At 53.3% G+C, this 230,686-nt stretch carries 225 protein-coding genes, 1 tRNA gene, 1 other RNA gene and 1 pseudogene (2 of these 228 cut by a window edge); 37 read left to right on the top strand and 191 right to left on the bottom strand.

The features are described 5' to 3' along the window. The 6 genes from dprA to KE531_16305 all read right to left on the bottom strand — a co-directional run. Window positions 1–537, bottom strand: partial view of a DNA-processing protein DprA gene (gene dprA, locus KE531_16330; protein MBR9955160.1) — the 5' end (the start) only. The gene continues 561 nt to the left of window position 1, outside the view; the window shows 537 of its 1,098 coding nt (coding positions 1–537); the start codon lies at window positions 535–537; its stop codon lies off the left edge, out of view. Window position 538: 1 nt separating this feature from the next. Then, window positions 539–2,071: a YifB family Mg chelatase-like AAA ATPase gene (locus tag KE531_16325; GenBank protein ID MBR9955159.1), complete on the bottom strand. Its 1,533-nt coding sequence runs from the start codon at window positions 2,069–2,071 to the stop codon at window positions 539–541. A gap of 355 nt (window positions 2,072–2,426) precedes the next feature. Continuing rightward, complete coding sequence (locus KE531_16320; protein MBR9955158.1) at window positions 2,427–3,380, bottom strand: alpha/beta fold hydrolase; 954 nt, start codon at window positions 3,378–3,380, stop codon at window positions 2,427–2,429. A gap of 16 nt (window positions 3,381–3,396) precedes the next feature. Beyond that, window positions 3,397–4,161 carry a TIGR03915 family putative DNA repair protein gene (locus KE531_16315; GenBank protein MBR9955157.1) on the bottom strand — a complete coding sequence of 255 codons (765 nt, stop codon included), beginning with the start codon at window positions 4,159–4,161 and terminating at the stop codon, window positions 3,397–3,399. 10 nt (window positions 4,162–4,171) lie between these two features. Beyond that, on the bottom strand, window positions 4,172–5,518 hold the full coding sequence (locus tag KE531_16310; GenBank protein MBR9955156.1) for a putative DNA modification/repair radical SAM protein: 1,347 nt from the start codon (window positions 5,516–5,518) through the stop codon (window positions 4,172–4,174). 118 nt (window positions 5,519–5,636) lie between these two features. After that, complete coding sequence (locus tag KE531_16305) at window positions 5,637–6,560, bottom strand: helix-turn-helix domain-containing protein (GenBank protein MBR9955155.1); 924 nt, start codon at window positions 6,558–6,560, stop codon at window positions 5,637–5,639. Window positions 6,561–6,707: 147 nt separating this feature from the next. On the opposite strand from KE531_16305, the gene KE531_16300 reads away from it, so the two are divergent. After that, the gene (locus KE531_16300; protein MBR9955154.1) at window positions 6,708–8,054 is read left to right on the top strand and encodes an MATE family efflux transporter; all 1,347 of its coding nucleotides are present in this window, start codon (window positions 6,708–6,710) and stop codon (window positions 8,052–8,054) included. Window positions 8,055–8,191: 137 nt separating this feature from the next. Then, on the top strand, window positions 8,192–9,625 hold the full coding sequence (gene uxaC, locus KE531_16295; protein MBR9955153.1) for a glucuronate isomerase: 1,434 nt from the start codon (window positions 8,192–8,194) through the stop codon (window positions 9,623–9,625). 174 nt (window positions 9,626–9,799) lie between these two features. Here uxaC and KE531_16290 read toward each other — a convergent pair whose 3' ends face one another. From KE531_16290 to ugpC (KE531_16260), 7 genes are all read right to left on the bottom strand, one after another. Beyond that, window positions 9,800–11,272, bottom strand: coding sequence for an altronate dehydratase (locus KE531_16290; GenBank protein ID MBR9955152.1), 1,473 nt, complete (start codon window positions 11,270–11,272; stop codon window positions 9,800–9,802). Between the two features lie 24 nt (window positions 11,273–11,296). Further along, window positions 11,297–12,790, bottom strand: coding sequence for a tagaturonate reductase (locus KE531_16285; GenBank protein ID MBR9955151.1), 1,494 nt, complete (start codon window positions 12,788–12,790; stop codon window positions 11,297–11,299). A 141-nt stretch (window positions 12,791–12,931) separates the two neighbouring features. Beyond that, window positions 12,932–14,317, bottom strand: a complete 1,386-nt coding sequence (locus tag KE531_16280) for an alpha-glucosidase/alpha-galactosidase (protein MBR9955150.1) — start codon at window positions 14,315–14,317, stop codon at window positions 12,932–12,934. Window positions 14,318–14,424: 107 nt separating this feature from the next. Beyond that, window positions 14,425–15,204 (bottom strand): alpha/beta hydrolase, encoded by a 780-nt coding sequence (locus tag KE531_16275; protein MBR9955149.1) that lies wholly within the window; start codon window positions 15,202–15,204, stop codon window positions 14,425–14,427. Then, window positions 15,204–16,001, bottom strand: a complete 798-nt coding sequence (locus KE531_16270) for a gluconate 5-dehydrogenase (GenBank protein ID MBR9955148.1) — start codon at window positions 15,999–16,001, stop codon at window positions 15,204–15,206. The genes KE531_16275 and KE531_16270 overlap by 1 nt, the downstream gene beginning before the upstream one ends. A gap of 13 nt (window positions 16,002–16,014) precedes the next feature. Continuing rightward, window positions 16,015–16,857, bottom strand: a complete 843-nt coding sequence (gene kduI / locus KE531_16265) for a 5-dehydro-4-deoxy-D-glucuronate isomerase (GenBank protein ID MBR9955147.1) — start codon at window positions 16,855–16,857, stop codon at window positions 16,015–16,017. A gap of 41 nt (window positions 16,858–16,898) precedes the next feature. Continuing rightward, window positions 16,899–17,978, bottom strand: a complete 1,080-nt coding sequence (ugpC, locus tag KE531_16260) for a sn-glycerol-3-phosphate ABC transporter ATP-binding protein UgpC (protein ID MBR9955146.1) — start codon at window positions 17,976–17,978, stop codon at window positions 16,899–16,901. Window positions 17,979–18,157: 179 nt separating this feature from the next. On the opposite strand from ugpC (KE531_16260), the gene KE531_16255 reads away from it, so the two are divergent. Continuing rightward, on the top strand, window positions 18,158–18,946 hold the full coding sequence (locus tag KE531_16255) for an AraC family transcriptional regulator (protein MBR9955145.1): 789 nt from the start codon (window positions 18,158–18,160) through the stop codon (window positions 18,944–18,946). A gap of 12 nt (window positions 18,947–18,958) precedes the next feature. Here the strand turns inward: KE531_16255 and KE531_16250 are convergent, their stop codons facing one another. The 11 genes from KE531_16250 to KE531_16200 form a co-directional block, all read right to left on the bottom strand. Next, window positions 18,959–20,083: a glycoside hydrolase family 88 protein gene (locus tag KE531_16250; GenBank protein ID MBR9955144.1), complete on the bottom strand. Its 1,125-nt coding sequence runs from the start codon at window positions 20,081–20,083 to the stop codon at window positions 18,959–18,961. A 2-nt stretch (window positions 20,084–20,085) separates the two neighbouring features. Further along, complete coding sequence (locus KE531_16245; GenBank protein ID MBR9955143.1) at window positions 20,086–21,651, bottom strand: glycoside hydrolase family 28 protein; 1,566 nt, start codon at window positions 21,649–21,651, stop codon at window positions 20,086–20,088. A 4-nt stretch (window positions 21,652–21,655) separates the two neighbouring features. After that, window positions 21,656–22,294 carry a hypothetical protein gene (locus tag KE531_16240; protein ID MBR9955142.1) on the bottom strand — a complete coding sequence of 213 codons (639 nt, stop codon included), beginning with the start codon at window positions 22,292–22,294 and terminating at the stop codon, window positions 21,656–21,658. Window positions 22,295–22,315: 21 nt separating this feature from the next. Continuing rightward, entirely contained in the window at window positions 22,316–22,888 is a 573-nt protein-coding gene (locus KE531_16235) for a hypothetical protein (protein MBR9955141.1), read from the bottom strand. A 2-nt stretch (window positions 22,889–22,890) separates the two neighbouring features. Further along, the gene (gene ugpC, locus KE531_16230) at window positions 22,891–23,973 is read right to left on the bottom strand and encodes a sn-glycerol-3-phosphate ABC transporter ATP-binding protein UgpC (protein MBR9955140.1); all 1,083 of its coding nucleotides are present in this window, start codon (window positions 23,971–23,973) and stop codon (window positions 22,891–22,893) included. 12 nt (window positions 23,974–23,985) lie between these two features. Continuing rightward, a complete protein-coding gene (locus KE531_16225) occupies window positions 23,986–24,477 on the bottom strand; it encodes a hypothetical protein (protein ID MBR9955139.1) in 492 nt (163 codons plus the stop codon). Continuing rightward, window positions 24,474–25,064, bottom strand: coding sequence for a hypothetical protein (locus KE531_16220; GenBank protein ID MBR9955138.1), 591 nt, complete (start codon window positions 25,062–25,064; stop codon window positions 24,474–24,476). The genes KE531_16225 and KE531_16220 overlap by 4 nt, the downstream gene beginning before the upstream one ends. Window positions 25,065–25,171: 107 nt before the next feature. Next, entirely contained in the window at window positions 25,172–27,358 is a 2,187-nt protein-coding gene (locus KE531_16215; protein ID MBR9955137.1) for a hypothetical protein, read from the bottom strand. 30 nt (window positions 27,359–27,388) lie between these two features. Continuing rightward, a complete protein-coding gene (locus KE531_16210; GenBank protein MBR9955136.1) occupies window positions 27,389–28,279 on the bottom strand; it encodes a carbohydrate ABC transporter permease in 891 nt (296 codons plus the stop codon). An 8-nt stretch (window positions 28,280–28,287) separates the two neighbouring features. Next, on the bottom strand, window positions 28,288–29,343 hold the full coding sequence (locus KE531_16205) for a sugar ABC transporter permease (GenBank protein MBR9955135.1): 1,056 nt from the start codon (window positions 29,341–29,343) through the stop codon (window positions 28,288–28,290). 97 nt (window positions 29,344–29,440) lie between these two features. Next, window positions 29,441–30,028, bottom strand: a complete 588-nt coding sequence (locus tag KE531_16200) for a hypothetical protein (GenBank protein MBR9955134.1) — start codon at window positions 30,026–30,028, stop codon at window positions 29,441–29,443. A 146-nt stretch (window positions 30,029–30,174) separates the two neighbouring features. Between KE531_16200 and KE531_16195 the strand changes: the two genes are divergently transcribed. Beyond that, complete coding sequence (locus KE531_16195; protein MBR9955133.1) at window positions 30,175–31,131, top strand: pectin esterase; 957 nt, start codon at window positions 30,175–30,177, stop codon at window positions 31,129–31,131. A 72-nt stretch (window positions 31,132–31,203) separates the two neighbouring features. Here the strand turns inward: KE531_16195 and KE531_16190 are convergent, their stop codons facing one another. The 16 genes from KE531_16190 to KE531_16115 all read right to left on the bottom strand — a co-directional run bounded on the left by KE531_16190 (window position 31,204) and on the right by KE531_16115 (window position 49,049). Then, on the bottom strand, window positions 31,204–32,058 hold the full coding sequence (locus tag KE531_16190) for a sugar phosphate isomerase/epimerase (protein ID MBR9955132.1): 855 nt from the start codon (window positions 32,056–32,058) through the stop codon (window positions 31,204–31,206). Window positions 32,059–32,196: 138 nt separating this feature from the next. Then, window positions 32,197–32,550: a sigma-70 family RNA polymerase sigma factor gene (locus KE531_16185; GenBank protein MBR9955131.1), complete on the bottom strand. Its 354-nt coding sequence runs from the start codon at window positions 32,548–32,550 to the stop codon at window positions 32,197–32,199. 43 nt (window positions 32,551–32,593) lie between these two features. After that, a complete protein-coding gene (gene argF, locus KE531_16180; GenBank protein MBR9955130.1) occupies window positions 32,594–33,499 on the bottom strand; it encodes an ornithine carbamoyltransferase in 906 nt (301 codons plus the stop codon). After that, the gene (locus KE531_16175) at window positions 33,496–34,680 is read right to left on the bottom strand and encodes an aspartate aminotransferase family protein (GenBank protein MBR9955129.1); all 1,185 of its coding nucleotides are present in this window, start codon (window positions 34,678–34,680) and stop codon (window positions 33,496–33,498) included. The genes argF and KE531_16175 overlap by 4 nt, the downstream gene beginning before the upstream one ends. 15 nt (window positions 34,681–34,695) lie before the next feature. Beyond that, complete coding sequence (gene argB / locus KE531_16170) at window positions 34,696–35,565, bottom strand: acetylglutamate kinase (GenBank protein ID MBR9955128.1); 870 nt, start codon at window positions 35,563–35,565, stop codon at window positions 34,696–34,698. Beyond that, complete coding sequence (gene argJ / locus KE531_16165; protein ID MBR9955127.1) at window positions 35,562–36,770, bottom strand: bifunctional glutamate N-acetyltransferase/amino-acid acetyltransferase ArgJ; 1,209 nt, start codon at window positions 36,768–36,770, stop codon at window positions 35,562–35,564. The genes argB and argJ overlap by 4 nt, the downstream gene beginning before the upstream one ends. Further along, complete coding sequence (gene argC / locus KE531_16160) at window positions 36,767–37,723, bottom strand: N-acetyl-gamma-glutamyl-phosphate reductase (GenBank protein MBR9955126.1); 957 nt, start codon at window positions 37,721–37,723, stop codon at window positions 36,767–36,769. The genes argJ and argC overlap by 4 nt, the downstream gene beginning before the upstream one ends. A gap of 69 nt (window positions 37,724–37,792) precedes the next feature. Next, on the bottom strand, window positions 37,793–39,304 hold the full coding sequence (locus tag KE531_16155; GenBank protein MBR9955125.1) for a recombinase family protein: 1,512 nt from the start codon (window positions 39,302–39,304) through the stop codon (window positions 37,793–37,795). A gap of 135 nt (window positions 39,305–39,439) precedes the next feature. Further along, entirely contained in the window at window positions 39,440–39,886 is a 447-nt protein-coding gene (locus KE531_16150) for a sigma-70 family RNA polymerase sigma factor (protein MBR9955124.1), read from the bottom strand. Window positions 39,887–40,061: 175 nt separating this feature from the next. Next, window positions 40,062–41,492 (bottom strand): beta-Ala-His dipeptidase, encoded by a 1,431-nt coding sequence (gene pepD / locus KE531_16145; GenBank protein MBR9955123.1) that lies wholly within the window; start codon window positions 41,490–41,492, stop codon window positions 40,062–40,064. 42 nt (window positions 41,493–41,534) lie between these two features. Next, window positions 41,535–42,692, bottom strand: a complete 1,158-nt coding sequence (locus KE531_16140) for an iron-containing alcohol dehydrogenase (protein MBR9955122.1) — start codon at window positions 42,690–42,692, stop codon at window positions 41,535–41,537. Then, window positions 42,693–43,889, bottom strand: a complete 1,197-nt coding sequence (locus KE531_16135; GenBank protein MBR9955121.1) for an MFS transporter — start codon at window positions 43,887–43,889, stop codon at window positions 42,693–42,695. It abuts the gene before it with no gap. Window positions 43,890–44,022: 133 nt separating this feature from the next. Beyond that, window positions 44,023–45,339, bottom strand: coding sequence for an ABC transporter permease (locus KE531_16130; GenBank protein ID MBR9955120.1), 1,317 nt, complete (start codon window positions 45,337–45,339; stop codon window positions 44,023–44,025). Next, a complete protein-coding gene (locus KE531_16125; protein ID MBR9955119.1) occupies window positions 45,326–47,203 on the bottom strand; it encodes a hypothetical protein in 1,878 nt (625 codons plus the stop codon). Before KE531_16125 ends, KE531_16130 begins: the two co-directional genes overlap by 14 nt. Beyond that, a complete protein-coding gene (locus tag KE531_16120) occupies window positions 47,200–48,120 on the bottom strand; it encodes an ABC transporter ATP-binding protein (GenBank protein ID MBR9955118.1) in 921 nt (306 codons plus the stop codon). The genes KE531_16125 and KE531_16120 overlap by 4 nt, the downstream gene beginning before the upstream one ends. Before the next feature lie 122 nt (window positions 48,121–48,242). After that, complete coding sequence (locus tag KE531_16115; GenBank protein ID MBR9955117.1) at window positions 48,243–49,049, bottom strand: hypothetical protein; 807 nt, start codon at window positions 49,047–49,049, stop codon at window positions 48,243–48,245. A 229-nt stretch (window positions 49,050–49,278) separates the two neighbouring features. Between KE531_16115 and pyrB the strand changes: the two genes are divergently transcribed. The 3 genes from pyrB to KE531_16100 are packed head-to-tail and all read left to right on the top strand — an operon-like array spanning window position 49,279 to window position 51,361. Continuing rightward, entirely contained in the window at window positions 49,279–50,202 is a 924-nt protein-coding gene (gene pyrB / locus KE531_16110) for an aspartate carbamoyltransferase (protein MBR9955116.1), read from the top strand. Further along, window positions 50,196–50,621: an aspartate carbamoyltransferase regulatory subunit gene (locus KE531_16105; GenBank protein ID MBR9955115.1), complete on the top strand. Its 426-nt coding sequence runs from the start codon at window positions 50,196–50,198 to the stop codon at window positions 50,619–50,621. The genes pyrB and KE531_16105 overlap by 7 nt, the downstream gene beginning before the upstream one ends. Continuing rightward, window positions 50,618–51,361 carry a sulfite exporter TauE/SafE family protein gene (locus tag KE531_16100; GenBank protein MBR9955114.1) on the top strand — a complete coding sequence of 248 codons (744 nt, stop codon included), beginning with the start codon at window positions 50,618–50,620 and terminating at the stop codon, window positions 51,359–51,361. The genes KE531_16105 and KE531_16100 overlap by 4 nt, the downstream gene beginning before the upstream one ends. 68 nt (window positions 51,362–51,429) lie before the next feature. Here KE531_16100 and bcp read toward each other — a convergent pair whose 3' ends face one another. From bcp to KE531_16080, 4 genes are all read right to left on the bottom strand, one after another. Then, window positions 51,430–51,897 (bottom strand): thioredoxin-dependent thiol peroxidase, encoded by a 468-nt coding sequence (gene bcp / locus KE531_16095; GenBank protein MBR9955113.1) that lies wholly within the window; start codon window positions 51,895–51,897, stop codon window positions 51,430–51,432. 18 nt (window positions 51,898–51,915) lie between these two features. Further along, a complete protein-coding gene (locus KE531_16090; GenBank protein MBR9955112.1) occupies window positions 51,916–52,890 on the bottom strand; it encodes a hypothetical protein in 975 nt (324 codons plus the stop codon). A 283-nt stretch (window positions 52,891–53,173) separates the two neighbouring features. Continuing rightward, a complete protein-coding gene (locus KE531_16085; protein MBR9955111.1) occupies window positions 53,174–56,938 on the bottom strand; it encodes a phosphoribosylformylglycinamidine synthase in 3,765 nt (1,254 codons plus the stop codon). Window positions 56,939–57,106: 168 nt separating this feature from the next. Beyond that, window positions 57,107–57,712, bottom strand: coding sequence for an RNA polymerase subunit sigma-70 (locus KE531_16080; protein ID MBR9955110.1), 606 nt, complete (start codon window positions 57,710–57,712; stop codon window positions 57,107–57,109). 117 nt (window positions 57,713–57,829) lie between these two features. Here KE531_16080 and KE531_16075 point away from each other — a divergent pair, with 117 nt between their 5' ends. Then, window positions 57,830–58,705, top strand: a complete 876-nt coding sequence (locus KE531_16075) for a LysR family transcriptional regulator (GenBank protein ID MBR9955109.1) — start codon at window positions 57,830–57,832, stop codon at window positions 58,703–58,705. Between the two features lie 9 nt (window positions 58,706–58,714). Here the strand turns inward: KE531_16075 and KE531_16070 are convergent, their stop codons facing one another. The 15 genes from KE531_16070 to KE531_16000 all read right to left on the bottom strand — a co-directional run bounded on the left by KE531_16070 (window position 58,715) and on the right by KE531_16000 (window position 73,542). After that, entirely contained in the window at window positions 58,715–61,075 is a 2,361-nt protein-coding gene (locus KE531_16070; GenBank protein MBR9955108.1) for an ATP-dependent DNA helicase, read from the bottom strand. 183 nt (window positions 61,076–61,258) lie between these two features. Then, complete coding sequence (locus KE531_16065) at window positions 61,259–61,501, bottom strand: HPr family phosphocarrier protein (GenBank protein MBR9955107.1); 243 nt, start codon at window positions 61,499–61,501, stop codon at window positions 61,259–61,261. 99 nt (window positions 61,502–61,600) lie between these two features. Beyond that, window positions 61,601–61,945, bottom strand: a complete 345-nt coding sequence (locus KE531_16060) for a hypothetical protein (GenBank protein ID MBR9955106.1) — start codon at window positions 61,943–61,945, stop codon at window positions 61,601–61,603. A 310-nt stretch (window positions 61,946–62,255) separates the two neighbouring features. Then, window positions 62,256–62,326, bottom strand: a tRNA-Trp gene (locus tag KE531_16055). A gap of 145 nt (window positions 62,327–62,471) precedes the next feature. Next, complete coding sequence (locus KE531_16050) at window positions 62,472–62,903, bottom strand: hypothetical protein (GenBank protein ID MBR9955105.1); 432 nt, start codon at window positions 62,901–62,903, stop codon at window positions 62,472–62,474. Window positions 62,904–62,945: 42 nt separating this feature from the next. Next, window positions 62,946–64,313, bottom strand: a complete 1,368-nt coding sequence (gene radA / locus KE531_16045; GenBank protein ID MBR9955104.1) for a DNA repair protein RadA — start codon at window positions 64,311–64,313, stop codon at window positions 62,946–62,948. An 18-nt stretch (window positions 64,314–64,331) separates the two neighbouring features. Then, complete coding sequence (locus KE531_16040) at window positions 64,332–64,745, bottom strand: endosialidase (GenBank protein MBR9955103.1); 414 nt, start codon at window positions 64,743–64,745, stop codon at window positions 64,332–64,334. A 288-nt stretch (window positions 64,746–65,033) separates the two neighbouring features. After that, a complete protein-coding gene (locus KE531_16035; protein MBR9955102.1) occupies window positions 65,034–67,514 on the bottom strand; it encodes an ATP-dependent Clp protease ATP-binding subunit in 2,481 nt (826 codons plus the stop codon). A 19-nt stretch (window positions 67,515–67,533) separates the two neighbouring features. Beyond that, window positions 67,534–68,574, bottom strand: a complete 1,041-nt coding sequence (locus tag KE531_16030; GenBank protein ID MBR9955101.1) for an ATP--guanido phosphotransferase — start codon at window positions 68,572–68,574, stop codon at window positions 67,534–67,536. Further along, complete coding sequence (locus KE531_16025; GenBank protein MBR9955100.1) at window positions 68,558–69,148, bottom strand: UvrB/UvrC motif-containing protein; 591 nt, start codon at window positions 69,146–69,148, stop codon at window positions 68,558–68,560. The genes KE531_16030 and KE531_16025 overlap by 17 nt, the downstream gene beginning before the upstream one ends. Before the next feature lie 11 nt (window positions 69,149–69,159). Beyond that, window positions 69,160–69,540 carry a GntR family transcriptional regulator gene (locus tag KE531_16020; protein ID MBR9955099.1) on the bottom strand — a complete coding sequence of 127 codons (381 nt, stop codon included), beginning with the start codon at window positions 69,538–69,540 and terminating at the stop codon, window positions 69,160–69,162. Between the two features lie 137 nt (window positions 69,541–69,677). Then, on the bottom strand, window positions 69,678–70,364 hold the full coding sequence (locus KE531_16015) for an aminopeptidase P family protein (protein MBR9955098.1): 687 nt from the start codon (window positions 70,362–70,364) through the stop codon (window positions 69,678–69,680). Window positions 70,365–70,417: 53 nt separating this feature from the next. Further along, window positions 70,418–71,776, bottom strand: coding sequence for a serpin family protein (locus KE531_16010; GenBank protein MBR9955097.1), 1,359 nt, complete (start codon window positions 71,774–71,776; stop codon window positions 70,418–70,420). A gap of 24 nt (window positions 71,777–71,800) precedes the next feature. Beyond that, window positions 71,801–72,538 carry a class I SAM-dependent methyltransferase gene (locus KE531_16005; protein ID MBR9955096.1) on the bottom strand — a complete coding sequence of 246 codons (738 nt, stop codon included), beginning with the start codon at window positions 72,536–72,538 and terminating at the stop codon, window positions 71,801–71,803. Between the two features lie 20 nt (window positions 72,539–72,558). Then, a complete protein-coding gene (locus KE531_16000) occupies window positions 72,559–73,542 on the bottom strand; it encodes a hypothetical protein (protein ID MBR9955095.1) in 984 nt (327 codons plus the stop codon). A 132-nt stretch (window positions 73,543–73,674) separates the two neighbouring features. On the opposite strand from KE531_16000, the gene KE531_15995 reads away from it, so the two are divergent. Beyond that, a complete protein-coding gene (locus KE531_15995; GenBank protein ID MBR9955094.1) occupies window positions 73,675–73,878 on the top strand; it encodes a phosphate ABC transporter substrate-binding protein in 204 nt (67 codons plus the stop codon). On the opposite strand, the gene KE531_15990 is transcribed toward KE531_15995, so the two are convergent. Next, the gene (locus tag KE531_15990) at window positions 73,879–77,223 is read right to left on the bottom strand and encodes a UvrD-helicase domain-containing protein (protein ID MBR9955093.1); all 3,345 of its coding nucleotides are present in this window, start codon (window positions 77,221–77,223) and stop codon (window positions 73,879–73,881) included. A 124-nt stretch (window positions 77,224–77,347) separates the two neighbouring features. Then, entirely contained in the window at window positions 77,348–77,515 is a 168-nt protein-coding gene (locus KE531_15985) for a hypothetical protein (GenBank protein MBR9955092.1), read from the bottom strand. 311 nt (window positions 77,516–77,826) lie between these two features. Here KE531_15985 and KE531_15980 point away from each other — a divergent pair, with 311 nt between their 5' ends. Continuing rightward, on the top strand, window positions 77,827–78,339 hold the full coding sequence (locus KE531_15980) for a nitroreductase family protein (protein ID MBR9955091.1): 513 nt from the start codon (window positions 77,827–77,829) through the stop codon (window positions 78,337–78,339). A 20-nt stretch (window positions 78,340–78,359) separates the two neighbouring features. Next, entirely contained in the window at window positions 78,360–78,833 is a 474-nt protein-coding gene (locus tag KE531_15975; GenBank protein MBR9955090.1) for an NAD(P)H-dependent oxidoreductase, read from the top strand. A 116-nt stretch (window positions 78,834–78,949) separates the two neighbouring features. On the opposite strand, the gene KE531_15970 is transcribed toward KE531_15975, so the two are convergent. The 12 genes from KE531_15970 to KE531_15915 form a co-directional block, all read right to left on the bottom strand. Next, window positions 78,950–80,230 carry an adenylosuccinate synthase gene (locus tag KE531_15970; GenBank protein ID MBR9955089.1) on the bottom strand — a complete coding sequence of 427 codons (1,281 nt, stop codon included), beginning with the start codon at window positions 80,228–80,230 and terminating at the stop codon, window positions 78,950–78,952. 117 nt (window positions 80,231–80,347) lie between these two features. Further along, window positions 80,348–81,268 carry a LysR family transcriptional regulator gene (locus tag KE531_15965; GenBank protein MBR9955088.1) on the bottom strand — a complete coding sequence of 307 codons (921 nt, stop codon included), beginning with the start codon at window positions 81,266–81,268 and terminating at the stop codon, window positions 80,348–80,350. Window positions 81,269–81,361: 93 nt separating this feature from the next. Next, complete coding sequence (locus tag KE531_15960; GenBank protein ID MBR9955087.1) at window positions 81,362–82,792, bottom strand: adenylosuccinate lyase; 1,431 nt, start codon at window positions 82,790–82,792, stop codon at window positions 81,362–81,364. A 47-nt stretch (window positions 82,793–82,839) separates the two neighbouring features. After that, complete coding sequence (gene purF, locus KE531_15955) at window positions 82,840–84,288, bottom strand: amidophosphoribosyltransferase (GenBank protein ID MBR9955086.1); 1,449 nt, start codon at window positions 84,286–84,288, stop codon at window positions 82,840–82,842. 1 nt (window position 84,289) lies between these two features. Beyond that, the gene (locus KE531_15950; GenBank protein MBR9955085.1) at window positions 84,290–85,006 is read right to left on the bottom strand and encodes a phosphoribosylaminoimidazolesuccinocarboxamide synthase; all 717 of its coding nucleotides are present in this window, start codon (window positions 85,004–85,006) and stop codon (window positions 84,290–84,292) included. 272 nt (window positions 85,007–85,278) lie between these two features. Then, complete coding sequence (locus KE531_15945) at window positions 85,279–85,479, bottom strand: hypothetical protein (protein MBR9955084.1); 201 nt, start codon at window positions 85,477–85,479, stop codon at window positions 85,279–85,281. Between the two features lie 70 nt (window positions 85,480–85,549). Next, complete coding sequence (larA, locus tag KE531_15940; GenBank protein ID MBR9955083.1) at window positions 85,550–86,848, bottom strand: nickel-dependent lactate racemase; 1,299 nt, start codon at window positions 86,846–86,848, stop codon at window positions 85,550–85,552. A gap of 188 nt (window positions 86,849–87,036) precedes the next feature. Next, entirely contained in the window at window positions 87,037–87,510 is a 474-nt protein-coding gene (locus KE531_15935) for a VanZ family protein (protein ID MBR9955082.1), read from the bottom strand. Between the two features lie 647 nt (window positions 87,511–88,157). After that, entirely contained in the window at window positions 88,158–89,453 is a 1,296-nt protein-coding gene (locus KE531_15930; GenBank protein MBR9955081.1) for an IS30 family transposase, read from the bottom strand. 355 nt (window positions 89,454–89,808) lie between these two features. Continuing rightward, complete coding sequence (locus tag KE531_15925; protein ID MBR9955080.1) at window positions 89,809–90,168, bottom strand: hypothetical protein; 360 nt, start codon at window positions 90,166–90,168, stop codon at window positions 89,809–89,811. Between the two features lie 83 nt (window positions 90,169–90,251). Beyond that, window positions 90,252–91,004 carry an alpha/beta fold hydrolase gene (locus KE531_15920; protein ID MBR9955079.1) on the bottom strand — a complete coding sequence of 251 codons (753 nt, stop codon included), beginning with the start codon at window positions 91,002–91,004 and terminating at the stop codon, window positions 90,252–90,254. Between the two features lie 64 nt (window positions 91,005–91,068). Then, window positions 91,069–91,893, bottom strand: coding sequence for an amidohydrolase family protein (locus tag KE531_15915; GenBank protein MBR9955078.1), 825 nt, complete (start codon window positions 91,891–91,893; stop codon window positions 91,069–91,071). A gap of 121 nt (window positions 91,894–92,014) precedes the next feature. Between KE531_15915 and KE531_15910 the strand changes: the two genes are divergently transcribed. Further along, a complete protein-coding gene (locus KE531_15910) occupies window positions 92,015–92,365 on the top strand; it encodes a hypothetical protein (GenBank protein MBR9955077.1) in 351 nt (116 codons plus the stop codon). A gap of 57 nt (window positions 92,366–92,422) precedes the next feature. Here the strand turns inward: KE531_15910 and KE531_15905 are convergent, their stop codons facing one another. The 9 genes from KE531_15905 to ruvA form a co-directional block, all read right to left on the bottom strand. Next, window positions 92,423–92,875: an NUDIX hydrolase gene (locus KE531_15905; GenBank protein ID MBR9955076.1), complete on the bottom strand. Its 453-nt coding sequence runs from the start codon at window positions 92,873–92,875 to the stop codon at window positions 92,423–92,425. Window positions 92,876–93,192: 317 nt separating this feature from the next. Beyond that, window positions 93,193–94,797 carry an IS1182 family transposase gene (locus KE531_15900; GenBank protein ID MBR9955075.1) on the bottom strand — a complete coding sequence of 535 codons (1,605 nt, stop codon included), beginning with the start codon at window positions 94,795–94,797 and terminating at the stop codon, window positions 93,193–93,195. Window positions 94,798–95,507: 710 nt separating this feature from the next. Continuing rightward, complete coding sequence (galE, locus tag KE531_15895; GenBank protein ID MBR9955074.1) at window positions 95,508–96,530, bottom strand: UDP-glucose 4-epimerase GalE; 1,023 nt, start codon at window positions 96,528–96,530, stop codon at window positions 95,508–95,510. 142 nt (window positions 96,531–96,672) lie between these two features. Then, window positions 96,673–98,100, bottom strand: a complete 1,428-nt coding sequence (locus KE531_15890; protein MBR9955073.1) for a penicillin-binding protein 2 — start codon at window positions 98,098–98,100, stop codon at window positions 96,673–96,675. After that, a complete protein-coding gene (locus KE531_15885) occupies window positions 98,087–99,409 on the bottom strand; it encodes an FtsW/RodA/SpoVE family cell cycle protein (GenBank protein ID MBR9955072.1) in 1,323 nt (440 codons plus the stop codon). The genes KE531_15890 and KE531_15885 overlap by 14 nt, the downstream gene beginning before the upstream one ends. 8 nt (window positions 99,410–99,417) lie before the next feature. Continuing rightward, on the bottom strand, window positions 99,418–101,658 hold the full coding sequence (locus KE531_15880) for a U32 family peptidase (GenBank protein MBR9955071.1): 2,241 nt from the start codon (window positions 101,656–101,658) through the stop codon (window positions 99,418–99,420). Window positions 101,659–101,713: 55 nt separating this feature from the next. Next, window positions 101,714–102,061, bottom strand: coding sequence for a cell division protein ZapA (locus KE531_15875; GenBank protein ID MBR9955070.1), 348 nt, complete (start codon window positions 102,059–102,061; stop codon window positions 101,714–101,716). Window positions 102,062–102,357: 296 nt separating this feature from the next. Further along, window positions 102,358–103,359, bottom strand: a complete 1,002-nt coding sequence (gene ruvB, locus KE531_15870; protein ID MBR9955069.1) for a Holliday junction branch migration DNA helicase RuvB — start codon at window positions 103,357–103,359, stop codon at window positions 102,358–102,360. 36 nt (window positions 103,360–103,395) lie between these two features. After that, the gene (gene ruvA / locus KE531_15865) at window positions 103,396–104,007 is read right to left on the bottom strand and encodes a Holliday junction branch migration protein RuvA (protein MBR9955068.1); all 612 of its coding nucleotides are present in this window, start codon (window positions 104,005–104,007) and stop codon (window positions 103,396–103,398) included. A gap of 178 nt (window positions 104,008–104,185) precedes the next feature. Here ruvA and KE531_15860 point away from each other — a divergent pair, with 178 nt between their 5' ends. Beyond that, the gene (locus KE531_15860) at window positions 104,186–105,271 is read left to right on the top strand and encodes a ribonuclease H-like domain-containing protein (GenBank protein ID MBR9955067.1); all 1,086 of its coding nucleotides are present in this window, start codon (window positions 104,186–104,188) and stop codon (window positions 105,269–105,271) included. Between the two features lie 6 nt (window positions 105,272–105,277). Here the strand turns inward: KE531_15860 and KE531_15855 are convergent, their stop codons facing one another. Continuing rightward, window positions 105,278–105,829 carry a catalase gene (locus tag KE531_15855; GenBank protein MBR9955066.1) on the bottom strand — a complete coding sequence of 184 codons (552 nt, stop codon included), beginning with the start codon at window positions 105,827–105,829 and terminating at the stop codon, window positions 105,278–105,280. A gap of 186 nt (window positions 105,830–106,015) precedes the next feature. Here KE531_15855 and KE531_15850 point away from each other — a divergent pair, with 186 nt between their 5' ends. Beyond that, window positions 106,016–106,213 carry a cold shock domain-containing protein gene (locus tag KE531_15850; GenBank protein MBR9955065.1) on the top strand — a complete coding sequence of 66 codons (198 nt, stop codon included), beginning with the start codon at window positions 106,016–106,018 and terminating at the stop codon, window positions 106,211–106,213. 163 nt (window positions 106,214–106,376) lie between these two features. On the opposite strand, the gene hslO is transcribed toward KE531_15850, so the two are convergent. The 6 genes from hslO to KE531_15820 form a co-directional block, all read right to left on the bottom strand. After that, window positions 106,377–107,261, bottom strand: coding sequence for an Hsp33 family molecular chaperone HslO (gene hslO / locus KE531_15845; protein ID MBR9955064.1), 885 nt, complete (start codon window positions 107,259–107,261; stop codon window positions 106,377–106,379). Next, complete coding sequence (locus tag KE531_15840; GenBank protein ID MBR9955063.1) at window positions 107,254–108,027, bottom strand: methyltransferase domain-containing protein; 774 nt, start codon at window positions 108,025–108,027, stop codon at window positions 107,254–107,256. Before KE531_15840 ends, hslO begins: the two co-directional genes overlap by 8 nt. Window positions 108,028–108,111: 84 nt before the next feature. Beyond that, complete coding sequence (locus KE531_15835; GenBank protein MBR9955062.1) at window positions 108,112–108,627, bottom strand: SEC-C domain-containing protein; 516 nt, start codon at window positions 108,625–108,627, stop codon at window positions 108,112–108,114. A 123-nt stretch (window positions 108,628–108,750) separates the two neighbouring features. After that, window positions 108,751–109,707: a DNA/RNA non-specific endonuclease gene (locus tag KE531_15830; GenBank protein ID MBR9955061.1), complete on the bottom strand. Its 957-nt coding sequence runs from the start codon at window positions 109,705–109,707 to the stop codon at window positions 108,751–108,753. Then, complete coding sequence (locus tag KE531_15825) at window positions 109,704–110,123, bottom strand: ribonuclease Z (protein ID MBR9955060.1); 420 nt, start codon at window positions 110,121–110,123, stop codon at window positions 109,704–109,706. Before KE531_15825 ends, KE531_15830 begins: the two co-directional genes overlap by 4 nt. Window positions 110,124–110,148: 25 nt before the next feature. Next, complete coding sequence (locus tag KE531_15820) at window positions 110,149–110,661, bottom strand: GNAT family N-acetyltransferase (protein ID MBR9955059.1); 513 nt, start codon at window positions 110,659–110,661, stop codon at window positions 110,149–110,151. A gap of 234 nt (window positions 110,662–110,895) precedes the next feature. Between KE531_15820 and KE531_15815 the strand changes: the two genes are divergently transcribed. From KE531_15815 to KE531_15805, 3 genes are all read left to right on the top strand, one after another. Further along, window positions 110,896–111,378 (top strand): GNAT family N-acetyltransferase, encoded by a 483-nt coding sequence (locus KE531_15815; GenBank protein MBR9955058.1) that lies wholly within the window; start codon window positions 110,896–110,898, stop codon window positions 111,376–111,378. A gap of 60 nt (window positions 111,379–111,438) precedes the next feature. Further along, complete coding sequence (locus KE531_15810) at window positions 111,439–111,651, top strand: tyrosine-type recombinase/integrase (protein MBR9955057.1); 213 nt, start codon at window positions 111,439–111,441, stop codon at window positions 111,649–111,651. Between the two features lie 308 nt (window positions 111,652–111,959). After that, window positions 111,960–113,171, top strand: coding sequence for a 6-phosphofructokinase (locus KE531_15805; protein MBR9955056.1), 1,212 nt, complete (start codon window positions 111,960–111,962; stop codon window positions 113,169–113,171). Window positions 113,172–113,228: 57 nt separating this feature from the next. Here the strand turns inward: KE531_15805 and KE531_15800 are convergent, their stop codons facing one another. The 7 genes from KE531_15800 to KE531_15770 all read right to left on the bottom strand — a co-directional run bounded on the left by KE531_15800 (window position 113,229) and on the right by KE531_15770 (window position 120,995). Then, on the bottom strand, window positions 113,229–115,526 hold the full coding sequence (locus tag KE531_15800) for a SpoIID/LytB domain-containing protein (GenBank protein MBR9955055.1): 2,298 nt from the start codon (window positions 115,524–115,526) through the stop codon (window positions 113,229–113,231). 14 nt (window positions 115,527–115,540) lie between these two features. Further along, window positions 115,541–116,809, bottom strand: a complete 1,269-nt coding sequence (locus KE531_15795; GenBank protein MBR9955054.1) for an AI-2E family transporter — start codon at window positions 116,807–116,809, stop codon at window positions 115,541–115,543. 273 nt (window positions 116,810–117,082) lie between these two features. After that, window positions 117,083–117,261, bottom strand: a non-coding RNA gene (gene ssrS, locus KE531_15790) — 6S RNA. A 49-nt stretch (window positions 117,262–117,310) separates the two neighbouring features. Next, the gene (locus KE531_15785; GenBank protein MBR9955053.1) at window positions 117,311–118,663 is read right to left on the bottom strand and encodes a pyrimidine-nucleoside phosphorylase; all 1,353 of its coding nucleotides are present in this window, start codon (window positions 118,661–118,663) and stop codon (window positions 117,311–117,313) included. After that, the gene (locus KE531_15780) at window positions 118,650–119,093 is read right to left on the bottom strand and encodes a cytidine deaminase (GenBank protein ID MBR9955052.1); all 444 of its coding nucleotides are present in this window, start codon (window positions 119,091–119,093) and stop codon (window positions 118,650–118,652) included. The genes KE531_15785 and KE531_15780 overlap by 14 nt, the downstream gene beginning before the upstream one ends. Beyond that, window positions 119,090–119,758, bottom strand: coding sequence for a deoxyribose-phosphate aldolase (gene deoC, locus KE531_15775; protein ID MBR9955051.1), 669 nt, complete (start codon window positions 119,756–119,758; stop codon window positions 119,090–119,092). The genes KE531_15780 and deoC overlap by 4 nt, the downstream gene beginning before the upstream one ends. Before the next feature lie 73 nt (window positions 119,759–119,831). After that, entirely contained in the window at window positions 119,832–120,995 is a 1,164-nt protein-coding gene (locus KE531_15770) for a phosphopentomutase (protein ID MBR9955050.1), read from the bottom strand. A 251-nt stretch (window positions 120,996–121,246) separates the two neighbouring features. Here KE531_15770 and KE531_15765 point away from each other — a divergent pair, with 251 nt between their 5' ends. From KE531_15765 to KE531_15755, 3 genes are read left to right on the top strand one after another with little or no spacing between them, the layout of a single operon-like run. Then, complete coding sequence (locus KE531_15765; protein MBR9955049.1) at window positions 121,247–121,756, top strand: RNA polymerase sigma factor; 510 nt, start codon at window positions 121,247–121,249, stop codon at window positions 121,754–121,756. Then, window positions 121,753–122,181, top strand: a complete 429-nt coding sequence (locus KE531_15760; GenBank protein ID MBR9955048.1) for a hypothetical protein — start codon at window positions 121,753–121,755, stop codon at window positions 122,179–122,181. Before KE531_15765 ends, KE531_15760 begins: the two co-directional genes overlap by 4 nt. 6 nt (window positions 122,182–122,187) lie before the next feature. Then, window positions 122,188–122,724, top strand: a complete 537-nt coding sequence (locus tag KE531_15755) for a hypothetical protein (protein ID MBR9955047.1) — start codon at window positions 122,188–122,190, stop codon at window positions 122,722–122,724. Here the strand turns inward: KE531_15755 and KE531_15750 are convergent. The 11 genes from KE531_15750 to leuC form a co-directional block, all read right to left on the bottom strand. Continuing rightward, window positions 122,721–123,347 carry a helix-turn-helix transcriptional regulator gene (locus tag KE531_15750; GenBank protein MBR9955046.1) on the bottom strand — a complete coding sequence of 209 codons (627 nt, stop codon included), beginning with the start codon at window positions 123,345–123,347 and terminating at the stop codon, window positions 122,721–122,723. The genes KE531_15755 and KE531_15750 overlap by 4 nt on opposite strands. Window positions 123,348–123,436: 89 nt before the next feature. Beyond that, window positions 123,437–124,090: an HAD family hydrolase gene (locus KE531_15745; GenBank protein MBR9955045.1), complete on the bottom strand. Its 654-nt coding sequence runs from the start codon at window positions 124,088–124,090 to the stop codon at window positions 123,437–123,439. Window positions 124,091–124,161: 71 nt separating this feature from the next. Continuing rightward, window positions 124,162–125,859 (bottom strand): phosphoenolpyruvate carboxykinase (ATP), encoded by a 1,698-nt coding sequence (locus KE531_15740; protein MBR9955044.1) that lies wholly within the window; start codon window positions 125,857–125,859, stop codon window positions 124,162–124,164. Window positions 125,860–126,057: 198 nt separating this feature from the next. After that, window positions 126,058–127,065: a cell wall hydrolase gene (locus KE531_15735; GenBank protein ID MBR9955043.1), complete on the bottom strand. Its 1,008-nt coding sequence runs from the start codon at window positions 127,063–127,065 to the stop codon at window positions 126,058–126,060. A gap of 384 nt (window positions 127,066–127,449) precedes the next feature. Continuing rightward, window positions 127,450–127,923, bottom strand: coding sequence for a Cys-tRNA(Pro) deacylase (ybaK, locus tag KE531_15730; protein ID MBR9955042.1), 474 nt, complete (start codon window positions 127,921–127,923; stop codon window positions 127,450–127,452). Window positions 127,924–127,963: 40 nt separating this feature from the next. Further along, complete coding sequence (recQ, locus tag KE531_15725) at window positions 127,964–129,814, bottom strand: DNA helicase RecQ (GenBank protein MBR9955041.1); 1,851 nt, start codon at window positions 129,812–129,814, stop codon at window positions 127,964–127,966. 221 nt (window positions 129,815–130,035) lie between these two features. After that, window positions 130,036–130,830 (bottom strand): ABC transporter ATP-binding protein, encoded by a 795-nt coding sequence (locus KE531_15720; protein MBR9955040.1) that lies wholly within the window; start codon window positions 130,828–130,830, stop codon window positions 130,036–130,038. Continuing rightward, window positions 130,823–131,743, bottom strand: a complete 921-nt coding sequence (locus tag KE531_15715; protein MBR9955039.1) for an ABC transporter permease — start codon at window positions 131,741–131,743, stop codon at window positions 130,823–130,825. Before KE531_15715 ends, KE531_15720 begins: the two co-directional genes overlap by 8 nt. Window positions 131,744–131,776: 33 nt before the next feature. Next, complete coding sequence (locus tag KE531_15710; GenBank protein MBR9955038.1) at window positions 131,777–132,835, bottom strand: ABC transporter substrate-binding protein; 1,059 nt, start codon at window positions 132,833–132,835, stop codon at window positions 131,777–131,779. A gap of 282 nt (window positions 132,836–133,117) precedes the next feature. Further along, complete coding sequence (gene leuD, locus KE531_15705) at window positions 133,118–133,609, bottom strand: 3-isopropylmalate dehydratase small subunit (GenBank protein MBR9955037.1); 492 nt, start codon at window positions 133,607–133,609, stop codon at window positions 133,118–133,120. 14 nt (window positions 133,610–133,623) lie between these two features. Next, window positions 133,624–134,889 (bottom strand): 3-isopropylmalate dehydratase large subunit, encoded by a 1,266-nt coding sequence (gene leuC, locus KE531_15700; protein MBR9955036.1) that lies wholly within the window; start codon window positions 134,887–134,889, stop codon window positions 133,624–133,626. A 107-nt stretch (window positions 134,890–134,996) separates the two neighbouring features. On the opposite strand from leuC, the gene KE531_15695 reads away from it, so the two are divergent. Further along, the gene (locus tag KE531_15695; GenBank protein MBR9955035.1) at window positions 134,997–135,902 is read left to right on the top strand and encodes a LysR family transcriptional regulator; all 906 of its coding nucleotides are present in this window, start codon (window positions 134,997–134,999) and stop codon (window positions 135,900–135,902) included. Here the strand turns inward: KE531_15695 and KE531_15690 are convergent. The 3 genes from KE531_15690 to nudC are packed head-to-tail and all read right to left on the bottom strand — an operon-like array spanning window position 135,899 to window position 137,919. Beyond that, the gene (locus KE531_15690) at window positions 135,899–136,495 is read right to left on the bottom strand and encodes a DUF3841 domain-containing protein (protein ID MBR9955034.1); all 597 of its coding nucleotides are present in this window, start codon (window positions 136,493–136,495) and stop codon (window positions 135,899–135,901) included. The genes KE531_15695 and KE531_15690 overlap by 4 nt on opposite strands. Beyond that, window positions 136,471–137,028, bottom strand: a complete 558-nt coding sequence (locus KE531_15685; GenBank protein MBR9955033.1) for a DUF3841 domain-containing protein — start codon at window positions 137,026–137,028, stop codon at window positions 136,471–136,473. Before KE531_15685 ends, KE531_15690 begins: the two co-directional genes overlap by 25 nt. A 9-nt stretch (window positions 137,029–137,037) precedes the next feature. After that, window positions 137,038–137,919, bottom strand: coding sequence for an NAD(+) diphosphatase (nudC, locus tag KE531_15680; protein MBR9955032.1), 882 nt, complete (start codon window positions 137,917–137,919; stop codon window positions 137,038–137,040). 181 nt (window positions 137,920–138,100) lie between these two features. Between nudC and KE531_15675 the strand changes: the two genes are divergently transcribed. Continuing rightward, window positions 138,101–139,471 (top strand): MATE family efflux transporter, encoded by a 1,371-nt coding sequence (locus KE531_15675; GenBank protein MBR9955031.1) that lies wholly within the window; start codon window positions 138,101–138,103, stop codon window positions 139,469–139,471. A gap of 55 nt (window positions 139,472–139,526) precedes the next feature. Here KE531_15675 and KE531_15670 read toward each other — a convergent pair whose 3' ends face one another. The 4 genes from KE531_15670 to KE531_15655 all read right to left on the bottom strand — a co-directional run bounded on the left by KE531_15670 (window position 139,527) and on the right by KE531_15655 (window position 142,079). Next, the gene (locus tag KE531_15670) at window positions 139,527–139,706 is read right to left on the bottom strand and encodes a hypothetical protein (GenBank protein ID MBR9955030.1); all 180 of its coding nucleotides are present in this window, start codon (window positions 139,704–139,706) and stop codon (window positions 139,527–139,529) included. Window positions 139,707–139,763: 57 nt separating this feature from the next. Further along, entirely contained in the window at window positions 139,764–140,462 is a 699-nt protein-coding gene (locus KE531_15665) for an NUDIX hydrolase (protein MBR9955029.1), read from the bottom strand. Window positions 140,463–140,475: 13 nt separating this feature from the next. Next, window positions 140,476–141,384: an RsmB/NOP family class I SAM-dependent RNA methyltransferase gene (locus KE531_15660; GenBank protein MBR9955028.1), complete on the bottom strand. Its 909-nt coding sequence runs from the start codon at window positions 141,382–141,384 to the stop codon at window positions 140,476–140,478. 149 nt (window positions 141,385–141,533) lie between these two features. Further along, the gene (locus KE531_15655) at window positions 141,534–142,079 is read right to left on the bottom strand and encodes a nitroreductase family protein (protein MBR9955027.1); all 546 of its coding nucleotides are present in this window, start codon (window positions 142,077–142,079) and stop codon (window positions 141,534–141,536) included. Between the two features lie 186 nt (window positions 142,080–142,265). Between KE531_15655 and KE531_15650 the strand changes: the two genes are divergently transcribed. After that, window positions 142,266–143,270 (top strand): DUF362 domain-containing protein, encoded by a 1,005-nt coding sequence (locus tag KE531_15650; GenBank protein ID MBR9955026.1) that lies wholly within the window; start codon window positions 142,266–142,268, stop codon window positions 143,268–143,270. A 95-nt stretch (window positions 143,271–143,365) separates the two neighbouring features. On the opposite strand, the gene KE531_15645 is transcribed toward KE531_15650, so the two are convergent. The 9 genes from KE531_15645 to KE531_15605 all read right to left on the bottom strand — a co-directional run bounded on the left by KE531_15645 (window position 143,366) and on the right by KE531_15605 (window position 150,283). Then, window positions 143,366–143,830, bottom strand: a complete 465-nt coding sequence (locus KE531_15645; GenBank protein ID MBR9955025.1) for an Hsp20/alpha crystallin family protein — start codon at window positions 143,828–143,830, stop codon at window positions 143,366–143,368. 78 nt (window positions 143,831–143,908) lie between these two features. Next, complete coding sequence (locus KE531_15640; GenBank protein ID MBR9955024.1) at window positions 143,909–144,334, bottom strand: Hsp20/alpha crystallin family protein; 426 nt, start codon at window positions 144,332–144,334, stop codon at window positions 143,909–143,911. 230 nt (window positions 144,335–144,564) lie between these two features. Further along, the gene (locus KE531_15635; protein ID MBR9955023.1) at window positions 144,565–144,984 is read right to left on the bottom strand and encodes a hypothetical protein; all 420 of its coding nucleotides are present in this window, start codon (window positions 144,982–144,984) and stop codon (window positions 144,565–144,567) included. 82 nt (window positions 144,985–145,066) lie between these two features. After that, the gene (gene lacA, locus KE531_15630; protein MBR9955022.1) at window positions 145,067–145,657 is read right to left on the bottom strand and encodes a galactoside O-acetyltransferase; all 591 of its coding nucleotides are present in this window, start codon (window positions 145,655–145,657) and stop codon (window positions 145,067–145,069) included. Window positions 145,658–145,728: 71 nt separating this feature from the next. Then, window positions 145,729–146,493, bottom strand: coding sequence for an MBL fold metallo-hydrolase (locus KE531_15625; protein MBR9955021.1), 765 nt, complete (start codon window positions 146,491–146,493; stop codon window positions 145,729–145,731). A gap of 34 nt (window positions 146,494–146,527) precedes the next feature. Further along, entirely contained in the window at window positions 146,528–146,887 is a 360-nt protein-coding gene (locus KE531_15620) for a VOC family protein (protein ID MBR9955020.1), read from the bottom strand. A 30-nt stretch (window positions 146,888–146,917) separates the two neighbouring features. Beyond that, complete coding sequence (locus tag KE531_15615; GenBank protein MBR9955019.1) at window positions 146,918–147,916, bottom strand: YfcE family phosphodiesterase; 999 nt, start codon at window positions 147,914–147,916, stop codon at window positions 146,918–146,920. A gap of 34 nt (window positions 147,917–147,950) precedes the next feature. After that, the gene (locus KE531_15610) at window positions 147,951–149,420 is read right to left on the bottom strand and encodes a hypothetical protein (protein MBR9955018.1); all 1,470 of its coding nucleotides are present in this window, start codon (window positions 149,418–149,420) and stop codon (window positions 147,951–147,953) included. A gap of 44 nt (window positions 149,421–149,464) precedes the next feature. Next, the gene (locus KE531_15605) at window positions 149,465–150,283 is read right to left on the bottom strand and encodes a GNAT family N-acetyltransferase (protein MBR9955017.1); all 819 of its coding nucleotides are present in this window, start codon (window positions 150,281–150,283) and stop codon (window positions 149,465–149,467) included. Between the two features lie 222 nt (window positions 150,284–150,505). On the opposite strand from KE531_15605, the gene KE531_15600 reads away from it, so the two are divergent. Both KE531_15600 and KE531_15595 read left to right on the top strand, forming a co-directional pair. Continuing rightward, window positions 150,506–151,135: a TetR/AcrR family transcriptional regulator gene (locus KE531_15600; GenBank protein MBR9955016.1), complete on the top strand. Its 630-nt coding sequence runs from the start codon at window positions 150,506–150,508 to the stop codon at window positions 151,133–151,135. Between the two features lie 19 nt (window positions 151,136–151,154). Beyond that, window positions 151,155–151,640 (top strand): hypothetical protein, encoded by a 486-nt coding sequence (locus KE531_15595; GenBank protein MBR9955015.1) that lies wholly within the window; start codon window positions 151,155–151,157, stop codon window positions 151,638–151,640. Window positions 151,641–151,700: 60 nt separating this feature from the next. Here KE531_15595 and purD read toward each other — a convergent pair whose 3' ends face one another. The 18 genes from purD to KE531_15505 form a co-directional block, all read right to left on the bottom strand. Then, complete coding sequence (gene purD / locus KE531_15590; GenBank protein MBR9955014.1) at window positions 151,701–152,978, bottom strand: phosphoribosylamine--glycine ligase; 1,278 nt, start codon at window positions 152,976–152,978, stop codon at window positions 151,701–151,703. 121 nt (window positions 152,979–153,099) lie between these two features. Then, window positions 153,100–153,693, bottom strand: a complete 594-nt coding sequence (locus KE531_15585) for a phosphoribosylglycinamide formyltransferase (protein ID MBR9955013.1) — start codon at window positions 153,691–153,693, stop codon at window positions 153,100–153,102. Further along, entirely contained in the window at window positions 153,687–154,718 is a 1,032-nt protein-coding gene (locus KE531_15580) for a phosphoribosylformylglycinamidine cyclo-ligase (GenBank protein MBR9955012.1), read from the bottom strand. Before KE531_15580 ends, KE531_15585 begins: the two co-directional genes overlap by 7 nt. Before the next feature lie 75 nt (window positions 154,719–154,793). Beyond that, the gene (purE, locus tag KE531_15575; GenBank protein MBR9955011.1) at window positions 154,794–155,312 is read right to left on the bottom strand and encodes a 5-(carboxyamino)imidazole ribonucleotide mutase; all 519 of its coding nucleotides are present in this window, start codon (window positions 155,310–155,312) and stop codon (window positions 154,794–154,796) included. A 97-nt stretch (window positions 155,313–155,409) separates the two neighbouring features. After that, window positions 155,410–156,756 (bottom strand): MATE family efflux transporter, encoded by a 1,347-nt coding sequence (locus KE531_15570; GenBank protein ID MBR9955010.1) that lies wholly within the window; start codon window positions 156,754–156,756, stop codon window positions 155,410–155,412. A gap of 83 nt (window positions 156,757–156,839) precedes the next feature. Next, window positions 156,840–157,400, bottom strand: a complete 561-nt coding sequence (locus tag KE531_15565; protein ID MBR9955009.1) for a TetR/AcrR family transcriptional regulator — start codon at window positions 157,398–157,400, stop codon at window positions 156,840–156,842. 146 nt (window positions 157,401–157,546) lie between these two features. After that, complete coding sequence (locus KE531_15560; GenBank protein MBR9955008.1) at window positions 157,547–159,643, bottom strand: aminopeptidase; 2,097 nt, start codon at window positions 159,641–159,643, stop codon at window positions 157,547–157,549. 19 nt (window positions 159,644–159,662) lie between these two features. Then, a complete protein-coding gene (locus KE531_15555) occupies window positions 159,663–159,977 on the bottom strand; it encodes a calcium:proton exchanger (GenBank protein MBR9955007.1) in 315 nt (104 codons plus the stop codon). After that, the gene (locus KE531_15550; protein ID MBR9955006.1) at window positions 159,958–160,428 is read right to left on the bottom strand and encodes a VanZ family protein; all 471 of its coding nucleotides are present in this window, start codon (window positions 160,426–160,428) and stop codon (window positions 159,958–159,960) included. Before KE531_15550 ends, KE531_15555 begins: the two co-directional genes overlap by 20 nt. Window positions 160,429–160,513: 85 nt before the next feature. Further along, window positions 160,514–160,663, bottom strand: a complete 150-nt coding sequence (locus KE531_15545) for a hypothetical protein (protein MBR9955005.1) — start codon at window positions 160,661–160,663, stop codon at window positions 160,514–160,516. Window positions 160,664–160,675: 12 nt separating this feature from the next. Then, window positions 160,676–161,350: an orotate phosphoribosyltransferase gene (pyrE, locus tag KE531_15540; protein MBR9955004.1), complete on the bottom strand. Its 675-nt coding sequence runs from the start codon at window positions 161,348–161,350 to the stop codon at window positions 160,676–160,678. A 35-nt stretch (window positions 161,351–161,385) separates the two neighbouring features. After that, window positions 161,386–162,288, bottom strand: coding sequence for a dihydroorotate dehydrogenase (locus tag KE531_15535; GenBank protein MBR9955003.1), 903 nt, complete (start codon window positions 162,286–162,288; stop codon window positions 161,386–161,388). Beyond that, the gene (locus KE531_15530) at window positions 162,285–163,127 is read right to left on the bottom strand and encodes a dihydroorotate dehydrogenase electron transfer subunit (GenBank protein ID MBR9955002.1); all 843 of its coding nucleotides are present in this window, start codon (window positions 163,125–163,127) and stop codon (window positions 162,285–162,287) included. Before KE531_15530 ends, KE531_15535 begins: the two co-directional genes overlap by 4 nt. An 8-nt stretch (window positions 163,128–163,135) precedes the next feature. Next, a complete protein-coding gene (gene pyrF / locus KE531_15525; GenBank protein MBR9955001.1) occupies window positions 163,136–164,053 on the bottom strand; it encodes an orotidine-5'-phosphate decarboxylase in 918 nt (305 codons plus the stop codon). A 139-nt stretch (window positions 164,054–164,192) separates the two neighbouring features. Further along, window positions 164,193–164,960, bottom strand: a complete 768-nt coding sequence (locus KE531_15520; GenBank protein MBR9955000.1) for a nitroreductase family protein — start codon at window positions 164,958–164,960, stop codon at window positions 164,193–164,195. A gap of 49 nt (window positions 164,961–165,009) precedes the next feature. Continuing rightward, window positions 165,010–166,809, bottom strand: a complete 1,800-nt coding sequence (pepF, locus tag KE531_15515; GenBank protein ID MBR9954999.1) for an oligoendopeptidase F — start codon at window positions 166,807–166,809, stop codon at window positions 165,010–165,012. Window positions 166,810–166,821: 12 nt separating this feature from the next. Then, a complete protein-coding gene (locus KE531_15510; protein ID MBR9954998.1) occupies window positions 166,822–167,496 on the bottom strand; it encodes an LrgB family protein in 675 nt (224 codons plus the stop codon). Next, entirely contained in the window at window positions 167,497–167,856 is a 360-nt protein-coding gene (locus KE531_15505; GenBank protein MBR9954997.1) for a CidA/LrgA family protein, read from the bottom strand. Between the two features lie 186 nt (window positions 167,857–168,042). On the opposite strand from KE531_15505, the gene KE531_15500 reads away from it, so the two are divergent. After that, the gene (locus tag KE531_15500) at window positions 168,043–168,774 is read left to right on the top strand and encodes a GNAT family N-acetyltransferase (protein MBR9954996.1); all 732 of its coding nucleotides are present in this window, start codon (window positions 168,043–168,045) and stop codon (window positions 168,772–168,774) included. Between the two features lie 9 nt (window positions 168,775–168,783). Here KE531_15500 and KE531_15495 read toward each other — a convergent pair whose 3' ends face one another. Continuing rightward, a complete protein-coding gene (locus tag KE531_15495) occupies window positions 168,784–169,509 on the bottom strand; it encodes a GTP pyrophosphokinase family protein (protein ID MBR9954995.1) in 726 nt (241 codons plus the stop codon). 232 nt (window positions 169,510–169,741) lie between these two features. Here KE531_15495 and KE531_15490 point away from each other — a divergent pair, with 232 nt between their 5' ends. Beyond that, a complete protein-coding gene (locus KE531_15490) occupies window positions 169,742–170,584 on the top strand; it encodes a D-amino acid aminotransferase (GenBank protein MBR9954994.1) in 843 nt (280 codons plus the stop codon). Window positions 170,585–170,681: 97 nt separating this feature from the next. Here KE531_15490 and KE531_15485 read toward each other — a convergent pair whose 3' ends face one another. The 5 genes from KE531_15485 to KE531_15465 all read right to left on the bottom strand — a co-directional run bounded on the left by KE531_15485 (window position 170,682) and on the right by KE531_15465 (window position 174,535). Next, window positions 170,682–171,092: a hypothetical protein gene (locus KE531_15485; GenBank protein MBR9954993.1), complete on the bottom strand. Its 411-nt coding sequence runs from the start codon at window positions 171,090–171,092 to the stop codon at window positions 170,682–170,684. 125 nt (window positions 171,093–171,217) lie between these two features. After that, window positions 171,218–172,276: a tartrate dehydrogenase gene (locus KE531_15480; protein ID MBR9954992.1), complete on the bottom strand. Its 1,059-nt coding sequence runs from the start codon at window positions 172,274–172,276 to the stop codon at window positions 171,218–171,220. Between the two features lie 28 nt (window positions 172,277–172,304). Next, window positions 172,305–173,348 (bottom strand): 16S rRNA (cytosine(1402)-N(4))-methyltransferase RsmH, encoded by a 1,044-nt coding sequence (gene rsmH, locus KE531_15475; GenBank protein ID MBR9954991.1) that lies wholly within the window; start codon window positions 173,346–173,348, stop codon window positions 172,305–172,307. A 15-nt stretch (window positions 173,349–173,363) separates the two neighbouring features. Then, complete coding sequence (locus tag KE531_15470; GenBank protein ID MBR9954990.1) at window positions 173,364–173,870, bottom strand: GNAT family N-acetyltransferase; 507 nt, start codon at window positions 173,868–173,870, stop codon at window positions 173,364–173,366. Further along, complete coding sequence (locus tag KE531_15465) at window positions 173,867–174,535, bottom strand: alpha/beta fold hydrolase (GenBank protein MBR9954989.1); 669 nt, start codon at window positions 174,533–174,535, stop codon at window positions 173,867–173,869. The genes KE531_15470 and KE531_15465 overlap by 4 nt, the downstream gene beginning before the upstream one ends. Window positions 174,536–174,776: 241 nt before the next feature. Between KE531_15465 and KE531_15460 the strand changes: the two are divergent. Continuing rightward, a pseudogene (locus tag KE531_15460) lies at window positions 174,777–174,950 on the top strand (type II toxin-antitoxin system prevent-host-death family antitoxin). Window positions 174,951–175,034: 84 nt separating this feature from the next. Here KE531_15460 and smpB read toward each other — a convergent pair. The 6 genes from smpB to pheS all read right to left on the bottom strand — a co-directional run bounded on the left by smpB (window position 175,035) and on the right by pheS (window position 183,005). Next, a complete protein-coding gene (smpB, locus tag KE531_15455; protein MBR9954988.1) occupies window positions 175,035–175,502 on the bottom strand; it encodes an SsrA-binding protein SmpB in 468 nt (155 codons plus the stop codon). 42 nt (window positions 175,503–175,544) lie between these two features. After that, a complete protein-coding gene (gene rnr, locus KE531_15450; GenBank protein ID MBR9954987.1) occupies window positions 175,545–177,713 on the bottom strand; it encodes a ribonuclease R in 2,169 nt (722 codons plus the stop codon). Window positions 177,714–177,801: 88 nt separating this feature from the next. Continuing rightward, window positions 177,802–178,035, bottom strand: a complete 234-nt coding sequence (secG, locus tag KE531_15445) for a preprotein translocase subunit SecG (GenBank protein ID MBR9954986.1) — start codon at window positions 178,033–178,035, stop codon at window positions 177,802–177,804. 113 nt (window positions 178,036–178,148) lie between these two features. Further along, window positions 178,149–179,438, bottom strand: a complete 1,290-nt coding sequence (eno, locus tag KE531_15440) for a phosphopyruvate hydratase (protein MBR9954985.1) — start codon at window positions 179,436–179,438, stop codon at window positions 178,149–178,151. 60 nt (window positions 179,439–179,498) lie between these two features. After that, window positions 179,499–181,919 (bottom strand): phenylalanine--tRNA ligase subunit beta, encoded by a 2,421-nt coding sequence (locus KE531_15435; GenBank protein ID MBR9954984.1) that lies wholly within the window; start codon window positions 181,917–181,919, stop codon window positions 179,499–179,501. Window positions 181,920–181,985: 66 nt separating this feature from the next. After that, window positions 181,986–183,005, bottom strand: a complete 1,020-nt coding sequence (gene pheS, locus KE531_15430) for a phenylalanine--tRNA ligase subunit alpha (protein ID MBR9954983.1) — start codon at window positions 183,003–183,005, stop codon at window positions 181,986–181,988. 456 nt (window positions 183,006–183,461) lie between these two features. Here pheS and KE531_15425 point away from each other — a divergent pair, with 456 nt between their 5' ends. Then, the gene (locus KE531_15425) at window positions 183,462–183,926 is read left to right on the top strand and encodes a methylglyoxal synthase (protein MBR9954982.1); all 465 of its coding nucleotides are present in this window, start codon (window positions 183,462–183,464) and stop codon (window positions 183,924–183,926) included. Between the two features lie 6 nt (window positions 183,927–183,932). On the opposite strand, the gene KE531_15420 is transcribed toward KE531_15425, so the two are convergent. The 7 genes from KE531_15420 to KE531_15390 form a co-directional block, all read right to left on the bottom strand. Continuing rightward, a complete protein-coding gene (locus tag KE531_15420) occupies window positions 183,933–184,850 on the bottom strand; it encodes a patatin-like phospholipase family protein (GenBank protein MBR9954981.1) in 918 nt (305 codons plus the stop codon). Window positions 184,851–184,941: 91 nt separating this feature from the next. Continuing rightward, the gene (locus KE531_15415; protein MBR9954980.1) at window positions 184,942–185,418 is read right to left on the bottom strand and encodes a DUF523 domain-containing protein; all 477 of its coding nucleotides are present in this window, start codon (window positions 185,416–185,418) and stop codon (window positions 184,942–184,944) included. A gap of 37 nt (window positions 185,419–185,455) precedes the next feature. Beyond that, window positions 185,456–186,871 (bottom strand): radical SAM protein, encoded by a 1,416-nt coding sequence (locus KE531_15410; GenBank protein MBR9954979.1) that lies wholly within the window; start codon window positions 186,869–186,871, stop codon window positions 185,456–185,458. Window positions 186,872–186,995: 124 nt separating this feature from the next. Beyond that, complete coding sequence (locus tag KE531_15405; protein ID MBR9954978.1) at window positions 186,996–187,364, bottom strand: hypothetical protein; 369 nt, start codon at window positions 187,362–187,364, stop codon at window positions 186,996–186,998. Window positions 187,365–187,685: 321 nt separating this feature from the next. Continuing rightward, window positions 187,686–189,524: a translational GTPase TypA gene (gene typA / locus KE531_15400; protein ID MBR9954977.1), complete on the bottom strand. Its 1,839-nt coding sequence runs from the start codon at window positions 189,522–189,524 to the stop codon at window positions 187,686–187,688. A 207-nt stretch (window positions 189,525–189,731) separates the two neighbouring features. Further along, window positions 189,732–190,388 carry a hypothetical protein gene (locus tag KE531_15395; protein MBR9954976.1) on the bottom strand — a complete coding sequence of 219 codons (657 nt, stop codon included), beginning with the start codon at window positions 190,386–190,388 and terminating at the stop codon, window positions 189,732–189,734. Between the two features lie 890 nt (window positions 190,389–191,278). Continuing rightward, complete coding sequence (locus tag KE531_15390; protein ID MBR9954975.1) at window positions 191,279–191,935, bottom strand: YigZ family protein; 657 nt, start codon at window positions 191,933–191,935, stop codon at window positions 191,279–191,281. A 213-nt stretch (window positions 191,936–192,148) separates the two neighbouring features. Between KE531_15390 and KE531_15385 the strand changes: the two genes are divergently transcribed. After that, complete coding sequence (locus KE531_15385) at window positions 192,149–194,809, top strand: transglycosylase domain-containing protein (GenBank protein MBR9954974.1); 2,661 nt, start codon at window positions 192,149–192,151, stop codon at window positions 194,807–194,809. A 129-nt stretch (window positions 194,810–194,938) separates the two neighbouring features. Here KE531_15385 and KE531_15380 read toward each other — a convergent pair whose 3' ends face one another. The 5 genes from KE531_15380 to uxuA are packed head-to-tail and all read right to left on the bottom strand — an operon-like array spanning window position 194,939 to window position 199,744. Further along, entirely contained in the window at window positions 194,939–196,240 is a 1,302-nt protein-coding gene (locus tag KE531_15380) for a TRAP transporter large permease (protein MBR9954973.1), read from the bottom strand. Window positions 196,241–196,243: 3 nt separating this feature from the next. Then, window positions 196,244–196,735: a TRAP transporter small permease gene (locus tag KE531_15375; protein MBR9954972.1), complete on the bottom strand. Its 492-nt coding sequence runs from the start codon at window positions 196,733–196,735 to the stop codon at window positions 196,244–196,246. 19 nt (window positions 196,736–196,754) lie between these two features. Continuing rightward, window positions 196,755–197,789 (bottom strand): TRAP transporter substrate-binding protein, encoded by a 1,035-nt coding sequence (locus KE531_15370; protein ID MBR9954971.1) that lies wholly within the window; start codon window positions 197,787–197,789, stop codon window positions 196,755–196,757. 35 nt (window positions 197,790–197,824) lie between these two features. After that, window positions 197,825–198,673 (bottom strand): SDR family oxidoreductase, encoded by an 849-nt coding sequence (locus KE531_15365; GenBank protein MBR9954970.1) that lies wholly within the window; start codon window positions 198,671–198,673, stop codon window positions 197,825–197,827. A 21-nt stretch (window positions 198,674–198,694) separates the two neighbouring features. Then, entirely contained in the window at window positions 198,695–199,744 is a 1,050-nt protein-coding gene (gene uxuA / locus KE531_15360; GenBank protein ID MBR9954969.1) for a mannonate dehydratase, read from the bottom strand. A 171-nt stretch (window positions 199,745–199,915) separates the two neighbouring features. On the opposite strand from uxuA, the gene KE531_15355 reads away from it, so the two are divergent. Next, complete coding sequence (locus KE531_15355; GenBank protein MBR9954968.1) at window positions 199,916–200,764, top strand: helix-turn-helix domain-containing protein; 849 nt, start codon at window positions 199,916–199,918, stop codon at window positions 200,762–200,764. A gap of 92 nt (window positions 200,765–200,856) precedes the next feature. Here the strand turns inward: KE531_15355 and spoVAE are convergent, their stop codons facing one another. From spoVAE to KE531_15335, 4 genes are all read right to left on the bottom strand, one after another. Further along, entirely contained in the window at window positions 200,857–201,213 is a 357-nt protein-coding gene (gene spoVAE, locus KE531_15350) for a stage V sporulation protein AE (protein ID MBR9954967.1), read from the bottom strand. 22 nt (window positions 201,214–201,235) lie between these two features. Then, the gene (locus tag KE531_15345) at window positions 201,236–202,270 is read right to left on the bottom strand and encodes a stage V sporulation protein AD (GenBank protein ID MBR9954966.1); all 1,035 of its coding nucleotides are present in this window, start codon (window positions 202,268–202,270) and stop codon (window positions 201,236–201,238) included. A gap of 152 nt (window positions 202,271–202,422) precedes the next feature. Then, on the bottom strand, window positions 202,423–203,103 hold the full coding sequence (locus KE531_15340) for a hypothetical protein (GenBank protein MBR9954965.1): 681 nt from the start codon (window positions 203,101–203,103) through the stop codon (window positions 202,423–202,425). Between the two features lie 88 nt (window positions 203,104–203,191). After that, complete coding sequence (locus tag KE531_15335; GenBank protein ID MBR9954964.1) at window positions 203,192–204,094, bottom strand: AraC family transcriptional regulator; 903 nt, start codon at window positions 204,092–204,094, stop codon at window positions 203,192–203,194. A 112-nt stretch (window positions 204,095–204,206) separates the two neighbouring features. Between KE531_15335 and KE531_15330 the strand changes: the two genes are divergently transcribed. Then, the gene (locus KE531_15330) at window positions 204,207–205,097 is read left to right on the top strand and encodes an EamA family transporter (GenBank protein MBR9954963.1); all 891 of its coding nucleotides are present in this window, start codon (window positions 204,207–204,209) and stop codon (window positions 205,095–205,097) included. Window positions 205,098–205,363: 266 nt separating this feature from the next. On the opposite strand, the gene KE531_15325 is transcribed toward KE531_15330, so the two are convergent. Together KE531_15325 and KE531_15320 are read right to left on the bottom strand one after the other, a co-directional pair. Further along, window positions 205,364–206,584, bottom strand: coding sequence for a DUF4179 domain-containing protein (locus tag KE531_15325; GenBank protein MBR9954962.1), 1,221 nt, complete (start codon window positions 206,582–206,584; stop codon window positions 205,364–205,366). Further along, entirely contained in the window at window positions 206,581–207,075 is a 495-nt protein-coding gene (locus KE531_15320; GenBank protein ID MBR9954961.1) for an RNA polymerase sigma factor, read from the bottom strand. The genes KE531_15325 and KE531_15320 overlap by 4 nt, the downstream gene beginning before the upstream one ends. A 100-nt stretch (window positions 207,076–207,175) precedes the next feature. Here KE531_15320 and KE531_15315 point away from each other — a divergent pair, with 100 nt between their 5' ends. Beyond that, a complete protein-coding gene (locus tag KE531_15315; protein MBR9954960.1) occupies window positions 207,176–208,366 on the top strand; it encodes an IS256 family transposase in 1,191 nt (396 codons plus the stop codon). Window positions 208,367–208,715: 349 nt separating this feature from the next. Here KE531_15315 and rlmD read toward each other — a convergent pair whose 3' ends face one another. The 3 genes from rlmD to pcrA form a co-directional block, all read right to left on the bottom strand. Beyond that, on the bottom strand, window positions 208,716–210,101 hold the full coding sequence (rlmD, locus tag KE531_15310; protein ID MBR9954959.1) for a 23S rRNA (uracil(1939)-C(5))-methyltransferase RlmD: 1,386 nt from the start codon (window positions 210,099–210,101) through the stop codon (window positions 208,716–208,718). Window positions 210,102–210,227: 126 nt separating this feature from the next. Further along, entirely contained in the window at window positions 210,228–210,545 is a 318-nt protein-coding gene (locus KE531_15305) for a DUF4366 domain-containing protein (GenBank protein ID MBR9954958.1), read from the bottom strand. A gap of 93 nt (window positions 210,546–210,638) precedes the next feature. Continuing rightward, window positions 210,639–212,978: a DNA helicase PcrA gene (gene pcrA, locus KE531_15300; protein ID MBR9954957.1), complete on the bottom strand. Its 2,340-nt coding sequence runs from the start codon at window positions 212,976–212,978 to the stop codon at window positions 210,639–210,641. Between the two features lie 266 nt (window positions 212,979–213,244). On the opposite strand from pcrA, the gene KE531_15295 reads away from it, so the two are divergent. Beyond that, a complete protein-coding gene (locus KE531_15295) occupies window positions 213,245–213,850 on the top strand; it encodes a DUF1836 domain-containing protein (GenBank protein MBR9954956.1) in 606 nt (201 codons plus the stop codon). Window positions 213,851–213,879: 29 nt separating this feature from the next. Further along, complete coding sequence (locus KE531_15290; protein ID MBR9954955.1) at window positions 213,880–214,527, top strand: flavin reductase; 648 nt, start codon at window positions 213,880–213,882, stop codon at window positions 214,525–214,527. A 61-nt stretch (window positions 214,528–214,588) separates the two neighbouring features. Here KE531_15290 and KE531_15285 read toward each other — a convergent pair whose 3' ends face one another. From KE531_15285 to KE531_15275, 3 genes are all read right to left on the bottom strand, one after another. Further along, entirely contained in the window at window positions 214,589–214,891 is a 303-nt protein-coding gene (locus tag KE531_15285) for a TrpR YerC/YecD (protein ID MBR9954954.1), read from the bottom strand. Window positions 214,892–215,202: 311 nt separating this feature from the next. Next, window positions 215,203–216,024, bottom strand: coding sequence for an HAD family phosphatase (locus tag KE531_15280; GenBank protein ID MBR9954953.1), 822 nt, complete (start codon window positions 216,022–216,024; stop codon window positions 215,203–215,205). A 137-nt stretch (window positions 216,025–216,161) separates the two neighbouring features. After that, window positions 216,162–216,977: a PepSY domain-containing protein gene (locus KE531_15275; protein ID MBR9954952.1), complete on the bottom strand. Its 816-nt coding sequence runs from the start codon at window positions 216,975–216,977 to the stop codon at window positions 216,162–216,164. 186 nt (window positions 216,978–217,163) lie between these two features. Here KE531_15275 and KE531_15270 point away from each other — a divergent pair, with 186 nt between their 5' ends. Further along, complete coding sequence (locus KE531_15270) at window positions 217,164–218,000, top strand: MerR family transcriptional regulator (GenBank protein ID MBR9954951.1); 837 nt, start codon at window positions 217,164–217,166, stop codon at window positions 217,998–218,000. Here the strand turns inward: KE531_15270 and KE531_15265 are convergent. Beyond that, window positions 217,997–218,374, bottom strand: coding sequence for a helix-turn-helix transcriptional regulator (locus KE531_15265; GenBank protein ID MBR9954950.1), 378 nt, complete (start codon window positions 218,372–218,374; stop codon window positions 217,997–217,999). The two genes, KE531_15270 and KE531_15265, sit on opposite strands and share 4 nt — an antisense overlap. Before the next feature lie 159 nt (window positions 218,375–218,533). Between KE531_15265 and KE531_15260 the strand changes: the two genes are divergently transcribed. Continuing rightward, on the top strand, window positions 218,534–218,929 hold the full coding sequence (locus tag KE531_15260) for a pyridoxamine 5'-phosphate oxidase family protein (protein ID MBR9954949.1): 396 nt from the start codon (window positions 218,534–218,536) through the stop codon (window positions 218,927–218,929). A gap of 78 nt (window positions 218,930–219,007) precedes the next feature. On the opposite strand, the gene KE531_15255 is transcribed toward KE531_15260, so the two are convergent. From KE531_15255 to KE531_15195, 13 genes are all read right to left on the bottom strand, one after another. Continuing rightward, window positions 219,008–219,850, bottom strand: coding sequence for an Mrp/NBP35 family ATP-binding protein (locus KE531_15255; protein ID MBR9954948.1), 843 nt, complete (start codon window positions 219,848–219,850; stop codon window positions 219,008–219,010). Window positions 219,851–219,889: 39 nt separating this feature from the next. Beyond that, window positions 219,890–220,153, bottom strand: a complete 264-nt coding sequence (locus KE531_15250; protein ID MBR9954947.1) for an HPr family phosphocarrier protein — start codon at window positions 220,151–220,153, stop codon at window positions 219,890–219,892. Window positions 220,154–220,201: 48 nt separating this feature from the next. Next, window positions 220,202–220,840: an epoxyqueuosine reductase QueH gene (locus tag KE531_15245; protein MBR9954946.1), complete on the bottom strand. Its 639-nt coding sequence runs from the start codon at window positions 220,838–220,840 to the stop codon at window positions 220,202–220,204. Window positions 220,841–220,898: 58 nt separating this feature from the next. Further along, complete coding sequence (gene rpoD, locus KE531_15240) at window positions 220,899–222,023, bottom strand: RNA polymerase sigma factor RpoD (GenBank protein ID MBR9954945.1); 1,125 nt, start codon at window positions 222,021–222,023, stop codon at window positions 220,899–220,901. Between the two features lie 68 nt (window positions 222,024–222,091). Continuing rightward, window positions 222,092–223,033: a YegS/Rv2252/BmrU family lipid kinase gene (locus tag KE531_15235; protein MBR9954944.1), complete on the bottom strand. Its 942-nt coding sequence runs from the start codon at window positions 223,031–223,033 to the stop codon at window positions 222,092–222,094. Between the two features lie 4 nt (window positions 223,034–223,037). After that, window positions 223,038–224,177, bottom strand: a complete 1,140-nt coding sequence (mutY, locus tag KE531_15230) for an A/G-specific adenine glycosylase (protein MBR9954943.1) — start codon at window positions 224,175–224,177, stop codon at window positions 223,038–223,040. Further along, on the bottom strand, window positions 224,164–225,147 hold the full coding sequence (locus KE531_15225; protein ID MBR9954942.1) for a biotin--[acetyl-CoA-carboxylase] ligase: 984 nt from the start codon (window positions 225,145–225,147) through the stop codon (window positions 224,164–224,166). Before KE531_15225 ends, mutY begins: the two co-directional genes overlap by 14 nt. A gap of 3 nt (window positions 225,148–225,150) precedes the next feature. Then, window positions 225,151–225,459 (bottom strand): hypothetical protein, encoded by a 309-nt coding sequence (locus KE531_15220; GenBank protein ID MBR9954941.1) that lies wholly within the window; start codon window positions 225,457–225,459, stop codon window positions 225,151–225,153. Between the two features lie 22 nt (window positions 225,460–225,481). Further along, window positions 225,482–226,423 carry an SPFH/Band 7/PHB domain protein gene (locus KE531_15215; GenBank protein MBR9954940.1) on the bottom strand — a complete coding sequence of 314 codons (942 nt, stop codon included), beginning with the start codon at window positions 226,421–226,423 and terminating at the stop codon, window positions 225,482–225,484. 14 nt (window positions 226,424–226,437) lie between these two features. Beyond that, the gene (locus KE531_15210; protein MBR9954939.1) at window positions 226,438–226,875 is read right to left on the bottom strand and encodes an NfeD family protein; all 438 of its coding nucleotides are present in this window, start codon (window positions 226,873–226,875) and stop codon (window positions 226,438–226,440) included. Continuing rightward, window positions 226,872–227,684 (bottom strand): RNA methyltransferase, encoded by an 813-nt coding sequence (locus KE531_15205; GenBank protein MBR9954938.1) that lies wholly within the window; start codon window positions 227,682–227,684, stop codon window positions 226,872–226,874. The genes KE531_15210 and KE531_15205 overlap by 4 nt, the downstream gene beginning before the upstream one ends. A 1-nt stretch (window position 227,685) precedes the next feature. Then, window positions 227,686–229,611 carry an NAD(+) synthase gene (locus tag KE531_15200; GenBank protein ID MBR9954937.1) on the bottom strand — a complete coding sequence of 642 codons (1,926 nt, stop codon included), beginning with the start codon at window positions 229,609–229,611 and terminating at the stop codon, window positions 227,686–227,688. Between the two features lie 15 nt (window positions 229,612–229,626). After that, window positions 229,627–230,686: the 3' portion of an MATE family efflux transporter gene (locus KE531_15195; GenBank protein MBR9954936.1), read on the bottom strand. It continues 260 nt past the right edge of the window; 1,060 of the gene's 1,320 nt are visible here — the last part of the coding sequence; the start codon falls outside the window, past its right edge; it ends in the stop codon at window positions 229,627–229,629.

Here is a 230,686-nt window from a genome sequence, read left to right as displayed (position 1 = left end):
GACGCCGCATCCAAGGACGCCGAACGTCCTGCCGCCATGAAGCAGGGCACCTCTGTGGGCAGCAGCGTCGATTCCCTCTGCCAGCCCGCTGATTATCTGGACACCGCGTTCCGCCAGCTCGCCGGCAAAAGCTTCCGCAGTCTGTCTCCCATACTCGGTACACCCCCGCGCCCCGACAATGGCGGCAGACGGCCTGCCGTCCTCCGGGAGGCTTCCTTTCACAAAAAGTCCCGGCGGCCTGTCGGGAAGCGAACACAGGCGCTTCGGGTATTCCTCCTCCCAAAATGTCACGAACCGGATTCCTTTTCCGGAAAGCGCCTCGTACTCCCGCCTCGTCTCCTCCAGGCGTTTTCTGTCGGAAAGCAGGCGGAGCCGCTTTTTCTCCCCCAGCCAATCAAGGGCTTCCAGTGTTTTCTCATCTGCCCTCCATATTTCCCGAAAGCTCCCGAAATATTCATATAACTTCCGGATGGAGACGGCTCCCAGTGGCGTTATATGACAGAGCCAGTACAAATATTCCTTCTCACCTGCATCCATATTACTTCCCCCAATACCGTTCTTTAAACCTCACGTAAGACACAGCCTCACAAAGATGGCGGTGACAGATCTCATCGGATTCTTCCAGATCAGCCGCCGTCCGCGCCACCTTTAAAATTTTGTCATACGTCCGCGCGCTTAAGCCCATTTCCCCGTAAATCCGTTCCATAAACTGCCGTTCCTTTTCTTCCAGACGGCAGAATTCCTTCACCTGGCTCCCGCTCATCTCCCCGTTGCAGCGAACGGAAGTCCCTAGAAACCGTTCGGCCTGAATCTCCCTTGCACGTTTTACCCTGGCACGGATCGCTTCGGACGGCTCGTTCTTTCCGGCCCGGCTGATATCCTCAAAGGAAGCGGCAGGCGCCTCCACGCAGATATCCATCCGATCCAGGATCGGCCTTGAAATCTTTCCCAGATAGCGCCGGATCTGCGACGGCGTACAGGTGCACTTTTCCATATCCGGATAATGGCCGCAGAGGCAGGGGTTCATTGCCGCCACAAGCTGGAAATCTGCCGGATAACAGACGGATCCGTGAACCCTTGAAATCGTCACGCACCGCTCCTCCAGGGGCTGGCGCAGCGCCTCCAAGGTCTGGCGGCTGAACTCCGGCAGCTCATCAAGGAACAAAATTCCTCCCGTCGCCAGGGAAATCTCCCCTGGCTTCGGCCGACTCCCTCCGCCTGTCATGGCCTGCATGGAGATAGAATGATGGGGTGCCCGGAAAGGCCTTCTCCTGATTAAAGGCTCCGTCTCCGATAACAGGCGGCTGATGCTGTAAAGCTTTGAGATCTCAATGGCTTCCTCCATCGTAAGCTCCGGCATAATTGTCGGCATCCTTCTGGCCACCATGGTTTTTCCCGAACCGGCCGGGCCAATGGCCAGGAGATTATGCTTTCCGGCCGCCGCCACCTCGGCGGCACGGCGCAGGAGCGGCTGGCCGTTCACCTCGGAAAAATCCACATCATAGGAATTGAGATCTTTGCCGTCAAAGCCTGCGCCTTTCCCCCCATCCCGGAAAGGCTCCTGCCCCGTCAGCATCTCAAACAGCTCACGAAGGCTCCTCACCGGGATTGGCCGGATCCCCTCAATCATTGAGGCCTCCGATACATTGGCTGCCGGAACGAACATGCGGGAAAATCCGCTGCGCCTCGCAAGATCCGCCATCGCAAGGATGCCCGGGATCCCCTTGACACTCCCGTCCAATCCAAGTTCTCCGGCATAAATACAGTCACAGCCGGCCTCATTGGGGACAGCGCCGTATGCAGCCAGGATCGCCGCCGCAATAGCCAGATCAAAGCCTGTCCCTTCCTTTCGGATATCTGCCGGCGATAAGTTGATGGTAATTTTCTTGGGCGGCAGACGAAGGCCCAGATTTTTTATGGCCGTTCTCACCCGCTCCTGGGCCTCCCGCACCTCTGAGGCCAGATAACCCACGAAAAGATAGCCTGGCAGCCCGTCACTTACATCTGCCTCCACAGAGACGACGGCACCGCCGATTCCCTGAAGGCAAAGTCCGCTTCGTTTGCAGAACAAAAGAATCCCTCCCTGCTTCCATATATATTTTCCCGGCAGGCGAAACGATGCGCCTGGCGCACATCCGCGCCGGAACACAGATCCGCTGAAAGCCTATATCCTTCCTAAAACCTGTTTCTTTCGGGTTTTCGCAAAAAAATCTGCGAAACGATACGCCGTACAGAACACGCATTTTGCGCGCTGAAATAAAAGAATTGAATTCAGATATCTAAACTATACAGGATTCTGCCTGCAAAAGCAATATAAAAATCAGAAATCTGCCGGACTTTCCCCGGCTGTTCCGATTTCTCCCCCGCGGCAGGCATGCCGCCAAATATGCCGCCTGCCGCTTTCCGTTTCACATATGCCGGAACTTTTACTTTCCGTCTTCCCTTTCCACGTCCGAAAGCTGCTTTTCCAGCCATTCGAGGATATCCCCGTACACCTCGTCCCGGTTGATCTCATTTAAGAGCTCATGTCTTGCCTCACGATAAAATCCCAGGGTAAGGTTCTCATTGCCGGCCTTCGCGTACCGCTGGAAAACACGTCTTACCCCTTTTTCCCATCCGCCCACCGGATCCTCGGAACCGGAAAGGAACAGGATCGGAAGGGTTTTCGGGAGCTTTCCCGCCTTTTCCGCCCTGGAAACCTCCAGGATCAGCCGGAAAAAGTCCCGGTATGCCCCGGCCGTAAATATAAACTGGCAGAACGCATCTTCCTCGTATTCGCGGACCTTTTGCGGATCCCGGGACAGCCAGGCGTGATTCGTTTCCTCCTCCGGGAAATGCCGGCTGTAATTTCCCAGAGAAAGCTCATAGATCAGCCGGCTGCGGTACCTGCTTCCCCGAATCGCGGACACAGCCAGGGAAAGGACGTATCCAAGCCCCACGGAAGGCCCTCTCTGCCCTCCGGTTCCCATAAGAATCGCACCGTCCAGCCCGTCTCCGTAAACAGTCATATACCGCCTGACGAAAAAGGAGCCCATGCTGTGTCCAAGAAGGAAAAACGGCACATTGGGAAACCGTTTCTTTCCATAAGCTGTCATCCGTCTCAGATCGCGGATCGGGATCACATGTCCGGCCTTCTCTGCAAAAAAGCCGAAATCCGCGTCCCCGTTCGCTGTCTTTCCATGGCCCAGATGGTCATGGCCGAAGACGGCGATCCCGTGCGCCGTCAAGAATACGGCAAACTCCTCGTATCTCTTTATATGCTCCACCATTCCATGAGAAATCTGGAGCACTGCCCGGATCTCTGCGTCCGGAACCCATTCAATCCCATGGAGCCTGTGCTTCCCGTCAGACGACGGCACGTAAAATTCTCTGGTTTTCATGACAATACCGCCTTTCTCAGACTTTCTTTCCGGAGAATTCCGTCATATATTTCCGGTACCTGAGAGGAAGCAGGTTCCTCTGACAGCGCGGATTGTACCGCTCTTCCACTGCAATTCTCCGAAAAAATGCATTCCACATTTCCGAATATCCGTCCTCTTTAACCCGACCGAACGTCCGGAGGATCTGCTCTTCTCCGATTCCGTCCAAAACAGCCCACCTGCCGTCTGCCCTGTGGACGGCCGCCTTCCGCCTTTTTTCATCGAACAGGATCCACGCCTCACCCGAAAGCCGGTCGGCAAAGTGGCCGGCCACCAGCTCCAGCACGTCGTTTTCCGGTCCGATGACGCCGTAAAGCATCCCGCTTAAAAGCCGTTCAAAACGGGTAAAGCCTGTCAGCAGATGCGCCTCGTTTCCCACATACCGGTCCATCTTAAAAATCTCATAGACCGCAGGGTCAGACAGACGGTTCATCACACCCCTTCCCGCCTGCATTCCAAGGCAGAAAAACCGGAAAACGGCATCGGCGCGCCCCGGGCTTTTATGAAGCGAAGCCCGGTACATGGCCTCATAAGCGGCCTCCGACATCCGCTTCCGAATCAGTTCCGCGGTTTTCCCGGCCTTTTCGCCGTCGCGCCTGCTGTTTCTGTATTCGGCAAACAGCCTCGGCTCGTACTCCTGCTCCAACTCTACCAAGCATTCTTCCTTAAGGCCGCTTCCATAAGCATCATACACGCCGCAGAGAATCCCGTCAAACCCTTCTTCGCATAAAAACACAACCATTTTCTTTCCCTCACAGATTCCCGCTCACAGCCTTCCTTAAGTCCTCATGGCACGGCTCCGCCAGGAACCGCTCATCGTCAAAAAATGAAAGCTGGCGGTAGGACTCGCCGTGCGAGATATCAAAAGCCCGGCGCTTCTCTTCACCGATTAACTGCCCCGCAATGAAATTTTCCTCAAACCGTAGGGGATACATGGTCTTCCCGCCGCATGTGAGAAAATACATGGCCCGCTTTAAAACGACGCCGAACTTTTTCAGATCCGGAAAATCCAGACGGCCGCTCCGCCTGGCCTTTACAATCCGCCTGGCTGACCGTACTCCGACCCCAGGTACGCGCAAAAGCCGCTCATAGCCGGCTGTCATCACCTCCACAGGGAACTCCCCGAGGTGACGGACGGCCCAGTCGCATTTCGGATCTAAAAGCACGTTGAAATTAGGCCTGTCTTCCGTCAGAAGCTCTGAGGCCTCAAAGCCGTAAAACCGCAGCAGCCAGTCGGCCTGATACAGCCTGTGTTCCCTTAAAAGCGGCGGGCCGCCAGGAAGCGCCGGCAGGCTCTCATCACATCCCTGGGATACAAAGGCCGAGTAAAACACACGCTTCAGGCTGAATTTCTGATACAGCGCCTCCGCCACAGAAATAAGCTGAAAATCGCTTTCCGGCGTCGCTCCCACAATCATCTGGGTACTCTGTCCTGCCGGTACAAAGGCCGGCGCATCGCGCCGAACCGCCAGCTCGTACTGGTTTCCGGCAATCCCGCTCTGGATCTGGCGCATGGGCAAAAGAATCTTTTCCCTGGTTTTTCCAGGGCAGAGCCGCCTTAACCCCTCCGCTGTCGGGAGCTCCAGATTGATGCTCATCCGGTCAGCCAGAAAGCCGACCTTTTCAATAAGCCGACCGTCAGCGCCGGGAATCGCCTTCACATGAATATAGCCGCGGAAGCCGTAAGCCCTGCGAAGCTTCCAGAGCGTCTCATAGAGTAGCCCCATGGTATAGTCGGCACTCTTAAAAACTCCGGAGCTTAAGAAAAGCCCCTCGATATAATTCCGCTTATAAAACTCCATCGTAAGCGTACAGACCTCGTCCGGCGTAAAGGACGTCCGCACCACGTCATTAGATACCCGGTTTACACAGTATTTGCAGTCATAGATACATTGATTCGTAAACAATATTTTTAAAAGCGAGATGCACCTGCCGTCCGCCGCAAAGCTATGGCAGATTCCGCAGGCAGACGCACTCCCCGTCGTTCCCCGCTTTCCTCTTCTCTCCACTCCGCTGGACGTGCAGGCTACATCGTACTTTGCCGCATCCGCCAAAATCTCCAGCTTTTCCTTTATGCCCATTTCTTCCTGAATCACCATGTCTGTCACCGCCGTTCTTAGAACGTATGTTCTTTTATGCAGACATTGTATCACATGATAAAGAAAAAAGCAAGCGCTTTATCGAACATTTGTTCTTAACTTTCACGCAGCCTGACACCTATATCTGCCGCCCTGCCCGGACGCCGTTTTTCCGGTACTGGCCGGGTGACATGCCGTAGGTTTCCCGGAAACACTTTCCAAAATAACTCATGCTTTTAAAACCGCAGGAAAAGCAGATGTCGGAAAGCGGCCGCTCTGTGTAAGAAAGGAAATAAGCCGCCTGGGAAAGCCGGTACTGATTTAAGTATTCCGACGGCGTCTTCCCTATGACAGCCCGAAAGCAGCGGAAACACTCGCTGCGGCTGATGTTGGCTGCCGCTGCCACAGAATTCACCGAAATCTCCTCTCCGAAATGGGCATGGAGAAAGGACAGCATCCGGCGAAGCCTCTGTTCCTTCAGTTCCCCTGCCCGGGAAGCAGACGGCTCCTCCATGTCTGAAATCCGGATGAAAAGCCGGCGCCAGAGCCGGCAGACCAGCTCCATGCAGTGCAGCTCATACCCCATTTCCTCCTGCGGCATGCCGTAAATATCCTCCATACAGTCCAATAACGGCTTATCCCTCTCTTCTTCCCGGTGCAGAAACAGGCCTGCTGCCGACGACCGCGTGACGGGAAGAATGCATTTCTGATGGGCCTCTCCCATCGGAAGGAGCCCGAAAAATCCGGCCGGCAGGACAAAATTATAAAGAACCGTTCCCGGCTCCTCCTGCACTATGCGGTGCAGAGATTTGGAGTTTACAAACAGGCCGTCTCCGGCCGTTAAAATCCCGCATTCCGGCTCTGCTGCACCATGGCCGATAAAACATCTGACCTGCCCCCGCAAGAGCATGCCGAACTCAAATTCCTCATGCCAATGGTACCCCATCTCCCCATTCAGATAATCGTCGAGATGATCCTCATAAAACGAAATCGGAAACGAGTGATTGGGGTATTCGATTTCCTCCTGAAGGTTCTGGCCCACAATAACGACTTTTCTGCTCATCCTTCCTCCTCTGCCTGGTACGATTTTTATAAAAACTGGCACTTTTTTCTATATACGTCCCTGGAAAATTATCCTATTATTTTATAATTGAAAAATACAGAAGTCAACAGAAAGGATGGAACATCCATCATGAGCCGTGTAAAAAGCATGACTGCCGGCAGTCCGGCAAAGCTGATGCTGTCTTTTGCCGCGCCGTTAATCGCCGCAAATCTCGGGCAGCAGCTCTATATGATTGTGGACGCAATGATCGTGGGGAAAGGGATCGGCGTCGAAGCGCTGGCCTCCGTCGGCGCCGCCGACTGGTCGTACTGGCTGGCGCTGTGGGTCGTACAGGCGCTGACCCAGGGGTTCGCCATCCCCATTTCCCAGTATTTCGGCGAAGGAAATACCACAAAAATCCGCCAGGCCGTCGCCATGTCCGTCTGGCTGTGCCTGGCCGTCGGGGCTTTTCTGACCGTCGTCTGCCTGCTTATGGCAAGGCCGCTCCTTCTGCTCCTTAAGACGCCTGCCAATATTTTTGACGGCGCCCTGGAATACCTTCTCACCATGTTCGGCGGCATCCTGGTTGTCACGGCCTACAACATGGCCTCCTCGATCCTGCGGTCCTTCGGTGACGGCAGGACGCCCCTCATTGCCATTGCTGTGGCCGCCGTCACAAATGTCGCGCTGGATCTTCTGTTCGTGCTTGTATTCCGCTGGGGTATCATCGGCGCCGCAGCCGCAACGGTTGCTGCACAGCTTCTCGCTTTCTGCTACTGTTTTCTTGTGCTGCGGAAGATGGAGCTCATGAAAATGGAAAAAAAGGACTGGCGCATGAAAAAGGCCATTGTCTCTATCCAGTGCCGCCTGGGGATCCCGCTGGCGCTCCAGCATGTGTTAATTGCTGTCGGCGGCATGATTCTCCAGTCGGCCATCAACAAGCACGGCTTCCTCTTTATCGCCGGCTTCACCGCCACCAATAAAATTTACGGGCTTTTGGAGAGCTCTGCCGTCTCCCTGGGCTATGCCGTTACCACCTATATGGCCCAGAACTACGGCGCCGGCCTCAGCGGACGGATTCGCAAAGGCTTAAAAAGCGCCGCCATCCTCGGTGCCGCACTGTCCGTCTTTGTCTCTGTTTTCATGCTTTTATCCGGAAAGCAGATTCTCGGGCTCTTCATCGACAATACAAGCCCGGACGCCCCGGAGGTTTTGGAGATCGCCTACCGCTACCTCTCCATCATGAGCGTTCTCCTCTGCCCCTTGTACCAGCTCTACGTCTTCCGAAACACCTTGCAGAGCCTTGGGAATGCGGTCGCGCCGTTTCTCTCCGGCATCATCGAATTTATCGCCCGGGTATCTGCCGGCTGCTTTTTTACACAGATTTTCGGCGCGTCTGCCATCTTCTTTGCTGAGCCCTCAGCATGGATCGGAGCAGCCGCACTTCTGATTGCCGTGTGCTTAAAGACTGTTAAAAACCTGCCGCCGTCCCCTTCGGAAAACGGGCGCGGGTAAGCCATATTCTTTCTTTTTACATGTTTATATCCGTTTTAGTTATATCGTTTTTCATCTGAAATGTGTTATACTGTTTTTCAAAGGCGCAGGATGCGCCCCGAACAAATCGTACCAACAAAGATTGGGGGAAATTAAGAATGAAAGATTTTATGGACAGAGATTTCTTACTTGAGACAGAAACCGCAAAGCACCTGTTCCACGATTATGCGGAAACCATGCCGTTAATCGACTACCACTGCCACATCTCCCCGAGAGAAATTTACGAGAACCGGCGCTTTGACAACCTGGTTGAGGTCTGGCTCGGAGGAAAGAATCCCGACGGAACCTACTTCGGCGACCACTACAAATGGCGCGTCATGCGCTCCAACGGCGTAAGCGAGGATTACATCACCGGGGACAAGCCTGCCTACGAGCGTTTCTTAAAATTCGTTGAGAGCCTTGAAATGGCCATCGGAAACCCCATGTACCACTGGTGCAACTTAGAGCTTCGCCAGTTCTTCGGCTACAACAAGCCTCTCACCATGGAAAACGCCGAGGAATGCTGGAATTATGTAAATGAGAAACTCAGGAATGATCCGGAGCTGACCGTCCGCGGCATCATGAAAAAGGCAAACGTCGCCATGGTCGGCACCACCGACGATCCCATTGATTCCCTGGAGTGGCATGAGAAAATCGCCGCAGATCCCAGCATCGACGTAAAGGTTTGCCCGTCCTTCCGTCCCGACAAGGCCATCAACATCACAAAAGAGGGCTTTAAAGAGTACATCGGAAAGCTGGCTGAGAGCGTTGGAAAGACGTCCCTGGATTCTGCCGACGAAGTGATTGACGCTCTGATTTCCCGCCTGGAATTCTTTGCAAAGCTTGGCTGCCGCGCAAGCGATCACGGCCTTGACTATATCCCCTTCCGTCCGGCCTCCAAAGAAAACGTGAACGCCGCCTACAAAAAGGCCATGAACGGCGAAGCCGTCACGACGGAGGAAGCGGAAATGTACCAGACAGCCGTCCTCATGGCTTTAGGACGCGCATACCACCGCTTAAACATCGCCATGCAGCTCCACTACTCCTGCAAGCGCAACGCCAACGAGAGGATGTTCCGCCTTCTCGGCCCGGACACCGGCTTTGACATGATCTCCCAGAACACCTGCGGAGCCAGCATTGCAGATTTCTTATCTGCCCTGGATCTGACCGGCGAGTGCCCGAAGACGATCCTCTACTCCTTAAATCCGGCCGACAACGAGCAGCTTGGAACCTTGATCGGCTGCTTCCAGTCCGACGAGATCCCCGGAAAGATCCAGCACGGCGCTCCCTGGTGGTTCAACGACACCAAGAGCGGCATGGAGGATCAGATGAAATCCTTAGCCAACCTCGGCCTTTTAGGAAACTTCATCGGCATGCTGACAGACTCCCGTTCCTTCCTGTCCTATGCACGCCACGACTACTTCCGCCGGATCATGTGCAACGTCATCGGCACCTGGGTAGAAAACGGCGAATACCCCAACAGCGACGCTTCCTTAAAGAAGATCGTCGAGGGCATCTCCTACAACAACGCCAAGAGATACTTTGGCTTATAATCATCGCAAAAGCAGCGCGGCTTCCGGAAAATCTCCGGCGGCCGCGCTTTTTTGTCACGAATGCCGCAGGCGGAAAATCCCGCAGGCGGCATTCTTTCCTGCCTCCGCATACTAAAAAACGGCACGGGAGCCTGTCATATCCGACTTCCCATGCCGTTCTTCTTATCTTATATCCTATAACACAACTCCGTCCTTAAAGATCGAAATCTCCCGGAAGCCCTTTTCCTCAGCCTTCGTCTTCTCGCCGGAAGCCACACGGCATACGTGATCGAGAAGGTCAGAGGCCGCCTCGTCCAGGGTCTTCTCCCCGTCAGCCACAAGGCCGGCGTTGAAGTCGATCCAGGAGGCCTTCTTCTTCGCCAGAGGCGTGTTGGTGGAAATCTTCATCGTCGGCGCCGGTGCCCCAAAAGGAGTTCCGCGCCCCGTCGTAAAGAGGATTAAATGCGCTCCGGCAGCCGTTAAAGCCGTCGCCGAAACGAGATCGTTTCCCGGGCCGTAAAGCATGTTGAGGCCGCGCTTCGTCACCGCATCGCCGTAGCCGATGACGTCCATGATCGGCGCGCTTCCGCCCTTCTGGACGCAGCCGCAGGACTTGTCCTCAAGGGTCGTGATGCCGCCCTGTTTGTTTCCCGGACTCGGATTGTCGTAGACTACCTCGTTGTGGCTGATGAAGTAATCCTTAAAGCCGTTTAACATGCCGGCCGCCTTTTGAAATACTTCTTCGTCCACACAGCGGTCCATCAGAAAGCCCTCGGCGCCAAACATTTCCGGCACCTCCGTGAGCACCGTGCTGCCGCCCATAGCGCAGAGCATGTCCGAGAACCGCCCTACGGTCGGGTTGGCCGTAATGCCGGAAAGGCCGTCGGAACCGCCGCACTTCATGCCGACAATCAGTTTGCTCACTGGCATCTCTTTCCGCTCAAACCGGCCGGCATAGGCCGCGCACTCCTTCAAAAGCTCGCGTCCTGCCTCCATCTCATCGTCCACGTGCTGACAGATCAAAAACTTCACGCGATCCTTGTCATACTCGCCAAGCTCCTCTAAGAACTGTTCATGGGTCAGGTTCTCGCAGCCAAGTCCCAGAACCAGCACGGCGCCGGCGTTCGGATGGCGCGTCAAAGCCGCCAAAAGCTTTCTCGTCTGGGCATGGTCGTGCCCCGTCTGGGAGCAGCCGAAGGGATGCGGGAATGTGTAGAGCCCGTCGATGGTACCGGTCACAAGATCCTGGTTTTCGGCCACGAGGGCCTTTGCCACGTCGTTGACACAGCCCACCGTCGGGATGATCCAGATCTCATTGCGGATGGCCGCCCTGCCGTCTGCCCGCTCATAGCCCATAAAGGTCTTGGGCTCAAGCGGCTCGGGGAACTGCACCTTCGGGTTATAGGTGTACTCCACCTCGCCGGAAAGGTTCGTCGCCATGTTGTGAGTGTGCACCCACTGTCCGGCCGCGATGTCCTCTGTGGCGTGCCCGATGGGGAAGCCGTACTTGACGACCATCGCATCCTTTTCGATGGCCTTAAGAGCCATTTTATGACCCTGGGGAATGTCCTCAGCCGCCGTAACGCCTTCAAATTCCGTGCCCTCTTTTATGGGGCAGAGCGCCACGGCCACGTTGTCTTTCTCATGAATATGAATAAAATCAGGCATATTCTTCTCCCTCATCTCTGCCGTTTACAGGCAGGCTGCAAACGCCTTTAAAGCGCCTTCTTTCCGGATCAGCTCCAGGGCTTCTGCCGCAGCTTCCTCAAAGCCCGGAACCTTCGTAAGATCCTGTCCCCACATGCGCTCGTCGGTCATGACGGCATGGGTCAGCGTCTTTGCGTCGTCGTCTTTATGCTCATAGTAGAATTCCAGCACGAACCTGTCGTCGGAGCAGACGTAGTCGTTGCCCTTCGGACGGCGGCAAACAAGCCCGTTCTCATTTAATTCCTGGATATCCGCAGAGAAGAACGCCATATAAGCCGCAAAGCTCGTCACGAGGCATTTCGGAAGCTTCCCTTCCTTCTCCACATACTCCAGAAGGCTCGGAAGGTTTCTGGCTCTCCACTTGGAGGTGGAGTTTAAAGAAATGCTCATGAGCTCGTGGTTGATAAACGGGTTATTGAAACGGTCTTCCACAGCCGATGCAAAGGACTCCAGATCTTCTTTATCCAGCGGCAGCGTCGGGATGATCTCCTCATGGAGCATCTTGTTCATGAAGCCGCAGACGGTCTGATCCTGCATGCAGTCGCGGACAATGTCGAAGCCGGCCAGGTACGCGCCCGGAACAAAGCCGGTGTGGGCGCCGTTTAAAATGCGGACTTTTCTCTTCTTATAGGGAGTCACATCCGGGACAACCGGGCAGTTTAAGCCGGCCGCCTTAAACGGAAGCTTTTCCTCTAACCATGCCGGCCCTTCGATGTTCCATACGCCGAACACCTCGCCGACGTCCAGAAGCGGGTCAGAATAGCCGTTCTCCTCTTCCAGACGGGCCACCTCAGCCGCGTCGCGGATACGGCCGGGAACGATCCGGTCCACCAGCGTGGAGCAGAACGTGCAGTCGTTGTTCACATAGGACTTGAATTCCTCGGAAAGCCCCCACTGCTCGATGTACTGGTTTACGCACTTTAACAGCTCTTTTCCGTTGTTGTCGATGAGCTCGCAGGATAAGATCACAAGGCCGCCCTTTCCTGCCTCAAAACGTGCCAGAAGCACCTGGGTCAGCTTTGCCGGGAACGAAGATGCCGGCCTGTCCTCTTTTTTGCAGGCGGGGTCATAGACGATGCCGGCCTCTGTCGTGTTGGAAACCACATACTCCAGATCATCGGAGCAGGCCAGTTCGATCATGGCGTCATAGCCGCCCTCGGCATAGGGGTTGATGGCACGGGATACGGAAGAGATTACGCGCTTCCGGTCTACCTTTTCCCCGTTCTCCCTGCCGCGCAGGTACAGCGTGTAAAGGCCCTCCTGCTCGTTAATCATATCTGCAAGGCCGGGAGCGATGGGCTGAACCAGCACGCATTTCCCGTTCCAGCCTGCCTTCTCATTGGACACGTCGAACCAGTAGTTGACAAATGCACGAAGGAAGTTGCCTTCGCCGAACTGAAGCACCTTTTCCGGCGCCTTTTCAAGGATATATCCCTGATAACCGGACTTGCGAAGTACCTCGTAATTTAATCTCTCCATAATCCAATACCCTCCGTATTTATAGTATGCTTTCTCTATGGCCGTAGTATAGCCTGAAACCGCCCGCCTTTCAATGGCGAAACACGGCAAATCCATTGCAAAAACAGCACTGATGGCCTGCCGCTTTCGCCGCCTGTCCGGCTAGATCCCAGGATAATACTCCGCTAAATAATCTCTCGTATTTTCACACATGGTATGGAACAGCTCTCTGGCCTGCTCCACCGTAAGCTTCGCGCAGAGCGGCTGGTGAAGGAAGGCCGCGAAAATCTTGTCCATGTCCCGCTCGGCAATGCCCTCGGAAAGCAGGTCGATGTTGTCACAGTTTTCCCGCACAAGGGAAAGGGCCGCCTTCGGAAGGGGCTTTGACACAATCGGATCCACGAAGCCGTTTGTAAAGACGCAGTTGGTCTCCACAATGGAGCCAAGGGGCATCCCAGGCATCTGGCCGCGGTTCGGCATGTTGACGTTGGAAACCACCGTCTCAAGCCCTAAAATGCCTCTTAAAAGGCGCACCAGCTCTTCTCCCGAAGCGTCAATGTCCGGCACGTCCCGCTTGCCCTCCGCCATCTCCATGGACTCGCGGATGAGCCGCTCCTGCTTCTCCTCCCGGTAATCCACGGTCGTCAGGCCGAAATGCCAGAAATCGACGGTCTCTTTATCCTTTAAGTACCAGTCGCTGTTTACAAACTCCACCAGATGCCTGTCCCCGGCCGCCGCCAGGGCGCCGTACCGCTTCATCAGATCCATCTTAACCCGGTTCCCGTATGCAAAAGTATTGGTCTTCCATGCATCTGCCGGGCCGTTCTCATAATATCCGGACTCAAAATACCGCTCCATGAACTCCGGCATCAGCCCGAGCAGGTCGATGTCTTTGTATCTCGCCTCGGTGATCCAGGTAAAGTGGTTGACGCCGCTGGCATCCGTATAAATATCCCGCCTCGTAGCTTCAATGCCCTTTAACTCCTTTAAGGCACAGCAGAGGAGATCCTGGGTGTGGAACACCTCATGGCAGCAGCCGAAGGCCTTGATCTCCGGGAACACCCGGTATAAGGTTTTTACGCAGATGCTCATGGGGTTTGTCAGGTTCAGAACCCACGCGTCGGGGCAGTATTCCCTGATGGCCTTTGCAAAGCCCTCATAGATCGGCACGGTGCGCATGGCACGCAGCACGCCGCCCGGCCCTACGGTATCGCCCACCGACTGGTAAATCCCGTACTGCTCCGGCGCATGGACGTCGGAGCGCATCTCCTTAAAGGTGCCCGGAAGAATGGAAATCAGCACGAAATCCGCGCCGGTCAGCGCCTCGGAAAGCTCCTGGCAGACCGTATAAGTAAAATCGCTCACAGCTTCCGGCTTCGCCTGGATCTTGTTTCCGATGATCCTGTTCCGCTCCGCCGCCGGAACGTCGATGTCGTAAAGCCGCACCTCGCCGGACATGTCCTTTGCCTGAGCCAGATCCTTCATAAAATTCCATGCCCACATTTTGGAGCCGCCTCCGATATAGGCAATCTTCACTTCTCTGTTCATGTTCAATCATTCCTCTCTTCTCTCATGCTGTCAATTTACATGCTGTCGTTTTTCATGCCGTCAAAAACAATGAGAGCAGGCAACTCTTCTTACCTGCTCTCAAGCGTTTACGGCATATAATGAAATCTGCGGTTGAGCCAGGTCTTGCAGAGGGGGATCCAGGCGCGGCACACGTCGTCCGGCGTCTCCACCTCCTGTGTGCAGGTGGAAATGCCGTGGGAACCCGTCCCGAAAAGATGGAACTCAAAGGGCACTTTATTTCGTCTCAGAGCCGCCGCAAGCATCATGCTGTTTTCCGGCGGGACACTCGTGTCCTCTCCGCCGTGCCACAAAAACACAGGCGGGAAGGCAGGCGTCACCTGCTCCTGAAGGTTCATCTTCTCCCGCATCCTCTCGTCGCCCCCGGAAACCCACTCGGCCGATTCCTCATGGGCGAATTCCCTGGTGCTGATGACAGGATAACAGAGCACAAGTGCATCCGGCTTTACATCGGCAGAAAACCCAAGCTCCGGATCGTTCCAAAAGGCTCCCAGACTGGCAGCCAGATGGCCGCCGGCCGAAAAGCCGAGAACCACGATTTTTTCCGGATCAATCTGCCAGGCTTCATGATTTGCCCGCAGGTGAGCCACAGCTCCGGCAAGCTGCCTTAAAGGCTTAAAGCCGGCCGCCTCCGTCCCGCAGGAATACTCCAGGACGAAAACCTGGTATCCCATGGAAAGGAACTCCAATGCCGGTGAATCCTTTTCCCTGGGCGACCGCCAGCGGTAGGCGCCGCCGGGACAGATCACCATGGCCGGCCGCGTCTTGTGGGCCGCCAGTGTCTCATAATCATCCCAGAGATAGCCTTTTACCTCGGCTCCCAGGGACTCAAACTGAACCTGCTTCATTACGGCTGCTTTCCGATGTAGGCAAGAATGCCTCCATCCACGTAAAGGATCTGGCCGTTGACAAAGTTCGATGCATCCGATGCAAGGAAGACTGCCGGGCCCATCAGATCCTCCACCTCGCCCCAGCGGCCTGCCGGGGTTTTGGCAACGATGAACTGATCAAAGGGATGGCGGCTGCCGTCTGCCTGACGCTCTCTTAAAGGAGCCGTCTGCGGTGTCGCAATGTATCCCGGCCCAATGCCGTTGCACTGGATATTCTTCTCGCCGAATTCGGCGCAGATGTTTCTCGTCAGCATCTTCAGTCCGCCCTTTGCGGCAGCGTAAGCCGAAACCGTCTCGCGGCCCAGCTCGCTCATCATGGAGCAGATGTTGATGATCTTTCCGTGGCCCTTTTCAATCATGCCCGGAAGGACTGCCTTGGAGACAATGAACGGCGCGTTTAAGTCCACGTCGATCACGCGGCGGAAATCGGCCGCGTCCATCTCAAGCATCGGGATTCTCTTGATGATCCCGGCATTGTTTACCAAAATGTCGATGATGCCAAGCTCCTCGCGGATGGCCGCCACCATCTCCTTAATTTTCTCTTCGTCGGTCACGTCGCAGACATAGCCCTTTGCGTCGATGCCGATCTCTTTATAGGCCGCCTCGGCCTTTTCGATGTGCTCAGCGTTGGTGCTGTTGAAAACCACCTTCGCGCCGGCGCTTCCGAGTGCGGAGCCGATGGCAAAGCCGATTCCGTTTGCGCCGCCGGTCACAAGCGCAAGCTTTCCGTCAAGTCTGAAAGCGTTCATATCCATAATCAGAAACCTCCTATTTCAGTTCCGTCGGTTTTAAGTTGTCCATGTCGTCAAAGGCCTGGTTCTCGCCGCCCATGGCCCAGATAAACGTGTAGTTGGAAGTGCCGCAGCCGCAGTGGATGGACCAGGACGGGGAAATCACGGCGTCAAAATTCTTCATGACAAGGTTTCTCGTCTGATCCGGCTTGCCCATGAAATGCATGACCACGTTGTCCTCCGGAATCTCAAAGTAGGTATAAACCTCCATCCTGCGCTCATGGGTATGGCACGGCATGGAATTCCATACGCTGCCTGCCGCAAGCTGCGTCATGCCCATGGAGAGCTGGCAGGTCTCCAGCACGTCCGGATGGATGAACTGGTTCAAGGTTCTCTTGTTGCAGTTCTCGTCGCTTCCCAGGAAGCGGTGGTTTGCCTGCTCGTAGGTTAAAAGCGTCGTCTTGCAGGCCTTGTGGGCCGGTGTGGAAGCCAGATAGAATTTTGCCGGGTTCTCCGGATCCGCGCTTTCGAAATACACCTCTTTTACGCCCTTGGAAATGTACAGGCAGTCCTCGTAGCCCAGCTCATACTTCTCCCCGTCGGCCTCGATATAGCCCTTGCCGCCCAGGTTAAAAATGCCGGCCTCTCTTCTCTCGAGGAAATACTCCGTACCGAAGTTTGCCCAGACGTCAATGCCCTTGCTGATGGATACCTTCTCGGAAACCGGCATGATTCCCATGACGACCATGCGGTCCACGTGGGAGTAGGTCGCCTGAACAGTGTCCGCCACATAGAGGTCTGTAATCAGGAACTCTTTGCGGAGCTCTTCGGTTGTATATCGCTCGACATCCTTCGGGTTTGCAGAATAACGAATGTCCATATGAATCTCCTTTATTTATGTGAATTTTGATAGGTACCTAATTATTTAATCACAAGCTCCGTCTCCCCGTCGAAAAGGTACATATTCTCATAGGGGATCGAGAACCGGATCGTGCTGTCCACCTCCGGCGTGTCGTGAGGATCGACCTTTAAGATGGCCTTCTCGTTCTCCACGTCGATGTAGACGTTGGCGTTGTCGCCGAGCATCTCCGTCAGTTCCACGAGGGCCGTCACCTGGTAGGCGTTCTCCTGTTCGCCGAGGACGATGGACTCCGGCCGGAAGCCGAAGACAATCTTCTTTCCTTCCCACTCGGCCGTCTTTGCACCGAGCTTATGGGAGAGATCCAGCTCAATGTTTCCGAACATGAGCTTTCCGCCCTTTACCGTGCCGTTTACGAAGTTCATGGGCGGCTCGCCGATGAACCCGGCCACGAACACGTTGGCAGGATTGAAATACAGCTCATACGGCGTTCCCGTCTGCTGGACATAGCCGTCCTTCATGACGACGATGCGGTCAGCCAGGGTCATGGCCTCCGTCTGATCGTGGGTCACGTAGATGGTAGTCGCCCCGGTCTCCCTGTGGATCTGGGCGATTTCGGAACGCATGGTGACACGCTGCTTGGCGTCCAGGTTGGAAAGCGGCTCGTCCATGAGGAAGATGCCCACCTTCCGGATCAGGGCGCGGCCAATGGCAACCCTCTGGCGCTGGCCGCCGGAAAGAGCTCTCGGCAGACGGTCAAGATAGTCGGTCAGGCCTAAAATCTGCGCCGTCTTTTTGACCTTCGCGTCAATCACGTCCTCGTCGACGCCCTGAAGCGTTAAGCCGAACGCGATGTTGTCATATACGGTCATCTGAGGATAAAGAGCATAGCTCTGGAAAACCATGGCTACCTCGCGTTCCCGGGGCCCCATCTCATTGGCCCGCTTGTCATTGATCAGGAAGTCGCCGTTGGAGATATCCTCAAGCCCCGCGATCATCCGCAGCGTCGTCGATTTTCCGCATCCCGAAGGGCCTACAAAGACGATAAACTCCCCTTTTTCGATTTCCAGGTTGAAATCATGGACGGCGTGAAAACCATTGGGATAAATTTTGTTGATTTTTTTCAGAGCCAGGTATGACATCTTTATGCCTCCTTACACATTCCTGTTTTCCTCCTTCTGTGCCGGGAATTTCCCAGATTTCCGTGCACAGAATGGAAGCATCTGCAAATTTGTCCATTCAACATATGGACAAAATCGAAATTTTTTGTTACATTTAAGTTATACCCTATTCGAAACAATACAGAGGGAAGAGAGAAAGTATGAATAATATTGTTTACGCCGGAAAGCATGCACTGACGCTTGCTGTTTCAAGACACGCCCATTCCCACTGGGAGGTTATTTACTGTACCAGCGGTACCGGGCAGCTGATCTTCGATCACTGTACCATGACGTACCATGCCGATGACATCGCCATTATCCCGCCGATGATGGCCCACACAAACGCCAGCGAAGAGGGCTTTACAAACATTCACCTGAATCTGTCCGACTGTTCCCTGACGAACCGGGAACCCCTCCTTATCACAAAGGACGAGAATAAAAGCATGGAACCCATCTTCAATTCCGCCTTTTATTTTTATTCCGTCGACCCGGATTCCAGGACCTCCCTTCTTCAGGCCTTTGGAAACCTGATCGTGACCTACGCCGAGCTTTCACAGCCCTCACAGGTCAAGAACGAGATTGTCCAGCAGATCGAAGCCCAGATTATCCATAACTACCCGAATTACAACTACGATCTTGCCGAATATCTCCATACGCTTCCTTTCAGCTACGACTATTTAATCAAGCTGTTCAAAAAGGAGCTGGGCGTCACGCCCCATAAATACTTAACGGAACTGCGGCTCCGCTCCGCCGCCGACTGGCTCAGGAACTCCCAGGGCAACAATGTCTCTGAAATCGCACATATCTGCGGTTTTAAGGAGCCGCTTTATTTTTCGCGCCTTTTTAAGAAAAAGTACGGGGTCTCCCCAAGCTTTTATGCCTCTGCCTCTCCTGTCTATGCCAGCGATTCCGACAGCATGAAAATCATGATGCAGGAGACGGAAGGCTGATCCGGGCTCTTCCTAAAGCCTCATGATCTCCGTATAAGCCAGAATAAACGGGGCGACTCCCTTGGCGTCGTTCTCCACAACAGGCTCTGAAATATAATACTCGTAGGAACCGTCCCTGCGGGTATTGTTTTCAGGGCCTAAACCTGCTACCAGGCAGATGCCGCCAAGATTTAAGTTTCCGTCCGTAAAGGACAGGTACTTGTCTGCGATGCCGTGGAAGGTCTTTGCGCCAAGAGCCGCATACTCTTTTTCCAGGACACCGAGACGGCTGCCCTTTAGCATGGCATAGGCGATCATGCTGCTGCCGCTTGTCTCCAGGTAATTGCCCTCCCGTTTCGGCTGGTCAACCACCTGCCAGTAGAGGCCGGTTTCTTCGTCGGAAAAGTTTTTGAGGCTCTCCATCAGTTCCTTAAAGATTCCCGTCAGTTCTTCTCTTTCGTCTCCCTCCGGGACAATTTCCAGCAGGTCGGCAAGGGCCACGGAAAACCATCCGATAGAGCGGAGCCAGAAGTTTTTGGAACGCCCTGTCTCCTTATCTGCCCAGAAAATCGTTTTCGAGGCATCATAGCCATGATAGTAAAGGCCGGTAGCCGCATCGCGCATCTTTTCCCGCACGTTTCTAATCTGGCTCACCGTATCCTTACAGTCGCCGCTTCCGAAATTCATCTCGTACATGGAAAGGAACGGCTGTGCCATATAAATCCCGTCGAGCCATACCTGGTTGGGATAAATGGCCTTGTGCCAGAAATTCCCCTCCGGTGTCCGCGGCTGTTTTTCCAGCTGGCCGCGCAGGAAATCAGCGGCCTTTCTGTATTTTTCTTTTCCCGTCTTCTTATAAAGTTCAAAGAGGACGCGCCCTTCGTTAATATCGTCCAGATTGTATTTTTCCGGCTTGAAGGTCAGGATGCTTCCGTCTTCCTTTACAAAATGGTCGATGAACATCTCTGCGAAATCGAAATACCGCTTATCGCCGGTGATCTCTGCGATCTCAAGAAGGGCCGTAATCATGCATCCGTCGATGTAGTTCCAGTCGGCCGGCTTCCCGTCCCGGATTTTCTCCAGGTTCCACGCGGTGCGCTCCGGCGTCGACTCTTCGATCAGGCGCAGTACATAGGAATCAATCTTCTTATAATCCATTCTTACTCCCCATCGAAACCTTCCGTTTCCAGGCTGTCGCAGTGATCGACAATGAGCTTCTCTCCCACGACGCCGTCTAAAGTTACGTTTTTGATGCGGATCTGCTTTACGTTATCGAGGTACAGACCCATTTTGCAGCAGTCCTCTGCGAAATTTTTCATGGACGGCTTTCCAGGCTTTGCGTCCTCTGCAAAGGAAATATGGATATTCTCAAGCGTCACAGCCTCCACGGGGCTTTCCGGAAGTCCGTCGATGTAGCAGGCAGCCACCTCCGCGTTGGTGCATTCCATGTTCTTAAAGGCCAGGGAACCCATGGACGGCGTCCTGTCATCCACCGGAAGCTTTTCCCTCGACCAAACGTATTCGGTGTAGCGGTCGGGATCCACGCAGTTGTACCACATGTTTACCACGAGAGGCGTCAGCACCCCATCCATGCGGATGTTGTCAAACAGCACGTTGGTAATCACGCTGTCCTTTCCTCTTCCGCGGCGGCTCTTGATACGAAGTCCGCGGTCGGTGCCTTCAAAGTAGCACTGGGTCACGCTCAGGTTCCGGATCCCGGCAGCCAGCTCGCTTCCCAACGTCACGGCGCCGTGGCCGAACTGCATCAGGCAGTTGCGGATCACATGGTGATCGGCCGGAGTTTTATATTTCTTTGCCATGTCGATTTTTCCGGACTTGACGGCGATGCAGTCGTCTCCCACCGTCAGCAGGCAGCCGATGATGTTGACGCCGTCACAGCTTTCCGGGTCAATGGCATCCGTGTTGGGGCTGTCCTTCGGCGCGCGCACCGTGCAGCCATACACGGAAAAGTTCTCGGAAAAATACGGATGCAGGTTCCAGGACGGGCTGTTCTCGATGGTGATCCCATGAAGCGTCACGTCCTTGCAGCGGTTCACGAAAACCATGCGGCCCCTGGCTGCCGGGAAACTCTTAAAGTCCACCCACCAGCCGCCTTCCTTTCCGCCGCCGTTGATGGTTCCTTTTCCCACAACGGCAATGTCCTCCGCGTAGGAGGCGTGAAGGAATGACTGGTAGCAGGGAATCTCAAGCCCCTCAAAGCCGGCAAATGGAACTTCTTTTTCCGTCACCGGATCCACCGTAAAGGCCGGGATAATCGGGTACCGATCCCTGTCGGGAATGGCCTGAAGCACGGCGTTTTCCGAAAGATCAAGAGTCGTATGGCTCTTTAAAGTCAGCGGAAGCGTCCGGTACGTCCCCTCCGGGAAATACAGCCGTCCGCCTTCCGGGAGCATGTTGATGGCCGTCTGGATCGCCGCGGTGTCCTCATGGACGCCGTCGCCTGCGGCTCCGAAATCTTTTACGTTTACACAGCAGGTTTCCGTCTTCGTGCGGAAGGAAACCGTCTCTTCACTGCCGGAAGCCATGGATACCTTTACCTGGTATTCCGTATCCGGCTTTAAATCAAAAACAGAAAACACATTGGTATTGGCAGAATAAAGCTTTGCTCCATCCAGGCTCACACCGTATTCTTCGGCTGAATAATAGGGATTATGATTTTCCAGCTCCAGGCAGACCGAAGTCGATCCGAGATACAGTAAATTCATTTCATTAACCTCTTTTCGTCGTTTTAACCGCATCTGAAACAATGCGCTTCAACAGATGCTTTGCCTCTATCAGCAGGGTATCAAAGCCAAGATAAAACAGGCCGAACAGGATCGGCTCCACGCCCAGCGGAACCTGATCCGTCACCTGCGTGACGGCTACGATAGCCCCATTGATCACGTTGTACAAGGTAAATACGAGAAATAATACCACCCAGGAATACAGGATATTGAGAGGGAAAGAAAGATACCCCTTCTTTGGAAACATCATAAAGCGGCTGTTTTCCCCCTCTTTTGACTCAAAAAACCGCAAAACATTATTCGTCAGCAGATCTGTCACCATGCCGAGGGCAATGCCCGTGGCAGCCAGAAGATCCAGCATATTGGAAACATACGCGCTGAGCCCCCAAATGAAGAAGAAGCACACGGCCGCCGGGAACCAGAACTTGACAAACACCACTTTGAACCATGGCGCAAATTTGAACTTCCTGGTTCCGGAACGGTACTTGCGTAACTCCGCTTCAGAAACCTTCGGGGAGTTGGACTCGTCCGCGCTCACAAGATCCTCCACGGCTTTTTTATGGAGCTTGTAGTACTCCGCGGTGCTCTTTTTCTCCTCGACTGGCTTCTGTCGTTTTTTACTCATACTTCCTCCTGTTTCTTCCGATTAGTTCTCCCCGGAAATATCAATGGCTCCGAGGTTGCCGTTGTCCTCCACCTCAACCGAGGTCTTGATCTTTCGGATCCACTTGGAGTAAACCGGAAGCAAAAGCGTCAATACGGCGCCTGCCGCAAGAATCATAATATGGGTGCGAAGGTAATACTCCGCGTAAGCGATGTAGATCGTGGACATCGTCACCGCAATCGGGTTGTCCGGTCTCGAAATCGCGTAGTAAATCGCATTTAAGTAGGTGACGTCAGCAAAGATCACGATGCCTACCATCACAAACATCAGAACCCACATGGGCCGGTTGACCGGCTTTCTGTGCGGGTATGCGTTGTTGAAGCACACCAGGGACAGCATGGAAAACAGCATGGTTGCGAATCCGCAGAGGCCCATGCCTGCGCCCTGGATCTTGGCCGTCGTATTGGAAATCACCGTCAGGTGCAGGGAATACTCCAGGAAAGCGATCACCATGACAGCCATGGGGATCATGTGCGGCCTGCGCTTTAAAGAAACCAGGAATTTACGGCAGATTTCTTTCACGACTGCCCCGAAACCACTTTTCTTCTTATCCATGATCAATTCCCCTTCCTTATGGCGTTGGTCGTCTCTTTATCAAAGAAGTGCTTCCTGTTGAACACAAGCTGCACGGTGTCGCCGGCCTTGTGATCTGCCCATCCTTTTAACTTGGCGGAAACCTTCATGCTCGGCTTCCTTACGCCGCCGATATGGCCGTGAACCAGCGTATTCATGCCCAGATTCTCGTTGGAGAATACCGTAACCGGGATGCCGGCTCCCTCGGCGATGTCCTCGGGACGGACACCAAGAACAATTTCCTTACCTGCATAGCTCTTTAAAAGATCTTTTTCCTCGGCCGTTATGGAAACCTTAAAGTTCTCGCCGAGAAGCTCTCCGTCTCCCACCTTCACGTCGAAGAAATTCATCGGCGGAAGGCCGATAAAGCTTGCGACGAAGATGTTGGCCGGGCTGTCGTAAAGCTCAAGAGGCGTTCCCACCTGCTGAACATGGCCCATGGACATGCAGACGATGCGGTCCGCCAAGGTCAGGGCCTCGGTCTGGTCGTGGGTAACGTAGAGCATCGTCGCCTGAAGCCGCTTGTGGAGCAGCAAGATCTCACGCCTTGTCGCCCCGCGGAGCTTGGCATCCAGGTTGGATAACGGCTCATCAAACAGGAAAACCTTGGGATTCCTTACGATGGAACGTCCCATGGCAACCCTCTGGCGCTGTCCGCCGGAAAGCTGCGCCGGCTTTTTGTTTAACTGGCTTGTAAGGCCCAGAATCTCTGCGGCTGCCAGCACTTTTTTATGGATGACATTGGGATCTTCTCTTCTGAGTGTCAGAGAAAATGCCATGTTCTCGTAGATGGTCATATGGCCGTAGAGCGCATAGCTCTGGAATACCATGGCCATATCGCGGTCCTTTGCAGGCGTCTGCGTAATGTCCTTTCCGTCCAGGATCAGCTTGCCGGCTGAGATGTCCTCAAGACCGGCCACCATACGCAGTGTCGTCGATTTTCCGCATCCGGAAGGCCCCACCAAGACGATGAGCTCGCCGTCCTTGACATCCAGGTTGAAGTCGAATACAGCCTGGACGTTGTTGTCGTATATCTTGTCGATATGCTGTAAGCTCAGCTGTGCCATTTCGCTGCCTCCTTATGCGGCCGTTCCCTCGAGGGTCTTCATATGCTCCTCCAGGGCCCGGCATTTGTTATAGTTGATGACTCCGGCCGCCACAAGACATACGGCCGAGAGAACCAGATAAATTACAAGCTTATAGAACTGCCCGTCTCCCATGACGATGGTCTCCACGCCGCCGATGGTGGCCGTGGCCCCATGGGCCCTCATCGGAATGATAAAAATCCTTGCGATCTGAAGGATTCCGATAACAATCAGGAGCCAGGAATAATTGATCTTGTAGTTCTTTACGCCTTCCGATGCCAGAAACGCTGCCAGCATGAAAAGCAGGTTGTACACGATGTCGGCGCCGATGATAATTGTATAATAGTAGGAGCCCACATCGGATCTATAAATATTAACAAAGTAGAACACATTAAAGACAATAGCAAGAATAGCCAGGTTCGCAGAAAGCTTGTTCTTTACGAATCTCATTCTGTCCCGCTGTATCATGCGATCTTCGTTAGTCATGCCGTTGCCTCCTTTCCCTGACGGATCAGGTCCTGTTCCTCTTTCATCAGTTTTCGTTTCCAGAATACGTTTGCAATTAACGCTGCCGCCACAAGAAGCAGCAGGCCGAAAATCAGATAATGCACGTCAAACCAGAAGGTAGATTCGGTATATGCCGTATTCCACATTTCCGCATGCTCCTTCAGTGCCTCAAAATCCACCTGTAAAAACTGTGCCTTATAGGCTTCGATCTGCCCATGCGCCCACACGGTAATCGCCACGCTTGCGGCCGCAAACAGGCCGACGGAAACGTAATTGCCGATGTAGTATTTCCGGCGCACATTGGTGTTTGTAATGATAAGAAGCAATGACAGCAGAAGCAGACCGATGCTCGCATTCAAAAATGCACCGTTAAAACCCTGCATATTGTAGTAGACGATAGAGCCCGGCACATCCGTCTGCGTCGGGTCATTGGTATTTCTCATGGTGCTGTACAGGGTATCATACAGGTCGGTCATGATGCCGAGTGAATATATGAACACCACCGCACTGACGATGATCGCCGCAAGGCAAATGATTTTTTGTGCAGTCAACTGCTTTTTATACATGATGACCTCCCCGTTCCATTGAAACCGCCTGCCCCGCCCGGAAAGCTCCGGGCAGGGAAACGGTCTGATAACTTTTTTTATAATTCATGAAATCTGATGTCAGCAGGTTACTGTAAAGACTGATAGTAGGTTACAAGACGATTCCAAGCATCGTTCTTTAAGGTGATGTACTGCTTGCCGTTCATGGTATCAGCAACTGCCGCTGCTGCTTCCTCAGCATTGGACATACCTTCTTCGGTGTAGCCGTTTACGATGATGTTTACCAGCATGTTGTCGCCGTCCTTGTTCTGGGAGAACTTGTTGGTAAGGTCTGTGTAGCCGCTGATCATGTCGTTCTCACTCTTCGTGTTCGGAAGAACGGTCGGAGTGGAGGTGTACCAGCTGTTGTCGGCAACAGCCAGCTCTACGTGTTTGATGGTGCCGAGAGCGATGGCGTTGGAAATGTGGCCTGCGCCCTCTTTTCCTACCTCACTTGTACACTGATACTCGAAGGCCTGGCTCTTTGCGAAGGAAAGAGTGGAGCCAAGGTAGTAGCGTGCGTAGTTGGTGTAGTTGCCCTGTGCCTTATCCCAGAGCTCCTCGTAGGTAGCGTCTGCGATTACCGGCATTTCTTCGCCGTTGAAGTTGAAGGTTACATAGCTTCCGTCGTCGTTTGTCTTGATGAAAGCATCCGGGCCATAGCTCATAAGGATCATACCCTTATCGGTGTAAGCAAAGTCGATGAGGCTTAATGCTGCGTTGAGCTTATCCTGATCGTCGCCGACACCTGCCTTGGAGATGGCCCATCCGTCTGTCTTAACAGATCTCCAGGACTCGGTAAACCGCATGTAAACGCCGTCATCGCTTGTTCCGTCATACCAGCGGGCAACCGGAACCATGACTGCCATGTACTTCTCGCCTTCCTGAAGCTTCGTGTTGTTTAAGATGGTCTGTGTCTGGTTGTAGTCATAGTGCATGAAGCCCATGTCGTTCTCCAGGTATGTAGAGGAGCTCTCTGCGGAAGCGTTTACATATGCCTCGGAGATCAGACCTTCCTGTACCATTGCGTGCATGCGGTCAAGTGCCTCATAGGTGGCAACCTGCTGACGTGCATCCTTTAAGCTGCCGTCCGCATCCACATACAGGTAATCCTGACGGGACTCAAGACCTCTTACGCCGAACAGTGTGCCGGTGAAGCGGAACATATCCACACGGCGCTGGTTGTTGTCGTCCTCACGGGAGAACAGGCCCTGTACGGAATCGGTGCCGTTTAAGGTCTGCGGGTTGGAAACAACGCAGCGAAGCAGGGCGACTAACTCGTCAGCATCCCATGCAGCGTTCTGTCCGATGTACAGGTTGGAACGGTTCGTGCCGTAGTATCCGTTGTATGCCTCGTCGATGTACTGACGCAGCATGTTGACAGCCGTTACGCCGTCGATGGTGCCGGCAGCATTCATCTTCTCAACGATGTTGCCTGCGGTGTCGTAATCCTTTGTGATGGTCTCAACTGCCGTGCCGTCCTCGGTCACAACGTCAATCTCCACCTTGCCGGATGTCGGCATGTAGGGCTCATAAACAGCGGCTGCCAGTTCTTTGCTGGCATCTGCGGTGAACTCGCCTTCGCCGTCCAGAAGCTTCTGTACCCAGTCGGTACGCATAAGCGGCATACGCTCGATGTCGTTTACACCGCCAAAGTAGGGGCTGAAGTAGATGGCGCCTGTGTCGGTGTTTCCGGTGATGGACAGGCGGACAATCGGGTTCTTTTCAAGGTAAGCCTTGAAGTTCGGCATCTGATCCAGATACTCACCGATGTTCACAAGGCTTCCGGCCTCGCCGTACTCGGTAAGGGTTAAAGCCGTACCGCTTACCATGTCTACCTGGTCAAGCTGCTCTTTCCAGTATTCAAATTCCTTTGTTGCGCTGTTGCCCTGGTACTTGTCCTCAAATACCATGCCAAGCTCTTTCTCCACCTCAACCCAGGTTGGCTTTAAGTCGCCTGCGTTGTAGGTATTGCCGTCTGCAAGGGTAATGCCCTCGCCGGCCGTCTCTGCGTCGAAGAACAGGCCTGTCTTGGAACTGTTGTAACCAGTTGCCATGCGAAGCACGGTTCCCTGTGCAAAGGACAGGTCTCCTGTGGTTTCTTCCGCAGCAGCGGACGTCTCTGTGGATGTCCCGTCAGAAGATGCAGTTGTTTCAGAAGCAGCAGCCGATGTGCTTCCGCCTCCGTCAGAAACAACAACCTTGGGGCCGCAGCCTGCCAGCGTTCCTGTCATGGAAGCTGCCAGAAGAAGGGCCGTTAAAGCTCTTTTTTTCATATGTCTCCTCCTTTTTTGAAAGACGTTTTATTATTCCTTTACACCGCCGACGTTGGTACCTTTTGCAAAGTACTTCTGGATGAAAGGATAAATGATCAGGATCGGAATGATGGAACATACGATCAGCGCGTAGATCACGGAGTCTGAAGAATAGATCTCATTCCAGCCTGCCATTTGCTCGGGGTCTGTGTACTGTTCCAGTTTCAGCCGGATGAATACCTGAAGCGGATGCTCGTTTGTGTTGGAGATCATCTGCCGCGCCCAGAAGTAGCCGTTCCAGCGGGAAATTGCGAAGAACAGCGCCACGGTCGCAATGGTCGACTTGCTCATTGGAATGTACACTTTGCTTAATACCTGGAACTCGGTGGCGCCGTCAACGATGGCCGCCTCCTCGATCTCTGAGGGCACGCCCTCAAAGGCGTTCCTTAAAAGGATGATGTTCATGGCCGCCATACCCATGGCAATGACAACAAGCCACTTGTCGTCCATGATACCTACGGAATTAAACACGGCCTTGGTCGCCAGGTAGTTCAGGTACTGGGGAACGATACCTGCCGAGAACCACATGGTGAAGACCAGGAAAAAGTTGAAGGTCTTCCGGAACAAAAGCCTCTTTTTGGAAAGCGCGTATGCGCCGAGGATTGCCACGCCCATGGCCCAGATGGTTCCGTAAAGGGTTAAAAACAAGGTGTTGGAATAGGAATTCCAGAAAATGTTGTCATTGAACATTCTCTTGAAGGCGTCAAACTGGATATCCTTCGGAAAAAGGACAACCTCGCCGTAGTCCACTGCCGCCCTTCCGCTTATGGAGGCGGATACCGCATATACGAACGGGTACAGGCAGCAGAGGGCAAACACCGTCAGCAGTGTGTAGCTGATAATTTTAAAAATCAATTCGGAAATTTCTAGCTTTCTTTTCATAACGCCTCCTAATACAGCGATGTGTTAGACGCTTTCCGCGCTATGGTATTGGCTCCGATGACAAGCAGCATACCGATGACGTTATTCATCATCTCGGCCGCCGCCGCTATGCCGGTACCGGCGCCGGTTCCAAGACCGTTCCGGCTTGCAAAGGTGGAAACCACATCAGCCGTTACATACGTATTGGCGTTGTACAGAAGCAATACCTTCTCGTATCCGATGTTCAAAAGGGAACCGATACGGGTAATCAGCATGATTACGATTGTGGACAGGATACTGGGGAGCACCACATACCGCATCTGCGCCCATTTGTCAGCGCCGTCGATCTGTGCGGCCTCATAGCTGGTGGGCGAGATGGCGATGATCGCAGCGAAGAATACGATGCTGTCATAGCCTGCGCTCTCCCAGATGCCGCTGATCTGGTAGATGGAACGGAAGAATACCGGGTTGTTCAAAAGGCCTGCGTTTGCCACATCCTGAGAGATCAGCCCGAGGCTTGCAAGCGCCTGGCTCACGATACCCATGTTGGATGTCAGGGAGCCCTGCTTTACAAGCATCGTCACAAGGGAGGTCATAACGACCGTCGACATGAACTTCGGCAGGTAGGTAAGCACCTGGTAAACGCTTCTTGCGCCGTTGGAACGGATCTCGTTGAAGAACAGCGCCAGGACAATCGGCATCGGGAAGCCGAACAGGAGCCCGTAGAAGCTCAGAAGGAAGGTGTTCCGCATTGCTCTCCAGAACTCGACGGACAGGCTGTCGCCGCCGATCAGAAGACGCTTAAAATAGGAAAAGCCGGAAAAGAGCTGTTCCGATACGGGAAGTACGCTGTCCGATACCTTAAAGCATCCGAGCAGCTCGTACATCGGGAAGTAGCGCCAGAACAAGAATACCAGCAGCATCGGTACCAGCATCAGGTACAGTCGCCAGTCTTTTGCAATGGTGCGGCCGACGTGAAGCCAATAGTGTTTCTCTACGTCATCACGGACGGCCTGTTCCGGATTTTCCCGATAGGTTCCCGTTTCCTTGTCATAGATAAGAAAATCCGCCGCCTTTACTTTCATAACATTGCCTCCTTTTTATGTATCTGCAAAGACCTCCCCCGATCTCTGCCAGGTATTGGGGCGAAGGCATCTGCCAGCTCCCCATTTACTTTCATATTTAATAGGACTGCCCTCTCTTCTCCTTTTCTTCCTTATGGACACGGAGAAGATAGTGCTTCTGGTTTTCATAAATCCCGTCCAGACGTTTCGTGATCCAGACGATCAGCACGGTGAACAGGTCTGACAGGGCATCCGTCGTGAAAAATCCCAGGATCCCGGTGGGCGCTGCCCCGAGAAGAAGCGCCACAACAGCTCGTCCCGCCTGCATCAGGAGAATCACGAGAAGCGGAAACGCCAGGTACCACTGGGCGTTCCGGACACGCTCATAGCCAAGCTTTTCCAAAAGAAGGACGGCCGGCAGGGAAAACAGGTTCCCCGCGATATAAATCATGAACTGGTTGACCGTGGCTCCGGAAAAGAAGCAGTAAATAAAACCTGCCAGGGCCGCCTCAAAGCCGCCCCACGCGCCCCACCGCATATAGACAATCGCCGTCAGGGCTCCTGCCAGGGATACGGTAAAGGGCTGGTCGTAAAAGAAACTGCTGTTTGATACCTTTATGATAATAAACTCAAATACCGCCAGCATAAGCCCAAAAAGAGCCAGGTCCATGGTACGGTATTCCTGGAAAGTTCGCTGTTTTTTCATAGGGTTCCTTTGGATAAAATGATGAATAAGACTGTGTTTGTCAAACTGGTTTTATTATAAATGACGATGTTTTCACCGTACATGGGTAAAGGTGTTCGCTTTATGCACAAAACGGATTTATTTGGCATGCAGCCTTTCCTTTTAATATGCATGCTGTTATAATCACACCGTCCGGAGTTTTCCGGCTTTTTTGCGGCCATGAGCCGCTTATCATACAATTCACATCAGGAGGTACCAATTTCATGCTGGTTTTTCCAAACGAAAATCTTCAGGACGTGTTCGATTCTGTCCAGCCGGGGAGCGTGATCGAGCTGGCAGAGGGCGATTACCGCATAAAAACCATGATCCGGACGCCGAATCTTACGATCCGCGGAGCCGGCGCCTCAAAGACCAGGATCCTCTGGGACGACTACGCAAACAAGCTGGATGAAAAGGGCGTCGAGTACAACACGTTCCGCACCTGGACCATGGCGGTCTGCGCCGACCATATTACCATGACGGATTTGTCCATCATCAACGATTCCCTGACGCCGGAAACCAAGGGGCAGGAAGTGGCTTTGACCGTTTACGGGGACAATTTCCGGATGGAACGCTGCACCCTCTCTTCCACCCAGGATACGCTGTTTTTGGGGCCGCTTCCCAAAGATCTCATCGAGCGCTACGACGGCTTCCTTTCGGATCCTTTAAGGAAAGACATCATGTGCCGGCAGACGTTTCTTGACTGCCTGATCGAGGGCACCGTCGATTTTATCTTCGGCTGCGGCGAGGCCGTCTTTGAAAATTGTGAGCTGCGTTCTTTAAAGGACGCGAGGAACTGCGGCTATGTGGCTGCCCCGGCCCATGCTTTAAGCCAGGAAAAGGGCTTTCTTTTTAAGAACTGCCGCTTCACCATGGAAGACGGCGTCGAGCCGGGAAGTATCTTCCTTGCGCGCCCCTGGCGGGACTTTGGGCTCTGCGTGTTCGACGGCTGCACCTATGAAGCCCACATCTCGCCCCTTGGCTTTGACAAGTGGAACGATACGGAGCGGGACAAGACAGCCAGGTTTTATGAACGCCCTGCCATAGACGGGCGGGTGAAATGGGCCAGAACCCTTTCGGAATAATGACAGGCGGCCGGAGACATGATCGGAAACATGCCCCGGCCGTTTTTTGCCGTATGTACAAGTATGGCGGACTTACAGTTCGGCGTAAAGCTTCTCCAAAAATTCCCTGGAGCTCTCCGCGTTGCTGTTTACGGTGTTTTCCAGTGTGGCATAGATGTAGGGCTTTCTCGCCTTCATGAACCGCAGGATCTCCTTATAATCCATGTCTCCGGTTCCGGCGGCAATGCTCTTCATTTTCCCGTCCTCCACCACATAATCCTTTAAGTGGACAACGGCGATGTAGTCAGCCAGCTTTTCCATGGCGTCGCCGAAGACGGCCTCTTTCTCGTCCACATTTCCCGGATACAGAAGGTTCACCGGATCCAGGATGATCCGCAGGTTATGGCTCCCGATGGATTTTAACACCTGGAGCGCCCGGTCCGCGTTGTAGACAATGTGGTTCCAGACCGGCTCGATGGCCATGGTGACGCCGTAGTGTTCCGCACACTCCACCACCGGCTCCAGGCCGCGGATGAACGTCTCAAGCGCCTCTTCGGTGTGGGTGTTGGCATCCAGCTTGTACTCCGGGTTCGGCGCTCCTGTCTCTGTCCCCATGACGCAGGCGTCCATCAGGGAAGCCAGCCGCAGATGGGCATAGTATTTCCCCTGGATCTCCTTAAGCTTTTCCGGGTCGGGATGGGCCAGGTTTAAGTAACATCCTAAAACGGCCAGATCCAGGCCGTTTTTATCAAGCACCCGCTTTGTGTATCTGGCCAGGCCTTCGTTTAAGGCGCAGGCGTCGAAGGTGATCCCTTTCATCACCTTGGAAAACGCCAGATGTACACAGGAAAAGCCCTCCTCTCCTGCTTTCTCTGCCCGGCTCTCAAGGGTCTGAAACTCCGGAGCCAAGTCTGTATTGACATCGTGTAATCTGATTCCTAACTGCATAGTATCCTCCTGTTTTGGGATTGGTTTCTTCTATATTAGATATTACTATATTTTGTGGGGGATTGCAAACAAAAACAGGGATCCGCAGCCCCTCCGGCCTCTTACCCCGGCCGGCATCCCTGCTTATCCCTGTTTTCTTCATCCATGTTTTTCAAACTCTGCCCGTATCTTCTCCACGGCCCGTTTTTCGATGCGGCTCACATAGGAGCGGGAGATCCCGAGCTTTGCGGCAATCTCCCTCTGGGTGTATTCCTTCGAGCCCAGAAGACCGTACCGCATCCGGAGAACCGTCTTTTCCGTGTCCTTTAAATCCCTTTCATACACCTCATACAGCATCTGGATATCCTGCTTTAAAATAATGCTGTCCAGGGCCTCCTTTTCGTCCACCTCCAGAACGTCCACGAGGCTTACGGTCTCCCCGTCCTTATCCGTCCCGATGGGCTCATAGATCGACACATCCTTGGAATATTTTTTCCCCGCCCGAAACAGCATCAGGATTTCATTTGCTATCCATACAAAACGGCTTTTTCCGTCTTTATCCCTTCATGAGCCGCACCATGACGGCTTTCTGGACATGGAGCCGGTTCTCCGCCTCCTCAAAAATTTCCGCAGCATGCTCTTCAAACGTCTCGTCGGTGATCTCCTGCCCGCGGTACGCCGGAAGGCAGTGAAGCACAATGGCGCCCGGTGCCGCAAGCGCCATCAGATCGTGATTGACCTGATATCCCTGGAACGCCTTGGCACGCACAGCTTTTTCTTCCTCCTGTCCCATGGAGGCCCAGGTGTCGGTGACGACCACGTCAGCGCCCTTTACGGCTTCCTTCGGATCCTCATAAAGTTCAAAGCCCTCCATGCCCGCTGCAAACTCGAGAACTGCCGGATCCGGCTGGTACCCCTTGGGAGACGCGCATGCCACCTGCATCCCGGCCTTTAAGCCGCCGACAATCAGGGAGTTTGCCATGTTGTTCCCGTCGCCGATGTAGCAGAGCTTTAATCCCTTAAAGGAGCCAAACTTCTCCCGGACCGTCATCAGGTCTGCCAGTACCTGACAGGGATGGCAGAAATCCGTGAGCCCGTTAATGACGGGGATCGAACCGTATTTTGCCAGATCTTCCACTTCCTCCTGACGGAAGGTGCGGATCATGATCCCGTCCACATAGCGGGACAGAACGCGGGCCGTATCCTGTACCGGCTCGCCGCGGCCGATCTGCATCTCCTTTGCCGAAAGGAACAGCGCATGGCCGCCAAGCTGGTACATGCCCGTTTCAAAGGAAACGCGGGTGCGTGTCGATGCCTTCTCAAAAATCATGGCCAGGGTCTTTCCCGCCAAATGCCTGTGGGGGATCCCATGCTTCTGCTCATATTTTAACTGGTCTGCCAGGTCAAGAAGCGAGATCAGCTCCTCCGATGACAGATCCAAAAGCTTTAAAAGATGCTTCATTTTGCAAGTACCTCCTTCATCACTCCCAATGCCTCGTCAATCTCTTCCTTTGTAATCACAAGCGGCGGAAGAAGCCGTATGGTATCTGCGCCGGCTGTCAAAACCAGCACGCCTTTCTCAATCATTTCTCCCACAAGACGCCCTCTCTCGGACTCCGGCACGGCGATTCCAATCATAAGCCCCATGCCGCGGACGTCTTTCACAAGCGGGGAATTCATGGCCTTAACGGCCGCTTTGATGTACTCGCCTTTTTCCTTCACGGCTGCCAGGAATTCCGGCCGGTTCACCTCCGTAAGCACGGCTTTCGCGGCCGCACAGCAGAGTGGGTTCGCGCCGAAGGTGGAACCGTGGCTCCCCGGCCCTAAAACATCCGCGCAGGACGCATCTGCCAGGACAGCCCCGATGGGCAGGCCGCCGCCAAGTCCCTTCGCCGCCGTCACCACATTCGGATGGATCCCGTACTGCTCAAAGCAGAACATGGTTCCGGTGCGGCCGATGCCGGTCTGCACTTCGTCGACGATAAGAAGAAGATCCTCTTCCTTACAGAAGGCCTCCACGCCCTTTACAAACTCCGGATCTAACGGCAGGACGCCGCCCTCGCCCTGAATCATCTCCAAAAGCACGGCGCAGCAGCCGTCCTTCGCCTTCGCTTTCACGTCCTCAAGGTTTCCCGCCTCCGCATAGACAAAGCCCTCCGTAAACGGGAAGAAATGCTGATGGAATTTCTCCTGCCCCGTGGCCTTTAAGGTGGTGATTGTCCGCCCATGGAAGGACTGCTTTAACGTCACAATACCGCTTCTTTTATCCCCGTATTTGTCATGGGCATACTTTCTCGCAAGCTTGATGGCTCCCTCGTTGGCCTCGGCGCCGGAATTTGCAAAGAAGACCCGCTCCATCCCGGCCGCCTTTATAAGAAGCTCCGCCGCCTCCGTCATCGGCTCCGTATAGTAAAGATTCGATACGTGAATCAGCTTTTTCGCCTGCTCCCCGATGGCAGAAAGCAGCGCCTCGTTATTATGCCCCAGGCAGCTTACGCCGATGCCGGAGTTCATATCAATATATTTTTTCCCGTTCACATCCCACAGTGCCGCACCTTCCCCGTGATCGAGGACAACCTCGAAGCGGCCGTAGGTATGCATCAGAAATTGACTGTCCTTTTCCATGATCTCTTTGGCTGTCATGTTTCTCTTTCCCTCCTAACAAAACATCGTCCCGACGCCGTCCTGGCTCAGAAGCTCGATTAAAATCGAGTGGGGCACGCGGCCGTCCTGGATGTTGGCGCGCTCTACGCCCTGCCTTACGGCTTCCACGCAGCAGTCCACCTTCGGGATCATGCCGCCGGTGATGACGCCCTCCCGGATTAACGCAGGCACCTCGGATACCTTTAATTTCGGGATCAGCGTGCTGTCGTCCTTCGGGTCCCGCATAAGCCCGCGGACATCCGTAAGGAGAATCAACTTCTTCGCCCTCAGCGCCACGGCCAGCTTCTCTGCTGCCGTGTCGGCGTTGATGTTGTAATTGGTGTCGTCGTCGAGACCTGCGGCCACCGATGACACCACCGGGATATAGCCCTTTTCTAAAAGATCCAGGACGATTTTTTCGTTGACCTTTACGATGTCTCCCACATATCCGTAATCCGTGCCGTCAGGATCCGTAAGCCGCACTGCCTGGAACAGGCCGCCGTCCATGCCGGATAAGCCGACGCCTTTACCGCCTGCCTTATCCAAAAGCCCCACGAGGTTTTTATTGACCTTGCCGCAGAGCACCATCTGAACGGCGTCCATGACTTCCTCGTCCGTGTAGCGCAGGCCCTTGACGAACTTCGATTCCTTTCCCGTCTTCTTTAAAAGCTCCGAAATCTCCGGGCCGCCGCCGTGGACAAGCACCACGCGGACACCGACGAGATTTAAAAGGACGATGTCGCGGATCACCGCCTGCTTTAATTCTTCATTGATCATGGCGTTGCCGCCGTATTTTACCACAATGATTTTCCCGGCATATTCCTGGATGTAAGGAAGCGCCTCCACCAGGATACCGGCTCTGATTTCCGGATTCAAATTTGTCATGTCCGATACTCCCCATTGATTTTTACATATTCATAAGTCAGGTCACAGCCCCAGCAGGAGGCCGTCCCAGCTCCTTCTTTTAGCGTCACAAGAATCTCCACCGAGTCCTCTTTTAAGATTTTAGCCGCCAGCTCCTCGGAAAAATCCACGCCTTTTCCGTCGCGGCAGACGAGAACCGTTCCCTTGGAAGAGGAAAACTCCACTTCCACCTCTTCCGTATCAAATTCCGCGCCTGAATACCCCATGGCGCAGAGCACGCGTCCCCAGTTGGCGTCGCCGCCGAACATGGCCGCCTTCACGAGGCTGGAGCCGCAGACCGCCCGTGCGAGTGCCTCTGCCGTGTCCTCGTCCCTGGCTCCGGAAACGGTGCAGGTCATGAGCCGTTCCGCCCCTTCGCCGTCGGCCGCAATTTTCTTTGCCAGCGTTTCCATGACGAAGTGAAGCGCCTGAAGGAAGCTCTCATAGTCTTCATTCTCTTCGGCAATCTCCGTGTTTCCTGCCATGCCGTTTGCAAGAACCAGGCACATGTCGTTGGTGGACGTGTCCCCGTCCACTGTCACCCGGTTGAACGTCCGCTTTACGGTCTTTTTGAGGGCCTTGCTCAAAAGCGGCTGGGCGATGGCGCAGTCCGTCGTAATGAAGGCCAGCATGGTTCCCATGTTGGGATGGATCATGCCGGAGCCCTTGCAGATCCCGCCAAGACGGCAGGTCTTCCCTCCGGCCGTAAACTGGACGGCCGCCGTCTTCTCCTTCGTGTCCGTCGTCATGATGGCTCTGGCTGCTGCCCCGCTTCCGTCGTAAGATAAAGTGATGCCTGGGAGCGCCGTCTCAATGCATTCCACCGGAAGCCTCTGGCCGATGACGCCCGTCGAGGCCACAAGCACCTGCTCTGCCGGAATTCCCAGGACGGCCGCCGCCGCCTTCGCTTCCCGCACGGCGTTTTCCATGCCGTCCGGCGCACAGGCGTTGGCGTTTCCCGAATTTGCGATGATGGCTCTGGCCGTACCGCCCTTTAAAGCCATCCGTGTAAACAAGACCGGCGCCGCCTTCACGCGGTTCGTCGTGTAGACACCGGCCGCCGCACAGAGGCAGTCCGAAACGATCACGGCCACATCCTCTTTCTCTCTTCCTTTTTTGATACCGCTAAGGACGGCCCCGGCCTGAAAGCCGGCCGCCGCGCAGACACCGCCTTCACATTCTCTCATGGATTTACTCCCTCCCCGATGGTTAAGCCGGCTGTTTCGTCAAAGCCGAGCATCAAATTCATGTTCTGGACGGCTGCTCCTGACGCCCCTTTCCCCAGGTTGTCAAACAGTGCCGTAATAATGGTCTGGTTTTCATGGCCGTTTACAATCAGTTTTAAATTGTCCTTTCCCTCCATGGTGCCCGCCGCAATCATCGGCTCTTCGTATCCGAAGGGATGGACATTTATCAGTTTCTTTCCCTCATAATGGGCCGCCAGGCACTCCCAGATGTCCTTGGCCGACGGCGTCCCTTTCAGCTGGCTGTTGGAAAGCATGACCGTGACGGCCATTCCCGCGTAATAGTCATCCACCACCGGGCAGAAAACCGGCGGATTTTCCAGACCGCAGACCGCCTTCATCTCGGCCAGGTGTTTATGCTTTAAATTAAGGCCGTAAAGCCTCGGCGTCCCGTATAAAGGCGGAACGTCCGCCGCTTCATATTCCGCAATCATCTTCTTTCCGCCGCCGGAATACCCGGTCAGGGAAAATGCTGTCACCGGGAGCTCTTTTGGGAGCAGCCCCGAGGCCGTCAGGGGATAGACGGACGCGATAAAGCCTGTGGCATGGCAGCCGGGGTTTGCAACGCGGGCAGAGTTTTTGATGGCCGCTTCATGAGCCCCCGAAAGCTCCGGAAGGCCATAGCTCCAGCCGGGCATCACACGGTGTGCCGTGGACGCGTCGATGACGCGCGTGTGCGGATTCTCCAAAAGCGCCACTGCCTCCTTTGCCGCCGCATCGGGAAGGCATAAGAACACAAGATCAGCCGCATTCAAAAACTTCTTTCTCTCCTCCGGATCCTTTCTTTTTTCTTCTTCGATCAAAAGAAGCTCAATATCGTCTCTGGCCTGGAGCCTTTCATAGATCTGAAGGCCTGTCGTCCCTTCCCGGCCGTCTATATATACGTTCGGTTTCATCCCGCTCTCCTTTCCTGTGGTTGATTTTGCATAATTATAATATATAAAGTATAAATATGCAAGCGCTTTTTATAAATATTCACGTTCCGCTCCCTTTAAAATTATCCGCGCCGTTTCCCCGTCCCAGATTACCTGCTCCGTAAGGCTCCGAAAAGCCTCCCGCTTCTCCTCCGGCGTCATCTGCCGGAACACGAACGGGAACGAGGAAAGCTCCCCGGCCGTAAGCCGGGGCTCTCCCGAAACGGACTCCGCCGCGGTTTCCGGCTGCCGTCCTGCCTTTTCTTCGCGCGTTCCGTCCTTTTTCGCCTTCCTTTTCCTCTGTTCTTTTAATAGGGCCTTCCGTTCTGTCTCCAGGTAAGTACAAAATGCGGCCACATCCTCGGGAAGCTGGGAAAGACTTTCGGACGCCGCCTGATCGAGCCGGTTCCCGTCCGGATTCTTCATCTGGCAGAGGGCGCCTCGGCTCTTTTCTCTATTTATGCATAAATATGAATACATCGCTGTCCCATCTTCCCGTTTCCTCCCGGAGCCCTTGGGCCGCATCCGGCTCTTGCAGCCGCCGCAGTACAACAATCCCGAAAGCAGGGCCTCATGGCTTTTCGGCCTGCGGTAGCTTTTTTTGCCGTTCCTTAAAAGCATCTCCTGGACACGCACCCAGGTCTCCCCTTCTATCAGCCCTTCATGGCCTCCCACTGCTACAATCCATTCCTTCTCCGGCCGTTCCCTATGGGCTTTTCCAGGCCTCTGGAGGGAGCGGTTATAAGCCATGACGCCATGCCTCCCGTCAAATTCCCCATGCTCCGAAAAAACCTCGGCCCCCTGGCTCTTAAAATACTGCCATACGGCCTCATCAGCCTTTGCATAGACGGGGTTGGAAAGAATGGCCTTCACCGCGAACCGGGAAAAGGCGCGGCCGTTTTTCGTCCGGATTCCCTGCGTTAGAAGCGCCGCTTCCGCCCCGGACAGGGAACCTGTCCTTAGAAACTCCTGATAGACCGTCTTTACAATCTCCAGTTCCTCCGGGAGCCCCTCCAGGCGGCATGCCTTTTTCGTCCTGCCATCCGCATTCACCGTTTCATAGGCTTTCGAGCAAAAGCCGGTCGGCGTCGTACCGCCCAACCACCGTCCCGTCTTTGCCAGCTCCTGCATGTTGTCGCGGATTCGCTCCGCAATGGTTTCCCGCTCAAGCTGGGAAAACACGGAGGAAATGAACATCATGGCGCGGCCCATGGGCGAAGACGTGTCAAACTGCTCTTTTATGGATACAAAATCCACATGAAGCTCTCCGAGGCGCTCGATAAGGCCTGCAAAATCCCCGATGTTGCGGCTGATCCGATCCAGCCGGTAGACCACTACCGCCTGGAACGCGCCCTCTTTCAGCTGCTCCATCATCTTTTTAAACTGGGGCCGCTCCAGGTTCCCGCCGGAAAAGCCCTCGTCCTCGTAGACAACTGCCTGATCGGCCGCCTCTACGCCGTAATGGAGCCGGATATACTGGCGGCACATTTCAATCTGATTTTCGATGCTCTCTCCCTTTCCCGTAAATTTCGACTTTCTGGAATAGATTACAATCTGCTTCAAGAAACCGCCTCTTTTTGTCCCTTCCTTCCCATTTTATACGGCCGCATCCAGAAAAATAACAGAAGGTGCCGGCATATGGGACAGGGAGCCTCACATACATAAAGGTGAGACTCCCCGAGGTATTTTGTATGCAGATTATCCTTGTCTTTCCCGAAAGCGAAGAAAAAAGACGGGAACTTTCCCGCCTCGCCGCCGAAATCCATGCCCGCGCCGTGATCCGCCGCCTGAACCTGCTCTCCTGCCCTGTTTCTGAAAAGCTTTCCCTCCTTGAAAAAACCGAAGACGCCGCGCGGCGGGCCACTCCGTCTGCATAGCATTTTCTACACATTTGGCCGCATAGGTGGCAAGACGGGAACCCTTATCCATCCGGAACGTGTTGACTGCCTTGATTAAGCCGATGGTGCCCACGGACAAAAGGTCTTCCATATCATAGTCGGTTCCCTGGTACTTTTTGATGACATGCGCCACAAGCCGCATGTTCCGCTGTATCAGTATGGCCCTCGCTTCTTGGTCACCCTCTTTGTATCGTTCCAGGTACTCTCTCTCTTCCCGTGCGGTTAATGGTTGTGGAAAAGTCTTCAAAGAAAGCCACCTTAAGCATTCGTTAATCTATCTTATGCGGCGGCGCTATTTCAAGTGCTTTTACAACATTTTTATTTGCGGCAGGGCATGGCCGCACCTGCAAAGAACGTGGAAACGGCCTGGCGAAGAATCTCCCCGCCAGGCCGCTTCCATGCCTCTTTCCGTAACCTGCTGGTTACAGTTCCTTTAAAAATGCCTTCAAAAGATCATACGTCTTGTCAAATGATTCCAGGTTCATCTGCTCCTTCGGCGTATGAGCCCCGTCGGTCTCCGGCCCCAATGTCACCACATCGAGCCCCGGAATCATGTCGCAGAACACGCCGCATTCCAGGCCGCCATGGGTGGCTAAAAGCTCCATCTCTGTCCCCCTGTGCTCCTTGTAGACGCGCGTCAAGGTCTCCCGCATGGCCGAAGACGGATTAAACTCCCAGGCCGGATACCGGCTGGATACCTCGGCCTCCATGCCGAAAAGCCCGGCGAGGGCCAGAAGCTCTGCCTCCATCTCATCCCGCAGGGACATCTTTTCGGCCCGCAGGGAATATTTAAACACAAGGCTTCCGTTTTCCAGCCGCACTGCCGCCAGATTTTCCGAGGCTGTCGGAAGCGCCTCAATCTCAACGCTCATATGGCGGACGCCGGTTGGGAACAGAAGGAACATCTTAAGGATCTCATCGCTCTGTGCCTCGGAAAGGAGCGTCCCGGCGTTACACGCCTCAAGCTCGATGGAAAGCCCCGGCTCCTGAGCACGCAGCTCCTTCTTAATCTTTGCAGACATCTCCTCTGCGGCCTTCCGGATCTCTGCCTCGCTCCCGGCGCAGGCGAAAATGGCCTCGCATTCCCGCGGGATGGCGTTGCTCTTTTCACCGCCGCAGAGTGCGCCGATCCGCACCGGAGCCACTTCTTTCACTGCATTCAGGATCCGCCCTGCGACTTTCAGGGCGTTCCCAAGCTCCATGGCGATACAGCCGCCGGAGTGGCCGCCGCGAAGCCCCGTGACGAAAAGCCGGTACGCCGGCACATTGGCCGTCTCCAATTCCACATTCTTTTTTAAGTCAATCATCTCGCCGCCGGCGCTGGTGATGCAGGTGCCGATCCCATGGCCGCCGAAGTCCAGATTCACATACCGTTTTCCCTTAAAATACTCGCTCTTTAAAGCAAAAGCGCCGATTAAGCCGACTTCCTCCTGAACCGTGAACACACATTCCAGCGGCGGATGCGGCTCGTCGGAGGCGAGAAGCGCCAGCATGTAGGCGCAGCCGGTGCCGTCGTCGGCTCCGAGGGTCGTCCCCTCCGCACGGAGAATCCCGTCCTCGATGTAAAGCTTAAGCGGATCCTTTTCAAAATCATGAGCGCAGCCGTTATTCTTTTCACAGACCATGTCCGTGTGGGCCTGAAGAATCACAGCCCCGTGTCCCTCATAGCCCTTGGACGCCGGCTTATAGATAATCACGTTATTCATATTGTCGCGCACATAGGAAAGCCCGTGCTCCTTGGCAAAGGCCTCCAGGTAATCGGCGTACTGTTCCTCATGGTAAGAACCGTGGGGAATCCGTGTCATCTCCTCGAAATATTTCTGGTGAAGCTTTTCGTGATCCAGTACATTCATGGCAATACCCTCCTTTTATGACAAGCTGCGGCGCCTGTCTTTTTACAGCGCCTCTTCAAAAATCTGCACGATCTCTTCCGCGGACATCTCCTTATACGCCCCTTTCAGGCGCTTCGCCGCCTTCCCGGCCATCAGGGCAAACTTCTCCCTGCCGATGCCCATCTCCGAAAGCCTGGACGGAAGACCCAGTCTCTTAAAATAGTCTGCCGTTTTTTCGATAGCCAGATTCGCTGCCTCATGGGCCTCCAGCTCCGGCGAAATGCCCCATACGTTCACGCCGTAGGTACGGAATTTGGACACGGTGCGGTCATCGAGCACATGGCGCATCCAGTGGGGCGTCAGAATCGCAAGGCCGGCTCCATGGGTGATATCGTAGTAAGCGGAAAGCTCATGCTCCATCGGATGCACCGACCAGGGCACTTCCTTTCCCAGCTTCAAAAAGTCATTGATGGCCCAGCTGCTGGCCCACATGAGGTTGGCCCTGGCCTCGTAATTATCCGGCTCCTCCACAGCCTTTACGCCGAATTCAATGCAGGTCTTTAAAAGCCCTTCGGCCATTCGATCCTGCATATAGCCCTCCGTGTTGGAAAAATACGCCTCAAAAATATGGGACATGATATCGGCCGTCCCGGCTGCCGTGTGCCAGGCGTTTACGGTCACCGTAAAGGACGGATCCAGAACCGATGCCTTTGGGCGCATCCACTCGCTCTTTGTCCCAAGCTTGTCCCCCTTTTCCATGTCGGAAATCACGGCAGACGTGTCCATCTCGGAACCCGTTGCCGCCAGCGTCAGCACCGAGACAATCGGGAGCGCCTTTTCAATCTTCTTTCCGTCCAGCACCAGATCCCAGGGATCACCGTCATAGCAGGCCCCGGCCGCCACCACCTTGGCGCAGTCGATGGACGAGCCGCCGCCGATGGGAAGAACTACTTCAATCCCTTTTTCCCGACAGATCTTAACGCCCTCCCGCACGGAACCAATCCTCGGATTCGGCTCCACGCCGGAAAGCTCCTCGCAGCTCATGCCGGCCTTCGTGAGAAGCCCAACGGCCTGCTCCAGAATCCCATTCTTTTTGATGCTCCCGCCGCCGTAAACGATCAGCACCTTTTTCCCGAATTCACCAACAATCTCCGGAAGCCGTTCCAGCTGTCCTTTTCCAAAATAGATTTTTGTCGGGATCGTGTAGATAAAGGAATTCATTTAACCTCTCTCCTTTCGGTACCTCATATTATAATAGATCACCCCGGCCGCAGCCGCCGCAAAGGAAATGCCGGCGAATACAAATGAAACCTTCGGCCCGAGACCGTAGACGAAGCCGGCCGTCAGAGCGCCGATGATGCCGCCGAGATGCTTTGTCGCGTTGCAGAAGCCCATGACTACATTGCTCTTTTCCCCCTCCGCATCCTGGGCAATCAGGTTCTGGATCACCGGGACACTGATGGCATTAAAGGCATAGAACACCAGGTTTAACACCATGAAAAGAGCCACATCCGGTGCCATGATGACGGAAAAGATCGCCGCCGCGGCCGCCGCCAGCACGAGGACGAGCGACTTCTTGCTGTCGGTCTTTTTGACAATCCACACGCAGATGGTGCCGTTGGCCGCCAGGGTAATGAAGCCCACAGCCGCCTTGATGGCTCCGTTGTAGGCGGATGTCAGGCCGAACTGATCCTTTATGTAATAGTTAAAGCACTGCTCGTAAGCCGTAAAGCCGATGTTTGCCAGTGCATTGACGATAAACATCGTCGCAAGAAGCACCGTCATAAATTCGCGGCTTGCAAAAAAGACACTGAACGGGTTCGCTTCCTTCATAAGCTTTCCCGGCGTCGTCTCGCGCATGGATTTTAACGTATCGTCCTTGCAGACGAGATAAAACATGAGGCCGCTCCCGGCCAGAGTCGCTGCCTGGATCCCGAAGGTCAGGCCGATGGAAATCTCGCCGAGAAGGCCGCCGATTAAGTAGCCGAAGGCGCTGAACACACTCTGGATCGTGGCCGAGGTAATCAGGTAAACGCCGCGCTTCTCCTCATCTGACGTGTTGACAATGTAAGTCAGCATGCTGACGAATACGGCACTTGCAAAGGCGCCGGAGATCATTCGCGCCGGCACAATCTGAAGCTCGGTCTGGGCCAGGCCAAAACAGATCTGTCCGACAGCGTAGCCGACACCGCCGATCAGCATGGTTTTTCTGCTGGATAAGTAGACATTGATTTTTCCCCAGAATGGTGAGAACAGGAAATTCGTGGAAGCCATCCCCGCATAGGCAACGCCAAACATGTAGTCGTGAAGCCCCAGATTCTGGATGACCGTAGGTGTGATCGGATGTGCAAAGTTGGCACCAAGACAAAACAGGATGGATGCCAGGAAAAACAGACGGATTCGCGTCTTCTCGCTCAAGATAAACTCCCCCAAACGTATTAGATTTTCACGTTTTCCGGCCTTTTTTTATGTTCAGGCTCAAAAAAACGGCACGAAGCATGTCGCTCCGTACCGTTCCATCATATCAAAATTCGCACCTGGATGCAACCATTTATTCGTTCCGGATCGCGGCTAAAGGCGAAAGCCTCATGGCGCGAAGCGCCGGAAACAGGCCGGCCAGCATACCGATGACAATGGCGAAAAATACAGCGGCCCCAGACAGCCACGGCGGAATTCGTGAGATTCCTCCGTCTGACATGACGCCCATCATGGCTCCGCCCAGAAACCGGTTCACAATCATGGAAATCCCATAGCTTAAAGCAAGGCCGATGGTTCCTCCCATGAAGCCGATGAAACCGGCTTCCATCAAAAACATGCTCCGGATGTCGCCCAGGGCACAGCCAAGCACCTTCAGGACGCCGATTTCCTTCGTCCGCTCGTAGATGGACATCATCATCGTGTTTGCGATTCCGATGGCCGCTACAAACAGGGACACGGCGCCGATGCCGCCGAGGACTGCCTGGATCATGTCGGTCTGTTTCTGGGCCTGCTCCAGCCACTCCATGTTGCTGTACGCGTTGTAGCCCATGTCCTGAATGGCCTTCTGGACGCTCATGACGTTTTCCATATCATCCACGTACACGTAAGCATTGTCATAGACAAAGTAGCTGTATGGCTTTCCCTTTTTATTGGTGGGCTGTCCCGGGATCGCCTGTTTTCCGTAAACACGCTTAAGCTGCGTCTTTAAAAGCTCCACATCCGTATAAATGCCCCAGGAATATTCGTTGTACTCTTCCGGCCCCCCTTTTACCATTCCGCAGGCCGGAAAAATGTATTTCTTCTGTTTCTTGTCCTCGCTGCCCGTCGACTGGAACGTGGTAAAAAAGGACTCCTGGTAGAGATCCACGTCCGGCATTTCCCCGGTATCCCAATAGCCTCTGCCCGTTTTGGAATTATAAAAATCCCTCTGCACCATGTTTCCGATCACAAGCTCCATCGTCTGTGCATTGCTGTCCGGAAGACGTCCTTTTCCCAGTGTGATCTCCTCAAGCCCCTCGCGGCTTAATCCCGTAAGGCTTGAAGAACTGGAATAGATCCCCTGGCGCATATTTACATAGACGGAGAGAACCGGCGACACCGCCCGCACATGGTCAAGCCTGGAAAACAGCTTGATCGTATCGTCCACAATGTAGCTGTCCTCTGCATTTTCCGTATTGCTCATGCTGTAATTCCGGCTTACCGTAATTTTCGTAAGGCTGCCGGATGAAGCGTACTGCTCCATCGTCATCTCCTTTAAACCGATGCCGAGGGAAACCATAACGACGATGGAAGCCGTACCGATAATGACGCCAAGGACCGTCAGTGCGGTCCTCAGCTTTCTGCGGCGCAGATTATTTATGCTCATGGTGAGCAGATCAAAGAATCTCATCGTCCATTCCCGCTTTCTTCTTCCTCCGCCGGATCATGGCTGCCACCGCGGCAATCACAACCACGGCCAGGATCCCCGCCGGGACAAGATACGGCTGATACTTTCCGAGGAAAGACTGATCATCTTCCATCTCATCCACATTTCCCATGTCGATATCCGGTTCATCGAATACCATGGGCTCTGTAACCATGAGCTGAATTTCCTTTTCCACCGGCGTCACGACACCGTTCTCATCCTCATATGTAATCGTAAGCTTGATTTTCCCGTCATCCATGGTCGGAGCAATTCCAGAAATCATGGCGTCCACGTTTCCGCTCTCGCCCGGTTTGATATTGCCCACATAGGCCTCCGCCCTCTGGATCGAATCGCCCTCGAACACGGCCATGACGTTATAGAGCTGTACCTTTCCCGTATTGTTGATCGGGAACATGATGTTCGATTCGCCGCCCACGTTGATGGACTGCGGCATGATCTCGATGGTTCCCGTATTCATTCTGGCTTCCTGCTTTAAGGACACCGCGATTTTCACGCTCTCCTTCGCGTTCTTAAACTCCGGGCTGTCGTACTGTTCATTGATGGTGATCGTGTAGGAACGCTGCTCGGCACTTGGGCTGGACGAGAAATTCATTGTCAGCACCTCCGAAGCTCCCGGCGCCAGATTGTTCACCACCACCGAGTTGGAGCCGTTTGGCGTCGTAAAGACAGGGCTGCTGTCCACAGTCTCCGGTTCCAGGGTGAACAGGATGTTGCTTGCCGTAATATTGCTGGAGGCATTCTTCATCTTGACCTTTAAAGTAAATTCCTGGCCGGCCAGGATCTGGGCCGGCTCCGTCTCGAAGCTGTCCACGATGATACGCGCCTTTGTACGCTCATTCTCACCTGCGTCTGCCGAGATCTCGTCCTCGTCGTCCTCGCCGACAATCCTCACATAAAAAACGTCCTCCACCGGAGCCGCAAAGCTTCCGTCTTCCTCTTCCCGGTACCGGATCTTGAATTTGATCGGGAAATAGCCGGATTTTACGTCTTCGCGGACAGCCATGCTGTACGGCACTTCTACGGTCTGGCCGGCATTGATGTTGTCAAGCCACCTGTCGTAGTTTCCGTCGTTGATCTCAAAGGGGAACTTCGTGATGTCCTCAGAAAGTTCCATTTCCACCCGCACGTCGAAAGCCGTCTTGTAACCGGTATTCCTCAGATTGACATTGAAGTTGACAACCTCTTTATAGACGCCGGTCGGCGTAGACTGGTTCTCACCAAGTGCAAATGCTACCGGCTCCGTGCTCTCTTCATTGTCCTCAGTCGTGCCTGTGGACGTCTTGGTTTCCGCCCATACGATCACCGTCTTCTGGTATTCGGAAGACAGGGCGTCCTCGCCCTTGGCGCGTCTGGCGATGTTCACCTTGATGGGGTAATACCCTTCCTGAAGGTTCTTTTTGATATTTCCGCGGAGCGTCACGGTCTTTTTCCCGCCTGCCTTAATCGGGCCGATGGAGCGGTGCTTGTTGAGCTCGTCCGTGATCTCAAACGGATAGGTTGCGTTCATGGTTTTGATCGTTTCGCCGTCTTCATCCTCGACTTCGTCGTAGTAGTCTTTAAATTCGCTTTCCTGGGCAATCCAGACCTCGGTCTCCACCCAGTCGGATTCCGACGTATTCTTGATGGAAAACGTGATGGAGGCAGATTTTCCGATGGTTACCTCCGGCGTTTTCCCGATTACAATACGGACTTCATCGTTGTCGTCGTCCTTATGGAAAACCGGCGGAATCTCTTCATCTTCTTCCTCCGCAAACGATTCCAGGGGCATCGCGCCCAAAAACGTACTTAATACCAGCAACAGGATCCATAACCTTTTTAACTTTATCATTTCTTTTCTTCCCCGCCTTCTGTCTTTTCTTCCGTTTCCTCCCCGGCCGGAGCATGTCCTGCGTCTTTCTCCGGCGCACTGCCGTCTTTTGCCGCCTGGCCTTCCTCCCCGGCCATATCGCCGTCCCTGTTTTCGGACGGCCCGCTTCCATTGTAATCCCCGAAGCGCTCCCTTTCTAACTCCTCCAGATCCACTTCCCGGTGGTTTTCTTCGATATGGACAATCTGGCCGTCTATGATCTTAAAAATCCGGTCGGCATACGTCGCCAGGTTGTTGTCATGGGTTACCATCACAAGCGTCTGCTTCTGTTCCCGGACGATCTTCTGCATCAGCTTTAAGACCTCCATCGTCGTCTTGGAGTCAAGGTTTCCCGTCGGCTCATCGGCAAAAATAATCTGAGGCCCCACCACAAGGGCCCTGGCTATGCCGACGCGCTGCTGCTGGCCGCCGGACATCTGGTTCGGCATGTTTTTCGTGAGCCGTTCCAGTCCCACAAGCTTTAAATACTGCTTCGCCCGCTTCACACGGGCCGCCTTCGGGATTCCGCGGAACGAAAGCGGCAGGGCCACATTTTCCACGGCATTCATGGTTCCGATCAGGTTGTAGGACTGGAAAATGAACCCGACCCGCTCCCGCCGGAAGGTTACAAGCTGTTTTTCATTGAGCTTTTCGATGTGCTTCCCGGCGATGACGATTTCCCCTTTGCTGGGGTGTTCCAGCCCGGCAAGCATGTTTAAAAGCGTGGACTTCCCGGAGCCGGAGGGGCCTGTAATGGCACAGAATTCCCCTTTGTAAATTGTAAAGTCCACGCCGTTTAACGCATAGACCTTCGTGTCGCCCATCCGGTAGACCTTATAGAGATTTTTCACCTGGATCACAGGCTCCCTCATTTCCTGTCCATCGTTTCCGCCGGCCATGTCCTTCCTCCTGTCGTTTTATCCTGCAAGAGACAGCCGGGGCTTCGTCTCCCGTCTGCCTGTTCTGATACCATTATACAGAATCGCCGCCTGTATGAATATAGACATTTGCTTAATAATCCTTACGAATTCTTTTCAGGCTTTTTGAGGCGCGCTTCAAATTCCTTAAGATATTCTTCTAAGGACACATACTGGCCGTTGTTGACACGGTATGCAGGGTTCCACATGTTTATGACACGGACGGCTGCCCGCTTTTCGTCGGTCGTATGGCGGTAACGGCTGTCGGCATAAAAGATATCGCCCTCCACCACATTTTTCCAGCGCATGTACTCCTCCTGGTTCCGTTTCCGCCTTTTGTTTTTAAAGACTTCCATGACGACAAGCCGGAAAATCTCCTCACCGCAGCAGACAATGACTGAAGGGTTTAGGAGCTGGATCTGGCGCTTGATGAATTCGATGTAATACTGGCCGTACTGCATGCTGATTTCGTCGGCAGCGCCTTTTCCGCCGCGCTTATTGAGATACAGGACTGCGATCCGGCGCAGAAGTTCCCGGACGCCTTTTTCTTCGCCGCCCTCCAGGATTTTCTGCATACCGGCCAGATATTCCATGTATTCTGCCTCTCCAAAGGCGCTCTTCCCGCTCCGGAAATCCTTTCGGACATCGTAAATCACAGGAAAGCTCTGTCCCTTTTTGATGTGGCTTTTCATATTTGTCTCTTTTAAGATATAAAGGGTTCCGGTAAAGTCCTGCTCCGAAACGATCCCGTCGATGTGAAAATTCCGTTTGTCTATATCGGCATAGCCAGTTGTCCCTTCCGGATTTTCCTCCATCTGCTGCATGAGCTGCCATAAAAGGAACAGCTCCTCTTCCGTCTCGCAGCCGGCCGCCTGGCCTTCCAGAAGAATCTGTTCAAATGTTTTCTGCATGGTTTCCTCCTGTGTGGGTGGGTATGCAGGTTATTATATCATGTCCGCTGCGCGGCCATGAGCCTCCGGCGGATTTTAGCGCCCGGCTTTTTGCGGCGTGCGCAAAAACCGGTTTGCGCAGATATAATAACCGCTTTGCGGTTATTATATCATATTTTTCAATTTTTTGTAGAATTTCCGGCGAGTATCCGGTATAATGGGAACAATATGACGAAAGGGGATTTTTTCCATGAGGCACTTAATCAGCCCGCTTGATTTTTCTGTTGAAGAGACAGAACAGCTTCTTTCTCTTGCTTCTGACATCGAAAAGAACCGCCCAAAATATGCACATGTCTGTGACGGAAGAATTTTGGCGACCATGTTCTTTGAGCCCAGCACCAGGACAAGGCTTAGCTTTGAATCCGCCATGCAGAGGCTGGGCGGCTCTGTCCTCGGCGTTTCCTCAGCGGCTTCCAGCTCCGCCGCCAAAGGAGAGAGCGTTTCCGATACCATCCGCATGATCTCCTGCTACGCAGACATCTGTGCGATCCGCCATCCAAAGGAAGGCGCCGCTTACGTGGCTGCCTCCAAATCATCCATCCCGGTTATCAATGCCGGCGACGGCGGACATCAGCATCCCACCCAGACACTGACAGACCTTCTGACGATCCGTTCTTTAAAGGGGCGGCTTGGCGGCATGACCGTCGGGCTCTGCGGCGACCTGAAATTCGGGCGCACGGTTCACTCTCTGATCCATGCCCTTGTCCGGTACCCGGGAATTCGTTTTGTCCTGATTTCCCCGCCGGAGCTTCGCGTGCCTGACTATATCCGTGAAAGCGTCCTGGATGCCAACCATATTGAATACAGGGAGACGACAAACCTCGATGATGCCATGTCGGAACTGGACATTCTCTACATGACCCGCGTCCAGAAGGAGCGTTTCTTCAACGAGGAAGACTATATCCGCATGAAGGACAGCTACATTCTCGATGCCGAGAAAATGAAGCTTGCCAAACCGGACATGTACGTGCTGCATCCGCTCCCCAGGGTCAATGAAATTGCCGTGGAGGTGGATGACGACCCGCGGGCCGCATACTTTAAGCAGGCACAGTACGGCGTTTACGTCCGTATGGCTCTTATCATGACTTTACTGGAGGTGGACAAACCATGTTAAATATCAGCGGAATCCGGGAAGGTGTCGTTCTCGATCATATCCAGGCAGGAAAAAGTATGGAAATTTACCGCTATCTCGGGCTTGGAAAAATGGACTGTACCGTGGCAATCATTAAAAATGCCAGAAGCAGCAAGATGGGCAGAAAGGATATCATAAAAATCGAAGGCCCCCTTGATTCCCTGGATCTGGATGTCCTGGGATACATCGACCACAACATCACCGTCAACATCATCCGGGATGACCGGATCGTGGAAAAGAGATGTCTGAATCTCCCCAACCGGCTTGTGAACGTCATTCACTGCAAAAATCCCCGGTGCATCACATCCGTGGAACAGGAGCTTCCGCATATCTTCTATCTTGCTGACAAGGAAAAAGAAATTTACCGCTGTCAGTACTGTGACGAGAAATACTCCCGATGAACCTGTTTACTCCGGCCATCATATGCTCTGTGATGGCCGCTTACATTGTAAAGGGGATGTGCGGGTTCGCCAACACGCTTGTCTTTGGGACGCTCGCCGGCTTTTCTGCCGACAACATCAATATCTCTCCCATCGACCTGCTTTTAGGCTACCCGTCCAACATATACATCGCATATTCTGAGCGGAAGGGGATTGAGCCGCGGATCTGCCTGCCGCTTTGCGTCCTCGTGATTCTGGGCTCCATCCCGGGTGTATTTCTTTTAAAGCTCGGCGATGCCAGAATCATCAAGCTGTTTTTCGGCTTTGTCGTGGTGTTTATCGGTATCGAAATGCTGTTTCGTGAGCGCAGCACGAAAAAACGGAAAGGTTCCCCGGTCCTTATGATCGCCGTCGGCCTCCTTTCCGGCATCCTCTGCGGCCTTTTTGGCGTCAGCGCTCTGTTAGTCGCCTATGTGAGTCGGACTGCTGAAAACCACAGCCAGTTCCGCGCCAACAACTGCGTTGTCTTCATGGTGGAAAATACCTTCCGCCTGGCGCTTTATACAGCCACCGGGATCATGACTATGGATGTCGTAAAAAACGCCGTCTGCCTTCTGCCGTTCATGGCTGCCGGGCTTGGCATCGGTATCTTTTTTGAAAAGCACATCCCGGAGCGGCAGGCAAAGCGCTGTGTGATTCTGCTGTTGATCCTTTCGGGGCTTTCTTTAATTGGTACGAACCTGGCCATAACCGGCGCTTAAAGAGAAACGGGAGCCGCACGCCCGCCAAGGACAAAGCCTTTGGCCGGCTGCGGCTCCCGCAACTTTTTCTATACCCGCTCTTTTTCCAGATACTCCAGGATCTCAGCCGCGTTGGTATCCGGCTTTACCTTTTCCATGGCTTTCTCAATGATCCCGTTTTCGTCAATCACATAAGTAGTCCGCACAATGCCCATGGATACTTTTCCATACAGCTTCTTTTCTTTCCATACGTCGTAAGCCTCAATGGCCGTGCGCTCCGGATCCGACAAAAGAAGGAACGGAAGCTCATGCTTCGCGGCAAAATTCTGATGGGACTTCATGCTGTCCCGGCTGATGCCGATGACGGGGACGCCGAGCTCCTCAAACCGGTGGTAAGCGGCGGCAAACCCGCATGCCTGCCGCGTACAGCCGGGCGTGTTGTCCTTCGGATAGAAATACACAACGACTCTCTTTCCTGCAAAATCCGATAATGATACGGTTTTTCCGTCCTTGTCCGGCAGTGAAAACGCCGGCGCCTTTGTTCCCTCCATCAGCATGGCAATGTCTCCTTTTCTTTAACCGACCCCTGACAGGATCTTTTTATGTTCCAGCACCGTAATCACGGTTTCCTGTGCATCCTGAAGCTGTTTAATTTCGTAGCGGATATCCCTGTTTGCAGACATGAAGTCAACCGTCAGATTTTCCACTTTTTTGTTAATGGCTTCAATCCGCACTTTGACGCCTTCCACATTTACCTGCACACTGGCAATGTTCGACGCCATAGCTTCCATCTGCGTCTTTAGTTCGCCCACATCAAGCCGCACGCCGCAGACCTGCGTCTCCAGAACCTCCGTCCGGCTTTCCGAAGCCGCCATGCGGCTCTCCAGCACATCCATCCGCCCTTCCAGAATATCCATACGGTTCTCGAGCGCGTCCATGCGGTTTTCCAGGGCATCCATGTGGGCTTCCAGGACATCCATGCGGGCTTCCAACGCATCCATTCGGGCTTCCAACGCGTCCATGCGGGCTTCCAACGCGTCCATGCGGGCTTCCAACGCATCCATGCGCTTTTCCAGCGCGTCCACCTTCTTTTCTAACGCATCCATACGGACTTCCAGCGCGTCCATTCGGGCCTCCAACGCGTCCATCCGCGTTTCCAGCGCATCCATTCGGGCCTCCAGCGCATCCATTCGCTTTTCCAGCGCATCCATACGGCTTTCCAAGGCATCCATTCGCTTTTCCAGCGCATCCATTCGCTCCTCCAGCACGTCCATTCGCGCCTCCAACGCGTCCATTCGCTTCTCTAACGCATCCATCCGCGTTTCCAGGGCGTCCATCCGGCTCTCCAGCGCGTCCATTCGCTTCTCCAGCGCGTCCATCCGCACTTCTAATGCGTCCATTCGGCTTTCCAGCGCGTCAAGCCGCGCATTCACCTCGTCGAATCTTTTGTCGATGGCTTCTGTCAGTTCTGCAAGCTTTTCATTCAGCTTCTCCTCAAGCTTCTCCTCCAACATCTGCCCTATGGCTTCCAGCAATTCACGATCCACCATAAAAATAAGACCTCCTTTCCGAAATCTGCCAACAGTTACCAGCCTTATCATTAAGGAAATCTTCTCTTTCGTATCTTTCTTCCGCCCGCACCGGCCATTTCATCTTCTCCGGCCGTGCCTGCGCAAGCTTTTTCTTTTCTTGTGTTCTCCTATTATACCGGATTCTTCCAGAAAATGGAAGGGCTTTTTGACGAATTTTGACGAAAAAAGGGCTTTCGCCCACAGACAGCCCTTCAAGCTGCCCGCGGACAAAAGCCCTCTCCGTTCACAAGGCGGCAATTTCCTACCGGAAATATTTCACACCGCTCTCAAAAATCTTCATATCCTGCTCGCCGAAAATGTTCTTAGCCACAAGGTCGCCGCGCCGCTCCGAATGGGCCATCTTTCCGTAGACCCTGCCGTCGGGACTTGTGATACCCTCGATAGCCATGTAGGAGCCGTTGGGGTTCCAGTACTCGTCCATGGTGGGGTTCCCGTCGGCATCCACATACTGCGTCGCCACCTGGCCGTTTTCAAAGAGCTTTCTAAGCCACTCTGCACTCGCCACAAACCGTCCCTCTCCGTGGGAAACCGGGTTCGTGTAGATGCCGCCGAGCTCTGTGCCCATAAGCCACGGGGACTTGTTGGACACGACCTTTAAGTTCACCATCTTGGACACATGGCGGCCGATGGTGTTGTAGGTCAGCGTCGGAGCGTCCGCGTTCTGCTCCGTGATGACGCCGCCCGGCACAAGACCAAGCTTGATAAGCGCCTGGAAGCCGTTGCATACGCCAAGGATCAGGCCGTCTCTCTCATTTAAAAGCTTTGTCAGCTCTTCCTTTAAGACCTCATTGCGGAACGCCGTCGCAAAGAACTTTGCAGAGCCCTCCGGCTCGTCTCCGGCGGAGAATCCGCCCGGGAACATGACGATCTGCGCTTTTGCAATTTCTTTTCTGTACTCTTCCACGGAATCCCGGATGTCGGAGGCACTTAAGTTCTTAAACACCTTCGCCGTCACGTTTGCGCCTGCGCGCTCAAACACCTTCGTGCTGTCGTACTCGCAGTTGGTTCCCGGGAATACCGGAATAAACACGTTCGGAGTGCCGATCTTATGGCTGCACACATAAACTTTGTCCGCCTTAAAGAGCCGGTTCTCCAAAACCTCGTCCTTCACGCCGGAAACCGTCGGGAACACCTTCTCCAGAGGCGCATTCCATGCATTTAATGCCTCGTCAAGAGAGATGGAGACACTGCCGTACTCAAAGGCTGCCCTGTCTGTCACTTCGCCGATGACCGTATAAGTGCAGGCCAGCTCTCCCACCTTGCCGTCAGGAACCTCGCAGACGAGATTTCCCCAGCCCGGAGCAAAGAAGTCTCTCGGATCCAGGTTATGCTCAACCTTCACGCCGAGATGGTTTCCGAAGGCCATCTTGCTGACAGCCTCGGCAATTCCGCCTGCCTCAACAGCATACGCGGAAATCACCCGTCCGGCCCGGATATCCTCCTGGAGCTTTTCATACGTCTCCATCACCTGTCCGTAAACCGGTATATCGAAGCCGTCCTTTTCCGTGCGTACCACAATGATCTTGTTTCCGGCCTTCTTAAACTCCGGAGAAATCACGTTCTTTCCGTCAGCCACATTGACTGCAAAGGACACCAGGGTCGGCGGTACATTGATCTCCTCACCGCCTTCCTCGTTGAAGGTGCCGGACATGCTGTCCTTTCCGCCGATAGACGGAAGGCCAAAGCCCATCTGCGCGCTGTATGCACCGAGCAGAGCCGCAAACGGCTGGCTCCACCGCTTCGGATCCTCGCTCATTCTGCGAAAATATTCCTGGAATGTAAAGCGGATCTTCTTAAAATCACCGCCGGCAGCCACGATCTTCGCCATCGAGGTCAGAACCGCATAGATGGCTCCATGGTACGGGCTCCAGCTGGAAAGATACGGATCGAAGCCGTAGCTCATCATGGTGACGGCGTCCGTCTTTCCCTTTAAGACCGGAAGCTTTGCAACCATAGTCTGAATTTCTGTCTGCTGGTATTTTCCGCCGTAAGGCATCACCACCGTGCCGGCACCGATGGAAGCGTCAAACATCTCCACAAGCCCCTTCTGGGAGCATACGTTTAAGGAGCCCAAAAGCTTCAGCCATTTATCCTTCACGTCTGCCACATCATGCCGCTCAAAGGGATTTCCCTCACGGTTCGGCGTCTCAAGGGTCACGTCTGCCTCCTGGTGGGCGCCGTTGGTATCGAGGAAGGCGCGGCTTAAATCGACGATAGTCTTTCCTCTCCAGTTCATCACAAGGCGCGGTTCCTTCGTCACCTCAGCCACTGTGACAGCCTCCAGATTCTCCTCTGCGGCATAGCCAAGGAACGTCTCCACGTCCTTCGGCGCTACGACCACAGCCATGCGCTCCTGGGACTCAGAGATTGCAAGCTCGGTTCCGTCCAGGCCGGCATACTTTTTCGGCACCTTGCCCAGGTCGATGAGAAGGCCAGCCGCCAGCTCACCGATGGCAACGGACACGCCGCCTGCTCCGAAATCGTTGCATTTCTTAATCAGGGAAGAAACCTCCGGGCGGCGGAACATCCTCTGGATCTTCCTCTCTGTCGGCGGATTTCCCTTCTGAACCTCGGCTCCGCATACTTCGATGGATGCCTCCGTGTGAACCTTGGAGGAGCCGGTGGCGCCGCCGATGCCGTCGCGCCCGGTCCGGCCGCCGAGAAGGATGATGATATCGCCGGGATCCGACGTCTCACGGATCACATTTTTCCTCGGCGCTGCGCCCATGACTGCACCGATCTCCATCCTCTTTGCCACATAGCCCGGATGGTAAAGCTCCTTTACATAGCCCGTAGCAAGGCCGATCTGGTTTCCGTAGGAGCTGTAACCATGGGCCGCCTCGGTCACAATCTTCTTCTGCGGAAGCTTGCCCTTTAACGTCTCATTTAACGGCCTGGTGGGATCTGCCGCACCGGTGATCCGCATGGCCTGATATACATACGTTCTTCCTGACAGCGGATCGCGGATCGCACCGCCGAGGCAGGTGGCCGCGCCGCCGAAGGGCTCGATCTCCGTCGGGTGGTTGTGGGTCTCGTTCTTAAAGTTGACGAGCCATTCCTCGGTCTTTCCGTCGATTTCCACAGGCACCACAATGCTGCATGCATTGATCTCCTCGGAAACCTCCAGATCCTCAAGCTTTCCTTCCGCGCGAAGCTTCTTCATGCCCATGACAGCCAGATCCATCAGGCAGACAAACTTATCGTCGCGGCCTTTATAAAGAACTTCCCGGTCTGCCAGGTACTTCTCGTATGTGGCCTGGATGGGCTCCCTGTACTCGCCGTCTGTGAAGGTCACGTTTTTAAGCTCCGTGGAGAACGTGGTATGACGGCAGTGATCCGACCAATAAGTGTCCAGGACGCGGATCTCTGTCACCGTGGGGTTCCGCTTTTCCTCGTTCACATAGTAATTCTGGATATGCTTAAAATCCTTAAAGGTCATTGCCAGGTTCAGGGAACCGTAAAGCTCCTTTAAGGCCTCTTCGCCCATCTCACAGAAGCCGTCGAAGGAAGCCACGTCTGCCGGACGCTCGAACACCGTCACCAACGTCTCCGGGATCTCCTCCGATGCCTGCCTGGAGTCCACCGGGTTGATGCAGAAGGACTTCACCGCCTCAGCCTGCTCCTCAGTCAGCCCGCCGGAAATCACATAGGTAACGGCAGACTTGATGACCGGCTCCTCCGTCTCCTTTAAAAGCTTCACGCACTGCTCTGCGGAATCGGCCCGCTGGTCAAACTGACCCGGCAGGTACTCCACGGAAAAAATCACATCGTCTGCGCCGTGGGGGAAGCTTCCCTCATAGACATCGTCCACCGGCGGCTCGGAAAAAATCGTTCCAAGCGCCTCTTTATATATGTCCTCAGAAATATTTTCAATATCATAACGAACCAGCACACGGACACCGGTCAGGCCGGAGATTCCAAGATACTTTTCGATCTCCTCCCGCAGTTCCCTGGCTTTTACGGCAAATTCCGGCTTCTTCTCTACGAATACCCGCCTTACGCTCATATTCCTTTCCTCCTTGAAAGTACGCACATGCGATGCCCAAAAAGGCATCTTCCTACTGTTTTCCTTCTTCCATCATAACACAAATCGGATAAATAAGTAAAATCAATATAACTAATTTTAATTATTAAATGTACTTATAAACTCTTCTGTCCACGCCGCGGAGCCTGCCTACTGCCCGCCGTCTCCCATGTCCTGCCCGCTGATGCTCAACGCGTCCATGGTGATTTTCATGATTTCCCGGACCTCGTCCTCCGTCATCTTCATCCGCTCAGCAAGCTCCGAGAGGTTCGCCTCCCTGCCAAGCTCCTCCGCCATGCGCTTCGACACCTCCTGGAGCACATTGACCCTGGCGGCCATCTCCTCTGCAATATCAGCCTCCAGCTTATCTTCCTTCAAAACCTCGTCCAGGCGCACACGGATCCGGCTTTCCAGGAGCTTCTCAAAGCTCCCCTCGATCCCCTCTCCGGCAAGAAGCATCAGCTCCATACTGGCCTCCTGGATTAAATCTGCCATCGGGACGCCCCGGTTGATATAATCCTGCACGAAAAACAGCGCACGCTTTAAATTTCCCTCGATGAGCCTCGTCTTCGCGCCCTCGTCGCCGCGGCAGATCCGTTTTAAAAGCGCCTCGTTCTCTTCCTCGCTGCACGGCGCCACTGCCGCCAGCTCCTCCATGTACACCTGGTAGATGTCCTCGGCCCCGGACTCCTCTTCCCCCTCCCAGAGTGCCTCTGCCGCATCATTTGCAGGCTCTCCTTTTCCGCCTGGTCTCATTTTTTTGATCTCAGCCATGATCTTCTCCTTCCTTTTTGCCGGATTCAAAGTTTCTCTTTTCAAATCCCCCTCCGTATGTTAAAATAACTATGTCGTTACTTATAAGGAGGACTAATAATGGATGTCAATTACGAATTATATAAAGTTTTTTATTATGTTGCAAGGACTCTGAGCTTTTCCGAAGCCTCCAAACAGCTTTTCATCTCCCAGTCGGCCGTCAGCCAGTCCATCAAGGTTCTGGAAAAAAAGCTGGGCCAGCCGCTGTTTATCCGAAGCACCAAGCGCGTGCAGCTCACCCCGGAAGGTGAAATCCTGTTTAAGCATATCGAGCCGGCCTTAAACCTGATCCGGAAAGGGGAAAACCAGCTTTTGGAGGCCAATTCCCTGAACGGCGGCCAGCTCCGGATTGCCGCCAGCGACACCATCTGCCGATATTTCCTGGTGCCGTACCTCAACCGGTTCCACAGCGCTTACCCAAATGTCCATATCAAGGTGACGAATTCCACCTCCATCGAATGCGCGCACATCCTGGAAAACGGCCAGGTGGATTTTATCATCACCAACTACCCGAATTCCGGCCTTTCCAACACCCAGAACATCCGCGTGATCCAGGAATTCCATGACGTCTTTGTGGCAAATCCCGGCCACTTCCCGATGAAGGGGAAAAAAGTCAGCCTCCAGGAGCTTCAGGCCTGCCCCATCATGATGCTGGACCGCAAGAGCACCACCAGCGAATTTCTCCACAACCTGTTCCAGAAGTCCCATCTCGACCTGGTTCCGGAGATCGAGCTGAGCAGCAACGATCTTCTGATTGACCTGGCCCGCATCGGACTGGGAATCGCCTTTGTCCCGGATTTCTGCATTCCTGCCGGCGAGGACGAGCTTTTTATCCTGGATTTAGAAGAAAAGCTCCCGGCCCGCCAGCTTGTGGTGGCCCACAACGAAACCCTGCCGGTTTCCCAGGCCGCAAGGCAGTTTATGAGCATGCTGTAACCGTATCTGTCACCCGTTCCAGAAATCCGTCAGGCACTGCCCCACGTTTCTCTGGTTCACCAGCTTAAAATGCTCCCATTCCCGCGGGAACAGCTCCTGATATTCCCGTCTTAAAAACCTGTCATCCAGAAGAAGGATCACACCGCGGTCCTTCGGCGTCCGGATCACGCGTCCGGCCGCCTGGAGAACCTTGTTCATGCCGGGGTACTGGTACGCAAAATCAAAGCCCCGCTTCTCCTCTTCATCAAAATATCCCTTTAAAATCTCCTGTTCCACACAGACCATGGGAAGCCCGGTTCCCACGACGATCACGCCGATGAGCCGCTCTTCCTTTAAGTCGATGCCCTCGGAAAAAACGCCGCCCATAACACAGAACGCCACCAGGGAGCCATCCCGCTGCCTTTCAAATTCCTCTAAAAATTCGGCCCGCTCCTCCTCACGCATGCCCTGCCCCTGAACGAGGAGATGGCAGAACGCCTCTTCCTCCTCCAGAATCCCAAGCACCTGCTCCATATACTGATAGGACGGGAAAAAAACCATGTAATTCCCTTCCCGCGCCTTTGCCGTCTCGCGGATATAGGCGGCTACCTTCCGGTATTCGCCCTCGTTGCGCCTGGTGTAGCGGCTGCTCACATCGGTGCCTACCATTAAAAGGCGGTTGTCCTCGGAAAACGGCGAGTTTGCATAAACGGCATAGTCCTCGTCGCAGCCGCTAAGGAGCGTCTTATAGTAGCGGATCGGAAGAAGCGTCGCGGAAAACAGGATCGTGCTGTTCCCCTGGGCCATGCATTCCGACAGGCAGCCGGAAGGGTTCACGCAGAACAGCCGCACCTGGAACGAGGGCGTCCCATGATTTTCCGCATAGATCCGGTAATGGTCATCCAGCCGCTCATAAATCCCAAGAAAGTCCCGCAGGCAGAAATAAAAATCCAGCACAGCATCGCGCCCCTCAAACTCCTGGTTATCCTCCAGAAACATCTCAAACTCCGAAAACACGCTCATGACTGCGGCCGCAAGCCCTGTCACATCTTCTAAAACCTGCCAGTCCTCACATTCCCTCTTCATCTCCAAAAGCACCTTGTTGCATTTATCGAGCTGCCTCTCAAGCTTTGCAGAGCGCCCTTTTATGAGCCGCTTTGTCTCCAGGACATCCTCTTTCCGGATGGCTGCGCTGTACATCTCCCGCGCCCTGGAAACCAGGTTGTGAGCCTCGTCGATTAAAAACAGGTACTCCCCCTTTGCGCCCTCCGCGAAATACCGCTTAAGCCTTACATTGGGATCAAACACATAGTTGTAATCGCAGATGATGCCGTCGGTCCAGCTGCTGATATCGAGGCAGTATTCAAACGGGCAGACCTGATACCTCTCGGCATAGGAAAGGATTTTTTCCCTTGTGATGTCCTGTTCCAGATGGAGAATGTCGAAGACGGCCTCGTTGACCCGGTCGAAATGGCCTTTTGCATAGGGGCAGTGATCCGGATTGCACTCCGTCTCCTCCAAAGGGCAGAGCTTTTCCTTGGCCGTAATGGTGACAGACGAAAAAATCAGGCCGCTTCCCCTTAAAATCCGAAACGCCTCCTCGGCCACCGTCCGCGTGATGGTCTTAGCCGTCAGGTAAAAAAGCTTTTCGCCTTTCCCTTCCCCGATGGCCTTCACCGCCGGGAACACCGTGGACAGCGTCTTTCCGATGCCGGTGGGGGCCTGGATGAACAGCCGCTTTTTCCGGCTGATGGTCTTATAGACCGAAACCACCAGATCCCTCTGCCCCTCCCTGTATGGGTAGGGAAACTCCAGGCCGCGGATCGAAGCGTCGCGGGTCAGCTCATGATGGTATAAAAACCTGGCCCATTTCATATATTCATGGACGATTCCGGCGAACCACACACCAAGCTCCTCCGCAGACTTTGCCTGTACAAAGCGGCGGATCTCCTCGGTTTCCAGATTGCAGTAGGTAAGCTGGAGCCGGACTCCGTCCAGCCCTTTATCGCAGCAGTAAAAATAGCCGTAGCACATGGCCTGGGCCAGATGCACCGGCACCGGCTCCTCCAGACGCTCCAGATCCATGTAGACGCCTTTGATCTCATCAATGGTGACGGCGCCGTTTTCCTCCTCGATGCCGTCCGCCCGACCCTCCACAAGAAGCGTCACCTCCTCATCCTCCACGAGATGCTTTAAGGGCACCTCGGCGCGGTAATTGGAGCCCATGCGCTTCTGGATCTTCCTGTGGATCCTGCTTCCCTCCAGCATGGCGTCCTTTTGGGCCTGCCCGCTCCTTCGGCTGTCAATGTCCCCGGAGCGCAGCACAAACTCCACCAGGTTCCGGACAGAGATCCGCACCAGCTTTTTCCTTTCCTCTGCCTGCCGTTCCATGAAAAAGCTCCTTTCTCCCTTCGTTCCATAAGAAAATTATACTGTATCCCCGCCGCCTTGTAAAGGAACGAAAAGCCGCCATACCATTTCTGATACGGCGGCCCTCCTGCCCATTTTATTTTAAATCATTCTCCGTGGAAGCAGACGCTCCCCGGAATCCTGTCCCGGCAGCCTGTGACGCCGTTATGCGACTGCTGCCTTGCAGGCATCTTTTTCTTCCAGAAAATCTTCAAATTCCTTATTTTCGCCGTCGAATTCTACCGTGAGAACCTTGGTAAGATCCAGGCTCAAAACGCCAAGAATCGACTTTGCGTCAATGATAATGCGGTTGTAAAAAACATTGATATCGAAATCACACTCAGATGCCCTGAACACAAAGTCCTTTGCTTCCGCAACAGAAGGAATCATGATTTTTTTCTGCTTCATCATAGCATTCAAACTCCTTTTCAAAGACAAAAAAGACTGGTTTCTTTTTTCGGTTTACTAATATATATCATTTTTGGAAAAATTAGTCAATCGAAACATTCACCAATTTTCGTCATGGGCAGGTATCATTTTTGTACTTTTTGATATATATGCGAGAATCTTTAAGAGCTCCGTGTTGCGCGGCCGCCTTCCGGCCGTCATGATCTCGAAAGCAGCGAGACCGTTGTTTTTCCGGTTCTCCCACAGCCCCTTTGACACCGTCCGGATGTCCCGCTCCACGCAGGCGGCTGTCGTTCCATACTGCTTTGCCGTCTCCATATAAAGTACCTTCATCTGGAGTTTGGAATCCTCCTCCAGACGCATCAGCGCATACGCCATATATTCAAACCCAAGATAGGATATGTTGGCACCAAGCTTCAGCAAAAAAGCTCTTTTTCTGTCCATCCTGGAAACTCCTTCCCAAAAAAGGCCGGGAATCTCCTGTATGCCAAAAAAGGGAACAGTTTCCCCTTTCAGGCTGTCTGCCAGAATAAAGAGCCCCCGGCCTTTTCTAATGCCATTCTAAACTGCAAAATGCCGCATTTGCTCTCATATATGGTAGATTGGAAGAGAAAGATTCTTTATTTTTGCGTAAAAGATTGGCCTGCCATTTGCCGTCATGGCTTCCGGCCTCACCAGTGAACTATGGAAAATCTTTCCAAACGAAAAAGCAGCCAAAATCCCGTTTTCACGGGGTTTCAGCCGCTTGCATACACAGGGGAAGAGGGGCTCGAACCCCCATCTACGGTTTTGGAGACCGCTGCTCTACCATTGAACTATTCCCCTTCGCATTTCTCATGCTTGACTATATTATCACAGGACGCAGAAAATGTCAATGTAAATCTTTCAAAAATTTTGCCTGTTTTTCCGCCAACTGATAAAATTCACCTGCCCCATAAAGCTTTCGCAGCGGCCATGTCGGCCGCCGCGCCTATTCAGCTTCCATCTGTTTTAACTGTTCCGTCAGAGACTGGATCCTGTGGATGGCAGAATCCACCTGGCCCTTGGCATCAGAAATTTTCGACTGGACAGCCCAGTCCACAAAGAGATTATCGAGGAAAATATCGGCAAACTGGAGGAATCCGCCCACGTTTAAGTGGAATTCCGGCGCCGAGGAGACGTCTTCTAACTCACGCCGGAAAATAGAAAGCTTCCCTCTCGCTTCCTCCAGGGAATTCTCTGCATCCTTAAGCTTCGAGTGCTTCACCATGGAACTGATGAAACCGCCGCCGATCATGTCCCAGATTCCCCAGTTCCCGGCGCTGTTTAAGGCCTCCCTTGCATCCTTTAATGCCCGGACGGCCGCTTCACCGGCAGAGATAGCCTCGCGGATTTCCTTTTTTCTCTGTTCCCTGCTCTCCATACGGTCCTCTGCATTTCTGTTTTCTTCCATGTTTTCGCCTCCTTATAAAAGTGCGATGGCCTCCCGCACGTTATCAACACCAATTAAACGGATCCTGTTATCGCCCTTCATTTTCTCAAGGTTTGCCTTCGGGAGCACGCAGGACGAAAAGCCCATTTTTATGGCCTCCGAGACTCTCTGGGAGGCCTGGGACACGGCCCGCACCTCTCCGGAAAGGCCTACCTCTCCGAAAAACAGCATGCCTGGATCCACCTCGCGGTTTTTGAAGCTGGACACCAACGCCATGACAAGCGCCAGATCCAGTGCCGGCTCGTTCATCTTCATGCCGCCGGCGATGTTCACATAGGCATCGTACCGGCTCATCTCATAGCCGCACCGTTTTTCGAGAATTGCAAGCAGGATGTTGACCCGGTTATAATCGACACCGTTTGCCGTCCGCCTCGCCATTCCGAAATTCGTCGCCGTCACAAGCGCCTGTACCTCGAGAAGAATCGGCCGTGTCCCCTCTAAAGAACAGGCCACTACGGCGCCGGACGCCTCCTTTGGCCGCCCGGAAAGCAGGAAAGCCGACGGGTTCTTCACCTCATTGAGGCCATTTTCCAGCATCTCAAACACGCCGATCTCGTTGGTGGGGCCAAACCGGTTCTTCACGGCCCGGAGAATCCGGTAAGAATCGTTCCGGTCGCCTTCAAAATAGAGAACCGTATCCACCATATGCTCCAGTACCCTGGGGCCGGCCACGACGCCTTCCTTTGTCACATGGCCGACGATAAATACGGTGATGCCGAAGCCCTTTGCAATCTGCATCAGAAGGTTGGTTGACTCCCTGACCTGGCTCACACTGCCCGGCGCCGAGGAAATGTCCTCCCGGAACATGGTCTGGATGGAGTCGATGATGACGATGTCCGGCTTCACGGTCTCCATGGAACCGGCGATGACATCCAGATTCGTCTCGCTGAAGAAAAGAAGTTCGCCCTCAATGTGCCCGATCCGGCCGGCACGCATTTTGATCTGCTTTAAGGACTCCTCGCCGGAAATATAAAGGACGCGCTTTCCCGCCAGCGCCAGGTTGCGGCAGACCTGGAGAAGGAGCGTGGACTTTCCGATACCGGGATCGCCGCCCACAAGCACCAGGCTTCCCTTCACGATGCCGTCGCCCAGAACCCGGTCCAGCTCCCCAAAGCCCGTCTTCGTCCGATCCTGTTCCTCCAGGGAGATATCGGCGAGACGGACAGGGGCAGCGCCCCGGCCGGGCGCCCGCATGGCGGCCGCCGGCGATTTCTTCTCGGAAACCACCGGCTCCTCCACAAACGAGTTCCACTCCCTGCATGCCGGGCACTGCCCCATCCACTTGCTGGATTCATAGCCGCATTCCTTACAAAAAAACATTGTTTTTCCTGCTTTGGCCACGATAAAATCCTTTCTGTCTTACTTTCTCACAATCTTAACGTCTACGGCCTTTCCCTCGGAAAGCTCCACGCTTAAGACAAGCTTGCCGCTCATATTCGTCTTCATGCCGCCGACGCCGACACCGTCCTCATAAACCTCGTATTCCATATCGTCTTCCATCTGGACGGTGATCTGGGCATCCCTTACGCCTTCCACCTGGAAAGTCACCACATCGTCAGCCACATAAAATCTGCTGACGGCAGTTCCCGGTACGGATTCATAGACAAACATACCGTTCCGCTCCAGTTTTGTAATGTCACAGTAGGTTTTTACTTTATAAAGATCGCCTTCATGCTCAAAATCCTCTGCCTTGGCTTTTGCATCGAGAGAATAATCTCCAAAACTGATGGTTCCGTCTGCTTCCGTGCGGATTAGTTCTTTAATTACTGACATAATACTTAGTCTCCTTTTGTGTGTTTGCCTGAATGCATATGCGGGTATCATACCGCTTTGCGGTATTATGCCATGTCCGCTTCGCGGCCATGACAGCCTCCGGCGGATTTTAGCGCCCGGCTTTCTGCGGCGAGCGCAGAAACCGGTTTGCGCAGGTATAATACCGCTTTGCGGTATTATGCCATGCCCGCTTCGCGGCCATAGCAGCCTCCGGCGGATTTTCAGCGCCCGGCTTTCTGCGGCAGGCGCAGAAACCGGTTTGCGCAGGTATAATACCGCTTTGCGGTATTATACCATACTTCCCACTTCTTTTCTAGCGGTTTGTGGGTGGCGGGCGGAAAATTTGAGGGCGCCGTCGCGGACGGTGATTTTCACCGAATCGCCTTCCCGGACACGGCCCTCTAAAATCTCCTCGGCCAGCCGGTCTTCGATAAGGTTTTGGATCGTCCGCTTTAACGGGCGGGCACCGTATTTCTCATCATAGCCCTTATCAATCAGGTATTCCTTCACGTCATCACCGGCATTTAAGCGGATGGACATCTGCTGCTTCGTCCGCTTCTCCACCGTGCCGAGCATGATGGTGACGATGGCCTTCATGTGCTCCTTCGTCAGCGGATGGAACACGATAATGTCGTCGATCCTGTTTAAGAATTCCGGCTTGAACATGCGCTTTACCTCGTCCATGACGCCGTTTTTCATCCTGTCGTACTTTTCCTTCTCGTCATCCTTGGAGAGGAAGCCGAGCTGCTTCGGCGCAATGATATTCTCCGCGCCGGCGTTTGACGTCATGATGAGCACCGTATTTTTAAAGTCAATCTTATGGCCCTGGGAATCGGTGATATGGCCGTCGTCCAGCACCTGAAGAAGAATATTGAACACGTCCGGGTGGGCCTTTTCCACCTCGTCAAACAGAATCACCGAGTACGGATGGCGGCGAACCTTTTCGCTTAACTGCCCGCCGCCTTCATAGCCCACATAGCCTGGCGGCGAACCGATCATCTTGGATATGCTGTGCTTTTCCATATACTCCGACATGTCGACGCGGATCAGGGCATTCTCCGTCCCGAACATCACCTCCGCAAGCGCCTTGCAGAGCTCCGTCTTTCCGACGCCGGTGGGGCCTAAAAACAGGAATGAGCCGATGGGGCGCTTCGGATCCTTTAAGCCCACTCGGCCGCGGCGGATGGCCTTGGAGATGGCCGTCACGGCCTCGTCCTGGCCGACTACGCGCTCATGGAGAATCTGCTCCAGCTTTAAGAGCCGTTCGCTCTCCTCCTCAGCTAACTTACTCACCGGGATCTTTGTCCAGTCGGAAACCACCTCGGCGATTTCATTCTCGCCGACAACAAGCTCCTTGGAGGTTTTCTCCGTCTCCCACTTTTCCCTGAGCTTCGCAATCTTTTCCCGCTTCTTCTCCTGTTTCTTCTTGATTTCCCCGGCTTCCTCGTAGGCCTCTCTGCGGATTGCCGCCTCCTTATCTGCCTCCAGGGCGCGGATTTCCTCCTCCGCCTCCTTGATCCCCTTCGGCTCCACATAAACCGTGAGCCTCAGCTTCGAGGACGCCTCGTCAATCAGGTCCACCGCCTTGTCCGGCAGGAACCTGTCGTTGATATAGCGGGAGGACAGCCTGACGGCCGCACGGATGGCCTCGTCGGTGATTGTGACACGGTGGTGTTCCTCGTATCTCGGCCGCAGCCCCTTTAAGATATCCACGGCCTCTTCTTCCGTCGGCTCCTCCACGGTCACAGGCTGGAACCTGCGCTCTAAGGCCGGATCCTTTTCAATATATTTCCGGTATTCCTCGATGGTCGTGGCGCCGATGAGCTGGAGCTCGCCTCTTGCCAGGGACGGCTTTAAAATATTGGAGGCATCCAGGGCGCCTTCTGCGCCGCCTGCGCCGATGATCGTGTGAATCTCGTCGATGAATAAGAGGACGTTTCCGGCCTCCCGCACCTCGGAAATCACGTTTTTAATCCGCTCCTCAAACTCGCCGCGGTACTTGGAGCCGGCCACCATGCCGGACAAATCCAGCACGACGACACGTTTCCCGCGGATGGTTTCCGGCACATCGCCGGCCGCAATCATCTGGGACAGCCCCTCGGTCACGGCCGTCTTTCCGACGCCCGGCTCCCCGATCAGGCAGGGGTTGTTTTTCGTCCTGCGGCTTAAAATCTGGACGACTCTGCGAATCTCCTTTTCCCGTCCGATGACAGGGTCAAGCTTTCCATCTGCCGCAAGGGCCGTCAGGTCGCGGCTGTATGAATCCAGCGTCGGCGTCTGGGATCTGGCCGTCTTCTGGCTGCGCCCCGGAACGGCCTCGTCCTTTCCGGCCGCGTCTTCGCCCATGGCCGCCAAAAGGTCAATGTAAATTTTCTGAATGTTGATATTCAACGTATTTAAAAGCCGGATCGCCACGCAGTCGTTTTCTTTTAAAAGCGCCATCAGGATATGCTCCGTCCCGATGAGCGGCGCCCGGAAGCGGACGGCCTCCCGGTAGCTGTTTTCCAGCACATGCTTTGCCCTCGGCGTATAGCCCTCCCGGTCGCGGATGCCAGTTTTCCGGTAGGACGCCACAAGCTGCTGTTCCAGAGCCAGAAGCCGGTCAAGCTTCACATCATTGGCCTCCAGCACCTTTGCGGCCGTACCGCTGCCTTCCTCCATGAGCCCCACCAGGATATGCTCTGTCCCGATGGTTTTGGAACCCATGTCCTCCGCAGCCTCCCCGGCCAGAACAAGGGCCTCTGAGGCTTTTTCCGTATATCTGTCCATGTATGTCAAATTCCTCCTGTTATGATTCTATGATTTCCGGAAGCTCCGCCCGCACAAACTGCGCCCTGGCCGCCTCCAGCTCCTCTTTTTCCATGGGCTTTTCCGCCAGCTTTAAGAGGTTCGCCGGCTGGATCCCAAGCATGATCCGGTAAATGGAACACGGCTCCTTTGTCTTTAAGATCCCGTCCCGCACGCCGACCATGATCTGGGACAAAAATTCCATGGCATCTTTTCTCGTGAGCCTCCTGGCGTACCGCAGCACGCCGTAGGATTTATAGACCTCATCCTGGCAGCCAAGGGGCTTCTGCTTTAAGGCCTCCTGACGCAACCGCCGCTCCTGGGCATCCAATTCCGCGGCCGCCTTCGTCACAAGCTCGATGATTTCCTTCTCACTCTGCCCCAGGGTCTTCTGATTGGAAACCTGGTAGAGGGAGCCGTAGTTTTCACCCCCCTCGCCGTAAACGCCGCGGACGGCAGTGCCGAAACGGCCCATGTCGGCCACCAGGCTGTTGAAGCTCCGTTTCCTGGAAAGAAGCGGCAGATGGAGCACGACGCTGGCACGGAGCCCCGTCCCCACGTTGGTGGGATAGGACGTCAGGTACCCATATTTTTCATCAAAGGAATACTCGAACCGCTCGCTGATGTAATCGTCCAGCCGGTCGGCCCGCTTATAGCAGCCCTCCAGATTCAGGCCTGCCTCCAGCACCTGGATGCGGATATGGTCATCGCCGTTTAAGACGATGGACGCCCGCTCATCCTCTGAGACAATCAGGCTTGCAGGCCCCTTCTTTTTCGACATGGAACGGCCGAGGACACGCCTCTCCGTAAGCGCCGCCCGGTCGAGATCTGCCAGGCGCTCTAGCTCCGCCTTCGCGTACCGGCACCCGTCCAGACTCCCGATGTCCTTAAGGCCCTCATTTAACCGGGCCGTCATTTCGGCTCCCTGTTCCCTCGTCATCTTTCCCGGGAACGGATACTCCTTCCAGTTCCTCACAAGGCGAACCCGGCTGTAAATGACGTTTGACATTTCCTTTTCTGCTTCCTCAAACCACTTTGCCATCCTGCCCTGTCTCCTCTTTTAAATGATGGATCTGATCTCTTAAGGCCGCCGCCGTCTCATATTCCTCCCGGCGCACAGCCTCACGCAGCCGGGACTGCAAAAGCTTTATCTGCTCCCCGGCCGAAATCTTATTCTCCTTTTCTCCCTTTCCGCCGTTTTCGCCGTCCGCAGGCGATGCCCCGTCATCCACGTATGGGCTCTTTCCCGGGTGCTTCCCCACATGGCGCTCGCTGCCCTGGAGATGCTTGATGTTCTCACGGATCAGCGGGTCGAAAACGCTGTAACAGTCCGGGCACCCGAACTGGCTGTCTTTTACGAAGTCCTCATACGTCGTGCCGCAGGAAGGACAGACGACGCCGGCATACTTTCCTTCCGTCTCCGACGTGTCCTCCACGCCCAGAAGTCCGGAAAGCAGCTTTCCAAGGGGGAATTCCCCTTCAAAAATTGCCGAATACTGGCCGATGTCCAGGCGGCTGGCACACTGGGCGCAGAGATTATGCTCCGACTTCACCCCATTGATTACCTCAACGTATTTTACCGTGGCTTCACGCATTTTGCAATGTTCACAAAGCATGCTGCTCCTCCTTATTCTCCCTGGCCGGAGAAATCCTCAAAAATCTCGTCCACAAGCGCATGAACCTCCTCGCGGCTCACATTCCGGCAGAAGCCCCTGGCAAGGACGATCCCAAGCTCCTCTCTCATTTCCGCAAGGGCCTGGAGTTTATCCATATTTAGAGCCACAACGGCGCCGCGGCGCCTGTCGAGCCTCAAAAATCCCTCCTGCCTTAAAACAGAATATGCTTTATTTACCGTATGCATGTTGATTCCAATATCTTCCGCAAGCTGTCTCACGGAAGGCAGGTTATCGCCTTCATGCAGCATGTCCGTGGCAATCCCGACGATGATCTGATTGCACAGCTGCATGTACAGCGCCTCTTCGCTGTCAAAATTGATTTTCAGAATCATGGCTTCCACCGTCTTTCGTTCTTTATAGTTATATTTGTTATATCCTAATAGTAACAGATAAGGTACAATCCGTCAAGTGCCAAACCGTTCCAGCGGCTTTCCTGCCGGCAAACGGAACATTTCCGTTCTTTGCAGGCTTACAGCTCCATCAGTTTCCCCTCAGAAAAATAATAAATATTCTCCCTTTTATAGCCGTATTTGGAACCGGCAATGCTGATATGCGGTTCAAATGTGAAATAAGACACATCGCCCAGGCGGGTTCGGTTCCCCTTTTTAATGTAGATCCGATCCCCCTTCTGTTTTTCGATAGAATGTCCCAGATTCCCCATAAAATCAAGGTTGATGTATCCATTCTCTTTGATAACCTGGTTCATATACTCATACAGTTCCTCAAATGTCGTGTCCGGAGTGACAAAGCTCCGCATTTTTCTGTGAAGTTCTTTTTCCATGGCAATTCCCTGTTTCCACTCCTCATTGGAACAGGCCTCGCCGTCAACAACTATGCCGTTCTCGACAATGAAAGTACGCGCATAATCGCCCCAAATATCGCCACATTGCGGGCTCAAATCAATCGTTATGATGTCATTTTCCTGGATGATTCTGCCGCTTGTCTGATACCTAGGCCCGCTCACTGACACGGCAGTTTCATCACCTGCAAAGACAAAGGCGCCTATATCCCAATACCAAAAGGAATCCGCCCCTAATTCCAATAACTTTTTTTCGCAAAGTTCCCTCACTTCCATGAGAGTCATTCCTGCGCGTACAGCCTTTCTGGCATATTCCATGGTGTCTTTTGCAAGTCCCTGGACTTCTTTATAATCCATACATATTACCTCTGCAAATTAGGATTTTCCCCTGCGTATCTGCGGCCTCTCTCCTAAACCGTCGGATCCTCGCAGATTCCGATAAACAGGATTTCCCCCCTGTTTTTTATCACATAGAGGAACGGCCGGTCAAGGATCATTTCGGCTCTGCCCTGCGGAAGCGCTGCCCCGGCATACATGATCTCCGTGTAGGCGGCTGCCTCCACGCCGTTTTCGTCAATGCCCACGTGGCACTGCTGGCGGATGGACGAGATGAACAGGGGATCGGAAGCCATGTTGGTAAAATCCGCGTCATCAAACGCCTTTTTCATGCCGAGCCTTAAAAGCGGTTCCTTTAAGGAAAGCTCGCTCCCGTAAGAAAATTTCGGCACCTTCCAGACCACCTCGCCGACCGTGCTCTCTCCCGTTCCGAACAGGACATCGTTTAGCACCTCGGGGCTCTCTAAAAATGTATGGACATCGACGCCGGGATCCGGCAGGATAAATTCCACGGAGCCATTTTTTAACGCCAACTGCGAGGATGTATAGTTCTCGCCGCGCCGGAAGCCGTGGGAACCCATGGTGCGGTTCATGAAATCACAGGTAACCTGGCTGCCGTCGCTCTTTGTAAACGTGTCCGGCTTTGTCTCCAATTCCCGGAACACATCCGTCCACTCATCATAGAAATATACCGTACCCAAAATAGCTGCCTCGATATCGTCGGATGGCTGGATCTCCGGCCGGATGATGCCGCGGGTTCTGAGCTCCACCCAGTCTTCCATGGCTTCATACGTCGCGTCATCAGCAAAATCCACGCGGAATATGTCAGAATAGTAGTCGGAAACGGCCGTCTCTTTAAAGCTGTCCTTTAACGTCAAACCGTCATCGGCCCATACGGACTGGAACAGCTCCAGCCGGTAGACATCCCTGGAATGGGGCTCGCCGCCTGCTTCCTTTTTTAAAACCTTTCCGGGCTCTCCGCGGTAGAAAAATTCGTAGGCCTCTTTGCAGTCCTTAGTGAGCGCCTCCATGTCCTCATACCGGAGAAGGGACAAAATTTCCTCCCTCGTCTCCCCGGCGGCTCCCTCTGCCGCTAACGCCAGGCAGTAATAAAGGCTTAACGGCGAATAAATCGCGTTTTTCTCCTCTGCCTTTAAAAATTCCGAGCCTGTCAGGCAGCAGAACTCCCGGTATGCTGCCGAAAAATCTTCCGGAATCTGCTTGTTTCTCATAAACTCCCGCTTCTCTTCCTCGTTTTCGTAGGTACCTTCTGTCGGAAGAAAAGCCGTATTCACCTCTGTCACGGCCGGATTCTCTTCCATTCCTTTTAGTGCGTCATCGGTGTTTTCCGTCTGGTTTCTTACGGAACAGCCTGCCGCGGATAGCACCACAGCGCCTGCCGCCAGAATGGCTGCCAACATTCTTTTCTTCATAAGGCTTCCTCCCTTCAAAAATCCTTATCTTCCCTTCACGGCCGACACAAGAAGCATCATCGGCCGCCTGAGTTCCTCCTCCATTCCTTCGATTTCTTTTAACATTTCTTCTGTCGGCTGCGGCTCCACCACATGCTGGAGCGCAAATCCATGGGAAAGCAGCCCCTCCAGATACGTGGTGAGCGTCCTGTGGTATTTTACTACCTGCTCCCCGAGGAAACACGCATCCCTCTTTCCTTCCAGGAAATACCGGTCCACCGGAAAATGCAGGATCTCCCCGCATGGCCCGTAATACCAGTCCTGGGAGCCGTAAGCCGTAAAGACCGGGTGTTCCACATTGAAAATCAGGTTTCCGCCTGTTTTAAGCCAAGCCGATACTTTTTTTAGGAATTCCCCATAGTCCTCCAGATAGTGAAGCATCAGCGAACAAATAATAATGTCAAAGCTCTCCGCCGGGAAATCGCAGTCCTCAAAGGCCGTGACCTCATACCGGATCTGCCCGCCCGGATTCCTCTTTTTCGCCTCTCCGATCATTTTCTCCGAAATATCTGTCCCGACCACCGAAACAGCGCCGTGTTCCGCCGCATAAGCGCAGTGCCAGCCGTAGCCGCAGCCGAGATCCAGCACGCGTTTCCCTGAAAAATCAGGAAGAAGCTCTTTTAATGCCGCCCATTCGCCAGCGCCGGAAAGCCCCTTTTTGCTCCGATCCATCTGGCTGTATTTTTCAAAAAACTCCGGATTGTCATACGGATTTTCCTTCATGCCGTCGTTCCCTTTCCTATTTAAAATGTAACTCCTGCCGGTTTCCCGTCCAAACCTCTGCCCTCCTCCATGACTTCCATGAGCCAGGCCAGGTAGGGAAGCTCCCCGGCAATTTTCTCCTTTCCGCCTTCCTCAAGGTAAACGGAAAACAAAGCGCCGAACACGGTTCCATATTCCTTTTCATATTTCTTTGGAAGCCCCGTGACGCGCCGCACGCCCTCGGGATTCCAGGCAGCCTCCGACTGGAACCGCCCTGCATTCAGCCGTTCCCACTCCGCCCGGTACATGTATTCCCCGAAAGCCATGTGTACGGCGCCTTCATCCGAAAACCGGATCACCTGGTTTCCCGTGTCGATTTTATAGCGGAAATAATACGGCTCGCCGTTCTCGGACATTGCCATGGAAAACCAGTCCGTGTCCGGGCAGTACATCCACGTCCACCCGTCGTCGGAAAATTTCTTAATCCAGCCTTTGGGAATCCGGCTTAATTCCTTCCCTATTTCTGCCTTCTTTTCCTCTGTCACAGACGCGGCATCTCCCTCAATCCGGACGTCATACTCCGGGTCGGGGCGCCCCTGCCAGTCAAAATACTGAAAGCCCATGTACTCGCTGGCGTAAAGGCTTCCGTCTTCATGAAAATAATATTCCTCCCGGTCAATCACCTTCGGGGACTGCGTGTTCATGGCTCCGTCAGGCGCCAGCCAGTACCATTTCCCATCGTCCAGAAGCCAGCCGGTGTGTACCGAATGGTTGATGTCATAGTAATACCAGGCGCCGGTTTCCGGGCAGAACTGCCAGCCCAGCGCCATGATGCCGTTATCATAAAAATAGTAGTACAGATTTCCGATTTTCTGCCAGCCGGTCATCATGTTCCCGGCGGCGTCATAATAGTAATAGTCTCCTTCCGCCGTCTTCCATGTCCCAGACGCCCCGAAGGACGCAAACGAAAGCCCTGCGGCCATGCAGGCGCCGAGAAAAAATCCGAAAAATTGCTTTCCTTTCATCGCGCTTCCTCCCTTCTGTCTCCAGTATAACAGGTGCAAAAGATAAAACACAAGGCATACTTCCGGTCTTTTAAAATTGAAAGAAATACGTTATAATATCGTAACAAATGATGATAACAGGAGGAAACTGCCATGAAAGACAAAAAACGAATCCTCGCCTGGGCCGGCCTTCTTCTTTTCGCCGCCCTTCTCATAAGCCTTGTGGTGCTCACCTTCACCGGCGGGTCAGAAAACACGATTCTGGCGATCCTTTTCTGTCTCGTCGTCCTGCCGGTCATGCTCTATGGATACCAGATGATCCTGCGGTTTTTAAAAAAGAGGAACCAGGACAAGTAATTACCCCTTCATGAAATCAAACAGGCTTAACTGCCGTCCCGCGTCCCTGTTCTTCCCGGCCGTCTCCCGGCAGGAAACTGCTTGCGGGATGTCTGCAAGGAACGGGGATTCCTCCCCGGAGGCCGTCACAATCAGCTCTTCTTTCGCCCGGGTCATGCCCACATAGAACAGGCGGCGCTCCTCCGGCACGTTGGCCGGTTCTTTTCCCGATTCGAGCGGCAAAACGCCATGTCTTACGCCTGCCAGAAAGACTACCGGGAACTCCAGGCCCTTGGAGCCGTGAAGGGTCATGAGCGTCACGGCCTCGGCCGTATAGCGTTTCTGACCGCACCGCTTTAAGTCGCCTTCCTCGCCAAATTCCAGGGCATCGAAAAATTCCCCTGCCGTCTTATAAAACAGCGCCATGGATCTGAGCTTTTCCATGCCGTCATCCCCGGAAAATCCCATTTCTTTGATCCATTTTTCCAGAAGCTTTGCCGGCTTTTCATGCCGGTACAGCTCTTCATACTGATCCGCCATGGACGAAACCACCGTACCGCCGATGCAGTCATCGGAAAGCCCCCAGAGAAGCTTCCCAGCCGTTTTGCCCGCCTGTTCCTCTTTTCTATCCGCCGCATAGCGGAAAAAGCAGACGGTGCCGCGCACCCTGGGCTCCGAGAGGAAATCGCCGCGCCCCACGGCCACATAAGGGATGCCCTCTGTTTTCAGGCATTCTTCCAGCATCGCCATCTGCCTGTGGGTGCGGGTGAGAACGGCAATGTCGGAAAAGCCGCGGAGTTTCCGTTCTTTTTTGGAAAGCAGCCCTTCCTGCGCCTCCAGCATGTCCATACCGCCTGTCATGCGGCCGATTTCCTTTGCGATAAAAATATCCTCTGACCGCTCACCAGGCGCCGTCACAATGCGGATTTTTTCGCCCTCCCCGTTTTTAGGTGAAAGCTCTCTCCGCCCGCCGCCGTTTCTTTCGATGACAGCCGATGCCCCGGAGAGCACGTGTCCGGCGGAACGATAATTCTCCGTAAGGCGGATGGATTCTAACTGCGACCAGGCCTCTTTAAGCCGGTCAAAGCACCCGGCATCGGCGCCGCGGAAGGAGTAAATCGCCTGGTCCGGGTCGCCGATGGCAAAAAGTTCCCTTCCGTCCCGGTTCCATGACAAAATCAGGCGGAACTGGAGCGGGCTGATATCCTGGAATTCATCCACAAGAAGATGGGAAAAGCTGTTTTTAAAAAGTTGGTGCCCTGTCTCCGTTTCGGACAGCTCCAGCGCCTTCACAAGAAGATCATCAAAATCCAAAAGCTCCCGCTCCTTTAAAAGCCGTTCGTAGGCATCAAAGCAGGCCTCCGGGATTTCTTCTCCGCTCTCTCTGCCGTCTCCCGTCTTTCTTAAGGAAACCCGGCGCAAAAAATCCTTCGTCCGTTTGGAAAGCCCCGCCTCTGAGAGCGCCAGTCCCGCCAGTTCTTCTGCCTCTCCGTCGTCAATCAGTTCAAAGGAATGCCCTGCTTCTTTCAAAAGATCATAGCAGATGGCATGGAACGTGCCGATCCGCAGGCGGGATACGGCCCGCTTTCCGCCAAGCTCCTGCTCCAGACGTTCTCTCATTTCGCCGGCGGCCTTTTTCGTGAAGGTAACGGCCGTAATCTCCTCCGGCTTCACGCCCCGCTCCTTTAAAAGATAAAGGATCCTGGAAACCAGCGTCTTCGTCTTTCCTGTGCCCGGCCCTGCCGAGACGGCAATGGCCCTGGCTTTCGAGGTGACTGCCGCCCGCTGGCGGCCGTTCAGCTCGTCCAGGAAAGAGGCTGGCGCGAAATTTTCTGTCCGGCCGGGCCCTGCGGCGGACACCGCTGCCGCAGCGGCTTTCCCTCTCGCCACACTCGCTGCGCCCGGCACCGCCTTTTTCTCCTCCGGCACGCCCGCTGCGCCTGACACCACCGCTGTCGTTTTTTCGGCCGGAAGCTCTCTCCCTGCGGCATCCGCGTCCATGGCTGTCCGCTCCGTTCCAACTGCCGCGTCTTCCCCTGCCGCCGCCGTCACTTCCCACGCCGCGGCGGCTTCTTCCATGGCTTTCATCTCTTCGTTTGTGAAAAAGCTCATCTGTCCTTCCGGCGTCTCAAGCTCCCCCGGCTCAAACAGCCGGATCGTCCCGTATTCGCCGTCGTACCCTGGAATCCGTTCCACCTCGCCTTCCCGCAGGCGGCGAATCCCTTCCGCAATCCGCTCCCCTGCTGCACCGCGGATATCTTCAATAGGAACCTCGCGCAGAATCTCAAATTCCGCACCGAGCCGCCCAATCATGGCCTCATATTCCATTTCCACCTTCCGGCTTCCCGACGATCTGCCGGTGGACGCTGCAATGACCTCGGGGAGCGGCACAAAGCTTTCAAATTTTTTGGCATCCGGCTTCACATAGCCCTCCGGACGGTCGGCAAGCTGTTCCACCCTATGAGACACGCCGACTGTCAGCTTCCGCTTGCAGACCGGGCAGATTCCGCCGTACTGCTCCGCCTCCACGGGGCTTAAGCAGACATGGCATTTCCTGTGGCCGTCAAAATGGTACTTCCCCTCCTCCGGGAAAAACTCGATGGTTCCAAACAATCCGTCACCTCTCTGCACCGCGCCGTAAAGCCCGTCATACTCCATTGGAATATCCAGCAGGTTGGCCTCGCGCCCCAGTTTCGCCGGCGAGTGGGCGTCTGAATTGGAAATGAGCTGGAGGCCGTCCAAAGCCGAAAGCCGCCAGTTCATGGGCGGATCCGAGGAAAGCCCCGTCTCCACGGCATGAACATAAGGGCTCATGTCCCCGAAACACTCCTCAATGCTGTCAAAGCCGGAAAAGGCGCCGAACATGGAAAAATGCGGCGTCCAAATATGGGCCGGCACAAACATGGCCCGCGGGCAGACTTCCATGGTAATCTCCAGAAGGTCGCGGCTGGAAAGGCCTAAAATCGGGCGGCCGTCCGAGTGGATGTTCCCGATGGCCTCCAGCTTTTTCGACAGCAGGTCTGCCTCCGAAAGCCCTGGAAGCAGAATCACGTTGTGCACCTTGCGGACGCGGCCGTCCTGTTTATAAATGGAGCTGATTTCCCCCGTCACCACGAAGCGCGGCCGCCTGTGATCCGGCGCCGACGGCGAAGAAATCCGGTATTCCTCTTTTAACGTATAAAAGCCGTCTTCTGCCGGCTCCAGCTTTTCCGCTAACTCCTTCCGCCATTCCGGGTGCGTGAAATCGCCTGTACCGACGATGTCGATGCCCTTTCTCCTGGCCCAAAGCTCCAGATTTTCCGGGTTTCCGTCCTTGCTTGTGGCTCTCGAAAACCGGGAATGGATGTGAAGATCTGCAATATACATGAACCGTTTCCTCCTTTGTACGTTCCCATTGCCCGCAGACAATGGAAAGAGGCCCCGCGGCGAGACCCCCTTTTCCTGGAACTGAATATCCTTATCACAGCATTCCGTTCGGAATCCTGACTTGTTACTTTTTGCCTCTCAGCCGGTCTATGATCCAGCCCAACAGATGCGCCAGCCCGTAAAAGCCTCCCACGGCCGCGGCTGCGGCCGCCAGGTATATAAAAATCTGGAAAAGCACAGCGTCTTCGTTTCCGATATTCATCCTTGCGTTTGCCAGCAACAAATCCAACATATGCCCTCTCCTCTCACAGCCGTCAGAACCGGTACTTTCTTCCAATTCTATTTTATCATGACACTCCCCGTTTTCCAATTACGTTTTCATTAAAATCCGTTTACTATTTTAAATTTTAGATTATTTATGTCGATAATCCGATATTTACTATTTATTTTATCTGATGTCCGATGGTTTCCTGCGCGCCAGGCATGCCTGGATTGCATAGCTTTCCCATAAAGCCAGGTATTTTACTTTTTCCGCTGCCGGTGTTATAATAAGGCTGTACCAGAAAATGGTACGACTATTTTTCAGATTGGGGGAATCAGATTATGGAATTTATGGACATCGTGAAAAACCGCTATTCCTGCAAGAAATTTGACGGAAGGAAAGTGGAAGCCGAAAAGCTCGCCGTTATCTTAGAGGCCGGCCGCCTGGCGCCCACAGCCAAAAACCTTCAGGAACAGCACATTTATGTGGTACAGTCCGAGGAGCTTTTTGAAAAGCTGGATAAGGAGACTCCGTGCCGCTACAACGCCGGTACGGTGCTGGTTGTCGCCTTTGATAAAAACAATGTGTTTACATACCCCGGCGAAAAACGGGATTCCGGCGCCGAGGACGCAGCCATCGTCGCCACCCATATGATCCTCGCCGCAGCCTCTCAGGGCGTGGATAGCTGCTGGATCAACTTCTTTGATCCGGAGAAGCTCGCGGCTGCCCTTGGGCTTCCGGAAAACGAAGAAGTCCTGATGCTTATGGATCTCGGCTACGGCGCAGAGGGCGCCGGCCCGCTGCCCAACCACAGTGCAAGAAAGCCCCTGGAAGAAACCGTCACTTACCTGTAAAAGAAATGGAGGAAACCGATATGAGCAAAACCTTAGTCGCCTATTTTTCCGCCAGCGGCGTGACAAAAAAGCTGGCTGAGCGCCTGGCCGGAGCCATCGGCGCCGACACATTTGAAATCTGCCCCGAGACGCCTTACACCGACGCGGATCTGGACTGGAGAAACCCCAAGAGCCGCAGCAGCGTGGAGATGAATGACAAGGCTTTCCGCCCTGCCGTCGCCGGAAAGGCTGAGAACATGGCTGAATATGACAAGATCTTTGTCGGCTTCCCGATCTGGTGGTACGTGGCTCCCACCATCATCAACACCTTCTTAGAGCAGTATGACCTCACGGGAAAGAAAATCATCCCCTTCGCCACCTCCGGAAGCAGCGGCATGGGAAACACCAACAAGGAGCTTCAGACTTCCTGCAAAGGCGCCGAGCTCATGGAAGGAAAGCGTTTTTCCGCCAATGCCGACGCAGCCGAGTTAAAGGCCTGGGCAGAAACCTTCTAAGACATCAAGACGCGCGTCCAGGCGCCGTCACATGGGAATCCACTTTCTTATCCATAAAAAGCCGGAAACAGCAGAACCAACATGGCCTGCCGTTTCCGGCTTTTTTATGGATTCCTTTACTTTCTCATAATAATCTCATCGCGTCCCGGGCCGTTGGAAACCATGGTGATCGGCACGCCGATTTCCTCTTCGATGGCCTCGATGTACTTCCGGCAGTTCTCCGGCAGTTCCTCGTAGCTGCGGATCCCGCGGATGTCGCATTTCCATCCCGGAAGCTTCTTATAGACAGGCTTTGCCTTCTCCAGATAGCTGGTGGTCGGGAAATCCTTTGTAACCTTGCCGTCGATCTCATAGCCGACGCAGATCGGAAGCTCGTCAAGGTATCCAAGGACGTCGAGAACCGTCAGGGCCACTTCCGTCGCGCCCTGAATCCGGCAGCCGTATCTCGTCGCCACGGCGTCGAACCAGCCCATTCTTCTCGGACGGCCCGTCGTCGCGCCGAACTCGCCGCCGTCGCCGCCGCGCTTCCTTAACTCATCGGCTTCCTCGCCGAAAATCTCGCTGACGAAGGCGCCTGCGCCGACTGCGCTGGAGTAAGCCTTCACCACCGTCGTGATGGTTTTGATCTCATAGGGCGGAATCCCTGCGCCGATGGCGCCGAAAGCCGCCAGGGTGGAAGAAGACGTAACCATCGGATAAATTCCGTGATCCGGATCCTTTAAGGAACCGAGCTGTCCCTCTAAGAGGATGTTCTTCCCCTCTTTGATCGCATCGTAAAGATAAGCGGAAACGTCGCAGACGTAAGGAGCAACCATTTCCTTATACTCCATCAATGTGTTAAAAATCTCCTCCGGGTCGAGAAGCGGCTTGTGGTAGAGATGCTCAAGGAGCACGTTCTTCGTCTCACAGACGCGCTCTACCTTGTCGCGCAGGGCGGCCTCGTCGCCGAAAAGCTCGCTGACCTGGAAGCCGATCTTCGCGTATTTATCGGAATAGAACGGAGCAATCCCGGACTTCGTGGAACCAAAGGATTTTCCTGCCAGTCTTGCCTCCTCATAGGTGTCGAACAGAATATGATACGGCATCATGATCTGCGCCCTGTCGGACACCAGAATCTTCGGCATCGGAACTCCCTGTTCCGTGATCTCCTTGATTTCCTTTGCAAGGAACGGAATGTTCAGCGCCACGCCATTCCCGATGATGCTTGTCGTGTGATTGTAAAAAACTCCGGACGGCAGAAGGTGAAGCGCAAATTTGCCGTAATTGTTGATGATGGTATGGCCGGCATTGCTTCCTCCCTGGAAACGGATGATGATGTCAGACTCCTTTGCAAGCATGTCTGTAATCTTGCCTTTTCCCTCGTCTCCCCAGTTGGCGCCTACGATTGCTCTAACCATTTGATATCCTCCTCTTTGGATAAAAACTTACATCGCCTTTGAAAGGCACGCTATAAGTGTACAACAAAGCCCCGCATAAGTAAAGACAATATTTATTATATTCTCCATAAGTTCCCATTATGCCGTGAATCCTTTCTCTGAGCCCCGCGTGCCAAAGGTCCGCAGCACGGCCAGAAACCGCTCCCCGGCCGGGGAAACCGTGTTCTTTTTATCCGTCACGATGCAGATTTCCCGCTCCGGCATCATCTCCCGGAACGCCAGCTCAAAAATCTCGCCGCTCTCCAGCTTTTCCCTTGCAAACTCTGCCATGACGCAGCCCACACCCATGTTGCGGATAGCGAACTGAACAATCATGTCGCTGGTGGCAAGCTCAAACTCCGGCTCCAGAACGATCCCCTTTTTCTCAAGGAACTGGTCGGTGAACCGGCGGGTGCTGGTGTCCTTTTCCAGGAAAATGCAGGGCAGCCGCTTTAACGCTTCATAGTCCAGCCGCTTTCCCTTAAGGCTCCAGAACTTGTTCCCGGCCACAAAGGTATTCCGGATTTTCTTCACAGGCAAGGCCTCCACCTCCGGCCTGGCGTCAAAGGGCGTGCTGACGATGCCGAAGTCGATTTTCCCCTGGTACAGGGATTCAATGGTCTCCGGCGTCGGCGCATTGGAAACCACCACCTTGATGTTGGGATATTCCCCGTGGAACCGTTCCAGATACGGGAGCAGGTAAAACTGGAGCGTCATGTCGCTGGCGCCGATCCGCACCTCGCCCATGTCCAGATCCACCAGGCGCTTTAGCATCGTCTCCCCGTCCATAAGGCTCTCGATCCCCCGCTCCACATACGGGTAAAGGAGACGCCCCTCGGCCGTCAGCTTCACGCCCTTCGGCGTCCGAAGAAACAGACGGCTGTTTAAGGAAGTCTCAAGCTGTTTGATGGCCTGGCTCACGGCCGGCTGGGAGATACAGAGCTCCTCAGCCGCCGCCGTGATGCTTCCGAGCTTTCCCACATAGTAAAACACCTTATAATATTCCATGCTGCTGTTCATGGCGCCACCTCCAAAAAAGCACCGCCGCACGCGGCCGGAAAAGGACCGTATGCGGCGGCTTCGTCACCTTGTGCACAGGGACATGCACTGTTTTTATACGTTGATCTCAGCCTTTACGCCGAGAAGCGCTTCGTTTTCCTTTAAGATCGGGCGGATGACTTCCTCTAAGAATTCCTCCACCTGCTTCGGCGCGCGGCCCACATAGCGGGCCGGATCCATGGTCTTTTTAAGCTCCTCTAAGGACAGGTTGAAGGACGGGTCGGCGGCAATCAGCTCCAGAAGGTTGTTGTCCTTTCCTTCTGCCTTCACGTTCCTTGCGGCCTCCATGGAAAGCTCGCGGATCTTCTCGTGAAGCTCCTGGCGGTCTCCGCCTGCCTTCACGGCATCCATCATGATGTTTTCGGTTGCCATGAACGGAAGCTCCGCCATCATGTGCTTTTCGATGACCTTCGGGTAAACCACAAGGCCGTCCACCACGTTGAGATAGAGATCCAGGATACCGTCTACGGCCAGGAATCCCTCGGGGATGGAAAGGCGCTTGTTGGCGGAATCATCAAGGGTACGCTCGAACCACTGGGTCGATGCCACAAGCATCGGGTTCATCATGTCGGACATCACATAGTTTGCCAGGGAAGCAATGCGCTCGCTCCGCATGGGGTTTCTCTTATAAGCCATGGCCGAGGAACCGATCTGGTTCTTCTCAAATGGCTCCTCCACCTCTTTTAAGTGCTGGAGAAGGCGGATGTCGTTGGAGAACTTGTGGGCACTCTGGGCAATGCCTGCCAGGACGGAAAGCACGCGGCTGTCAATCTTTCTCGAATACGTCTGGCCGGAAACCGGGTAACAGCCCGGAAAGCCCATCTTGTCAGCGATCATCTGGTCGGCTTTCCGGCATTTCTCATGGTCGCCGTCGAACAGCTCCAAAAAGCTGGCCTGGGTTCCCGTCGTGCCCTTGGAGCCGAGAAGCCGCATGGAGTCGATGACATAGTCCAGATCGTCGAGATCCAGCTTAAGCTCCATGAGCCAGAGCGTCGCCCGTTTGCCCACCGTCGTCGGCTGTGCCGGCTGGAAGTGGGTGAAGGCCAGGGTCGGCTGGTCTTTGTATTTATCGGCAAAGGCCGCCAGCTCGTTCATGACGTTGACGACTTTCTTGCGAACCAGCTTTAACGCCTCGGTCATCAGGATTAAATCGGTGTTGTCGCCCACATAGCAGGACGTGGCGCCCAGGTGGATGATTCCCTTGGCCTTGGGGCACTGGAGCCCATAGGCATAGACATGGGACATGACATCGTGGCGCACAAGCTTTTCTCTCGCCTTTGCCTCCTCGAAGTTGATGTCGTCCTTATTTGCCTTTAATTCCTCGATCTGCTCGTCGGTGATCGGAAGGCCCAGCTCCTTTTCTGTCTCAGCCAGGGCGATCCAGAGCTTTCTCCATGTCTTAAACTTCTTTTCCGGGGAAAAGATGTACTGCATCTCTTTGCTTGCATACCGTTCCGATAGCGGGCTCTGATATCTGTCGTACATGATACTCCTCTTTTCTTTTATACTCATGGTCTGTCCGAAATAGTTCCCTAACGCTCGTAGATTCCGCGGATGTCCTCCGTGGGCGGCTCCACCGGATAATCGCCGGTAAAGCATGCCGTACAGACGGGAAGTCCGCCGGCCATCTCACGGAGCCGCTCCGGGCGCAGGTACGAAAGGCTGTCGGCCCCGATAATCTGGCGGATTTCCTCGATGGTGCGCCCGTGGGCAATGAGCTGGTCGTCCGAAGGGATGTCCGTCCCGAAATAGCAGGGATGGAGAAACGGCGGCGCCGAAACCATCATGTGAACTTCCTTAGCGCCGGCCTCCCGCAGCATGCTGACAATCAGGCTGCTGGTGGTGCCGCGGACGATGGAATCGTCGATTAAGATGACGCGCTTTCCGTTCACGGCCTCTTTTAAGACGTTTAGCTTCACCCGCACGGCCGACTCTCTGCTGCTCTGCTTTGGCTTAATAAAGGTTCTTCCCACATAGGAATTCTTCACGAAGGCCATGCAGTAAGGGATCCCTGATTCCATGGAATAGCCAAGGGCCGCGGCGTTTCCCGACTCCGGGACGCCGGCGACTATGTCTGCCTCCACCGGGGAATCCTTTGCCAGGCACCGGCCGGCATAGATCCGCGAATGATAGACGCCGACACCGTCAAACACGCTGTCGGGTCTTGCAAAATAAATATATTCAAATACGCATCTGGCTTCCTTTTCCGGCTCACACATGGACGTATCCGAAAGGATCCCGTCCTTTGTGATGGCAACCACCTCGCCGGGCCGCACGTCGCGGACAAATTCCGCGCCGATGGTGTCCAAGGCGCTGGTCTCCGAAGCCAGAATGTAGGCATGGTCGCGCTTTCCGATGCAGAGCGGCTTAAAGCCCTGGGGATCCCTGGCGCCGATGAGCTTCTGCGGGCTCATGATGACGAGGGAATAAGCGCCCCTTAGCTTCTTCATGGCGCGGAGCACGGCCGCCTCCACGCTGCCTGCCTTCACCCGCTCCCTTGCGATGTGATAGGCGATGACCTCGCTGTCGATGGTGGTCTGGAAAATGGCGCCGTCATGGGCCAGCTCCCTCTTAAGCTCCGGGGTATTCACGATGTTCCCGTTGTGAGCCAGTGCCAGCGTCCCTTTTAAATAATGAAGGACGAGGGGCTGCGCGTTCTCCCGGCTGCTGCCGCCGGCCGTCGAATACCGCACATGGCCGACGCCGAGGCTCCCGTGAAGGCCGTCTAACATTTCCGGCGTAAACACCTCGCTGCAAAGGCCCATGCCCTTCTGGACACGGGCGCCGCCTGCCGGATTTTCCGGGTCGCAGACAGCGATGCCGCAGCTTTCCTGTCCGCGGTGCTGGAGTGCCGCTAAGCCGTAATAGATGGTCTGCGCCACGTCGTTTCTGTCAAAATCATAGATGCCGAAGACGCCGCACTCCTCATGGGGCCTGTCGCCTTCCCATTCCTGCATGCCGTACTCGTATTCTTCTTCCATTCTATTTTCTGTCCTCGATTCCAAGTCTTCTGAATACTTCGTTGTAAGCGTCTTCTACGTTGCCCATGTCTCTTCTGAAGCGGTCTTTGTCCAGCTTCTCATGGGTTTCCTTGTCCCAGAGACGGCAGGTATCCGGAGAAACCTCGTCAGCCAGGATGATCTGTCCTTTATAACGGCCGAACTCGATCTTAAAGTCCACCAGGTCGATGCCGAGGCTGTCAAAGTATTTCTTCATGACCTCGTTTACCTTGAAGGCATATTTTTCGATTAACGCAATCTCCTCCTCGGTGGCAAGCTCCAGGGAAAGAGCATAGTAGCTGTTGATGAACGGATCGTGAAGATCATCGTTTTTATAGCTGAATTCCAGCGTCGGGCGCTTGAAGACGATGCCCTCTTCCATGCCCATTTTCTTTGCAAAGCTTCCTGCGGAGATGTTGCGGATGATGACCTCAAGCGGCACGATCTCCACTCTCTTAACGGCCGTCTCCCTGTCGCTTAATTCCTCGATGTAGTGGGTCGGAACGCCTTCCTTCTCAAGAAGCTTGAAGATATGGTTCGTCATGCGGTTGTTGATGGCTCCCTTGCCTACAATCGTCCCTTTCTTCTGTCCGTCAAATGCCGTCGCATCATCTTTATAATCCACGATCAGAACGTCGGGATCCTCTGTGGTAAAAACCTTCTTTGCTTTTCCTTCGTACAGTAAATCAACTTTTTTCATCGCTTTTCCCATCCTTTTCTTTTGATATTGAACTGCAAGCGACCCGCTGTCAAGAAGCCTTTCATGGAATTCATACCCTTTTCGGGTACCCCGTAATACAGCCCCTACGGGTGGGCGCGCTGCGCGCGATAATTATAAGTTTTCCATATAAAACATGGCTGATTTCGCAGGATTCACAAAAATTATAATCCATGTATCCCTGAAAATCAAGAATCGCTTCCCCTGTGATTCATTAGAAATACTAATATTTTTTACAAGCTGACGGAATAGGTTCACGGTTTTTCTTCCGAACTGTCTCCGTGGAACCAGAAAATTGTCCCCGAATCCCGGCCAATTCCGATGCCGAAAACCTCACCTTCTGTCTCCCGGGAATCGGACGCCGGGACTCGTCTTTCCCAGGCTGTGCTCCGGATGGCCCTTTCTCCCAGGAAAAAAGCCTCGGCCGCCAGAATCAGGCGCAGCAGGAACATCATCCGTCTTTTCCGTCTTTCTCTTCGGTACCCGTTCCGCCATGGATGGCGCGGCCTGTATGCGTACCGGATATCAGATTCCTCCTGTCTCTTCCTTTACAATAACGGAAACGCCGTCGGGAATCACTGTGATCCCGGCCTCCGGGTTCCCAAGGATCTCTTCTGCCTTCTTTATGGCCGCCTCTATGGAATCCGCATACTCCATCTGCATGGCCGTCACCATCTCCTTCGGCGCTGATGTGACCATGATGACACGATGCTTTAAAAGGACACGGCACATGATCTGGGCCTGCCACTGATCCGGCTCTGTCGCCTCCATAGGCGTTTCGAGGAACCGCTTCATGATGGCCTCTTTTTCCTCGCCGGATGCAAAGGTATCATAAAGGGACTGGCTCCCATGGCCCTCGATGCACTCCGACACCATGATAATGACGCCGCCCGGCTTGCAGGCGGCCTCGGCCGCCGTCATTCCTTTGACCGACTGGTAGATGTTCTGATCTAACGGCCAGCCGCCGTTGGTGGAGATCACGATGTCCGCCGGCACTGCCTTTACGCCGGCAAGGCCGCCGACAAATTCGCAGCCGGCCTGGTGCGCCATGTCAAAATCTCCGGCAAAAGCGCGGATCACCTTCTTTTCCGAGTCTAAAGCTACATTTAAAATAAAGGCCAGTCCCAGCTTTTTCGCCGCATACACCATGTCCTCGTGGATCGGGTTCCCTGGTAAGTTCCCGGTTCTCGCAAAGGGGCTGGCGATAAACTTTGAGCAGTGATTTGCCATAACGGTTTCTGCGCTGCAAACGCCTGGAAGGACGCTCTTTCTTCCGCCGGAAAAACCGGCGAAAAAGTGGGGTTCAATGAAGCCCTCGGCAATCAGGAGGTCGGCTTCGGCCGCGATGCGGTTCACCTTTAAAAGCCCGCCGGACGGAAGAATGCCGGCCTCAACCATGTTCCCGGCCTCGTATCCCTTATGTACCACAAACCGGATATCGTCCCTGTCCATATACTCCTCGCCGAACTTTGCGGCCAGCTCTTCTCTCGTGGTCGGGCGGTGAAAGCCCGTGGCAATCAAGACCGTCACGACGGCATCCGGATTCCCCTCCCGGATCTCCGAAAGAAGGGCCGGAAAGAGCAGACGGCTCGGCACTGGACGCGTGTGGTCGCTGGCTATTAACACAATGTTTTTCTTGCCCCTTGAAAGCTCCCGCAGCCTCGGGCTTCCGATGGGATGTTCCATCGCCTCTCTTATGAGGTCTCCCTCCGGCTTGTCAACATGGTACCCATGGGCGCCGCAGGTCAGGACTCCCTTAAGCCTCTCATCGGGGATGACGGCCTCTGCGGTTCCTTTTCCGTAAGGAAGTTTGATTTTTGCCATAGATTCCTCCTTTCTCGTTTCCTTAAATACCTCTGTGTGTGGTTCCTTTCCTTCATTCTAGCGGTTTCAAGAATCCCTGTCAACAGCCGGGGGATGCAAAAAACCGAGGGGGAGAACAGCCCTCCCCCTCTTTTCTTTACATAAGAACACACGTCCAAATGCAAGAGATTTCCATTGTCTTCTTTTTATCATTTGGTTCGGCAGGCATCCTTTTCATGAAACAATTTTGAAACAGCAATGTACATCAAAATCCCCGCCATAATACCAGCAAATCTCAGCAATATATCGGAAAGATCAAAAGCCCCAAACCAGGTGAAATACTGGAATAATTCTATTCCCACCCCTATACTAAAAGAATATGCCCAGCTACTCAGGAGTTTTTTATCCGAAAATGCGCCGCAGGCGCAGAAGGAAAGACCCGCAAACAGTCCTGCGTTTCCAAAAATATTGCGAAATGCAAATGGTTCTGTTATGTAAGAAACGTAATATTTCAAGCTTGCAAGTGAAAGCGAATATCTGCTCCCGCCCATCTGCACATTGTTCATGAAATCTGCTCTTTGTTCCAGCAAATGCGATAGATTACCATCAAACTTTAGCCCTATGAGAAGGAAAACTATAATCGTCATGAAAATTAGTGCTTTTTTCCAAACATTCTTTTTCATTTCTTCTCTCCATCCAAAATACGGTTATTGCTCTGATTGAGCAATAACCGTATTTTATATTCACCTTACTTTTTTACTCTTCAGATATAGTTCCATTGAAAGAATAACGGTTGCTGTTTGTCGGAACTTCAAACAATACATAATATCTTGAATTTTTGTTAAGTCCACCAAGAGTCATTCCTCCGTATTTTATTATATACTTTTTTATTTTATTTGTCTATATTTTTTGTATTTATATTGTTTTTTCTCTTTTTATAAATGGTTATATCTTGGTCTTAGAAATATATTGCATGTAGTACATTATTTACGTCATATTTCATGGAAATAAGTGTATTTTAATATTTATTCAAATCAAGTAGGTAAATAGCAATCTGAGAGTCCCGTTTGTAATCCAAGAGTCTCTTTTTGTAATTTAAAATCCTGTTTTGTAAGTGAGATTCCCATTTTGTAAATGAAACTCCCGTTTTGTAAGCGAGATTCCCGGATTTTCATTCGCACATAGATATGGTATAATACATTCAGCAGTAAATTTGCGCACAACAACCAGAGATCAATCCCCTCTCGAAATTTTTGTATTCGGAGAATCCATCCCTGCTTTAGCTGGATATGATTGTTCTTTTCTGGCGGCTCTTTCGCAAATTTATTTGTTACTTTTTGAGAAGTTTGGGCTTCAGGATGATATTCTCGGCGGCAACCGGTGAACATCCAAGTTTCTTGAGCACATCTTCTCCGTAATAAAAGCTGAACGTTTCGTATGGGCTGCGGTTGTTCAGCTTTTTTCTTTTGTACGAATTGATATGATCCATCATCCGGTAAATATCGGACTGTGTCAGATCATCGAAACTGCTTCCCTTGGGCAGAATACGCCGTATCAGTTCGTGGTTTACTTCACAGGCCCCTTTTTGATATGGCGCACTGGGATCACAATAAAATACGTTCGTTCGGTTACAGGGAACAGTGTCACGCCGCTCCATTTCTTTTGGATTTGAGAACTCACTCCCGTTGTCTGTCAGGATAACCGGAAACAAACGGCTGAACAGCTCTGGGCCGAGAACTTTATCCAACAGCTTTATAATCCGTATCACAGAGGCAGACGTATTCGCATCCCGCAGAAACGCCAGCATCAAGCTGGTTTCAACAAAGTGTATGGTAAGCAGACATTTGCCTCCGGCACGGCCGATCACCGTGTCCATCTGCACAATGGCAGTTTCCGGATTATTCTCCAGAAACTTCTGGAAATCCGTATAACTACGCCCGATGCGGCAGCCCCTGTCCACTTTGAATTCGGGCTGCTTATAACGGGGACGATATTTAACTTTACGTGGCAGATCAATGTTCCTGATGTCAAAAAGCTGGGCATCCACATAGTTATACAAGGTCTTCTCGCTGCACATCAGTTCATCAACGTGATCCAGATAGATCTGATGGAGTGACTGCCCGTTTTTGACCAGAGGACTGATGATCCGATTGATCCTGGCGATATCCCCTTCATTGGATAGAATTCCTGTCCGGGCTTCCGAGATTGCATGATGAGCCCTTTCATGTGCATCTGCCGGATCATAAATACGCTTCAGCAGCGTGCATTTCGGAAGCTGACCGCATCCATTACAAACATAAGGCGGTTTATTTTTGACAGAACAAACGTCCTCTATAAAATCCGGACAGTGAAGCGTGCACTCCGGGCATAAACTGCATTTGTATGCGGATGGATGCGTACAGCTCGTTCCGCACAGTTTTTTTGCTTTGCATGAAATGCGGAATTTACAAGGATTATAAGGATATCCGGGCCGTCCGCTTTTCTTGTCATGGGAATACTTTTTAATCTCCTTGGCAATCGTTGTACGGTCCTTACCCAGTTCTTTTCCGATTGCACCAAAGGAGGCATTCTCCTGAAGGCGCTGTGCAAGGATGATCCGATCTTCATAGGATAAAAACTTTGACATGGTGGCTCCTTTCCCGCCGCCAGAAATCAAAGCATAACAGAAAAGAGACCAACGATCCAGTCCGTCTCCTTCTGTTTGTAAAAGAAAATCCATACCTTTCTTTTACATCAATAATAATTCACTTTTTACACCCATCCGAGATAGAGGGTATGGAATCTCGGATTACAATTAAGGATTCAAATCAAGTAATACATACTTACCAAATAGAATTTTTGTATGATATTTTCTTCTTTCTCTTAATTAAAAACCCCAATGTTCAAGATAAACCAACTCCTATCCAAAAAGAAAGCAGTCCCGGCATCCTGCATCATGCCCCGACTGCTTTCTCATTGCTTTCTGCGGCCGCACCGCGCTTTTATTCTCCTGATGCTATCCCGCTTCCTGTACCCGAGGATACGGAGGTACTGCTTCTCGTTCCGTCCATGTCCTCCACATCGTTTTTCATATCCTCGGCTGCGTTTCCGATGCCGTCGGCCACGTCCTCGGCGCCGTCTTTTACATCGTCAACCATGTCTTTCAGAACGCCGCCGCTCTCTCCGTCGTTGTTGGTTCCGGCAGAGGACGACGTGTTCCCTGCGGCATTTTCTGTCGTTTCCCTGGCAGAAGACGGTGCCGTCGTGGCAGAGCCGGAGCCGTCCCGCCTTCCGCAGGCTGCCGTCAGGCAGATGGCTGCGGCCAATAAAAGTCCCCAAGAGAACCGTTTCATTTTTTCCATAATGCATTCTCCTTTCTACGGCTAGTATGCACGTTTTTCAGGAGATTATATTGGAATTTTTTTCATGATTTTCCCGTTCTCTTTTACTCCGCAAAGAACTCCGTCACTGCCCCGGCTATCTCCTCCGCCCGCGAAAGAATCAGCGGGTGCCCGCCTGTCTCATAAATCTTATACCGGATATTCGGATTCCGTTCTTTCAAATACCGGCACTCCGCTTCCATGTCATTTGCCAGCATCTCGTCGGCCCTGCTCGCCGTAATGAGAAGCGGAATCCGAATCGCCTCAATGGGCGCCGAAAAAAGACGGACATGGTTCTTTTCATAACCGACAAGGGCTTCTGTATCCAGATCCACCACAGACTCCCAGTCTTCTCCCTGGCACCACTCGTAAAATCCCCGCGCCTGCTCGTCCTGCCTGGCAGCCGCCCGCTCTTTGAGGAGTCCAGCGGCAAATCCCGGCGGGAGCGTCCGCCCGTCAAAACTGTCTGCTGCTGCCTTATGGAAAAGCTCCGGATATTCCAGCGCCGCGTTGATCGCAGCATAGGCCCCGCCGCTCGTCCCGACCAGATTCACTTTCCCGCAGTCCAGCCGCCGGCAGAGAGCGGCCGCCTGGCGTCCCCAGTCGATCCACAGCTCTTCAGGGAATCTGGTGAGCCGCTCCGACCGTCCATTTCCCAGAAAGTCCATCAGGATCACCCGCATATGCTCTCGGTAAAGCGGCAAAAGAAACTCAAACATCCGCGAGGATGCCGTATTTCCGTGAAGGAAAATACACGGTTTTCCTGTCCCTTCCTCATAATAAAACACCTTTTTTCCGCCGTAATCAAAATATGGCATCGCGCTCCCCCTTTCCTTCGTAAATCCGCTTTCTTATCAGATGCAGGAAGAAAACCCGGAATTTCTAACTGTGTTTCTCCTGCTGAATCTTGTAAATCCTGGCAGCATTCCCGTAAAATACCGCCTCATGGTACTCCTCCGGCACCAGCCACTTCACGAAATCCACGGATTCCTCATAATTTGCAAGCGGCCAGTCCGTCCCGAACATGAATTTCCCGTAATTGTCGCAGTAGGAAACCCAGGTGCGAAACGTCTCGAAATATCCCCGCTGCCGTTCCAAAAGCCTGCCAAACTCCATTTTCCCGACCAAAATTCCCGAAAGATCGGCCGCCACATTGTCATTTTTCTCCACCACAGCCGCTGCGTCCATCAGCCACGGGTTCCCGAAATGGCACATGACAAACTGCACATCCGGATGGCGGACGGCTGCCTCATCCATGGTGAGCGGGTGGCTGTACTTTAAATATGCCCTGGGGCCTGCCGTCTGGCCCATGTGGACAGCAACCGGCTTTTGATAAGCCGCCGCCAGCTCGTAAACCGGCTCATAGCTCTCATCGGTGATATACGTTTTATTGTATCCTGGATACAGCTTGATTCCCACGCAGCTTTCCAGCTTTAAATGCTGCTCGATGAGAGCATAGGAGTCCACAAGACGGTTCTCCCTTAAAATCTTGCCGTCCAGCCCGATACAGTACCTGAGAAAATCCGGATACTGGTGTTCTTCTAACGAAAGTCCCCTGTTCCCCATGACGATTCCCATAACAATCCCGAGGCGTTCATATTCCTTTTTTAAATGTTCCGCCGTATTCTCATGTCCGGCCGCCCTGGCTAGTTCGTCGAAATGCGGATATTCCGGACAGAAATGAAGATGGGCGTCGATAATTTTCATGATGATTCCCCTTTTCTTCATCAGATTTCTGATTTTTCTTTTTCTCCCCAGTATCATATGATAAAATAAAAGAAACTTCCACAATGCCGTGTCCGCAAAAGATCTGAAAGGAGGCGTTCCCATGAAAGATACGGACAACCTGCAAAAGAAGCTTTCACTTCCGGTGAAGGCTTTGTTTGCAATATTTTTCACCTATTTTTTCCTGTTCCGTTCCCATGCTTCGGACGAAGCTATGAGAACCGTCGTCTATCCCTACTGCATTCTCTGCCTTGTCACCCACGATTTCTGCGCTGCCTCCGGGGGCAATGACCGGATGGACGCTCTCTACTGGACAGTTTTTAAGCTTTTGATCCCTGCCGGGCTTCTCCTGCACTTTCGGGATCGGATAAGCGCCCTCTCACTCTCCCTTGTCGTTCTCTGCGCTGTCGTTTTCACCGCCATTGACCTTTACACCCTGCACAAATCAAAATAGCATTGCCTTAAGAAAAGGCGGCAGGCCAGCCCACAAAAGCTGTTCTGCCGCCTTTCATCAAAAATATTTCTTATTTCCCCAGAGGTTGCTCCGTTTGAGATCCAGATACTCGTTGTAGGCCTTCTCCAGAATCTGCTTTTCGTTGGAAAATTTCAGAAGATGGTATGCCTCATAAAATTTATAGTATCCGGAATCCACGAAGTATTCCTCCCGCTGTGGTTTGCTGTAATAGCTGTCCGCCATCATCAGGTACCAGTGGACATCCTTCTCCACCATGTCCTGAGGCGTACTGAAAGAATACTGGCTCTTGCCAATATACTTGATAATCGAGGCGGAAACGCCGGTTTCCTCCTTCACTTCTCTGAGCGCCGTCTCTTTGAACTCTTCTCCTGCTTCAACAGTTCCCTTCGGCAGAACCCATCCCTCGTACCGGTTCTTATAATTCTTATAAAGGACGAGGATTTTGCCTCGAAAAATAACCACACCGCCACAGCTCGTTGCTTCTATCATTGCAATCCCTCCTGATGGAGCGCAGGCAAACCGCCTGCTCTCCTGGTGTGTACTCATAGACTGGCTCTATTATACTTCTTTTTCAGGATCTTCGCAACAACAGTTTTCAGGTACATTTTTCCGCATTCGATCCAAACCAGCACGAATGTTTATTTTCTGTCTCCCAATTTCAAGGGAGTGTCGCAAAATCATCAAAATAGATGATTGAGCGGCACTTCTGCTTGTTACAGCAAAAAATCCGGCGCTCCCTATGGTTTCAGAGCAGATCGCCGGATTTTTGCCGTACTTTAATAAAACCTTTCGGTTTTATGATTTTTCTATGCAGTTTTTACTTCAAACAGATGGCTTCCTGTCCGGCCATTTTGGATCTTAGCATGCAATTTATTCAGATTATACCCCAGGCACAGCAGTAGGATCTCCAGTTTTACCTTCGTTTTCCCTCTCAGCAGAAATCTCTGGAATTCATAATCGTTTTTCAACACCCCAAAGGCTCCTTCTACTTGAATCGAACGGTTTGTCCGATACTGGATCCCTTTTTCGCTTATGATGTTCTCATAAGATTCCCGACGCTTTTTCAAAAAGTTTTTGGAAAGATACAGCCTCTTATTTCCCTTTGCCCTCGTACATTTTTTCTTATACGGACATCCGCCGCAATCCTCACATTCATATACTGTTACCTCGGACTGATAGCCGCTTTTGCTTTTCTGCTTCTTTTTAAACACTTCTCTCAGTGTTTTTCCTGCATGACAGGTGTAGGTGTCTGTCTCTTCCTTATACGCCATATTTTCCCGTTTGCTGATGTCTTTCTTAAAACTTCTCTTTTTCCATTTTTCGTAGGTCTGCGGTTTGATGTAAGGGATCTGACCCTGGCTTTTCAGATATTCATAAGCCTCTTCGCTTTCATACCCCGAATCCGCAGTCACACTGGGATATCGAAATCCCAGGTTCACTTCCATGTTTTTCAGAAACGGCACCAGTGTCCATACATCATTCCGATCCTGAAAAATCCCAGCTGCCACAATGTATTCGCTGTCCACTGCGATCTGGACGTTATATCCAGGTTTCAGCTGGGCATTCCTCATATGATCATCCTTCATGTGCATAAAAGTGGCATCCGGATCCGTCTTGCAGTAGTTATTCCGGCCCTGGAAACTAGCTGTATGCCAGTCATAGATTGTCTGGCGTTCCAGAAACCGGCGGAACAGTTCCAGATATTTTTGATTCCGGCTTTTGCGTTTTCCTCTTCCATGTACCAAAATCGTCCCATCCAGACGGCATCGTTCTTCCAGAAACCGGCAGATTTCCTGAAGGTCCTGGGTACGGCTTTCCTCTCCCACATGGAACCCGCAGATATAATCCTGGTTCAGAAGACAGACTGCCTCCTGAATCCGTTCGTACATCTTTGCTTCCCATTTCCCCACCGATTTCTTCCAGACGAAGGTATATTTATTGGCACAGGCTTCCAGTTTTGTCCCATCAATAAATACGGTTTCTTTTGATAATTCTCCGCTTGCTTCCAGGCGGCAGACCATCTGGTAGAACAGATTTTCACAGGCATCTGCCAGAAAACCGGTTCGGAAACGGGCAATGGTGCTGTGATCCGGTGCTTTTTGTCCGGCAAGCAGCCACATAAAGTTGATGTCGCGTCTGCATGCGGTTTCAATTTTTCTGGATGAATAGATGTTCTGGGAATAGGCATAAGTCAGGATCTTGAACATGGTCTTTGGGTCCACTGCCGGATTTCTGCCTTTGGCAGAGTAAGCCTGATACAGCAAGCTGTAATCTAAATCCTCCAATTCGTGGCTCAGCAGTCGAACAGAATCATCATCAGGAACCAAACCTTCCAAATTTAATGGCAAAACCAGTTGATAAGGCTCACCGAATTCGGTATAATTTTTATGGTATTTTAATTTACTGGTCATATCTTATTATACCATGGATTACGGGCTCTTCAGGGTCCGTTTTCTGTTTTCAGGGCATAAAAAAGGAGCCGCTGCTCCATAGATGATTACTCATCTATTTTTCAACGGCTCCTCATATGTTTACTTTCTCTGCACACTTTCAAAATCATTCCAGCTAATAGCTTCCATAACACCTGGCACAGATTAGAGTACTAAAAAGAGCGGGAAAGATTTTTCGCCCTTCTCGCTCTTTGCTTTGTTTTCCTGTTCAAATCCAATCCAAATCAATCATCTTCCAAATCCAAATTTCCTCTTTGTTTTCCTGTTTTCTTAAATTCTCCGATCCCTAAATTTTCTTATTTTTTTCCCTTTCCCGTTTTCCGTCCTGGGAGTTTCACTCGTCCACCTTCCGCTCTTTTTCCCTTTTTAAAACTCATTCTCTTTTCTTCTTCCCTTTTCCAAATTTCCCGTTTTTCCCTTTAAATACAAGGGATTTAAGGATTTTTTCATTTTTACTTTTCATGATTTTATCCTTATCAAAAGCCGGATGAAACCTTATGAAAAGCGGAAAATAGGAGTGAAAATTGGTAAAGAAAAAGAGCAAGAAAGATTTTCGTCCTTCTCGCTCTCTGTTTTATTTTCCTTATTTTAACCAAACCCAAACCTTATGTGTGACCGTGTGTTTTTGATCGGAGGATTGGGTGGGTTTTAATTGGGTGGGAACAATTTCCTTACTTCTCCCCCCGATACCCATTGGGATTCATGGACTGCCATCTCCAGGCATCGGCGCACATCTCATCAAGTCCTCTCTTTGCCTTCCAGCCAAGCTCTCTCTCGGCCTTTGCCGCATCGGCATAGCAGGTGGCAATGTCGCCGGCCCGCCGCGGCTTAATCACATAGGGAATTTCTCTTCCGACGGCTCTGGAAAACGCATGGATCACATCCAGTACGCTGTATCCATGGCCGGTTCCGAGATTGTAAATATACACGGACGGCTCGTCCTCAAACTTCTTTAAAGCCTTCACATGGCCGTCAGCCAAATCCATCACATGGATATAATCGCGGACACCTGTCCCATCCGGCGTATCATAGTCGTTTCCAAACACGCCGACCTCTTTCAGCTTCCCGACAGCCACCTGGGTGATGTACGGCGTCAGGTTGTTGGGGATGCCCTCCGGATCCTCGCCGATGCGTCCGCTCTCATGGGCGCCCACCGGATTAAAGTACCGAAGAAGGATCACGTTCCACTCCGGGTCTGCCTTCTGGATATCTGTTAAAATCTGCTCCAGCATGCTCTTCGTCTGGCCGTAGGGGTTGGTGCACTGTCCCTTCGGGCACTCCTCGGTAATCGGCACGAAAGCCGGATCGCCGTAGACAGTCGCAGAAGAGCTGAAAATGATTTTCTTCACACCGTGCTTTCTCATGACATCGCAGAGAATCAACGTCCCTGTAATATTGTTATAGTAATACTCCCAGGGCTTTGCCACCGATTCGCCCACGGCCTTGAGGCCTGCAAAGTGGATGACTGCGTCGATCTCTTCTTTGGAAAAAATATCCTCCAGGGCGTTTCGGTCAAGCATGTCTGCCTGATAGAAGGTCAGCTCCTTTCCCGTGATCTCCCGCACACGCTTTAACGATTCCTCTGACGCGTTGCAGAGATTATCGAAGGCAACGACCTCATGGCCCTGATTTAAAAGCTCCAGACATGTGTGGCTGCCGATGTACCCGGCGCCTCCCGTAACCAATATTCTCATAGCTTTCCTCTCCTGCTCTTTATTTTTTGACCGCCGCAGTCCATGCCGGCAGCTTTAAAAGGTATCATCACCATTTTATAGTTATGATACCACGTTTCCGTCCGCAAAGGAATGGATTTTTTTGCGGTGCTGGTTCAGATTCTTACTGTCCGAGGTAACAGTCAAAAAGCTGTCTGGCGATGGGCGCCGCCACGCGGCCGCCGGAGCTCCCCTGTTCCACGATAACGCAGACTGCAATCTTCGGGTCGTCTGCCGGCGCAAAGCCGATGAACCAGGCATGGGCCTCTTTTCCCGCCTCGAACTGGGCCGATCCCGTCTTCCCGGCCGCCTGATAGGCATCGCTTTTTACGCGGGATCCGGTTCCCTCGTTCACGACGCGCACCATCAGATCCTTTAACGCCCCGGCCTCCGCCTCTGTTATCAGCGAGCCGTACTCCGACGGCGAGAACCGTTTCACCACCTGCCCGCCGGCATTTTCCACATGGTCGAGAACATACGGCTTCATCAAAACGCCCCCGTTTGCAATGGCTGCCGCCAGCATGGCATTGTGGATCGGCGTCATAAGCGTCGAACCCTGGCCGATGGAGGTCTGAAGGATCTCCCAGTCGGAAGCCCCGTCCGTCATGGTGAAGCTGCTCTTGTTATACGGCAGGGACAGCGGAAGCTCCTTATTATATAAAAGTTCCTCCGACAGGCTGTACAGCCTGTTAAGATCCAGGCTCAGCCCCAGATTGGCAAAGGCGCCGTTGCAGGAATCGGCAAAGGCCAGTCCGAAATCCACGTTCCCGTGGGCCGTCTGGCTGGCACACTGGATCTTAAATTCCTCATACTCAAAAATCCCGTCACAGGAAAACGTATAGTCATTGTAATCGCCCGGATGCTCTCTCATGTATTCCAACGCTGTTAAAAGCTTAAAGGTAGAGCCGGGCGGATACAGTCCCTGGGTAGCGCGGTTTAAAAGTCTGGCCTCGCTGGAATCCCCGTTTACCAGCGAATCCCATTCGGCCGCCACCGTATTGGGGTCAAAGGCCGGTTTTGAAACCATGGCCAGGATTTTTCCCGTGGACGGCTCGATGGCAACCACGGCTCCCCGGTTGTCTCCCAGGGCGTCGGACGCGGTCTTCTGGAGTGCCAGATCAAGCGTCGTCACCACATTGTCGCCGATGTTTTTCTGATCTGCCAGCTCGTTGACCGTCTTCTCGATCAGGTTCACATGGGAACTTAGGAGGTAGAAATTTGCCAGCGACTCAATCCCCGTCTTCCCGGCCGTCGAGTACCCGACCACATGGGCAAACAGCTCGCCGTACGGATAGATTCTCGTCTCGCTCCCGTCCTCGGCCACCGAGGTTTCCGCCAGAACCGTGCCGTCGCTGCTTAGAATCTTCCCGCGGATGATCCGGTCAGATAAGCTGTCCAGCCTGGAATTATAGGGGTTGTTGATGACCTCCTCACTTTCCGCCTGGATGAAATACCCCATATAGGCGCCCATCAAGAGGAACAGCGCCACGACGCCGTAGGCAAACCAGAGGATGCTTTTGTTGGCCTTCGGATTCGGTTTACTCTTTTTCATCCTCTTCCTCCTCGTTTTCCTTCAGAATATAAAGCCCCTGGATGATGCCGAACAGCAGGAATGTGGCCGCCGTGGAGCTGCCGCCGTAGCTGACAAACGGCAGGGTGACACCTGTGGACGGGATGAATTTCGTCACGCCCCCGATGGTGAGGAACACCTGCGTGATGTACACGGTGCCGAGCCCCAGGGCGATCAGTTTATAAAACATGGCCTGCATCCTGGAAGCGATCAGCATAAACTGGAGAAAGCACCCCAGGCAGATGAGAAGAAGGCAGATCCCGTAAATTCCGCCCATTTCCTCGCAGATGGCTGAAAAAATAAAATCCTTTTCCACCACAGGGATGGACTTCGGCATTCCCTGATAAAGCCCCATGCCGAACCAGCCGCCGGTCCCGATGGCAAACAGGGACTGGGCAACCTGATAGCCAGTATCATCCACATCGGCCCACGGGTTCCGCCACGCCTCCACCCGGCGTCTCACATGGGAAAACATCTGGTACGCTGCCGCTGCTGCCGCAGAACCGCTGGCAATCCCGGCACCAAGGTAGAAGACATTCGATGTGGCCGCAAACAGCATGACTAGGTAGGCCACAAAAAAAATCAGAGCGCCTCCCAGATCCCTGGAAAGCACCAGAATCAGCACATGGGCCGCCGCCACGGCTGTCGTGACGGCCACGCTCTTAAATTCCGCGGAGCGGTAAAACATGGTAGCAGCGAAAAAGACGAAGCTGATTTTTACAAACTCCGACGGCTGGACAGAGAATCCCTTATAGGAAAGGGAGAGCTGCGCCCCGCCGGAGGTGTTCCCCACAAGGCAGACAAGCCCTAAAAGCGCCAGCCCCAAAAGCCCGTAAATCCACGGGAATTTTGCAAGCTGCCATACCCGGTCGATGATAAACGGGATGATCCAGGACACCACAGCCGAGACTGCGACAATCAAAAACTGCCGGAAGGCCATCTGGGAATTTAACCGCGTGAGCATGATGAAGCCGGTGCATAAAAGCATGCAGGTGTTGTTTAAAAGGAGCCTCGACACGTTTCGGTAAAACAGCCGGTAAAGGTAAATATAGCACACGAAAAACACAAGCTGCGCCCCGTAGAACACCGCCAGAAGCTCCGATCCCGTCCGAAGGAAGATCACCAGGTTTGCGAGGAAATGCAGCATAAACATACAGATGAGCTGCCGCCCGCAGGCGCGGTTCTTCCCTGCGTCGTCCTTTATGGCAAAGAAACGGAAATTATAATATGTGTAGATTGCAATCAGAAGAATCATCAGGTACCTGGATACCTCAGTCACCAGATTCGTCACATTCTCACCTACTCAATGCCGCGTTTAAAATGGCCTCTGGTAAAGTCCCCGGCGGCCGCGCCGGCATCCTCTCCTAATATGAATTCGCGGTAGAAGGCAGAAAGCACCGCCTCGGTCTCCCGCCTGTCTTCCAGTGTAAAGTTAAGCCTCAGCGCCTCCGCTCCAAGTCCCATGACCTCATCGGAAAGGCCGTGAAGCGACAGGGGCGCCGCGTTCCAGATCGTGTTATAACAGAACCGACACTGGTTCTCCACCGGAAACTCCTTTCCCTTCCTGTCTTTCATCCACAGGACTCCCGGCTTCTTGTCACAGCCGGACAGCGTCCGATGGATGCACTGGGCCGAAACCATCATCGGAAGGCGGCCGTAGACGATCATCTCTCCGCCGGCACCGGCGTCCGCAATCTCCCTGCGGTTTAACTCCACCGGAACCGTCACGCGGCATGCGCCAAGCTCCTCCATGGCTTCCTTTGCCAGATGGTTAAAAACGTACATCCCATGGTCGAAGAAAAGTTTCCTGCCAGGAAACTGCTGTTTTACAAATTCCGGCTCCTCCATGGAGGCCACGCCAAGGACATCGAAGCCGGCTTCCAATAGCCGCTCCCGGTTCCTTAAAAAATAACTTTCTGCCTCTCCGCGGAAAATCCTCGGAAGCATCAGATAACAGGAAATCCCTTTTTCATGGCAGGCCTCCGAAGCCTGCTTCCATGTCCCGGCGTCAAAGGACTCCGATGCCAGATAAATCCCGAACTCTCCGCCCTTTTCCTTTTTCCACGCCCCGAACCTTTCCAGACAGGCCGAAAACTGTTCTTTCGTGCTTACAAGGGCATTGAATTCCGGACGCAAAGGAGCCGCAGCATGGACAGTTTCACGGAGAGCCGTGCCAGATTTCTCCTCCGGCGCTTTCCTGCGGTACAAATCATAAATTCCATGTTCCAGCGCCTCCAGTGCCTCACGCCGCATCCTGTTTAGTTCCTGTACCGGGAGGAAAACATCGCCTTCCATATGGATTTCCAGCGATTCAAATACAAACGGCGAGCCGCCGGTCTTCATAAGCTGCTTTCTGATCCGTTCCTCGGTCATCGGGGCGCTTTTTGCCTCCTCGGCCGGCGCGCCTTCCACATATGCGGAAACAGATGCCACCCGCTTCTTTTCCGTCTGCCTCTGGCCTGCCAGGGAAACCGTAAGCCGCGTTTTCTTTCCTGGCGCAATCCATGCCTCCCCCGTCACCGGTTCCTTTTTCTCTGCGTTGACGTAAAGACGGTCCAGCGTGTCATATAACTCCTGGCTCCCCTCACGAAATGCCGGTTTTTCCTTTAAAACCACCATATCACGGCCGTTATGCCGTTTATAATATCCGTCGGTCTGGCCGCCCCGGTCGAAAAGCTCCAAAAGCATCCGCCGGTCGGATTCGTCCACATGGTAGCCGCTCTTTCCTTCGTTTAAGTACATGTCCACATATTTCCGATAGACACTCACCACTCCGGCCGTGTACCGCGGACTCTTCATCCGTCCCTCGATCTTTAAGGAACAGACGCCGGTTTCCAGAATATCCGGCAAAATATCGAGGGTACAGAGATCCTTAAGGCTTAAAACATATTTCTCGTTCTTCCTATTTAACGATTTTCCGTCCTGTCTGACTTCAAAAGGCAGGCGGCAGGTCTGGGCGCACCGCCCTCTGTTCCCGCTGCGGCCGCCGATAAGGCTGGAAAACAGACACTGGCCGGAATAACAGTAGCAGAGCGCGCCATGGACAAAAACCTCGATTTCCATCCCTGTCTCCGCGTACATGGCCCGAAGCTCATCAAGGCTGAGCTCCCTTGCCGGCACGATCCGCGACGCCCCCATCTCTTTCAGGCTTTTCGCGCCGTATTTTCCCGTCACCGTCATCTGTGTGCTCACATGAAGCGGCAGTCCCGGAAAATGATCCCGGATATACCGGAACACGCCGAGATCCTGGATGATGACGCCGTCAAGGCCGGCCTCGTAATAGGGCCTTAAAAAGCCGGAAAGCTCGGAAAGCTCCCGCTCCTTCACCAGCGTATTGACCGTCATATAAAGCTTTTTCCCATGAAGATGGACAAATTCGATGGCCTTCACCAGGTTCTCCTCGTCCGGATTGTCGGCATAGGCTCTGGCGCCGAAGCGGCTTCCGCCGATATAGACGGCATCGGCCCCGGCATTTATGGCTGCCTTCATGCTTTCGTAAGACCCGGCCGGGGCCAGGATCTCAACCTTTCCGTTTCTCATAATCTCTCCTTTAAAGAAAAAGAAGCTGCCCGGTCCGTGCGGCAGCCCCCTCGTATCATTCCTTACCTTCAGAATCCCCTTTTGCAGACAGTGCGTCCAGCCTCATCTGGGCGCTGATCAGTTCATGCTTTAAGCTGTACATTTCCCGTTCCATTTCTTCTTTCTGGGCCTTGTACGCCTTTGCCTCCTGAAGCGCCTTAAAATAATCGTCCGCCAGATTGAGCTGGATCATGACCTCCTGGTAATCCGGGCTCTGTCTCGTAAAGCCGGGCTGGCTTTTGAGCATCACAATTTTATCGTTGATATAAGCGGCCACCTTCTGAAGATACTCCTGCTCTTCAGCTCCGCCAAGCGTATAAATTCTTCCATCAATCAGAACTTCCGCATAGTTTTTCGTTTCCATCCCCGAATTCTCCTGCCTTTTTCTTTTTCCATCGTAAATCATGGGCTGATTGCCCTGCGGTTATTATACCATGTCCACTGTGCGGCCATGGGCCTCCGGCGGAACTTAGCGCCCGGTTTTCTGCGGCAAGCGCAGAAACCGGTATGCGCAGGTATAATGTTCACGCTGTGAACATTATTCCATCTCGACTGTCGTCTCGATGGAGATGCTCGTCAAATGGTTACTCATGCAAGCATGGCAACCGCTTTCCTCGCTATTATACCATACTCCCCGCCAAACAGCCATAAAAATTATTCTTAATTCTTTCCGCCGTCAAGTCCCAGGTGATGGTACGCGGCCTCGGTCGCCATGCGGCCCCTGGGCGTCCTGTTTAAGAGCCCGTTCATCAGAAGGTACGGCTCGTAGACATCTTCCAGCGTCCCGGCGTCCTCGCCGATGGCGGCCGCCAGCGTCTCAAGGCCCACCGGCCCGCCGGAAAACTTAAGAATCAGCGTTTTTAACAGGTTCCTGTCGTTATTGTCCAGGCCAAGCTTGTCCACATCCAGGATATCCAGCGCAAAATCCGCCACGTCCTTTGTGATAACACCGTCATATTTCACCTGGGCAAAATCTCGCACGCGCTTTAAAAGCCGGTTGGCAAGCCTGGGCGTCCCGCGGGAGCGCCTTGCAATCTCCCAGGCGCCCTCTTCCTCGATTTTCACGTTTAAAACCTTCGCCGACCGTTTCACGATCACCGCCAGCTCCTCCGGCGAATAAAATTCCAGCCGCTGCACAACTCCGAACCGGTCACGGAGCGGCGCCGTTAATAGCCCTGCCCGCGTCGTGGCGCCCACCAGCGTAAATTTCGGAAGCTCCAGCCGGATCGACCTGGCTGAGGACTCTTTCCCGAGCATGATGTCGATGGCAAAATCCTCCATGGCCGGGTACAGAACCTCTTCCACCTGCCGGTTGAGCCTGTGGATCTCGTCCACAAACAGTACGTCGCCCTCCTGAAGGTTGTTTAAAATCGCCGCCATCTCCCCCGGCTTTTCAATGGCCGGGCCCGACGTCACCTTCATGTTCACGCCCATCTCATTGGCGATGATGGCGCTTAATGTCGTCTTTCCAAGGCCGGGCGGCCCGTAAAACAGCACATGATCCAACGCCTCTCCGCGGCTTTTGGCTGCGTCGATGAACACCTTCAGGGTGGACTTGAGCTTTTCCTGCCCGATGTAATCCTTAAGAAGCTGCGGCCGCAGGGATCCCTCTATTCTCTTGTCTTCCTCGGTCTCTTCCGTAGTGATGATTTTTCGACTCATAATTTCCTGCCTGTCATCCGAATTTTCCAGCCGGCATTACAAAAATGCCAGATATTTTAACGCCTTCTTGAGCACGTCCTCCGCCGTCATGCCGTCGGCAATTTCCACTTTCTTCACAGCGCCGGAGGCCTCGCCTGCCGAATAGCCGAGGGCCGTCAGCGCCTCGACGGCTTCCTTTCCGACCTCACTCATACCGGACACGGCGCTCTGAGGCGCCTCAGCGTCCACAGAAAACAGGATTTCCTCTGCGCTCACCTTGTCCTTTAAATCAAGGATGATTCTCTGGGCCGTCTTTCCGCCGATTCCCGGCGCCTTCGTGATCCGTTTCGCATCTCCGGTCACAACCGCCATCCGGAACTCGTCCGGGTTTAAGGCCGATAAAACACCGAGGGCACTCTTCGGGCCCACGCCGTTGACGCCCAAAAGCTTCTTAAAAATATCGAGATCCTGGCGGTTCAAAAAGCCGTAGAGAACCATGGCGTCCTCCCGGACCTGAAAATATGTAAAAATTTTGACTTCCTCTCCGTTGGGCGGAAGCGACGCCAGAACGGCAGTCGGTACAAAAATCCGGTACCCGATGCCTCCCGCCTCCACGACAACCGAATCCTCGAACTTCTCCATGAGAGGGCCGCGTATATATGAGATCACTGATGTTCCTCCAAAACTGATGTTGCTTCCGCTATCATAACATAGACAAAATGCCATTGCAAGTGAATCGAACAAATTTTCTATCCATTGACTTTCCGCTGCTGTTTCATTATACTGAAACAAGGCAGCGCATGGACTTCCATGCCCCACAGCCGCATTAAAAGGAGCGTACATAAAAATGATTACCATAGAAAAAACCTTCGATGCCGGAGACGGCTATCCCTTAGAGCGCCTTGGAGATCCCGAAAGGCTTTTATTTTTTGATATTGAAACCACCGGCTTTTCCGGAGATTATTCCTCCCTGTATCTCATCGGCTGCACCTGGTTTTCCAACGGCCGTTGGAATCTGATCCAGTGGTTTGCTGACAGCCGCGGGGAAGAACCGGCCGTCCTCGACGCCTTTTTCCAGTTTCTTGAGGGCTTTGACACCCTCGTCCACTTTAACGGCGACACCTTCGACATCCCGTTTCTAAAGAAACGCTGCAAGGCCTTAAAAACCGGCGGTTCTTTCGACGGTGTAACGAGCATCGACATCTACAAACGGATCAAGCCATACAAAAATCATCTGGGGCTTGAAAATCTGAAGCAGAAATCCGTTGAGGCCTTTCTTGGCATCGAACGCGACGACGTGTTTAGCGGAGGCGAGCTGATCGAGGTCTATGAACAATATTTAAGGTCAGGGGATGAAAACCTTCTGCACCTTCTCCTGCTCCATAACGAGGACGATTTAAAGGGCATGCCAAGGCTTCTTCCGATCCTTTCCTACCCGGATTATTTCAGCCAGCCCTTTTCCCTTTCCGATTTTTCCAAAACCGGCGGGGAAATCCCGCGGATCCGCCTTTTGTTTGAAGGAACGGACGGTATCACAGTTCCCGTCCCGCTACGGGCTTCCGTCCCCGCTTACGCCGTGTCCGTTTCCGGCCGGCAGATGGAAATTTATGTCCGCCTGTACGAGGGCAATTTAAAGTATTTTTACCCTAATTATAAAGATTATTACTATCTGATCTATGAAGATCAGGCGATCCATAAAAGTGTCGGGGAATTTGTGGATAAAGGCGCACGCGTCAAGGCCACGAAGGAGACCTGCTATACGAAAAAAAGCGGCTCTTTCCTGCCGCAGCCCTCGTCCCTCTGGACGCCGGATTTTAAAAATACATGCAAAGATAAGACGGGATTTTTTGAATTCTGCCCGGAGTGTTTTAAGGATACGGAGAAGACGGAGCTTTACCGGGAAGAGATTCTAAAGGCGGTGTTTGGGAAGTAGGGAGCTTTAATACTCCCCTTCCCTCAGCAAATACCTCAAATACGCAAACGTCTTCCTCTCCCCCTTCTCCATCAGCATCCGAAGCACCCGCTCCAGCATGGCCTTCGTCTCCGGGTGCATGACAAGGTAGTCCTTGCTTCGGCTGAAATACCTGTAAGGCGCAGCATCCGTATATTCGCGTCCCAGGTAAATCTTCGACGCCGCGATCCGGTCCATCACCATCTCCGCAAAATAATTGACCGGCATCTTCACGCCCACAATCTGCCAGTGGTCGGCTGCCGTGGACACGTCCGTCCAGTATTCAAAATGATGCTTGTTCCGCCCTTTGTGGTGGAGCCATGCCTCCGAATATCCCTTTTCTTCCTTTTCCGCCGCGTTGGGGCTCCTGGTGCCCTGATAGTACAAAACGCCTGTTTTAAACTCCGCCGGGGAATATTTTGACAGGTCATGGAGAAGCCCCTGCCGGTACAGCCCTATGCGGAAGCAGTTTTTCATGACGATCCACTTATGCCTTGTGATGGTGCAGAAATGTTTCCATCCATTTTCCCATTTTGTCATATTATTCACGCTTCTCTTTTTATTTGCAATTATTGTCTTATCTGAATTTTTTAGGATTATTACCTGCATCTTTCTGGTAAAAATGACAAATTTTTTATACGATTTCATTTGACATCCCTGTAAAAATGTACTATGATTGCTTTAGCCGCTTCTATAACGGCACGCTTAAAATTTCGGAGGTATCATATGAAAGGTACAGTTAAGTGGTTCAACAACCAGAAGGGTTACGGCTTCATCTGCGATGAGGCAGGAAACGACGTATTCGTCCATTATTCAGGTCTCAATATGGAAGGCTTCAAAACCATCGATGAGGGCGCAGAAGTTGAGTTCGATGTGATCGAAGGCGATAAAGGCCCCCAGGCCGTAAACGTAACCAAATTATAATCACCGCTTTCTCCTTGTGCCTTTTTCTGATAAAGTTCAGATTAGAAGGAAGTCCGCAGAGTACGATGTGATTAGGAAATGGGCCGCTGCATTTTTTTGCAGCAGCCCGTTTTTTATCGTTGGAACTCCTCCGCCGCAGGCGCATTCCCAACATCCGCTTACGCTAATCCCTGACAGCCCTCGAAAAAAGCCCCTTCAGTTCTTCCACTGAAAACACATAGTGCCGGTTGCAGAACTGGCAGTTCACTTCAATCTCTTTCCCGTCGTCAATCATGTCCTGAAGCTCCTTTTTCCCGATGCTCACAAGCGCCTTTTCCACCCGCTCCTTCGTGCAGTCGCAGGAGAACGCCACCGGCATCCTGTCTAAAATTTCCAGGCCGAAATCGCCGAGAAGCGCCTCTAACATCTCCTCCGGCGTCATGCCCTTATCAAGAAGCGACGTGACCGGTTCCATGACACCCAGCCGCTCCTCCAGCCGGTCGATCAGCTCATCCGATGCGCCCGGAAGAAGCTGGATGATAAACCCGCCGGCCTGGCGCACTGTGTTGTCCTTATTCATCAGAACGCCAAGAGCCACCGAAGACGGCACCTGCTCCGATGTGGCATAGTAATACGTCAGATCCTCGGCCACCTCGCCGGAAACCAGAATCGTCTGGCCCACATACGGCTCCTTTAAGCCGATGTCCTTAATCACGCTCAGGACGCCGACGCCAAGGGCGCCGCCCACATCCAGCTTTCCCTTGTCATTGGGCGGCAGCATCACTTCCGGATGGAACGCATAGCCTTTCACGTTCCCGAATGCGTCCGCCGTCACAAGAAGGCCGCCGATGGGCCCGTCCCCCTCCATCCGGAGCGTCAGAAGATCCTTTTCTCCCTTCATCATGGAACCCATCATGGCTCCGGCCGAAAGAAGCCGTCCCAAAGCCGCCGTCGCCACGGGGCTCGTATCATGGGCTTTTCTGGCCGTCTCCACCGTATCCCTCGCTGTCACGGCAAAGGCGCGCACCTGCCCGTCCGCTGCCGTCGCACGAATCATATAATCAGACATTCTCTTCTTCCTTTCTTTTTCCCTTTTCTCTGGCCGCAACATAGATCCGCTCACTATCCTCCCGCGGCGGCTCCTTCGTGAACGCGTCGTAAGCGGCCACGAATTCCATGCCAGCCTCCCGGAGAGCTTCTTTCACTTCGTCCAGGGAATAGGCCCGCTGGTAATGGGTCTCCTGATATTTCTCAAAAAGCCCGTCCTCCCTGCGGACAAAAACAGCCAGATCATAGATGTTGATCTTTTCTTCTTCGTCATACTGGTTTTCCCAGATAAAGCTGCATTCCTCCCGGTCCTCGGCTATGGTGGAATCCCCCAGAAGCTCCTTATACTTGTATTCTGTATTCAGATCAAACAGGAAGATGCCGCCGGGATCCAGGTAGTTGTTGACGAGGGAAAACACCTGTTTCAGTTCCTCTTTCTCCAGGATATAGTTCATGGAGTCACAGACGGAGACGGCCGCAGCCGCCGTGCCGTAAAGCTCAAACTCCCGCATGTCCTGGCAGAGATACAGGATATCATGGCCGGAGGCCGCCCGCTTTTCGGCTGCAAGCTCCAGCATTTCCTCCGAATTGTCGATGCCGATCATGTCGTAGCCCTGTTCTGCCAGAAGCTCCGTCATGCTCCCGGTTCCGCAGCCAAGCTCCAAAAGGATCCCCGAAGGCACACCGAAATCCCTTAAAAGCCCCGTCAGATAGCCGCACCACTCCTCATAGGGAATGTTGTCCATAAACGTGTCATAGACCTCTGCAAAGCCTGAATATGCCTCCACGCTCTCCGCTCCTTTCCCATTTCCCGCTTTAAATAAAAAGCCACTACCTGCTTTTCAGGTAATGGCTCCTCCCATTCGACAGGACTACTGATTGCGGCCGCAGCACTTCTTATATTTCTTGCCGCTTCCGCAGGGACACGGATCGTTGGGGTAAATCTTGTGGCCTTCGCGGCGGACGGTTCCCGACGCCTTCTGAGCCTTATAAAGCTCTTTCCTCTTCTCCTCCGTCAGGATCTCCTCCCACTGGGGAAGGCCGTAAAGCCAGCTTGCCTTTGCCTCAACCATGTTGTAGTAAAGCTTTTCCGGATCAATTTCGATCTTCACGGACGTATTCTCATCCATGGTCTCGATGGGGTTCTCATAGCCCTTTAAGCTCTCGTTGATGCCGTCTAAGAAGCCGGTCATGATTAACAGATCCGTCTCATACTTGTCCGCCAGCTCTTTTACGGTTCCCTCAACCACCTCAGACGGATTGGAAAGGATTTTCTCATAGATGCCTTTTTCGATAGTAAAATATCCGCTCCAGAGCTGTTCTCTCTTTTTATCATCGAGACCGTCGCCGTAAGCGAGGTTTCTCCAGTTTTCCAGTAATGTTGCCATAGCAAATCCATCCTTTTCTTACTCATATTGTATCGTCTGAAAACAATGCTCACCTGATTATAGCATAATTGAAAAATTCTGTAAACAGTAAAATCCCGGCCTTTTCGCCGCATGAAGCCGTCCTTAAGGCCTGCACCGGCCGCAGGGATCGTATCCGTCATCCAAAAGCGCCTGGCGGCTTCCGGTGTAATCCTCCCGGTTTTCCGGGTTCATGTCCGAAACGCTGCTGCATTCCGGTTTGTGGAATTTCTTCGTGTTGGTGTTGAGCACATACGTGCCGCCCTCGTCCGTCTCCTCGGACAGGACAGCGGATTCTTCCTGTTCGCCGGCCCCGGATGTCTCCTTTGCCGGAATACCGTTCTGCCCCGCGGATTCTGCCAGCCGGCTTTTCCCTGTCTCATAGTCGATCTCGATTCCCGGCTGCACATTGTACACAAAGACGCAGAACTGGATGCCCTCACCGCCGTCTTCCACCGACTCCGCCTCCATGAGGACGCCGTCAGCCACCAGGTTTCCCCCGGAAAACTCCGGCGTCACCCGGTAGAGCACATGGTTCCCTGTCTCCTTGATATAGTCGGCCACCATATTTTCAAATGGCAGCATACCTTCTACATTCATGTATCTGGTTCCCGTAATCAGGTTCCTCTCGTTGGCATTTTCCGCCGTGAGCTGGTACCCGATCAAATGGCAGCGGTTATAGAGGTATTTCCCGTCCACGATATCATACTTCACCGTCTGCCAGCCGGACGGCTTCACCTGGCCGATGGAGCCGCGCTCTTCTGTCGGCATCAGCTCTCTCCCGACATTCGCAAACGCCGTGCCGCAGCGCCCGAGGCTGTCTAACTCGCTGTATTCCTCAAAAGCCGTTTCTGTAAAATCTTCGTCCTCAAAATACGGGACATTCCCGTTTATGACTGCATAAGGCTCTCCGTCATAGGAATTTTCTGCCCCGGAGATCACGGCATCCGTCTGCCCTGCTCCGGCTCCGAAAGCAACGGTCGTGCCGTCCTGGCAGCCGCCAAGAAACAGGGACGCCGCAATCGCCAGGAAAAGAAACCATGTCCTGCCAAACCGCTTCATCGCCCGTACACCTCCATCGTAATCGTTTCATGGGAGCTTCCGGGAAATTCCTCCGTCCGTTTTAAGGACAGCCCCTTAAGCAGGCCTTTGTCAAAATACTGGTCTGCCGGATACCGCCTGTTCCACCGAAACAGCACAAGCTCCGTCACGTCTCCGAAAACTGCCGCCGGATCCTGTCCCTCCAAAAAGCAGGCATCCCCTGACTGAGCCTTCGACAGAAAATCATCGTCAGCGAGAATCTCCGTCACACTTCCCGTCTCCATCCCGTCAAACTGCTTCCTGCTGTAATGGCTCATCAGGAGCCGCCGGCCGCGGGACGCTTCAAGGATCTTTTCCCGCACGGCCGAATCCATGCTGAGCCGCCTTCTGTTAAACATCGTCCCGCCGTTATCTTCTACGCAAATAAACAGCTTCATCTTTCGCATCTCCTTCTTTTCCAGATCATTTTAAGTCAATCCAGTACCGCCTCGTAATCCGCTTGACACCGTCAATTTCATTTTGGATTTTGTCCTGAAGGACTCCGCCGTTCTTTTCGATGACCCGGGCCGAACCAATGTTATCGTCATCGCAGGTAACCAGAACCCGAGAAAGCCCCAGCTCGTCTTTCGCATACCGGAGCGCCCCGGAAAGCAGCGCCGTCCCCATGCCTTGATTCCACCTGGAACACCGGACGCCGTAGCCGATATGCCCGCCGAACCGCAGAAGCGCCTCTGTCAGGCTGTGCCGCACCGATGCCTCGCCGATGAATTCCCCGCCGTCCACGAGCCAGAGATAGGTGGCTTTCACAAACCCCGGCGGCAGATTCCGCCCCTCTCTGGAATCCTCCGCCTGTTCGCAGATGCTGCGGGCGCCGTCCTTTAAAAACAGATGGTTAGTAATGCCCTTCTCTTCATATTCCCTGGCTGCCTCCCGGTAAGATTCATAATATGCCTCATTTGGAAAGATCAGTTCCATATGTCAAATCTCCTCTCCTGCCTGTAACTGCCGCACGGGCCGTGCCGGATACGCCGCCCTTTTGGCCCGCGGCCTGATGTCAAACATACGGACATCTTATCACGAAACCATGGCGCTGTCCACAAGATGTCCCGAAAAACTCTCCGACAAAAAGCATTGACACCCAATATTTTTCTGCATATAATGTAGGAATATCTTGTCGAAACAGATTTTTTCAGATTGGAGGACATGGACATGAACATCACCATACGAGCTGCCGTTTTGGAGGACTGTGAACGCATCCGGCCTCTCCAAAAAGAAATCGCCGACCTTCACCACGACGGACGGCCGGACTTATTCCGGACCGAAGCCCGCTATTTTAGCCAGGATGCCTTCAAGGAACGGCTGGAAGACCCGAAGCATACGATCCTGATCGCAGAAACCGATGAGGGACAGGTCGTCGGATACGCCTTTGCATGGGTCATTTCCTATCGGAACCACACGGCCCTCGTGGATCATGACAGCTTTTACATCGACGATATCTGTGTCCTGAACGCCTTCCAGAGGGCAGGCATCGGCCGGCGGCTGTTTGAATGCTGCAAACAAAAGGCTGAAGAACAAGGCTGCAAAACGATGGAGCTGGGTGTATGGGCCTTCAATAAAAAGGCCATCGCTTTCTATGAAAGCCTCGGCATGACGGAACGCATAAAAAAGATGGAATATCTTTTGGAGACATAGGCGGCGAAGTGCCGCTTTCTGTCTGCGGATCAAAAAATTTTCACGAAACGATTTTAGAATATCCTGCCTCTCAGGACAGACTTTCCTCATATTACTCCCCACACATTCCGTCATACCTTTGCTACCCGAAGCATCGAACACGGAATACCGCCTAAGGTACTGCAAACCATCATGGGCCACAAAGATTTATCGACAACCATGGAAATCTACGCTCATGTACTTCCCAATCCAAAAGCCGAAGAAATGCAGAAATTAAATGCGTTGATTTCTTAAATCGATTTTGTGTCAGTTTTGTGTCAGAACGCCCATTCGTCCTCTTTTTCCCATCTGCTCTTCCATCCGAACCATCCCCCAACCCCTGATAAAATAAGGAAAAATCAAAAAAATACCCCGTCTACTGCACAAAGCCAATAAACGAGGTATCAAAAAGGGGAGGATAAGTATTAATCTTTCTCTTTTGTTGATACTCCTATTATTACCGGAATTTTCCCGCCTATACATCCAACCGAAAAAAAATATTGATTTCACGAAAATCTTTTTCTATAATGATTTTAAAACCGCAAAAGACAGGAGAATACGCTATGAAAAATCTCATCATTGGACAGTCCGGCGGCCCCACTGCGGTCATCAACGCAAGCCTCTGCGGCGCCGTCGCGCAGTGGAAGCGCCAGAACCAGGACGGCTGCGTCTACGGGATGATTAACGGGATCGAAGGCCTGTTAGCCGGCCGGTACATGGAGCTTTCGGCACTCTCGGACGAAGAGCTCTCCCTCTTAAAGCTCACCCCGGCCGCCTACCTTGGCTCCTGCCGCTATAAACTGCCGGCCGATCCGGCTTCGGAGGTGTACACGGAGCTTTTTAAGAAACTTGAGGCATTAAACATCGGCTGGTTCCTCTATGTGGGCGGAAACGATTCCATGGACACCGTGGACAAGCTTTCCCGCCATGCCGCAGCAGCCGGAAGCGAAATCCGCTTCATCGGCATCCCGAAAACCATCGACAACGACCTGGTTATGACCGACCACACGCCGGGCTTTGGAAGCGCCGCGAAATACGTCGCCGCCACCGTCCGCGAAATCGTCCTGGACGCCTCTGTTTACCAGCAGAAATCCGTAACGATTGTAGAAATCATGGGCCGTCACGCCGGCTGGCTCACCGCCGCCTCCGCCATGGCAAGAAAAGAGGAAGGAGACAATCCGCTTCTCATCTATCTGCCGGAAGTGCCTTTCCGCCTGGAGGCCTTTTATAAAGATCTGGAAGCAGCCATGGAAAAAACACCGAACGTGGTTGTCTGTGTTTCCGAGGGCATCGCGGATGCAGACGGGAAATTTATCTGCGAGTACGCCGACGCCGCCAGGACAGATTCCTTCGGCCACAAGATGCTCACCGGCTGCGGAAAGGTTCTGGAAAATCTCGTCCGTGACCATTTCGGCGTCAAGGTTCGCTCCGTGGAGTTAAATGTGAGCCAGCGGTGCAGCGGCATGCTGGCCTCAGGAACCGATATTGAGGAGGCGTTCCTTGCCGGCGCTTACGGCGTTTCTGCGGCGCTTTCCGGGGAAACCGGGAAGATGGCGGCCTTCGTCCGGGCGGACGGCGCAGACTATTCCCTGTCCTGCCAGACCTTTGACGTATCGGCCATCTGCAACCAGGAAAAGAAATTCCCGGCCCAGTGGATCACGCCAGCCGGAAATGACATCACCCCGGACTTCCTCTCCTACGCCCTCCCCCTGATTCAGGGCGAGCCGGAAAGGATCATGGAAAACGGGCTTCCAAAATATCTGTACCGGAAATAATGTCCGAAAACGCGGCGGCTCAGAACCTGAAAGGTTCAAAGCCGCCGCGCTTTCTTTTTACGACACATCCCCAATATCCATAATTTCACATCCGGCATAAAACAGCCGCAAAATCTCCGCACAGCTCTTTCCTGTCTTCGCCATTCCCTGAGCGCCGTTCTGGCTCATGCCGGCGCCGTGGCCGTAGCCGCCGCCGTAGATGGTAAATTTCGTCACCTGATTTTCGTCCGTGCCCTCGTTCTCGATATAGATAAAAGCGCTCGGAAGCGTATCCCAGCCAGTGATGGTGTCATCGGCATTCCTGGTGTACACGAGGCTCGGATTTCCCAGGATCGTGCGGATTTTACTCTGACTCGAAAACGTCTTGGAGCCCTCGGTGCCCACGACTTTTAACGTCCGCGCAATCCCGCCGGGCCCTCTCTCCGTCACGGTCAGCCCCGTGATCCGGCCGACGCCGCCGATTTTTTCCGAAAGGATCGTGCTGTCGGTGGTTGTCTGCCAGCGGAACATGGCCGCATCCGCATCGTAAGCCCCGGAATTCTCATTCTGGATAAACGCCTTAAATTCCTCGTTGGAGGACAGGCTCAGCTCTCTCGCATTTTCGTCGATGGAGACGGCCCGCAGATACGGCGTCCCTGCCGGATCCGCCCCCCAGACACTGCCGTCAGTGCTGTGCCCGCAGGAGGTGGAATAATAAAACGCTTCGATGGGCTCTCCCTCGTAGGCAAGAAGCTGGCCGAAGGTCTCATTGACGGCCGTATCCGTGCTCTCAAAGGTGTTGGTGTTATTGTACACCTGATAATTGGTGCTGTCATCCACATGGGCGCCGTACTTGCTGTACGCGTTCCCCTGAATCTGGCGCCATGCATACGTCCTGGCGCAGATGGCCTGGGCCTTAAGCGCCTCCACCTCATACGTGGACGGCATCTCGCTGGGAACCACGCGCTTTAAATATTCCTCCAGATCCACCTCGTTTAAAAGCAGCAGCCCCTCATCCTCTTTCGTAATTTCCATATGTCCCGGATACACCGGCGTCCCCTGGGCCCGCTCGATGTTTTTCACCGTAATCATGCCGCCCTCGTTTGCCGAGCGGAACACGAGACGGCCTTCTGACAGCCGCGAATCATCCCCTGTGATCGTAAGCTCTTCCCCGGCCGCAATGGAAACAGACTCCCGGTTCTTTTCATCCCCGTATTCCAGCACGGCCATGCTGTCGCAGGAAAGGGTAATTTCCGAATGGAACAGGGAAGAAAAGCCTGTATCCATCAAAAGCACGCGGATGTTGTCAATCTCCGGCTTCTGGGTCGTCAGGGCCGCACAGATCTCGCCGCCGGCCACGACGAATTCCTGAAGGTGGTAGCCCACAAGGATGTCGGACTTCTGCTGTTCCATCAGGACGCCGTATGTACGGTAAATTTTGAAATTATCCGCCAGCGGTACAGCTCCGTAGCCCTCGATTTCAATCTCGTTTTCCCGCACGGAAAGGACGGTTCCCGTGATCCGTTCCTTCTTAAGCACCAGCCTGCGTGGATTTCCATTTTTCAAATACAGATCTCCTACCTGGCCGGAAATCTCCTCCTCGTCCTTTAAAACGCCCTTCACCGGGAATTTTCTCTGGACAGCGCCCACGAAAACCGTCACCTCGTTGTTGTCAAAGCCGGAAATCCAGGCGTTTTCATAGACAATCTCATCGGAAACCACTTCCACGACCTTTAAAATATCGTCGTCCCGCACGAGAAGGCGCGCCTTCCTGTCAATGTACGAGTCGAGATAAAGTCCCTCGAACCGGAATTTCCCGTCCTTTGTATAGGCTGTCCACGGAGCTGCTGCCTCCACATTGTCCGGCGTGCCGTAAATGTCGGTCTCCAGCTCCTCTACCTTGCCTTCCGTGTCCACGGCTGCAAGAAATGCATCATAAAATTCCCAGAACGCATTCTTGGACGGCGCCTGATCGGCCTTCTTCCCTTCCCCGTAGGAAAGCACCTCTGAAAACCCGGCCTCCGACTCCTTTCCGGCCGCCCGGACGAAACCGGCCAGCTCCCCGTATGTAATCTCCGAAAGGGCAGACTCCTCCGTCGCGGCCGTGGCCTCTGCGTCCAGGTACCCGGCCTCATAGAGATAATCCATATATTTTGCGTACCACTGACCGGCCGCCTCCCCCTCAAAATAAGAGGTTTCCGGCTGGCCCGCCTTAATTTCCTCCTGGCTCGCAGCCGCCAGCGCCACAGCCCTCGAGGCCGCAGCCCGGGAGACGCCGCCGCCGTCCGGCTCCATGACTACAATCACAATCAGAAGCGCGACAATTAACGTCGCCATGCCGGCTACCCAGTTGATAAAAGTCTTTCTCTCGTCCATAAGCCCTCTTCCACTTATTCTTTGCGGCTAATATATGTTCCGCTGTCCTCGTCAATCCGCTCTAAGCCCATATAATCATCCACATCCTGCGAAAGCTCTTTCTTCCGCAGACAGTGGTTCTGAATCTTTGCCACCAGGTCAAAAATAACCGCCGTGGCCGGCACTGCAATAATCATGCCGATAAACCCATAAAGCCCGCCGAAAAGCAGGATCGACGCCAGGACCCAGAAGCTGGAAACACCGGTGGAGTTTCCCAAAATCTTCGGCCCAAGGATATTCCCGTCAAACTGCTGAAGAAGCAGGATAAAAAGCACGAAATACAGGCACTGCTTCGGGCTGATTAAAAAGACAAGCACTGCGCTTGGGATTGCCCCGATGAACGGCCCAAAAAAGGGGATCACGTTGGTGACGCCGACGATGACGCTGATTAAAAGCGTAAACGGCATCTTCATCAGATTCAGGCAGAAAAAGCAGAGCAGCCCGATAATCAGGGAGTCGATCACCTTTCCGATCAGGAAACCGGAAAACACCCGGTGGATAAACCGGAATTCCGCCACCGTGGCATTGGCCGTCTTGAGCGGAAGCAGCGCATAAATGATCCGCTTCGCCTGGGCAAACAGAACATCCTTGATGTTCAGGAGATAGATCATGACAATGATCCCGATTAACAGATTATATACAAGATTTACGATGTTCATGACGCTGTTGGAAACGCCGCCGATGATCTTTTCCAGGCTTTGCAGCCCCTCAAGGTTCTGGAGATTCGGCACCAGCTCGCTCACAGCCCAGGTCTGGAAGCTGTCGGCCACCTGTTGATAAAGGGAGAGCACCGTCGCCTCCAGGGACGGATTGTCGGCAAACAGCTTTGTGAGCCAGACATTGATATTCTGGAAATACGTCGGCATCGCATAGAGGATCCCCATGATGCTGGAATAAAGCTGCGGGATAATCATGCTGCAAAGGCTCATGACAACCGCAGAAAGAAACAAAAGACTTGCCGCCGTCCCTGCGGTCTTCCCGATCCATCCGGCCGTCTTTTCACTGCGAAGCAGGCGCTTCACGTTCGCGTCCGTCCATTTTCTGCACACATTATAGACAGGCGCCATGAGAAAGGCCAGGACAGCGCCGTAAATAATCGGCGCCAGGATGGAAACCACCTTGTCAAAGGCCGCTCCGACCGCCTCCCGCTCCAGGAACAGGAACACGATCAGGATTGCGGCCGTAATGACGGATATGGCCGTAAGCCCCATATAAATATACTTGTTGAATGGATGATTTTTCATTCTCGGCTTCTCCTTAGAAGTAATTGTAAAAACTAGCTGTCCAACCATACAATACCATGTCCGCTCCGCGGCCATGGTGCCTCCGGCGGAATTTAGCGCCCGGTTTTCTGCGGTGAACGAAAAAAACCGGCGTGCACAGGTATAATGCCCGCTCTGCGGTCATCATACCATATTTCTTTCAAATAAAAAAGGGCGGAATGGAAAAAAGTGTGTGGCACCTGCCGGGGTTATGCAACGAAAGAAAGCAGCGATTTCTCGCTGCTTTTATCTTTCGCAATCCCAAAATGCCGTTTCCTGCAAAATTGACTCCTAGCCTTGCTAGGTGGGCAACCTCACTTAAACTTCTGCCTTCCACTCAAAAGGAGGCCTGACATCCGCTTAAAAATATTGGAATCCCTGACGTCATAATGTAGGTTCAAAATAAACAGGAGTGTCGAACATTTCAGGAATTGCGAACCGATCTTTGTTACGTGTCTATTATAGCGCAGATGTTTTAATTTTTCAAGTTCCAATTCCTGGTCTCATGGAAATCTCTTCCACAAATTTTCCGTCCGGCCCCACGAAGCCGTAAACCAGCTTCTTTTCCTCCGGTTTTTCGCTGCTGAACTCATAGGAAGAAAGAAGCTTTTCGGCGGCTTCCGGAAACAGTTCCTCTTTGTCCGCATAAAGCACGGCCAGCACGTCTCCCTTCTTCACAGGGTCGCCGTATTTTTTCTTTAACAGGATGCCGGCAGAAAAATCAATGACATCGTCCTTTGCGGCACGTCCTGCGCCAAGAAGCATCGAAGCCGTGCCGCAGCCCTCGGCATCCATGCCGGAGACGAAGCCGTCCTCTTCTGAACGCACCTCAAAGGAAAACGCCGCCTTCTTAAATTTCGCCGGATCCTTCAGGTAGGAAATATCTCCGCCCTGGCCCTCTGCCATTTTAAGGAACGTCTCGTAGGCACTCCCGTCCTTCAAGGCTTCTTCCGCCATCGCCATGCACTCGGGAAGCGTGCCCTTTCCTGCCGCCGCTAACATGTGAGCCGCCAGGTGCACGCAGACGATCTTAAGATCCTCCGGGCCGCCGCCCTTTAAGGTATCGAGTGCCTCCAGCACCTCCAGGGTATTCCCCACTGCCTCGCCAAGGGGCACATCCATATCCGTGATGACGGCCGAGCAGTTCTTCCCTGCGCCGTTTCCGATGGAAACCATGGTCTCTGCAAGGGCCACCGAATCCTCAAAGGTTTTCATAAAGGCGCCGCTTCCCGTCTTCACGTCCAGGACAATCCCGTCGCTTCCGGCCGCCAGCTTCTTGCTCATGATGGACGACGCGATAAGCGGGATGCTGTCCACCGTGGCCGTCACGTCCCGCAGGCCGTAAATCTTTTTATCGGCCGGCACCAGGTTCCCGGACTGGCCGATGACGGCGATGCCCACCTGGTTCACCAGATCAAAAAACCGCTCCCTGGAAATGGTCGTCTGAAAGCCGGGAATGGCCTCCAGCTTGTCGATGGTGCCGCCCGTGTGCCCCAGGCCGCGGCCCGACATCTTGGCAACCTTTACGCCGCAGGCCGCAGCGATGGGCCCTACGATTAGCGTCGTCTTGTCGCCGACGCCGCCGGTGGAGTGTTTGTCGGCCTTCACGCCCTCGATGGCCGAAAGATCCACAGTCTCTCCGGAATGCTCCATTTCAAGAGTCAGCTCCGTCGTCTCACGGCTGTCCATGCCCTGAAACCAGATCGCCATCAGCATGGCCGACATCTGGTAATCGGGGATTTCCCCGGCCGTAAAGCCCTTTACCATCCAGGCAATCTCCTCCCGCGTCAGGGCGCCGCCTCTCTTCTTTTTCTCAATCAGGTCATACATTCTCATGAAGGTGTTCTCCTTTCGTCCCCGTCACATACTCCGGCCCAAAGCTCTCCGGCAAAAGCTCCGAAAGCCGGTATTCCTTATATTCCGTCTCCGACTTCGCAAGAATCACAAGAAACTCCTCCGGATCCGAAAATTCCCGGAGAACCTGCCGGCAGATGCCGCAGGGCGGGCAGAAATCCGTGACAGCTCCGCCGCGGCCGCCTGCGATGGCAATGGCCAAAAACCTCCGTTCCCCGGCCGCCGCCGCAGAAAAAGCCGCCGTCCGCTCGGCGCAGCAGCCTGCCGGATAAGAGGCGTTCTCCACGTTGACGCCTGTATAGATCCGGCCGCTCTCTGAAAGCAGGGCTGCCGCCACAAAAAAGCCGGAATACGGCGCATAGGCATTGGGGAGCGCAGCCATGGCCGCACGGATCAGCTCTTCCTTTTTCATCGGCCTTCCTCCTCTTTTACAAGCTTCACAATCCGGCTCGTTCCAAGGCGGGAAGCACCGAGGGAGAGGAACCGCTCCGCGTCTTCCATGGAAGAAATCCCGCCGGCCGCCTTGATCTTTACGCCCGGCCCCACATGGGCTGCAAACAAAGCCACATCCTCGAACGTGGCCCCGCCTGTCGAGAAGCCTGTGGAAGTCTTGATATAGTCGGCTCCGGCCTTTGTAACGATCCGGCACATGGCGATTTTTTCTTCCTCCGTGAGAAGGCAGGTTTCAATAATCACCTTTAAAATTTTCGATCCGCAGATTTCCTTTAACATGCGGATCTCCTCCTCGATTTTCTCATACTGCTTCGCCTTCAGATCGCCGATGTTGATCACCATGTCGATCTCGTCGGCCCCGTTTTCCAGAGCTTCTCTCGTCTCAAAGGCCTTCGTCCCTGCCGTGCAGTAGCCGTTTGGAAAGCCGATGACCGTGCAGACAGCCATGGACTCCCCCAGGCTGTCAAAATATTTCCTGGCTGCCTTCACAAAAGACGGCGGGATACAGACGGAAGCCGTGCGGTACTTAACGGCATCGTCGCAGATTCCTTTCATGTCCTCCCAGACAGCGTCCTGCTTTAAAAGTGTGTGATCCACGCAGGCCAGAATTTTTTCTCTCTCCATCTCACCTTTCTCCCTTCCGGAAAAAGCGCCGGCCGGCTCCAAAAGACCGGCCGGCAAAAATCCTGTTTCCTATTTATTTTAAGATTTCCTTTAAAAAGCTTTCGCCCGCCACATCGCCGCTTACGCCAAGATATTCAAGAATTGTGGCGGCAATGTCGCCAAAGCATGCTCTCGTACCCAGGTTCGCGCCGGCTTTTATGGGCTTTCCTGCCATCACAAGGGGCACATACTCCCTGGAGTGATCCGTGGACGGCGTCGACGGGTCGCAGCCGTGGTCGGCCGTAATCATGAAAATATCTTCTTCCCCAAGGCCGGAAAGAAGCTCCGGCAGCCGCTCATCAAAATACGTCAGCGCCTTTGCGTAGCCGTCCACATCGTTCCTGTGGCCGTAAAGCATGTCGTAATCCACCAGGTTTGTAAAGCAGAGGCCGTTAAAATCCCGCTTTTCCCATAAAAGCGTCTTCTCGATGCCGTCCGCATTCCCCTCGGTACGCACCATGTCCGTGACACCGCTGCCGGCAAAGATATCGTTGATCTTTCCGACTGCCAGCACATCCTTTCCGGCATCCTTTAAATAATTGAGCATCGTCTTTTTCGGCGGCTCAAGGGAATAATCGTGGCGCCTCACCGTGCGCTCAAAGGGATATTCGCCTGTAAACGGCCTTGCGATCACGCGGCCGACACCCCATTTCCCGGAACAGATTTTCCGCGCCGCCTCACAGTACCGGTAAAGCTCAGAAACCGGCACCTTCTCCTCATGGGCGGCAATCTGAAGCACGCTGTCCGCGGAGGTGTAGACGATGAGCGCCCCGGTCTCCAGATGCTCCCTTCCGTAATCCTTGATGACCTCGGTGCCGGAATACGGCTTGTTGCAGAGGATTTTCCTCCCGGTAGCCGCCTCTAACTCCTTTAAAAGCTCCTCCGGAAAGCCGTCCGGGAACACCGGCATCGGCTCCGAGGACACCAGGCCTGCAATCTCCCAGTGCCCCGTTGTCGTATCCTTTCCCTTTGACTTCTCCGTAAGGCGGGCCACCGCCCCAGAAGGCGCACTCTCCCTTTCGCCGCAGGTCACTCCGTCAATATTAAAAAGTCCAAGCTTTTTCATGTTCGGCATGGAAAAATACGGGCTTTTGGAAGCTGCCTTTAAGGTATCGCTTCCGGCATCCCCGTAATCCGCCGCATCCGGCATCTCGCCGATCCCCACGCTGTCCAGTACAATCAAAAAAACTCTTTTCATAAATGCTGTCTTCCTTTCTGTTCCTCTATCTTACCATGTCCGCTCCGCGGCCATGGAGCCTCCGGCGGATTTTAGCGCCTGAGTTTCTGCGGTGCACGCAGAAATCAGGATGCGCAGGTAAAATGCTCACGCTGTGAACATTTTACCATATCTCCCCGAAAAAATCCATTTCAATCGAGATTCGGAAAAAATTGAAGACAAATGCCCCTGCATGTCGTTATAATAGATGGAAACAGAGGAGGAAAGATTCCATGAACAGCGGACAGCAGTTGGAGCGCCTGATCGGCCAGTATCAAAATCTTATATTTTCCATCTGCCTCCGCCTGACAGGAGACTATTTTGAGGCGGAGGACTTAGCCCAGGACACCTTCCTGTCGGCCTATAAGAACCTGGCGAATTTCGACGGGGCCAACGAGCGCGCATGGCTCTGCCGCATTGCCACCAACAAGTGCATCGACTATTTAAAGCGTGCCGGCCGCCGCTCGGTCCCCACCGACGACGAATTCTTTTCCTCCCTGACCGATTCCCGCTCTTCCCCGGAGGAGCTGGCCCTGGAAGAGGCCGTAAAAAAACAGCTCTACGACCGCTGCTGTTCCTTAAAAACCCCGTACCGCGAAGTGGCCCTGGCCTACTTCTATTACGAGATGGAAGCCGGAGAAATCGCAGCCAAAAGCGGGAAGAACTTAAAAACCGTACAGACCCAGATCTACCGGGCCAAAGGCATGTTAAAAAATCTCTATCGAAAGGAGGGGGGAACATGACAGAAAATCGCATTACCGAAGAAAACCAGTCCATAAAAGAACTCCAGTCCATCACCGACAGCGATTTTAAGCTGGAACTTTTCGCCGACCGGATCGAGGCTGATTTCATGGTTCCCGCTCCAAGGGATTTCAAGGAATCCGTCATGAAGGCGGCTCTCCGCCCGGAGGTACAGATCGAAAAGAAAACGAGAGAGCTTTCCCGGAAGGCACAGCTCCTTCTCTACTCCCTGAAGGTGGGGACGGCCGTCGCCGGCGCCCTGTTCCTTCTTTCCATAGCCCCGGATTTCTCCCATGAGGTCCCGCCTTCTGTCTTCAGCCAGGAGGCCATGCCCAGGGACTCATCCTGGAAGCTTAAAAGAGCAAATGACCGGCTGTCCGGCTATATCCGGCAGTTCTCCGACGATATCATTCCACAGTGGAGGTAAGAAACCATGATTAAAAAACGAAACCCATTCCTTTTATTCCTGGCATCCCTGATTCCGGGCGCAGGAGAAATGTACCTTGGCTTTTTCCGCCAGGGACTCAGCATCATGACCGTCTGTGCCGTCGTGTTTGCCATCGGCAACCTGACCCTGCCGCAGCTGATTTTCCTGGTTCCGGTTATCTGGTTTTACAGCTTTTTCCATTCCAACAACTTAAACTCCCTGCCGGACGAGGACTTTTACACCATCGACGACGATTATTTTCTCCATATCAATTACCTGTTCCGCAACAATGGCGCCCTTTTAAAGCGCCACTCCAGGTTCATCGCCGTCCTGCTCATCTGCTTCGGCGGTTCGATGCTCTGGAACAGCTTCAGCGACCTGATCCATTTTGTGTCCTACCGCGTTCTTCACCTGCCGGAGTCCGTTCTCGATCTTCTCTATTACGTGACGTCCGGCCTTCCGGAATCGGTCATCGCCGTCGCCATCATCTTCCTTGGCATCCATATGATAAAAAATAAAAGAGATTCCCTGGGCTCCGACTAACGGCCCAGGGGATCTCTCTTCTTTTTCCATTCTCTTGTCAGCCGCCTTTTCATGTACCGGGGATTGATGACAAAAATATAAACCAGGACATTGATAATCAAAAGCACTGTCCCGACGAAATACAGCCGGCTGTAATAGCCGAAAAACGCCGCCGCAAGCTGGATCAGACAGTACAAAAGCTCAATCCTGGCGTTTTTCTTATACTGGGCGGCATCCTTTTCATACCGGAGATTTCCGGCCATCCAGACGGAAGCCGCAAAAAGCGGGACAAACTTTATGGCAAGCTCCACGGTCTTCATGAACGGCGGATCCGTCTCACGAACCTGAGACGGCTGTATGGCCGCGTTTAAAAAGGAAGCCTGAAGGATAATGGCAATCAATGTCAGGTTCGTATGCAGAATCTTCCTGTCATCGGCACCACCGGCTTTTTTGTCTGCCGCCAGCTCATCCAGGGAAATCCCGTAAATGGAAGCCAGCGCCATCAGGTTTTCCGTGCTCGGCGCCGTCTGGCCGCTTTCCCATTTCGTCACGGCCTGCCGGCTCACGCCGACAAGCTCCGCAATTTTTTCCTGGGATACGCCTTTCTGTTTTCTGTACATTTTAAGCTTTTCGCCAAGAGTCATTCTCTCACCTCCTGGTTCTATCGTAACAGAATCCGCGGATTTTTCCACCAACTATCCGGCAACTATCGGTTGCCACAGGATTTTTTCCCTTAAAGCCCCTTTAAAAGTGAAAGAAGCTCCGCGGCCGTCCCGACAATCCACTCCGCCCCGGCGTCGGAAAGCTCTTTTTCGCTTCCGTAGCCGTAAAGGACACCGACAGCCGCAAGCCCCGCCTTGTGGGCGCCTGCGATGTCATGGCGCCGGTCGCCAACCATGATGATCGAATCCCGGTCAGAAAGCCCGCAGTTTTCCATCACGTACCGGATCACGTCGTCCTTTTCCACGCGGCTGCTGTCGTCATTGGCGCCGCCGATGAAGGTAAAATATTCCGTAAGGCCGAAATGCCCCAAGACGCGCTTTGCCATATCTTCCGGCTTCGACGTCGCCACATAGAGCTTCTTTCCCGCTGCCTTAAGCCCGGAAAGCATATCTTCCACTCCATCATAAACCGAGTTCTGCGCCCATCCTATTTCGTTATAATACTCCCGGAACACATAGACGGCCGCATCAGCGTCCTCTTGGGAAAACTGGTAGTAAGCTTTAAAGCTTTCAGGAAGCGGCGGCCCCACAAACGGGCGCAGCTTTTCCAAGTCGTCCTCGACGATCCCGTACCGCTTCAGCGCATACTGCACGGCCCGCGTAATCCCCGGCATGGAATCCGTCAGCGTGCCGTCCAGATCAAAAAAAATGTTCGTCTTCTCCATATACGCCCTCTTTCCTTAGAGAAATCAAGGGACGCAGCCATGAAAGCCGCGTCCCTTCCCCTGTCATACTCTTAATTTAATTCAGCAACAACCTTCTCAAGTGCTGCAAGCGCATCGTCCGGAAGCTTGTCATAGCCTTCCTTGGCCTCTGCGAACTCTTTGATCTCGTTGACACGGTCGTTCATGCGGGCCTTTAACTGGCTTACATACTCCGGATCGTTCATATCCGGCACGAAGCCCTCCCAATCCATGATCTCGATATCGGAGAACGGGCCCCACTTATGGAAGTCAGCCTTGCCCTCTACGATGGCCTCCAGGATTCCAAGGGTATCGGCAGGTTTTACCTTCTTGCCCATGAAATCACCGGTATTGACGATGTAGCAGTCTACGTTCTTCTCCTCTACCAGCTTTTTGAACTTCTCATAGTCGTTGGCAAGCGGGTAAGTACGGAACGGGTTTGCATAGGGAACAACCACCAGCTTGTTGGGATCTACGCCGGGAGCAAGACGCTCTGCGGAGGAACGCTTGGTAGCCAGGGTAGCGCCCATAACGGATGCCAGGGAAGCACCTTTTAATTTTACAACCGGCGGGATCGTCGGATCCTTCATGATCCAGAAGATCGCATTGACCGGAGCGTCAATTCTGTCCACACGGTTCGGAGACCAGAGCTTGGACTTGATGGCGCGGCCGTTGCCGTTTCTGATATCCTCTGTCACAATCTGAACCTTTCCGTCCTCATCAAGAGTAGCGGAGCAGTTCTGAACCGTCAGAAGGTACTTGTTGTCGTCGCAGCCGGTCGGATAATCGGCCGTCTTATCAAAGTAGGTGGGCTCAAGGGCGATGGACGCACACGTATCGGTGTTGATGATGAAGGCGTCATCGTGAAGAACCTTGATCTCATACTTTCCGCCGTGCTTTGCGTGGGTCAGCGTGGATTTTCCGGAGCCGGAAAGGCCATATACGGAAGCCACATATTTGCTGCCGTCAGCCAGCGTGTACTCCTTCTGGCCGCCGTGGCAGGAAGCGTAGCCGTTGCGGTTTGCGATGGCCCATGCCATCGTCAGGGTGCCCTTCTTGTGCTCGCCGAAATATCTCATGCCCAGGATGCAGGCGCAGTTGGTATCGGTGTTGAAGTAGCAGAGCGTCTTCTTCTGCGGGTCAGACAGGCAGTCTAAGGATACGCTCGGCCTGTCGGAGCCTGTCCACTGGGGATCCGAGAAGATGTAGATATCCGGCTCTTTTCCGTCTCCGACCGGTTTGGAATTCTTGTACATCTTCACATACTCCGTAGACATGTACTGGAAGTTTAACATCCAGTTGTACATGATGTTCTCCTCGCCCTCCGGGATCAGAAGGTGGGCCTTCACCATGAACTCCGGATCAAGTCCTACATAGACCTCTGCGTGGTACAGGGTCTTCCATCTTGCCTCGTAAACGGCGTCCATGACGACCTTGTCAAGTTCCTCGCAGTTTACGCCGGGCTCACCTGCAATCCGGCGTGCAGTTGCGTAACGGCCTGTGATTGCACCGTCGTTGAACAGAAGAACCTTCGCGTCCTTATCAAGGCCGAATTCCTCGCCGCGGTAAACCGGCATGTCGGTCACGATGGTGCCCGGGGAATTTTTAGCCAGCTCATAAGCCTCTCTCAGGGTGTTCACCTTTACGACGTTGTTCCCGTAGAAAGCCCCCTCGATGATGGAACGTGTTTTGGAAAAGCCAACCTTGCCCTTTCCAATTTCAGAAATCGGATAATACGCTTTTGTTGCCATTGGAACTCCTCCTCCTTATATGAGTCAATCATACTGCTATTATCCCATTCCGCCGCGGCAATGTCAATCAATTTCCAGCTTTATTTTATAAGTTTTTTCTAAATCTCAGCGAAATTTTTCTTAATTTTTTTAGCAAAAACGATAAAAAAAGAACCGGAACGATTTTTTCCGCCCCGATTCTTTCCAAAAATCCTTTGTCTATTTAAAAAATTCATGGTTCCCGTGCTGGAACAGGTAGTCCAGATGGCTGTCAAACCAGCGGACATTCTTTCCGGAAGATGCCCTGCGGTTCATGAAATAGAGCGCGCCCTGGGAATAATCCTCGCCGGCTAACGCCCGGTCCACCGCCTCAACGGTCTTCTCCGATACCTTACAGGTATTGATGGAGCCGTTGCTCACCGGGGAAAACTGGGATTTCTCGTAGACGACGCCGCGGATCGTGTCCGGGAATTCGTCGCTCTTTACCCGGTTCAAAATCACGTTTGCCACCAGGATCCGTCCCTTTAAATCACAGCCTCCGGCCTCAGCCTGAACGATCCGGAGAAGCACCTCGTAGTCGTCTGCCGAGCAGGCCGTCACCTGAACAGAAGCTTCGCTTCCGTCGTCCTCAATCTGTTCAAGGCCCGTACCGTTTGAAGCTTCTCCTGCCTCATCGCCGCCGTCCTGGTCTCCCGCATCACCGGGTGCCCTCGTCCCTTTAGCGGAACGGATTCCGTCAGTCATCTTTCTCTCACCGGAAAGCCCGGCCGCTTTTATTTCATCCTTAGAAGCGCCGTCCGATTCCTGACTGCTTTCGGTTCCTTCTTCCGTCTCCTGGCTCTCGGCTTCCTTTGCTTCCTCGGGAGCTGTCTCCCCGTCTGCTATGGTTTCATCTTCATTTTCAGCTTCGGTTGTCTCTGACTCATGTTCTGCCGCTTCCTGTACGTCTGTCTGAACAGGAAGTTCGTCCATATCCGGCTCTGCGGCAGCCTGCGTCTCCTCCAGTTCAGCCTCCGCGGGAGACGATGCTCCCGGCGTCTCGGCAAATGCCACAAGGGCATTCCTTCCGCCTCCATGGAAATCGCCTGCCGTAAATGCAATCACAGTCACGACCGCCACGCCCGTCGTCAGGACGGCTGCGTTCCGGTGCATCTTTTTCGATACATTCGCAAACAGTGATTTCACGAATTGGAAGACTGTCTGAAGAAATGAGTTCCATGCCTCCATAAAAAGCCCTCTTTTCTTCGCATTCTTTCCGTCCGGTCAGAACTGCGGCTTCGGTTTCCCGAACGTTTGCCGCCCCGGACTCTGTTTTTCGCGGACAGGAAAACGTCTGCCCGCAAGGTTTCCATCCAGCACATCCGGCTGGTGTCTGTGATTATAGGAGACGGGATGCAAAAATGTCAATAAGCGTTTTTCATTTTTGTTGCATTTTTCAATCGAAATTTCAAACTTTATTAATACTTTTAAACATTCTGCAATAGATTTTTCCGCATTATTGCTGGATTTTTATTCAGATTGCGAATAAGGCTTTTCTAAACATATTACAAATTTGTTAATTTTTATTTCCCACTCAGTCACCACTTTTCCACGGTTTTTATGTTATGTAAACTATTTTTCCTGCAAATCTGTGAACTTTGCCCCCACATAGGCTGCCAAATCTCTGGGGGAAACGACAACCTGTTGCCCTCTCATTCCTGCGCTTACGGCAATTTTTTCATAGGCAAGGGCCGATTCGTCGATGTAAGTCGGGAACCGCTTTTTCATGCCGATGGGCGAGCATCCGCCCCGGACGTAGCCGGTCACGGAGAGCAAATCCTTCATGTGCAGCATCTCCACCTTCTTATCGCCTGCCGCCTTGGCCGCCTTCTTTAAATTCACCTCGCCGTCCACCGGGATGCAGCAGACAAGATACCCCGTCTTCTCCCCCTTTAACACCAGGGTTTTGAACATGCTGCCGTGGTCGGCGCCCATCAGATCAGCCGCATGGCTGCCGGAGAGATCGTTTTCGTCCACCTGGTACTCCTTCGCCTCATAAGGGATTTTTGCCGCGTCCAGAAGGCGCATCACATTTGTCTTTGTCATGATCCAGTCCTCATTTCTGTTTGTGTTTCTTCTATATTATTTATAAGACGTTTTGAAGGCAGGTCAAAAACCGTTCCCCATATTTCCCGTATTTGTATTCCCCGACGCCGGAAACCGACAGCATCTCCTCCCGGTTTTTCGGCTTCACAAGGCACATATGGACAAGCGTCCTGTCGGAAAAGACAATATATGGCGGTACCTTCTCCTCTTTAGCAATTTCTGCCCGGAGAGCCCTGAGCGTCTCAAACAGGGTTTCTTCCTTTTCCCCAAGACCGGCGCCGCCGTCTTTCCGTCCAGCCTTTCTGGCAGCAGTCTTTTTCGGCTTCTTTTCCCTCTCCATCTCCTTTGCCATCTTCATCTCAAACTTCGCGCCGTCCTTAAGAAGCTCTTCGGACTGTTCCGTCAGCTTTACAATCATGTACCCGTCGTTGGTGGTGGCGAGGAAATTCTTTAAAAGAAGCTCGTTAAACACCTGCCTGAGCTTTGGAAGCGGCATCTCCTTTAAACAGCCGTAACAGGAAGCTTCCTCCAGGCGGTACTGTCGGATTTTGGCCGTGGAAGCGCCGCGGAGCGTGTCCAAAAGCACCGTGCTCCCATACCGCTCCCGGCACTCCTTCACGCAGCCGATGATGGCTTTTGCCGCCTCCGTCATATCAACCGTTTCAAAATGGCTCAGGCAGTTTTTGCAGTTCCCGCAGTAGTTGGGGCCGTACTCACCGAAATACCGCAGGATATAATCCCGCAGGCAGCCGCTTGTAAAGCAGTAATACGTCATCCGCTTTAACCGCTCTCTGTCCCGCTCTGCCGTCAGGGCGCGGGATACGGGGTCCAGCTCCAGATTTTCCTGGCTGTTTTCGATAAAAAGCTGATTCGTCACCACATCCTGACCGCCGTAAAGGAGAATGCACTCGGCCGGTTCCCCGTCTCTCCCGGCGCGGCCGGCCTCCTGATAATAGCTTTCCATGTTTTTCGGCATGTTGTAATGCACCACCCAGCGGACGTTGGATTTGTCGATTCCCATGCCGAAGGCGTTGGTCGCCACCATGATCTGAGCCCGGTCATAGATGAAATCGTCCTGATTTTTCCGCCGTTCCTCATCGCTCAGTCCGGCATGGTACCTGGTGACGGAAAACCCGTCCTTCATGAGTCTTTCGCAGACTTCCTCCACCAGCTTCCTCGTCAGGCAGTAGACGATGCCGCACTGCCCCGGCCGGCACTCGATGAAGTTTTTCAGGGCTTCGTACTTGTCCCTCGGCGTCTCGACGCCGAAATACAGGTTCGGGCGGTTGAACCCGGTGGAAGTTAAAACAGGATCCCTGAGCATTAAAAGATCCAGGATATCGTCGCGCACCTCCCGCGTCGCAGTGGCCGTAAAGGCGCCGATGACCGGCCGCTTTTTCAAACGCCCGATAAATTCGGGAATCTTTAAATAGCTCGGCCGGAAGTCCTGGCCCCACTGGGATACGCAGTGGGCCTCATCCACGGCCACCATGGAAATCTCTGCGCCTGCCGCAAAGTCCAGGAATTCCGGAGTCAAAAGCCGCTCCGGCGCCACATAGATGATCGGATAGCGGCCTGCCCTGGCATAATCTAACGCTTTATGGTACTGGCCGGGCGTTAAGGAGCTGTTTAAATAGGCGGCATGGATACCGGCCTGATTTAGGGCGGCCACCTGATCCTTCATCAGGGAAATGAGCGGCGAAACCACCAGCGTAATGCCGGAAAATAGAAGCGCCGGGATCTGGTAGCAGAGGGATTTTCCCGCACCCGTGGGCATGATCCCCAGAACGTCGCGGCCGGAAAGAAGGCCGTCGATCAAAAGCTCCTGTCCCTCCCGGAAGCTGTCGTAGCCAAAATACTGTTTCAGGATATGTAATTTTTCTGTCTCCAAACATAACCTCCATTTTCCTCCGCTCCGGCAGGAAATCGCTTTCAAAGACGGCTCAAAAAGGCGTCTGCGGTATGGTACTGTTTCTGGAAAAACTGCCGGAAAGGCGGCGGATGTGCTTATGATGATGGTGTTATTATAAAGGTTCCGAAACGGAAATGCAAGTGTTTTAGTGGGATAAGAGGAAGCGAAAAGCCGGCTCCCACGCCGGCTTTTCGCGCTTTCTATGCCAGGATCATCCTGTCGTTTGCAAGCTCCTCTCCGTTTGCCTCCTCGAATTTTAAGAGCAGGTCCTTTACGGTGAGCTTTTTCTTTTCTTCACCGGCCACGTCGAAAATCACCTTTCCCGCGTTCATCATAATGAGGCGGTTTCCGTGGGCGATGGCGTCTTTCATGTTGTGGGTAATCATCAAGGTCGTTAATCGGTCGCGTTCCACAATCTTATCCGTGATTTCCAACACCTTGGCGGCCGTCTTGGGGTCGAGGGCTGCCGTGTGCTCATCGAGAAGCAGAAGCCTCGGGCGCTTAAGCGTCGCCATGAGAAGCGTTAACGCCTGTCTCTGGCCGCCGGATAACAGCCCCACCTTGGAGGTCAGACGGTTTTCCAGGCCAAGGCCTAAAATCTCAAGCTGTTCCCGATAGCCGTCCCGCTCCTTTGCCGTGATTCCTTTCCTTAAGGAGCGGAATTTTCCGCGCCTTGCGGCGAGAGCCATGTTTTCCTCGATCTGCATGGTGGCGGCCGTCCCGGTCATGGGATCCTGGAAAACCCGGCCTAAAAAGTCAGCCCGTTTGTACTCCGGAAACTTCGTCACATCGACACTGTCGATTTTGATGGTTCCGGAATCCACGGCCCAGACGCCTGCTACGGCGTTTAACATCGTAGATTTCCCGGCGCCGTTCCCGCCGATGACCGTCACGAAGTCGCCTTCGTTTAAGTGGAGGGAAAGCCCGTCCAGCGCCGTCTTTTCATTGACGGTGCCTGCATTGAAGGTCTTGCTGATTTCATGGATATCAAGCACGGGGGGCGCCTCCTTTCTTTACCGGCTTCGGGAAATACCGCTCCCGCATATACGGCACCGCCAGGAAAACGGCGACGACGATGGCCGATAAAAGCTTTAAATCGTTGGAATTTAAGCCGAGCCACAATACCACCTGGAGCACCAGATAATAAATGATGGCGCCGAGGGCCACGGAAAGCAGCTTAAATGCAAAGTTCACGCTGATTTTCCCGAAAATCACCTCGCCGATGATGACGGCGGCAAGGCCGATGACGATGGCGCCGCGGCCTGCGTTGATCTCCGAAAAGCCCTGGTACTGGGCATAAAGAGCGCTGGCAAAAGCCACGATGCCGTTGGAAAGCATCAGGCCGAGGATTTTCATCCTATCCGTGTTGATTCCCTGGGCCCTGGACATGTTCTGGTTGGAGCCGGTGGCACGGATGGCACAGCCAAGCTCCGTTCCGAAAAACCAGTAGAGGACGGCAATCAGCACAAGGACGAGCACAGCCGCCACAAGGATCGTGTTTTTCTGGATCGGGACGCCCTTAATGTAGCGCAGGGAGACAAGAAGGTCATACTTGTCCACGTTTAATGCCTGATTCGCCTTTCCTCCCATGATCCGCAGGTTCACGGAGTAGAGGCCGAGCTGTGTCAGAATTCCTGCCAGGATGGCCGGAATCCCCATGGCCGTGTGCAGAAGCCCTGTCACGAGCCCTGCAAGGACACCGGCAAAAAAGGCCGCAAGCAGCGCCAGCCACACCGGCTGGCCGTTTAAGATCATGACGACGCAGACTGCGCCGCCGGTACACATGGTGCCGTCCACGGTCAGATCTGCCAGATCCAGGATCTTATATGTGATATAGACGCCGATGGCCATGATGCCCCAGATCAGTCCCTGGGCGCAGGCTCCCGGCATCGCGTTGAACAGATTCATTACGCTGAGGTTCAAGGCACTTCCTCCTCTGTCTTATTCCTCAATCGCCACGTAGTCCTCGGGAACCTGGATTCCAAGGGCCTCACAGTTGGCTGCATTGTATTTCTTTGTCACGGCCGGGGCATACTCAATCGGCATGGAAGCCACATCTGCGCCCTCTGCCAGGATCTCGTAAGCCATCTCGCCGGCCTTGTAGCCGATGTCATAGTAGTCGATGGACAGGGTGGCAACGCCGCAGCCGCTGCAGATTCCCTCTTCGCCTGCGATCACCGGGATGCCGGCCGGAATGCAGATGTTGTTGATGATGCCGGTGCTGGAGGCCGCCGCGTTGTCCGTGGGGATGTAAATCACGTCACAGGCAGACGCGGCGTTTGTGACAACAGAAGCCAGGTCGTTGGAGTCTGCGAAGGTATAGTCGGTGCAGGTGTAGCCCATCTCTTCCAGATAGCCGCGGATCGTGTTGACCTGGTAAGCGGAGTTGGCTTCTGCGGAACAGTAGAGAAGTCCCACGTTCTTGGCCTCCGGGAACAGCTCGTTCAAGATCTCGGCCTGCTTGTCAAGGGGCGCCAGGTCAGACGTTCCGGAAATGTTGGTTCCTGTGGAACCGCTCCAGTCGCTGATATCAAGGGCCGTCGCATAGTCCGTGATAGACGTTCCGAGAATCGGGATTTCGTTGGTTCCGGCTGCTGCCGCCTGGAGAGCCGCCGTTCCGTTTGCCAGGATCAGGCTGTCGTTGGAAGATACAAACTGGTTGATGATGGACGCGCAGGTGGCGGAGTCACCGGCCGCATTCTGGAGATCAAACTCCACGTTATCGCCGAGCTTTTCTTTTAACGCCGCCTGGAAGCCCTCCGTTGCTGCGTCAAGAGCCGGATGCTGGACAAGCTGGCAGATACCAATCTGATATACGGTGTCACCGGCTGATGCCGCTTCCGTCTCTTCTGCGGCTGTCTCTTCTTCGGAAGATGCCTCCGCCGCCGTCGTACTGGCCGTCGTGGCGGCCGCCGTTGTCTCCTGGGTATTTCCGGAGCTGCAGCCTGCCAGGGATGCTGCCAGAAGGGCTGCTGCTGCAAAGAATGCCAATTTTCTCATAATCGTTCTCCTCTCACTTCTTCTTTTTTGCATTGCAGTGTTGCGCTTTAACGCATATAAGCGTAAACTATTAAAACTATACTGCCGGAACGGGATTTCGTCAAGTGGTTTTGCTGGAAAAATAAGGGAAAATCCGGCCGTCTGCCGTGGTTTTACGGATAGTGTCCCACAAAGGGCGCCGCGCCATGCAGAATCCGGCCAAATCTCCGGACAGAGCCGCGTTCTGCAAGACATAGACTGTAAAAAATGGCCGCCCGGCTTTTCCCGGACGGCCCCTGTTTTTTATGCGTTTCCTTCGTTGATGTAGTTCACAAGCCCGCCTGCTGCGATGATTTTCTGCATGAACGGCGGGAATGCCTGCCCTTTGTAGGACTCGTTTCTCGTCTTATTATGGATCATGCCGCTGTCGAAGTCGATCTCCACCTCGTCGCCGTTCTGGATGGCTTTGGAGGCCTCGGGGCATTCGATGATCGGAAGGCCGATGTTGATGGCGTTCCGGTAAAAGATGCGGGCGAAGGTCTCCGCGATCACACAGCTTACGCCGGCGCATTTGATGGCGAGAGGCGCATGCTCTCTCGAAGAACCGCAGCCGAAGTTTTTCTGGCCGACGATGATGTCGCCCTGCTTTACCTTATGGATGAATTCCTTGTCGATGTCCTCCATACAGTGCTTTGCCAGCTCTTCGCCCTGGGTCGCGTTTAAATAGCGGGCCGGGATGATGACATCCGTGTCCACATTGTCTCCGTATTTGAATACTCTTCCGTTTACCTGCATATCGATTCCTCCTCCTATAACCCAAGCTCACAGGGGCATGAAATCTTCCCTGTCACTGCGCTGGCTGCCGCCACGGCCGGGCTCGCCAGATAAACCTCAGAATCCACATGGCCCATGCGGCCCACAAAGTTGCGGTTGGTGGTGGAGATGCACCGCTCCCCTGCCGCCAGGATGCCCATATAGCCGCCGAGACACGGCCCGCAGGTAGGCGTGGAAACCACGGCGCCGGCTTCGATGAAGATCTCTAAAAGCCCTTCCTTCATGGCCTGGAGATAGATTTCCTGGGTCGCCGGGATTACGATGCAGCGAACGTTTTTCGCCACTTTTCTGCCCTTCATGATCTCGGCAGCCTGACGGATGTCCTGAATTCTTCCGTTGGTGCAGGAGCCGATGACGGCCTGGTCGATGGCAACGTCGCCAAAGGTTCCGATTTCCTTCGTGTTTTCCGGCAGGTGCGGGAAAGCCACCGTCGGCTTTAAGGCCGAAAGGTCAATGGTGTAGACGGCGTCATACTCGGCGTCTTCGTCTGCCTCATAGACGGTGTACGGCTTATTTCCGTGCTCTTTTATGTACTCTACGGCCTTTTCGTCTACCGGGAAGATTCCGTTCTTCCCGCCGGCCTCGATGGCCATGTTGCAGATCGTAAAGCGGTCGTCCATGGTGAGGTTTTTCACGCCCTCGCCGGTGAATTCCATGGATTTATAGAGAGCCCCGTCCACGCCGATCATGCCGATGATGTGAAGGATCACGTCTTTTCCGCTGACCCATTTTGCCGGCTTTCCGACTAACTCAAATTTGATGGCGGACGGCACCTTGAACCAGGCTTTGCCCGTCACCATGGCCGCTGCCATGTCGGTGCTTCCGACGCCGGTGGAGAAGGCGCCCAGTGCCCCGTAGGTACACGTATGGGAGTCTGCGCCAATGACGGCGTCTCCGGCCGTCACAAGGCCTTTTTCCGGCAGAAGCGCATGCTCGATGCCCATGGCACCCACGTCAAAATAGTTTACAATCTCGTTTTCTCTCGCAAAATCACGGCAGCATTTGCAGTTTTCCGCCGATTTGATGTCCTTGTTCGGGATAAAGTGATCCATGACAAGGGCGATTTTCTCCTTGTCGAACACGGTCTGGTTTTTCATTTTCTTCATCTCGTTGATGGCGACCGGGGACGTGATGTCGTTTCCCAGAACCATGTCGAGATTTGCTTCGATTAACTGGCCGGCTTCCACCGTCTCAAGCCCTGCATGGGCTGCCAGGATTTTCTGTGTCATCGTCATTCCCATATGGAATTTCTCCTTTCCGCACTATGAATCTGTTGACATTCTAGCACACGTTTTACTATAATAGAAATACATAATACGAATGGCACCCATGAAAGGGGGTTATAAATATGGAACAGCACTTATCCCAGTACCGGATTTTCTACGAGGTGGCCCGCTGCGGCAACATTTCCCGCGCCGCCAAGGAGCTTTACATCAGCCAGCCGGCCATCAGTAAGGCCATCAGCAAACTGGAGGAAAGCCTGGACACCCGCCTTTTTCTGCGGAATTCCCGCGGCGTCCAGCTCACAAAGGAGGGCGAAGTCCTCTTCCAGCATGTGAGCACGGCCTTTGAATCCTTAGACCGCGGCGAAAAAGAACTGAAGCGGATCCATGATTTCCACATCGGCCATCTCTGCATCGGCGTCAGCAGCACCTTGTGCAAATACGTCCTTCTTCCTTATCTAAAGGGGTTCATCGGGAAGTATCCCCATGTGAACATTTCCATGGAGACCTTGTCCACGGCCCAGACCCTCGACCGGATCGAAAACCGGCGCATCGACGTTGGCCTGGTGGCGGAGCCGAAGAACCGGCGCGGCATTTCTTTTTACCCGGTCATGGAAATCCACGACGGCTTTGTCTGTACGCCGGCTTATATGGAAAACCTGCTTTTAAGGGAGGGCCGGGACGCCGATATCTTCCAGACCGGCAACATCATGCTTTTGGACCGCGGCAACATGACGAGGAACCACATCGACGCCTATCTGGCCGACAACCAGATTGCGGCAAACCAGCTTCTTGAAGTCACCAGCATGGATCTTCTGATTGAATTTTCCAGGATCGGCCTGGGAATCGGCTGCGTCATCATGGAATTTGTGCAGGACGATTTGGAATCCGGCGCGCTGATTGAAGTGCCCCTTCCTGCCCCCGTCCCCAGGCGTGTCATCGGCTTTGCCTGTTCCGCCCAGGATTCCTCCGATACCCTAAAGGAATTCCTTGCCTTTTCCCGCGAAAAAACGGCGGGTGCCCGGCTTTAATCGGCCGGTTCCCCGCCTTCGTTTAAAATCCATTCTTTTTTGATTTGCCAGAGGCCTGCCTGTACGCTTCCGATACCGGTCAGGTCTCCTTTTTTTATGGCTTCATGATGCCGGAACAGACGGTCCCAGCTTTTATAAATCTTTTCTTTCCAGTCGGGATAAAAGTCCGTCAGCATGATTTTCGTCTCGTCCAGGCCGCACATGGAAAGCTCCTTTCGGAATTCTTTCTCGTCCTTTTCATCCTCGCCCATGTAGCGAAGCTGCATGATTTTGTTCCAGTCGTACATGTCAAAGAACACGGCCTCGTCCTTCGGCACAAGGAGCGCAAGCGGCGGATTGTCCGGCGAGGCCTCCAGGCTGTAAAGATCCCGGAATGCCCAGTAGGGGAACTCGGCCCCCTCCGGCTTTTTCATATACTCCCCGGCGCGGCCGACGAACCAGCGGTAGGCCGTCAGGAAGATTTTTGCGCTCTCACCGTATTTTTTCTTCACATATTCTTCCTTCGAGAAACAGACGCCGTCCTCAAAAAGCACATCCAGAACCGTCTGCGTCTGGAGGGAATAGAGCTTTACTCCATCACATCCAATACCCATTCTTCTCTCAACTCCCATATGAGCCCGTATTTCAAATCGTTTCCAAGGAGAATCGTATCGTCGAACAGCCTGTCCCAGCTTGCGATAATCTCCCGCTTGATCTGGGGATAAAACTGGGACATGTAGGCCTTCACATCACTGACACGGTAGTCGGCAAGCAGTGTCCTGTGGCGTTCGGCGTCAGCCTCATTTGCAGGAATGTAGGAATAATCCATGATTTTTCCCCATTTGATGACGTTGACCGGCGTAATAAGTGCCTCATCCACCGACAGCTTTAAAATGACCGTCTCCGGGTCCGTCATGCGTACCGTTTCTCCGGAATAGGAAAGCCAGACCGGGTATTCCGCGTCAGCCGGCCGGTTTCCGGAACCCGGCATATGATCCACGAGCCAGTCGTAGGCCTCTAAAACAAGATACGCCTCATCCCCCAGATCCTTTAATATGTATTCCTTTTTCGCCGTGTACCTTCCGTCCTGACGCAGAAGCTTCCAGACGTTTTTATGCTGCTTCGTCCACATGATCCGTTTACCCATACCGTCCTCCTATGGCGTCATGCCCGTCTTTTTATAAAACTCCTCCAGGCTCCCGTATTTAAAGATCATTTTAAGCTCGCTTCCGATGCTCACCATCATGGTCTCGTCGGGCACTTCCTCCCTCGTAAACCAGCCGGCCTCGGAAAGCTCGTCCTCCTGGAGCTTTATGGAGTCGTCCCCGTCCAGCTCGGCGAAGAAGCCAATCATCTCCGTGTCGGAAAAGGCCCAGGGTTGGCTCTTATAGTAGCGGATGTTTTTAACCTTTAAGCCCACTTCTTCCATGACTTCCCGCCTCACAGTGTCTTCAAAGGTCTCCCCGATTTCCACGAAGCCGGCAATCAGCGCATAGCCGCGGTAGGGGTTATTGTTCACCCGGTATCTGGACATTAAAATCCTGTCGCCGTCGGTGATGGCGACGATGACGGCCGGGGAAATTTTCGGGTACTCGATCTGGCCGCAGAACGGGCAGACGACGGCGCGCTCCGTCTCGCTGTCCTTCGTCTCATGGCCGCAGCGGCCGCAGAATTTTCGGCTTTCCTTCCAGCGGTGGATCTGCGTCGCCGTGATCCCTGCAAAGGCCTGGTGCATGGGCTTCATCTTCCGGAAGGCCGAGGTTGGGCAGAGCTCATACTCCTCCCCCGCTTTTTTCTCCAGCAGGGAGGAGACATAAAAATACCGGAGCCCGTCAATGGAAAACAGGTAGTATGCCTGCTTTTTTAAGGCCTCCATCTCCTCCGGGAAATCCGAAAACCTGGGGATTTCGTGGTTTTCCTCTCCCTTTTTTCTCAAAAGTGTCTGATTGCTCTTTATGTACAGCACGTAGTCCTGATCCTGCGGAACCGGATGTCCGTAGGACAGGTCATACTGGTGCGGTGCGATGTCCTGAATCATGTCGCTTCTCTCCTTTCCGTCTTCTTTTATGATACGCCAGGCGGCGTATTTTGTCAAACGGAAGAGGCTTTAGAAAATCATTGACGAAAACCCTGATTTCCATTATAGTATAAAGGAGAGCCGCGGCTAGCCTGTGGTCTCTTTTTTATGCTTTTATACTTATGTGAAAGGAGCTTTCCCAATGACAACTGAAAACAAAATGGGCGTCATGCCGGTCAACCGGCTTCTTGTTTCCATGTCTGTGCCCATGATGCTTTCCATGCTGGTGCAGGCGCTCTACAACGTGGTGGACAGCATGTTTGTGGCCCAGATCAGTGAAAATGCGCTGACGGCCGTTTCCCTGGCCTTCCCGGCCCAGAACCTGATGATCGCCGTGGCCACCGGTACCGGTGTCGGCGTCAATGCCCTGCTCTCCAGATGCCTGGGCGAGAAAAATTTCGACCACGTCAACAAGACGGCCAACCACGCCCTGTTCCTGGCAATCTGCAACTTTATCGTTTTTGCCGTTCTGGGGCTTTTCTTCTCCAGGACATTTTTCCTTCTCCAGACGGATATTCCGGACATCGTAGAACACGGGACGTCTTATCTCATGATCTGTACGGTATTCTCCTTCGGCCTGTTTGGAGAAATCACATGTGAAAAGCTGCTTCAGTCCACGGGAAAGACCTTTTATTCCATGCTGACCCAGGGGCTCGGCGCCATTTTGAACATTATTTTTGACCCGATCCTGATTTTCGGCCTGTTCGGTTTCCCGAAAATGGGCGTAGCCGGCGCTGCGGCCGCCACGGTCTTCGGTCAGATCATGGCCTTTTTCCTGGGGATCTATTTTAACCACGCAAAGAACCATGAGATCAAGATCTCTTTCCGCGGCTTCAGGCCCCGGGGATTTGTCATCAAAAACATTTACGCCGTCGGCGTTCCGTCCATTATCATGGCCTCCATCGGAAGCGTCATGACCTTCGGAATGAATAAGATCCTGATCGCCTTTACGTCCACGGCATCGGCAGTATTCGGCGTTTACTTTAAGCTTCAGAGCTTCATCTTCATGCCGGTTTTCGGCCTCAACAACGGCATGGTGCCGATTGTGGCATACAACTACGGCGCCGCCAAGCCGGATCGCATTATTAAGACAATCAAGCTCAGCGTGATCTACGCCGTTTCCATCATGTTAATCGGCTTTGCCGTGTTCCAGCTTTTCCCGGACAGGCTGCTGGCGATTTTCAACGCCTCCGACAACATGCTGGAAATCGGAATCCCGGCTCTCAGAACCATCAGCTTCAGCTTCCTTCTGGCCGGCTTCTGCATCGTCTGCTCTTCCGTCTTCCAGGCCCTTGCCCACGGCATGCTAAGCCTCTGGATTTCCGTTCTGAGACAGCTTGTGGTGCTGCTTCCCGTGGCATTCATCCTTTCCAGGGTGGGCGGACTTTCGGTCATCTGGTTCGCGTTCCCGATTGCTGAGGTCTGCTCCGTTGTTATTTCATCACTGTTTCTGCGGTACGTCTATAAAAAAGAGATTCTGCCTCTGAAAGACCGCGTTCAGGGACAAAAATAAATCTCGTCATAGGAAAAGGGCACTGCCGTTTGTTTTCGCTGGCAGTGCCCTTTCTCTATGCCTTCTGAGAGCCGTCCCGTCTCTCCTGGCTTTTTTCCCGATTTTTCAGATATTCCAGAAATTCTTCGTCCTCCGACTCTCTCTGCTCTCTCGTAGGCGCAATCAGGAGGCCTAAAAATATGGCAGCGGCCGCAAGAAATACGCATACGATTCCCGCAGTCAGTATCCACGTCATAGAAGGGGCCTCCTTTCTGTTCCCGTTTTCTTTTATTCTGCCCGCCTGGACGCCGCTTTAAACATGCCGCTTATCAAGCCGCTCTTTCAGATAGAGAAGCGCCTGCACGATGATCAGGCCGTGATCCACCGCCAGGCCGCGGCAGTCCAGAAGCTCATAGCGCTCCTGGGGCAAAATCCCACAGGCGTCAAAGGTGACGGCTGCCTTTGCATACAGGGAAATTCCGTGGGCCTGGTTCTTTAAATCCAGCTCCCAGACTTCTCTCCCGTCTCCGCTCTCTGCCTTTGAAAGCCCGACTTCCATCCACAGGGCGTCGGCCGCATCGTCGCCGGCCCGGACTGCAAGCTCGCCTTCTGCCAAAGCCAGAAATGAGGTGGTGATGACGCGCCATCTCGGATCCCTGTCGTAAGCGCCCCATGTGCGAAGCTGCTGGAGCGGGAGTCCCTTCACGCCGGTTTCCTCCTCGAGCTCCCTTCTGGCGCCGGCCTCCAGGTCTTCCTTAAGCTCCACAAAGCCGCCGGGCAGCGCCCAGAAGCCGATGCTCGGATGGTTCCCCCGCCGGATTAAAAGGAGTTCCAGGGGCTGTCCCCAGCGCTCCAGCTTTCTTTTGCACCGCACCACTGCGATGTCCGTCGTATTGCTCGGGCAGTCGTATTTTTTCGGGTCATAGGCATCTAAAAATTCTTCCAGGCTCTGACCCGCCCGGTTTTTCTCCCCGGTGCCGTAAAACCGTTTCAGATCGTTTAAAAATGGCATCGTTCCCCTCCGTCTACCGTTTTTTCCTGAGCTTTGCCGCAAAAAAGCCCTCGTAAAGCCCGTCCGGCTTCACACAGAGCACGCCGTCCATGGCGGTCGGAAGGAACGGGATTCCCGGAAAGTCCTCCGGATGAAGGGGCACAAGCTCTGCCATTCCCGAGGACAGCGCCTTTTTCACGGCCGCCTCGTTTTCTGCCTCCAGCACAGAGCAGGTGGAATAGACCATCTCCCACCCCGGCTTTAACACTTCCAGGGCCTTTTTTAAAAGCTGCCCCTGGGATTTCGTGCATTTATTTAAGAAGTCCTTCGTAAAGCGGACCGGCGGCTTCCCCTCTTCCCAAAAAATCGTACCGCTTCCGCTGCACGGCGCATCCAGAAGAATCCGGTCGAAGGAAAAGAAGCTGTCGAGCCGCCGTGCGTCCTCCACCATCACGTAGACGCCAAAGGCGCCCTGCTTTTCTAAGTTGTACCGCAGCCTGTCTGCCCGGATCTTATCCCGCTCGCAGGCTGTGATCTGCGCCTTCCCGCCGGTCATCGCCGCCATCTGCGTCGTCTTTCCCCCGGGTGCCGCCGCCATGTCCAGGATGCTCTCGCCCTCTTTTGGAGAAAGAATCACCGGCGGCAGCATGGAGGACAGGCTCTGGAGATAGATCCAGCCGTTTTCGTACATGGGAAGCTTTCGGATTTCGCTTTCCCGCGCTGTCTCAAGAATCAGCGCATCTTCCATCCATTCCGCTCTCCGGTATGCGATTCCGGCATCTGAAAGCACCGCCTCCACCGCTTCCCTGTCTGTTTTCAGACGGTTGACCCGGAGCGTTGTGGGGCGTCTTTTCCTGTAACCGTTAAGAATTTCCCCGGCCGTCTCCTCTCCATACTGTTTATCTAAAAGTCCGTATAAATATTCCGGTATTCCTCGTTCCATTTTTCTGCCAGCCTTTCTTCGGCCGCATACAGGCCGCTTCCACGATTATAGCAACCGCGCATGGAAAAAGTCAATCATAAAAAGCCGGTGCCCCGTCATCCGAAGATACACTGGGCACCGGTACCTGTGCTGCCGTCTTTCTTTCCGCCCTACCAATGATTATAGGTAAGGATTTCCTCAAGGGCTTTCCGCGTCTTTTTCCTCGGGGCGCCGTTTCCTGCCGGGTAGCCCACCGTTATAATCAGGCGGACAGGGCGCTCCTTCGGGATCCCGAAGGCCTTGTGGAGTTTTTCCTGGTTCATGGTGCCGATCATGCAGGTTCCAAGACCCATGGACGACGCCTCCAGGCAGAGAGCCATGGCAGCCATGCCGATGTCCATCTGCGCGAAATGCTGGGAGCCGTAGTGCTCACCGACGCCAGGCTTTAAGTGGGCCTCATCCTCACAGATCAGGATGAACGCCGGCACCTTGTCTCCCCAGGGGCAGCCGGTCAGGCCGTTGTCGTCGAAGGCCTCCACGACCTTGCTGTGAGCCTCCGGCTCGTCGACGATGATGAAACGCCACGGCTGTGCATTGCAGCCGCTCGGGCTTAACCGCGCCACGTCCACAAGGTGTGCCAGGATCTCGCGGGAAACCGGCTTGTCACTGTACACCCGGCAGCTTTCCCGGATGTTCTGAAGCTCTTCAAATTTCATGGTTTTCTCCTCTTTTCTGCTGCCCTGCCGTCCATATCAGCGTGCAGGGACAATGATTCATATAGGGACATTGTACCATTGCCGCCCGGAATTCTCAATGATTTTTCTCTTGACTTACAGTGTGCTCTAAGGAGTAAAATAAAGATCAGAAACAGTATGTCTGTACCCTGGAAAGGAGAATAAAAAATGGCAGAACAAAAACCCATGCCGGGAACCGGCGGAGAGCATTATATCCCCTTTGAGGAGCGCACCGGAGGTGAATCCGCCGTATATTTTACGAGGGATCTCTCCGCAGAGGGCCTTCAGAAAATTTTTGACCGCGTGAAGGAGTCCATGACAGGAAAAATTGCCGTAAAGCTTCACACAGGAGAGCCGCACGGGCCCAACATCATCCCGCGGCCCTGGGTCGAATCCCTGATGAAAAACAGCCTGCCGGACGCCTCCATCGTCGAGACAAACACGTATTACGAAGGCGGCCGCTACACCACCGAGCAGCACCTTGAAACTTTAAAGGTCAACGGCTGGACCTTCTGCCCTGTGGATATTATGGATGCAGAGGGAACAGTGGCGCTCCCTGTAAAGGGCGGCAAATGGTTTACGGAGATGGAAATGGGAAAAACGATTCTCGACTATGATTCCATGTTCGTACTGACCCATTTTAAAGGCCATGCTCAGGGCGGCTTCGGCGGCTCTGCCAAAAATATCGGCATCGGCTGCGCCGACGGCCGTATCGGAAAGGCCATGATCCATACGACACCCGGCTCCGACAACATGTGGGACATCGCACGCGAGGAATTCATGGAGCGCATGATGGAGTCTGCAAAGGCCGTCACCGACCATTTCGGCGAACACATCACCTTTGTCAACGTCCTGCGGAACATGTCCGTCTCCTGCGACTGTGAGGGCACGGCAGCCATGCCTGTGGTGACGCCTAACATCGGCATCCTGGCCTCCCGCGATATCCTGGCCGTCGACCAGGCCTCCGTCGATCTCGTGTACGCTCTCAAGAAGGACGATCACAAGGCGCTCGTGGAACGGATTGAAAGCCGCCATGGCCTGCGCCAGCTCACCTACATGAAAGAGCTTGGTATGGGCTGTGACAGGTACCGCCTCATCGACATCGACCATCAGGATGCGGAAATTTCCCCGGCAGAAGCCGTAAAGGATGTGGTACCGTTTACGGGTGTATAAATTTCGGCGCAGGAACATGATTTATTCGGTTTCCCGCACCTGCAAAAGGACGGAGGCCGTCCCCCTTCCGGGAACAGCCTCCGTCCTCTTCTTATTTATCCTTCAATGGAAATAAATTTCTTCTCCGGAACCTCCGGCTTCTCCACCTTCTTCGGGATTGTCAGCCTTAAGATGCCGTGTTTAAATTCGCCCTTGATGTCCTCATGGGTCAGCTCTTCGCCCACATAGAAGCTGCGCTCGCAGGCACCTGCGAACCGCTCCCTGCGGATGTATTTGCCTGTCTTCTTCTCCTGCTCATCTTTGTCAACACCTTTGGCGGCGCTGATGGTGAGGCAGCCGTTTTCAAGGGAAACCTTCACTTCGTCCTTGGAGAATCCCGGAAGATCCATTTCCAGCTCATAGCTGTCTTCCGTCTCCCTGATATCCGTCTTCATCAGGTTCTTCCCATGGCGTCCGTACAGCTTTTTCTCCATTTTTTTCATATCCCTGTCATCAAAAAACGGGAAGTCGTTCATAAAATCATCAAATAAGTTATCACCAAAAATGCTGGGCATCAACATAAGTCATTCCTCCATATTTTTCTTTTTCTCCCGGCCCGTCCGGGGCCGGGGCGTCATGTTTTGTTCCAAATCCAAATGTTATCCTTCAATGGAAATATATTTCTTTTCTTCCACTGCCGGTTTTTCTTCTTTTCTCGGGATCATGAGGGCCAGCGTGCCGTTTTCAAATTTCGCCTTGATGTCGGTCTCCGTCACCTGGTCGCCCACGTAAAAGCTTCTGGTGCAGGAACCGCTGTACCGCTCCCTGCGGATATATCTGCCCTGGCTGTCCTTTTCGTCCCGGTTCGTATTGGACGAAGCCGTGACCGTCAGGTAGCCGTCCTTTAACTCTGCCTTCACATCTTCTTTCCGCACACCAGGCAGGTTCATGGTAATCTCATATCCGCCGTCCGTGTCCTTGATGTCTGTCCGCATCAAATCTGTACTTGTTCCTTTATAACTATCGAAAGGATTTCCGAAAAAGTCATCCAGCAAACTCTCTCCAAAAATACTAGGCATCAACATAAGTCATCTCTCCTTTTCTTTCACTATGTCTTTCCATGATTTTCGGAACCGGAGGAGAAACCTGCGGGATCAATTTCCTGCTTTCTGATCTCTCTTCCTTTGTTCTGCATGTACTATAACACATATTATTAGCACTGTCAATAGTTGAGTGCTAATTTATTTGTGAAAAAAGTGTGAAGTCCCGCGCTTTCCTGGTTTTACGGGCTTCACACTTTTCGATAGTTCTTATTTTACTCCGCCAATGTGACTTTGTATGGGGCGGCGATCAATGGTTCGTCTGTGACGGAAATATCATCGTAGTACACGTACAGCATATCTCCTATTTCAAAATCCAGAACCTGCTCTTCCAATTCTTCATTTAGTTGAATGGTAACTCCGCGGCCTTCTTCCACCTCATCAATGTCTTCTGTTAAACTGACCCACATCGTCTTTTCTATACGGCTCCAGCCTCCAAACAGCCCTGTCAGGCACTTTTTGCCGTCTAAGGACTCATCCCCCGCAGCCGAAAGCGGCTCACTGCTCTTGGAAGCAGGCGCGGCCGTGTGTTCTGTTTCCGGATTATTCGCAGCCAGCCCATCCGCCTGTGAACAGCCGATACATGCCGCAAAAATCAGCAGGCTTGCCGATAAGGTCAAGAATACTTTTCGCATAGGGATCCCTCCATATATATTTTTTAATCTCCGGAATGTGGATAAACAGCTTTTTCTCTTCATTCCCAGATGCCCACGCTCCCTACACATGCAGATCCCTGTAATAATACTCCAGATCCCTGTCCGTAATTTCACGGATCACCCGGCAGGGGTTGCCGACCGCAACGCAGTCGGCAGGAATGTCGCGCGTGACGACACTCCCCGCGCCAATGACGGAGTTGGCTCCGATCCGGACGCCTGGCAGGATGACGGCATTGCCGCCGATCCAGACGTTGTCTTCAATGATAACCTCAAACGAATACATCTCCCCGTTGGGGCGCAGCTTATGGTGAACCGGGTGGCCGGTGGCCGTAATCATGACATTGGGGCCGATCAGGACGCCGCTTCCGATTGTAATCTTATAGTCATCCACAAGCGTCAGATTGGAATTGATATAGGTTTTTGCGCCGATGGTGACGGTCTTTCCGAACGCACATGTGAGCGGCGGCTCAATCCAGACGCCTTCCCCTACCTTTCCGAAAATCTCCGGAAGCATCGCATTCCGCCTCTCGCATTCTGACGGATGAATGTGGTTAAAGTCAAAGCAAAGCCCGCGCGCCTTCTTCTGTGCCTCCAGCGCCTCTTTCGTATCTGTCCAGAGAAGCCCCTTCGCTTTTCTCTCTTCCATTGTCATAGCCGAATTTCCTCCCATTTTCTGATATCTGTCCTGATTGTTCCATGGCCGCAGCATGGGCGCTAAACCGCTTAAATATGAATCTGGAATTCCCCAAAGTCAAACACACCGCTCCCCTGCTTTAACTTCCCGGCCTCCGAAAGCTCACGAAAGGCCCTGAGCACCTGCCCTGCCATCGCCGGCGAAACGTCCATGCTGTGATGTCCGGGCAGAATCTGGCTGACTGAAAGGCCGCTTATCTTCTTTACCGACTCATAAAACAACTGCGGATCCGTAGTCGGATAAAACGCATCCAGGCATCCCCTGTAAATCAGGTCGCCGGAAAACAGGTATCCCCGCTCCGTGTCATAGAAACAGCAGTGCCCCGGAGAATGCCCCGGGGTATGAATCACTGAAAGTCTGCGGTTTCCAAGGTCGAACTGGCTGCCGTCAGAAAAGACAGTCCTCGGCGTTCCCTGAAAAATCTGGTAGCTTTCCAGCTCAAAGTCCTCCGGAAACTCGCATGGCCTGCAAGTCAGATTCTGTTTTACCGCCTTAAGAGGCAGGGGAAAATGACCGGAAAGCCATTCCTTTTCCGCCTCGTGGACGGCAATGTCCTCAAAATATCTGTGCCCGCCGATGTGATCCCAGTGGACATGGGTCGTAACCGCCGTGACCGGCAAGGCCGTCAGCCGGTCGACCTCTGCTTTTATGTTGGAAACGCCAAGCCCCGTGTCGATGAGGACGGCCCGTTCGCTCCCGCAAACGAGGTAGCAGTGGGTCTCCTCCCAGTGCCCGTACTCGCTGACCGCATACGTGCCGTTGTCAATCTGTTCGATAGTGAACCAGTTTTTCATACAGGCAGATACCCCCTTTTTCATGGAACCGCTCTCACCCTGGCGTCCCCACCTCAATCAAATTTCCGTCCGGGTCATAAAACCGCAGGGTCTTTTTCCCGCCGGGGAGCTCATGCAGAGGGCTCTCATACCGGATCCCGCCGTATCTTTCCAGCCGTTCGGCAAAACCCTCAAGATCCCGCTCTTCAAAATAAAGCTCAAACGCATGATTTTTTGCCGTCGGCTCCTTTCCCGTAAACTCCTTCCAGGAAGACGCCTCCTGAAGGACAAGCCCTTCCGTGAGAATCACATTTCCGTCGCCGTCGCGCACCGTTTCCAGCCCGAACAACTCCCTGTAAAAGCTTCTGGAACGCTCCAGGTCCCTGACAACAATCAAAATATTTTTAAGCCGCAACTTCACCGCTCCCTTCTGTCTTCCGTCATGTCATAACCGCTTTAAATATTTCTCCGGCACCTTTCCGGTGAGCCAAACGCCGTTGACCGACCGGAAAAACACATATCCGTCCTTTGCCATCCGGCCGCTCTCCACGAGGAAAACCACCGGCTTCCCATGGCGGCTCCCAACGGTTTTTGCCGTCTCCGGATCGCCGGAAAGATGCACATAGAGCCGGCTTTTAGGGAGCAGTCCCTTCTTTTCGATGGAAGAGACAAATTTCTCCCCCGTCCCATGATAGAGGAACTCCGGCGGTTCTTCCCGTTTCAGTTCCACGTCCACCTCAATGGAGTGCCCCTGGTTTGCCCGGATTTTCGTCTTGTCCTCATTAAAGGAATACCGCATCTTCTTATCCGTGCGGACAATTTCCTCGAGGATCTCCATGCTTATGGGCCGCGTCTTCCGGATCCCCTCCAGAAGTTCGTCCACCTTTGCCCATCCATGCCCGTCTAAAGCAATGCCTGCGGCCTCCGGCTTATGGCGCAGAATCAGGCTTAAAAACCGGCTCAACTCCGTAAGCTCCTTCTCCCCTGGAAAAAGTTCGATCCGCTCCACGCTCCATGCACCGGCCTCCAGATGAAGAACTGCCATGGTGACCGGAAGGGAAAACCGCCGTTTCCCGCAGCTTCCCGGATTCAGCCACAGTCTCCCGTCCCGCTCTATCTTAGCATATTTATGGGAATGGCCGAAAATCACGATCTGGCATTCGGAAAGCTCCCGCGGAAGATCCTCGATGTCATGCACTAGAAAAAAACGGAAGCCGCCCAGGTCAAAGCTCTGGCTCTCCGGCAGGAAGTCCATGAATTCCCTGTCGTTGTTCCCTCTTACCGCATAAAACTCTGCTCCCGGCTTCCTGCATGCCGAAACCTGTTCCCAGATCTCCTTCGTACAGAAATCTCCTGCATGGATCACCGCATCGCATTCGCCAATCCGCCGCGCCGCCTCCGGCCTCAGAAGGCCGTGGGTGTCAGACAGGACTGCAATCTTCATCGCTTACACCTCCATTCCAAAAAAGAGCGCACGGTCACATGGTTTTCAGCCGCTCTCTGACATGTTCGTTCTCCTCTGTCTCTTTAAGCTTCTGAAGGGCCGCCTTTATCCCTTCCGTTTCCTGCCATCCGGCGCCCTTCCAGTCCTCTAAGACATTGAGCGCCATGTTCCGGTTATTGATCACCGGGGACAGCAGGGCGGTTCTCACAAGCGTCTCTCCCTCGCCCGGCCATCTTCTGAGAAACTGGACGCAGTAACCCAGCATGTTGTACCGCGGTTCATTCACCGCAAAAGACCAGTCGGCCGGGCCGGTTCCGAGGGATTCCGGGAGCTCCCGCTCACAGATTTCTATGGCCCTGCTCCGAAGCTCCCTGTCTTCTGCCTCAAAAATCAGGAAAAGATCCACGTTCCTTTTTGGAAAATCCCTGTCGAGAGAGGCCAAAAGCGCCTCCTCATACTTCATGCCCAGCTTTTTTGCCAGGGCAAAGCCGCCAAGCCCTTCTTTCATGGCTCTCCCCAGCTCTCTCCGGCATTCCTCCGACTGAAGCAGCTTCTCCGCCTCCTGCCTGGCCTCCGTCCAGCCCATCTCATCGGCCTTGTCACGAACGGCTTCTACCGTCTCGTAATCCGAATACAGGAGTGCCCGTCTTCTTCCATGACCGAGGAAAGAAAGCAAGAGCCCCTGGGGATCCTCTAATTTTTCCGAGGAAATCCCGGGCAGCGGCCCCTCATCAAAAAGCGCCTGCAAAAGGCCGCCGGCTGCCTCAAATTCCCCGTCGGAAAGCAGCTCTTTCCGAAGCCGCTCCGAGAGCCCGCCCTTCACGGCGCAGGGAACGGCAGAATACGAGGGAAGAACCTCATTTCTCCAGCCCTCAAAAAACAGCCAGTCCCGCATTTCCTGATTTTCCGGCACCAACGCCTCGACCGCATGGATCCTGCCCCATCCGCGCACCTTTTTCGCCATGCCGAACAGCTCTTTTCCGGCATCCTCCCATGCCCTCGCTATGAAGACACAAAACAGCGTAAATTCTTCTGAGAGTGCCAGCGTCCGTACATGCTCCCGCCAGCTTCCCCTCGTCCCTGCAAAAAGTTCCAGCACCGATAAGGCATATTTCACAGCCCCTTTTTTCCCGCTTTCCGTCAGGACACGTTCTGCAAAACGAAAAACACGTTCTGCCGAAAGCTCCTGCCGGTTCGCAATGATCCAATCCTGAAGCCCGTCAATGCAGGAAAGCATCCCGTCCTGCTCATCAAAAAGGCCTTCCAGCTTCTCCAAAAGCGTCTCAAAAGAGCCGCCCTCCGATGCTTCCTTCGTTATCTCTTTCAAATGTTCCAGAAGCCCTTCTGCGCCCTGGCCCATGGAATGATACAAAAGGATCCCGTCCATGGCTCCGTCCGCAAACCGGATCCGGTTGGATGCAGGCGGCCCGCCCAGGGAAAAATCAGCAGGGAGCACCCCGTCTTCCCCTGCTGCTTTTAAAATCCGTCTGTAAATAGAGTCCATATATGATACCGCCTTTCTCACACTTTCATACGCCAGCCCCGCAGTCATGCGTTTTCTGCGGGAAGATACGCCGTCTCGATATGCGGCTTCCCGTACTCATAGCCAATGCTCTGATACAAATGGTTGGAAATCGGGTTTGTCCTGTCCACATACAGGTAGGCCAGCTTTCCCTGCTTTAAAATATCTTCCGTAAGCGCCGTAACCGTCTGTCTGGCAAACCCCTTTCCCCGGTATTCCCGGCGGGTAAATACATGGGAAATGCCGCAGAGCAGATCCGTTTCCCGCACTTTCCTCGCCATCGACACAATCTTCCCATCCATACGCACAACGGCAAAATCCCGGATTTGTGCCAGAACCTCCGCTGTCCGCTCCTGGAAATCCGTCTGCTGCGTGCCGGCCTCCTCCGAGAACTGCCCCATCAGTTCCGCAAGTTCCTCTGCCTCTTCTTCAAATGCCGCAGCCACAAGGCTGGTGTCCGCAGGCCTTGCCGACGTACATTTCATCATGTCCGTGGTATGTGACAATACATGCGTCCCCCCTGCCAGCGCTTCATAGCATTGGAAAAAAGCCTCCGTCGTTTCCGCGTCCGAAAGCACGCTGCCAAAGGTGAGCCCGTGTTCCTTAAGCCCTGCCGCAAGCTCGCCGCATAAGGTTCTGTCCCCGTATAGAACCATCGGGAAGATCCGATAGCGAATCGCCAGAAGACAAAGCTCCCCCTCTGCCGCCTTCACTGCGAACCCCTGGGACGAATCCTTCAGGTTTTCCGCATTGCTGACGAAAAAGACGGTTTCCAGGGGATTCTCTTTTAAAATACCGCGGTTGTCATTGAAAAACTGGTTTCCGTTTTCATAAATCCGAAACATGACGGCCTCCCTTCCTGTTCTGCTAATTGATAGAAATTATAATATAAATCTCCGGATATTTCTATTATTTTTGCGTAATATCCGCAAAAGTTTTGTTTATGGGGCAGGCATAACGCGTCAAAGTTGTACGCCTGCATTATTTTTTCTTGTGTTCTTTTATGGGATATGCTAAAATAAATACAAATATATAAAGTTGTTTTTATTCGTACATGAGGTGATGGGATGCCAAAGGTAGCTTATTCTGAAAAGGACAGGGAGCGGATCCGGACAGAGCTCATTGCTGTCGGGCTCGAATTGATGGCAAAACAGGGCGTACAGCATACAACCGTAGAGCAGATATATAAAAAGGTTGGTATTTCACGAACCTTCTTCTATTCTTTTTTCTCAACGAAAGAAGACCTGGTGGTTGAAGCGCTGTACTGGCAGCAGCCTAAAATTATCGAGTATATCAAAAAGCTGATGGCGGATCCTGCGCTTAGCTGGCGCGACGCCGTGAAACAATTTCTTTATGCCTGCTGTTACGGAGAACGGAACGGGATTGCTGTTTTGACAATAGAAGAACAGCAGATTATTTTTAAGCGCCTGTCAAAGGAAAGTTACCAGATTTTCCGCCGCAGGCAGCTTCAGCTTTTCGGAGAAATTTTAGAAAACTTCGGGATCCGGACAGATGAACGCCGGATCGGGCTGTTTACAAATTTAAGCCTTGCTACGATAGTGGTACGCAGGGCTCTCCCCGACACGCTTCCGTTTCTTGTCCCTGAAGCGGCTGACGAAACCGTAGATTTCCAGATTGCCGCGATTGTGGATGCCCTGGAAAAGCTAAAGATGGCTTCTGACTCTCTTCAAAAATAAATCTTCAGGAGGAAAAAAGATGGGGTTTTTCAGCAAATTGTTTAAAGGACCGGAAATTGATATGGAAAAGAGCCGCGCAAATGCAAAGAAAATGCGGGCGCTGTTTAACCATGTCGTCACAGACGGTGACGATTACAGGCTGATCTTCGGATATACCGAGGACGTGAGCCGCTTCAATTACGGCTTTGTCCATGGCAGCAAAACAAAAATCGGAAATCTGATTGTCGGCTGGAACGAAGCCAGCCAGACGATTGTGGCAGTTCCCACGGTTCCTGACCTTTCCGGCTGCGGTGATCCGACGTACTACCGCCGCTCCGAAATTTTGAAAGCCTACCGAAACAAGTACCCTACGGACGCATTTATCATTTATCCCGACAAGAAAGGGTATATCGGCATCAATGCCTATGACTGGCTGGAGGATGAAAAGCTGTATGTCTACGTGTCGCAGGATGAGGAACTGGCGGCATTTACTGACTTCTTTATGAACCAATTTGCAAAAAAGTGAGGGAAAGGAAGCCGCAGGCCCGCCAGCAAAAAGCTGGCCCCGCCTGCGGCATTCTTCTTCCTACGCCTCGTCAATGGCCTTTCCAATGTCATGGCGCATATATTTATTCTCGAAATTCACCCACTCGGCTGCCTTATAGGCATTCTCCCTGGCCTCCTTGAGGGTCGCCCCGTTGGCCGTCACGCCGAGCACGCGGCCGCCGTTCGTGACAATCTGCCCGTTCTCATCGAACTTCGTCCCGGAATGGAACACATAATATCCGTCCAGCCCCTTAAACTTTTCAAGGCCGGAAATCGGATAGCCCTTCTTATACTCCACCGGATAGCCGTCAGACGCCAGGATGACGCAGACCGTTGCCCTGTCGTTGTCAAATTTTAAGTCAACCTGATCCAGGGTGCCGTCGATGCACGCCTCAAACACCTCGATGATGTCGTTTTCCAGCCGCGGAAGCACCACCTGCGCCTCCGGGTCGCCGAACCTGGCGTTGTACTCGAGAACCTTCGGCCCGTCCTCTGTGAGCATCAGCCCGAAGAAAATGATGCCTTTAAACGGCCTTCCTTCTGCCTTCATGGCGTCCACCGTCGGCTGATAAATATACTTTTTGCAGAACTCGTCCACCTCTTTTGTGTAGAACGGGCTGGGAGAGAAATTTCCCATTCCGCCGGTGTTGAGGCCCTCATCGCCGTCCTTGGCCCGCTTATGATCCTGGGCCGAGCTCATGATCTTTACTATGTTCCCGTCCACAAACGAAAGCACCGACACCTCGCGGCCCGTCATAAATTCCTCGATGACGATCTCATTTCCGGCATCTCCGAACTTTTTATCCGTCATCAGGGTCTTCACGCCCTCGACGGCTTCCTCCCGCGTTTCACAGATCAAAACGCCCTTTCCGAGTGCCAGGCCGTCGGCCTTTAATACGATGGGCATTTTTGCCGTCTTAAGATACGAAATGGCAGCCTCCGGATCCGTAAACGTCTCGTATGCCGCCGTCGGGATCCCGTACTTCTTCATGAGGTTTTTGGAAAAGGCCTTGGAACCCTCCAAAATGGCCGCATTCTTCCTGGGGCCGAACACCCGGAGCCCTGCCTCCTCAAATTTATCTACCACACCGCCCACTAACGGGTCATCCATACCGATGACCGTCAGGTCGATCTCCTTTTCCTTTGCAAATTCCACAAGCCGGTCAAACTCCATGGCACCGATGGGCACGCACTCGGCCACCTCAGAAATCCCGGCGTTTCCCGGAGCACAGTAAATCTTCTCCACGCGGTCACTCTGTGCAATCTTCCATGCAATCGCATGCTCTCTTCCGCCGCTTCCAACAATCAGAACTTTCATGTTCGCCCTCCTCGCGTATTTCCCGTCAAAAATCTTCACCAAATAACAGACGGCCGCCGGTACCCGGCAGCCGCCCGCAAAAGCGTTTGTCTTGCTTTCCGAAATCTGCCGCAGCAGTCTTTTAAATCATTCCATTTGCAATCATGTGGATCGCCTTCGGGAGAATCTGCCACTCCGCCTCCTCCATGACACGCTTCTGGAGGATTTCCGGCGTATCGCCTTCCTTTACTTCCACGGCCTTCTGAAGAAGAATCGGACCGGAATCCATCCCCTCGTCCACAACATGCACCGTAGCCCCCGTCACCTTTACGCCGCGCGAAAGCGCCGCCTCGTGAACCTTAAGCCCGTAATATCCGACACCGCAGAACGACGGGATCAGTGACGGATGGACATTGATAATCCTGTTTCTGAATTTCTCAATCATCATGGGCGGGATCTTCACAAGGAAGCCGGCCAAAACAATGAGATCCGGCCTGCATTCCTCCACCCTGGAAAGCAGCGCCTCATTGAAGGCCTCCCGGTCAGAAAAGTCCTTCGGGGACACACACTCCGCCGCAATCCCGTGGTTTTTCGCACGTTCCAATGCATAGGCGCCGGGATTGTTGCTGATAACCTTGACGACCTCGGCATTTGTGACCGCGCCGTGATCCATGGCGTCTAAAATCGCCTGGAGATTCGTGCCGCCGCCGGAAACCAGGACACAGACTCTTAGCATAAGGTCACTCCCTTTTCGCCTTCCTTTACGGAACCGATCACATACGGCGTCTCACCGGCCGCCTTCATGGCCTCCATGGCCTTATGAGCGTCTTTCTCATCTACTGCTACGATCATGCCGATACCCATGTTGAAGGTATTGTACATGACCTTCTCCTCGATCTCGCCCTTTTTCTGCATCATGGCGAAAATCGGCGGAACGGGATAGCTGTCCTTTTTAATCTCGGCGCAGACGCCGTCCTTTAACATCCGCGGCACGTTCTCATAAAAACCGCCGCCTGTGATATGGCTGCACGCATGGATGCGGACGCCGGCTTCCTTCACGGCCTTAAGCGCCTTCACATAGATCTTTGTCGGCGCAAGGAGCGTCTCGCCCAGGGTCTTTCCAAGCTCGTCGTAATACGTATTTAAGCCTTCCTTCGTAAGCTCCTTCTCAAACACCTTCCGCACAAGGGAGAAGCCGTTGGAATGGACGCCGGAGGAAGCCATGCCGATCAGCACGTCGCCGGCCTTTAATTCCTTGCCGTCCACCATGTCCTTCTCGTCCACGACGCCGACAGAAAAGCCAGCCAGGTCATACTCATCCTCGGGATAGAAGCCCGGCATCTCTGCCGTCTCGCCGCCGATTAAAGCAGAACCGGCCTGCTTGCAGCCCTCGGCCACACCGGACACGATGGCAGCAATCTTTTCCGGAACCTGCTTTCCGCAGGCAATGTAATCCAGGAAAAACAGCGGCTCGCCGCCGGCACATGCCACATCGTTGACGCACATGGCGACGCAGTCGATGCCGACCGTATCATGCTTATCCATTAAAAATGCAAGCTTTAACTTTGTTCCGACTCCGTCCGTTCCGGATAACAGGACGGGATGTTCCATACCTTTAAAGGCCGCTGCGGAAAATGCGCCGGAAAACCCGCCGATCCCGCCGAGCACCTCGGGGCGCATGGTGCCCTTCACATGCTGTTTCATAAGCTCTACTGATTTGTAGCCAGCCTCAATATCAACTCCGGCATTCTTGTAATCCATATGTACCTCCAAACATCTTCCATGGTTTCACCGGGCAGACGGCCCGGCAGGCTCAAAAACTTGAAATCCGGCAGATTATTTCTTCATCCCCGCCAGATATTCTTTATAACCGATCTGGTCTAACTTCTCAGCCTTTCCGGCCACCTCATTCTTTAACTTCTCCGAATAAGCCTTCAGCCTGGAAAGAAGCGCCTCGTCGGACGTGGCCAGGATTTTGGCCGCCAGGATGCCGGCGTTCTTCCCGCCGTTGATGGCCACCGTCGCCACCGGGATTCCCGAAGGCATCTGTACTATCGAATAGAGAGAATCCACGCCGCCGAGATCCGACGTCTTCATCGGGATCCCAATGACGGGCATCGGGAAAATCGCCGCGCACATGCCGGGAAGATGGGCCGCCTTTCCGGCTCCGGCAATGATTACCTTGATTCCCTTCCCCTCAGCCGCCTTCGCGTACTCGTAAAAAATGTCCGGTTCCCTGTGGGCGGAAATGATCGTCATCTCAAAGTCGATTCCGAGCTCCTCTAACATATCGGCAGCCTGTGCCATGATGGGCATATCGGAGTCGCTTCCCATTACAATCCCAACTTTTGCCATTTTTTTCTCTCCTTTTCATCTGATGGTTATTGATAAGTTATACTAATATATTGGATTGAAATAAATATCATCTCTTATGAATCATAATACTAGTTTTTTACCGCCGCGTCAAGAGGAAATGGGGAAATCTAAATGGAAAGTTAAAAGATGCCATTCCATAGATGCCGGCAGCGGCACTGGCAGCCACATGGCTGACCAGTACAGCAGCCCAAATCCCATTTAGGCCCAGGCCCATACAGGAAAGCAAATAAGCAAGGGGCATCCGAACCAATATATAATAGAAAATCATCAGGAACATACTTTTTGAAGGTTTTCCCAAACCATTGAGGGCGCCTAAAAAACAATTTGTGACTGTGTTAAGAACATACCCAACACTGACAATCATAAAATATGTTCCGACAATACCTGCAACATCACTGCTTTTAACAAACAGGCCGGAAAGCTGTTTTGAAAAGCCTACGATCAAAAAAGAAAGGAGTGCGAGCAGGCCGCAGCCATATCCCAGTGCACATTTCAGATAGTCTTTTGCCCGGTCATATCGTCCGCCGCCGATACACTGCCCGATGATGGCAGTCAAAACCATATTCAAAGCCATCGCCGGGTAGAAAAGAATGGTTTCCAGTTTTCCTGTCACTCCATAAGCCGCGATTGCTGTGACGCTGTATGTACTGACAAGCGCCGTGAGGAACGTCGTACTGATTGCCGGAATACTCTGCTGAATGACAGAGGGAATTGCCTTTTGAACCAGCGGCCATACTTCCTTCTTATCAAACGCAGAGATTTTAAACTTGAACAGCTTTTTCTTTTTCAGATAAATCAGCATAAACAGCAGACAGATCGCCTGAGAAAGCAATGTGGCAATCGCGGCACCGTGAAATCCGATAAAATGGATAAAAATCGGATCTAGGACTGCATTCAAAATCGTTGATACCAGCATTGCTGCTGCCTGAAACATGGAATTGCCAAAGCTCCGTAAAACGGCGGTGAAGTAGAGATAGAGATAAACCGCAAAATACCCGAGAACATATATCGCCAGATAGCCGTATGCCATATCATAAGTTTCTTCCGGCGTGTTCAGAGCTTTCAAAATTCCCGGGAGAAAAATCTCAAGCAGAGCGGTGACGAGAAGTGAAAACACCACTGCGGCGCAGAACGATGTGGCAATCAAACCTTCTGTTTTTATCCTGTCCTTTGCGCCAATCACCTGGGAGAGCAAAATGGATACGCCATTCGTTGCACCCATCGCAACGGAAGTTAAAAGCAGAATGACAGGGGTGGAGTTTGTCAAAGCGGCGTAGGCTGTCTCACCAAGCAGATTTCCGATCCACAGGCTGTCTACAAGGTTATACATCATGTTAAGAAACATGGCGGCCATCATCGGGAGCGCCATTGCCATAAGGCAGCGCTTTGTATTTCCGCCAATGAAATCAATTTTTGTTGGCATTGTAAAACTTCCTTTCTTATTTGAATGAACATCATTCATTTTCTTGGGCTTTGAAAATCCCCCGACACAAAGCGGGAGATTTTTCAAAGATGCAGTGCAAATATGAGAAACTCTCGAATCCGTTTTGACTTATCTTCCTGCGTCAAATCGTCTGCCAGCAGGATGCCAAGCTGTCCATACACACAAAACATAGCGGCGGCCTGCAAATCGTCAAACTGGAGCTCGCCTTTCTGCCTGGCCCGATACAACAGTTTCTCCACAAGGGGAACCAGCTTCTCGCATACTTTGAGAGATAACTGATCGTGAAATTTTTTATTCGCCGCTCCGTGAAAGACAGAATAATATTTTGTGTCCCGCTCTTCCACCGTGGCAGGCATATCTTCAATAATCTGCCGCAGGGTCTTATGCCCGTCTTTTTCAGAGCTGACAAACTGCTCCACCAGGACGTCGGCGTATTGTTCAACCGCACTGTCAAACAGAGCCTCTTTCGACGGAAAATAACGATAGCACAGGCCTTGTGCCACACCGATTGCTTTTGCTATGTCTGTAATCGAGGTTTTTTCATATCCTTTTTCCCCGAACAGCTTAAGAGCGGTATCTAAAATCTCCTGTCTGCGTACTTCCGGTTCCTTTGTAACCCGCATAATCTGAACCTCCTTTCTACCAATTAGTATAGCACGCTTTTCTGAAAAGTCAATGAATAAAATTCATTCATTTTTGCTGTTAGCGGCATTATTTTGAATAAGCCAAGGCCACCGGCTGAACCGGTGGCCCTGGCAGCAATATCGTTTTAAATCAATCTGTCCAATTCTTCATTGAGCTCCAGAACCCCAGGAAGCACAAACCGCCCGTCCACAATCACGGGAATTTTCTTTCCGTCCGGAAGGACGGCGTCAATCCGGCCGATCTCTTTATAAGGAACCGTAATATCCGTATGGACGCCGAAATACGCCTTTGACGGGTCTTCCTTCCTTAAAATCGACACCTCGTTGTCCCTCGCCGTCATCTCTTTCCCGTCCGGGTTATACATGGGGCTGTCCTCCGACCAGCTGTAACACGTATCGCCCACGGCAAAGTGCGGCCCCATCTTCTCCACAATCAGGATCGGCAGCCGATCCAAAATCCCGAACTGCTCCGCCATGGCATAGGCCGCCGTGTTGGTTCCGATGGCAAATTCCCCCATGGGCAGGCTCTCGTGGCCGTTCATGATCTCCTGGATCACAAGCGTCCTTCCGGCCTCCGCTGCCGCAGCCTTTTCTTCCTCCGATGCCGTCTCTGGCAGTTCTGCAAGGAAATTATCGCAGGAAACAGACGTCACGCGGCCGTCCGCAAACCGGAGCTTTAAATTCTTAAACTGGATTTCGCCGATGTACACGGTGCCTACGTTTAAAAGCCCCTCTGTTCCGGAAAGCTTCGGCGACGTAAACACCTCGCCGAGAGGGATGTTCACATCATCCACGCAGTTTTCAAACCGCGTCTCCTTTTCCGGATCAGAAACCGGCGCCAGAGCGACCCGAAGGTCGGTGCCGTTTTCGCCCCGCCCTAAAACATGGACGTACTCGGCCTGATCGAGGGTGTCAATGAGGATCTGCTGGAATTTCTGGTATTTTTCATGATCCAGCGTATTGATGCGGATCGTCTCTTTAAAAATCGCCTCGAAATCCGGGCCGATTTCCGGGGTCGGAAACGCCATGATCGTAAAGCTCGTCTCATCGCCTGGGATGTAGGCGTTCGTCACCGGCATCGAAAGGTTCCTGAATTCCAGATAAAGCTTCTGCTGCTTTTCCGTAAACGCCCAGGCCTCCTTTTTATTTACCGGCGAAAAGCCCTCCTCGCCGAAAATTTCCAACACCGCCGGCCCGGCATAGTCCGCCGCTTCCTTTTTATATGTCTCATAGGCCGTCTTTAAAACGGAAAGCTTCCTGTCGCGGAACGCCTTGTCATAAAACAGCGCGCAGTCATACCGGTGATCGTAGTCATACTGCTTGTTGGGGGAGCTGCCGAACCAGCCGTTTTTCCCGCCGGGGTTCCGGCTGACGCTGGAAACAGCCGTCCGCGGGAAAATGACGGAAAGGCCCGCAGCCTCGAAATTTTTCACGGCCCGGCGGATTACACGCTCAAAGCCGAGAGGATAACGGATCGCCGCCGTCTTCTTTTTGGAGAGATCGCGTCCCATGACGGAAAAGCCGCGGATATAGCCGTCCGTAAAGGTATCAGCAATCCGCCGGATGGTCTCCTCCGGAAGTCCGGAAAGAAACTTTGAGAGGGAAATTTCCTGTTCTGAAACATACTCGCCGAAATCATAGAGGTAAGACGGCTCCGAAAGGTCGCTCTCCATGATGATTTTCTTTGCAAAATCCAGGGACGGATCCACGCCTTCGCGGACTCGGAACGCAGCCGTCTCGTCGCAGTAGTCGCTGACGCACCAGTAAATCACGTCCCGCACCTGCTTTTCCTCCGGGATTCCTTCCTCAAACAGGTTGTAAATCTCAATAAACGCCTCATTCCAGATCACAATCTCTAAAAGCCGGCCTTCAAAAGCGTAGACAATGTCGCCTCGGATTTCTGCATAAAGGAAGGAAAGAAGCTTTCCCATATCCTCCCCGAGCATTTTGGCCGCATATGCCGGATTGACATAGCTTTTTTCATAATTTCCCGGCAGGATACCGCCGTAGAGCCGTTCGTTCCAGGCCTTTTTTTCTTCTGTTTCCAAGCCCTTAAAGGCCCCGGACATGATAACCTCCCGCAGCTCGGATACCGCCAGCAAAAAGCCGGCCGCGTCCTGAAAATATGCCCGGAAAGGCTCACTTACAGTCTCCTCCTCCAGGATCCTGCGGATGCGTTCCATGGAAAGCGCATACCGCTCCAGTAAAATTGAATCTTCCATTTCTGCCTCCGTTTCTTTCTCAGCCGAGAGCAATAATAATCAGCCAGATAAAAACCATGACGCCGGCCGCCGTCAGGCTGATCTTTGCCAACAGGTAGTTTTTCTCTTTTTCAAAAAAAGAAAAAACGCCGTAGGCGATGGCCGAAACCGCCGTCAGGATGCTGGAAAACCCGAGCGCCGCCGCCGTAAGCGGCGCATTGCCCTGGGACATGTAGGAAAGGCCGACGGCTGCCGCTGCCAGAATGACAGACACCGCCGAAAGCCCTGCCGACACAAAGCTGTTTTTTGCCAGGGGCTTGCGAATATACGATACCTTATTGCCGATCCGTTTCACTGTACTTATGCCACACTCCTTTTAAAAGGCAGTAAACCACATAGCCCGCCAGGCCACCGATGGTGTTTAAAAGCAGGTCGTCCACATCGAAGCTGCCGACCTTAAAGACGAGCTGGGCGGTTTCCACGCAGAGACTGAAGGCAAAGCTTAAAAGCGTCGTCGTGTACCAGTGCTTTGTCCTGACCCAGATGACAGGAAGGAAAAAGCCGAAGGGCACGAACGCCGCCATATTTCCCGCGATATTTAAGACGACGGCCTTCCAGCCGAGCACATGGCGGTACATGATGAACCGCCTGATTTCACGGAACAGAACCAGGTTGTATTGATAATCGGATCTGGCCTCCGGGCTCCGCCCCATCTCCTCCGCAAAAAACAGGAAATATGTCAGAAGGATCAGATAAAGGACGAACAGGACGAACCCGAGGCTCCGATGCCTGTTATGTTTCAGCATGCTTTCAATCTCCATCCACAGAAGAAACGAGGCCGGGCGCTCTCCGGATTTCCCCGGCGAATTCCCGGCCTTATCTCATTCGTTTTTAAAAAGTAATTTCTGACTTTCTCTTAAGCAGGACGGCGCCGTTTACGATTGCCACAATCCCGGCCGCCATACCGACCGTCAGGATCACAATGCCGACGGCAACGCTGGCCGCGCCTGCATTCCGCATGGTCTTATAGATTCTTTCCATGACATGCACTCCTTATTTTACGCCGTACTGCTCGTAGTAGGCGTCGATGGCTGCCTTTAAGCTGTCATCGATGATGACCTTGCCCTTGTACTCCCTGTTGTAGAGATGCTCGACAACCTCTTTCATCGTAACGATGGCCGTCGTCTTAAAGCCGTACTTCTCCTGGATTTCAGCCAGGGCAGACTTCTCGCCCTGTCCTCTCTCACAGCGATCCACGGATACCACAAGGCCGAGCACGTTTACGTCGCCCTGGGCCTTGATGATCGGAAGCGTCTCCTCGATGGAAGTTCCTGCCGTCGTCACGTCCTCGATGATAACGACCTTGTCGCCGTCAGCAATCGGGCTTCCAAGGAGAATTCCCTTGTCGCCGTGATCCTTGACTTCCTTGCGGTTGGAGCAGTATTTGATGTCCGCGCCGAAATGCTCGCTTAAAGCCATGCTGGCAGCAACCGTCAGCGGGATGCCCTTGTAGGCCGGCCCAAACAGCACGTCAAAATCCGTGCCGAAGGTCTCCTGGATGGCTTTTGCATAGTATTCGCCCAGTTTTCTGAGCTGTGCGCCGTTGCGGTAAAAGCCTGTGTTTACGAAAAACGGGGTCTTTCTTCCGCTCTTTGTGACGAAATCTCCAAATTTCAGGACGCCGCAGTCCACCATAAACTCAATAAATTCCTGCTTGTATCTTTCCATATTCTTTATTCCCCTCTCTGGATCCGGCCGCCTGCCTAGCGCACGGCGCCGATTAACTCGTTGATATCATCCACGTGGTTTCTTCTCATGTATTCCTCAATCCCGGCCGCAATCTCTGCTGTTGCCGACGGATTGATGAAGTTGGCCGTCCCCACGGAAACTGCCGTGGCTCCCGCCAGGATAAACTCCAGCGCGTCCTCCGCCGTCAGGATCCCGCCCATTCCGATGACAGGGATTTTCACGGCATTTGCCGTCTGGTACACCATACGCACTGCCACCGGCTTGATGGCCGGGCCGGAAAGGCCGCCGGTCTTATTGGCCAGGGCAAAGGTACGCCGGTTGATGTCGATTTTCATGCCGGTCAGCGTGTTGATTAAGGAAACCACATCTGCACCACCGGCTTCCACGGCCCTTGCCATCTCCGTGATATCCGTCACATTCGGCGAAAGCTTCATGATGACAGGCTGTTTTGCCGCTTTCTTTACGGCCTTTGTGATGTCCTCCGCGCATTTCGGATCCTGGCCGAAGGCGATGCCGCCCTCTTTTACGTTGGGACAGGAGATGTTGATTTCCAGCATGTCCACGTCGGTCTCCGCCAGGCGCTCCACCACGTCCACGTAGTCTTCCTTCGTCTTGCCGCAGACGTTTACGATGATCTTTGTGTCGTATTTTTTAAGGAACGGGATGTCCCTCTCGATGAACAGGTCGACGCCGGGCCCCTGGAGACCGATGGCGTTTAACATCCCGCCGTACACCTCTGTCACCCGCGGCGTGGGGTTCCCCGGCCACGGAACGCTTGCGATCCCCTTTGTCACGACGGCGCCAAGGCGGTTCAAATCGACAAATTCACTGTATTCCATGCCGGAGCCGAACGTCCCGGACGCAGTCATTACCGGGTTCTTAAGCTCCACACCGGCCAGATTTACCTTTGTATTCATGACTGGCCCTCCTTTTTGACGGTTCCGCACATGCAGCCGCTTCCGATCCGCTCTCTCTGTTCCTCCGAGGAAAGAATCTCCACCTCTTCGGCCAGAAAAACAGGGCCGTCCTTGCAGACTCTCTTGTTTCTCACGTTGCTGTGGCTGTCCACGTCTTTGCTGTGGCAGACGCAGCCAAGGCAGGCCCCAATACCGCAGGCCATCTTTTCCTCGAGGGAGATGTAGCATTCGATGCCGTTTTCCATGGCATAAGCCTTAATGGCCTTTAACATCGGTGTCGGGCCGCAGGCATAAATAATATCTGCCGTCAGGCCGTTCTCCCGGATGGCGTCCAAAACATTCCCCTTCGTTCCGGCGCTTCCATCCTCCGTCGCATAAACGACGCTTCCGCAGGCCTCAAACTCCTCTTTTAAGAACATCTGGCTGTCGCGGTAGCCGAGAACGGCCGTCTTTTCGCAGTCGAGTTCCTTAAAAAGCTCCAGAAGCGGCGGGATCCCGATGCCTCCGCCAATCAGAAACGCCTTTTTGTCCTTAAGCGGGAAGCCGTTTCCAAGAGGCCCCATCACCGACACCATGTCCCCGGCGCGGTATGCGGAAAATTCAAGCGTCCCGCCGCCGGCGATCCGGTAAACGATCCTGAGCCTTCCGTTTTCCCGGTCGATTTCACAAATGCTGATGGGCCTCGGAAGAAGTTTTGCGCTGTCTTTCGGGTACACGGCAATAAACTGGCCCGGCTTTGCCGCGGCGGCCATTTCCGGCGCCTCCAGCCACATGCTGTAAATCCCATCCGCCATCATTTCCTGGCTGCAAAGCTTTACATTTTTCTTATTTTCTGCCATGGCGCCACCTATAATACGCGGTTGATATCCGCAATCATGTCGATCACTGCCTGTCTCGAAGCCTCGGCAAAATGTTCCGGGCCGAACTTCGCATACTTCTCCTGCTTGTAGGCCGCGATGATGCCGCGGGAGGAGTTTACGATGGCGCCGAGCCCGTCCTCATTGAAGCAGTGGCGCAAATCCTCTGCCGTACCGCCCTGGGCGCCGTAGCCGGGCACCAGGAAGTAAGTATGGGGCATCAGCTTTCTTAAAATCCGGCTCATCTCCGGATAAGTAGCGCCTACCACGGCGCCTACGTTGCTGTAAGCCCCGTCCATGGAGTCGGCGCCCCACTCGACAACCTTCTCTGCCACCAGCTCGTAGAGCGGCCGGCCGTCAATGAGCCTGTCCTGGAACTCGCCGCTGGAAGGGTTCGACGTCTTTACAAGGACGAACAGACCCTTGTCCTCTTCGTTGCAGACACCGACGAACGGCTTCACGCCGTCAGTGCCCAGGTACGGGTTCACCGTGATGAAATCCGTATTAAAACCGGAACATACATTGCTTCCAATCCGAACCTTTCCCAGATGTCCCACCGCATATGCCGAGGACGTGGAGCCGATGTCGCCGCGCTTTACGTCGCCGATGACGAGCAGTCCCTTCTGCTGGCAGTATTCCACAGTTCTCGCATATATTTTAAGTCCCTCAATGCCAAACTGCTCATACATGGCAATCTGAGGTTTCACTGAGGGAATTAAATCATACGTATGGTCAACAATTTCTTTATTGAACTGCCACACAGCGTCGGCAGCTCCTTCCAATGTCTCTCCGAACTCCTTAAAAGATTTCTGAACAATATGGGACGGGATGTACCCAAGCATCGGGTCAAGGCCGACACAGATCGGTGCTTTTGTTTTCTGAATCTTCTGTACGAGCTGATTTATCATGATTTCCTCCTTCAATGCAGTTCCGTTTTCTATCTATCCTGTCAATTTTAGCATAATCAGGAGATCCTTTCAAGCCAAAACCGCAGGCAGTGAAAAATTCCACATTTTATTTTTTCAGGAAGAAATAATGCGACTTCTGTTAAATATGGAAAACAATCGTACAAATGTACTCACCGTTCTTATAAACTTTCTTTAAAAACTGGTCTTCGGTCACCGTCTCCATATTCATCCACAGCTCCTCTGCCGCCAGCATCACATGGCACAGCATGATTCCGATGTTGAATTCCCGCATGGCCAGAAGTCTTTTCGTCTGGGGCAGGGCGTCCTTTCTCGCAAAGATATAGACCCGGTCGGAATAGACGATAAACCGCCATGGCTGAGAGTTGAACGACGACGGCGCCAGCCTGGCCGCCTTTAAAATCGACTTCAGATTTTCTCCCGGCTCATCCTTATAAGTACAGAGGTTTGCCAGGGAAAGCCGGTGGGCCGCCATGCTGTCGCGGTAGAGGCGCCCTTCCGGATAGCCGAAGGCGATTACCAAGAACTGCTTCAGCCCGTTTTTCACCGGCTCGCCGGCCTTCGTAGCTCCCAGGTAACAGCTCCCCACTTCCTTTTCCGTCATATAAAGCACCGCCTGCTCGGCCGCATAGCCGGCGTTTCTGGCCGACAGCCGCTCTTCCCCGCAGTAAACTGCCAGATAGTAGGGCGCCTCCGTCTTCCAGAGCCCCTTTACCTTCTGCTTTTTCTCTAAATTGTCAATGATCTCAAATTCCACCCGGCTCTGATTGTCCAGGGGCGAAATGTTATCCAAAAATTTCCTGAGCTTTGCCAGAAACTCCGCGTCCACCGGCTCCATGCGGAACTTGCGGACAGACTTCCGGCTGAAAATGGCCTCGTACAGATTCATAATACACACCTCTTGCCTTCCCATGCGCCGTCACCTGCGGCGCCAGATATTACAGACCAGATTCCCTTTCAAATTCATCAAGAAGCCCTTCAAACACCGCAAGCGCTTCCTCCACCGCCTGCGGAGTTTCCATGTCGAGGCCGCAGAGCTTCAAAAGCTCGATGGGCGTCCCGGAGCTTCCTCCCTTTAAAAACTCAAAATATCCCTTTAACGTCTTTTCATCCCCGGCAAGGATCCTGCCGGAAATGGCCATGGCCGCCGCAAAGCCCGTGGAATACTGGTAGACATAGAACGGGCTGTAAAAATGCGGAATCCTCTCCCACTCAAAATCAATTTCCGGATCAATGAACGCGTCATCCCCAAAATACCTTGCGTTGAGGTCATGGTACATGGCGCAGAGCTCCGCCTTCGTGAGAGGGATGCCGTCCCAGGCTTTTTTGTGGGCCAGGAACTCAAATTCCGCAAACATAGTCTGGCGGTAAATGATCTGGCGGAACCGCTCCAAAAACTGGCTCAGGAGAAAGACCTTCTCCTCATGGCTCTCTGCCTTTTTGATCCGGTCATTTAAAAGCAGGGCCTCGTTGACTGTCGACGCCACCTCGGCCACGAAAATCGTGTATCCCGCGTATGGATACGGCTGGTTTTCGTTGGAATACCAGGAGTGGAGCGAATGCCCCATCTCATGAGCCAGCGTCAGCGCGGAATGCAGCGTATCGTCGTAGCTTAACAGCACGTAGGGATGAACGCCGTAGACGCAGTTGGAGTAGCCGCCGCTTCTCTTTCCCTGGTTTTCATAGACGTCGATCCAGCGGCTTTCAAAGCCCTCCTTCACAATGTCCGTATATTCCGTTCCCAGGGGCTTTAAGGCCTCAAGCACCATGGCCTTTGCTTCCTCGTAGGGATAGCTTTTCTTAAAATCCGGCACCATCGGCGCATAGAGATCATACATGTGAACTTTATCGACGTCCAGGGCCCTCTTCCTTATGGAAATATACCGGTGCAGAAGGTTTAAATGTTTATGGACGGCCGCAAGGAGGTTGTCATAAACGCTCTCCGGCACTTCATTCTCCGAAAGATAATATGCCCTGGTGGACGGATACTTCCTGGCTTTTGCGTAAAAGCATGCCTGCTTTACGTTGCCTTCAAACATGGCGGCCGCCGTGTTGGCGAACTGGCCGTAGCTTTTATAGTAGGACTGGAACGCCGCCCTTCTCACGTTCCGGTCGCTGTTTTCCATGAGAAGCCCGAACCGGCCGTGGCTCACGGGAAGTTCGTTCCCGTCTGCGTCCGTTACCGGCTCAAAGGTCAGATCCGCGTTGTTAAACAGCGTAAAAATGGCGGACGGGCTCTGGGCCATGGAGACGGACGCGGCTAACAGCGTCTCTTCCTCCTTTGAAAGCATATGCGCCTTCTTTTTAAGCAGCCGCTCCAGATTCTTTTTATAGAGGGAGAGCTCCGAAGACGCCAGGAATTCTTTCATCTTCTCCGCCGGGATATCCAGAATCTCCGGCTCCGCAAAGGCTGTCTTTTCAAAAAACTTAAGGAACAGGCTCTGAACCCTGGAAACCATGGCCTGGCTTTCGGCGTCCGCCGTGTCCTCGTCGCTCTTTTGCTGGGCATAGGCCATGAGCCTGGAAAGAAGCTCTTCCTCCCGGTCATGGGTCGCAAGGTATTCCGCCAGGCGGACGGCCGACTGGCCAAGTGTCCCCGCAAAAGCCTCAAAGGACGGCAGGTTCTCTTCGGCCTGCTTTTCCATTGCCTTTTCCTCTGCGGCCGACGCAATCATGTCCTCCAGGTTCCATTTATACTGATCTTCAATCTCCGAACGCTTTTTTAACATCTCACCCATATGCTCTCCTCCTTATATCAGTCCTGACACCAGCGGGACGGCCGCCACGGTTAAAAGCCCTGCCACGGCGATGGCCAGGCTGCTCATGGCGCCTTCTACTTCGCCTAACTCAAGGGCTTTGGCCGTTCCGATGGCATGGGCCGCTGTTCCAAGGGAAAGCCCTTTGGCAATCGGCTCCCGGATTCCCACAAGCTTAAACCATGTCTCTGCTATCATGTTGCCCAAAATTCCCGTAATAATAATGCTTACTATCGTAATCGTCACAATTCCGCCGGCTTCCTCGGAAACACCCATGCCGATGGCTGTCGTGATGGACTTTGGAAGCAGCGAAACGTAGTGGACATGCTCCAGCTTAAAAAGAAGCGCCATGGCAAAAATGCTGGCGGCGCTGGCGATGACGCCGGAAAGGATCCCGAAAAACACCGCGGCCAGATTCTTTTTTAAGAGCTCAAGCTGGCGGTATAAGGGGATTGCAAGGCAGACCGTCGCCGGAGTCAGGAAATAGCTGATGTACTGGCCGCCTTCGTTGTACTCGTCATAAGGGATGTTCCCGACGGCCAGCACGGCGATTACCAGAAGGATCGCCACAAGCAGCGGGTTTAAAACAGCCCATTTCAGTTTCTTTTTGAGCCACAGACCGAAAAGGTACGCGGCAATGCTGATGAAAAATCCAAAGGTAACCGGCATTTATCTGTCCTCCCTGCGCTGAAAATGAAGAATGAATTCCGTCGTCTTTCCGGTCACGGTCATGACGATTAAGGTGGAAAGGAAGGTAATCACGAGAAACGGCACCAGGATGGCCCGCAGCTCCTCCATGCGCTCCAAAAGCCCGACGGCCGCCGGGATGAACATTAAGGGCATCAGGTCAAGAAGCAGGTCACCGGTGTTTTCCACATCGGAAAGCTTTAAAACGCCGCTGCAAAGAAGCGCCAGCAAAAGGAACAGGCCGTAGACGCCGGCCGGCACCGGAAGCGGGATCAGGCGGTTTAATAGTTCCCCTGCCATGGTAATGCCGAAGATAATCACAAGCTCTTTCAGATATTTCATACTGTCTCTCCTCATCTTCTGATGGGTACATTTTAGCACCGGATTTTTCCCCGGGCAATACAGGAAAATGATACAAATTTTCCCTTGAAAAAAGGCATTTTTCTGTACTATAATCAATTTGCCTCATCCGGCCGCACAAAAGAGCCGCCGCAGGCATATGTTTTCAACACGAAGGAGGTACGCCCCATGCCCGTAAACCGTCTTGGTTCCCTGGATTCTGAAAGCAAAAAAAAGCTTCATGAGCTTCTTTCCTCATGCAGAAAACACGAACCGGTATCCGTCTCGTTTCCCGAGGAGGAGGCCGATTTTTATCTCTTCTTTTCCGATGGGGACGGCCGCCTTCTCTCTGCCGCCGCCTTTACCGGGGCCGGCGAAGGGACTTACGAATGCACAGCCTTTACAAAGCCTGGCTTTCGCAGGCAGGGGCTTTTTTCTTTCCTTCTCTCCGAGGCGCTCTCCATGCTCCCGGAAGAGACGGAGCTTTTGTTTTATACGGACAATCAGTCTGCCGGCGCACTGGGCGCCCTCGCGGCCATCGGCGCCAGCCGCCTGTTTGACGAACATATGATGGAGCTGGCGCCGGGGCCGTATCCCGGGGCCAAAGATCCCGCCGTTTCCGAGGAGGCCAGCGAGGATCCGGAGACAGGCCGGGAGCTTTTCCTTTTTCAAAGCCCATACGGCTCCTTAAAGATTCTCTCTTTTCCCGGCCACTACTATCTCTTCGGCTTTGAAATCCTTCCGGAATTTCGCGGACGCGGCCACGGAAAGAAGCTTCTCTGCCATGTGCTCCATGAATTGTCCAGGAAAGCGCCGCTCCCCGTCCGCCTCCAGGTTTCCGGGGACAATGCTGCGGCCCTTTCCCTGTATGAAAAGACAGGGTTCCAGATCACCGAAACCCTGTCCTGTTACTTATACTAGCCCGCCGGCTCAGTCCCTGTCAAACGCCAGGAGCTTCTGTTTATCGGGGCTTGCCTTTTCATCAATTTTCCGGCGGATGGAGAGCATTTTTAAATCGGTCTGGGCTATGATCTCGGCACATTCCTTTAATTCCTCGCTGATCTCCGTGCTGTCCTCCAGATCTTTTTTATATTTCATCTGATGATCCAGGCTCGCCCAGAAATCCATGGCGATGGTTCGGATCTGCACCTCGACGCGCATTTTCTCCTTCCGGTCGGAAAAATACACAGGAACCTCGATAATCATATGGTAGCTTCGGTATCCGTTGTCTTTGGGACAGCGGATATAGTCCTTGACGGTCAGCACCGTCACGTCGTCCTGCCTTGCAAGCATCTCGGCTACCTGGTAGATATCGTCCACAAACGAACAGATCACCCGGATCCCGGCCACGTCATAGAGGTTGTCGTACACCGACTGGATCGTGATCGGATAGCCGCGCCGCTGGAGCTTTTCGATGATGCTGCCCGGCTTTTTCACTCTGGACTTTATCATCTGGATCGGGTTTCTCTGGTTCCGGACGGCCAGATCGTCGTTTAAGACCTCTAACTTCGTCTTTACCTCGCGGATCGCACAGGAGTACATCATGATTAACTCCTGGAACCGCTTTGCCTCGTTTAAAAAATTTTCCGGGATCTCAATCGCGTTCGGGGCGTTGACGGCAGACTGCACCAGCTCCCCATTGGGATTCATGTTCATTGGTACACCTCTTTACACGTATTTGCTGTTTTTATTATACAGGAAACCGGCAGTTCCTACAACGAAAGAAACCTTAATTTTCTCTAAAGATTTCGGCATGAGAGCCTGCCTCAAAATCCTCTCCAAAAAGCCCCTTCTGCGGCTTTACAAGCCATGGAAACAGTGCTATGATTAGCTTAAACGCAGATGGTCTGCGGCGATGCTTATATGATACCTGGGAGGAATGAAAATCATGAAAACATTAGGCTACTACAACGGCAAATTCGGGCCTCTGGAAGAGATGACTGTCCCGATGAACGACCGTGTCTGCTATTTCGGAGACGGCGTCTACGAGGCCACGCTGGCGAAAAACGGCAAGATCTTTGCTTTAAAGGAACACCTGGACCGCTTCTTCAACAGCGCAGGTCTTTTAAAGATCCATATGCCTTACACAAAGGACGAGATTGCCGCAATCCTTTACGATATGTTAGCCAAGCTGGACGACGACGAGATTTTCGTCTACTGGCAGATGACCCGCGGAACCGGCATGCGCCAGCACCAGTTCCCGGCAGGGGATGTGAAGCCGAACCTCTGGATCACCATGAAGCCGGGCAAGCACGGCGACATGACAAAGCCCTTTAAGCTCACGACGATGGAAGACACCCGTTTCCTCCACTGCAATATCAAGACCCTGAACCTGCTCCCCAACGTCATGGCGGCGGAGAAGGCCGAGGAGCTTGGCTGCGGCGAATGTGTGTTCCACCGCGGCGATATTGTCACCGAATGCGCCCACAGCAATGTTTCCATCTTAAAGGACGGCGTATTTAAGACTCATCCGACGGATCATCTGATTCTTCCTGGTATCACCAGAATGCATCTGATCCAGATCTGCAAGGACAACGGAATCACCGTGGATGAGACCCCGTTTACGATGAAGGAGCTTCTCGAGGCCGATGAAATCATCGTCTCCAGCTCCACGAAATTCTGTGCGACGGCATATGAGGTGGACGGCGTCCCGGCGGGCGGAAAGGCCCCGGAGACGGTGAAGCTGCTCCAGGAGAAATATCTGGAGAAGTTTGAGAACGAGACAAAATAAATGTGACTGGAAAATGCCCGTTAGCGGCCGTATGGCTGACAGCGGGCATTTTCACATGTAAAACATGATTCACATATTCAAAAAAGGGAAAACAGCACTACATTTTCCAGATATATTCAAGGGAATCCGTGCTCAAATTCAAGATAATATTTTCATGGCAGTATAAGTTTACAATCAAAGACTGATACGAAACATGATGATAAAGATATTCGACCCTTTTCCTCTCCACAAGACGGATCAATTTATCAAAATCAAATTCTATATACGATCTTCTGAATTTCGGAAATTTCCGTGTTTTCATCCGATAAATGTCAAACGTATCAATTAAGTGTATTTTTATTGTTAATGACCTGGCATTGGGGCAAAGATTCCGGATGGAATCGTGAATGGATATTCCCTGTTCAAAGTCCAAAATAAGGAAATCATCTGAAAGCGAGATTTTGTTGATTACACAATCGTGTGGTGCAGGAATTGTGGGCCATTCTGCCTTATCCAAATAATAAATCATGGACACCTCCTATTTGCTTTATCACATCTGCTCCCAGTCATTGATGCCATCCTTTGCTAAAAGCTCCTGGCACCGGAAGAAAAATCCCGCCTGTGCGCCTTGTTCCCCACAGGCGGGATTCGTTTTTAAAGCTTTGCCGCAATGGCTGCGCCTGTCTCAGACGTAGAGGCCGTCCCGCCGAGATCCGGCGTCAGAACCTTTCCTTCCTCCAGGACGCCTTCCACGGCGTCTAAAATCCGTTTTCCCCAGTCCTCTCTTCCGAAAAAGTCCATCATCTGAGAAGCTGCCCAGATGGAGGCCATGGGGTTTGCAATCCCCTTTCCGGCGATATCCGGCGCCGAACCGTGGATCGGCTCAAACATGGACGGATATTTCCGCTCGGGGTTTAAGTTGGCGCCGGCCGCAAGGCCCATGCCGCCGGAGATGGCAGCGCCAAGATCCGTCAGGATATCCCCGAACAGGTTGCTGGTGACGACTACCTCGAACCGTTTCGGGTCTTTTACCATGAACATGCTGGCAGCGTCCACGAGATAGGAGTGAGTCTCCACCTCCGGGTATTCTCTGCTCACCTCATGGAAAATCTGATCCCAGAATACCATCGAGTAATTGAGGGCGTTGGCCTTGCTGATGCTTGTGAGGCTGCGCCCCTCTTTTTTCGCGGTCTCGAAGGCATAGCGGATGATCCGCTCACAGCCGACGCGGGAAAAGACGCCGTCCTGGATCACCACCTCGTTGGGCTTTCCCTTAAACAGCCAGCTTCCGCTTCCCGCATACTCGCCCTCGCTGTTTTCGCGGATGAAGGTCATGTTGATGTCCTCCCGGCGCACATCCTTTAAGGGGCAGCCGGCACCCTTTAAGAGACGGACAGGCCTTAAATTCACATACTGGTCAAAGCCCTTTCGGATCGTGAGCAAAAGCTCCCACAGGGAAATATGATCGGGCACGCCGGGATAGCCGACGGCGCCGAGATAGATCGCATCAAAGTCTTTCAAAATCTCCATGGCGTCCGGATCCATCATCCTGCCGTTTTTCAGATAATACTCACATCCCCAGGGGAACCAGACATCCTCAAAGGAAAATCCCCCGTCCAGCTCTGCGGCATGCTTTAACACCCGCATTCCTTCCTTTAATACCTCCGGCCCGACGCCGTCACCCGGTATCACTGCAATCCTGTACTTATCCATAGGAACCCTCCTGCTCTTCGTCATATTGTTATGCCCGCACGGCCCACCGCATTTTCGTGGATCTGGCGCGGCTGTTTCTCGCGCATTCTTCCGCCGACGGGCGGATCACGTCTTTTGAAATATCGCTGTAAATCCCCTCCTGGTAAAACTCCTTAAAGGATTTCTTCACCAGCCTGTCCTCGCCGGAATGGAAAGTCAAAATGGCCGCGCGCCCGCCTGGCTTTAAGGCGTCCGGGAGCTTTGAAAGAAACGAATAAAGTGCCTCAAATTCCCCGTTTACGTCAATCCGCAAGGCCTGGAAGGTTCTCTGGCACGCTTTTTTCACAGCTTCGGCCTGGTCGTTTTTCGGAAGGAACGAAAGCGCCTCTCCGATGGTATCCCTCAAGGCGAAGGTTGTCCCAATCGCTTCCCCTTTTCTGAGCTTTTTCACAATGGCGGCAGCGATTTCCTCGGCGTAGGGCTCGTCGGAATTTTCCAGAAGCATTCCGGTAAGCTCTTCCCTGCTCATTTCCAGAAGACGCTCTGCCGCGCTCTGTCCCTTTAAGGGGTTCATCCGCAGATCCAGCGGCCCGTCGGCTTTAAAGGTAAAGCCGCGCTCCGGATTGTCAATCTGCATGGAGGAGACGCCCAGGTCTGCCAGCACGAAGTCAAAGCCGCCTGCCTCCCTGGCTGCCTGGTCGATGTCTGCGAAATTCATTAACTTCACCGTCAGAATCTCCGGCCCGTAGCCGGCCTCAAGGAGCCGCTTCTTCGTCTTTTCCGACTCAATCGGATCCACGTCCAGGGCGTAAAGATGGCCTTTTCCATCCAGGCATTCCAGCATTTTCCTCGTATGGCCGCCATAGCCCAGAGTCGCATCCAACCCGGTCTGTCCCGGTTCAATCTTTAAAAAATCCAGGATTTCCTGTACGCAGATGGAAATGTGCATGCCGGCCGGCGTGCCGCCCTTTTGGATGACATGGGCGATGGTATCGGCGTATTTTTCCGGATCCAGCTCCTTGTATTTTTCACTGTATTTTTTCGGATGGGTACCGGAGTACCGCACCCGGCGCTTATGCTGTTTCTCTTCCATGACAATTCCTTTCTTTCAGGTGATAAGACTAGAATAGCACGTTTTTTCATATTTTACCAGGTATTTGTCCGTCCCCGGCTGCACCTTCCGCTCCATGGATGGCCGGTATCCGAACCGTTCATAAAAGCCCCTGGCCCTTTTATTTTCCTCTAAAACCCACAAAAACACCTGCTCCGCCTTTTCTCTTTCCGCAATGGAAAGGAACGCTCTCATGAGACAGCTCCCCACGCCTTCGCCCTGGAAAAACGGGTCGATATAAAGCTCCCTAAGCTCCAGCTTTTTGATGCCGTCCTCTCCTTTTTCCACATGCATCATGCCCTTTACGATGCCGTCGTCATAGACGTAGATTTCCCTCAAAGCGTCCGGCCTGTCCCTGAAATCCAGCGCCAGATCAAGAACCTGCATTTCCTGAAAGGAGACGTAATCATTCTCAAAAATCGGGCGGTACGCCGTCCGCTTGGCGAAAATCAGGATCTCGGCCAGCCGGGACGCGTCCTTTTTTTCTGCTTTTCTGATGTTCATCCGGCAGTCCTCTCTTTCTCCTCAAGCTTCCCCTGGAAAACGGCTTGTGCAGCAAAAAAACGGTTTAAGATGCGCCCGAGGCTGGCAGGATTTTCTGTATTGACCTCATGGCCTGCATTTGGGATAACAGACAGCCGTGCGGCAGGAATCTGCCGCCTGAGTTCTATTGCCGCCCGCCGGTTGGCCCTGTCTTTTTCTCCGCAGACAACAAGAGTCCGGCAGAAAATCTGGCCCAGATCGTTCCGGAAATCCAGATTTTCCATGGAGCGGGAAAGGCTTAAAACCGTTTTTTTATCAAAGCCCATGGAGCCGAACGCCGCGGCCGGCATGATGCGAAAGACCGTATTCTGGATTTTCAGCAGCGTTTTCGGCACCGATGGCTGTGTTCCGATTAAAACCAGCGCCTTCACCTGTGCTTCATGCTCTGCCGCGTAGTTCAGGGCGAGCATCCCGCCCAGGGAAAGGCCGCATAAAGCAAGCGGCTCATCAAACTGGCCGCAGAAGCGCTCCATCTCCCGGTACAGGTCCCGGTAGCTGCCGCTTGTGCCGGAAAGCCACTCAGACAGTTCCGGACACAGAACCCCGGATTTTACGTCCAGCGCCTCTCTGACCGCATTCCAGGACGAGGCCGTCTGCCCCAGTCCGTGAAGCAGGATGTATTTCATGACATGTCCTCTCTTTCTTTAAGACCGCTATGCGGTTATTATACTGTCGTGACTGAGAGATGTCGAGCCTTTTGTATGCGGACATAGAATTTGGCAGGCATTCATTTTAAAAGGATAGAACACCGAATAACTCATGCGCCGGCGCGGATGATTGCTGTAAAATTTTAAGTTGATTTTAAGTTCCTTTTGTATATTATCAAGATAAGACGACCATGTGCAGCAAAGAAAGGAGGCAAGTTTTATGGCGAGTATTTTACCTGTATCGGATTTGAGAAATTGTAATGAGGTTTTAAAAAACTGCCGCGCAGGGGAACCTGTTTTTTTGACGAAAAATGGCAGGGGGCGTTTTGTTGTACTTGACATTGAAGACTATGAACGTGAACGTGCGGAAAAGAAATTGTTAATGAAACTGCGAATAAACCCTTTGGTTGTATCCGATTTGCAGGAAATAAGAGAGGACGAGACGCTCCCAGCTCCGGCGCCCCGTCCTCTCCTTCTTTTAATACAGATTTTTCACCTTAAAGTCCTTTTCCAGCTCTCTTCTCTGATCCTTCTTTGCGATGTCGGCACGCTTGTCATAGAGCTTCTTTCCGCGCGCCAGGCCGATCTCCACCTTCACCAGGCTCCCTTTGAAATAAACCTGGAGCGGCACCAGGGTCAGGCCCTTTTCCTGGAGCTTTCCCTTTAGCTTATTGATCTCGTGGCGGTGCATTAAAAGCTTCCGCTCTCTCAGCGGATCCTTGTTGAAGATATTGCCTTTTTCGTAAGGGCTGATGTGCATGCCGAAAATCATGACTTCGTTGTTCACGATCCGCACAAAGGACTCCTTAATGCTGCATTTGCCCATCCGCAGGGATTTCACCTCTGTCCCGGCCAGGGCAATGCCGGCCTCGAATTTCTCGTCGATAAAATAGTCAAAATACGCCTTTTTATTATTCGCAATCAGCTTAATGCTGTCCTTCCCCATATCATGCTCCGTTCCTCCGCCGAAGACGGCGGCATATCAATTTTATTTCCTCCGGAATTCCCGCACCGGCAGAAAGTCGATGGTCTTTAAGTACCGGTCGGCAGAAACCACCTGGATCCGGATCTTCTGTCCCAGCTTATACGTCCGTCCCGTCATCTCCCCGACGAGGCAGTACCGCTCTTCGTCAAACACGTAGTAATCCCCGTCCAGCTCACTGACCCGCACCATGCCTTCCACGGTGTTGGGCAGCTCCACATAAAAGCCGTAGCCGGTGACGCCGGAAATCACGCCGTCGAACTCCTCTCCGATATGGCGTTCCATGAATTCCACCTTTTTCATCTTGTCGGTCTCCCGCTCGGCTTCCTCCGCCAGCCGCTCCCTGGCCGAAGACCAGGCCGCCGTGTCCGGAAGGATTTTTTCGTAGTGGGCAATCCGCTTTTTCCCCAGCTCGCCGTGGAGGTTTTCCTTGATAATCCTGTGGATCTGAAGATCCGGGTACCTTCTGATCGGTGAGGTAAAATGGGTGTAGTAGCTGGCTGCCAGGCCGAAATGCCCGTCACAGCTGACCGTATATTTGGCCTGCTTCATGGAGCGGAGCGCCATCCTGGAAATGAGCGGCTCCTCCGGCTTTCCGGCCGCCTTGTCGAGAAGCTTCTGGAGCTCCTTCGGATGAAGCTCGCCGTTTATGAAATGCAGCGAGTAGCCGAAGCTCCCGATTAAGGAGGCAAACCGCCGGCTTTTTTCCTCGTCCGGCTTTTCATGGGTGCGGTAGAGGAACGGCACCTGCTGCCAGAAATATTCTTCGGCCACAGTCTCATTGGCCGCCAGCATGAAGTCCTCGATGAGCCGCGTGGCCGCGTTCCTCTGGCGCGGCTTAATGGCCTTCGGCCGTCCCTTTTCATCCAGAAGAATTTTGCATTCCGCAAAGTCGAAGTCCACGGCACCCCGTGCCCGTCTCCTGGCCCTTAGAAGCTCTGCCGCCTCGTTCATTTCAAAAAACATCGGCGCAAACTCCCGGTACTCCGAAAAACAGCCGCCTGCCTCCCCGTCCGTCAGGATTTCATTGACGGCCGTATAGGTCATCCGCCTGTCAACGCGGATCACGCTCTCGCAGATTTTATGGCTCGCCACATGGCCCTTTTCGTCGATATCCATGAGACAGCTCAAGGCCAGCCTGTCCTCACCGGCATTTAAAGAGCAGATCCCGTTGGAAAGCCTGTGTGGCAGCATCGGGATCACCCGGTCCACCAGATAGACGCTGGTGCCGCGCTTCTTCGCCTCCGCGTCCAGAGCCTTGCCTTCTTTTACATAGTGGGTCACGTCGGCGATGTGGACGCCCAGATGATAGACGGCTTCCCCGTCCACGATTTCCTTTGAAATGCTGACGGCATCGTCGAGATCTTTTGCGTCCTCGCCGTCAATAGTCACCATGGGCACATGGCGGAGGTCTGTGCGGCCGTTTTGAAGCTCTTTTTCCACCATGGCCTCCGAAAGAGACTCCGGTGCCTTCGCCGCTTCTTTCATGACTTCCTCCGGAAATTCTTCCGGCAGGCCGTATGCGCGGATCACCGACAGCACGTCGACGCCCGGGTCGTTTATATGCCCCAGGATCTCCTTTACCTCGCCCTCGGGATTTTTGTTTTTTCCGCCGTAGGACGTCAGCCGCACCAGCACCTTATGGCCGGAGACGGCGCCCATATCTTTTCCCTCCGGGATAAAGATGTCCGACGTAATCCGCGGGTTGTCGGGAATCACAAAACCGTAGCGGCGGTTCCTTTCATAAAGCCCCACCATCGTCTCGTTTGCCCGCTTTAAGATCTTTATGACGACGGCTTCCATCCGCCGTTTCCCGCGTCCTTCCTCTATAATAATCTGTACCGTATCGCCGTCCATGGCGCCGCCCGTGTTGTCCGGGGCCACGAACAGGTCTTCCAAAAAGCCCTCGGCCGTCACGAAGCCGAAGCCTCTGGGATTTGCCGTAAAAACGCCGGTACGGGAAAATAACTCTGCCTTTCCGTACTTCCCTTTTTTCGACACGCCGGCCTTTCCGTCGGCAATCAGCGCATCGAGGACTTCTTTCAGCTCCTCCCGCCTGCTTTTCGGGATATCCAGAAGGATCGCCAGCTCCTTAAGCTTCATCGGCACATAGCTTTCCTCGTTCATCAGGGCCAGAAGGGTCTCCTTCCGCTCCTTCATCAGATTTTCTTCCATTCCATCTCCTTTGGTTCTATCGCACATAGAAGCTGCGCCTCTGTATAAAAAACACCCTTGCAGAATTTCCGCAAGAGTGTCCGTTATCTTAGATAAACTTCAGGTTCAGGATAAAAGCCAGGATAAAAATTCCAAATGCTGCAATCTTTGTAAATTTCTCAAGCTTGCCTTCCATGGAACGTCCCCGGTTCTTTCCCCAGTAGCTTTCCGCAATGCCGCCGATGGCGCCGAGCCCTGCGGACTTTCCTTCCTGCATCAGAACAATGCCGGTCATGGCGATACATAAGATAACGAATACAATGGTCAGGATAATTCTAATCACCGCTCACACCTCCTACTATACAAACATAGCTATCATACCATACAATGTCCTGAAATACAACCTTTATTTCACGGATTTTCCAGGCTGGTCTCACGGAAGTGCCGGCGTCATCGTTATTTCCTGTTTTCCGTCTTTTCCTGAAAGCTCTCCTCGATCCTTAAAAGCGCATTGTATTTTGCCACCCGCTCCGACCGGCATGGCGCGCCGGTTTTCACCTGGCCTGCATTGACGGCCACGGCAAGCTCTGCTAAAAACGGGTCTTCGGTTTCGCCGGAGCGATGGGAAATCACCGTCTTCCAGCCGGCCTTTTTTGCTGTCTCGATGGCGTCCATGCTTTCAGATAACGTCCCGATCTGGTTCATCTTAATTAAGATGGCGTTTCCGGCCCCCAGGGAAATGCCCTTTTCCAGGCGCTTTTTGTTGGTGACAAACAGATCGTCGCCGACAAGCTGGATTTTTTCCCCCAGCGTCTCCGTAAGGAGCTTCCAGCCGTCCCAGTCCTCCTCATGAAGCCCGTCTTCCAGAGAACAGATGGGAAAGCCCTCGCAGAGCCTTCTGTAATACTCCACCATGGCTCTCGTGTCGCGCTCCACCTTGACGCCGTTCATGGCGCTCTCTCCCGGGAATTCGTACATGCCCGTCTCCTCATTATAAAGCTCGCTGGCAGCCGCGTCGATGGCAAGCTTCACATCGCGGCCCGGCTCATAGCCCGTCTCCCGGATGGCCCGCACAAGAAAAGACAGGGCTTCCTCCGAATTTTTTAAATCCGGCGCAAAGCCGCCCTCGTCGCCGACGGCCGTAGAATAGCCGCCGTCCTTTAAAAGCGCCTTTAAGGTGTGGTAAATCTCAGCACACATCCTGAGCCCCTCGGCAAAGGATTCGGCGCCCACCGGCATAATCATGAATTCCTGGAGATCGACGGTGTTGTCGGCATGGCGTCCGCCGTTTAATACGTTCATCATCGGCACCGGCAGCTCATGGCCGTACACGCCGCCCAGGTAGCGGAAAAGCGGAAGGTGCAGCGCCTCTGCCGCAGCCCTCGCGGCCGCCAGGGATACGCTTAAAACGGCGTTGGCGCCGAGCCGTTCCTTTCCGGCGCTCCCGTCAGCCTCGATTAAAAGCGCGTCGATCCGCCTCTGGTTCCTGGCATCCTCAAAAAGGACGGCTTCACAGAGCTCGCTGTTCACATGCTCCACGGCTTTTTTGACGCCTTTCCCCAGGTACCTCCCGCCGCCGTCACGAAGCTCTGCGGCCTCATATTTCCCCGTGGACGCCCCGGACGGCACGGAGGCACGCCCCACGGCGCCGCAGCCAAGCTCCACCTCGGCCTCCACCGTCGGGTTTCCCCTGGAATCTAAAATCTCGCGCCCATGTACTCTCACAATCTCATAATTCACATCCATAAAAAAATGGCCTCCTTACAGCAATTCTCATTACTGTAAGGATAGCCATTTTTTAACGGCTTATGCGCGAAGTTCGATGCCCATGCTCTGAAGGCCGTTTAAAATTTTGTTCATGACGGCTGTGATCTCTTTTTCCTCCAGGGTATGATCTTTCGCCCGGAAGGTGATGGAGTAAGCCACGGACTTGTGGCCTGCCAGGATCTGCGCACCCTCGTAGATGTCGAACAGCTCGCAGCTCTCTAAGATCTTTCCGCCCCTCTGGGCAATCATGTCCTCGATCTGGCCCACCAGGATCTCCTTCGGGACAACCATGCTTAAATCGCGCGTCACGGCCGGGTATTTTGCAAGGCCGGTGTACTTGCGGTCAAAGGAGGTGAACGGGATCATGGACGGCATGTCGATGACGCCCACATATGCCTTCTCGCCGATCTTATAGTTGTCCAGCACGTCCGGGTGCACCTCGCCCAGGTAGCCGATCACGGTACCCTCGTAGGAGATTGCAGCCTGGCGTCCCGGGTGAAGGAACGGCTTTCCGCTCTGCGGATCGTAATGGAGACGGCCGCTCATGCCAACCTGCTCGAAGAATTCCTCGATGACGCCCTTCATGGTGAAGAAGTCGCCGTCGCCGTACATGCCGAGGGTGAACTGCATCCGCTCGTCGGGAAGCTCCGTAAGCGGCAGGCTCTTCGGAAGGTAGACGTTTGCCAGCTCATAAAGGCGGACATTTTTGTTCCTTCTGTTGTAGTTGGTGGATAAGGATGTCAGCATGCCGTTTAACGGAAGCGTCCGCATGATGCTGAAATCCTCGCCCAGGGGGTTGGAAATCACGACGGTCTTTCTGAGCTCGTCGTCAGCCGGGAGCAACAGCTTATCGAACACCTTCGGGCTCTCGAAGGAATACGTCATGCCCTGGGAGAAGCCGCAGAACTCCGCGACAGCCCTGGCCGCTTCCTCAATCCGCAGCTTATAGGACAGCTTTCCGGTTGTGGCTTCGCCCGTGGGAAGCGTCGTCCCGATCTTGTCATAGCCGTAGAACCTTGCCACTTCCTCGGCCAGGTCAGCCATGCAGTGAATGTCCTGACGCCAGGTGGGAGCCACGATTTCGTTTGCGGCCTCGTCGTAGGAGAGGTCAACGGCCTTAAAGTATTCCAGCATGGTCTCCGGCGCAATTTCCGTTCCGAGAAGCCGGTTGATCTTTTCCGGCTCAAAGGCAACCCGGGACTCCACAGGCTTTTCGGCGCAGATGTCAATCATGCCGCCGACTACTTCGCCGGCGCCCAGCTCTTCGATGAGCTGGCAGGCGCGGTTTACGGCTTCCTCGGCCGTATTGGGATCAAGGCCTTTTTCATACTTTCCGGAGGCATCGGTGCGCAAGCCCAGCTTTCTCGCGGAAAGGCGGATATTGGTACCGTCAAAGGTAGCACACTCGAACACCATGGTCTTTACGTCGTCGGTGATCTTGGAGTTTTCACCGCCCATGATTCCGGCGATGCCGACTTCCTTTTCACCGTCGTTAATCATGAGGATCGTATGATCCAGGTTCCGGACCTGGCCGTCAAGGGTCTGGAAGGTGTCGCCGTCCTTGGCGCATTTTACGATGATTTCATGGCCGGCAAGCAGGTCGTAGTCGAAGGCGTGCATCGGCTGACCGTACTCCTCCATGATGTAGTTGGTAATATCGACGATGTTGTTGATGGGGCGGATGCCGGAGGCCGCCAGGCGGCGCTGCATCCACTGGGGCGACGGCGCCAGCTTGATGTTCTTTACCATTCTCGCGCAGTAGCGGCGGCAGAGCTTCGGATCTTCAACGGAAATCTTTAAATAGTCGTTGATGTCTTCGCCGTTTCCCGTAGGCGTTACCACCGGCGGGCAGAATTTCTTCCGGAACGTGGCGGCCGCCTCGCGGGCGATGCCGATGACGCTGTAACAGTCCACGCGGTTGGACGTGATCTCATACTCAAACACCACGTCGTGAAGCCCCAGGACTTCGATGGCGTCGGTGCCGACCTTCGTGTCCTCCGGAAGGATGTAGATGCCGCTTTCCGGCGCGTCCGGGTACATGTTACGGTCGGAGCCCAGCTCTTCGATGGAGCACATCATGCCGTTGGACTCGATGCCGCGCAGTTTTCCCTTCTTGATGCGGATGCCGTCCTCGGGAAGTGGGCCGCCGTCATGGCCGCCTGCCACCTTGCCGCCGTCTAAAACCACCGGCACTTTGTCGCCGACTTTTACGTTGGGCGCGCCTGTGACAATCTGGGTCGTCTCGGTTCCGATGTCCACCTGGCAGACGATGAGCTTGTCTGCATCCGGGTGTTTTTCAATGGACAAAATCTGTCCCACTACGATTTTTTCCAGGTTTTTATCGAGGCACTCATAGCCCTCCACCTTCGTTCCGGAAAGGGTCATGGCATCCGTGTACTCCTGCGCCGTGACATTGAGATCCGGGACGTATGCTTTAATCCAGGATAATGCTGTATTCATGCTTTTCTATCTCCAATTTTCCAAATTTTGATGTTTCCTTTGGGAAACGCGTTTGAAGGCGTCTTCTTAAAACTGTTTCAGGAAACGGATGTCGTTTTCATACAGAAGGCGCATGTCGTCGATCTCGTATTTTAAAAGCGCGATCCGCTCCAGGCCTACGCCGAAGGCGAAGCCGGAATACTCGTCGGGGTCGATGCCGCACATCTCAAGGACGTGGGGATGCACCATGCCGCAGCCTAAAATCTCAATCCAGCCGGAGCCCTTGCAGAACCGGCAGCCCTTGCCGCCGCACTTAAAGCAGCTCACATCCATCTCGGCACTGGGCTCTGTGAACGGGAAGTGGTGGGGACGGAATTTTACCTTCGTCTCCTCGCCGAACAGCTCTTTTGCGAACTCGGCCAGCGTTCCCTTTAAATCAGAAAGAGTGATGTTCTTGTCGATGACGAGGCCCTCGATCTGATGGAAGGACGGGGAATGGGTCGCATCCACCTCATCGGAACGGAACACGCGGCCCGGCGCGATGATGCGGATCGGCGGCTTCCTCGTCTCCATGGTGCGTACCTGCACCGGGGAGGTCTGGCTTCTCAAAAGGATGTTGTCGTTGATGTAGAAGGTATCCTGCTCGTCTCTGGCCGGATGTCCCTTCGGGATGTTCAGTTTTTCAAAGTTGTAGTGGTCGTACTCCACCTCGGGGCCTTCCACAACCTCGTAGCCCATGCCGATGAAGATCCGCTCCACCTCCTCAAGGGCGATGGTGTTGGGATGGCTGTGGCCGATTTTCATCTTCTTTGCCGGGAGCGTCACGTCGATGACTTCCTTCTTCATCTGCTCCTCGCGTGCCCGCCTTGCCAGGGCCTTTTTCGTTTCCTCAAGCTTTTCCTCGATCTGGGCTCTCGCGTCGTTTACAAGCTGGCCCACCTGCGGCCTCTCCTCCGGCGCTACGTCCTTCATGCTCTTTAACACACTTGTCAGCTCGCCCTTTTTCCCGAGATAAGCCACACGGATCTCGTTGAGCTTTTCCAGGGCGTCGGAAGCCTCGATCTTTGCAAGGGCCTCCGCTTTGATTCTCTCCAACTGTTCTTTCATAGCGACTCCTTTATTTCTTGATTTTTCGGCGTTTCGAGGGGGACAAAAAAAGCCCCCATGTATTTTCAGCAAATACATAGGGACGAAATAAACCGCGGTACCACCCTGCTTCCTGCATCCTGTGCAGGCGCCTCTGCCGCGTAACGTGCGGAACGCGTCGCAGCCTACTGGTTCGTTCAGCCGCGCAGCTCCGGTGGGAAATTCAGTTCTCTGCCTGAACCTGGAAAAGTTTTCAGCCGGTGACTTCTCCTCTCTGATGGAAAACAGGAACCTTAAAACACCTTCATTGCCTTTATTTATGGATTAAAAATCTGATACTTATCTTAACGTCCCCGTTTTAAAAAGTCAAGGGTTTTGTAAATTTTCCGTGAAAAAGAGGTGAATTTTACCGGCTTTGCTTGACTTTCCCCGGATTTTGTAGCATAATCATCAAAAATCTCAAAGGAGGGATTTTCCATGGAAAGACTTACGATGACAATCGGAAGGCAGAAACAGATCGCCCTGATCGCCCACGACAACAAAAAGCGGGAATTGATCGAATGGTGCGAAGAACATAAAGATATCTTAAAGAACCACTTCCTCTGCGGCACCGGAACCACGGCCCGCATGATTACCGACCAGACCGGCCTGCCGGTCAAGGGCTATAACAGCGGCCCCTTAGGCGGCGACCAGCAGATCGGCGCCAGGATTGTTGAGGGCCGGGTGGATTTCGTGATCTTTTTCTCGGATCCTTTAACGGCGCAGCCCCATGACCCGGATGTGAAGGCGCTCCTTCGAATCGCACAGGTTTACGACATCCCCATCGCCAACAACAAGGCGACGGCAGACTTTTTAATCACATCAAAATATATGGCCGAAGAATATGAGCACGAGGTCATAAACTTCAGCCAGAACATTGCGGAGAGGGCAAAGACCCTGTAATGACGTTCAGACGGCGTGCCCTTCCAGGCGGTGCAGGAATTCTTCCGCGGCCTTCCTGCCGTTTTCAAAGAGCGCCAGGCTTTCTTCTCTCCCGATATCAAAATCTGTCGCATTGACGTACCGAAATCCCTGCCGGGTCTTCACTCTGGCAGGGATTTTTATGGTGCGGCTCAAATCCGAAGCGGAAATCCGGCTCCTGTCCACGGCGCCAAGGCAGGTGGAGACGATGGATTTTAGATACTCCACGATGTTTTCGCCGGCACCGTCCGCCGGAGGCCGCCCTTCCTCTTCGCCGGAAAATTGGAAGCCCAGGGTGCTGATGGCCGTCTCTTTCTCATAGCCCTCAAACATCCAGATCGGATAATTGCTTAAAAGCCCGCCGTCCACGATCATGTGGACGCGGCCGCTTCCGTCCTTTAAGCGCACCGGCTCAAAATAGACAGGGATGCTGACGCTCATGCGGACGGCTTCCGCCACCGAAAAGGCTTCGGGATCCAGCCCCAGGGATGGAAGGTCGTCGGGAAAAAGAAGAAGCTTCCGGTCAGTCAGGTCGCTGGCCGTAATCCGCAGGGTGCGGCCCGAACCGCGAAGGTCTCCGAAGGTTTTCACGCCCTTTTTTAACAGCATCCCCTCGACCCAGTTCTTCAGGTATTTCGTATTGTAAATCCCGAGGGTGAAAAAAATGGACAGGGCCTTTCCGGCTGCCCCGAAATAGTCCACGAATTCTGCGCCCCGGAATTTCATGTAATCCAGGGTCTCCATCTCCTGTTTCAGTTCTTTGCATCTGTAACCGGCCGCCAAAAGGGCCGCCACAATGGCCCCGGCCGACGATCCGGCGAGCCCGGCAAACCGGTATCCGGCCTCCTCCAGCCGGCAGGCCGCTCCCACGTGGCCGATGCCGCGGACGCCTCCGCCTTCAAACACTCCGTTGCAGGTTTTCGTACCGCATCACGCCTTCGATCCCTTTTTCCATGCATATGCCGCGCTGCCGCCGTCCATTCCTGTACATGGCCCGTCAGATAAGGCCCTCTTTTTGAAGCCACTCCTCCAGCTCGCCGATCTGGGATTCCCCGGCGATAAAAAGCCCGGCCTCCTTAAGAAGCCTTGCCGTCTTTCCCATGCCGTCGGTGAGTTTATGGGAAAAGGTTCCGTCATAAATCCCCGTGGAACCGCAGGAGGGGCTTCTCTCCTTTAAAACTGCTGCCGCACAGCCAAAGCTTTCCGCCGTCTTTAAGGCGATCCCGGCTCCCAAAAGGAACTCGGCCGTCACGTCTTTGCCTTCGGTATTGACGACGGCGCCGCTTTCCTTTTGAACTTCTGCCGCCGGCCGCGGAACCGGAAGCCCGCCGTCCCGCTCGGGACAGACAAGATGGAACACGGCTTTCCCCTTCATCCGCTCCATGAAGGAAATCACTTCCTCTCTCCTGTTGTTCCCGCCGTCCCATTTGCAGTTTTCCCCTGCCAGGCAGGCGCTCATCAGAATATGAATCATGATGCTCTCCTTTCCCCAGAAGCCAGTAAAGAGGCGCTTAATCGCCTGTTCCCATCCCCGCACATCTTGCCTGGGGCTTTGCTTTTTTCACGGTTTCCACAATCTTTTGAACCCATCCGCCGCGAAACAGCTCACAGGCATACGGATCCGGCCCCATGATGTTATCCGGAGTGCGCTCCAACGCCGCGGCGCGGCAGCCTCCAAGGCACTGATTTGCGTATTCGCAGGCGGCACATTCCGGATTCAGCCGCAGATACTCCGACGCCCTGGTATCGATCAGGCGCATATACCGGGAATCCGTGATGCATCTGGCCAGGCCAAGCTCCGGTATCAGCGGGAACTCCTGCTGAATATCCATGCCCGACAGGGCCATACAGGGAAGTGCGCGCCCTTCGGCAGAGATATACATGACCATGCGGGCATGGCCGCAGATGCAGGTCTTTTCCGTATCACCGCAGTTTTTCAACAGCGGGATATCAAACCAGTCCGGGTCCCGGGGAGATGCGCCAAAAAAGCCGCCGAGCTGAAGGGAAAGGGGCATTCCATCCTCATAATACTGAGGGATGTAATCCAGATAGAGCTGATACAGTTCCTCCATGGAAATAGCCTCGCCGTAGCCGCCCTTTTTCCATTCTCCCACATCCGCAATGGGATTTGTCTTGAGAGAACGGCACCCCCATGCCGCAAGGTTTTGGACACTTTTTCTTAACGTATGTTTGTTGGCATTATGGATGCACATTTCCGCCCCGGTGGGAAATCCCTTTTCCTTACAGCGGAGAAATGCTTCTTTTACAATCTTTTCCGCACCCGGGATTCCTCTCAGCCAGTCATGATGGCCTTCGCCGTCGTAGCTCATGTTAAACTCCGGAAAGACCTTCCTTTCGGCCAGCTCATCGAGCAGCCTGTCCGTTACCAGCTTTCCATTGGAATAAATGGTAGTAATATGAATGCCCCGCGCAAGAAGTGCGTCCACAATTTCCATAAAATCCTTACGCACAAGAGGTTCGCCGCCTGTCAGCGATACGTTCATGATACCGCATTCCGCAAGCTGGTTCACAATGTCCATCATCGTTTCGTGATCCAGTTCGCCCAGCCGGGCATCCGGCGCCGACATGTAACAGTGCTTGCAGCGGTAGTTGCACTTACCGGTGATCGACCAGTGGGCTGTCCGTATGTATCTCGCCGGGTACTGGTGATACGCCTGTCCCGGCTGCATGGACGTTCCGGGGGGACAGGCCTCGATGATTCCATTTTTTTCCAATATAGGAATCATATCTCTCAGTTTCTGCGGGATAACCGCAAGGGACAGATCGACAGAACCATCGCACAGCCGTAAGACATCCATTTCACTGCCCCGGATAAACAGCGTTTGTCCGGTATTTGCATCTACCAGGGCGTATGGAAGCTTTTCCCATCCGCGAAGAAGCAAATTCTTTTTCAGTATATAATACATATCTCTCCTCATTCCGGAGCGCCGCCAGGTTTCGTTTCGCCGCAATCGGGGCAGACTGTCAAAACCATTGGCGGCGCTCCGGCCTAATCAGGCATGAAGCCTTTTCTTTATACAGAATATCTGATTAGCTGACTGCCTCACCGCCGCCGCCAAGCATGCAGATGCAGCGTAATCCAGACGTCCCGACCGCATAGTAGCCCTGGCCGTAAAAGGCGCATGCACAGTCTCCCTCTTTGGGCCTGGTGGCTGTTCCGCCGCCTCCTACTACGCATCCACATGTTGCTCCGCCTGCTACCGCATCCAATTCATCATCTGACAGCTCGGCGGATTCTGCGAAATCTGCTTCCGTAAGAGTAATTCCTTTTGATGCGGCATGTTCCATGATTTTTTCCTTCTGCGCCTGGACATGCTCTTCCTCCAGCTTATCCATCTCTTTTCTGAATTCCTCATCCTGGGAAATCATCTCCAAATACTTCTTCATGTTCTCCGTCATCTTCGTTTCCTCCTTTATATTATGGTTCAGTCATGTCTGGCCTTTTCTTCCGGCCAGAACTCTCACCTTATGTGGTGTCATATTTATATACGAATAAATCCGCCGCAGGGCTTGCTTTTTTATAATTTTTTTAAAAAATATTTTTTTGCATTCTGTCTCCCGTTTTGTGTACTATTGTATCATTAAAACAATGCCATTTCCAGAAAAATTTCATTGCCGGTATGAAAAAAGAGACAATCTCACCTGGAACCCGGGGCATAAAACCCGAATTCCGTGAAATTGTCTCTTTCTGTATTCCTAGAATAAAAACAGCTGTCCCTTTTACTGGTTCTTCCTGCTTATCATGGCTCTCTTTCTGAGGGTCGGATCAAGGATTTTCTTCCGGATCCGAAGGCTCTTCGGCGTAACCTCCAAAAGCTCATCAGTGTCGATGAAGTCCAGACACTGCTCCAAGCTCATCTCCTTCGGCGGCGTAAGCTTTAAGGCCTCGTCGGAGCTGGAGGAACGCGTATTCGTGAGCTTTTTCGTCTTGCAGACGTTGAGCTCGATGTCCTCGGCTCTGGGGCACTCGCCGACCACCATGCCGGAGTACACCTTGACGCCCGGCCCGATGAACAGCGTGCCGCGCTCCTGGGCGTTAAAGAGGCCGTAGGTGATGGACTCGCCGGCCTCAAAGGCAATCAGGGAACCGTTCTTTCTGTAACTTAAATCGCCCTTATAATCGGCATAGCCGTCGTAAATCGTATTTAAAATGCCGTTTCCCTTCGTATCCGTCAGGAATTCGCCGCGGTAGCCGATGAGGCCGCGGGACGGGATGGAAAATTCCAGACGCGTATAGCCGCCGCTTACCGGGCTCATGCCCTGAAGCTCGCCTTTCCTGCTTGTGAGCTTCTGAATCACGACTCCCGTATAGTCCTCCGGCACGTCCACATAGGCAAGCTCCATGGGCTCTAACTTCCGGTTGCGCTCGTCGTAATGGTAGATAACCTCAGCCTTGCTGACGGCAAACTCGAAGCCCTCACGTCTCATGTTCTCGATCAGTACGGAAAGGTGCAGCTCACCGCGGCCGGAAACCTTGAAGCAGTCGGCGGAATCCGTCTCTTCCACCCGGAGGCTCACGTCGGTGTTGAGCTCGCGGAACAGGCGGTCACGGATGTGGCGGGAGGTGATGTATTTTCCCTCCTGGCCTGCTAACGGGCTGTCGTTTACCATGAAATACATGGCAATGGTCGGCTCGGAAATCTTCTGGAACGGGATCGCCTCGGGATGTTCCGGGGAACAGAGCGTATCACCGATATGGATGTCCGGGATGCCGGAGATGGCCACGATGGAGCCGATTTCTGCGCTCTGCACCTCTGCGCGGTTTAAGCCGTCAAACTCGTAGAGCTTTCCGATTTTTACCTTTTTCATCTTGTCGGGGTCGTGGTGGTTCACCAGGACGCACTCCTGGTTGACCTTTAAGGAACCGTTTTCAATCTTTCCGATTCCGATGCGGCCCACGTATTCGTTGTAGTCGATGGTGCTGATTAACACCTGGGTATCGGCCTCCGGGTCGCCCTCCGGCGCCGGGATGTAGTCGATGATTGTCTCAAAGAGCGCGCTCATGTCCGCATCCGGATCGTCTAAATTCTTCTTTGCGAAGCCGGCGCGGGCAGACGCGAACACGAACGGGCAGTCAAGCTGCTCGTCGGAGGCGTCCAGATCCATGAAAAGCTCTAACACCTCGTCGATGACCTCCTGGGGCCTTGCCTCCGGGCGGTCGATTTTGTTGATGCAGACGATGACGTGAAGATCCAGCTCCAGCGCCTTCTGAAGGACGAATTTCGTCTGGGGCATCGGGCCGTCGAAGGCATCCACCACAAGGATGACGCCGTCTACCATCTTAAGCACGCGCTCCACCTCGCCGCCGAAGTCGGCATGGCCTGGCGTGTCCACAATATTGATCTTTACGCCGTTATAGGATACTGCTGTATTCTTGGAGAGGATCGTGATCCCTCTCTCCCTCTCGATGTCGTTGGAGTCCATGACACGGTCCACGACCTCCTGGTTCGCGCGGAACACGCCGCTCTGCCGCAAGAGCTGATCCACGAGGGTCGTCTTGCCATGGTCTACGTGGGCGATGATCGCCACATTTCTGATCTCTTCACGCTTGATTTTCATATAGAAACCTCTTTCCTGGTCTTCTTCCTGCGATTTTCGACACATGATTATAGCATCCCATACGGCAAAATGCAATAAAAACCTTATTTATTCCTCTGTCTATAATCATCCACAAATCCCTCATATCTGCTTCGGGAACATAAAACTTAAAATTATATATTTTTCAAAAAATAGAGCCTGCTATACAAGCTCTATTCGATACTTTCACTATATACAATGCTCGTTGTTATATACATTTATCCCCCATTGGATATCCTCTTGATCTGCCGGATCATCAAAATAACTATTCCAATAGCTGATATCACTTGTTCCGGAAAGTATCTGCACAAACCCTGCCGCAGTTTTTAATGTTGTTTCCCCGAAACAAGTACTACCAACATATCCGTAATGAAAATTTCCAATTGTTTCACCTGTCATCGTCGCTTGCAGTTCAGATTCAAAATATCTTGTTGTCGTTCCAAGTTTGACTTTATAATCCCATATTCCACCGCTGCGGACTCTTTCTGCAAAATACGTTCCAGCCACTATGTGCGCCGTCCCGAATACTGCCGAATCATACACATCTTGTAATTCTTGTGCATGTTGTCTGGTTTCTGGCATAAGATCAATGATTATCTCTCTCCGCGCAGGACTTGGAATATTCGATATATCTGGTGCTGGCACATGCATAATTTTCAAACCGCTATCGACCTTTATTGCGCCTCGATCAACCAAAATATTTAAACGGGACAGAAAATCATTCAGTATCTTTGCTTCATTATCAGACAGTTTATCAAGGATATGTGGATCAATAGTAATGTCATCTGACATATAAACTGATGATATATTATTAAGCAAAAATGCATACGCAGAATAATCATCCACAACTACTTCCTTTCGTACTGCAGTAGATTTGATTCCACGCCTCAGTATCAGACGCAGCCACCCGTTTTACTATTCATATGTAGGTGTACCTCTTTATCTAGGTAAGAATACTCTTAATTTATCTCACTATGTGAGCCTGTTTTTCTGCGATAATCCGCGATTTTGACACATTCTGCTTTCTTTCCTTTCGCACTATTCCCCCCTCAAAAAGCCAGAAATATAAGGAAATTTATGGCTATACAGAACATCAGCAACGTAATATTAACTATTAAAAATATCAAGAAAAATATTTTTCCTTTTTTATCGATACCAATATGACAGCGAATAAGAAAAATAGATAAATTTGAAACTTCTGTCATAGAGAATACATAAAACAGAATAAAAGTTACATAAATAGGTAGTGAAAAAAATATTAGAAATAATAACAGCCCTACCGAACTGAACAGTAGCAGTAAACTAATGATACAATGTAATTTTACATCTTTTTTCGTAATATTCCCCCTTCCTAACAAAAACCGTCAGTGTTCTTTTGGCTTAAAATTCGTTTTACCCTGCCACAGCCCCTCCACCAAAACCATTCCTTCCTTGTTTAAAATCTATTATATACTTAGATTTTAACAAGCTTTCACAAAATAATCAACATTTTTTAATCTTGTATTGATATTTTATGTTCAATTATAAATTTTCTCTCTACATCTCTCTTCAGGGAATTTATCCATACAAAATCAGGTTGAATTGTGCCTTTACAGATTTATCCAGAGGATACCTCTATGCGTAAAAACACTTATCTTTAGAAGAACGCCCTGCCATTAAATCCATGCCAGACAACTCTGCTTCCTTTAAAGCCGATAAAACCTGCCGCATCAAACGCTCATACTCCGAAATTATATTTATGACTCAAAAATAATTGTCTCTTTATTTAAAAGGCCATACCAGGTCTCGTCACCCTTTAGAAGCTTTGCCGTCCCGTTTGTCCCCTCGGTGATGTCGGCGGCCAGGGCGTCGTACTGGGCGGCCGGAACCAGCAGGGAATACGTCACCTTATCGGTGTAGGAGCTGTCGAGCACCGTGATCCCGGCCTGTCCCAAAAGGTACTGGATTTTCCCAACACCGCCGTAAGCCGTCTCCACCTCCATGCGAAAGCCCCTCTTTTTCTCCACCACGCAGGCGGCCGAAAGCCCGGCCTTTACGGCGCCGGAGTACGCCCGCACAAGGCCGCCGGTCCCGAGAAGCGTGCCGCCGAAATACCGCGTCACCACAGCGCAGACGTTATGGATGTCCTCGCCGAGAAGCACGTCAAGCATGGGCCGCCCTGCCGTCTGGGCCGGCTCTCCGTCATCGCTGCACCTGGTGAGCTCATGGTTCCTTCCTATTGTAAAAGCCGAACAGTTATGGCTGGCATCCCAGTATTTCTTTTTCATTTCCGCAATAAAGGCGGCGGCCTCCTCCTCCGAATTCACCGGCCGGAGCGTGGCGATGAACCTGGACTTCTTTTCCACGATCTCATTTTCGCCTCCTGCATAGAGAATTTTATAGCTGTCTCCCATCTGGCTTCCTCCCTTAAAACTCCCCGCGTTTCCTGCGGTTTATTGTTTTTTTATATTTATGACCTGTTTTTTCCAAATACCGTAAAAAAGTCTTCATAACTTCCCACTCAGGTGTCAAAAATATCATAATACAAACCAATCTTTTCCACAATAACTATTTATTATTGGAAAAAACTTTGCTATAATGAGGAAATGATAAAGGAGGCTTCCTGAATGAATTATGGAAAAGATGAAGTGGCAAGAAAGCTGCGGCAGATCAATTCCAGGGCCGAGAAGGTGCAGACGAAGTTCATCCTCTTTTTTCTGAAGCTGATTTTCATCGTCTGCTCGCTCTGCGTGATCCTTGGTGCCAGCTTAGGCTACGGCGTATTCAAGGGGATCCTGGATTCTGCCCCGGAAATTGATGTGGCCAGCATCGAGCCGAGCGGCTTTGCCACAATGGTATATGACAGCAAAGGGAACCTGACGGAAACCATCGTCAAGTCCGGTGCCAACCGTCTTGAGGCGTCCTACGAGGAACTGCCCCAATGCCTGATTGACGCCTTCGTCGCCATCGAAGACGCCAGGTTCTGGCAGCATAAGGGAATCGACCTGCGCTCCATCATGAGGGCCGTGGTCGGCGTCCTCACCGGCGACAGCAGCGCCGGCGGCGGCAGCACCATCACACAGCAGCTCATCAAAAACAACGTATTCTCCGGCGGAAACGAGGATACCTTCGGGGAACAGCTGGAGCGGAAAATCCAGGAGTGGTACCTGGCCGTCCAGCTGGAACAGATCATGAGCAAAGAGCTCATCATGAAGAACTATTTGAATACCATCAACCTCGGAAACAACACCCTGGGCGTCAAGGCGGCGGCCAAGCGGTATTTTGACAAGGACGTCTCGGAGCTGACTCTTTCCGAGGCAACGGTCATCGCCGGCATCACCCAGAACCCCTCGCGGTTCAATCCGCTTTCGGAAAATGGCCAGAAGAACAACGAGGAAAAGCGCCGCGTCATCCTCCAGTACATGTACGAGCAGGGTAAAATCTCCAAAGAGGATCAGGAGGAAGCCCTGGCTGACGATGTTTACTCCAGGATCAAAAACGTGGATCTCGTGACACAGGAAAACGACAGCCCGTTCACCTATTTTACGGACGAGCTGATCGAACAGGTCATGACGGCGCTCCAGGAACAGCTCGGCTACACGGAGACCCAGGCCTACAACCTGCTCTACTCCGGCGGCCTCGAGATTTACACGACACAGGATCCTGATCTCCAGGCCATCGTCGACGAGGAGATCAGCAATCCCGACAACTACACTGTCGCTTATTACTCCCTTGACTACCGGCTTTCGATCCAGCATGCCGACGGGACGACGACCCACTATTCGGACGAGAGCATGGCAAAATACATCCGAAACGACTTAGGGCAAAGCTCCTTCAACGGCTTATTTGACAGCAAGGAAGAAGCCCAGGCTGCCGTGGATCAGTATCGGGAGGCCATGACCGGCGAAGGCGACACGATTCTCGGCGAATCGGTCTACTTTATCCTCCAGCCCCAGGCGTCCTTCGTCCTTATGGATCACAATACCGGCTATGTGAAGGCCATCAGCGGCGGCCGCGGCGAAAAGGAAGTAAGCCTCTCCTTAAACCGCGCCACCAACACCCTGCGCCAGCCGGGCTCCACCTTTAAGGTTATCACGGCCTTCGCGCCGGCCCTGGATGCCTGCGGCGCAACCTTAAGCACGGTTTACTACGACGCGCCTTATACCGTCGGCACAAAGACCTTCCGGAACTGGTATTCCAGCCGCGGCTATTTCGGCTATGCAACGATCCGCGACGGCATCACCTATTCCATGAACATCGTTGCCGTCCGCTGCCTGATGGAGACTGTGACGCCGCAGCTCGGCGTGGAATACGCGAGGAATTTCGGCATCACGTCCCTCACGGACACCGACTACAACGCGGCAACGGCTCTCGGCGGCATTACGAAAGGCGTCTCCAATCTGGAGCTGACGGCTGCTTACGCCACCATCGCCAACGGCGGCATGTACACGAAGCCTGTCTTCTTTACGAAGATTTTAGACCACAATGGAAAAGTCCTCTTGGAAAACGAGCCGGAAACCAGGCGCGTCCTCAAGGATTCCACGGCCTTCCTCTTAACGGATGCCATGACCGATGTGGTGGAAAGCAACCGCATGTACGCAACGCCGGGCGTCAGCTTAAACTCCACCGGTACGGCCGCGAAAATTTCCGGCATGTCGACAGCCGGCAAATCCGGCACGACGACGGCCAACAACGACATCTGGTTCGTGGGCTACACGCCTTACTATACGGCCGGCATCTGGTCTGGCTGCGATGACAACCAGAAGATTTCGGCCATCGGAAGCACCACAAGCTACCACAAGGCCATCTGGAAGAACATTATGACGCGGGTTCACGAAGGGCTGGCCGACACCGGCTTCCCGGTTCCGTCGTCGGTAGAAACTGCCCAGGTCTGCCGGAAATCCGGCATGCTTGCGAGCCCCGGCGTCTGCCAGTCAGACCCCAGGGGAAATGCCGTGGAGACGGAATACTTTGCAAAGGGAACCGTTCCCACGGAGGTCTGCAACCACCATGTACGCATCACGGTCTGCTCCGCTTCGGGCGGACGGCCGACGGAATACTGCCCGGCCGATACCAGGGTGTCCGGCACCTTCATGGTGCTGCCGGAGGGCGAGACGGGAGCCACAGACGACTCCAGATACGCCATCCCGGGCTACTGCAATGTCCACACGGCCGCTTCTACCATCATCACTCCGGGAGAAACCGATCCGGCCGGCACGGTGACGCCGATTACGCCGGAACCCACATCTCCGCTTGGGCCTGGGTATATCCCCATCAGCCCGCAGTAACCGGATATTTGAATTTTATGCAGGCATGATGCCGCTTGCCGGGTTTGTGCAGCAGAAAAAGAGACCAGCACCTGTCCCCTCTTTTTTGGGGGAGCAGGCAGTGGTCTCTTTTTTCTTCCTTATAATTCCCTATAAAAGCCCAGCTAACCGCGGCAGTCCAAGGCTCACGACCGGCACATATGTCACGAGAAGAAGCCCGATTAAAATTGCCGCATAATACGTCAGCATGTACGGCATGACTTTGGATAAGCTGGTGCGGCCCACCTTAATCGCCACAAACAGCGTATTTCCCACCGGCGGCGTGATGTTGCCGATGCAGAGGTTGTAAACCAGGATCAGGCCGAACTGCACCGGATCCATACCGAAGGTCTTGACGACCGGAAGGAATAACGGCGTAAAGATCAGGATGGCAGGCGTCACGTCCATGAAGGTTCCGGCAATCAGAAGGATCACGTTCATGATCAAGAGAATGATGACCGGATTCTGCGTCAGTCCCAGAAGGGCCTCGGAGATGGCCTGCGGGATCTGGGTAAAGGACATGACCCAGCCGAGGATATTGGACACGCCGATTAAAAATACGACCATGCCGCTCATCTTGGCGCTGTCCACCACGATGTTCCAGAAGGACTTTAAGGTAATGTTCCGGTAGCAGATGCCTAAGATCAGCGCGTAGACTACGGCGATGGCCGAGCCTTCGGTGGCTGTGAAGGCGCCGCCGATGATGCCGCCGATGACGACGACGATCAGGGAAAGGGCCGGGATGGCGCGGAGCGTGCAGACGCCCAGGTTCTTCCAGTCGAATTTCCCCGGAAGTCCTTTATATCCCTTTTTCTTTGAAATCAGGATGGCGGCCGCCATACAGCAGACGGCCCAGATTATTCCCGGCACATAGCCTGCCATGAAAAGGGCTGCGACAGAGGTTCCGCCTGCCGCCAGGGAGTAAGTAATCAGTGCGTTTGACGGCGGGATCAGGAGGCCGGACGGAGCCGACGCGCCGTTGGTTGCGGCACAGAGGGCCTTGTCATATCCCTGTTCCTCCTCGCCCTTTTCCACCATGCTTCCGACGGCCGCTGCTGCTGCCGAGGCGGAGCCGGAGATGGCACCGAAAAGGGCGTTTGCGCCGACATTCGTCACAAGAAGGGCACCCGGCATTTTTCCGAGAATCGCCATGACGAAGTCCACGAGGCGCTTGGCGATGCCGCCCTGGTTCATCAGATTCCCTGCCAGGATGAAGAACGGGATCGCCGTCAGGCTGAATTTGCTCATGCCCACGAAGATGCGCTGTGCGCCTGTTACCACGGACACATCAAGGGCGACGGTCTGGAGAATGCAGATCAGGGAGGAAATGCCGATAGCATAGGAAATCGGCACCCCGACAATCAGAAGAACCGCCAGGATCACAACAATAATGAGTAAAGACTGGATTGCCATCGCTTATACCTCCGCCTCCTTTGCTCCGAAATCGCCTTTGCTGATATCGGCGATATTTAGTACGGTGTAAATCATGTTCAGGACGCCGCAGACCGGAAGCACCACATAGAACACGCCGACGGCCACGCCCAGGGAGGACGTCATCTGGCCCATGGCAAGGTTCGTGATCTGGATCCCGCCGTAAACGAGGATTACGGCAGAAAAGGCAAAGGCTACCAGCTCGCCGAAGATAGAAAGAGCCTTTCTGGCTCCCGGGCCCATGCGCTCCACCAGAATCGGGATGTTCATGTGCCCTCTCTCACCGGTGATTAAGGACGCCCCAAAGAGGCTGGCCCATGCAAACAGATAGGATACCAGTTCCTCCGACCAGGAGGACGGGTTCTGAAGGACATATCTTGTAAAGACCTGCCAGCAGGTCAGGATTACCATGGCGATAAAGCTGACGCCTGCCAGCACGTTTAAAATCCTGTTTAAAAGATCTCTCAATGCTTTCATCTCTTATCCCCTCCTCCTTTTAAGATTCCGCAGCAGGATACATCTCGTTGTATGCCTGGATTTTTTCGTAGATCGGCGCCAGCTCCGGATACTGGGCCAGCATGGACTCGTGCATCGGGGCGCAGGCCTCCTGGAACGGCTTCGTATCGGGATATAAGAAGTTTACGCCCTGCTCGTTCGCTGCCCGCTCTTTTGCGTTCTCCACGGCTGTCACCCACTCTTCTCTCTGCACCGAATTGACAAGCGCGAAGCCTTCTTCAAAGATGGCCCGCTCTTCCTCGGAAAGTCCCTCTAAAAAGGCGTTGTTGCCGATGAGGATATCCGGGATCATCTGATGCATGTCGTAGGAATAGTATTTGCAGACATCGCCGTGGCCGTTGTCTGTCAGCGCCATTTCGTTGTTCTCGGCGCCGTCGATGATTTTCGACTGGAGCGCCGTATAAACCTCGCCGAAGCCCATGGGCGTTGCGGAACCGCCTAAAAGGTTCATCATCTGCACGTTAGTCGGCGACTGCTGGACACGGATTTTTAATCCCCGCAGGTCGGCAACGGTCTCGATGGGCTTATCCACCGTGTAGAAGTTTCTCGTTCCGGCATCCAGCCATGTCACGGCCTCAAAGCCGGCCTGCTTTGTGGATTCAAAGATCGGCCCTGTGACCTCCCCGTCGTCCATGGAGGCGTGGTAGGCCTCCGAGGACGCGAAAAGGTAGGGAAGGTTAAATAAGGTATAGTTTTCACTGAAGGTCTCCAAAAGGGAGTTGGAGGCGACGCAGAAGTCGATGGCGCCTGTCTGGGTCAGCTGCACCATTTCGTTCTGGGAGCCTAAAAGCTCGCTCGGGAATACCTCCACGTTGTATTTATCGCCGAGCCGCTCCTCGATGAATTCCTCGAAAGCCGCCAGCGCAATGTGGGTCGGGTGGTTGGTGGACTGGTTGTGGCCGATACGGATAATCCGCCTGTCGTCCCCGGCACTCTGGCAGCCGGTCAGGGCCCCCGACGCAAGGGCAAGGGCCGCCATGCATGCGGCCGCGCGAAATTTGTTTTTCCTGTTCATAAGACTGCCCTCTTCCTTTTATCCGAAGCCTGTTTTTATACTCCGGAATATGCGGCGTACCCGCCGTCAATCGGGATGCAGACGCCGGTGATGAAGCCGGCCGCATCGTTGTTTAATAAAAACAGCACGGCGCCCACAAGTTCTTCCAGCTCGCCGAACCGTCCCATGGGCGTTCCCGCCAGGATTTTTGCGGTTCTGGCCGTCGGTGTCCCGTCCTCGTTAAAGAGCAGGGCACGGTTCTGGTTTCCCACAAAGAAGCCGGGGGCAATGGCGTTTACGCGGATACCGGATTTTGCAAAGTACGTTGCCAGCCACTCGGTGAAGTTTACGATGGCCGCCTTTGCGCCGGAGTATGCCGGGATTTTCGTAAGGGGCGTGTAGGCGTTCATGGAGGCGATGTTTAAGATATTTCCATTTCTGTCTATCATGTCTGCGGCGAACACCTGCGTCGGAAGCAGCGTGCCCAGCCAGTTTAAGGAGAAGACGAACTCCACACCGGACTTATCCAGGTCAAAGAAGGTCTTGCAGTTTTCGATGTCCTTGGCCTCATGATGGAACTCATTGTCCGTCGTCGCACGGGGGTTGTTGCCGCCGGCGCCGTTGATTAACACATCGCAGGGGCCGAGATCCTTTAAAATCTGTTCATGGGCGGACTCCAGGTTTTCCCTGTCGAGGACGTTTGTCTTATAAGCTTTTGCGATGCCGCCCTGGGCTGTGATCCCATCGGCCACCTTCTTTGCCGCTTCCTCATTGAGATCAAGCACAGCCACCTTGCCGCCGGCAGCCGCCAGCTTCTCGGCAAACATGCCGCAGATGGCTCCGCCTGCACCTGTAACTACGCACACCTTTCCGGTCAGATCTGTGTTCAGTACATTCTTTTCCATAATCACGCTCTCCTTTTTCTTCTATTTATTCCATGATTTTTCACATGCTTCAAAAAGTCCGTTCAAGTAGGCAGCTCCCAGGGCCCTGTCGTAAAGGCCGTAGCCCGGTTTCCCGGTCTCGCCCCAGATCATGCGCCCGTGATCCGGCCGCACATAGCCGTCAAAGCCTGTCTCCACGAGGGCTTTCGTGATTTCATACATATCCAGGGAGCCGCAGCCGGAAAGATGGGCCCGCTCCTCAAAGGAACCGTCGTCCATGATCTTCACGTTCCGCATGTGCATGAAGCCGATGCGTCCCATGGCAGAATATTTCCGCACCATGGCCGGGATGTCGTTGAACTTCGCGCAGCCTAAGGAGCCGGTGCAGAGGCAGAGGGCGTTGGACGGGGAATCCACGATGGAAAGGTACCGGTCCAGGTTCTCCTCACAGGTGATGACCCGGGGCAGTCCGAAAATCGGATACGGCGGATCGTCGGGATGGAGCGCCATGACGACGCCGCACTCCTCGGCCACCGGGATGACGCGCTTTAAAAACACCTCAATGTTGTTCCAGAGGCCTTCTTCGCCCAGCTTTCCGTATGCCTGGATCAGGCCGCGCACCTCGTCCTGGGTGTAGCTGGCATCCCAGCCCGGCAGGTTGATGTCGTCCGTTAAGGGATCTAATCCCTTCATCTGATCCCAGTACATCACAAGGCTCGTGGAGCCGTCGTCCGCCTTCTTGTCAAGCTGTGTCCTTGTCCAGTCAAAAACCGGCATGAAATTGTAGGTCACGCATTTTACACCGTATTTGGCGCAGCGGCGGATGTTCTCACAGTAGGCGTCGATATGGGCGTCCCTCTTTTCTGTTCCGAGCTTGATGTCCTCGGACACGGGGATGGACTCCACCACATCGAATACGAGCCCGTGGGCCTCGCAGTCCTTTTTGATCTTTTCGATGCTCTCCTCGGGCCACACCTCGCCCGGCTTCACGTCATAGACGGCAGAGACGATGGAGCGCATGCCCGGGATCTGGGAGATGTATTCCAGAGAAACCGGATCCGACTCCCCATACCAGCGAAATGACATTTTCATACTTGCTTTCCTCCTTCTTTTTTGCTTTCCGCTATTTGCAATTTTCCTGAATCTTTATTATAATGATAGCAGGTTGTCCGTGATTTCTCATCGGATATACTGCTTAAAATCTGGTATAAATTGCTATAATCCATAATTATATACAAAAACAGCGAGGTATTTTTGTATTATATGCACAAAGATATTTTTTCTCTCCGGCAGACTATGGTTCGTCCGGATTTTGAATGCTACCACTATTTTGATATTATTCCCCCTGTGGTGGACTTTCATGAACATGAATTTTACGAGGTGTTTTTCTTTCTGTCCGGCAATGTCTCCTACAACATCGAGGGGCGCACCTACCTTCTCCGGCCAGGCGACATTCTTTTAACCGACAACAAGGACATCCACCGGCCGGACATCCGGCCAGGAAAGCCTTATGAACGGTTCGTCCTCTGGATCATGCCGTCCTACCTGTCCCAGATTGCGAAATTCGGTTCCAGCCTGACGGACTGCTTCGCCGACGCCAGCGCAAAAAAACACCAGCTCATCCGCCCGGAAAGCGGCCTGGTGGCGCGTCTTAAAAACATTTTAGAGAAGATCATCGAAAACCGGGACGGAAAAGAGCTTGGAAGCAGCGTCCTGGAAAATATCTACCTGATCGAATTTATGGTCTATTTGAACCGGGCTTACTATGCGGACTCTGCGATTCTCCCGAAGGACATCACGGAGAATGAGAAGATCAATGCGGTCGTCGCCTACATCAACGATCATCTGGACGAGGAGCTGACCCTGGACCGGCTTGCGGAGACCTTTTTTGTCAGCAAGTCCTACCTCTCCCACCAGTTCAAGGCGTACACCGGCCTGACGCTGTTCCAGTTCATCATAAAAAAGCGCCTCACCGTGGCCCGCAACATGATCTCCGAAGGCGCCGCCATGATGGATGCCTGTATGCGCTGCGGCTTCAACGACTATTCCAACTTTCACAAGGCCTTTAAAAAGGAATTCGGCCGCAGCCCCAAAGAATATAAAAGCCAGTAAGCCGGCAAAGGCAGCCCGTCCCCGGACATGCCCTGCCGGCTCTTTTTATCTCCAATATGGCTGTTTTTCCGGTGCACCGGACACGCGGCGTTTTAGCTTTTCATCTTCGGCTTAAAAATCAGGGAACCGAGATAGCCGAAAATCAGGGCGCCGGAAATCCCGACGGCGCTCGCCGTAAACCCGCCCTTAAAAATCCCGAGGAAGCCGTCCTCGGACATGGCCTTTGAGATCCCTTTCCAGAGGGTGTTCCCGAAGCCGCTTAAGGGTACCGTGGCCCCGGCGCCTGCCCACTGGGCAAATGGTTCATAAAAGCCAAGATATCCTAAAATCGCGCCGCTGACGACTAAAAGCACCATGATCCGGCCCGGCATCAGCTTCGTCTTATCCATTAAAATCTGCACCAGCATGCAGAGGATGCCGCCCACAAGAAACGCTTTGATATAATCCAAGGTATCTACCGCCTTTCTTTTTTCATTCTTCGCAGCTTTCAAGCACCGCAGCATGGGCGATGCCCGGGACGCTCTGGCCCTCGTTGAAGCTTACGGTGGATAGCAGCGCCCCCGTCGGAAGAAACAGAACCCGCTTCCAGAGGCCTTCTTTGATCCGCGGGAGAATATAGCCGCAGAGCACCGAGGCCGAACAGCCGCAGCCGCTTCCGCCGGCGTGGGTGTCCTGGCTGGCGGCGTCAAAGATTTCGATGCCGCAGTCCATGTAGCGGCTTTCCGCGTCATGTCCGGCCTTGTCTAGGAAGTCCAGAAGAAGCCGCTTCCCCACCTGCCCCAAATCGCCGGTGATAATTTTGTCGTAATGGTTCTCGTCCACGCCAAGGTCATGGAAGTTCGTAAGGATCGTATCCACGGCCGCCATCGCCATGGCCGCCCCCATGTTCATGGAATCCCGGATGCCCATGTCGATGATTTTTCCCGTCGTGATGGCTGTCACCTTCGCCAGGGACGTCTCTTTTTTCTTCCCCTTTTTGGCCGCCGAAAGAATCACTGAGCCGCAGCCTGTGACCGTCCAGGTGGCTGAGTAGGGACGCTGGTTCCCGTATTCCAGGGGAAAACGGAACTGTTTTTCCGCTGAGGCAAAATGGCTGGAGGTCGTCACCATCGCATGATCTGCGAAGCCGCCGGCCACAGCCATGGATGCCAGCCCGATGCCCTCTCCCATGGTGGAACATGCGCCGTAAAGCCCGAACATCGGAAGTTCCAGATCGACGCTTCCAAAGGAGGTGGCGATGATCTGTGCTAAAAGGTCACCGCCGAACAGATACCGGATGTCCTCTTTCTTTAAGCCGCTCTTTTCCAGCGCAAGCTTCGACGTCTGGCTCTGAAGCTCGCTCTCCGCCTCCTCCCAGGTCTTTTTCCCGAACATGGGATCGCCGGAAAGAATCTTGTCAAAATACGGCCCGAGAGGGCCCTCGCCTTCCTTTTTTCCGACGATGGATGCCGCCGCTGTGAGAAGAGGCGGATTTTCAAACACAATGCTTGCTTTTCCTGCCTGCATGTTTCCTGCTCCTTCCTGCCTTTCATCTTCGTTCCTTTATTCTTCCTGTACTATCTCCAGCTTTCGGGATTTTATGCTTATCCGTATGAAAAAAGAGGGTGCAGCAAACTGCCGTACCCTCCTGTCTGGTTCCGTTTTTCCTGTTGTCCCGCCTAAAACTCCAGCGGCTCAGCGTCCTCCATAACGTCTAAAAATTCCTGCATCTCTTTCTCAAACTCTTTGATGGCCTTTTTGATCCGCTTTCCTGCTTTTTTGTCACCTGTCGCCGTATAGAGCGTGTCTGCCGCCAAAAACAGGATTTCATTTTCCGCCGTGCACGTTTCATGTTCCTTCAAATGGCGTTCCGCAAGCCCTGCGGCAGTCTCAAAATCTCCGCGGTCGATGCAGACGAGGATAAGCGCCGCCTGGGCCATGACATCCCCGGAGTCTTCCTGGTACCACTTTTCACAGAATTCTTTCGCCTTTTCCAGTTCCTTCCCGTTCCGCAGCGCCCAGGCAATCTGAAGCCGGTATTCGGACGGCGAAACCTCTTTCCACTGGAACAGCCCGAGCAGGGTCTCACACACGGAAATCAGCTTTTCCAGGTATCCGCGGGTTCCCAGCTCGTCCATATAGTCTTCCAGCCAGCCTTCCACATCATAATCGTAATCCGTGCTCTCATCCAGCTCGTAAAGCTCTTTCGCATATTCCGGGTCTTCCTCGCGCTCCTGCTTTATGATGTCCAAAAGCACCTCAAAGGTTTCATTCCACAGCTCTATGTCCCCGCTCTTTGTAATCATATCGGTATAGCAGTCGGAAGTTCTTTTTTCAAACTGGTTCCATCGTTTTTCCATCTGTCTTCTTCCTTTCCGAATTTCTCCCTGTGTTTCCGGCTGCTGCCGGGATGTATTTTCACCATTATAATATAATGCGGGGCATGTGTCAAATTTTGGCAGGGGCGGCGAGGCCTTTGCGGTACTGGTTCGGTGTGAGGCCAGTCTGCCTGCGGAAGCACACGGTAAAATAGCTCTGAGAGGAAAAGCCGGTCTGCGCCGCGATTTCGGCAGCGGAAAACTCCGTGCTGCCAAGGAGTTCCATGCTCCTTTCAATGCGGTACTCCATCAGATACCCGAACATGGTCTTCCCTGTCATCCTCTTAAAAAAGCGGGCACATTCCTCCGGACAGAGAAACACCTGCTCTGCCGCCTCCCGGAGCGATACCTTTTCACTGTAATGGCAGTTCAAATATGCAAGAAGCATCTGGAGCCGCTCGTTCGACCTGGCGTTCCCCCGGGACGTTTCCCCGCGAAAACAGCATAGAACTGCCGGCCAGGCCATGAGAAGCTCGCCCCATAAAAGTTGTTCCCAGCCGGGCCGTTCCCGTTCCATGGACAGACTCACAATCCGGTGCACGGCTCTCATAAGCCTGGCCCCGTCGGGATGGCTGCCGTCAAACAGAAAGCACGGAGCACTCTCTTCTTCCTCAAAAGGCGCCAGCATCCGCGCCCACAGTTCTTCACATGCCGCGGGGCAGAGAAGCTCCGGCGAAACGTCGACACAGTAATAGGCCGATGATGGCTGGCGCGGCTCGGCCATATGTGCCAGCCGGCGGTTGATAAAAATCCCCGTTCCGGCAGGGACATTCCATCCCCTCCCGGCAGCCGAAAACAGCACTTCTCCTTTTGTCACACAGCATAGCTGGAAATCATCATGCCAGTGCCAGTTGACCCGTTGATAATCCCGCCTGGAAAAATCCGTCTGGTAGACGGAAACGGGAAATCCCGGCAGAATCCTCTGAAGCTCCTCTTCGCTGTCTTTTCCTACTTTCAAGCTGTTTATAATCATAACTCCTCAATATAATGATAATTTTAGGCGTTTTTTTGATAGACTGTCTTTATTAAACCTCTATATAATAAAAAAGTCAATACATTCAGCAAAATAGAAGGGAACCATCGACATGGAAAAACATTTAAGCAGACACACGTACGGCGTCCTCTGCTGTATAGCCGGTGCCGTCAGCTGGGGTATCTCCGGCGCCATCAGTGAAGCATTCTTTCAAAGATACACAGCAGACCCGGTCTGGGTGACAGCCGTCCGCATGACCGCGGCAGGGATTTTTCTCATGGTCTGGGTCACCGCCAAAAAGCAACTTTGCTTCGGCGACCTCATGAAAGATAAAAAATCACTGTTCCAAATCGCCGCTTTCTCCCTGGCAGGCCTTATGCTCTGCCAGCTTGCATATCTCAATGCAATCCGCTGGACAAATTCCGGCACGGCAACGGTGCTCCAGAACCTGTCCATCGTGTTCGTCGCAGTCTTTCTCTGCATTACTTCGAAGAAGCTGCCGGAAAAACCGATCCTTATTGGCATCGCACTGGCGCTTTTCGGCGTCTGGCTGATTTCCACAGGCGGAACCCCGGGCAGCATGGAACTGACCCCCAAAGGGCTTTTCTGGGGTCTGGCCGCGGGCCTCGGCGCCGCCAGCTACTCCCTTCTCTCCAGGCGGCCGGTGGAGCGTTGGGGAAGCCTCCCCGTTACGGGCATGGGCATGCTGATCGGCGGCCTTGTCCTCTCCGCGGCCGTCAGGGCATGGGAAATTCCGGCCGGACTGGATCTCTATGCACTGGTACTTTTATCAGCCATTGTCCTTCTGGGCACCGTCGGGGCATTTTCCCTGTTTCTCCAGGGCATCCGCATGGCCGGCCCGATGAAGGCCTCCCTGCTCTCCTGCCTGGAACCTCTGACAGCCGCTTTCCTTTCCGCCTTCTGGCTGCATTCCAGCTTTTCTGCGGCAGAGCTCGTTGGCTTTGCATGCATTTTGGCAACAGTTTTTCTGATACGGGAGTGATGCGGGGTTTGTGCAGTAAAAAACAACGGGAGGGCTGCCCGCATAAGGCTGTCCTCCCGCTGCCGGATCTGCCTGCGGCCAGAAAGCCTCTCCCCGCTTTCTACACGCCGCAAGCTTCTCCTTACTTCTCTCCTATCTGACTCTTCCACTTTATTCCGTCTTCATTATACTTGATTTTTTCCTGTTAGAATGGCTGGTCCGCGAATCATGGGGGATTTGTCCGTGAAAAACAGCCGGACTTGACGCACTTTCCTGTCGGAATACGTCTATCTTGGCACATACTCCAATCTCGTATAAGAACCGTCTGCATTTTTGCTGTAAGCAGTAAACCGCAGGCTCTCGATCCCCTCTTCCGAATATCCATAGCTGATATGTTCCGACATCCCATATTCTCCGTCTTCAAAGTCGATGAAAAACCATTCTGCGAGAAACTTCTCACTGCTGCCGCCGCTCCGGTCAGTAAAAACAATCATCCCGTCCGGATCCGGATACACGGTCTGCCGTGACTGCTCAACCGGGACGCACAGCTCATCAATATTGTCCCGATTCACCGATGCTGCAAATTCGTAAGCTTCCAGAATGCTCTCTCTGTCCTTCTGAGGCAGGGACGCCAGCCATTCTTCATCAAGCCCATACTCCGCATGAGCGTCATGCACATCCTTCGTCTCCTGATTTTGGATTTTTTCCAAGTATTCCTCTGCGGCTTCCTCGGATGCTTTGCTTTCATCGAATGGCAGTGTAAACAAGGCATTAAAGCCCTCGTATTCCTCATTTCGTGATATTGCACCGGAACTTTCGTCAAACAAATACGCAGCCTTCATGCTGCCGGCTGTTTCTGTTGCACAAAGATACACTGTGCGGCTGGCAAAGCTCTCCAGATTGTCGCATTCTGCTAACCAGTATAATACGCCGTCTTCCACAAAGCATGCGGCATTTCCATGGAAGGAATGGATGTTATAGCTCCATGGTTCATATCCTTCTATGAGCGGCGACACAAAAAATTGATCCAGATACCCCTTTTGATATCCATTTTCATCTTTTTCCGTCATTCCGCTCCCATCAGACTTTGTTATCGCCAGCGCAGCATACGTTCGGTCATCAAGGCGCTCCTCCTTTATCATGGATTCCAGTTCAGACAAATCCTTCCCGGACACTATGCCCAACAGCGTAAACGTATAGTCTCCAATCCTCTGCGTTTCATTGATTTCGGCTGTCATGTTCTCCCGGAATGCTTTTGAAAGCTTTTTATCTCCTATCCTTTCTGCGACATGCGCCGCATGAAAATATTTTGCTGCCGCCACGACTCCAATCGAACTGAGCATCACAAAACATATCGCCAGGGCCGCAGCCGCCGGATTCTTGATCCGCCTTCTCTTCGCATAATTCCCCTCTCCAATTTTGTCAATAATCTTTTGATTCAGCCAAACGTCTGCCTCCCATGAAGGTTTCATCGCGTTTTTTATTTTGGTGTCAAAATCATGATTCATAATACTTCCTCCAGCTCTTTATATAAGCGTTTTCTTGCCTGAAACAGCCTGCTTTTGACTGTCCCTTTCGGTATATGAAGGATATCGGCAATCTCCTCGACGCTTCTCTCCTCCATATAATATAAAAGTGCTGTGATTTTCAATTTTTCAGGCAGTTTTCTCACGGCATTTTGGATTCTGGCATTCGTATCGTTTTGCATGGCTATCGCTTCCGCCGAATTTTCATGTCTCATTTGAAAATCGTTCTCATTTATGCAGGAAACATCTTCTCTGCAAAAAAGCCTGCCTGCATTTAAGTCCTTGCGCCGCTTGTTTTTCCACAATTTGCAGGCAATGCTTAAAAGAAAGCTTTTCGGATTCCGGTCAAGCGTTATCCCCCGTTCCATCGCCTTTACAAACGTATCCTGGTAAAGGTCGTCTGCCTCCGTTCTGTTTGCCGTTAAATAACAGCAAAAGGAATATACATCTTTTCCGTATCGGATAAGGTACAATAAGTTTCGCAAATTGAAAAGTAGTTAAAAAGAGACATGGTTTGCAGCCCTCTGGTAGAATGAAGTCACGACACACCATTCTGAAAGGAGACAACAAACCATGTCCGAAAAGATTGTACAGCTTAACGAGGAAGTAATCAAGGGTCAAATCAAAGAACTGGTACGAGGCAGCGTAGAGGAAACCCTCAACGAACTGCTGGAGGCCGAGGCGGAGAAGCTGACCCAGGCGGCCCGGTACGAGCGCAATGAGCAGCGTCAGGGCTATCGCAGCGGCCACTACAACCGTAACCTCACCACCACTTCCGGGGACGTCACTCTCAAGGTTCCCAAACTCAAGGGAATCTCTTTTGAAACCGCCATCATTGAGCGGTATCGCCGCCGGGAGAGCAGCGTGGAAGAAGCCCTCATTGAGATGTACCTGGCAGGCGTATCCGTTCGGCGTGTGGAGGATATTACCGAGGCCCTCTGGGGTAGCAAAGTCTCTCCCTCCACTATAAGTGAGTTAAACAAGAAAGCGTATGTCCACATCGAGGATTGGCGGAACCGTCCTCTGCAAGGCGGACGATATCCGTATGTCTATGTGGATGGGATCTATCTGCGCCGTAACTGGGGCGGCGAATTTGAAAACGTAGCCATTCTTGTGGCAATTGCGGTCAATGAGGACGGATACCGTGAGGTTCTGGGTGCCGCCGAGGGCATGAAGGAGGACAAGTCCAGCTGGGTCAGCTTCTTCCAGTGGCTGCGTGGCCGAGGTCTGGACGGTGTGAAACTCATTGTTGGAGACAAGTGCCTTGGTATGCTGGAGGCCGTGGGAGAAGTATTCCCCGAAGCCAAGTACCAGCGCTGTACCGTCCACTTTTACCGCAATGTATTCTCGGTCACGCCTCGCTCCAAGGTGAAGCTGGTGGCAAAGATGCTCAAGGCGGTCCACGCCCAGGAAAGCAAGAAAGCAGCCCGGGAAAAGGCCAAAGCTGTGGTGGAAGAACTGCGCTCCATGAAACTGAAAGAGGCGGCCAAGAAGGTAGAGGATGGCATTGAGGAGACGCTGACCTACTGCGATTTTCCCAGCGAGCACTGGACTCGCATCCGTACCAATAACGTTATTGAACGACTCAACCGGGAGATCCGCCGCCGTACCCGTGTGGTGGGCAGTTTCCCGGACGGCAATTCCGCCCTTATGCTGGTCTGTGCCCGGCTGCGCCATGTGGCCGGCACCCAGTGGGGCAACAAGAAGTACATGAACATGAAGCACCTGGAGGCAGCCCTTGAAGATGCCTCCATTGCTGGCTGACTTCACTCATGCCAGACCCTGCAAACCATTTTGCGAAAAATACTTGACACTACCCCGTATCGTGCGATACATTTTTCTATTTCCGACTTTTTCATCACTGCTCCTTTTTTCTGCTGCTTTTATAAGGATTGCAATCTTTATATGATATAGTTGTTTTTAGGGGATTGTTTGGTTCATTTTATTTGCGGGAGATTTATAAAAGAAACCGATAATCGCTGGAGTGCGGTCATCGGTTTCTTTATCTGGGCTCGTTTATATGCAATTTTGATTGTTTTGGAACATTGGATGATATTTTAATTGTTTCTTCTTTCCTGGCAGAGAGGCATATTTGTGGTGGTTGGGTGTGGGTTTATTTTTGGGTTAATAAGACAACCGTCTCGACATGCCCAGTCCCCGGAAACATATCCACCAAACAAATCTTCTCAACAACATACCCCCCATCCATCAGCACCGCCAAATCTCTCACCAGACTCGTCGGCTTGCAGGACACATACACAATCCGTTCCACGCCATAATCCATAATCTTCGGCAGCGCCTTCGGGTGGATCCCATCCCGCGGCGGGTCGAGAACAATCAAGTCCGGCCGTTCCTCAAGCGTATCCAGCACCTTTAACACATCCCCGGCGATAAAATCGCAGTTGGAAAGCCCGTTGAGCGCCGCATTCTCCTTTGCCGCCTCGACGGCCTCCTCCACGATTTCCACGCCTGTCACATGCTCGGCCACCGGCGCTAGAATCTGGGCGATGGTACCGGTACCGCTGTACAGATCAAACACCCTCTGTCCGCTCGTATCACCGATATACTCCCGCGCCGTCGAATATAAGACCTCAGCCCCCAGAGAATTGGTCTGGAAAAAGGAGAACGGCGTAATCTTAAACTTTAATCCCAAAAGCTCCTCATAGAAAAAGTCCTGCCCGTACAGAGTTTCCGTCCCGTCATTCTTCACCACATCGGCCAGGCTGTCGTTTTTCGTATGAAGGATACCGGCAAACGTCCCGTCCAACGGAAGCTCCAGAAGCCGCTTTTTCCACTCTTCCAAAAGCTCCGCCTCGTTCCATCCAAGTGCGCTGATTCCCTCCGTCTGCGTCGTCGTCACAAGATCCACAAGGATCTCTCCGGTCTTCACGCCGCGGCGCACAAGCAGATGCCGCAGGTATCCCACATGCGAAAGCTTCTTATAGAATCCCGTCCCATGCTCCCGGAACAAAGAAAGCGTCTCCGACAGAATCCGGCAGCAGTCCGGATGCACCAGACAGCACTTGTCCACGGTCACCACATCATAAAAGCTCCCCCTCTTATGCATTCCCAGCTCCAGAGGCCCGTCCTTTTGTGCATCACCGAAAGAAAACTCCATCTTATTCCGGTACCCTTCCGTGAGCGGGCTGCCCTTAATCCCCTCAAATTCATATCCCCCGCACACGCCGTCTAAAAGCGCGCGCACCTGGCTCTCCTTGAGCTTTAACTGCTCCTCATATGGAAGCGACTGATACGAACAGCCGCCGCAGACACCGGCATGGGGACAGCGCGGCTTTTCATACTCCGCTTCCGACCGCAAGACCACCGACAAAAGCCGTCCCTCATACTTTCCCTTTCTCTGCTTTGTCACGGCAAACTCCACGGTCTGTCCCGGCAGCACATGTTTTACCGTGACCTTTTCGCCGTCCACAAAAAGAATCCCCTTATTGGGGAAATCGACTCGTTCCACAATGCCTGTATAAATCTCGCCTTTCTTCATTTCCAGTCTCCTGTTCCCATTTTATCATCCAAACGCCCGGCACCGGCTGCCTGGCTCCTGCAATCCGTCCCATTACATGAAAACAGGGCTGTGCAAGCACTTTGCATCAGCCCCTCATGTCAGATTTTATGCTTCCGGTTTCTCTTCCTTCTCCTCTGCTTTCGCCGGCTTCTCCTCCTCATCCTCGAAGAAGTCATCGTCGAAATCATCGTCAAAGTCATCCTCAAAATCTTCCAGGTAATCCGGCGTAAAGAAACGGTACACGCCGTAAGCGATTGCTGCCACTGCCGCTACCGCGCCAATGATGGCCAACACCCAGAGGATGCAGTTTTTCTTTTTCTCCTCTTCCTCTTTCCTGTGGAGCAGTTCATTCAGTCTGGAAGCGTTTACCAACTCCTCCATCTTGCTCAGAGCATCCTTACTCATCAAATCGAACTTATTCATGCCTGCACATCCTTTCTGTTTTCTTACAAACAAAAATTCTTTTTAACAGTATAACATCATTCTGCGAATTTTACTATCCTAAATTTAAAAATTTCACAGCTTTTTCAGCTTCGCAAACGACGCAAACATCCTTTTTACGCCAAAACGGTCAAATTCCACGGCCACCTCAAAGTCTTTGCCGCCGTCACTAATCTCCTTCACAGTGCCCTCTCCGAACCGCGCATGCAGCACGCGGTCCCCGACGCCGTACTCCGGAGTCTCCTTCGTCACGGAAAACGTCTTTCCGAAAGCCGGCTTCCCCGGCGTTTTAAGCGCGTTCGACAAATAAGCGCTCTTTCCTGCCTGCGGCCGGCTTCCGTAGCTTTCCGGCCTGGAACCGAACATGCTGATGCCGGAAGAACGCTCCTCATGGCTTTCGGAGGATTTCCCATAGGCATTCCCCCAGGGCAGGGCACTGTCATCAAAGTCCTGCTTTTCTCTCCTTGCCGGCCGGAAAACAGAATCCTCCTGCATCTCCTCATCCATAAGCTCCTCGGGAATCTCCTTAAGGAACCGGCTCGGGATCGAAAACCGCGTCTCCCCCTTCACCATCCGCTGCCTGGCCGCCGTGAGCATTAACTCCTCCCTGGCCCTTGTGATGCCCACATAACAGAGGCGCCGTTCCTCTTCCAGCGCTTCGGGATCGTCAGACATCGCCATGGCGCTCGGGAACAGCCCGTCCTCCATGCCGCTCAAATAGACATAAGGAAACTCCAGTCCCTTGGCCGAGTGAAGCGTCATGAGCACCACACGGTCCTCCGACTCATCCAGGCTGTCCACATCGGCCACCAGAGCCACTTCTTCCAGAAAGCCGTCTAACGTCGGATCCTCGGCCGTCTCCCAGTAAGCTGCTGCCTTGTTTACCAGCTCCTCAATATTCTCAAGCCTCGTCTCGGCCTCCACCTCGCCTTCCTCTTTCAGTTCCTCGGCATACCCGGTGGATTCCAACAGCTCCTCGATCACCGTCCGGATGTCCGCGCCGTCCCGGACCGCATGCCTGAAATGCAGAATCTGATCCACAAACTTCGTGATCTTTCCGGCCGCCTTCCCAACGCCCGGCACAGCCTCGACCCGGACAAGGGCATCAAAAAAGCTCATGTCCCGCTCAGCTGAAAACATGGCGACGCGCCCAACCGTGGCAGCGCCGATGCCGCGCTTCGGCACATTGATGATCCGCTGGACTGCCAGGTCATCCCGTCCGTTGGCGATGGTCTTTAAATAGGCCAGAATGTCCTTGATCTCGCGCCTCTGATAGAAATTTACGCCGCCCACCAGCCGGTAGGGGATCCCGTAAAACACCAGCTTTTCCTCCAGAAGCCGCGACTGGGCATTTGTCCTGTAAAGAACGGCATCATTCTTCCATGGTTTCCCACGCTTCATCATGTCGCGCACGATGCCCTCGGCCTCATCGTAGGCCGTATCAAAAATCTTCACACGGATTTTTTCTCCCTCGTCATTGTCCGTCCAGAGGGTCTTTTCCTTCCTGCCCATGTTATTTTTAATCACATCGTTGGCCGCTGCGAGAATCCGCTTCGTCGAGCGGTAGTTCTGTTCCAGCTTCACCACATGTGCCCCGGGAAACGTCTCCTCGAAGCTTAAAATATTCCGGATATTGGCGCCGCGGAACCGGTAAATGGACTGGTCGTCATCGCCGACAACACAAAGGTTTTTATACTTTGCCGCAAGAAGGCTTACCAGACGGAACTGGGCCGTATTGGTATCCTGGTACTCGTCCACCATGATATAGCGGAACCTGTCCTGATAATACTCAAGCACCTCTTTCTTCGCCTCAAAAAGCTCCACGGTCTTCATGAGAAGGTCATCAAAATCCAGGGCATTGTTCTTCTTAAGCTGCTTCTGGTACTCCGCGTAAAGCTCGCCGATCTTCTGGAGCCGCATGTTCCCCTCAGCCCTGGCACTCAAAAGGAATTCCTCCGGGCCGATCAGCTCATTCTTCGCCGACGAAATAATGCCGAGCAGGTTCCTGTCCTTAAACTGCTTGGGATCCAGGCTCGCCGCCTTCACGATCTGCTTCATGAGCGTCCGCTGGTCGTCGGTATCATAGATGGTAAAATTCGTGCCGTATCCCAGGTTCTCAATGAACCGGCGCAAAATCCGCACGCAGAGGGAATGGAACGTGCTGACCCAGACGCTGGAAGCACCGTGCTCCACCAGCCCGTCCACACGCTCCCGCATTTCCCCTGCCGCCTTATTCGTAAACGTAATCGCCAGGATGTTCCACGGCGCCACGCCCTTTTCTTCAATCAGATAGGCAACCCGGTACGTCAGCACTCTTGTCTTTCCCGAGCCGGCCCCCGCCAGCACGAGAAGCGGCCCCTCCGTATGGAAAACAGCCTCTCTCTGCTTTGGATTCAATGTATCGTAGTTTGTCATTTCTTTCCCCTTTCCGGGTCATCATACCATGTCCGCTGCACAGCCATGGTGCCTCCGGCGGATTTTAGCGCCCGGCTTTCTGCGGTAAACGCAGAAACCGGCATGCGCAGGTAAAATGCCCGCTGTGCGGTCATCATACCATATTTTCACGTCCCTGTCACTGTCGGATGGAAAAATCTTTTTCTGCTTCCGATTTTCGTCTCTTTTGCCTCTTGTCATCTGGTTTTTATTACTATATAATAGAGCATGAAAGGAGCCATCATGTCATGAAAACCAACGAAGAAAAGCTGCAAATGCTGTTAGACCGCCTTGACGGGCTCAGCCATATAAAGCTCGGCGAAATCCCCAAGATCGACTTATACATGGATCAGGTGACAACCTTTATGGAAGACCATTTAAAAGACATGAAGCGGTATCCGGAGGACAAAATCCTGACAAAGACCATGATTAACAATTATGCCAAAAACAATCTTCTCCCGTCGCCTGTGAAGAAGAAATACACCCAGGAGCACCTGCTGCTCCTGATCTTTATCTACTATTTTAAAAATGTTTTAACCTTCAACGACATCGAAGCCGTCCTCTCCAATGTGACTGAGAACCACTTCGGCGAAACTGCACTGCCGCTCTCTGAGATCTATGACGAGGTCTTTTCCATGGCCCACGATCAGAAGCAGCGGCTGAAAGACGATGTGACGGCGAAATTCGAGGAGGCGCAAAAAAGCTTTTCAGGCGTGGAGCAGCCGGAACGGGATTCCCTCCAGCTCTTTGCCTTTATCTGCGAGCTGGCCTTCGACGTCTTCCTGAAAAAGCAGATGATCGAGGCCCTGACCGACGAGATCCGAAAGGAAACCCCGCCGAAAAAGAAAAAATAAAAACGATCCTGAAAGGAGGATTGATGCGTATCAACCCGTTTGCATTCCGTAAGCTCTCCTATGGAGTTTACATCATATCCACTCTGGACGGAGAACGCCCCACCGGCTGTACGGCCAACAGCGCCATGCAGATTACTTCGGAGCCGGCTTCCGTGGCAGTCAGCATCAACCATGACAACTTCACAAATTCCTGTATCCAGAAAACAGGAAAATTTGCCGTCTCCATCCTCTCAGAGGAGTCGGATCCAAAGCTCATCGGAACCTTCGGCTTCCAGTCCGGAAAGGACAACGACAAGTTCGCATCTGTGGAATACGAGACAAAAGAAGGCCTTCCCATCGTAAAAGATGCCTGCGCCTACATGGTCTGCGAGGTCATTGACAAGATGGAAACCGAGACCCACACCGTATTCTTAGGGCGCGTGCTGGATGCCGACCTTTTAAAAGACGGCGAAGCCATGACATATGCCTACTACCACAACGTCATCAAGGGAAAGAGCCCGAAAAATGCCCCCACCTATATTAAGGAGGAGGCAGAAGAAAAACCGGCGGCTGCCAAATACGTCTGCGGTATCTGCGGCTATGTCTACGATGGCGAAACGCCGTTCGAGGAGCTGCCCGACGATTATCACTGTCCCGTCTGCGGCCAGCCGAAATCGGTATTTAAAAAGGTGGAATAACTTAAGAAAGGGATCTCCGGCGCATGATTTTTTGCCCCGGAAATCCCTTTTTTCCACACTCTTATTCCCCGCTCTTCTTCTCCTCAATCCGCTTAAACACCATGTCATAACCGTCATTCCCATAATTCAGCGACCGGTTCACACGGCTTATGGTTGCAGTGGAAGCGCCCGTGGTCTCGGCAATGTCGAGATACGTTTTCTTTTCCCGAAGCATCTTTGCGACCTCATACCTCTGGGACAGCGACAGCAGTTCATTCACCGTACAGACATCCTCAAAAAACGCATAGCACTCTTCCGGCGACTGCAACGTCAGGATCGCCTCAAAAAGATGATCCACAGCTTCTGTCTTAATTTTCTTGTTCATTTTGCAATTCCCCTTCTCGCGTAAAATTTATGAATATAACATCTTCCAGTTTTTGCCTTTCGCATTCACATTTTAACACATTAAAGTTATTACGTCCAGCATTTCCGCGAAATCGTTATAAATTTGTGTAACAGTTCAGCCATGCCATTCATAATTTGACGGATTCCATTATATTTAATAGAAGAAAAATGGTATTGGCCGTCAAATTATTCATGTCGGGCGTTCACCGTATAGAACCATCTGGCAAAATACTGCTTAGTGAGCAAGCTCCCACACAGCATTTTGCCAGATGGTTCTGCATGGCTGAACTATTACAAATTCACCATAAATTTTTCCACCACCAGCGCAACGCCGTCGTCATTGTTGGAGGCAGTAATAAAATCTGCCGCCTTCCTGACCGGAAAAACCGCATTCTTCATGGCAACGCCGAGGCCGGCAAAGCGGATCATGGAAAGGTCATTATAGCCGTCGCCGCAGGCGATCATCTCCTCTTTCGTCATCCCAAGCCGTTCGAGAAGCCTTGCAAGGCTCTGGGCCTTGTCGATGCCCCGCGGAAGAATTTCCAGGAAAAACGGCTCCGACCGGTAAACGCTGAAATTTTTGCCCAGTGCCGCCTTCACCTTCGGCTCCACGGTCGCCAGGTAGTCCCCGTCGTCAGCCAGCAAAAACTTCGGCACCTGGAAATCCACATAGGATGCCATGTCCTCCTTTTCCACCAGTTCCATATGGTTAATCGAACTTTCCAGCTTCACATAAGGGCATTCCCGGTTGTTTGTCACCAGGTGATCTCCCTCATATGTCAGATAATCCACACGGCTGTCCTCAGCCAGCCAGATGATGTTCCTGTTTGCTTCGATGGGAATCTGTCTGGAAAACACCAGCTCCCCGGTGGCACAGTTTATGATATTTCCGCCGTTAAAAGAAAGGATGTAGCCGCCGTATTTTTCAAGCGAAAGCTCCCTCGCAAGCGGCATGACGCCCATCGTCGGCCGCCCCGAAGCCAAAACGACAATCTTTCCGCGCTCCTGGGCTTCCATAAGCGCTGCCTTCGTCCGCGGCGTGATCTTCTTCTCCCTGTTCGTCAGCGTCCCGTCCAGATCCAGGACGATGATCCCGTAGTTCTTCTTTTCCATTTCCTTCCCTGCATCCTTTCTTCCCGGCCAAACTCGAGCCGGTACTTATCATTTTAAATGCAAACAGGCCGTCTGGCAACTGTTTTTCACGGAAAAAACGGCAGGCCCCAATCGGCCCGCCGTCAGTCACAATATCCTTAATCGTAAATGCTCTCCTTTTCCCAATCTGTCACAGCGCCCGCAGAGGCGTCGATCTCAAACTCATACTTGTCTGTTCCATGAAGGAATTCCCCCTCGTAAGTGAGGCGGCCGTCGTCATAATCCTGCTCGAACTCCACAAAGGTCACATCGGAAACCTTAAGCCCTGCCTGGGCGACAGCGATTTTCTTTGCCTCCTCGGCGCTTACCGGGCTCCCTCCCGCCTTCGTCTCCTTTACGGCCTTCACTTCAAAATCATAGCTTACGATCTCCCCGCTCTCCGTGTCGATCTCATAATCATACTCCCGGAAATCTTCCGTGAAAAACTCGATCTCATAAACCTGGCGGCCATCGTCGTAATCCGTCTCTGTCTTTAAAAATACGGCCTGATCCTCGGAAACGCCGGCATGTGCCAGAGCCGTCTTTTTCGCATCCTCAAGCTTCACCTGTCCGGGATTTTCCTGTGCTTTTAATGTCCCGTTGTGGTAGCGTCCCTCTTCCCTGGCCTTATCTGCCTGGTAATACTCTGCGTCGTAATCATAAGAAAGGATGTTTCCCGTCGACACCTCAATTTCGTAGTCATATTCCATATAATCCGTCGTATAGAACTCCACGTCATAGACCTGGCGCCCTTTTTCATACTCCAGTTCCGTCCGGCTAAAGGCAATGTGATCTGAGGACACGCCGGCATGTTCCATGGCTATCTCCTTCGCCCTGGCTTCACTTACTTCGGCTCCCATCGCATGAAATGCAGTCGGGACAAGGATTGCTCCCATTACAAACGCAGCAGTCAGAACTCGAAACATCTTTTTCATCGTATCGTCTCCTCCTTGGAAAATTTATTTTTCATGGATTTTGTTTCTTTGTTTATGCCCTTATGATACCGGAGAAAAATTAAAAGAACATTAAAACAAAAATTATTTTTTCTCATCATGGAAACGGCCAAAGAAATGTGGTAAACTTTAAGCGTTCACAAAAAACCGGGAAGAAGGCAAACGCACATGGACAAAAAGAACCTGTTCACCATCGGCGAGCTGGCAGATTATCAGAATATCTCCAAGCAGACTTTGATCTTTTACGATAAGACCGGCCTTTTTAAACCAGCCTGCGTGGATCCCAGAAACGGCTACCGCTATTACAGCGCCGGCCAGCTCGACGACCTGGATACGATTTTAATCATGAAAAAGATCGGGTTTTCCCTGGAAGAAATCCGGGAATACATGGAAAGCTCGAATCTTGAGACCAGCATCGCTGTCTTAAAAAAACAGATGTCTGCCATCGAAGGAAAACTGAAAGAGCTGACGCTCATAAAAAGCCGCCTGAAGCACCGCTGCGACAAGATGGAAGAAGCCGCAAAGCCGGAAAACCGGGAGTTTTCCGTGGAAAGGGCGGAAACTCAGTACATTTTCTGCCGGGACGTGATGCCGCCCTATTCCCTGACGGAAGTGAGCCTCGCAACGAAACAGTGCTACGCCCAGGCCTTCCGGGAAAACCTGCCGGTCTTTCTCCAGTCCGGCGTCATCGTGCCCCTGGACAAAATCAGGGCCGGGCGCTTCACCGAGGCCTCCACGGCCTTCCTTCCCATTGAAAGCTCCCAGGAAACCGGAGCCATCAAAAAACTGCCGGCCGGCACCTGCGTGACCATCCACCATTTCGGCTCCTATGAGTCCATCGGCCTTTCCTACCAAAAGCTTTTGGACTACTGCGCCGCCCATGCCCTGACTTTATGCTCCGATTCCTATGAGTTCTGCCTCCATGACTACATTACCGCCAGGGACAAAAACGAATACATCACGAAAATCCTGTTCTACATTCAGGAAAACCCGCCTGCACCTTAATTCCTGTAATCACATTTTCTGCACTGGATCATCGTGTTTTCATAATCCTCCTTATGGAAGGCACCGGCCCAGCGGCAGATACTCTGGAGAATGGGGACGACGGATTTCCCGCGCTCCGTCAGGCTGTATTCCACCCGCGGCGGAATCTCGTCGTAGGATTTCCTCGCCACAATCTCATCGGAAATGAGCTGCTTTAAAGAGGCAGCCAGCACCGCGTCCGTAATATTCCCCATCTCTCTGCGAAGCTCGCTGTACCGCAGCGTCTCCTTTTCCGCCAGCACGCAGATAATGCGGGACGCCCACTTTCCGCCGAAAATCTCAAGCCCGTATTCCAGCGGGCAGCGGATATCCTTTTCTATTTTTCTCTGGTACATGAACCATTCCCCCTTTCTGTTTTCATTGTAACTGCCTGTCAGCAATTTTACAAGTTACTATGAAATTTCATATCAGCTCATAAATTTGCTTATATCTTCCTCTGCCGCAGTTTTTCTCCTATAATGAAGCCATCAAAAACGAAACGGAGGAAACAAAACATGAAACTAAATGAAAACGTGACAAAGCTCTTAAACGAACAGATCTGGTACCTGGCAACCTGCTCCGACGAGCCAAACGCCGTTCCCGTGGCCTTTAAGGCCGTGGCAGAAGACGGCACCCTCACCGTCGGCGACGTCTTCTTAGAGACCACGCTGAAAAACATCGAGGCCAACGGAAAAATTGCCGTCTCCGCCTGCGATCCCGCCTCCATGGAGGGCTACCAGATCAAAGGGACGGCCGTGTACACCACTGAAGGCCCCGTCGTCGACACCTACAAAAAGCTGGTATCCGACATGTTTAAAGGCGCCGCCACTGCCAAGGGCGCTCTTATTATCACCCCGGAAACGGTTATCGTGACGACACCCGGCGCTGACAACAAAAAGGTGTTGCTGTAAAAACAAAAAATCCCGTCTAACATACACAAAACCCCTGGCTTCCCAAAAGAAACCAGGGGTTTTTCTTTCCAGACTTTATTACAGGCTTTCCACCACATCGGCCGCATGATCCAGGAAATCTGCGTCGATATACTCGACGGTTCCCTCGTCCACAGCCCTTGCGATTTCCGGCCGGATCGGGATCTGAGCCAGAACCGGGATGCCGTATTCCTTTGCAACCTCTTCCAGGTGGCTCTCACCGAAAACAGAAATCTTTTTCCCACAGTCCGGGCAGGTGAGATAGCTCATGTTCTCCACAAGGCCCAGAATCGGGACATTCATCTTCTTTGCCATGTTCACGGCCTTCGCTACGATCATCGACACCAGCTCCTGCGGCGACGTCACGATAATGATGCCGTCCACCGGAAGCGACTGGAACACCGTAAGCGGCACGTCACCTGTTCCCGGAGGCATGTCCACGAACATGTATTCAATATCCTGCCACAGCGTCTCGCCCCAGAACTGTTTGACAGCGCCGGCAATGACCGGGCCTCTCCAGATCACGGGATCCGTCTCGTTTTCCAGCACCATATTTGCGGAAATAATCTCAATTCCCGTCGCGCTGACGCCAGGGATCATCAGTTTCCCGTCCGGCGTCACGCCCACCGGCTCATGAAGGCCAAAGGACTTTGGAATCGACGGCCCTGTAATATCTGCATCCAGGATTGCCGTCCTGTGGTTCCTCGCCCGCATCCGGCACGCCATCATGGATGTCACAAGGCTCTTTCCGACGCCGCCCTTTCCGCTGATAATTCCGATTACCTTCTTTACCGAGCTTCCCTCGCTCAGTTTCTCCTCAAAGCTGTTTTTGCCCGTCTTCCTGCTGTCGCAGTCCAAAGAACAGGTGCTGCAGCTTCCGCCGCAATTTTCTGGCTCACTCATCGTTTCTTCCTCCAATGTTCCATATGATAATGATCCTGTTTAATCCTTAAGCTCCGTCTCGATCAGTTTGCAGACAGCCTCAAGGGCCTCCTTTTCGTCAGGCCCCTCGCAGCAGACCTCAATCTCCGTCCCGCATTTGATCCCGGCCGCCATGACATTCAGGACGCTTTTGGCGTTGATTTCCTTGTCCTTATACAAAAGATTGACTTTTGACGTAAATTTCATCGACGTCTGGCAGACCAGCCCTGCCGGCCTTAAATGCAGTCCCGTCGGATTTACAACCTGTATTTTTTTTGATACCATAATATCCCCTTCCTCTCTCTTGCATTCTATAATAGAATGTCCCGGCTGTCAAGGAGACGCGGCCGCCTGTTTTCTTCTTTCCTCTCTGGAAAAGACGCAGCCGCAGTAATCCTGCCGGTATAAATGATGAAGGGCGGAAAGCTCCGTGGAACGCTTGTAGCCGTTTTTCTTCTTAAAATCCGACGGAAGGAAGCGCACTCCGGCCGCCTCCCCCTCTTCCTCGCCAATGGCGTTGAGCCGTTTCGCGTCCTTTAACGGGCTTATGGTGAGCGTCGTCGTAAAAAAGTCAAAGCCGCCTTCTTTCGCCTCCCTGGCCGCCTCCCGAAGCCGCAGCTTAAAGCACTCCGTACAGCGGCGTCCCCCCTCCGGCTCTGCCTCCAGGCCCTTTGCCGTCTCGTAAAACCGCTCGGGATCATACGTCCCCTTTAAAAACCGCACCGGATGGACAAATTCCATCTCCGAAATCAGCCGCTCCTGCTCGGCCTCCCGCTCGACGTACTCCTCGGGCGGGTAAATGTTCGGGTTATAATAAAAAACCGTAATGGCAAAATACCTGGACAGATATTCCAGCACATAGCTGCTGCAAGGCGCACAGCAGCTATGGAGAAGGAGCGACGGCACCCGCCCTTCCTTTTCAAGCCCCTCTATGATTTTATCCAGTTCCTTCTGGTAATTCCTCTGGTTCATGGCTTCCTCCGCCCATGCAAAGAGGACAGCCGGCCTCGCCTGCTGCCCCCTTTTCCATTTACAGGAAATCCCGGATCCGCTTGCTGCGGACAGGATTTCTAAGTTTCCTCAATGCTTTCGCCTCAATCTGGCGGATACGCTCCCTGGTGACGTTGAATTCCTTTCCAACTTCCTCAAGCGTCCTCGGATGGCCGTCCTCAAGCCCGAACCGGAGCACAATCACCTGGCGCTCCCTTTCCTTCAAATCTCCGAGCAGGGCGTCGATATGCTCTCTCAGCATAACGGACTCCACATTCCCCTCCGGAGTCAGCGCGTTGCTGTCGGCAACGAAATCTCCCAGGTTGGAATCGTCCTCCTCGCCGATGGGCGTCTCCAAAGATGCGGGCTCTCTGGCAATCTGCATGATCTCCATCACCTTGTCCTCGGACATTTCCAGGGCATCCGCAAGCTCTGTCACCGACGGCTCATAGCCAAGTTCCAGCGTAAGCTTTCTCTGCATTTTTGACATCTTGTTGATGGTTTCCACCATATGCACCGGCACACGGATCGTCCTGGCCTGGTCGGCCAGCGCCCTCGTCACCGACTGTCTGATCCACCAGGTAGCATATGTACTTAACTTATACCCCTTCGTGTAATCAAACTTTTCTACGCCCTTAATCAGGCCCAGATTTCCCTCCTGGACAAGATCCAGGAAGCTCATGCCGCGTCCCGTGTAGCGTTTTGCAATGCTGACTACAAGACGCAGGTTTGCCTCGATCAGACGCTCCTTTGCCGCCTCGTCCCCTTCGGCCTTCCTCTTTGCAAGCCTCAGCTCCTCGTCCGCAGACAAAAGCGGAACCGTGCCGATCTCCTTTAAGTACATGCGGACCGGATCCTCGGTTCCGATGCCCTCAAGAAGATCAATGGCATCCAGGTCGATGTCCTCTTCACCCTTGTCGATAAAATCGCCGTCCAGATCGTCCAGGAGCAGGGAATCATCATCCGCAAGCAATGCGTCGTCGATTATCGGAACCACATCAATGTTGCTGTGCTCCAGATAATTATAAATCTCCTCCATCTGCTCCGGGCCCAGATTGTCTCCGGCAAAAAAGTCATTGATTTCCGTCACGTCCAATGCATTCTGCTTTGACCTTCCAAGCTCGACAAGTTTCTTGAGTTTTTCTAAAAATACTTCTTTCTCCACAAAAAACGCCCTTTCAGGTGGAATCTGCCTTATGTTACGTTCTTCCACAACGGTTCATTATATACTATCTAATTACATTTTTCAACAATTTTCTTTCTGGATTCTGCGGCTTCTTTCTTTGGTTTTCCGGCGTTTAAGGAAACTGCCCGGAACACGTTTTCGATCTCCGTCTCCGTAATGGAGCCGCCGAACTCCCCGTCCAGGACCCAGTCCACCGGTTCCTCCGATGTGACCTTTAATTTATCCGTCTTAAACTTAAAGACATAGTCGTTTTCCTCTTCCTTAAGGAACATATAGGAGATAATATTCGAGAAATCCACAGGCGTTCGCGGCGCGCGGATCAAAAGCACCTCAAAAAGCCCGTCGTCCATGACTACGTCCTGAGTCACAAGCCCCTTAAAGCCGGCCACGCTGACCGAGTTCGTCACCATGCCGAAAATAAACTCCTCCTCCAGCTCGTTCCCGTCCCATTCCACCTTCATTTTATGGGATTTTAAGGACGACAGGTGCTTGACGCACTCTAACATATAAGCCTGGTGCCCCAGGATATTTTTCGTTCCCTGGGATGTTTTATAGGAGACCTCCGTAAAAGCCCCAAAGGCCGCAATGTAGACGAAATACTGGCTGCTGCCGAACCTGCCGATGTCAAGCGTCTTCGGAATGCCGGTGACGGCAAGCTCCGCTGCCTTTTTAATGTCTGAGGGGATTTTCATGCTCCTTGCAAAATCGTTGGTGGAACCGGCCGGAATATAGCCGAGCCTCGGCATTTTTTTCCCTTCCATGAGCCCCGACACTACGCTGTTTAACGTCCCGTCGCCGCCGCTGCACACCACGAGATTTACATGGGAACCGAGCTTTTTCGCCTGCTCCCTTCCGTCCCCGGGCTTCTGCGTCAGATAAACCGTCGGATAATAGCCGGCCTTGCAGAAAATATCGAGAACCTCCATCAGACGCCCCTTCATCAGTTCCTTCCCTGACCGCGGATTCACAATAAACAGCATCTTCTTCATGGCTTCATCCTCCCTGTCTTTCCTCCAGAAGTTTTTTATAAGCCGCAAAGGCACTTGGAACCGCATACCTGCCCTGAAGCTCGCCGTACTCTGCAAAGATCAGGCCGCCCGGGAGCGCCTGGTTCCAGCCGTCCGGAAGGTTTTCCGGAAGACGGATCACGTATCCCGCCATGTGCCATTCCGTATGGCTGAAAATATGGCGCGCCGAACAGGTGCTCTCCGTCTCCACAGGAAACGAAAACAGCGCCTCTATCTCTGTCTGAGCAAGCTTCCCCGGAAGATTCGGGAATTCATAGAGGGAAGCCAAAAGTCCTTTATCCTCTCGCTTCCTTATGGCTATTTTATCCCCATATTCCAGTAATAATACGGTTTTTTCCTCAATTTTCCTCTTCTTTTTCGGCGCTTTCACGGGAATTTCCCCCGTAAGCCCCTGTTCCCTGGCCGCACAGACCGTATAAAACGGGCATTCCGGACAGAGCGGCTCCCCGTTGGGGACGCAGACGATGGCTCCCGTCTCGATTAACGCCTGGTTGATGTCACCGGCGTCTCCGTCTGCAAGAAGCGTCTCTGCCAGCGCCTCCATCTTCTTTTTCGCGGACTGCTTTAAAATGTCTTCCCGGCTTCCCGTCACCCTTGATAAAACCCGGAGCACATTGCCGTCCACGGCGGGACACGGAAGGCCGTATGCGATGGAAGCGATGGCGCCTGCCGTGTAGCTCCCGATCCCGGGAAGGGATAAAAGCGCCTCCCTGGAAGCCGGAAGGACGCCGCCGTACTCTGCCTTGACAATTTCCGCCGTCCGCTTTAAATTCCTGGCCCGGCTGTAATAGCCAAGGCCCTCCCAGCACTTAAAAAGCTCCTCCTCGCTGGCCGCCGCCAGAGAAGAAATGTCCGGGAAATGTTCCATGAAACGGAAAAAATACGGTTTCACGGCCTCGACTCTCGTCTGCTGGAGCATGATTTCCGAAATCCAGATCCGGTAGGCGTCCCGGTTCTCTCTCCATGGAAGCTCCCTCTTGTGCTCTCCGTACCAGGCAAGCAGTGGCTTTTTCGCCGCCAGAAGCCGTTCCTCCGGCTGAAGCTCCCGGCCTTTCGGGAAGACCGTCTGGATCCCTCCGTAGAGGTTTTTCCTAGACGTATCCATAAATCCCCCTCACGGAAACCTCTCCCGAAACCACATGGGAGACCGTCCCATCCTCACGCCTTACGATGAGAGAGCCCTGGTCGTCGATGCCCTCGCAGATCCCGCGAAATTCCCCGGACGGCGCCAGCACGCAGACCTCGCGTCCTAAATTCACCAGGCTCTTGTTGTACTGTTCCATGAGCCCCGACATGTCTTCCGTCTCTGCAAAAATCTCATAGTATTCCTCAAAGGCCTTCATGATCCCTGCAATGATGCGGCTCCTGTTATGGGTTTTCCCGGTCTCCAGAAACAGCGACGTGGCCGTCTCCTTTATCTCTTCCGGAAATTCTTTTATGTTTACGTTGATGCCTGTCCCGATCACGACGTACTGGATCTCCATGAGCTCCGTGCTCATCTCCGTCAGGATCCCGCAGATTTTTTTCTTATTTAAAACGAGGTCGTTTGGCCACTTGATCTCCGACTGGATGCCCGTGGCCTCAAAAATCCCCTTTTTCGCCGCCAAAGCGGCCACCAGGGTCAGCATGGACGCAGACACCGCATGGATTTCCGGGCGTAACAGAAGGCTCATCCAGATCCCGACGCCGGACGGCGATTCCCATGTCCGGCCCCTCCGGCCTTTGCCGCCGTTCTGCTGTTCCGCCGTCACAAGGGTTCCATGAGGCGCATGCTCTTCATCTGCCAGGCGCCTGGCCTGGATATTCGTGGAATCCGTCTCGCCGAAGCAGATCACCGGATGTCCGGCCCACTTCGTATGGATGGCGCTCTCCAGCTCTTCTGCCAAAAGGACATCCCCGACTCCCGTCAGAATGTATCCCTTATTCCGGACGGCTTCGATTTCATATCCCTCTTCCTTTAACTGATTGATAACCTTCCAGACGGCCGTCCTGGATACGCCGAACCGCTCGCAGAGCTCCTGTCCCGATATGTAGCCCTCTGCCTCCTTTAAGAGCTTAAGAATCTCGCTTTTCATTTCCTACCTCCACCAGATGCTGACTGCGCTTATGATACAGAGCACCAGAAGGAGAAGGCCGAAAAACATCTGAAGGACGGCCGATAAACGGCGTTTCTTGTCCCGCCCGCTGCGGCCGAGCCTGTAATTTCCCGTCACCAGGTTCAAAACGGCCGCCAGCAGAAAAATTAACGGGAACAGCGCCATGTTGCCGTCCGGGTCGATGAAAGAAATCACCGCCAGAACGACAACGGCCGCCCCAATCACAATGTGCATGGCATCCAGGCCGAAAGAGCTGTTCTGGATTCTTCTCCCTTTGTCTTTTCCAGTCATCCGGCATTTCTCCTAACTATTTCTATGCATTTTTCCCGTCGTCCCCGGCTCCTGCAACCTCTGTCAAGCTCTTTACAAGGCCTGCAATGGACTGGATTTCCGATGGGATGATGATCTTCGTGGCTCTTCCGTCAGCCGCCTTCGCAAAGGCCTCGAGGCTCTTTATCTGAAGGACGGCCGCATCGGCGCCTGCCTCTTTAATCATGCGGATGCCCTCCGCGTTGGCCTGCTGAACCTTAAGGATCGCCTCCGCCTGGCCTTCTGCCTCGCGGATCCGCTTCTCCTTTTCCGCCTCGGCGTGAAGGATGGCCGCCTGCTTGTCAGCCTCGGCATCCAGAATCGCCGACTGCTTCTTTCCTTCTGCCACAAGGATTGTGGACTTCTTCTCGCCCTCTGCCCGCAGGATGGCTTCACGGCGCTCCCGCTCTGCCTTCATCTGCTTCTCCATGGCATCCTGGATGGCTGCCGGCGGGATGATATTCTTTAACTCCACGCGGTTTACCTTGATGCCCCACGGATCAGTGGCCACATCGAGGGCAGCCCGCATCTTCGTGTTGATGGTTTCCCTGGAGGTCAGCGTCTGGTCAAGCTCCAGGTCGCCGATGATGTTCCTGAGTGTCGTAGCCGTCAGGTTTTCAATGGCCATGATCGGGTTCTCCACGCCGTATGCGTAAAGCTTCGGATCCGTGATCTGGAAGAACACCACCGTGTCGATTTTCATCGTGACATTGTCCTTTGTAATCACCGGCTGCGGCGCAAAATCCACCACCTGCTCCTTTAAAACCACACGCTTCGCCACACGGTCAATGAACGGCATCTTAAAATGGAGTCCCACGGACCAGGTATCCAGGTACGCTCCAAGCCGCTCCACTACGACCGCGCTGGCCTGGGGCACGATCCGGATGCAGGAAACCAACAGAAGGAGCACAATCAGCACAAGAATTGTCACAAGTATAAATCCCATATTTCCGTTACCTCCTATCCCTCTTTCACTCTCTCAACAATCAGCTTCACACCGCGGATTTCCTTCACAACAACGGTTTCCCCTTCCGGAATGACCTGGGCATCGTCCGCCGACCTGGCGGTCCACTCCTGGCCGTTTAAGACGGCCGCCCCGGCAGAAATCCCGTTGTTGATTTCCGAAGTTACCCTGGCTTTTTTCCCTACCAGGCTCTCCGCATTTGTTTTTATGGTTCCCTTGTTTATGAACCTTGCGGCAAAGGGCCGCGTAAAGATCAAAAGCACAAAGGAAACCGCCAGAAACACGACGAGCTGCGCGTTCACCGGCTGGCCTGCCAGGGCCATGAAAAACGCCGCCAGGGCGCCGCCGGCAAACCAGATGGTGGTAAGCGCCATCGTCATCACTTCGATCCCGATCAGGATCACAAAAACAATCAGCCAGCCTATCGCCGTCATACGCTCACTCCTTTGTCTGTCGAAAGCCGCCTCTGCCTTGCGGCCTCAAACATCAGAACCGAGGCCGCCACTGCCGCATTGAGCGACTCCACCTTACCGGCCATGGGGATCTTCACCCAGGCATCAGCCGTCTGCGAAAGCGCATCGCTCAGGCCGTTCCCTTCGTTCCCGATGAGAAAGCCGGTATTACCAGTATAATCTTCCTGCTCATAATTATTCCTGCCCTTTAAATGGGCTGCATACAGCCTGACGCCGCGTTTTTTCATCTCCGCGCATGCTTCCAGGATGTCCTCTGTGTAAAGAAACGGGACACGGAGCGCAGAACCCATGGTGGAGCGGATCACCTTGGGATTATAGATGTCCACCGTATCCCGGCTCATGATGACGCCGGTGATTCCCGCTCCCTCACCGGCCCGGACGATGGTGCCCAGGTTCCCCGGGTCCTGGAGGCTTTCCAGGATCATAAGATGGGCCGCCCCGCCTCTAGGGAACATGTCGTCAAACGTATAGGCGTACTGGCGGACGATTGCCAGAACACCCTGCGGCGTCCTCGTATCGGCCATGGATGCGAAAACGGAATCGCTCACCTCTTCCGTCCGGCAGCCCTCAAACTGCTTAAGGAAACGGCTCCCGTCACTGCCCTTTAAAAAGCTTTCCGAAAGGAACAGCCGCTCCACCCGCTCCTTCGGGATTTCCTGGCAAAGCCTTGTGCCCTCGGCCACAAAAAGCCCTTCTTCGTTCCGCGTCTTCGCCTTTTTTAAAAGCTCTGCCGCATGCTTTACCTGTTCATTTTTTGTGCTTGTAATCATGCTATGCTTCCTTCGGCTTTATTGTTTCCAGTTCGTCCATCCACACGCGCCTTGCCGCGTCGCTCGGCATCCTTAAATCGCCTCTCGGCGATACGGCCACGGAACCCACCTTCGGCCCGTCCGGCAGGCAGGAACGCTTAAACTGCTGGGAAAAGAACCGGCGGTAGAAGGTGTTTAGCCACTTATAGATTACCTCAGGGCTGTACTGGCCTTCAAATGCAATTTTTGCCAGGCGGAAAATCTTTCCCGGCCGGTATCCCAGACGAAGAATATAATAGAGGAAGAAATCGTGAAGCTCATAGGGCCCCACAAGATCCTCTGTTTTCTGGGAGATTTTTCCGTCCTCCGGCGGGAGAAGCTCCGGGCTCACCGGCGTATCCAGGATGTCCAGAAGCACTGCGCGAAGCTCTGCGTCCCCGCAGGTATCGGCGTAGTAGCGGACGAGATGGCGCACCAGCGTCTTCGGCACCGAGGCGTTGACGCCGTACATGGACATGTGGTCGCCGTTATAGGTGGCCCACCCAAGCGCCAGCTCCGACATGTCGCCGGTTCCGATCACCAGGCCGCCCGTCTTGTTGGAAAGATCCATAAGCACCTGCGTCCTCTCCCTGGCCTGGGAATTTTCGTAAGTCACATCATGGTCATTCATGGAATGGCCGATATCCTTAAAATGGATGGTGACAGCCTCTTTTATGTTGACCTCTCTAAGCTCTGCGCCGAGCTTTTTCGTAAGAAGGCAGGCATTGTGGTACGTCCTGTCCGTCGTCCCGAAGCAGGGCATCGTCACCGACAAAATATTTTCCCGCGGGATCTTTAACATGTCAAAAGCCCTGGCCGTCACGAGAAGGGCTAACGTGGAATCCAGGCCGCCGGAAATTCCCACGACCGCATGGGCCGCCCCGGTATGGGCCAGACGCTTTTTAAGGCCCATGGCCTGAATCGTCAGAATCTCCTCGCACCGCTCTGCCCGCTCGCCTTCATCGGAAGGCACAAAGGGCGCCGGATCAATATAGCGGTTCAGGGAAAGCTCCTCGCATGCCAGCTCAAACTCCGCCTGCACATAGCCGGCCGGTTCCTCCGGCTCAAAGGTCGTCATCCGCCGCCTCTCATTTTTAATCCGCTCCAGATCCAGGTCGGCGTATATAACGCCGCCGGAAAACCGCTTCGAGGAAGCCAGAATCGTCCCGTCCTCGGCAATCAGGTTGTGGCCGCCGAACACCAGATCCTGAGTGGATTCCCCCTCGCCGGCGTTGGCGTAAATATAGCCGCAGACAAGCCTTGCCGACTGGCCGGAAATCAGGCTGTTCCGGTAGGCATGCTTTCCCGTTGTCTCATCGCTGGCCGAACAGTTGGCAATGACTGTGGCGCCGGCCTTTGCGTGGGAAATGCTCGGCGGATCCATGACCCAGACATCCTCGCAGATCTCCGCCGCAAGGATAAGCCCCGGGACATTCCTGCATGGAAACAGGATGCGGCTCCCAAAGGGCACCCGTTCTCCCCGCCACTCAATAAACTCCGGCACGTCGTTTCCCGGCTTAAAATGGCGGAGCTCATAAAATTCCGAATAATTGGGCAGATATTTCTTCGGAACGACTCCGAGAAGCTTTCCGCCCTTTATGACAGCCGCCGCGTTATAAAGCTTTCCGCCCTTTTCCCATGGAAGCCCCACAAAAAATACCATGTCCATGTCTTTCGTGAAGTCCACAAGGGTCTCAAACTCCCTTTTTACCGCCAAAAGCAGGCTGTCCTGAAGAAACAAATCGCCGCAGGTGTATGCCGTCAGGCAAAGCTCCGGGAACACCATGACTTTGGCCCCGGCCTTTTCTCCCTCTTTCATCAGCCTGCATACCGCTTCCCGGTTGAACACCGGGTCGGCAACCTTCACCTCCGGCGTGGCCGCAGCCACCCGCAGAAATCCGTCTTTCATATCGCACTCCTCTTTTTATTCTTCTTCTGGAAGCCATTTTCCCCGCCATGCATAAAGAATATCCATGGTTGCCGTGCTGGCCCAGGTGATCGGGTAGCAAAGCAGGACTGCCTCGTAGCTCGGGAAAAACGGCACGAAAAGGTTAATATAAATCATACGCAGGATACACATGTTCCCCACGGAGATCATCATGGAAACAAACGTCTTTCCGGCGCCGCGCATGGTGCCCATTAAAACCTGGTGGATCGGGATCGCCATGTAAAACGGGATCACGAGCCGCATGGTCAGGGTACCGTACCGCACCACCTCCGGCTCTTCGCTGAAGATCGCCGTCAGCACCGGTGCAAAAATGTAAAGCAGGATACAGGCAGCGCCGGCATAAAGGAAACAGATCACCAGATTCTGAAGCATACCTTTTTTCACACGGTCGTACCGCTTCGCGCCGATGTTCTGTCCCGTGAACGTGGTGGCCGCCAGGCAGAAGCTCTGCATCGGAAGCTGTGCAAAGCCCTCGATTTTCAGGTAAGAACCGAAACCGGCCATGGCCATGGCGCCGTAGGCGTTGATGTTGGCCTGGACGATGACGTTGGACAGCGAGATGATGGACTGCTGGACCCCGGCCGGAAGCCCCTGGGTCATAATCATCTTCACCATAAGCGGATGGAGCCTCAGCTTCTTAAAATCCAGCCGGTAAATATCCTCGGTCCTCGTGAGCGCCCAGAGAGCCAGACACATGGAAAGGCACTGGGAGGCGACCGTTGCGATGGCGACGCCTTCTACGCCCATGCCGAACAGCACCACAAGGGCCACGTCCAGGACGATATTTGTAATGGACGAGGCACAGAGATAATAGAGCGGGCGCCTGGAATCCCCCACGGCCCGCAGGATGCCGGCCGCCATGTTGTAGGTTAAGTTAAACAAGGAGCCGCAGAAAAAGATTCGGAAATAGATAACGGAGTTTACCATGACCTCCTCGGGCGTCCCCATGAGCCGCAGAATAAACGGCGAAAAGAGGATTCCCACAAAGATCAGGATCACGCCGCCGATCATGCACAGGGTGATGGCCGTGTGAACG

The organism is Eubacteriaceae bacterium Marseille-Q4139, assembly GCA_018223415.1.
GTDB lineage: Bacteria > Bacillota > Clostridia > Lachnospirales > Lachnospiraceae > CABSIM01.
The sequence above is the reverse complement of the archived record's forward strand: the minus strand, read 5'-3'. Positions and strand labels throughout refer to the sequence as shown.

Coding starts and splice junctions, on each gene's coding strand:
- KE531_15695 (MBR9955035.1), top strand. CDS start 134,997: ATGGAACAGCACTTATCCCAGTACCGGATTTTCTACGAGGTGGCCCGC.
- nudC (MBR9955032.1), bottom strand. CDS start 137,919: ATGATTCAGGACATCGCACCGCACCAGTATGACCTGTCCTACGGACAT.
- KE531_15550 (MBR9955006.1), bottom strand. CDS start 160,428: ATGCTGAAACATAACAGGCATCGGAGCCTCGGGTTCGTCCTGTTCGTC.
- KE531_15340 (MBR9954965.1), bottom strand. CDS start 203,103: ATGGAAAAACGATGGAACCAGTTTGAAAAAAGAACTTCCGACTGCTAT.
- KE531_15210 (MBR9954939.1), bottom strand. CDS start 226,875: ATGACGGCGATAGGCTGGCTGATTGTTTTTGTGATCCTGATCGGGATC.
- KE531_15470 (MBR9954990.1), bottom strand. CDS start 173,870: ATGAACATCAGAAAAGCAGAAAAAAAGGACGCGTCCCGGCTGGCCGAG.
- KE531_15815 (MBR9955058.1), top strand. CDS start 110,896: ATGAACATCACCATACGAGCTGCCGTTTTGGAGGACTGTGAACGCATC.
- KE531_16065 (MBR9955107.1), bottom strand. CDS start 61,501: ATGAAGCAGAAAAAAATCATGATTCCTTCTGTTGCGGAAGCAAAGGAC.
- KE531_16245 (MBR9955143.1), bottom strand. CDS start 21,651: ATGAATTTACTGTATCTCGGATCGACTTCGGTCTGCCTGGAGCTGGAA.
- KE531_16130 (MBR9955120.1), bottom strand. CDS start 45,339: ATGAGATTCTTTGATCTGCTCACCATGAGCATAAATAATCTGCGCCGC.
- KE531_15610 (MBR9955018.1), bottom strand. CDS start 149,420: ATGGACTCTATTTACAGACGGATTTTAAAAGCAGCAGGGGAAGACGGG.
- uxaC (MBR9955153.1), top strand. CDS start 8,192: ATGAAAGATTTTATGGACAGAGATTTCTTACTTGAGACAGAAACCGCA.
- KE531_16020 (MBR9955099.1), bottom strand. CDS start 69,540: ATGATTCTGAAAATCAATTTTGACAGCGAAGAGGCGCTGTACATGCAG.
- KE531_15615 (MBR9955019.1), bottom strand. CDS start 147,916: ATGAAGATTGCAGTCCTGTCTGACACCCACGGCCTTCTGAGGCCGGAG.
- KE531_16060 (MBR9955106.1), bottom strand. CDS start 61,945: ATGGACAGAAAAAGAGCTTTTTTGCTGAAGCTTGGTGCCAACATATCC.
- ugpC (MBR9955140.1), bottom strand. CDS start 23,973: ATGGCACAGCTGAGCTTACAGCATATCGACAAGATATACGACAACAAC.
- KE531_16235 (MBR9955141.1), bottom strand. CDS start 22,888: ATGGATAAGAAGAAAAGTGGTTTCGGGGCAGTCGTGAAAGAAATCTGC.
- KE531_15735 (MBR9955043.1), bottom strand. CDS start 127,065: ATGGAGGCATGGAACTCATTTCTTCAGACAGTCTTCCAATTCGTGAAA.
- KE531_15785 (MBR9955053.1), bottom strand. CDS start 118,663: ATGAGAATGTATGACCTGATTGAGAAAAAGAAGAGAGGCGGCGCCCTG.
- KE531_15985 (MBR9955092.1), bottom strand. CDS start 77,515: ATGTTGGATTTGTTGCTGGCAAACGCAAGGATGAATATCGGAAACGAA.
- KE531_15435 (MBR9954984.1), bottom strand. CDS start 181,919: ATGAATACAGCATTATCCTGGATTAAAGCATACGTCCCGGATCTCAAT.
- hslO (MBR9955064.1), bottom strand. CDS start 107,261: ATGTCTGATTATATGATTCGTGCGACGGCAGCGGACGGGCAGGTGCGC.
- KE531_16205 (MBR9955135.1), bottom strand. CDS start 29,343: ATGAAAGTAAAGGCGGCGGATTTTCTTATCTATGACAAGGAAACGGGA.
- pepD (MBR9955123.1), bottom strand. CDS start 41,492: ATGAATGTACTGGATCACGAAAAGCTTCACCAGAAATATTTCGAGGAG.
- KE531_15415 (MBR9954980.1), bottom strand. CDS start 185,418: ATGATTCATATTCTGATGAGCGCCTGCCTGGCAGGGGAAAACTGCAAA.
- KE531_16120 (MBR9955118.1), bottom strand. CDS start 48,120: ATGGCCGGCGGAAACGATGGACAGGAAATGAGGGAGCCTGTGATCCAG.
- rsmH (MBR9954991.1), bottom strand. CDS start 173,348: ATGGAAGAGAAACAGCATAAGCGCCGGGTGCGGTACTCCGGTACCCAT.
- KE531_15410 (MBR9954979.1), bottom strand. CDS start 186,871: ATGTATTATATACTGAAAAAGAATTTGCTTCTTCGCGGATGGGAAAAG.
- KE531_15685 (MBR9955033.1), bottom strand. CDS start 137,028: ATGGGTAAACGGATCATGTGGACGAAGCAGCATAAAAACGTCTGGAAG.
- KE531_15520 (MBR9955000.1), bottom strand. CDS start 164,960: ATGAATCTGTACGAGGCCATTTTCAGCCGGAAGTCTGTCCGCAAGTTC.
- KE531_15370 (MBR9954971.1), bottom strand. CDS start 197,789: ATGAACAGGAAAAACAAATTTCGCGCGGCCGCATGCATGGCGGCCCTT.
- KE531_16285 (MBR9955151.1), bottom strand. CDS start 12,790: ATGGAGAGATTAAATTACGAGGTACTTCGCAAGTCCGGTTATCAGGGA.
- KE531_16275 (MBR9955149.1), bottom strand. CDS start 15,204: ATGAAGCAGGTTCAGTTTGAGTCCCTGGGAGCCGAGGTAAAAGGCTAT.
- KE531_15995 (MBR9955094.1), top strand. CDS start 73,675: ATGAAAGACAAAAAACGAATCCTCGCCTGGGCCGGCCTTCTTCTTTTC.
- KE531_15965 (MBR9955088.1), bottom strand. CDS start 81,268: ATGAACAGCAGCATGGAATATTATAAGGTGTTTTACTATGTGGGAAAG.
- KE531_15245 (MBR9954946.1), bottom strand. CDS start 220,840: ATGAACCAGAGGAATTACCAGAAGGAACTGGATAAAATCATAGAGGGG.
- KE531_15910 (MBR9955077.1), top strand. CDS start 92,015: ATGAAAGATACGGACAACCTGCAAAAGAAGCTTTCACTTCCGGTGAAG.
- deoC (MBR9955051.1), bottom strand. CDS start 119,758: ATGGAGAGAGAAAAAATTCTGGCCTGCGTGGATCACACACTTTTAAAG.
- KE531_15390 (MBR9954975.1), bottom strand. CDS start 191,935: ATGGGAGACAGCTATAAAATTCTCTATGCAGGAGGCGAAAATGAGATC.
- KE531_15770 (MBR9955050.1), bottom strand. CDS start 120,995: ATGAAAAGAGTTTTTTTGATTGTACTGGACAGCGTGGGGATCGGCGAG.
- KE531_15380 (MBR9954973.1), bottom strand. CDS start 196,240: ATGGCAATCCAGTCTTTACTCATTATTGTTGTGATCCTGGCGGTTCTT.
- KE531_16320 (MBR9955158.1), bottom strand. CDS start 3,380: ATGAAAACCAGAGAATTTTACGTGCCGTCGTCTGACGGGAAGCACAGG.
- KE531_15225 (MBR9954942.1), bottom strand. CDS start 225,147: ATGAAAAGCGAGATTCTTAAGCTCTTAAAGGAGGCAGAGGGCTACATA.
- KE531_15275 (MBR9954952.1), bottom strand. CDS start 216,977: ATGAAAAAGATGTTTCGAGTTCTGACTGCTGCGTTTGTAATGGGAGCA.
- KE531_15480 (MBR9954992.1), bottom strand. CDS start 172,276: ATGGATAAGTACAGGATTGCAGTGATACCGGGTGACGGCGTCGGGCCG.
- KE531_16240 (MBR9955142.1), bottom strand. CDS start 22,294: ATGAGTAAAAAACGACAGAAGCCAGTCGAGGAGAAAAAGAGCACCGCG.
- KE531_15715 (MBR9955039.1), bottom strand. CDS start 131,743: ATGAATCTGTTCAACGCGATGCCGGGAGCCTGCGCCCAGGGACTGATC.
- KE531_15485 (MBR9954993.1), bottom strand. CDS start 171,092: ATGATTTATTATTTGGATAAGGCAGAATGGCCCACAATTCCTGCACCA.
- KE531_15660 (MBR9955028.1), bottom strand. CDS start 141,384: ATGGAACGAGGAATACCGGAATATTTATACGGACTTTTAGATAAACAG.
- KE531_15710 (MBR9955038.1), bottom strand. CDS start 132,835: ATGAGAAAATTGGCATTCTTTGCAGCAGCAGCCCTTCTGGCAGCATCC.
- KE531_16210 (MBR9955136.1), bottom strand. CDS start 28,279: ATGAAAAGAAAGCTAGAAATTTCCGAATTGATTTTTAAAATTATCAGC.
- KE531_15760 (MBR9955048.1), top strand. CDS start 121,753: ATGACAGAAAATCGCATTACCGAAGAAAACCAGTCCATAAAAGAACTC.
- KE531_16270 (MBR9955148.1), bottom strand. CDS start 16,001: ATGGATATGAACGCTTTCAGACTTGACGGAAAGCTTGCGCTTGTGACC.
- KE531_15960 (MBR9955087.1), bottom strand. CDS start 82,792: ATGTACGACAGATATCAGAGCCCGCTATCGGAACGGTATGCAAGCAAA.
- KE531_16220 (MBR9955138.1), bottom strand. CDS start 25,064: ATGTATAAAAAGCAGTTGACTGCACAAAAAATCATTTGCCTTGCGGCG.
- KE531_16000 (MBR9955095.1), bottom strand. CDS start 73,542: ATGAAAGGAAAGCAATTTTTCGGATTTTTTCTCGGCGCCTGCATGGCC.
- KE531_15345 (MBR9954966.1), bottom strand. CDS start 202,270: ATGCAGGCAGGAAAAGCAAGCATTGTGTTTGAAAATCCGCCTCTTCTC.
- KE531_15850 (MBR9955065.1), top strand. CDS start 106,016: ATGAAAGGTACAGTTAAGTGGTTCAACAACCAGAAGGGTTACGGCTTC.
- KE531_16290 (MBR9955152.1), bottom strand. CDS start 11,272: ATGCCTGATTTTATTCATATTCATGAGAAAGACAACGTGGCCGTGGCG.
- KE531_15900 (MBR9955075.1), bottom strand. CDS start 94,797: ATGACCAGTAAATTAAAATACCATAAAAATTATACCGAATTCGGTGAG.
- KE531_15500 (MBR9954996.1), top strand. CDS start 168,043: ATGCCCGTAAACCGTCTTGGTTCCCTGGATTCTGAAAGCAAAAAAAAG.
- KE531_15670 (MBR9955030.1), bottom strand. CDS start 139,706: ATGACGTGGATACTGACTGCGGGAATCGTATGCGTATTTCTTGCGGCC.
- bcp (MBR9955113.1), bottom strand. CDS start 51,897: ATGCTGATGGAGGGAACAAAGGCGCCGGCGTTTTCACTGCCGGACAAG.
- KE531_15215 (MBR9954940.1), bottom strand. CDS start 226,423: ATGGGATTTATACTTGTGACAATTCTTGTGCTGATTGTGCTCCTTCTG.
- KE531_16090 (MBR9955112.1), bottom strand. CDS start 52,890: ATGGTGGATCGTGAATTGCTGGAAGCCATAGGGCAGATGTTGGAGGAG.
- KE531_15830 (MBR9955061.1), bottom strand. CDS start 109,707: ATGAAGCGGTTTGGCAGGACATGGTTTCTTTTCCTGGCGATTGCGGCG.
- KE531_15605 (MBR9955017.1), bottom strand. CDS start 150,283: ATGTTTCGGATTTATGAAAACGGAAACCAGTTTTTCAATGACAACCGC.
- KE531_15355 (MBR9954968.1), top strand. CDS start 199,916: ATGCACAAAGATATTTTTTCTCTCCGGCAGACTATGGTTCGTCCGGAT.
- KE531_15655 (MBR9955027.1), bottom strand. CDS start 142,079: ATGAAATTTGAAGAGCTTCAGAACATCCGGGAAAGCTGCCGGGTGTAC.
- KE531_15280 (MBR9954953.1), bottom strand. CDS start 216,024: ATGGAAAAGAAGAACTACGGGATCATCGTCCTGGATCTGGACGGGACG.
- KE531_15250 (MBR9954947.1), bottom strand. CDS start 220,153: ATGGTATCAAAAAAAATACAGGTTGTAAATCCGACGGGACTGCATTTA.
- KE531_15805 (MBR9955056.1), top strand. CDS start 111,960: ATGAAAAATCTCATCATTGGACAGTCCGGCGGCCCCACTGCGGTCATC.
- kduI (MBR9955147.1), bottom strand. CDS start 16,857: ATGGACATTCGTTATTCTGCAAACCCGAAGGATGTCGAGCGATATACA.
- KE531_16310 (MBR9955156.1), bottom strand. CDS start 5,518: ATGGTGATTCAGGAAGAAATGGGCATAAAGGAAAAGCTGGAGATTTTG.
- KE531_15765 (MBR9955049.1), top strand. CDS start 121,247: ATGAACAGCGGACAGCAGTTGGAGCGCCTGATCGGCCAGTATCAAAAT.
- KE531_15625 (MBR9955021.1), bottom strand. CDS start 146,493: ATGAAAAACTGGTTCACTATCGAACAGATTGACAACGGCACGTATGCG.
- purD (MBR9955014.1), bottom strand. CDS start 152,978: ATGAAAGTTCTGATTGTTGGAAGCGGCGGAAGAGAGCATGCGATTGCA.
- leuD (MBR9955037.1), bottom strand. CDS start 133,609: ATGCAGGTAAACGGAAGAGTATTCAAATACGGAGACAATGTGGACACG.
- KE531_16255 (MBR9955145.1), top strand. CDS start 18,158: ATGAATAATATTGTTTACGCCGGAAAGCATGCACTGACGCTTGCTGTT.
- KE531_15570 (MBR9955010.1), bottom strand. CDS start 156,756: ATGCCAACAAAAATTGATTTCATTGGCGGAAATACAAAGCGCTGCCTT.
- KE531_15820 (MBR9955059.1), bottom strand. CDS start 110,661: ATGGAACTGATCTTTCCAAATGAGGCATATTATGAATCTTACCGGGAG.
- KE531_15905 (MBR9955076.1), bottom strand. CDS start 92,875: ATGATAGAAGCAACGAGCTGTGGCGGTGTGGTTATTTTTCGAGGCAAA.
- KE531_15270 (MBR9954951.1), top strand. CDS start 217,164: ATGGACAAAAAGAACCTGTTCACCATCGGCGAGCTGGCAGATTATCAG.
- KE531_15510 (MBR9954998.1), bottom strand. CDS start 167,496: ATGCCGGTTACCTTTGGATTTTTCATCAGCATTGCCGCGTACCTTTTC.
- lacA (MBR9955022.1), bottom strand. CDS start 145,657: ATGACAATGGAAGAGAGAAAAGCGAAGGGGCTTCTCTGGACAGATACG.
- KE531_15990 (MBR9955093.1), bottom strand. CDS start 77,223: ATGTATATTGCAGATCTTCACATCCATTCCCGGTTTTCGAGAGCCACA.
- KE531_15235 (MBR9954944.1), bottom strand. CDS start 223,033: ATGAAGAAGATGCTGTTTATTGTGAATCCGCGGTCAGGGAAGGAACTG.
- KE531_15915 (MBR9955078.1), bottom strand. CDS start 91,893: ATGAAAATTATCGACGCCCATCTTCATTTCTGTCCGGAATATCCGCAT.
- KE531_16035 (MBR9955102.1), bottom strand. CDS start 67,514: ATGGACAGATATACGGAAAAAGCCTCAGAGGCCCTTGTTCTGGCCGGG.
- KE531_15935 (MBR9955082.1), bottom strand. CDS start 87,510: ATGAAAAAGAATGTTTGGAAAAAAGCACTAATTTTCATGACGATTATA.
- KE531_15635 (MBR9955023.1), bottom strand. CDS start 144,984: ATGCGAAAAGTATTCTTGACCTTATCGGCAAGCCTGCTGATTTTTGCG.
- KE531_16315 (MBR9955157.1), bottom strand. CDS start 4,161: ATGGTTGTGTTTTTATGCGAAGAAGGGTTTGACGGGATTCTCTGCGGC.
- mutY (MBR9954943.1), bottom strand. CDS start 224,177: ATGGATACGTCTAGGAAAAACCTCTACGGAGGGATCCAGACGGTCTTC.
- eno (MBR9954985.1), bottom strand. CDS start 179,438: ATGGATGTGAATTATGAGATTGTGAGAGTACATGGGCGCGAGATTTTA.
- KE531_15265 (MBR9954950.1), bottom strand. CDS start 218,374: ATGTACCAGAGAAAAATAGAAAAGGATATCCGCTGCCCGCTGGAATAC.
- KE531_15585 (MBR9955013.1), bottom strand. CDS start 153,693: ATGCTAAGAGTCTGTGTCCTGGTTTCCGGCGGCGGCACGAATCTCCAG.
- KE531_15970 (MBR9955089.1), bottom strand. CDS start 80,230: ATGGTTAGAGCAATCGTAGGCGCCAACTGGGGAGACGAGGGAAAAGGC.
- KE531_15745 (MBR9955045.1), bottom strand. CDS start 124,090: ATGGAGAAGACGAACATTTTTTTTGATCTGGACGGCACGCTGACGGAT.
- KE531_15505 (MBR9954997.1), bottom strand. CDS start 167,856: ATGAAATATCTGAAAGAGCTTGTGATTATCTTCGGCATTACCATGGCA.
- KE531_15465 (MBR9954989.1), bottom strand. CDS start 174,535: ATGAAATACATCCTGCTTCACGGACTGGGGCAGACGGCCTCGTCCTGG.
- KE531_15980 (MBR9955091.1), top strand. CDS start 77,827: ATGGAATTTATGGACATCGTGAAAAACCGCTATTCCTGCAAGAAATTT.
- KE531_15780 (MBR9955052.1), bottom strand. CDS start 119,093: ATGAAAAAGGAAGAGCTGATCCGTGCGGCCATGGCTGCGCTCCCCAAT.
- KE531_15560 (MBR9955008.1), bottom strand. CDS start 159,643: ATGGAAGATTCAATTTTACTGGAGCGGTATGCGCTTTCCATGGAACGC.
- KE531_15855 (MBR9955066.1), bottom strand. CDS start 105,829: ATGACAAAATGGGAAAATGGATGGAAACATTTCTGCACCATCACAAGG.
- ruvB (MBR9955069.1), bottom strand. CDS start 103,359: ATGAGTCGAAAAATCATCACTACGGAAGAGACCGAGGAAGACAAGAGA.
- argJ (MBR9955127.1), bottom strand. CDS start 36,770: ATGAGAGAATGTGAAGGCGGTGTCTGCGCGGCGGCCGGCTTTCAGGCC.
- KE531_16005 (MBR9955096.1), bottom strand. CDS start 72,538: ATGAAGGAAAATCCGTATGACAATCCGGAGTTTTTTGAAAAATACAGC.
- KE531_16070 (MBR9955108.1), bottom strand. CDS start 61,075: ATGGAACGGCAGGCAGAGGAAAGGAAAAAGCTGGTGCGGATCTCTGTC.
- KE531_15260 (MBR9954949.1), top strand. CDS start 218,534: ATGAAACTAAATGAAAACGTGACAAAGCTCTTAAACGAACAGATCTGG.
- pcrA (MBR9954957.1), bottom strand. CDS start 212,978: ATGACAAACTACGATACATTGAATCCAAAGCAGAGAGAGGCTGTTTTC.
- KE531_15640 (MBR9955024.1), bottom strand. CDS start 144,334: ATGTTGATGCCTAGTATTTTTGGAGAGAGTTTGCTGGATGACTTTTTC.
- argF (MBR9955130.1), bottom strand. CDS start 33,499: ATGAAGCATCTTTTAAAGCTTTTGGATCTGTCATCGGAGGAGCTGATC.
- KE531_15740 (MBR9955044.1), bottom strand. CDS start 125,859: ATGGCAACAAAAGCGTATTATCCGATTTCTGAAATTGGAAAGGGCAAG.
- ugpC (MBR9955146.1), bottom strand. CDS start 17,978: ATGTCATACCTGGCTCTGAAAAAAATCAACAAAATTTATCCCAATGGT.
- KE531_16050 (MBR9955105.1), bottom strand. CDS start 62,903: ATGGAGAGCAGGGAACAGAGAAAAAAGGAAATCCGCGAGGCTATCTCT.
- pepF (MBR9954999.1), bottom strand. CDS start 166,809: ATGGGTGAGATGTTAAAAAAGCGTTCGGAGATTGAAGATCAGTATAAA.
- KE531_15800 (MBR9955055.1), bottom strand. CDS start 115,526: ATGGACGAGAGAAAGACTTTTATCAACTGGGTAGCCGGCATGGCGACG.
- KE531_15665 (MBR9955029.1), bottom strand. CDS start 140,462: ATGCCATTTTTAAACGATCTGAAACGGTTTTACGGCACCGGGGAGAAA.
- KE531_16010 (MBR9955097.1), bottom strand. CDS start 71,776: ATGAAGAAAAGAATGTTGGCAGCCATTCTGGCGGCAGGCGCTGTGGTG.
- KE531_16075 (MBR9955109.1), top strand. CDS start 57,830: ATGGATGTCAATTACGAATTATATAAAGTTTTTTATTATGTTGCAAGG.
- rnr (MBR9954987.1), bottom strand. CDS start 177,713: ATGGAAGAAAATCTGATGAAGGAGCGGAAGGAGACCCTTCTGGCCCTG.
- pyrB (MBR9955116.1), top strand. CDS start 49,279: ATGAGGCACTTAATCAGCCCGCTTGATTTTTCTGTTGAAGAGACAGAA.
- KE531_16280 (MBR9955150.1), bottom strand. CDS start 14,317: ATGAACAGAGAAGTGAAGATTGCCTATATCGGAGGCGGCTCCAAAATG.
- KE531_15535 (MBR9955003.1), bottom strand. CDS start 162,288: ATGAATACAAAGGTAAATCTGGCCGGTGTGGAGCTTAAGAACCCGGTA.
- KE531_15425 (MBR9954982.1), top strand. CDS start 183,462: ATGGAAAGACTTACGATGACAATCGGAAGGCAGAAACAGATCGCCCTG.
- KE531_16195 (MBR9955133.1), top strand. CDS start 30,175: ATGCATGCTGTTATAATCACACCGTCCGGAGTTTTCCGGCTTTTTTGC.
- KE531_16115 (MBR9955117.1), bottom strand. CDS start 49,049: ATGCAGAAAACATTTGAACAGATTCTTCTGGAAGGCCAGGCGGCCGGC.
- KE531_15975 (MBR9955090.1), top strand. CDS start 78,360: ATGAGCAAAACCTTAGTCGCCTATTTTTCCGCCAGCGGCGTGACAAAA.
- KE531_16105 (MBR9955115.1), top strand. CDS start 50,196: ATGTTAAATATCAGCGGAATCCGGGAAGGTGTCGTTCTCGATCATATC.
- KE531_16080 (MBR9955110.1), bottom strand. CDS start 57,712: ATGAGACCAGGCGGAAAAGGAGAGCCTGCAAATGATGCGGCAGAGGCA.
- KE531_15495 (MBR9954995.1), bottom strand. CDS start 169,509: ATGAACATGAATCCCAATGGGGAGCTGGTGCAGTCTGCCGTCAACGCC.
- KE531_15205 (MBR9954938.1), bottom strand. CDS start 227,684: ATGATTACAAGCACAAAAAATGAACAGGTAAAGCATGCGGCAGAGCTT.
- KE531_15925 (MBR9955080.1), bottom strand. CDS start 90,168: ATGGAAAAAATGAAACGGTTCTCTTGGGGACTTTTATTGGCCGCAGCC.
- KE531_16140 (MBR9955122.1), bottom strand. CDS start 42,692: ATGAATTCCTTTATCTACACGATCCCGACAAAAATCTATTTTGGAAAA.
- KE531_15755 (MBR9955047.1), top strand. CDS start 122,188: ATGATTAAAAAACGAAACCCATTCCTTTTATTCCTGGCATCCCTGATT.
- KE531_15645 (MBR9955025.1), bottom strand. CDS start 143,830: ATGTTGATGCCCAGCATTTTTGGTGATAACTTATTTGATGATTTTATG.
- KE531_15750 (MBR9955046.1), bottom strand. CDS start 123,347: ATGACTCTTGGCGAAAAGCTTAAAATGTACAGAAAACAGAAAGGCGTA.
- typA (MBR9954977.1), bottom strand. CDS start 189,524: ATGAAAATCAAGCGTGAAGAGATCAGAAATGTGGCGATCATCGCCCAC.
- KE531_15795 (MBR9955054.1), bottom strand. CDS start 116,809: ATGAAAAATCATCCATTCAACAAGTATATTTATATGGGGCTTACGGCC.
- KE531_16100 (MBR9955114.1), top strand. CDS start 50,618: ATGAACCTGTTTACTCCGGCCATCATATGCTCTGTGATGGCCGCTTAC.
- KE531_16175 (MBR9955129.1), bottom strand. CDS start 34,680: ATGACAGCCAAAGAGATCATGGAAAAGGACAGTCAATTTCTGATGCAT.
- KE531_16250 (MBR9955144.1), bottom strand. CDS start 20,083: ATGGATTATAAGAAGATTGATTCCTATGTACTGCGCCTGATCGAAGAG.
- KE531_15650 (MBR9955026.1), top strand. CDS start 142,266: ATGGCAGAACAAAAACCCATGCCGGGAACCGGCGGAGAGCATTATATC.
- KE531_15930 (MBR9955081.1), bottom strand. CDS start 89,453: ATGTCAAAGTTTTTATCCTATGAAGATCGGATCATCCTTGCACAGCGC.
- KE531_15920 (MBR9955079.1), bottom strand. CDS start 91,004: ATGCCATATTTTGATTACGGCGGAAAAAAGGTGTTTTATTATGAGGAA.
- KE531_15325 (MBR9954962.1), bottom strand. CDS start 206,584: ATGAATCATGATTTTGACACCAAAATAAAAAACGCGATGAAACCTTCA.
- KE531_16300 (MBR9955154.1), top strand. CDS start 6,708: ATGACTGCCGGCAGTCCGGCAAAGCTGATGCTGTCTTTTGCCGCGCCG.
- rlmD (MBR9954959.1), bottom strand. CDS start 210,101: ATGAAGAAAGGCGAGATTTATACAGGCATTGTGGAACGAGTCGATTTC.
- smpB (MBR9954988.1), bottom strand. CDS start 175,502: ATGGGGAAGGACAGCATTAAGCTGATTGCGAATAATAAAAAGGCGTAT.
- KE531_15595 (MBR9955015.1), top strand. CDS start 151,155: ATGGGGTTTTTCAGCAAATTGTTTAAAGGACCGGAAATTGATATGGAA.
- KE531_15200 (MBR9954937.1), bottom strand. CDS start 229,611: ATGAAAGACGGATTTCTGCGGGTGGCTGCGGCCACGCCGGAGGTGAAG.
- KE531_15690 (MBR9955034.1), bottom strand. CDS start 136,495: ATGGGTATTGGATGTGATGGAGTAAAGCTCTATTCCCTCCAGACGCAG.
- KE531_15490 (MBR9954994.1), top strand. CDS start 169,742: ATGAAAACATTAGGCTACTACAACGGCAAATTCGGGCCTCTGGAAGAG.
- KE531_15875 (MBR9955070.1), bottom strand. CDS start 102,061: ATGGAAACGAAAAACTATGCGGAAGTTCTGATTGATGGAAGAATTTAT.
- KE531_15335 (MBR9954964.1), bottom strand. CDS start 204,094: ATGATTATAAACAGCTTGAAAGTAGGAAAAGACAGCGAAGAGGAGCTT.
- KE531_15835 (MBR9955062.1), bottom strand. CDS start 108,627: ATGGCAACATTACTGGAAAACTGGAGAAACCTCGCTTACGGCGACGGT.
- uxuA (MBR9954969.1), bottom strand. CDS start 199,744: ATGAAAATGTCATTTCGCTGGTATGGGGAGTCGGATCCGGTTTCTCTG.
- argB (MBR9955128.1), bottom strand. CDS start 35,565: ATGACAAATTTGAATCCGGAAATCAGAGCCGGTATCCTGGTGGAGGCG.
- KE531_16085 (MBR9955111.1), bottom strand. CDS start 56,938: ATGAGCGTAAGGCGGGTATTCGTAGAGAAGAAGCCGGAATTTGCCGTA.
- KE531_16125 (MBR9955119.1), bottom strand. CDS start 47,203: ATGATAAAGTTAAAAAGGTTATGGATCCTGTTGCTGGTATTAAGTACG.
- KE531_16040 (MBR9955103.1), bottom strand. CDS start 64,745: ATGTCAGTAATTAAAGAACTAATCCGCACGGAAGCAGACGGAACCATC.
- pyrE (MBR9955004.1), bottom strand. CDS start 161,350: ATGGAAAGATACAAGCAGGAATTTATTGAGTTTATGGTGGACTGCGGC.
- KE531_15285 (MBR9954954.1), bottom strand. CDS start 214,891: ATGAACAAGAAAATTAAGACAGAAGCTGTGGATCATCTTTTTGAGGCG.
- KE531_15375 (MBR9954972.1), bottom strand. CDS start 196,735: ATGAAAGCATTGAGAGATCTTTTAAACAGGATTTTAAACGTGCTGGCA.
- KE531_15580 (MBR9955012.1), bottom strand. CDS start 154,718: ATGGATTACAAGAATGCCGGAGTTGATATTGAGGCTGGCTACAAATCA.
- KE531_16305 (MBR9955155.1), bottom strand. CDS start 6,560: ATGAGCAGAAAAGTCGTTATTGTGGGCCAGAACCTTCAGGAGGAAATC.
- KE531_16190 (MBR9955132.1), bottom strand. CDS start 32,058: ATGCAGTTAGGAATCAGATTACACGATGTCAATACAGACTTGGCTCCG.
- pheS (MBR9954983.1), bottom strand. CDS start 183,005: ATGAAAGAACAGTTGGAGAGAATCAAAGCGGAGGCCCTTGCAAAGATC.
- purE (MBR9955011.1), bottom strand. CDS start 155,312: ATGGCAAAAGTTGGGATTGTAATGGGAAGCGACTCCGATATGCCCATC.
- KE531_15365 (MBR9954970.1), bottom strand. CDS start 198,673: ATGGAAAAGAATGTACTGAACACAGATCTGACCGGAAAGGTGTGCGTA.
- KE531_15825 (MBR9955060.1), bottom strand. CDS start 110,123: ATGAAGCTGTTTATTTGCGTAGAAGATAACGGCGGGACGATGTTTAAC.
- KE531_15890 (MBR9955073.1), bottom strand. CDS start 98,100: ATGAAAAAGAGTAAACCGAATCCGAAGGCCAACAAAAGCATCCTCTGG.
- KE531_15950 (MBR9955085.1), bottom strand. CDS start 85,006: ATGAAAAAAGTTGATTTACTGTACGAAGGAAAAGCAAAGAAGGTTTTT.
- KE531_15675 (MBR9955031.1), top strand. CDS start 138,101: ATGACAACTGAAAACAAAATGGGCGTCATGCCGGTCAACCGGCTTCTT.
- KE531_15405 (MBR9954978.1), bottom strand. CDS start 187,364: ATGACGGAGAACATGAAGAAGTATTTGGAGATGATTTCCCAGGATGAG.
- KE531_15295 (MBR9954956.1), top strand. CDS start 213,245: ATGAAAACCAACGAAGAAAAGCTGCAAATGCTGTTAGACCGCCTTGAC.
- KE531_16030 (MBR9955101.1), bottom strand. CDS start 68,574: ATGGCAAAGTGGTTTGAGGAAGCAGAAAAGGAAATGTCAAACGTCATT.
- ybaK (MBR9955042.1), bottom strand. CDS start 127,923: ATGACAAAGACAAATGTGATGCGCCTTCTGGACGCGGCAAAAATCCCT.
- KE531_15880 (MBR9955071.1), bottom strand. CDS start 101,658: ATGAGAAACGGAAAGGTTGAGATCCTGGCCCCGGCCGGGTCTTACGAA.
- KE531_15315 (MBR9954960.1), top strand. CDS start 207,176: ATGTCCGAAAAGATTGTACAGCTTAACGAGGAAGTAATCAAGGGTCAA.
- KE531_15545 (MBR9955005.1), bottom strand. CDS start 160,663: ATGGAAAGAATCTATAAGACCATGCGGAATGCAGGCGCGGCCAGCGTT.
- KE531_16200 (MBR9955134.1), bottom strand. CDS start 30,028: ATGAAAAAACAGCGAACTTTCCAGGAATACCGTACCATGGACCTGGCT.
- KE531_15600 (MBR9955016.1), top strand. CDS start 150,506: ATGCCAAAGGTAGCTTATTCTGAAAAGGACAGGGAGCGGATCCGGACA.
- larA (MBR9955083.1), bottom strand. CDS start 86,848: ATGGCAAAAATCAAACTTCCTTACGGAAAAGGAACCGCAGAGGCCGTC.
- KE531_15330 (MBR9954963.1), top strand. CDS start 204,207: ATGGAAAAACATTTAAGCAGACACACGTACGGCGTCCTCTGCTGTATA.
- KE531_15945 (MBR9955084.1), bottom strand. CDS start 85,479: ATGATGTTCCTGCTGCGCCTGATTCTGGCGGCCGAGGCTTTTTTCCTG.
- KE531_15530 (MBR9955002.1), bottom strand. CDS start 163,127: ATGGCAGAAAATAAGAAAAATGTAAAGCTTTGCAGCCAGGAAATGATG.
- KE531_15255 (MBR9954948.1), bottom strand. CDS start 219,850: ATGAGTGAGCCAGAAAATTGCGGCGGAAGCTGCAGCACCTGTTCTTTG.
- KE531_15220 (MBR9954941.1), bottom strand. CDS start 225,459: ATGACTGGAAAAGACAAAGGGAGAAGAATCCAGAACAGCTCTTTCGGC.
- KE531_15860 (MBR9955067.1), top strand. CDS start 104,186: ATGATTACCATAGAAAAAACCTTCGATGCCGGAGACGGCTATCCCTTA.
- argC (MBR9955126.1), bottom strand. CDS start 37,723: ATGAAACCGAACGTATATATAGACGGCCGGGAAGGGACGACAGGCCTT.
- KE531_16025 (MBR9955100.1), bottom strand. CDS start 69,148: ATGCTTTGTGAACATTGCAAAATGCGTGAAGCCACGGTAAAATACGTT.
- KE531_16215 (MBR9955137.1), bottom strand. CDS start 27,358: ATGAAAAAAAGAGCTTTAACGGCCCTTCTTCTGGCAGCTTCCATGACA.
- KE531_15565 (MBR9955009.1), bottom strand. CDS start 157,400: ATGCGGGTTACAAAGGAACCGGAAGTACGCAGACAGGAGATTTTAGAT.
- galE (MBR9955074.1), bottom strand. CDS start 96,530: ATGAGAATATTGGTTACGGGAGGCGCCGGGTACATCGGCAGCCACACA.
- leuC (MBR9955036.1), bottom strand. CDS start 134,889: ATGGGAATGACGATGACACAGAAAATCCTGGCAGCCCATGCAGGGCTT.
- pyrF (MBR9955001.1), bottom strand. CDS start 164,053: ATGATAAATCAGCTCGTACAGAAGATTCAGAAAACAAAAGCACCGATC.
- KE531_15305 (MBR9954958.1), bottom strand. CDS start 210,545: ATGAATAAGTTCGATTTGATGAGTAAGGATGCTCTGAGCAAGATGGAG.
- KE531_15385 (MBR9954974.1), top strand. CDS start 192,149: ATGAATTATGGAAAAGATGAAGTGGCAAGAAAGCTGCGGCAGATCAAT.
- KE531_16015 (MBR9955098.1), bottom strand. CDS start 70,364: ATGGATTATAAAGAAGTCCAGGGACTTGCAAAAGACACCATGGAATAT.
- KE531_16185 (MBR9955131.1), bottom strand. CDS start 32,550: ATGCTGTTTCGGGCGGGGAAAAAATATTCCAAGGATGTGTCGATCTAT.
- purF (MBR9955086.1), bottom strand. CDS start 84,288: ATGGAAGAAGAATACGAGTACGGCATGCAGGAATGGGAAGGCGACAGG.
- KE531_16225 (MBR9955139.1), bottom strand. CDS start 24,477: ATGACTAACGAAGATCGCATGATACAGCGGGACAGAATGAGATTCGTA.